Source organism: Melioribacteraceae bacterium (assembly GCA_035362835.1).
In the GTDB taxonomy this organism is placed as follows: domain Bacteria; phylum Bacteroidota; class Ignavibacteria; order Ignavibacteriales; family Melioribacteraceae; genus DSXH01.
Genome location: DAOSDY010000001.1, coordinates 403,700 through 634,385, shown reverse-complemented (window position 1 = coordinate 634,385; position 230,686 = coordinate 403,700). Strand labels below are relative to the sequence as shown.

Below are 230,686 nucleotides of genomic sequence, written 5' to 3'. Positions count from 1 at the left end.
GCCACATTCATCTACGATAAGAATGGTAAAAAAATCTCCTTTCTCGAAGGTAAAAAATCGTATGATGAATTTAAGAAAGAGATTGAGAAAAGCAGAAAGAAATAAGCTGTTATTGCTAATCCCCTCTTTCCATTAGAGGGGATTAGAATTTATTGAAAAACTCGCCGGTTAAATTTCCAGCAAAGCTGCAGATCAAATCAGGGATTGAATTTAGTAATTTTATTTGCGGTCTTCAGATAATCGCTCAATGCTGCTGAACCGTACCATGGTATTAATTCCACATCGAAGATACCGGCCGCAACAGCAGGATCGGTATTAACCAGTTCCCTCGCTTCCTCAATTGTTTTAACATTCAGTATGAACAGTCCCCGGTATTGCAGGTTGTTTTTTCCGAAAGGTCCGGCAACAAAAAGTTTTTCCTCTTCAACCAGACGATTAATATTATTCATATGGCCGGCAAAAAGACTATCCCTTGTTTCCTTTTTCTCTATAACAGCTGGACCCGTTTTAAGTATTACGAAAACATAATTCTTCATTCCGTAATCGTCAGCACCAAATTTCTTTGCCAGTCCGGCATCGTAATCCGGATTCTGCTTTTGAGCAGAGAGCGGTATCGAAATGAACAAAACGAAAATTGAAATAAGTTTTCTCATTTATTCCTCGATTCTAAATGATTTGTAATATACTTTTTTACGTCAAACTTCTTTGCGCAGCCGTTATAATTCATGTAACGCACCTTTCCGTAAACCGGCCGTTCGAACCAGGGACGGTCGTGCACTCCGCCTATTGACCATGCAATTCCTGTATAACCGTTCGGATCCCGTCCGTCCACTTCGTATTTGTCGTTAAGATAAATCGCGGTCCGCATCGCATCTTCGGGGGATTTAGACCACTCAAGGATTTTCTTTGCCCAGTACATCCTCATATATCCGTGCATCTTGCCTCTGTTAACCATTTCCATTTGTGCGGCATTCCATAAATCATCATGTGTATTGGCTAGTTCGAATTCCTCCGTTGAATAGATGTAATCCCGCTTATCTTTCCTGTGAAGGTTTAACGACTCCTGTGCCCAGGGATGAAATCCATCGAATGAATCGTAGTTCTTATTGTAGTAGCAGAAATTATCAGAAAGTTCGCGGCGAACTAGCATCTCCTCTAAAAATGCTTTGTAGGATTCTGCAGGTTCTGTCAACGGCTGAATTACAAGTGCTACCCGCTGCGGTGAAATTTGTCCGAAGTGAAAATAGGGAGAGAGATTCGACTGGGCGTCATGCGTCGGAAAATTTCTGTCTGTTCCGTAATTCGCAAATTTTTTGTCAATGAATTTTTGAAGTGTTTTATTGGCTGCACTCTCTCCCGGTAAAAGCCAGTCAACCTCTTTAACAGCTGTATTGATTTTTAATGATTTGTAAACTGAATCCCAGTCCGCTTTTACGTTTTCAGTTTTCGTCTTCATCTTTCTAAGAGGGGGAAACTCTTCTAAAAACTCCGGAAGTAATTTCTGGATCTTGGGACGAATTGTATAGGCGGCGAATTCCTGTTTGTCTGACACATGAAGACACGGGACAATGTTATGCGCATCAACTTCGTGAAAGGGGATTTCAATTTTATCAGCGACGGATTTTTTCCATCGCCTCACAATTTTTAACGGATTGAAATCTGTTACTATTAATGAAGCTATGGTTTTTTCGAGAAACGCGGGAATTTTTTCTCCGGCATCGCCTGTAGTAATAACAAAAGGAATGTTGTATTTACTTAATCCCGATTCAACTTCCTGCAATCCTTTAATCATAAATCCGTATTGCCGGATTGTCGCTTCAAGGAAATCCGGGACAAGGTTAAATAGAACAAACAGCGGTACGTTACGCTCTATTGCTTTTTCCTGCGCGTATAACAATGCCCAGTTATCGTGAACGCGCTGATCCCGCTGCATCCAGTAAACAACCGGACCGGGATTGCTAATACCATCTTGTAAAATTCTTAAGCGTATTGAATCCATGGTAATATTTTATGGATAATCGAATATAAAAATATCAAAAAATATGTTGCTCTCTAATTTTGATAAAACAATCTCAAAAATTCGTTTTGCTCAACATACTTGGTTAGGTAATTTAATAAAAATACCATTGCACAGGGTTAATAACATCATGATCTAAAAGGATTGTCATGGTTAAGTGCAGCTAATTCCTATTCGCGCTTAATCTTTCCCATTCACATTTAAGAGCTTTCGATTGCATTGGAATATGATTTCTGCCAACAATTGCAAACACTCTTTTATTTTTATGAAAAAAACTGGTGATTAAATCGAACATATGGGTGTTTCTGTAATTACTTGAATATCTGTTGATGTCATTTGTAAAAATTCCGCCTGTTTTCTCCGATGCCTGTAATGGATCAAACCAATTTGAAGGGGCTTCCCACCATTTTATTCCTGTTCCCCAATATTTTATAAATGAATTTTCAATGTCCCGGATATTAAGTACTGTATTATTTAGTACTGGTAATGAATTGGCCTTTGTTAAAACGTTTTCTATATGACTTTTAATCTGAACTTCTTCCCAATTAAAACTTTCTCTTACTCTCTGAGCCTCTCTCAATAAAAAGAAAAGTTTTATTTTTTCAATCGGGAAATAATCCAATAGATAATTAATTTCTTTAATAGGGTCTGGTTCGAGCGATAAGACTTCAACACTATCCCGGGAAGCTAAAAATCTTAAAAAGCCGGACTCGCCCAATTTTTCTATTGTTTCCTCTTTTGTGGAAAAGATACCTCTATTAGGTCCTTCATATAAAGCTATATCAAACTTTTCTCTACTCCATGCTTTTTCAATTTCATTAAACTGTATGTTGGATGGGTCTTTCGAGTGAATTGCTCCAAAGTAGAACAATGCTATTCTATCGTCTTTTGATAAAGTTAAACACCATTTGGTACTATCCGTTTCAATAAAATCCCTGTAATCCAGGATTTGATCCTTGCAATTATTGTTTTGTCCAAATAGAGGAATAAAATTCAGTGTAACCAATATTATTGCGCAATATTTTTTCTTCATTATTGATCCTAAATTAATCTCATGAATGAATTACATTCTTATTATTAATGATCACTATTTAAATTTGAGGATATTTCTATGAACAGAGCAATGTCTATATCTTTGGGTACTACTTGGACAACGTTTTCTTAATTCAGTAAATCCAGAACAGTCAGATTTATTTTATTCAGTTTCAACAACTGGTTTTATTAATATTCTTACTTCGTCTTCAGTTTATGTTGATTTATTTTTTGTGACCATATTGTAATATCATATTTAATATTTGTGTCGAAATTCTATTTTAGAATTCCTGACAACTAATCTTCGTCAAATTAATTGTAGTATGAATCATCATTTACAGTAAACCATTTAACTAAATTTATTCTATCCTCCTATTCGCATTATCTCTTCAAACTCATCTTTTGTAACCGGCATAACAGAAAGTCTGTTTCCGCGTTGGAGAAGCTGCATCTTCTGAAGCTTTTTATTGCTGCGCATACTGTCAATTGATACAAAATTCTTAAACTTCTTAACCAGCTTAACATCCACCATCATCCATGCAGGATTGTCCTTCTTACTCTTCGGATCGTAATGAGGATTTTCCGGATCGAATGCGGTAAAATCCGGATAAGCTTCCTTAACAACTTCACAAATACCGGCAGCGCAGGGCGGTTCACCATTACTATGGTAGAAAATTACTTTGTCACCAATCTTCATTTCATCCCTTATAAAGTTACGCGCCTGATAGTTACGCACTCCGTCCCAGTAGGTGGTTTGATTTTTTTCTTTTTCCAGAAATTCAATCGGGTAGCAATTTGCTTCGGATTTCATTAACCAGTATTTCATATCATTCTCCTAAAATGAAAACGGGAAATCAATTATTAGTCATAAATAATTTATTCTAACACTTGCAATAATACCGGATTAAAGATACTAAAATGGATATTACTTTTGAAAAAGATGGGTCAACTGGAAATGAATAAACAAGCGTGAGTCGGAAAACTTCCGGCCCGTTTAGAATTCACGGCTGCATGCAGCGCTGTTTTTAGAAAGATCGCAGCCCGTGCAGCCGCCGCACGCGTTCCCGGATCTTTTTTTAACACGTAGATTCTTTATAAAAGAAATTACTATGTAACCGGCCGTTAATGAAATTATTGTGAATACAATTATATCCTGAATCATATAAATCCCTTATTAAAAAATATTTCCTATGTGATACGCACCGAAAGCAACAATCCATGCCATTGCAGTAGTGTAAACCATAGTAAATGTGGCCCACTTCCAGTTAGCTTCCTTTCTGATTGCCGCTATAACCGCCACACACGGGAAATAAATTAATATAAATAACATCAGGGAATAGGCGACAACCGGCGAAAAAACTTTTTCCCCTATTCTTGGTCCGCTTGTAAATACCTGCTGCTGAAGTTTTGTCTTTAAGTTTACAGAAGTTTCATCGGCTTCCAGATCGGATTGATATAGAACTCCCATCGATCCAATTACAATTTCTTTAGCGGCTAAACCTGTAATAATGCTCACGCCTATTTTCCAATCCCAGCCGAGCGGTTCAATAACCGGAACTATCATGTGCCCCAATTGACCGATATAGGACTTCTCCATCCGCTCGGATTCTTTATCAATTTCAATCTGTGCAAGTTGTTCCTCTTTTTCGCTCCCGGTCAAATTAATGTTAGCTGAAATTTCCTCCGTCATTTTATCGTAATCAACCGAGAATTTCACATCGCGGGGGAAATGTCCTAGTGCCCAGATAATAATTGAAGCGCTTAATATTACAGTCCCCATTTTAGTTAAATACTGAACGCTTTTGCCCCACATGTGAACCAGAGTATTTCTGAGTGTGGGAATTCTATACGGCGGCAATTCCATCACAAAAGGAACATCCTGCTTTGCGAAGAAGATCCTTTTAAATACAAGAGCAACCAGTGTAGCCAGCAAAATGCCGATCAGATAAATTGACAATAAAACCAGTCCCTGGTTTGCAGGGAAGAATGCTGAAATCAATAGTACATAAACAGGCAGACGCGCGCTGCATGACATCAGCGGCAATATCAGCATCGTTAAAATCCTGTCCTTACGGTTCTCTAATGTTCGTGTAGCCATTACAGCAGGAACGTTGCATCCGAATCCCATTATCAGCGGAATAAATGATTTTCCGTGCAGACCGATTTTGTGCATCAGCTTATCCATTATGAAAGCGGCGCGGGCCATATAACCCGTGTCTTCCATTAATGAGATACAGAAAAACAGGATTAAAATATTCGGAAGAAATATAATTACTCCGCCTACACCGCCGATTATACCGTCCACAATCAAATCTCTCAGCGAGCCATCGGGAAGTGTGTTGGCAATAAAATTACCGAGTTCTGATACACCGGCATCGATCCAATCCATCGGGTAGCCGCCTAATGAAAACGTCAGCTGAAACATTACCCACAAGAAAAAGATAAATATCGGAAATCCCAGGTATTTGTGAGTTAAAAAGAAATCGATAGAATGGCTGGCCTGCCTTTTATTTAATTTATCCTGCTTATATGTTTCCTTTAATACACCGTTTATAAATCCGTATTTAGCGTCCGCGATTACCGTATCGGACTTCTCCTTGTATTCGCGTTCGAGTGAAGTAATTTCCTTTTGAGCAAGTGCAAGAAGATTCTGAGAATCCGGAATTCCGGAAATCCGGCTGGTAAAATCAGTATCGTTTTCTAATAATTTAATTGCAGCGTACCTGCTGTAATAGGAATCGTATATAATTCTATTCTTTTTAATTTCGTCGCGTAAACGTTTTATCGAGTCCTCGATATTTGTGCCGTAATTAATATGCGCATGCCGTGCAACTTCATCCCGGTCTTCGTATACGTCAATTACCTTGGAGAATAATTCTTTAATTCCTTTTCCTTTGGATGCAACAGTGGTAACAATCGGTATGCCTATAATTTTTGCCAGAGCAGCATGATCGAATTTATCCCCCTTCTCTTCGAGTTCGTCGTACATATTCAGCGCAATAACTACCTTGATGTTCATATCCATCAGTTGGGAAGTAAGGTAAAGATTTCTTTCTAGGTTCGACGAATCGATTACGTTCACAACAACATCAGGTAATGTTTCGGTTATATGTTTCCGGACGAATAATTCTTCGGGCGAATATTCCGAAATTGAATAGGTCCCGGGCAAATCCGTAATGTTAATCCTGTAACCGTTATGATCCAGCTTTGCTTCTTTGGTATCAACAGTTACTCCGCCGTAATTACCGACGCGCTCATGTTTACCGGTCGCGTAATTGAATAATGTTGTTTTTCCGGAATTCGGATTGCCAACGAGTGCAACATTGATTGTCCGGCATTTTTCTCTGATTTTTTTCTGAAGTTCGTCGTCGGGTATAGTTCCGTCGAAATGCGCGATTGATTTATCACCATACTTTTCAACCGGTACAACTTCAATTAATCTGGCTTCGCTTCTGCGGAGCGAAACATGGAAGCTCATCAACTCGTATTCAATCGGGTCCTGAAGAGGAGCGTTTTTGATAACCTTTACAGGCTTCCCCTTTACAAAGCCCATCTCGGTAATTCGTTTCCTGAAAGCACCGTGTCCTAATATCTTGGTAATAATTCCGACTTCATCGTTCTGAAGGTCCGAAAGATGAATTGCTTCGACAGCCTGAATATTTAATTCTGTTTTATACATAATATTTAAAAGTTTATTCCGAATCTTAGAAATGCAGCGACCGAATTTCTTAAATTATTTTCCGTTCCTGCCGGATTAACTATGTACTGGATATCGGGCTGAAAAAAAAGATTTTCGGTAATGTGTGCTTTGTAAAACATTTCTACTGTTGTCTCGTTTCTTAAGTCTTTATTTGAAAATCCTGCGTGAGCGATAGCAATGCCTAATAAGTCTTTGGTTCCATTATCGGAAACAATCTGATAATTTATACCTCCTCCAAAATAATAATTATGCGCATTAATGTTTGTTGGACTGATTGCAAACTGCGCAAATATTCCAAGGATATTGTATCCCCCTGATTTTAATAAATTCTGATCGGCTATCGCATAAAAACCGTAGTTCTTATCGAACACCGTTTCAACAATTTTAGTTTCTGGACAGGTTTCTCTTAAATGTGAATGATAGTAGTATCCGGCTTTCAATTTTCCGGGCAGATCCCCTAGCTCTATTGAAAACTGTAATTCAGAAAAAACCAATACTCCGTCGCTCGATTTTAAATCCCAATTTAAATTGTACTGATTGCTTTCTGAATCTTCCGGCAATCCGTCGAATACTGCAGCCTGAATTGCCATACTTTCGTTAACTTCATATCTGGCTGTAATTCCGAGAGCTGTCAGCGGGAAAATAGGTACGGGAATATTGTCGGCTATTAAGGAAGGTATGCCGAACGAACTATTAATGAAATTGCCGGCATACTCGCTTGTAACAAATTCCGAGTTTAAATCCTGCAGTCCTACTATAGCCTGAAAATTTTTGTAACTATGTTTATACCATAATTCATGAAGATAAGTACGGTTGCCCGCTTCGATATTCGATGCAACCTGAAAATCCCCAATTAATTTTTCCGATGGTGTCCCCCCGTGTGTAGAAGCACCATTCAGAAAAAACTCCCCCCCTTCCCATAATTCTAAAGTCTTTGTCTCAAAACCGATTTTAATATTTGCCATCCCAAGATAAGCGCCACCGGTTTTTTTGCCGCCGGTTAAATTTCCTGCAAATTCACCCGTGTATGTTGCTTCGTGTGTTAAAAATATTTTATCTAGGACTGTTGTTGTGTCCGGCATATTTAACGGATTTTTTTGTGCTAAATAGTTTCCTGCAAAAACGAGTATAAAAATGAATTGTAAAAGTACATACTGCATTGCTCCTTACTCCATAATAATCGAATATTCCGGGGTAAAATTATGGACGTAGTACTCCGGTTACAATCACTAAAACATGGGAATTGGACCTGATCTTATCCCAATTTTAGGGGAGTAAAATGACGTTTTTGAGGCGGATTGAGATTCCTGTTGACAGGATTAGCCCGACACGTAATCGCTCAGATTAATGACTGAAGTCTTCCGGATTGATGATCTTACAGTATATCGCATAACAAAATGCTTATGAAAGTAAAAATGATCCTTTCATTTCTTTAACAATGCATTTGCAAATATCTTGTTGTAAGTTGTCTTAATTTTTATAAGTCGGCTTTCAATCCAACGTTAAAACTCAATGGCATATTGGGTCTGTAACCCTGCGGCAAATTTGCCACAATAGCTCTGCTGTTTGTAAGATTATTAATTGTTGTGAAAGCAGTGAAGGTTCTATCTAATCTATAATTAGCAGAAATGTCAATGATTAAAAATCCTTTTAACGCATTCACATCATTATAGATTACGTTTTCAGCCGGTACAATAATGTTGTTTTGACCCGGCTTTACTCTTGTTTCCCCGGTATATCGACCGATTACCGTAGCATCGAATTTATTATTTTCAAAACCAATACTAACCGTCAATAAATGAGGTGTGATAAACGGAATGAAATCGCCTCTGTTAATTATTCCGCTTCCCCAGTCGCCTCCGCCATTTTTAAAAGTCTCATTAAACTTTGCTGAGGTATAAGTATATGCTATATATACTGGTAGTTTAAAATCTTGTGTTGCCTTTTTTGTATAAAGCAAATCGTATGCTAAACCAACTTCTAAACCTTGGATTTTTGCATTACCTGCATTAAACATATTGCCTGTGCCCGCACCACCTCCGGATACATTATCAGAGCCTAAGATATTATCATAATTATTTAAAAAAGCGGTTACCTGGGCATTTAATCCTTCGCTATCATAATTATAACCTAATTCATAATTCACAGAAGTTTCTACTTCGGCTTGACCTGTTGTTGAAGTTAAAGAAGGCATTCCCGGAGGCGAAAATCCTTTATGAACACCTCCAAATAGATTCATATCGGCATTAATTTCATAGTTTACACCTATCCCGAGCAGGAAAACAGATAAGTCGTTCGAAGCTTTTTTTAGTGAAGTGCCTAATCTCTCAACGTCTGCATTTCCATAATTTTGAAAATCCAATCTGATTTTTTCAAATCGAATACCCGGACTAACCTTTAAACCTTTGTAGTTCATTTCGTAATTTAAATAAGATGCAAAACTACTTGCATCTCTTATCTGGTTTTCCTGATTGCCTTTTACTCCCGCCGTAGACAATACCATAGTTCCATTAGTCATTGCATAAACCGAACGTGTTGCATACCGGTCAGCTTGGTCTGTGTGATAGCGAAGCCCTAACTGAATCTTATGCCACACCTCGCTTGTATTAAATATGTATTGCGCATTTGATTGTATCCCTTTTGAAAAGTACGTTCTGGCTGCACTCTGGTAATCTATATTCCCATTGGCTTTACCGGTCATTATTTGGTAGGGGGTTTGGTGCTCTGCAGGATTACTCAATATATTATTAATACTTTGTCCGCCAATGGTATTTGCTCTTGCCCAGTCTCTGAACGTTGTTGCATAATATGCGGTAGTGTTAACTATAAGACCACTTGCCGGTTGTATTAAATGATTAATAGAGATGTGCTGGTGATTCATATCCAGCAGATCTTTTTGAGTTGCGGAATATCTTCTTAAAGGATTTACTACATAATCTTCGTAGGTTAATCCCAAATAGGTTTCATTTGCATCTTCAGAACTGTGCATGAATTTTAAGGTTACAGATTGAGAAATTGTGGCCTCCTCGTCTGTGTGCCAGCGGAGTCTTCCCAAAATATCCTGTCTGTCAAAACCTGTATTGCTGCCATTATCTAATTCTTTAAAACCGGTGCTGGCTATTCTGTTTAATTCAAATACATATTCCAGGTTGTTTCTACTATCACCCACCCAAACTCTTTGTTGATTTGTATTAAAAATTCCATAAGCTATCTGAGCAAAGCCCTTAAATGATTCAGGAATTTCTGTTGATAGTAAGTTTACCGCACCTCCAATAGTATAAGGCCCATGTTTTATCTGACTGCTTCCTTTCAATACCTCAACACCTTGCATACGGGCAAAAGTCGGAAAATAATAAGCCGAAGGATCGGCATATGGTGCAGGGGCAATCAGAATTCCGTCTTCCATTAACGTCACTTTTGCACTTCTATTTACAGGCGTACCTCTTAAACCAATATTAGGTCTTAGTCCAAAACCTTCTTCGTCTCTGATGTTTACACCGGGAATAGTGCGAAGAACATTATTTATGTTAGGCTGGTTAAGTTTTTCCAATTCACGATTGTTAATAAATTGTCCGGAACCCGGAATTGATTTTGCTTTATCATCAATAATTGTTACCGGCTTAAGCTCATAACTTTTTATTGTATCCTGTTTGGTTGGCTGGGCAATTATTGAGATACCTGAGAACATTAATAGAAATATTAAAAGCTTACTCATTTTTATTCCTTTTTTGAATGATTACTTGACCTTTGAATTTGTTCGGATAACAATTTCACTTTCATTATCGAAATGCCCGTTAGTAGCTTCCGAGTTACAAGACGTATAGTTTATGGTTTTTCTTCATCCATACGAAATTATTTACCGGTAGAAAAACTTTTGAAAATTAAATGTGAATTACGAGGCTATCAATCGCCGATTTACGGGATATTTTTAATTTTGAATCCCATTTAATAGGGAGAAATGATATTATTGATTTGTATAATCTTCCAATTGAATAATTTTTTTGGTAATGGCATAAATTGTTAAGCCGGCCTGGCTTTTTATACCGGTTTTTTGTGAGATGTTTTTTCTGTGGCTTACAACCGTATGAACGCTGATGAATAGTTTATCAGCAATTTCTTTGTTAGAGAATCCCGCGACTAAAAGTTTCAATACGTCTATTTCTCTTTCGGATAAGGATTCGTGTTCTGCTTGCAATATATTGCCGGAATTATCGCCGCTTAATTTATTGATAATTTCTAAGATTGTATCCGGTGAATCGGTAATGTGTATAATCTTATCAAAAAGCGCCAGCATCTTCTGATTGAAAAATGTATAAACAAGCGCAACCCAGCATGTATTCAGATTTATTTTTTTAAGCGCAATGAATTCTTTGTCCTTGTTTTGTATCTGCGACGGATTGATAATAATAACATCAAGGCTTTCTTTCTTCAGGAAATTTTCAATGTCATTCAGGTCGTCGGCGCGGAACAATTTAAAATACTGACCGGATTTTGAAAATATATTTGAAAGCCCCTCGTGAATAACTTGCGAGGGTTCGAGTATAACTATATTAATTATTTGTTTACTCACGCTAAACTTCTTTCCAATCTGCTTATTAATGGCATTAATATGGTCTCTTCAATTGTCGAATGAATTTTCAGATCGTATTCAAGTTCGAATAAGCTTTCAATTATTTTCCTCCGGAGTACCCTGTCGTTTTGAACGGGCACGTGTTTAAGCAGCAGCTCTTTTAAATCATTCAGCTTCGACTCGATGTCGGTGTGATGTTCACTGTATTCGCTAACAGAAAAATCATTAATTCTATTTGACTTCCTTTCACCTTTACGTAGAAGTTCGTTAAAGTATGGGAAAGCGGTGCTGTTCTCGTATGATAGATGCTCTTTTACTTCCCCGAAATATTCGTTAAAAAATTTATCTATCAATTTTATTTCGGGCGAATCGTTCTTTGAGTACAATTCCTGTATCAGCGCGATAAGTTCGGGGTATTTTTCATTTTCGTAAAAATTATGAGAGTTTTTCAGATAGACTATTATGTCAGCTATGTCTCCGTTGGAAAAATCCTCTTCGCCGGATATATGAAATCCATTATAAAGATTGGCGAATGATATAAACACTCTTACACTAATCCCGTTTTCCTCGCATAGCTGTGTAACTGTTTTTTCATTTACAATAAAATTCAATCCGAAATGCTCCATTAACAGAAGGATTGACGGATTCTCCAAAATAATGTCCGCCATTTTCATTTCGGGTGTGATGTATTTTCTGTTTGACTGGTACATATAATTTCCCTGCATATTTATAATCTTTGCTCTAACTGACAACAAATTAATACTAAAAATAATTCATTGAAAGTGATTTAATTAAATAAGAGTGGTTTACCAATGCCCCAAATATGTCTTAAGCTAAAATTCCTTTTAAGAATTTACCGGTGTATGAGTTTTCAATGGCGGATATATCCTCCGGAGTTCCAACACCAACAATAAAGCCCCCCTTATCGCCAGCTTCGGGACCCAGGTCTATCACATGATCCGCGCATTTGATTATATCGAGATTGTGCTCGATTATAACAACAGAATTCTGGTTTTCAATCAGCATCTGAAAACATCTCAGAAGTTTGCTTATGTCGTCGAAATGAAGTCCGGTAGTTGGTTCGTCGAAGATGAAGAGAGTATGCTGGTTTTTTCTGTGAGTAAAAAGGTGGGACGCAAGTTTAACTCGCTGGGCTTCACCGCCGGAAAGAGTGGTGGAAGGCTGACCGAGCTTAATATATCCCAGTCCTACGTCGGAGAGCACTCTTAATGTCTTCTGAATCTTCTCAACATTTTCGAAGAACAACAATGCTTCGTCAACGGTCATATTCAGCACATCAACAATATTTTTCCCTTTGTATGTAATCTCTCTTACCTCTTTTTTGAATCGTGTACTTTTACAATCGTCGCATTCAAGGTAGAGATCTGCAAGGAACTGCATTTCAATCTTAACATATCCTTCACCTTCGCAGGTATCGCATCTGCCGCCCGGTACATTGAAAGAAAAGAATCCGGGTTTATATCCCCTTGCTTTAGCTGCAGGTGTGGATGCGTATAATTCTCTTATCAGTTCATAACCCTTAACATAGCTGATCGGATTTGAACGCGGAGACTTTCCGATTGGCGACTGGTCTACAATTTCGATCTGATCGACGAATCTGGCACCTTCTATCGAATCGAACTTACCCAGCTTCTGTGGATTACCGCCATTCAGCTTTACAATTCCACTGTAAAGAATATCGTGTACAAGCGTACTTTTACCGGAACCGCTCACTCCGGTAACAACCACAAATTTTTTAAGAGGGAATTCCACCGTTACATTCTTAAGATTATTCTCCCTGGCCCCGGTAATTTTTATCGATTCGGTTTTCTTTGTGTTCCTCTCTACTGGAACCGGAATTGTAAGCCGGCCGGACAGATATTTCCCGGTAAGAGAGGCATCGTTTTTTATTATTTCATTATAACTTCCCTGAGCAATAATCTCGCCTCCGTGAATTCCTGCGCGAGGACCCATATCAAATATCATATCCGCCTCGCGCATCATTTCCGGATCGTGCTCAACAACTATTACAGTGTTTCCGATATCGCGGAGAGACTTGAGTATTTTAATTAATCGTGAATTATCGCGCGGATGAAGTCCGATACTCGGCTCGTCGAGAACATAAAGAGTACTCATAAGAGCCGAACCGAGTGATGTTGCCAGATTGATTCTCTGTGTTTCGCCGCCGGAAAGAGTACTGCTTAAACGGTCTAATGTAAGATAGCCGAGTCCTACGTCGTTCAAAAATGTAAGACGCTTAACAATCTCTTCAAAGATTCTCTGTCCAATTGCTTTTTCTGTGCTTGTCAATTTAAGAGATCTAAAAAATACGTATGCCCGTTCAATAGACATTTGAACTATATCATGAACTGAATTATCGGCAATCTTAACCTGAAGAGCTTCGCGTCTCAATCGTGAACCACGACATGCATGACATGTGGTATAACCTCTGTATTTGCTCAGCAGAATTCTGATATGCATCTTGTAAGTCTTCTGTTCAAGGTGCTCAAAGAATCCGTTTATACCAGCAAATCCCTTAAAGCCATCTTTAATTAAATTCAGTTTCTCTGCCGATAAATCTTTAAATGGTACGTCAAGAGGAATCCTGTTGTTGTTGTTTCGAATAAGATCCCGCATGTACTTGCTGTACTTTACCGTACGCCACGGAGCAATTGCGCCTTCACTCAGAGTAAGATTCGGATTCGGTACAATAAGATCCATTTCGTATCCCATTGTTTTACCGAAGCCCTGACAGACCGGGCAGGCACCGAAAGGATTATTGAAAGAGAAAAATCTTGGTTCGGGCTCTTCATAACGGATTCCGCAGCATTCGTAGAATTTTGTGAAATGGAAGATCCTGTTTGTATCGGCGTTAATTATTGCTAAACGCCCTTCACCTTCCTTGAAAGCGGCTTCGATCGATTCTGCCAGCGATTCGCGGACATTTCCTTTCCTTATCTTAAACCGGTCGATTACTACTATAATATTCTCTTTGGACTTCGGCGTGGTTATTTTCGAATTAAGATCGATAAGCTCATTCTTAATAAATATCCTGAAGAATCCTTTCTTTCTCAAGAGATCGAGTTCTTCAATAACAGTCCTTCCCTCGTGAGAATGAATCGGGAACCCAATGTAGAACTTCTCTTCCGCGTTTTGAGTCTCGAGCCATTCGGAAATTGAACCTACAGTATCCTTACGAACAATTTTTCCGCAGCTGAAACAATATGTCTTTCCGATTCTGGCGAATAGCAGGCGGAGATAATCATATATTTCTGTACTGGTGCCAACGGTGGAACGGGGATTCCGGGCACCTGTCTTCTGTTCAATTGCAACTGCAGGCGAGATACCATTTATAAAATCTACATCCGGTTTGTTCATCCTTTCCAAAAATTGGCGTGCGTATGCCGATAGGCTCTCTACATATCGTCTCTGTCCCTCCGCATAAATTGTGTCGAATACTAGCGAGGATTTCCCGCTTCCGCTTACTCCTGTAAAGACAACCAGCTTGTTGCGCGGTATCTCGAGGGATATGTTCTTCAGGTTATGCTGACGGGCTCCCCTGACGATTATTTTATATTCTGACTGTGACTTATTATTCTTTGCCATAACCGGTAAAATGATTAATCGCGTCAGGCAAATTACAAAATTGGACTGACACTTAATACTATACATTACAGTGATTGAATAACCCGGAAATCATGATTATATTATTGCGGAATAAAATCATTCAATGGAGAAATTATGGAATGGACGATTATCGGGATTAATTTCCTTTATGCAGTTCTTGGTGTTTTATTAATGTTTATTTCTTACAAAATTTTTGATAAACTTTCCCCCAAGATCGATTTTGAAGAGGAACTTAAAAAGGGTAATGTGGCTGTGTCGATTTTTATTGCCGCATTGTTTATTTCGATCGCTTTAATAATTGCAGGGGCATTGAATTGAAATACCTTCTCTTTGTTGTCTTAATTTTTACTGCTTCGGGATTAATCGCTCAGAAAAAGTTTACCGAATATGACGATACTTTTAAAAAGTACAGCAAGCGCTTTTTCGGGCCGGGGTACGACTGGAAGTTATTTAAAGCCCAGAGTATGGCAGAGAGCAGTTTATTGCCGGAGGCTGTCAGCCCGGTTGGCGCAAGAGGACTGATGCAGCTAATGCCATCGACTTTTGCAGATGTTCAGAGTGCCAATCCTGAATTTGATAACATTGACGATCCCGTCTGGAATATTGCCGCGGGAATCTACTACGACCGCCAGCTCTATAAAGCCTGGAAAGAAATAGCGGAGAGCGATGAAAAATTCAGGTTTACATTCGGAAGTTATAATGCAGGCAGAGGTACTATTCTTAAAGCACAGGAAAAAGCGAAAGATAAAAATCTTGATCATACCGACTGGGAGAACATATCTATAGTAGCCCCGGAAGTTCCCAGATGGCGCCATGAAGAAACATTAAGTTATGTAGAGAAGATCAATAAATTCCACACGCAGCTTTTAAAGTAAAGTTTATTTTTTATTCTTCTCCAGGTTCTTTTCCAGTTCCAGAAGTTCTTTTATTTTTTTATCCAGAATGTCGTTCTGTTCCTGCAAATCTCTTAATCTTTTTTCGATTTCAATTTCATATTCAGCTTTATTCCAGTAACCGCGCTGCTCGAAATAACTTTTGAACAACCAGTTGTGCTTTAACGCCTCCATATTTTCTGCCAGACTGGAAGTTGCCATACGCGCATCCTCCGATGTCTTGGAGAAATTGTAAATCAAAGTACGGATCGAATCGGCAATTTTCTGATCGGTTAGGAGAGTACCGAGTGCTCCTTCACCTTTTTCAACCCTGTCAACAAGCTTTCTTACATCAATTACCGCGGTATCAACGTTAGCGATTATTGAACCGATACTCTTGCTCGTGTTTACAATAATATCAGTAATGTCGCTTAGCCGGTCCGTAAGTGCGTTCATATTTTTATCGGCATTCTGAGTAATGTTTACGGCCGCTTTATAGAGCCGGTCGTCGTTAACAAGTTTACCGAATGTTCCTTCACCTTCGTTGGTCTTGGCGATTATCTCGGACAGGTCCTTCGTCAGGTTTTTGAGATATGATATGACTGCTTCTGTCTCTTCGATTATCGCGGCAACATTCATCGGGTTTTTGGATTTGATTATTCCGCCTTCTTCAATTACTTCAAGGTCGGGAGAACCCGGAGTGATTGTTACAATTTTTTTGCCGACAAGGCCTTCCGTTTCGATCGCCGCCTGACTGTCGAGACGGATGAAATGTTTCAGTCCAACATCGATACGCATTCTCACTTCTACGTTACCCGATTCCTGGTCGACAAGGGAAATTCCGCTTACGCTTCCGATATCATAGCCGCTCAAACGAACAGGCGCACCCGACTTCAATCCTTCGATCTGATTGAAATAAGCTTTCACTTCAATTGTACTTGTAAAGAGTTTCTCTTTACTTCCGAGGAGAAAAATCGAAATGACAAGTAAAACTGTCCCGATAAAAATGAAAATACCTAAACGGGCGCCTTCGAGTTGTTTTAACATATTGAGCCTCTCAAACTTTTATTATTTCGTTACTGAAAAAATTCTTCAAAAAGCTATCGCCGGAACTTGTAAGTTCTTTAATACTTCCCTGGTATGCGATTTTTGCATCCTTCAGGAAAATTGCCCGGTCTGCTATTATTTCAGCGCATATTAAATCGTGAGTAACCACAATTGAAGTCATATTCAGTTTCTTCTGAAGATTAATGATCAGTTCGCTTATTTCTTTTGTTGTAATCGGGTCCAGGCCGGTTGTCGGTTCGTCGTAAAGCATCAATTCCGGGTCTGTTATAATCGAACGGGCCAGGGCAATTCTTTTTTTCATACCGCCGGATAATTCAGACGGCATTTTATCCACCGCATCTTCAAGACCAACTAGCTCAAGCGTATTAATCACTTTACTTGTTATATCGGCCGGAGTCATCTCCGGAAAATTTCTCTTGAGAGGGAACGAGAGGTTCTCTCTTACTGTCATAGAATCGTAAAGAGCCGAGCCCTGAAACAGGAAACCGATATTTTTACGTAACCGGTTCATATCATCCACTGAAAGCCCGGATATATCCTCACCCTTAATCAAAATTGTCCCTTCATCCGGCGGCATCAGCCCGATAATGCATTTCAGCAGAACGCTCTTACCCTGACCGCTTCTTCCGAAGACAACAAGATTCTCGGCACGATGTACTTCGAGCGAAATATTGTCGAGAACGATCAGGTCCTCGAATCTCTTGGAAAGATTTCTTATTTCAACTATCCTAATGTCGGCCATATCCATAACGATATTTTTACAAGTATCATATCAAAAATTAAAATAAGCAGCGATGAGAGAACCACTGAAGTTGTGGATGCTCTTCCAACGCCTTCAGTTCCACCTTCCGCGGTGAATCCTTTATAACATCCAACAAGCCCTACTATATAACCAAAGACAAAAGTTTTTGCAACGCCGGGTATAAAATCACCGAACTCCACAGAGCGGAGAACAGAATCGATATAGTAATAAATGTTCATATTTTCTGTTATTATAACTGCGATGTATCCGCCGAAAATTGCTATCACAATAACATAAACCGATAGAACCGGAAGAATCATTGTAGTTGCTATTACGCGAGTGACCACCAGGAATTTAAACGGATTAACTGCCGAGACTTCCATAGCATCGATCTGTTCTGTAACACGCATCGAACCGAGTTCTGCCCCTATTCCCGAACTAACCCGTCCGGCAAATATTAGTGCGGTTATAACCGGTCCGAGTTCTCGGACAACCGATAATGCAACCATCCCGGGTAGAAAATCCGTTGCACCGAAACGCTGAAGAACCGGCTGACTCTGCATGGCCAGAACCAGGCCAATTATCAGCCCGGTAATACTCACTATTCCGAAAGTTTTAACTCCGAGTTCGTCCATATGCTTTTTTATCTCGGAAATCTCATATGGAGGAATGAATGCCTGTTTTATGAACTCCCAGTTGAAAATTGTAAGGCCGGTGATAGTTGCGAAAAAATTATATAGATAATCGGAATACTTGAGTCGGCGGCTCTGTTTTAGTTTGGGTAATTTCATTTGAGAAGTAAAACTACTCTGTTTTGATGACCAAAATAGTAAAAGAAATACTTATTTGATAGACTGTAAAAATGGTTTGCTAAAAAGCATTTACGTAATGTGTTATCTCTGGTTTCTGCCCGTGATACTGCAGAATTGCAACCACATCTATTCTGCAGGGCCTTTCTTTAATTTCTTTTTCCCATAAGTATGCCGATGCGATTTTCCTGATCTGCTTCTGCTTCGAAAGAGTAACGGCACTTTCCGGTGGACCGTAATCCAGATTCTTTCTGTACTTCACCTCAACAAAAACAATAGCATCTCCATCTTCTGCAATTATATCGATTTCACCATGCCCGAATTGATAATTCCTCTCAAGTATCTTATAACCGAGATTGGTAAGAAACCCGCATGCAATTTCTTCCCCCCCGGTTCCCGTTTTACGTTTATTCTTTCTTTCTTCGTTATTCATTTCACCCCCCGGATTCTCTATGAATTAGAGACTGACTAGCCAAGTACCAAAGTAATCCTGTCGCGGATTAAACTAGAATAAAACTTCCTGTTTTTCCTGTTCAAGAATTCTGCTGAGAAAAGTCTGACGGTGGAGCCGTGTAGCTCCTAATTTTTTAACAGCGTTAATATGCGCTTTTGTTGCATAACCTTTATTGCGGTCCCATCTGTATCCGGGATATTTTTTCGCATAGTTATTCATAATTCTGTCGCGCGTTACTTTCGCAATTATTGAAGCGGCTGCAATCGAAATAGATTTTGAATCCCCCTTTACAATTGTTCTTGTAGGTATTTCCGAAATAAAAGATTTGTTTCCGTCTATAAGGCAGAGATGAGGTTCGGGTTCAAGTCCGGATACGGCGATTTTCATGGCTTTCAAAGATGCCTGAAGGATATTGATTCTGTCGATCTCTTCGTGGTCTACTATTCCAACGCCGTACGAAATACAATTAGCAACTATCCAGGTGTACAATTCCTCGCGGGTCTCTTCTGCAAGTTTTTTTGAATCGTTTATTCTATCGTTAAAAGTTTTTTTATCAAATATAACGGCAGCGGCAACTACCGGACCGGCAATAGGTCCCCGTCCGGCTTCATCAACACCGGCTATTAATTTAATTTTCCGCGAGAGGAATTCAGTATCGAATTTTTTTAATGAGTTCATGCACAAAAATAGAAAATGGAATTTAAATTATCGAACAGCGGGTGAAGTATAAAATGAATTAAAACTCGTTGATTATACCGAAATGGATTTTCCCTTCGCCGAATGAATCGCCTTCTCCCAACGCGAAACTTACGCCGAGTATCCCCAGGGCGGTTTCAATGTTAAATCCAATACCATATCCGTACTTGAATTCAGATACACTCGGGATATTATTTAAAGAATCCTCATTTCTCAGGAAGTAGCCGGTATCAAAGAATAGAAACACAAAAGATCTGCGGCTTAAAAGGTAGCGGTATTCGAGGTTGGACCAGAGTATCCGGTTGCCAGCGAATTGTTTTTCCCTGTATCCCCGCAGAGTATTTGTTCCACCCAGTAGGTAAAGATCGCTGATTTCAACGTCGTTACCTTTAAGTTCTCTAGCGTGAACCGCTGCTGAAATAACCTGATCCCGGAAAATCTGAAGAAAATAATGGAGATCAATTTCCAGTCTTTGAAATCCGATGCTGGTTTTTAAGTCAGGCGTTATAAAATCTTTTGGCCCATCAATACTCTTCGATGTATACTTATAAGAATTGCTTAGCAGAATACCGCTTAAAGGAGCGTAAAAGTCGTCCCGTGTATCAATCTTAACATTCAATCCCGTAGTGAATGACGTAGAATTGTAAACCGTAAAACTTTTGCTCGCGCGCTCCGAGGGAATTGTCGATTGTGTGTTGAGAATTAATGACGCGGAGATTTCATCCGTAGCTGCATATTCGATTTTACCTTCTGCGCTCCGCTGCACATAAGTACTGTCCTGCTTCCGCTGAAAAAGTCCTGCTTCAATGTTCAAGGGAAAATTGAACAGCCAGGGTTCAAGGTAACGTATTTCAAGTTCCTGTGAGTAACGGTTCTCCTGCTGCCACTTAAACGCGGCAGACCGTCCGGTTCCGAAGAGATTCCTTAGATTTACATTTATGAATCCAGTTACAAATCCTTTTTCGTTCTGATGTATTCCGGGTATATATCCGATTATTCCGTCGAAATTATTAGTCTCCTTCTCCCGTACACTTATTTTTAATATTCCTTCATCCGAGGAATTAAAATAGAATTCAGGCGGATCAACCGGTTCGAAGAAGCGGAGACGGTTCAGTCTTACTGCAACATTATCAATATTGTTCTGAATGTAGAGATCCCCGGGTTTCAATCCTATTGCTCTTACTATCAAGTCAGCTTTCGTTTTAGAATTTCCGGAAAGTTCTATTCTGTTAATACGGCTCTCTCTACCCGCGTCGATTGTCAGATAGATATCTGCAAGCGGATTGTCTGAACCGGATTCGTTATAAAAGTAGACCGATTCAATCCTAATGTTTGCAAACGGGTATCCTCTATTTTCGAAGCCGGTTAATATCTCATTGATACTGTTCTCAATACTTACTCTGCTGAAAGTACTTCCTCTTAGCTTTAGAAATCCGTATTCCAATAAAGTTGAATCGGTTATGGATTTGTTATAGTTGATATTTCTGATTAAAGTAGGCATTCCTTCATTTATTGAAACAATAATTCTAATTTGTGATGAATCAATTAAAACGGATTCGATTTTTTCAAAACTGTAATTGTAGTAACCGTTCGATTTTAATTCGGTGCCGATTCTTTTTCTTATTGAATCCTCAATACCTTTGTAATATTTGGAGCGCTCAGAAATTTTAATCCAGTTCCTGTATTCAGCAGTGGTGAAATTTTCCGCACCTGCAATTTCAATTTTTTGAATTGACTGGGGGAAGGCAAATCCATTTAAGAATAGACTTATTAATAAGAACAGCAAAATGTTAGAAGGGAATGTAATGCGGCAGGAGATTGGATTTAAAAAGAACTTAATCATAAAAATCCATCTTATGCTCAATGAGTTGTCGGCGAGTCGTCAATCAGTTTCATCCGCTTGCCGATAGGTTCAATTTTAATTTCGGATCTAAATGTGTCCAGCATTTCTTTAGAGACACTGCAGGTATCGAGCATTGAAGCGTTTGCCGCTCCAAGTGCCGCCGCAATTTTTACGAACTCGTCGAATACAATTGAATTCTCCAGACCGTAAACCAGTCCGGCAGTAAAAGCGTCGCCGCTTCCAGTAGAATCGACCTCGTTTACGTATGGAGGTATAATCCGGTAATGAAAATCATATTTTGACGCATAGAATGGATTGGGCCCGTCGGTCAGAAACGCAAGCTTGATTCCCTTTTTATAAAGGTTATCTAGATAATCTATTTTTTCGGTTTCGCTTTTAAGATTGATACCAAGTGATTCTTCAACCTCGCTTACATTATTATGAACAACAGTGGGAAGCGCATCAATACAATGTGAAAGATGAGGGCCGTAAGTGTCGAGAATTGAAATCTTATCGTGCTTATTGGCAAGGTCAATTGCATAGGGGAAAATGTCATCTGTTTCTTTACACGGAGAACTTCCGGAGAAGACCGCGATAGAACAGTTCTGAATCATCTTTTCGATCTTCTCCTTGAACTGGTCCGATTCCTCTTTTGTGATCGGGCTGTTGACTCCGAAGAAAGTAGTAATCCTGTGATTACTCTCTTCAATTATAAGGTCGGCAGTACTTGTTTCCGATCTGGTTGAGACAGATGAATATTCAATCTGCTCGTGTGTAAGCAGGCTTCTAAGAAGCTTACCGTTATTTCCACCGAGGAAAGTGTAAGCGGAGTTTTTCATCCCCAGAAGATTTAATTGCCTGCTTATATTGATTCCTTTCCCGCCGGCACTCAATTCTTCTTTGAAGCAACGGTGGGATTTGCCGAGCTCGACATCTTTGAAAAAGTATCTTTTTTCCAGAAGCGGATTTAATGTTACTGTAAGAATCATCTTTTCTACTGTCTGTATCCCGGCCAACGGCTGAAGTCGGGATTCATTAATCTATAATCCCCGAAACCTGTTTGATCTGCAAAGATAAAAGATCTGTTAAGGTCGTAGTAATCCCATACTTCATACGGAACCGAATTGGCAGCAAGGGGATGACGCTCAACATTATTGGGAGGACCGAAAGTTATGTAGATAAGTCCCATATCCGATCTCCAGCCTTCGCCGAATCCTTTAAAGTTTTTATTCGCATACTCAACACGGCGGTAGTATTCATAAAGAATCGGATTTTCCTCAAGCGTACTGTTCGGTTTTTTCTTATCCCAGAATCTTAAGAACCTCTCCAGCTTCTCGTTGTAATTCTCGGAATCTTTTATATAACCTATTTCATCAGGCGATGCGATATACATCAGCTGGGCTACTGCTTTGTCGAGATCAACAATAGTACTGGGGAAACCGTAGATTTTGGAATAGAACTGCTTTTGTGATGATGCAACTTCCTTCCATGATTCATTTTTCAGAATTATGTTTAAAACATAATCACCGAGTTTAAAGTCGACATTTTCAATTGTATGGTAAATTGAATTAACGCCGGCTTTGACCATCTGCGGACTCATGTACTTGGTAGTTACATTGCTCTTCAGGTTATCAATCTGGTATTCCAGTACTACCTGCTGGTCTTTATTAGAATAGAGTTCAAAGTAAAAAGGAAGTTTAACTGTTTTATTAGAAACCGCTCTGGCAATATTCGGAACAATTTTATCTCCTTCAGGATCTTTTACAATTTCGGAAATAAGAAGAGGATCCGAAACACTCAGTGAATCTTTGAAATTCTTTAATGTTATTTTGAATTCCCGCGTAGCTGCTCTTCTGGAATCTGAATCCTCCAGAATACACCTTATTGTGTAATTACCCGGATTAAGGTTGAACATACGGTATGAAATATTATTATTGTTCCTTGAAACAGTCTGAGTGAAATCCGCGGTTGAAACTTTTTCTTTCCAGTTCCTTTCGAACAATATATTGTTCTTATTGATATCGTAGAATGTCAGTGTTACGGTATAACCGCCTGAAAATAAGTTATCTTTTTTTACGAACTGAATGGAGGAATATGGAATTTGAATAAATACATCGAGCCGGGATTTTGATTCTTCTTCGCTCCGGTAATTAGCGAAATCAACAAAAAATACCGGTGCGTTGATAGTCAGATTTGCTTCGGTTGAGTATTCCACCTGAGCATTTATTGTAATTGAAATAATTAACAGCAGCAGAAATAATCGTTTCATAACTCTAACTCCTTTATTCATCTTAACCGGGTGGATTAATAATGAAAAATGTTTTTATGCCCTGATTAAATTATTGGTTCCCGGCAGAATGATTTAATTTTCCATATAAATCATACTCATTGCAATCATAAATTTCAACGTTATAAAAGCGGCCTGCATTTAGATTCTCTTTTCTGGAATCAATAAGGACTTCGCCGTCTACTTCCGGAGCGTCCCTTTCGGACCGGGCGATATAACAATTCCCCTCCTTTCCGTCAACTATAACTTTCATTGATCTGCCGACCAGTTCCTCGTTCTTCTTCTGAGAAATCTCTTTCTGAATTTCCATCAGTATCGATTTTCTTTCCTCCTTAACTTCAGGTGGAACTGGATCCCCCAGAATATAACTCGGAGTATTCTCTTCAATTGAATAATTGAATACTCCTAAACGGTCGAACTTTATTTCTTTCACAAATTCACAAAGTTCCTCAAACTCTTTTTCAGTTTCATTCGGGTAACCTACTATAAAAGTGGTCCTTAATGTAATTCCGGGAATTCTCTCTTTTAAAGTATACAGAAGTTCGGTTGTCCTTCTACGGGTAATACCACGGCGCATCGATTTCAATACGTTATCGGAAATGTGCTGAAGCGGAATATCGATATACTTGCAGATCCGGGGATTATCTGCTATCTCTTTAATCAGATCCTCCGGGAAATGGGATGGATAGGCGTAGAGAAGCCGTATCCATTCAATTCCATCTATAACCGAAATTTTATTCAGCAGCTCCGCTATGTTTCTTCTGTTATTCTCTTTGCCGTAATCTGTAGTGTCCTGCCCGATTATATTAATTTCTTTAATTCCTTTTTGAGCAAGCAATGTAGCTTCTTTAATAAGTTCATCCATCGGTTTGGATTTATGTAATCCGCGCATCAGCGGTATTGCGCAGAACGAGCAGGGATTATCGCAGCCCTCAGAAATTTTAAGATAAGCGTAATGAGATGGTGTGGTAATCAGCCTTTCGCCCAGTAGTTCGTATTTAAGGTCCCCGCCGAAATCCTTAACAATTCCTTCGTATGCTTCTGTACCGAAAAAAGAATCGACTTCGGGAATCTCCTTTTTAAGGTCCTCCATATATCTTTCCGATAGGCATCCCGCCACAACCACTTTTTTAATCTTACCCTGCTTTTTCAATTCAATTGCAGAAAGAATAGTATTAACCGATTCCTCCTTGGCAGCGTCGATAAATCCGCAGGTGTTGATTATTATCGAATCGGCTTCGTCGGTATTGTCGGTAAGATAGAATTTATTGAGCTTGAGCTGACTCATAAGTCTTTCGGAATCAACCGTATTCTTCGAACAACCAAGCGTAATGACAGAGATTTTATTTTTCCCGGGCATTAAGTCCTTTCAAAAATGAGTTCCAATTATAACAGCAAAAATACAGAAATAGTTTTGAATAGAAGGGTGTATAAGTACCGGGATATTTAAATACCCCGGTACAATAATCATTAACGGTATGCTGCTTTTTCAATTTCTTTAAGGGATGTGATTTTCCTCGGGGGATTCAGGTATTTTTCGAGAAACTTATAGATTTTAATTCTTATCTCCCTTCCGGTTTTATGATCCATTCTGTCGAATGAGTGACCGCCCGGAATTTCCTTGAAAATTTCGTATTCGAATTTTTTACCTTCTGCTTTAAGTGATTTGATCAGGTGTTCAACCTCCAGAACGTTTACATCCTCGTCATTTGTATTTGTATGAATTAAAAGGGGAGTTCGAAGTTTATGAGCATTCCAGGCTGGCGACCTTTTCCTGTATTCCTGAACATTCTCGTCGGCTGTTTTACCGATATGATAATCGGCTGAAAAGAGCGCGCGGTAGCTGTCGTCTTTGTATCCCATTCGCGCAATCAGGTCGCTGACAGGTACTCCGGCGAATGCGACTTTGTATTTATTCGGATGATCAAAAATATTGAAGAGGGTTATTTGTCCGCCGTGACTCCAGCCCATTATGCCGACACGGTCAGCATCCACGAAGTCGTAATTATCAAGAATATACTGACGGCTTGCATTCACGTCTTCGTTCTCAAGTCCTCCGTAATCAATTCTTTTATAGAATCCTTCACCGTATCCGGTAGAGCCCCGGTATTCTGCTGCTACTACTATATATTGCTGGTACATCAGCTCACGGATTATATGAGTGTAATAAGTCGTAAAGTCGGCATGTACCCCGCCGTGCGGTAGTACGATTAACGGATACTTCTTATTGTAGTCGATACCTTTTGGAATGAAAACATAAGACCAGAATTTTACCGGATTACCTGCACCCTGACCGGTAGGATTTTTTTCTTTCTCCGCCGGAGGACCTGTCATAAATATCTTGTCGATGAAAGCAACGTCGCCAACCCTTTGAAACCAGAGTACATCATCAACAAGTTTTTCGAGCCGGTCCAGTCGGTGCTGGAGACTTTCATCATTTCTTGAGATCTGTTTCTTAATATCATCAAGGGATTGAGCGTAGAAGGCGCCGGAAGTAATGAATAAAATAATGAGGATAAGTTTTAAAGCTAATTTCATTTTAACCTCTATTAAAGTTTATGAAATAATTCCCAATGCAATTAGAATGAAAATCGGTCCGTTGTAAAGTGCGTGAATGATAATACCTGTCCAGGTGTTATTTGATTTCTGAACATAATAGGGAAGAATAAACAAGATAGGTAACAGAGTAATGATCAATTCGAAATTGAAAGCGATATGAAATACCAGCCAGAATATGGCGTTTACAATCCATGCATTGCGGCCGAACACAACAATTTGTCCGGGAAGGATAAATCCTCGCCATAAAAATTCCTCTCCGAAAATGTTGAAAAAAAAGAACGGCAACCAAGTTAATAGAATTAAAGGAGCCCCGGTACTTCTCTCATTCAAATTAAACAGATCTTTAGATGAATTGAGACTTCCGCTCAAGTCTGAATTACTTGAAAGAAAATTATACACTAACACTAATAACGCAGATAAAAGATAACACCACACTGTAGCAATCAGGGAATCAAATATCTCCTTTCTACCAGGTTTTGCTAATCTCAATCGCTCTATAATAATTTTACGATTCAATATTCCCTGTTCCTTACGAACAAGATAAAGAGCCAGAAAAAAGAGAGGGATAAAAACTCCAAATCCGCCGATTAGAAACCAGGCGATTACAAAGTCGATTCCGAATTTATTTGACGCAATTGGAATAATATGGTTGAGAACCGTATAAAAAAGAATTGCGGGTATACCGAAAAGAAAAATTGATCTGTAAAAATTAATTGGATTAATTCTTACATCATTCATCGTTCAACAAAAAATTTTAAATAAAGATAAATAACAGGTGCTGAGAATAAGAGGGAATCGAACCGGTCCAGTATTCCGCCATGTCCGGGTATCAGCGAGGATGAATCCTTAACATTCGCATCCCGTTTGATCTGGCTTTCAACAAAATCTCCTGCCTGACCTAATGATCCCACAATCAATCCGATAACTATTGCATCGGTTATAGTTAAAAAGCTGAGCATGACCGATTGCGCAACAACCATTGTAATGATGGAAAAAATAAATCCCGCGGCAGCGCCCTCCCAGCTTTTATTCGGACTCACCCTTGGAAGCACCTTGTGTTTTCCAGTTGCGCTTCCGATAAAATAGGCGGCGGAATCGCAGACCCAGATTGTAAAAAAAACAGCAATGATAAGATAACCGCCCTGGTCGTAAAGAAAATTCGAGTCGCTGTAATACTCCCTTATTAATACTAGCGCGGAAGAGAAGAGGCCTATATAGAATATTCCGAGCAGTGTTGTACTAATGTTTGCTATTGACGATCCCTTATGCCTGAATAATTCCGATAGAAGAACAACAGGAATTATTATCAGCACCAGTAATTCGAAATCGACAAACTTGTAGAAAGAGTTTATGATTATCAGTGCGATTGAAATAAAACCGGTAAATTGATCCGGGAGGAATCTTCTCTTTGAAACCATTTTCGAAAATTCAAAAAAAGAAACCAGTCCGATTACAAGAGCGAAAATTAGAAAAGGTATTTTCCCAACGACACTTATAAAAACAAGTAAAGGAATTCCGAACAGCGCAACAACAATTCTGGTAATAAGGTTATTGAACTTCATCCGTTTTATCTCCGTGCGGCTCGTCATGCCCTCCGCTTCTGATATCGTTGATTATTACAAGCGCATCTTCGGAATCACTTTTCTTGACAAGTAATTTAATAACCGTCCAGCTTCCCGACGCGGGGAAATTCCGGTCCTGCTTGGAATAGATTAAAGTTTCTATTCCGGCGCTCTCTAGATTCGCTTTTAACATTTCAGCTTCGTATTGTTCGGCAGCGGTTGTAATAACGAGCCAATCGGAAGGATGAAGCAGATTCCCTTCGAATTCCTCAACGGGTATTAGCTTTGTTCCGCAGTCGGCACATACTTTAATACCGTCTACGTATTCGTACTCGCATTTTGGACAGATCATAATTCCTCCTCTTTTTTCCGGAATTTGTGGTAATTCCTTTTTGTGTAATAAATGAAAAGTGAAAAGATGAGTGAGAGAATTAGAAAACTGATAACGTGGAAGAGAATATCGTGATCGGGAGTTACTTTGGAACTGATAAGGTCCTCGTCGCCAAGTAAAAGGAAAGCTGATACAGCGAAAAAATTATTTAGGAAATGAAGAATCATAGGGATGAAAATTGAGTTGCTTATGTAAGCGGCAAATCCGAAGTAGACTCCGAGTGCTATCAGCGCGATTAGTCCGTAAGGATTAAAATGATAGATTCCGAAGAAAACGGACGTAAGAAGAATACTCCAGACCGGTTTGAATTTATGCTCAAAACTTTTCTGAACGAATCCCCGGAAGAATGTCTCTTCACATAACGCCGGAATAACTGCTACAACAAAAACTATAAATGATGCTTCGAATATTGAACCGGCATGGAGAAGATTTCCGTAAGTTGACTGAACCATTTCATCAATCTGATCAATAAAATTTTTAATGGTATTTATAAACGAGCTGTTCGCGGCAAGCTTATCAATTATAAAATTCTGAATGTATAAAAAGCTCTGAAGCAGAGGTGTAAGAAGTATCAATCCTCCTACAAAAAGCAGTGTCCCTTTAATTGAAGGGAGGTTCACCCGTAATGCGGAAGTTACATCCGAATAGACGAACCGGGCGAATAGAAGAGCCGGCAGGAGAATGAATAAAATCTGGCCGCCCATTGTAAGAAGCCGGACAGAATTAACATCCGCTTTCTCGAATTCGAGTCCGAATATTGCAAATGTTAAAAGCGCGCCGCCGAACTGGTATAAAATAAATACCGCCGCAAGTGCGAGGAACGCAGCCGTTACAGGCGACATTGAGAGATAAGGCTTTATTTCCCCCGGTTCTTTATGATCTTCCTGGTTGTTCAAATTGTTTTCCATCACATATTCAAATTATTAAAAACGAAAGATAGATGCTCCGGCTATCCAAAAAAACTTTTTATATGAATAATACCAACTCCGGTTTCCAATGGAATGGGTGTACCGAGATTCCGGATTATTAATACAAACTTTAAAAAATTTAATTTGACTTTGTAAGATTTATTTGGCAATTTCTCGCAGCATTTAGAAAGCCGATCCGTAAAAATCCCCCTCGAAGCCCCCGGCTAATCTTGCTTATAAAGATCTAGCGGGATTAAAATGGACAAAGAAATTTTCCCCCGTTTGCTGGTCAAATTCCTGCAATCGTTTATTCACTATTTCATTTTGATTGTTGCAGCTGTCGCAATTGTTTCCAATTCGAAAGCTGTAATTCCGGTTATAGGCGCCGCATTTATACTTGGAATTCTTGCTGTTATTGCCGAGAAAAGAAAACTCTGTTCCAAAGATCAGGGATTCTTGAAATTAATTACCTTTATTTCAGATTTATTTGCACTGGATAGAAATACGAAAATTGAAAAGAATAGGGTGGCGGTATTTATTAAGATTTTCATCGGATTCTCGGCGTCACTATTTGTAGTTTCCTATTATATGTTTGGTGAAGTAAACTGGATCTGGATAGTGCTAGTAAGTATTCTCTTTTCTCTATCAATGAAAAAGAAACTTGCAAAAACAAACAATGTTCAATAAGGAAGTATTGAAATATGATTGAGTAATTATTTAGCTAAGTAAAAATAATTACTCGGATTAATTAACAAATGAAATTAAGGGGGCAAAAATGAAAAAGCATGCTAGTTTTTATTTTTTTCTACTGCTGTTTATCGCCGTTATAACATTTTATTCTGGCTGCAATAATGGCAATTTATCTGAGCCGGATAGTAGTAACGAGAATAGTATTATAGGTAAAAAGGTACCTTCCGAATATTCTGATTTAATAACGAATAGGAAGATGCTGCTAGATAAATTCTTCAAGGAAATTAAAGATGCGAAGAAGAGAGTAAGAGAAAAATGGGCTGAGAAAGGAAAAAATATGTTGCAAAAAACACAAGAAATGGCGCCAGCGGATCAAGAAGCACTTGAATTAGCAACTGCTATTACACCTTCTGCGTCCTCTTATGTAATTTCTGCTTATGGGGTAGATCTCAATCAGTATTTCGAACAAGGAGATCCCAATATTGCTTTGACAGGACTTCTGATTGCTTATGTTGAATCTGATTTGAATAATGGAATAAGATATGAAATAGATGGTGAACTAATTTCTAGTATTGTAGAAAATTCTGAATTTTATAAATTATTAACTAGTGATTTAAATAAAGTCTCATATGTTTTATTAAGACCAAAATGGGTTGAATGTATGGCGGAAGCCTCCGGGGTTGCAGCATTTGTTGATATTCTCTATGCTGGTGGAGCGGCTACACTTAGTGTTGTGGGTGTTATAAAATTAGCAGGTAAAGTTTTAGCAAAGCATTTAACATTTATTGGTGCCGCAGTAGCAATTGCTGATTTTATTTATTGTATGTATGACTAATATTTGGGAGGTTGTATGAAAATAGTTATAAGTATATATGTGTTTATTATTGTAGCTACTTTCCTTGTGCTAGTTGTAAGAACAGTGCAAATGATTTTAATCTCGAAAGGCGAAATGTCGAAAATTGTAAGTAATTGGGATTTCTATCCTATAGTCGGGACATTGTTATATTTCGCCTGTTCAAGTTTGCTAATAATTGTTAAGTACTATGCTGATGGCTTTTTTAAGATTGAATGGATTCAATATTTCGTTCGAGCCTTTGGAATGGGTGTAATAGTAATTGTCTTGGGTGGTGGCGTATATGAAAGTAAATTATTAATGAAATTGAATAAGATTACAAAACTAAATTTTTATAAATATCTTATTGTTATTGCATTATTATTTTCCACGTACTCCTTTTTTGAATATTTATTCCTTGCATGAGTATTGTAGCATTGGAAGAAAAAACTCTGAGTGTTAGTGTAGTAATAAAATTAGTTGGCTGATTAGCTAGAAGTGCGGTCGGAGGATTAGCGGCAGCATGGATGTTGTTTGAATTTGTTGATTGTATGGATTGGGTTTAAAAAGATAATGTTATGAATATGGAAATAATTCTCAACCTAATTAGTCTATTGTTTTTTTCTGTTTTAATAATTAGAATTATTTTGAACATATTACAAATAGTGAAAGCTCAGAAAAAAGGTGAGTCAAAACAGCGAGAGTTATTGACTAATATAGTAGGATTTTTATTTACAATATACTTAATGGCTAGAGAGTTAATTGAATTCTCTGAATCAATAAAATAACTTTTCAAGGAATTCTGCACTAAAACTTGGTTGGATAACCTGTTGTATACTGAATTGAAGAATGTGAACTTATACAACAGGTTTTTATTTCAATTTTTTTGCTTTCAAATCACCTGCGAGACCTTTATAAGCAGTAAGCTCCGCGTCTATAGACCCGATTATCACTTTCGTCTTAACTTTCACAGGCATTTTAATATTGTCGTCAGTTACCCATAAAAGCATCGTTCCCTCGCTTTTGAACAGTCCGCCTTCCTTGGCGAGCGGCTCGAGAATTATACAGTCGAATGTTCCTGCCTCTACCGTGATTCTTTCCTTGCCGTGATAAACAACTTCAAGCGGATAGACTTTATCCTTGTAGAAATTCTGCAGGTGGATTTTTTCACCTGACTTCATTTCGGAATAGTCGAATGTACGTGCAAGATAAAATGCCGATACGATATCATTCACGTAGCGGGGAATGTCATACTGTCCTTCGGAAGTTTTTGCTTTCCCTTTGCGCTGATCGAAGAATGCAGAAAAATCTCTTGAATATCCGCCTTCCCTTATATGCTGTTCAAACCGCCAGGGGAAAATTCCCTCTACATCTAAATATGTTTCGTAGCGGTCCCGCACTTTATAAAACGGATCGAACGCCGGTACCGAATTTACTTTGAATACAACGTTGTAAGTCTCCCGGCCTGCAAGCTTTGTTATTTTGGGAATCGAGAACTCCGCTACTCCTGCCGTAACAAATCCGTATTTAACGTCGAATGTAAGGACTTCGCCTACTTTGAAAGCTTTATTTTCTATTACCCTGAATTCGGACTTCTGCGCAATTGAATCTTTAACTGAAGCTGTTACGATCAGCAGAACCGTCAGACTATAAAATATATTTCTCATCTTCATTTTTTAATCCCTGTTCAATTCTTAGTCAGAAATAATTTAACCGAATCGAATACTTCTTCAATATTGATAGAACTCATGCAGTTTAATTTCTCACAATGTTCACGCGTACAATTCCGGCAGTCAATTGCCGGCGTAAATATTTTTTTCTTGAGTGTATAAGGACCCCACCGGGTATCTGAGCAGGAATCAATTTTAGGATAAAATCCTATTACCTTTTTTCCCAGCGCCGCAGCTATGTGAATAGGTCCTGTAGAATTTGCAATCATAATATCCGCTCTTTCAATAAGTACAATCATTTCCGGGAGTTGAAACAGCCCGGCAAAGTTTTTCGTTTTCCGATTTACAACAAGCGATTCGCAAAGTTCCTTCTCTCCGCTGCTTCCTGTGATCAGTATCTCAACATCCAATTCGCGTGCCATTAAGGAAATAAGCTTTTTCATCCTCTCAAACGGGAGGTCTACAGAGCTTCCTCCGCTTCCCGGATGAATAATAACGATTTTTTTTGAGGGATCGATCTTGCGTGAATGGAGTAGACTGTCAACAATCTGTCTACTTTTTAATTCCGTTTGTAAATTAAATTGTACACTTCCGGGATCAACTCCCTCATCTATACCGATTGTTCTTAGCATTCTAATATTATATTCAAGCTCGTGACGATCCGACTTCTTTCTGTGCTCGTAAACTTTCCTATTGAAGAGGAAGGAATACCATCTGTAGCCCGACCCGATCCGGGTTTTTATTCCTGCAAGAAAAAGTATCAGCGCAATTCTAAAAGTCGGGTATGCTATTACTGCCAGGTCGAAGCGGCTCCTCAGCTTTTTTACGTTACTGAGAATTTCAGCTTTTCCATCATTCTGATTCAGTGTAATTACTTCATCAATACAGGGATTGTTTTCAACAAGCGGTTTTGTATAACTTCTTACGAGGAAGGATATTTTTGAACCGGGAAAATACTTTTTCAATATCCCGGCCAGAGGAAGCGTAAGCACTACATCGCCGATACGGTCGGTGCGGACAATCAGAATCTTCTCGGGTGATTTCATATCCTCCTTTTTCCGGCTGAAGTTTTTGAAACAAACTGATTATCGCTAATGTAATATCGCCACGGCAAATCTACAGATTTTTTAATACCGATTCTTTCGGATGTTTTGATCAATTCCTCTTTTAATCTGCCCGAACCGGTAATAAATATTTCTTCTCCCGTCAGGTCCATTCCGTTATGCTCGCGGTTAATGCCGAAAGCCCTGCAGACTTTTCCAGGACCGTTGCAGAGGTTCTGAATTTCCTCGCTCGTAATTTCTTTTTTCCCGTACCGGTTAAACTTCATGATCTCAATCCCTTCAACCGGTTCAACAGCGCGGATAAGAATTGCTTTGCCTTCATTTAATCCGCCCGTAACAACATTAGCGCAGAAGTGCATTCCGTATGTGAAGTAAACATAAAGTTTGCCCCCACCCTCGAACATTACCTGATTTCTTTTCGTAATACCGTTATATGAATGTGATGCCCGGTCTGTTGATCCATCGTAAGCCTCTAATTCAACAATTCTACCGGCTAAAATATTTTTACCTGTCTTTCTCACTAAGAATTTTCCAAGAAGTTCTTTCGCAACTTTGTGAAGTTCCCGTTGATAAAATTTGAGAGGCAGTTTTTTGTTGGCTTGCCAATTCATCGATGTCAGAGAAGAATAATTCCGGAATCTTCATCAATCTTGTTCTGAATCTCTGCGATCTTCAGAATGTAGTCGTCCGTTCTTTCGGGATTCTTCCTAACAAGTTCTTTATAGACAGAGAGGGCTTCATGATATTTTTTCTGGGAAAGATAAATCTCTGCAAGCGTATCCGACGCAATTTTCTCTCCCTGGTACTCTTCCAGATTAATTTTGGGAGATGAATCGTCTTCCGGATTATAATTTATTTTTGCGCCGGTCAGCTTCTTTGCAAGTATTTCAAGCTGGTCTTCAAATTTCGGTTCGTCTGATTCAGTATTTGTAACAGGCTCATCAAAATCGGCCGGTTTCGTGCGGGTAATCGAATTCCTCTCCTGAATTATTTTCTCAATTTTTGTAAGATAGTGATCGAGCACTTCATTCGAGCCGATAATACCGGCACCCTTACGGGCCGCGGCAATTGCTTCCTTCTGATTCCCGGAATACGCCTTTGAAAGGGCCAGGATAAAATATGCTGAGGCATAGTCGGGGTAACTGCTTATTCCTTTTTCAAGAATTGAAATTGCTTCGAGAATGTTTCCCTGCTCAGAAATCTCTGCCGCAACTCTTGCAAATAGAGGAGAGCTGTTATTGAACTCGTAAATTAATTTAATTTTTCCGGCAGAAAGATCTTTTTCAGAAGTATCCACTTAACCTGCTTGTTTTTTTAAGAAAGCCTGTCTTAATGATAAAACTGAAACGCTTGCAAATCCGAAGAAGAACATCAACTGAAACGGAAGAGATGCAAACTCAAGAAAATAAATTGATGCAGATACTCCAATCAGGCAGTATAATGCCATCAGAAGTTCAACATATGTAGATACCTGCACCTTGGTCCCTTTCAGATATTTATTTTTTGCCGCGTCATCCTTCTTATCCACCACTTTATATTTCGGAGTCCTTACAAATTCACTCTTTCGGCTCAGAAGCCCTTCAATCACAGCTCTGGTATTATTTATCGCAAGGCCCATTGTCCCTGCCATGAAGAGGGGAAAGAGAGCTATCTTTTTACGCCAGTCCGGATATACATCTTTCTGCGAGTATGTATAAAACAGAAATGAACCGATAAAAGCAATAATGAAAATTGCCATGAAGTTGAAGAAACTCCAGTATGGTCCGGCGTTCTTTATGAAAATAAGGGGAACATTAAGTATTGCAACGAGAAGTATGAAAGGGAATACAATGTTATTTGTAAGATGAAAAGTAGAATGAAGTTTCAGTTTGAGAGGGATATCCGATCTCCATACAAGCGGAATAATTTTCTTTGCCGTTTCTATATAACCCTTTGTCCACCTGAACTGTTGAGCTTTTAGAGCATTCATCTCGAGCGGAAGCTCCGCCGGTGTAGTAAAATCTCTCAGGTAAACAAACTTCCAGCCTTTTAATTGTGCGCGGTAGCTGAGGTCGAGGTCCTCTGTTAAAGTATCGGCCTTCCAGTTCCCAGCATCTTCAATACATTCTTTTCTCCATACGCCGCCCGTTCCGTTAAACGTAATGAAGAAACCGGCTTTGTTACGAACTGTCTGCTCAATTACAAAATGACCGTCAAGAGCAAGTGCCTGGATTCTTGTCAGAATGGAATAATCTTCGTTTAAATGTTCCCAGCGTGTTTGAACCAGACCGACTTTTTCGTTCGTAAAATATTTAAGTGTGTTTATCAGGAAGTCGCTCTTCGGTATAAAGTCTGCGTCAAAAATTGCAATGAATTCACCCTTTGCAGTTTTCAATCCTTCTTTCAATGCGCCTGCTTTAAATCCTTCCCGGCTCGATCTGCGGATATGCTTGATGTCGAACCCTTCATCCTGTTTCTTCTTCACTATCTGCGCAACAACATCCACAGTCTCATCCGTTGAATCATCCAGAACCTGTATTTCAAGTTTCTCTTTGGGATACTCAATCTCGCAAACTGAATTTATTAGTCTCTCAACAACATAGAGTTCGTTATACATCGGAAGCTGAATTGTTACATGCGCCTCCTCATGTTCGCTTTTTGAACGGGGGTGATTCATCCGGTATTTATAATGAAGGTACATCATTACAAATCCGTGACTGCTGAAGAAAAGGAGAACCAGCATAGAGAAGATATAAGCGAATAGAATTATTTCATTTACTTCCATTTTAAATTCCGTTGATGCTCTTTAATTGAATATAGAATCATTTTATTAATTTTATTACCAGTTCGAAACAACCCCCAGCAGAATATCCTCTGTTATCTTTTCAACCGCGTTGTCTATTGCCTGTCTGCGGATTGTAGTAATATCTCCGCCGCCTCCCACAGGGTAATCGCCGTAATTTGAAAAGTTTCTTTCGAATATTGTAAGCCGTTTTACAAGGTCTCTGTAAATTACCCTGATTGTAATTGTAATTCTCCGCGAAGTAATATTTTCCGTTCCGCCTCCGGATACAACTGCCGGCGCGTCGGAGATTGAAACAACAGTTCCTTCAAGTATTGAGTCGGATTTCAGCCTGTCGGAAACACTTAATGTATTGTCTTCAATAAATTTTCTTATCAGCCCGTTCGTAAGCTTTTCACTCAGGTCGAACTCGCCCGATCCGCTCCGGTCGACGAATAAGGGGACGGCAATTGTTTTTAAATGCGGAGGTACAGATGCACCCGTGAAGGAGTAACTGCAGGCATTTAAAAAAATAATCCCTGCCGCAAATATTATTGACAGAGTAACTCTGTTTTTATTCCATCCCATATTCTTTGATTTTTCTGTATAGTGTCCGTTCGCTGATGTTAAGCAGCTTTGCCGCTTTCCTGCGGTTATAGTGAGTGTTTTTTAAAGCGTTTATAATCGCATTCTTTTCAAGTTCATCGAGGGGAACTATCTCATCATTTTTGGCAGGCATTTCGTAGCCCGGCAAATCCGTTTCGTTCCTTAATGCAAGCTGCTTAAGGTCTATCAGGTCTTTCTTAATTTCTATTAGTGCACGGTAAATCATTTCTCTGTCAAGTACATCGGCAGGACGGTTAATATGAACGGGAAGATTTCTGAGTTCTTCATCAGGCAGATATCGGGATAGTAGCGGAATGAACGATTCGGCTTCTAGAAGTCCGGTCTTGTTAAGTGCAATAGCAGACTCAATTACATTTTTTAATTCTCTTATGTTTCCGGGCCAGTCGTAATTGATTAATAGTTCGGTTGCCTCATTTGTAAGTTTGGGCAGGGGAATGTTGTTTATCGAAGAATAGTTTTTAACAAAATGATTTGTAAGCTCAATTATGTCACCCCGGCGCTTTCGTAACGGGGGAATGTTGATTGATACTGCTTTCAATCTGAAAAATAAATCATTACGGAATTTTTTTGAGTCGACTTCTCTTTGAAGATCTTTATTCGTTGCTGCAATTATTCTTACATCAACTTTGGTAACTGATTCGCTTCCGATTCTCATAAACTCCTTCGTTTCTAAAACACGAAGAAGTTTAACCTGCGTTGTTAAAGCCATCTCGGCAATCTCATCGAGGAAGAGAGTTCCGCCGTCGGCAATTTCAAAATATCCCTTCCGGTCATCTACTGCGCCCGTGAAAGATCCTTTTTTATGTCCGAAAAGCTCGCTCTCTAAAAGACTTTCCGGTATGGCACCGCAATTTACACTTACAAGTTCCTTATTAGCGCGCTTACTGTAGCTATGAATCGCCTGCGCAAATACTTCCTTTCCAACACCGCTTTCGCCGGTTATAAGGACGGAGATATCGGACTGTGCAACCTGCATTGTAATATCGATAAGATCGCGGATCTCTTTCGATTTGCCGATTATACCAAATTTTTTTTGAAAGTCTTCTATCTGCATTTATAATTGTATAATTGAGTGTTTAAAAATAAGAAATGTTTTGATACTTAATAGGGATTAGAACACTCTTCAACTCGAAATAAACCAACCATTCCGAATATTTAAATCCGTGCAAATTCGCCCGATCCGCGTTTATTCGTGCCCTGCTTGTTATTCTGTTGAACTGATTACCCTGCCGGTTAGATTATATTTCTTCGACAGGTACTCAAGAAGGGGAAGAGCTTCTTCTTCTTTAGCTAATTTTCCGACAGTAACAACATTCAGAATACTTCCGCCGATTTCCTTGGTAGTAATTTCTGCCGGATATCCGTCCGATTTAATCTGCTCTTCCAATCTCTTCGCATTATCAACGTTAAGAAAGGCGCCGGCTTGAATCGTGTAATTGTATTTTACAGGAAGGGATTCTTCAGTTTTTGTGATTTCAATTACTTCCTCGGAATCGGGTATGTTTCTATCGGCCGATTTTAAATACGGGGAATCAGGGTAATCGGATTTTAATTTGCTTAGGTAGGATTCGGCTTTTTTATAATAGCCGAGAGAATAGTAATATGAAAAGATTCTGTAAAGGGAAGCATCGGCATATTTGCTTTTTGGAAATTTTTCGTAAACCGATGAATACTTCTTGAGCGCTTCTTCTCCGTTTACGGTCAGTACTGCATCAAGAAAAATTACCGAAGGATCACCGGGACTGGATCTTTTTATTTCCTTTAATGAAGCTTCAGCACCTTTAATATTGCCCGATTCAATCTGACGGAGAGCAGAAGTAATATCCGCTTCCTGTGCCAAAACGGAAACACTGAATAAAAGAAATACTAAATAATAGGGTAACCTCACATTATTTCCCCTTCAGTAATTTAATGAACCTGTCTTCATTAAAATCTTGATCATGATCTTGCTCTTCTCTTGCTCATGATCGTGCTCTTGTTCATGATCAGGATCATGAGCATGATCAAGAGTATAATCAAAACAAGCAAGTACTATAAATTAGTTCTACTTATAAAATCGCCGAACAAAGTTGCCGAAGTTGCCCTGTTGATTTTTATCAGAGCGTAATCACCCTCTTTTACATTTTCGTTTTTCCGGAATACAACTACTTTATTCGTGTCGGTTCTTCCTGCATAAAATAGTTCGGATTTTTTACTCTCGCCTTCAATAAGTATAATCTCCTCTGTACCGATGAGCGACTGATTTATCTCGTTCGATATTCTCTGCTGGATCTCAATAATTTCATTCAGCCGTTTCGACTTTGTCTCCTCGGGCACGTCATCATTCATCTGATATGCTTTGGTCCCTTCTCGCGGAGAATATTTGAACATGTATGCGCCGTCGTAACGGACTTTCTGCATTACATCGAGAGTTAAGAGATGGTCTTCAATTGTCTCCGTCGGAAATCCTGAAATAATATCGGTTGAGAAACTTACACCTGGGATGATTTTTCTTGCTTTGTCAATCAATTCCAGGTAATGCTCTACTGTGTATGTCCTGTTCATTAGCGATAGAATTCTGTTCGAACCCGACTGAACTGGAAGGTGAATATAATTGCAGATGTTTGAATGACCGGCAATAGTATGCAAAAGTTTATCTGAGAGATCCTGCGGATGCGAAGTAGTAAACCTTATTCTTATTGAGCGGTCGACCTCCGCTGCCGATGCAAGAAGATCCGCGAAATCTTTTCCGTTATCATTATAGGAATTTACATTCTGACCTAGAAGAGTAACCTCCCTGAATCCTCTACTAGAAAGCTTTTCAATCTCTTCTATTATAGATAGCAACGACCGGCTCCTTTCTCTTCCGCGTGTAAAAGGGACTACGCAGAATGTACAGAACTTGTCGCATCCCCTCATTGCCGAAATCCAGGCGCTTAAACCGTCTTCACGGTATGGAGTTATATCATCGTATGTCTCCGTACGCGATAGTTTAACCCCGATTCCTTTTTCTCCGCCGAATGCTACGTCAAGTAATTCCGGCAGGCGTCTGTATTCATCGGGACCAACAACCAGATCTACAATTTTTTTCTCTTCTATCAGATTCCTTCTTAAACGTTCTGCCATGCATCCTAAAATACCAATAACCGCTCCCGACCTTTCCTTCTTGAATTTTTTAAGATGATCCAGACGGTGATATATTTTCTGTTCGGCGTTATCTCTTACGCTGCAAGTATTAAGTAGGATTACATCAGCGTTATCGGCATCCTTGCTGATAGTATATCCGTTGTTATTTAAGATACCTTGTACAAGCTCCGTATCCGCCAGATTCATCTGACAGCCGTAAGTCTCAATATATATTCTGTTTTTCATTTTCAGTCTTTCTATATAATCTTGCTCTTGATCCTGATCTTGCTCATGCTCTTGATCATGAACACGATCATGAGTAAGAGCATGATTATTTATTACAGTTTACTCACAAAATGGAGGATGACGTTAATAATTATCAGAAATAATATGAAATAGATTATTGCAATCCTTCGTCTTTTGTTCGTAGAATACTTCTTAGTATCAAACTCGATCATAACAGATCTAAATTGGGGTGAAAAGTTATTAAGATTAAAACTGATTAACAAGGCAGCCCGTCTCTACCCGAAAACCAATCTTATATTTCATGCTCTTGCTCTTGTTCCTGCTCTTGATCATGATCATGCTTGTGATCAAGAGTAAGAGCATTAATAGGAATTTACCCGGTTGTTATATTAGTTTAAATTCACCTGATCAGTGTTCATTCGTGTCCTATCATCCCCCACCCCCTGCGAAATATTTTCAACAGTACGAAAAAAATTCACCTTCGACACTAATAATTATCTAAAAAAGCTGAAAAATAAGCTGATAACCACACTTTTATACGTGGCACGATAATTTCATATGTTGCGGCATGTCGACAAACGAACTAAAAAAGCTCGCCGCACAGAAATCCGTTGAAGAGGTTAAATCGGGTATGATATTGGGCTTAGGAACGGGTTCTACTTTTAAGTATGCTTTAGAAGTAATTGCAGGTAAAATTAAAAGCAATGAACTTAAAGATGTAAAATGTGTCGCTACTTCCATTAAGACTGAAAAATCAGCTAAAGAATATGGACTCCCGTTGATTGGTTTGAATCAGTTGGCAACCGGCAATTCGCTTGATCAGTTCCCGGTCGATTTAACAATTGACGGCGCCGATGAAGTGACCGTAGGGAATTCTGATCCAGGTTTTTCGGGAGAAGGATCTGCCGTAATCAATCTTATTAAAGGTGGAGGAGGTGCGCTTCTTAGAGAAAAGATTGTCGCGCAGAATAGTAAACGTAATGTTATTATTATTGATGAAACCAAGCTGTCCGATCGATTGTGTAAGAAATCATCTCTTCCGGTTGAAGTAATACCATTCGCTGTTGAGTCGGAAAGAAGATTTCTTGAATCATTAGGCGCAAAAGTATCTTTAAGAAATGATGAAGACGGAAACGAGTTTATTACCGATGAAGGCAATCTTATACTTGATGCTGATTTTAGTGAAATAGATAATCCGGTTAAACTTGATTCATTACTTAATGCCCGAGCCGGTATCGTTGAACACGGATTATTTCTGAACACCGCGTCAGTTGTTTATTGCGGTACCAAAGACGGTCTTAAAATATTTAATTCGTGATCTTGATTCTGCTCTTGATCATGATCCTGCTCTTGATCATGATCAGGAACATGAGCAAGAGCAAGATTATTATAAATTGTTCTTTGTTTATTGATGTTTTTGCGAAGCTCACAAACCGCGATTTTTCTTTAAATTCTTTTAAAATATGTTGACAAGGAATCTCGGTTTAATTATTTTTCGCAACAGTTGGTAGAACAATACGAAAGAAATATTGCGAATTTTGGTTTTTTTGCAAACATTGATATTAAAGAAATGATTGACAAAATCATATTCTTTTGTTTATTTTAAAGTAAACTTATATATCAATTGGGCTAAAGCTATATAAAATATGTATTTAACTTTTTATTTAATTCAATTAAAAAACAATTCCCAACTTAACCTTTTAAAAAAGGAGGTACATGAGCATGACAGAACTCTTACCAACTTAAGGACTAAAGAGTTTGAAAGTGTGTGTGTAACAAAGTTGTTTTTATTCAATAACTAATTAGGAGTAAAAAAATGAATTTGAAAAACCTGTTGAAACTTGGCACGTTGACGTTATTAGTAACGTTAGTGTTAAGTTCTCTTTCCTATGGTCAGACTGTTCGTTATTTGAATTCGACGGACGGTGATGACAGCTACACAGGTCTTAACGCAACAAACAACCCTCCGGGTACAGGTCCTAAGAGAACCTTCGAAGGCGCATATGCAGCTTTCCCGGATGGTGCTACTGTTTATGTAAAAGCTGGCGAATATTATTTCGACCAGTCAGCTGTATTTGATGGAAACGGTGTTGCCGGCGGTAACGATGCCAATGGTATCAGCTTTACCGGTGCAAAATCGATGACCTTCATCATTCAGACCTATAACGCTTCTAATATTGTTTACTTTAACGGTCCTGTAGCCGGTGCTTTTATTGTTAATCCTGGCGCAGGAAAAACCATTGCATTCCAGGCAGCTGATGCCGGTGTCCAGAGTGTTAGCATTAACAATGGTGCTTTCTCTAATACAGCTACCAATGCTATTACCTTAACTTCCGGTACACTTGATGTAAGCGGTCTGGCTAGCTTTAACGTTGGTGGAACAGTATTAACCATGACAAGAACCGCAGGTGCAGTTGTTGGTACTTTTACTTATAGTGCTGCCAACCGTACAATGGTTTATAATGGTACCGCAGCTCAAACAACAGGCGGTGAATTACAGACAACTTTAGCTGGTAGCACTTTAACAATTAATAAAGCTACCGGTACTTTAACAGTTGCACAGAATTTAACAGCAACAACTGGCGGTATTATCCAGAATACGAATGCAGCTTCTGCTGTATTTAACGGAACAGTTTCTATAGCCGGCGCTGCTGCTGCACCAAGCTTAATTCAGAATACCAATACAGGCGGAATGACATTTAATGGTGCTGTTACTTTTAGTTCACGTAACGAAGTTTGGGGCACATATATTCAGAATACAAATACCGGTACATTAGCATTCCCGGGTGGTTTGGCAATCAATCACGGCGGAACAACCGCTTCGGATCTTGATGAAGCTGGTCTGTTCAGCGATGGTGTTGCTAACAACGAAACCAACCTTATTCAGAATACAAATACCGGTACATTGTCGATTACCAACATGACATTTGGTGTTTATACAACTGGCGGCGTTAATTATTATGCTTTTGTAGTTTTAAGAAATACTTCAACCGGAACAGTTAACATTGGCGGATCTGACGTATATGGTATGTTGAAAAACAATACCGGCGGTTCTGTTAACTTAACCGGCAATTTAACTTTCAAAACATCTGCAAACGTTACTCCTGATAATACTTTGGAAAATGGCGCTGCAGGTTCAAAAGTTAAATTAAATACATTTAATCTTGATATTACCTATGGCGGTCAGGCAACAAGTGCAGTTAACAACGTTGGCGGTATTACAAGCAACGGAATAAACATCGGTTTGTTCAAATTCTCACATGCAGCTGGCGTAGCAGTTGTTGCAGGCGCAGGCGCATTCCCGAGCGTTGAAGTTGCAGGCGCTGGCAATGTTACCGGTGGTTTCCCGGCAACAAGCATCGTTGGTAATGTTACTCTTTCAGCTGGTGGCGATCTTACAATGACAGGTACTCCCGCTACTATTTCCGGTTCTGTTTATATTACCGGAGCCGGTGCGGTGTTTACAACACCTGGTTCATTACAGATCAACCAGAACGTAAATATTTCTAACGGTACATTTACTACCGGTGGAAACGTTGTATTACAAGGAAATTATACTCAGGCAGTTGGCGCGTTTGTATTTGGCGGTGCTCATACTTTTGATGTAAAAGGAAACTTCAACCGTACATCAGGTAACTTCACAAATACAACCGGTAATCTCCAGTTCAGCTCAGGCGGACAGGGTCAGATTTGCGCCGGCGGTCCTAACTTTAAAGTATTCGATTTCACAGTATCCGGCGTTGGTACAGGTCTTACTCTTCAGAACGGTTCTGTTGAAATAGTTAACAGCTGTACAGTTAACGCAAATACATCTATTCAGTTAGGTGACCTCAATATCCGTATGGTTGGTAACGGAACGCCAACAACAATTACTAATGGCGGACAGATCTTTTCGTCAGGCCTTGGTAGTGTTATATTCGAAGGTACAAATAACCCGACAGGCGCTGCAATTGATAATAATGTTCACACAATCGGCGGTACCGGAAAATATTCCAATATCGAAGTCAGATTAGCTGAACCGATCGATAGAATTACAGTTGCTGCCGGTACAGTTGTTTCATGGACAGGCAGATTAACTCTCTTCAGAGGCGGCGTATTTATTCCTAATGCTTGCCAGTTCAACCCGATCGACGCTGCTCCACCTTCCATCTGGAGAAACTTGAATGACTCCGATGTTGATGGAAATCCTGACGGTCAGGTATTCGCATGGGCAGGAACAGGCGATTTCAATGCTAATAATGTTATTTACGATTTAACATTCTTTGGAACACTAGCTGTTGCTGAAAACGTTGCAAACAATGTTTGGGACGACAACCTTGTTAGAAACTTAACAGTTCTTTCAACTGGCGGTTTCCCTGTACGTGTTAACAATGCAAGAACAATTCTTGGTAATGTTGAAGTTGCAAGAAATGCTGACTTAAGACCATTTGGTGCAAATCTTATTGCAACAACAACAACAACCTCAACTCATACAATTTACGGTACAGTTTCCGAGAACAATGCTGGTAACTGGTTCGGTTTAGCCGGTACAGGCGACCATACTATTGTTGGCGGAACAAACGCTCTTGACCAGGCATTAATTGAAAACCTTGATGTTTCTTCAACCGGTAACGTTGTAATCAACGGATTGAAGCAGATTGGTAAAAATACTCCTACAAACCTTGGTTTAGTAGTTAACAGTGGTACAGTTACCTTAGGTCTTCAGGCAGATGCAGTTCCGTCACCTGGCGACATGTACAACTATGCTCAGAATGGCGGTTCAGTTGATTTAACAACGGATGTTGAAGTTCCGGCATTTGGAAATACTTCATTCAATATTGCCGGTGCAAGCTTAACATTCGATTTCAACGATTTCAACATCTGGTGGAATTCCGCAAATAATTTCACAGCTGCCGGAACAACTTCATTCCTGGCAACAGATGCTACAACAAAAGGTTACTTACAGTACAGAGCAACCGGCGGCCTTAATACTAACGGTGCAAGATTAGCAAGAATAATCATCGATCCTGCTAATACCGGCGGTATCACAGCTACATTAATTTCCAATTCCGGTGTTAACCAGATCTTCACAAACTCAAATACAGGTACTTTAGCATTGGCAGGTTTCGACTTTACAAATGCTGGTACTGAATGGAATACAACTGGTTTATACACTGGCCCGGTTGCATCAGAAATGATCTTAACAGGTCCGGTTACTGTTAGTTTAAGCGGAAGCATCACTGTTCCAAGCTTAACCTTCAACAGTACTACCAATACTGTTACATTATTTGATAACGACGGCGTTGTTGGTACACCAACAATTACTGTTCAGGGTATCGTAAGATTAACAAGCGGTACAATTGAGCAGAACCTTGTTGACGTTATTATGGACGACGCTCTCGGCAACACAACTGTATTTATTTTCACTGCTGGTACAGTTAATGCTACAACAACAAATTCAATTACAGCTACCAATGCTCAGAACGGCGAATTTGTATTTGACGGCGCAACAGCTAAAACATTCCAGACCACCGCTGCCGGTATGATTCTTCCTAACGTTCGAGTTAACGGTACTGGAAATATTACAATAGCTGCAGCTCCAAATAACAACGCATTCACAGTTTCCAAGAGATTGGTTCTTGCAAATACCGGTGACTTAGCTACCGGCGCAAATGCAAAACTGATCATGGGTGACGGTGCCTGGATTGTTAGACAAAATAATGGCGGTATCTTAAGCCATGTTCCTACATTCGGTACATTAGGAACTGACATTAACTTACATTATCAGGCTGCTGCTCTTATAGTTCCTGCTAACGAAATGCCTGCTACAGTTACTGGTCTTTACGTGGATAACGGTGCCGGTATTGATGTTGACGCTTCCAAGAACGTTACAGTCAACACAATTCTCTATCTGAATGCCGGTAACTACGATTTCGAAAATGTTCTCGGTACTATCCGCACAATCACAATGGCTGCTAACTCAATGGTTAGAGTTAATAATGGTAACCTTATCAACAGTGCAGCTGGTGGTGCTACTACCAGGTTGTTAGGCGGTCCGGTAACATTGGAGTATATCAACACAGCTTTCAGAGCAACTACTACACGCGAATTCTCCGATGCAGCTGGTTTCGTATCATTGCTGAACGTATTCACAACCGCTGCTAACGGTACAACAGGCGGATTGCAGTTACATGCTAACCGTACAGTTGGCGACTTTGTATTAAATACCGGCGCGGCTGGCGTTAATACAATCATCTTCAACCTTAACGGATTGACATTAACTGTTTCCAATACTGCTAGTGCAACACTTACAAAAGGTGTTCTCTCCAGCTTAAACGAAGTAACAGATATTTATACCTATGCTACATTAGCTTCCAATGGTCCTGTTACAAGTACAGCAAATGCAACTGTTTACAACACAAACATCACTGCTCCAACCATGACCTTAGCCGGAACTTTCGGAAGAATGGATCATGATCTTGACGGTGCTGCTAACAACGTATTACCTGCCGGATTCCCGACAAGTACTATCAGTGGCGATGCTACAGTTGCAAACTATGCCGGTAATCTTGTAATTACAGGTAACACAGTAATCAATGGCGCTTATACCAACGGTACAATTACAACTCAGGGTAACGTAACCGTTTCCGCAACCGGATCATTAAATGCTACAAGCAACATCGTATGGACTGGTGCTACTAACGCTACATTAACTGTTCCTGCAGCTGGTACAACAGTTGGATCATTAACATTCAACAAAACAAACAACACCAACACAGTAACCTTAGCCGGTGGCAACATCGCTCAGGTTAGAAACGGTGGTGCTTTAACTACATTTGTAAATGGTCTTTTCATTGTTCCGGATCCTCTCGTATTCACAATGAACCAGCCTAACTGGGGTGGCGGACAAGGATTCACAAGAGTAGGCGTTACAGGCACAAACATCTCCCACGTAGTTGGACACGTTGCTAAAGTCTCCTTCAACGCTGGCGGACCTGGCTTAGGCGCATCCTCTGAATCAAGATTCGAATTCCCGGTTGGTACAACTACACTTTACAGACCGGTTGCATTGACATTCAATCCTTCGTTCGGTTTACCGACAATGCCAAACTCCACTTTCACAGTTAACCACGTTAACTCAAATCCTGGCGGCGCTGTTGCATTACCGATCGTAGATGGTGTTGCTACAGGTATCGATGTTGCAAGATATCCTGCATTCTACTGGACAATCGCTTCTGCTCCGTCCAGCATTGGACCTTCAACATTGTTCGACTTAGAATTAACTGCTAGAGGATTTACAGATTTCGATGATATTAATAATGTTAGAATTATCAGAAGACACGGATTAGTAACTGACTTAACCAACCAGTGGTTATTCCAGGGAACTATCGGTGTTCCGTATGATAACGAAGTAAATGACGGCGTACCAAGCATCATTCAGAAAAATGCTAACGCAGGTCTGAGACTTGGCGGTGCTGTATTTACATTAGGTCTGAAATCTAACATGAGCATTAAGACTGCTATTCCGAAACAGTGGTTGGTATTGTCACAGGGTGAAAAGAGCTACAACCTTGCTAACGTATTCGAAGGAAACGTAGGATCGTTAACATTTACAGCTCAGTCATCCAACGGTACAATTCTTACAACAGCTATTACCGGTTCAACACTTAAAATTACTCCGGTTGCAATTGGCGATGCAGTTGTAACAATCATTGCTTCTGATGCAGCTAACAATGATTTCTTTGCTTACAGCTTTGACGTAAATGTTGGTTTAACCGATGTTGAAGAAGTTGCTGAAATTCCAACAGAGTTCTCACTCTCACAGAATTATCCGAACCCATTCAACCCGACAACTAACATTAAATTCGGATTACCGAAAGAATCCAATGTTACATTGAGAATATTCAATATCCTCGGTGAAGAAGTTGCTACATTGGTTAACAAGGTAATGCCTGCAGGATTCCATACCATTAACTTCGACGCTTCAAGAATGACCAGTGGTATGTATATCTACAGAATCGAAGCTGATAACTTCGTACAAGTAAAGAAGATGTTACTCATGAAGTAATCAGGCTTAAAGCTGAAAAGCTTTCAGCAAACAGAAAACCCCGGTTATGCCGGGGTTTTTTGTTTTAAACCAAATCCCGCACCCTGACCTTGAAGGTCAGCAATTCAAATAACGCGCTTGACCTTCAAGGTCAGATTTCCTTAATTTGTGCGAAGTATGCGGGGGAATACTTGGATCGGTTCTATCACGCCAATACTTATCATCATGTTTATAACCGCGGAACTCTGAAATCAAAAATATTCTTCGATAAAGATGATTATAATTATTTCCTCAACCGTCTTGGAAAATTCAGCGTTAAATATAAAATTGAAATTATGGCTTTTTGCCTGATGCCAAATCACTTTCATCTTTTAATTAAACAGACTGATGAGAACCTTAAAGTTGGGAAGTTTGTCGGTGATTTGATAAATGGTCATACTAAATTCATTAATAAAAAGTATCAAAGAACCGGTGTAGTTTTTGAAGGACCGGCAAAGGCGAAATACGTAAATTATATATCCGAAATTAAGCGGATCGTAGAGTACATACTTGCAAATCCGGTCATGGCCGGTTTGTCAAAACATACTAATGAATATGTTTATTCATCGGCGTATGAGATAATTAACAATGTCGAAAATTCAATTACGTGCAAAAGCGGTCTGACCCAAATTTATGGAACGCTTGAGAATGTTATCGCGATGATTCACAATATAAGAAAGGCAGTATCACAACCATGAAGATTTTCTTCGCTATTAACCGCCAATTTTCAAGGTTTTTCAGCGGTTGCAAACTTTTTCAACCGTTAAGTATGCTAACTTCGTTATAGCCTCGAACAATTCCGGATTGAGTGTCTCAGGTTCATCGCTCAGCATATGAAGATGACCGTAGCTGTTGGTTGTAACAAAGTATAGCGTAGGAATTCCTTTCCTGTAAAACGGCTCGGCATCGGCTCCGCCACCTTGCCAGGTTCTCTCTACCATTAGTCCCGAATTATTCTTGTCGATTTCCTTAGCAGCATTCCAGAACTCCTGTGCGCTATGTCCTCCGCCAACCTGAATGCTGTCGCCGTATCCGATGCAGTCAAGATTAAACATTCCTATAACCTTACTCATTTTATCAGGTACATTATCTGCAAAATACTGCGCGCCGTTGAGTCCTTGCTCTTCGCTTGCAAAAAGGACGAATGCAACAGATCGCTTTGGCTTTATATCATTCATTGCGAATGCTCTGGCAATTTGAAGCACAGCTGCTGAACCTGATCCGTTATCGTTAGCTCCGGGAAAATAGATTTTACCCGCCTGCTGACCTACGTGATCAAGATGGGCACCTACTATAAGCCACTCGTTTTTTAGAACAGGATCTGATCCTTCAAGCAATCCAACTATGTTTACTGTCTCTTTCTCTTTTTCATATTCAGTTTCAACTTTAATTCTTACCCGGTGCATAAGAGGAGTTGAGAGGGGAGTTTTTGTCTGATCGATTTTTGTCTGCAGTTCTTTCAGTGTGTATCCGGATCCTTCGAACAATTGATCGGCAACAGGCAGATCGATATGGAGTTCCGGGAAATCAGTCATCTGTTCTCCTTCGCCATGGATAACACTTCCGATCGGTTTCTGAGGATTAGTATCGTTCGGAAAGGAGACAAAAAGAATTCCAACTGCACCATGTCTGGCGGCTGCAATAGCTTTTTCCCTCGGATTCCCATTCGTAAATCCTTTACCGTTAATATTCCATGCGGGATTGTATTTGAATGTTACCACTACTTTCCCTTTTACGTCGATACCTTTATAATCATCATAACCCAGTTCCGGCTGGGATAACCCGTACCCGCAGAACACAGTTTGACCGGTTAAATTACCGGACCCTGTAAATCCCCTGTATACGTAATCCTTTCCTAATTGATATTCGGTTTCAATTTTGTTCTTAATAATGGTGAACGGCTCTTCGGATATAATATTGTTGTATTCAACTTTCAGCTTTTGAAGATACCTGTCATCTCCGCCCGGCTTCAGATTGATTTTTGAGAACTGTTCAGTAATATATTTTACGGCTTTGTCATATCCTTCATGACCCGGCAGCCGTCCGGCTAATTCTGATGAGGATAAATACTCAACTGTTTTTAGCAATTCTATTCTGTTTAGATTGTTTATCTCTTGAGAAAATATGTTTATATAGCCAATGAAAAAAACGATTAAAAGAGTTCGCATATTCCACCTATAGGTTTGCAAATTACTCCGCAAAATATTCTATAGCAGTCAGAAAAGAAAATTTTACGCAACCTTAAATCAGTTATTAAAAAAGGTGCTTTTCCGGTAATAAAAGAAGTGATATTCTATCTATTTGATATGTTTTAGTAAGTAAAATTCTCTGGATTGATCGTTATGTCTATGTTATAATGTATTGAGACGAATATTTAGATACCGATCGATTTAGAAATAGTAAATAAAGAAGTAATTATTATTAAAATTCCGACCGATAACATTAGTAACTTAGGTTTTATTCTAGTAGCAAAAAAGGCTCCCAGGGGTGCTGCTATTACACCGCCAATAATTAATCCCAATACAATCTTCCAGCTTTCAACACCAACAAAGATCAGAAATATTCCGGTGCTGAAAAAAGCCACGAAAAATTCAGCCGTATTAACCGTTCCGATGGTCTCTTTAGGTGCTTTTCCCTGATTAACCAGATTAGAGGTAACAATCGGACCCCAACCGCCGCCGCCAATAGCATCCATTAGTCCGCCGAATGATCCAAGAAATGGGACATATTTTATACTGTCGTTGAATCTAATCGGTTTAAAACTCTTGATTACAATCAGCAAGCCCATAATTAGAAGGTATCCGGCAATGTAAGGTTTCACAAAATTACCGTCTAATATCTCGGAAATCAGGTATGCACCTGTCATTGCTGCTATAACTCCGGGCAATACGAGTCTTGCAAATAATTTTTTATCTACATTTTTCATATATAAATGGGACAATCCTGATACACCGGTTGTGAATACTTCGGCTGTGTGAACTCCTGCAGAAGCAACAGCTGGTGGAACTCCCATATAGAGAAGAAGAGTAGTACAGCTGACTCCGTAAGCCATTCCGAGTGTACCGTCTATAATTTGGGCAGCAAATCCAACAATTATAAAAAACAAAAAATTCAGATCGATATTAAAGTCCCAGCTTTTCCCGGCGTGAATCGGTATGTTAATTACAAAATATAAAATCAATAATACTTTTAAGGTAATTATCAACATTGCTATTCGCTTGAATGTGATGTGCTTTTCCAAAATATATCCCTTTATCAGAATTTATTATTATGAACGATATTTTATCCTGCAGCTGCAATAAAACTAAATAATCATTTACTTCACTATGTACAAATCTATAGAAAACATTGCTGTTATTTCATTAATCACCAATTATAAGTCCAAATCCTATGCTTATTGTATTTAAATCGCTTTGATCTATAAAACGGAGGTTCGACTTTATATTAATCATATATCCGAGCGTTGTATTTATCGAAATCATTTCTCCTATTTTAAATGCGGCACTGAATTGAGGATTCAGTATCAAGAGAGTTTCAAGATTCTCTTTCCATTTATACCCATCATCATTAAAAAAAATTAGAGCGGGGCCCATAAAGAACGACGAAGAAATGGAGATGTTCCCTGTTTTATAGAACTTATATCCGGCTCTTATACCGGAGCTGATTAAGTGAAATTTTCTCCTTACCAGATCTGAATCCTGAGTTTTTATCAGATTTGTTTCAATAGGAGTTAACAGATAATTAAACGCAACACCGACAGATAGCGTTTTGGATATATTCAGACCGGTTTCATTCACCAACAGAAGTCCGCTCATCTCATTGATTCGAATCAGATTCAGCGACGGGGCATAAAACAGATTATTCTTACTGAGGTTGTTTGTAAGATCCTGCGGATAAATGGAAGTAGTAGAAAAAAGAAGAATAACCGCAGCAATGCAACACAGTTGCGAATTAATTATTCGAAAAAATTTTTTCATCCGTGCCGATAATAATATTAGCAAATCAGTATGCGTTTTTGTCACCTTTCAGCATGAGCCATATTGAAAGAATAATTATTTGTATATCAAGAGAAAAAGACCAGTTGTTGATGTACCATATATCGTGCTCAACTCTCTTCTGCATTAAATCGATAGTTGGGGTAGGGCCGCGGTAACCTTTTATTTGCGCCCAACCAGTTAATCCCGGTTTGATTGTGTGCCTGAGATTGAAATTCTGAATTTTATCGATGTACAGTTCGTTATGTGAAACAGCATGGGGGCGTGGTCCTACCAGGCTCATTTCGCCTTTTAGAATATTAATAAACTGTGGAAGTTCATCGATACTTGTTTTTCTAAGCCACGTGCCGATTTTCGTTATTCTGGAATCATTCTTTCTTGCCTGCTTAAAATTTCCCTGATCATCGAAATCGGTGCTGTCCGAATACATGGTTCTAAATTTGTAAATGCGGAAAGGCTTGTTGTTCTTTCCGGTACGGATTTGTTTAAAGAATAAATCTCCCTTCGACTCATATTTTATCAGAATAGCGACAAGCGGGAACAGCCATGAAAAAATAAAAATAAAAAGGAGTATCGTAAATACTAAATCCAGAATTCTTTTGAAAAACCTCCAGTGAAGATGATTTATATCGTCTCTTCTAATTGAAAGAATAGGATAATCGATAATTCGTGATTCGTAGTTAGCGAGCAGTATATCAAAGTTTTCATGTAGTATTAAAACTTTTGAAATATGTTTCTCACATAATGCCGTTACTGATTTAACTTCTTCGGGAGTAATGGTGGGAAGTGAAAGAACAACATCGTCAATTTTATTTCTATTAAGAACTGACTCAAGATTATCTATGTTACCGATTACGGGAATATCAATATTGTTTCTTTTTTTATTCCCGATAAATCCGATCGGATTGTAACCGAAATTGCTGTAACGTACCATTTGTGAATATAGATTTACGGAAAAATCATTAACACCGACGAATAAAATATTTCTTAGGTTGATTCCTTTTTTACGCAGAAAGTAAAAAATAATTCTTAGCAGTTGCTTCTCAACAATTAAAGCGGGGAATAAAATAACAGGGAAGATAAAAACGATTTCTTTTGGATATTGATTCGGGATGAAATACAGGAGAACTATTAAACTTATCCCCTGTATAACCACATTTTTGAAGATGCTGTAAGTTTCGTAAAGGTAATTCCGGTAACGGAATTCATCATAAAGAAAAGTAGCTATAGAAGAAAACATCCAGGTTATTATGAGAATTGAAATTATTAGTATTGAATTCCGGAGTCCCCAATTGAAAAAAAATCCGGTAAAAAGAAAATTTGTTAAATAAAATGCCAGAACTATTATTAACGAATCGGCTAGTATTCGAAATGTTAAAAGGGACTTTCTTAATAGATTCATTTAGAATATTTGATAAACGACGGAAGTAAAGATATGAAAAACTAATATGAATAAATATGCTTGATCTATCATCCCGAAGAGGGGACTTTTCTCTTTTCTAAAGTGTTTTGCTCTAATCAGGCCATATATATCATCTGCCGAATATGCGCAAAAATCATTGATTTCGTAACTTTTCGACCTCAGATTTTATCCATGGATAGGTTTTCTTTAATCCGTCGAATAACCTTTCAGATGGAGCCCATCCAAGTTTCTCCTTAATAAGTTTATTATCTGAATTCCGTCCGCGGACTCCGGTTGGACCGGGAATATGTTTAATCCGCAATTTTTTACCGGCAATTTCCATTGTCATTTCCGCAAGTTGGTTTATAGTTACCATCTCCTCAGAACCGATATTTACAGGTCCGCTGAAATCATTATTAGCCATAAACCTTTCAACGGATTGAAGACACTCATCAATGTAGAGAAATGAACGGGTCTGGTTTCCGTCTCCCCATATTTCGATCTCTCCATTTTCATCTGCTTCAGCGACTTTTCTGCAGATAGCCGCCGGGGCTTTCTCCTTCCCGTTATTCCAGCTCCCGTAGGGGCCAAAAATGTTATGAAACCGGGCTACCTTTACGTTGATGCCGTAGTTTCTCTGAAATGAGAAATATAATCTCTCGCTGAACAACTTCTCCCATCCGTATTCGCTGTCGGGCGCAGCCGGGTAAGCGGATTCTTCTGAAAGTTTCGGATTCTCAGGATCTAATTGATTGTAAAGAGGATAAATACAAGCTGATGAAGAGTAAAATACTTTTTTTGAACCCGAAAAAACCGCCTCGTTTATTACATTCAAATTGATAATAGCGGAATTGTGCATAACGTTTGCATCGTTATCACCTGTAAAAATATATCCGGCTCCGCCCATATCAGCTGCAAGCTGATATACTTCGTCAAAGCTCCTGTCCAGTATACTTTTAACCAGATCAGGATTTCTTAAATCACCAATAATAAACTCATCAGCCTCCATTCTCTGAAATTCATTATGCTTTAAGTCGACACCTCTTACCCAATAACCGTTTCTTTTCAATTTATTTGCTAGGTGACCCCCGATGAAGCCGCCGGCTCCAAGTACCAAAGCGGATTTCTTATTCATTAAAATTTCTCCGGATTCTTATTTGAAATTGCCCTTTAAAAATTCTAAAATGTTATAGATAATAAACATTGGAACAATACGCGCGTATCTTTTCCATAATCTTTTCGGTTCTAAAATTAACCGGAACATCCATTCCATGCCGATATTCTGAATCCATCTGGGTGCTTGCTTTACATGACCTACGTGGAAATCAAATGCTGCGCCGACAGTACAAATGAAATGGACATCAGTATATCTGGATAAGCGGTAAGCGAATTTTTCCTGTTTTGGTGTGCTTATTCCGATCCATAGAATATCTGTTCTCTTTAAATTTATATCCCCGGCCAGCTCTAATATCTCTTCCTCGCTCATTTCATAAAAGGGAGGGGAATAAGTGCCGACAATATTCACATTTCCGTATTTTGCAATCCAGACTTCTTTTAGCTTTTCCGGTATTCCAGTTTTCCCACCACAAAAATAGTGATTTATACCACTATTTACGGTTGATTTGATCATTTCGTCAAAGAAATCCGTACCGCAACATCTTTCCATTCTTTTATGGCCTTTTAACTTACCCACCCATACAACCGGCATACCGTCTGGCAGATTCAGAAAAAATTGATTGAGTATCGATTTGAATTCAGAATCTTTGTTTGAATGTACAATTCCATGAGCTCCTGTTGCAGAAATCAAACGGTTCAGTCGATCCTTTTTCAATTCCTCATTTATAATTTCTATTGCATGATTCAGGTTTTTATCAAACATTTTAATATCGAGTACGTTTACCACTTTTTTTCTCCCGCGATACTCCTGAACAGTCTCTCCATCAGATTCAGGTGCTTTTCTATTGTATATTCATTGAGGTACTTTTTTCTTGCGTTTAATCCCAGCCGCCGGCGTTCTTCTTTATTTCCTATCAGATAAAATAATTTTTCTGCCAATATATCTGGGGAATTAATCGGGGCTAAAAGCCCATCTTCACCATCCGAAATGATGTCCGGTAATGCCCGCCAAGAAGTTGTTATAATAGGTAGACTGAACATCATTGCCTCCAGTAATACAAGAGGCTGATTCTCCACTTCATAGAAACTCGGGAAACAGAAAATATCCGCATCAGCATATTCCTGATATTTTGAATCATCTGTTCTTGATGGATTAATTTCAACCAGAGCTTCAATGTTATATTTATTAATCAAGCTATAGAAAGATTTCTTTACAGATTCTGATTCCCAGCTTCCAACGAACCGGACAACAAAATCCCCGGAAAAATTTTTAAGAATATTAACCGATTCCAATAGATCAAAGATTCCCTTATCTTTGAGAAGATTTCCTAAATAAAGGATCCTAACCCTCTTTTCTGTTAGATTACTTTTTTTATATTTATTGAAATTATCAGGAATGCCATTAGGTATTGTTACATAATTGGCGGCATTTAAAAATTTTAATTCATCAACCAATTGAGGAAGTAGTGCAATAGTAAAAGAGACATTGCCTAATATCCTTCTGGCAAGTAATTTTTCGAGTCCGGAAATCCTGTTATAAAAACTTAATGCCCCTCCGGCATGAAAATGATAAACAATCTGCTCGCAAGTCATCTTAATTAATAAAATACTTATTAGATCGCGGTAGAATGGCAACCTGCCGGTAAGTGCCGGGGGATAGTAGCAGATATCGATTCGTGATTTGAACCTGCTTTTTATAATTCTGAAAAGTGTCACGAAAAGCAAATAACCTTTCTTCAGATTAAAACTGCCGATTTGATGGATCTGGTCGGAGTACCTGAGCACAATCGATTCTTTATAACACCAATCCCATTCACAATCTACAAGGTACTTCTGCATAATTGAAGCACCATGATACGGCGGGGGAATGTGGGCAAAAATAATTATCCGTTTTTTCTTTGTGTTCATTTATTGAATAAACGCTCAGTGACTTTGATAATTTCTATTTGTTTCTCTGTTAAATCAATTTTGTATCCGGTCCTTTTTAAAGAAATCCCCTCATAGAAATCTGAACCGTAATTAAATACCGGGTCTTCATCCATTTTACAGAATTTCAATATAGAAAATAACTTATCATGCGGGTTTTCCAAAAGTTCTTCATATTTAACATATAAAGTTCTCTCAGATTCAGGGTCAATTAATTCCAGATCCTCTTTTATACTTCTATATACAGTGGAAATTTGTATCAAGCCCTGCTCAATATGCGAATGATTAAGATAATTTCTCCAACCGGGAATTTTCGTCCCCCAGAATTTCTCTTTGGATGCTTTTTTTGCGTTGACCATCGAAATTAAATTATCATTGAAATTCCTGTATATTACCACAAATAGCGGCTTGCTAAACAGACTGTTAAAATATTTTGTCTTCAGTGAAAAACCGGGTTGTTTCAAAAGAAGTCTCGATTTTTTTAAAATCCTCATCCGGAGGGCAATGTCATTATTAATCGCTTCAACCTGTGAAGAACTTGCAAAATTATGATCAAAACAATCGTCTTCTATTCTATAATTAGCTTCTGTACCGAATCCGAATATATTACGCCAGTATGGGATACACTCCGTTGGAGTGTTAAATCCTTTCGATTTTGAGATGGTCCCTTTTTTACTGATGAATTTTCCCTTTCCGAATAAATGAACAAATCTTCTAAGGTAGGATGTAAAATAAGGCGAATTCGGGAAAATAGAGTCCAGTTGCGAAAACCAGTAAAAATCTTTGTGATTTGAAAGAAGACTATAAAGAAGGGTAGTCCCTGATCTTTCAGCACCAATTATAATAACCGGATTCTTTATTATCATTCTTTTATGGAATCTATTATTGAATTATATATGTGAAAGCATTTTGTACTTATCCGGTTATACCTTTTTGAATTGAACTCTCTCCGGAGCTTTGCGCTGATATTCTTTCTGTATTCAGTTGGTCTTGCTACAGTACTGTTTTTTATCTCGCTGTCATTCCGGTTTTTCATGTCGAGCTCATCAACCCGTTTATTAATCCTCTCCTTAAGTTTATCGGTTAATTCGACTTCACTAAGTCCTGAACAGTTCTTAGATCTCAATTTCCTGATAATTGAATTTGGATCCGAAATCACCTCTTCAAATTTAATTACCAAGGTATCATTAATTATTTCCCAGATTTTCTTGTGAAACAAGTAATAATAGAGAAAAATAAGGTATGGGAAATATGTCGGTCTTCTAATCGACATTGATATAGCGGCATCCACCGGATTTCTTAATAAAAGAACAGCCGGGGTCCTAAATCTTATGCCTCTGTAAAATTGAACCGGTAAATGTACATGATGAGCGATCTTTTTGACGGGCTGAGTTAACTCGATAAAAGTATATGCGAAAGTATTTGCCGATCTGGGGAATCCGTCGATAAGTAATTCTGTATCTTTTTTTACGAGTGAGTATTTATTTTTATTCGAATAATAAAGAAGATAAAAAAAAGCAGGGAATAGAACCTGGCTAATCCTTAGCACAAACTTAATATTATCGATTACAACTCTAAAAATTTTCACAATTTCTTAGGAGATATTATTGTTTACCAATTTGCATCACTTTCATATCCATAATCAATAAGTATCTGATTTGCGTGATTCTTAAATAACTTTTTAAGATGTTCGTCGTACTTTAACATCCATGTTTTTTGTTTCCCGTTCCTGAAAGTTGGACTTAAATCAGAAAAGATTTTGTCGGCAAAAGAATTGTCGGTCTTTACATTAAGCTTTGATGTTAAGGAATTGATAGTATGAATCTGTTTCTCCAAGCTTCCGCCGCCGTTTGAACCGATTATGTCCTCAAATCGAACTACATAGTCGGACTGTGCTAGCCAGCCGTAAAAATTATTAAATATTTCGGCAATTGATAACAATCCGTCTTTTTTGCTTCCTACTATAGCCAGTTCAATTCTGTTGTATTCATCCTTACCCCTGAAGAGACTATTGAACCGGTGCTTTTTATCTATTAGCGGATAATGAGCTTTAGATATTACAACGTCTCTTGGATCTCTAATAACAAACAGGTTAAATACTTTGCTTTCTGTTATTAAGCGGGCGACTTCATCATTGTATTCAATATGTGAAACTAAAATCTCGTTATTCTTTATTTTCTCCAGGACATTCTTGTAGCCGCCATATTTGTGAATGTTACTGTTGTTTAAGGTTGGAAGGAGGATCCGATAGTAATGAGGTATCAGGCAGATTGCTCTCTCAACAAGATGAGTTCCGGCTTTAGGAATACTATTAATTAATAATTTTGGATTACCAGCGTTCTGCAGCCTTGATAATAATTTCTCCGGGGTATAACCAAAACGTGTCAGGTCCCAGTAAAAGGATTTGATTTTTTTTATCATCTGATATTCAGTTTGTAGTTTAAACTCTCGTATGTTGCAAGTAATAAAAAAATAAACTGTGTAGGGAAATAGATCCAAACATTATCAGTTAAGAAAAGAATATTCATGTACACTGCTAATGAAATTGAGATTACGGAAATTGTCAGATTTTTATATAACACATAGATAAATAGAATATATACAATAATTCCAAATTCCATATAGATTTTTAACAGATCGGAATGCATAAGGTTAACATCGAACAAAATTGATTCTTTTAAAATTGCCGAGGTTTTACCCAGCCCGATGCCAAATATCACGTTATTTTCAGGATTATTAATTATACTGCCGAAAATGGCCAGTCTCCCTTTCGTAAATAAATTCGGTGGTATACCAGTAAGATCAAAAATAATTTGATTAAAATATCCGTTCGCAAAAAGGATTAAAAGAATAAGAACAAGAAGGTTTATTCCAAGCGCAAAATTTACAATGATTTTTTTTGCTTTCAGCAGGTCGGCTTTGGTTAATAAATAATAGACCGCAGCAGATACAATGACCCCAGCAAGTACAATCCTTTTATAACTGAAAATTGTAAAGAATGCTGCAATCAAGAGAAATTTATAATTTCTCTTATGCATAAAATAAAGAAAGAACAAGCCGAAAGAAAAAGCCAGAGGACTTTCGGTATCGGCCTTTTTGGCGAAAATCAATTGCCCGAGGATATTCTTAAATGAAAAACTGGTAAAATACTGCGCATATTCTATTAAATACGCGCAGGAGAGCACTATGAATATTATATCAACAACTTTATCATTTCTGATCTCCTCTTCAAAGTGAAACAATGCAAAAACAAAGATTGAAGGCGAAAGTATGAAAAATGCTTCTTCGAATAATCTCGGATATAGTGAACCATTGAGAATTATTTGTGTAACAAAGGAGAAAGCAATCATAAAAATAATAAGTTGTAGGTAGATGGTTGCGAATAATTGCTTAATGAAGAGTTTTTCTACCCTAATGGAATATATCAGAAGGATACCGATATAAGGTATAAGGTAACGTATGTACCTCGCTTCATTTATGAAAACAGTCAGCAAAACTGACAACAAATAGAGCCCGAGTAAAAAATAAAATCTTATTTGTTCTGTTTTCAATTTTAATGAGATCCCTATAATCGATTTTTCAGGCAACCTGTTTTTACCAGCTTTCCAAGTACTTTATCTGCTTTTCTGTTAGTAGAATATTTTCTCTGATGATATTGATTAATCTTTGATTCGGCTCTGAATATAATAGTCTCAAATTATTAAGAACATCTTCATGCAGCAATTTATTTATTCTCTTTGCGGGTTCTTTTTTTACCGTAAAGAAAAACTCGTTCAGCCCTCTGTATACAAATTTAAGCAGCTTATTTTTATTAATATATACCCTTTCAATATTTTGTAGGAAAGTGGAATAGTTGTTGGCTTTAACGTGCCTGTTTAGATTCTTCGGTTTAAAAGAAGGATTAACACTTAAAAATTTATAAATGCCGGAAATTGCTTCTTTAGGATTTTCTTTAATCTCGTCATAAATCACAATTTTAAAATTCTCCGGACCGGATAGTTTAATAAAATCCCCGATGTTATCTGAATAAAATCCTCTCTTTAGAATATCATCCGTAAATAACCCCGTACCTTTTCTCTTAAACTCATCAAGCAATAATCCGAAGTAATTGTTGATGTCTGTTTGATCTAAAAGATTCTTCTTGATTTTCCAGAAAAAAGCGCTTATAGCCCTCTCAACAGGATTCCTTATTGCAAAGATAAATTTGGGCTTTAAACTGTATTGTTTTATGAACTGCAATGAACCCGCATCATTTATATATTCAACTGAAGCCGAACCGATTATTTTATAATTTTTATCTGTACTGAAAAACTGGGTATTCCATAAGAAAGGATCCTTATTGTATATGGTGCCGCCGAGGTAGAATTCTTCTTTTTTATTGCCGCCTATGTAAATATCAGGATGCTCGTTTAGGCAATGATGAATCCAGGTTGTTGCGCATTTTTGAGCACCTATTAAGAAGAAATCGATTTGTTTTGTCATTTGACTCTCAAAATAAATATCATACAATCATTTATCCCGGTAAACATTTAGATGTTACTTGATTTATCTTTTCTAAAGATGGTGATTATTAATAAATAGAGAGGAAATAGTGTAATATATACTATGAATTTATAAAACCGGTTTAAATCCTTTCTATTCTGTCTTAATTTTATAAAACCCGAATTAAGCTTAACAGGATTTCCGGCAATTGAATGCTGTTGAGAGAGACTTATATTTTCTTGATCGATAAATATTTCATTCAACTTTGTATCCATACCAATTTTTTTAAACACTTTCACAGGATTATTTATAAGATCTTTAAAGTCTATCACAATCGTAGGATAAATTGACTTTAAAAGGATTGCCCTTATGTTTCTTGATAACCAGGTAAGATATGCTGTTGTGAAACTCTTTTTCTTTAAGTAGTCGTTCGATTCACCCCAGCTTGCAATTACATCGATAGGATTTCTTATGAGATGCAGAATTGTAACCGGGTAGTCACTCTGTTTTTTTAAAATTAATGCTATTGATGGGGATTTTGAGGCGTCTACAATAATACTTTCACCGTTATTTAATATTGAAAAAAATATTTTATAGTCCTCGGTAATTTCCATCAATTTATTATTGCTTATTCCAAGAAGTAGTTTGATGAAACTTCCTGCTTGCAGAGTCCTGTTTTTCTCAGAAATATTCTCCAAATTTAATTTTTTTAAGACATTCTGCCAGTATTCACATTCAGCGATTGTTTTGCCGCACCCGCAAGGGATGTTCCGGTTTTGGAAATCTTGATTATGTAAATACTTAAGGGCTTCTCCGACATTTATTAAACCGTTTACAGAACCTAACATTCTTGACAGAAGTGTTGTCCCGCTTCGCCCGGCCCCCATTATAAAAATAATATTCTTCATTTTGTCAGTCTGTCGGGAAAAGAATTTCCTTTTTACTAATTATTTCCTTCAAAATGTAGTATTTGATGTTAGGTTTATTCATGTTTTTTAGGGCCATATGATGACCGGGTTTTTTGTAATCCCGATTGTTGCTGTTTAGTGAATGCCATAAAACCAATGAAAGCCCGTTTTTATAACAATTATAAATCCGGTTATAGACTTCGGAATAATAATCTTTATCCTTCATTTTGTTAACATCCCTTGATCTTATATCGGGTCCCCCTATTTCTGTTGATATTATCGGTTTACTGCTAAATTTGCGAACCAATGAAATTTTTTCAGGAATTGTTGCCGGGTTGTGATATAAATGCAAGTCAACAATATCGTAGTACCCGGCGTTTTTCTTAAAATAATCTTCAAGAGAAAAATCATACTCGATTTTTTTATTTAATCCAATAGATGATTCCAGGAAATTTGAGGAGATACCGGCGAAGATAACAAATTTGTCGTTTCCTGAGGATTTAACAATATGGTAGAACTCCTTTAAGAGACCGGCATAATCATCCAGACTACCTTCCCAGAATTTATTACTCATTATTTCATTTTCTAATTGCCAGTACTTAACCGGGGGATACCTCCTTATAAACTTCTGCAAATCAATTCCCTCTGTCTTTCCGTTTTTGAGTAAATAATGATTTCCCCGATTAAAACCTCTCACCTGAACAATAACGGAAATATTTTCCTTAACAAGTGCATGAATATAACTGTCCAGAGCTTTGTAATTTTTATTCTTTTCATAGTTTAATATACTTTCCAGAGTTACATCAATTCGGACCCAATCAGATCCAAGTTCTTTCATATCACGGATTCTGCTCTCAATCGCAGTAGAATTGGAAGGTATTTCCCCGGGTAAGTGCAATCCAATATTGAATCCTTTAATTTGAGCAATCGAAGCAATCGGCAGCAAAAACAGAACTAATATTTTTATTCTCCGGTTCACCTGTTAAATCCTGTTTTTTTGCTGATCATTTCAATTAATATCCGGTCTTCCTTATCAAACTTTAACAAATAAAGGAATAAAATGAATAAAGCGTAACAAAGTATAACTAAAAAAGGCACTTTAAAATAGTCTTGGATATTTATATTATTTTTTATCAGCCATAGAATTAGAAATGTAATTATTCCGGAAGTTATCCCTTTCAGAAAATTTCTATTGTATGGAAGAATTTTGTATTTCCTGTAAAGAACTGATAAACCGGATCCATAGAGCATACTCATAGTAATAACCATACTTATACCATTTCCCCAATAACTGTATTTTGGTATAAGTAAATAATTAATACTTACATTCAATAAAAGACTGAATAATGCAATTTTCAACCACGGTTTTTGATTATTAGTCATAATTAATGTGGGCCCAATCGGTCCTGTTCCTGCATTAATCAGTTGTGCAAATGCGAGCAGGCTAAGGGTGGCGGAACCGGCGAGATACTCCTTACCGAATACCACTTCAATAATTTGATCCGGAATTGAGATGAATAAAATGAAGATGGGGATCGCCAGATAAAAACTCCATTTTGTTGAAACATGCAAAAGCGATTTTATCTGCACGAAGTTATTTTCATTGTAATATTTAGAGACCATGGGTATTACTATTGAACCAAAAGCGCCCAGAATAAGCGCCATTAAAACAGAAATCTGGGAAATTGACTGGTAAATACCGACGTCATATTCATTTCTTAGGATTCCAAGCAGGATCCTGTCGAATCTGGTTGTTAATAGTGTGACTGAACTTGCAAATATTGTTACAAATGAAAATTGCAGAAGACCTTTAACATGGTTTTTCTTGAATAATGCAGCAGCGCTTAAAGAATATTGTCTGGAAACAGACCTGAAATTAAATATCAGAACTACAACCAGAGAAATTATTAATCCCAGAAGCGCATTCCAGAGTGAAAGTTTTGTAATGCTGAGTATAAGAATGATCAGAAAAAAAAGAAAGGGCTGTCCAAAGTACTGATAGTAAAAAGTGTACTTCATACTCAATGAAATACGGGTAATGGCTGTTCCAATAAAAAGAAGACTGTTCAATACAATTACAAAAGAGAAGTAAAATAAGTATTGATTAAAATCCTGGTAAGTAAGGATTGAAAAAAAGTTGAACTGGTAATTCAGAAAGAAAAACAGAATCACCCCGAAAGATCCGGCCATACTTGCTTTCAATGCTTTGAGAATTATTTTGGAAGATTCTTGAGCATTTGAAGATTTGTTTAAGAAGTGAATTACGCCCCTGTCGAGTCCGATTGTGCAGATATTTGCAAGTATGCTTACAATGTTTTCATTTAGTGAAAAAACTCCGAATTCTCCCGGCCCCATTGTCCGTGCAAGAATCACAAATCCTAGGAAATGAAAAATTCTTCCAGAAATAATTCCTATAAGAGAAACAACAGCTCCTTTGCCGAATATCTTAACAAGATCTTTATCCAATTCTATTTCTACCGATGATTTTCTGAACAGGTTTTGTCTATTAAAATGGATTTAGAATTATTCCCTTGTCGAGTAACAGTTTATAAATTTTAGTAACAGACTCCTGTACATTAATAATCCCCGGTATTTTAATTTCGTAATCAATATCAGTATAGACTTCATCGCCAACCCATATTATTTCTGTTTTGTCCGGATTATCGAGGGATGTTTTTATCAGATCCAGATCGTTCATATTCAGATTTATTGCAGTTATAATCAGAATCAAACCTGTATCGAGTAAAATATTAGCAACTTCAGAAATTCTTCTTATATGTTCTTCTCTGTTACCATTTTTTGATTTAATATCTGCATCAACGCCATAAAGGATGTTGCCGGTGGAAATAAAGTAGACGAACTTTCCATTTCTAAATAAAACTTCTTCCAATTCTTTTGCAACCTCTTTTTTGCCTGAATTCTTAGGCCCGGTAATAATTATGAGGGCAGATTTCTGATTATACTTTTCAGCTCTTTGATCTACTGAAATGTGGCTCTTTTCCCATTTTATGTTCCTTTGAATTACCTTTTCCCGCATCCATGTTAAATTATCCTCGAGAGCCTCCCGGATAATTCCGCCACCGGCAATTTCGTATTCATCCACTATAACAAATCTGCTGGTTGAGGCTATTTCCTCTGTTCTATCGAAGGAGATTGCCTTATTCAATTGAATGATACACTCGGCAACATCGTGCCTGTTAATCTGGCTGTTAGGCATTCCGATGCTTAGATCGGAAGCATTTATAACATGGATAATTTCTTCCAGAAACACACCAACCTTGGATGTTCCGAGCTTCAGTAAATATTCCTTCTCTTTAATCAGTGGTTTTTTACCCAGCCAAAAAAGATTTACTCTTAACCTTTTAGAAACCAGTGGTTTATTTTCCTCGGCCTTAGTTGCTATTTCACCTCTGGTTATATATATCTGTTCACCCAAAGTAAAACCGACCGATTCCCCGACACTCACTTTATTTGGAGGAGTTGAATTGAAGGTTTCAAATGACTTTACAATGCTCTTTTTACCCGACGGATAAAATACGATGGTGTCGCCAATTTTTAATGTGCCGCTTTCGACTGTACCTGCAATAATTCTACGCTGATCACCCATTTTTGTGAATTTATAGACATCCTGCACAGGCATTCTGAATGGTTTGTTATAATCAGGCTTCTCTTTGTCAAATTCGTCGAGCGCTGTTAACAAGGTCGGACCATTATACCATTCTAAATTCTTACTCAACTTAACCATATTGTCGCCGTATGTACCGCTTATAGGAATAAAGTACTTCGGTTCTAGGTTAATGTCTTTTAAGAAACTAGAGTAATCCTTTACAATCTGATTGAAAGTAATCTGGTCATAATTTATTAGATCCATCTTATTGATTGCAATCAAAAGCTGATTAATTCCAAGCATTGAGAGCATATAACCGTGCCTTCGGGAATTCTCCTGAATTCCTTCCAGAGCATCAATTACAAGAATAGCCGCTTCGGCTCTTGAAGCACCGGAAACCATATTCTTAAGAAACTCAATGTGACCCGGTGCATCTATTATTATATAATTTCTTTTCTTTGTTTTGAAGAATACCCGCGCGGAATCTATTGTAATCCCCTGCGAGCGTTCATCCTTTAAAGCATCAAGCAGAAATGCATATTCAAATGGCTTTGAATTCAATTCGCAAAATTGTTTTATCTGATCTAGTTTACCTTTCGGCAAAGAATCCGTATCGGCTAAAAGCCGGCCGATAAGCGTACTCTTCCCGTGATCAACATGCCCTACAATTACAATACTCATTTGCTGTTTTGTCATTAGCTCTCCGAATCAATAGAATGGTCAATTACATATAACCGTTTCTTCTTAATGTTTCAAGTCCTCCGCCGTCGTCTTTATCCTGTGCGCGGCCTGATCGTTCGGCAATGTTTTTTAATTTACCGCTTTGAAGCTCCTCAATAATCTCATCAACATTTTTTGCTTCGGATTCAATTGGAAAAGTACATGGGTAACATCCGAGAGAGCGGTATCTCTTTCCGTCCCCCTGATTATAATAAAGTGATACAGTTGGTATCTTTTCCCTTTTTATATACTCCCAAATATTAAGTTCAGTCCAATCCAGCAGAGGATGAATCCGTACATGAGTACCCGGGGCAAAATCGGTTTTGTACTGGTTCCAGAATTCGGGAGGCTGATCGCCAACATCCCATAGACTTATTTCGTCGCGGGGAGAAAAGTATCTTTCCTTGGAGCGGCTCCCTTCCTCGTCGGCTCTCGCCCCAACGATAACCCCTGTATAAGGTTCTATATTAGTATCTATTTCATACTTTCCGGTTTCCAGATTTAATTTGTACCTGGACCAGTTTCCGCTTAAGGTATTAACTAGAGCATCTGTTTTCAATAATTTACAGCAGGAAATCCGGTCAATCCGTCCATCCGGAAAAGTTTCTTTATCCTCCAGTGCTCTTTTGTTCTGACCATAAATCATATTCAGTCTCCATTCCAGTGCAAGCCTGTCGCGATACTCAATCATCTCAGGGATTTTATAATTGGTATCGATATGCACGAGAGGAAAAGGTACATGCCCTAAAAATGCTTTGCGGGCTAGCCAGAGCAATACTGTACTGTCTTTACCAATGGACCAGAGCATACAGAGGTTTTTAAAATTTGCATATGCTTCTCTAAAAATATGAACGCTTTTATTTTCTAGCTGTTGTAAATGATCCATTTTTATGTCCTGTTATTAACCAATAATTCCATTTTTCTTAAGCAGGTCGATTACCAGTGAAACGTTTTTAATAATATCTTCAGGCTTTTCGTTTATAAGCTGAAGAGAAGGATTTTCCGGTTCCTCATACTTCGAAGAGATTCCTGTGAAATCCTGAATTTCATTTTCCCTCGCTTTTTTATATAAACCTTTGGGATCCCTTTCTTCACAAATATCTAATGAGCATTTTACATAGATCTCGAAGAATCTGTCGCCCGCAAATAATCTTCGCGCCATCTCCCTATCGGTTTTAAAAGGGGAAATGAAAGCAGTAATTACAATTAATCCCGCGTCAACAAATAACCTTGCTACTTCTCCCACGCGACGGATATTTTCCTCCCGGTCATCATCTGAGAATCCCAAATCCTTATTTAGTCCGGAACGGAGATTATCGCCATCCATTAGATACGTATGTAGAGATTTTTGGTTTAAAGAATTCTCAAGCTCGTTTGCAAGTGTTGATTTCCCGCTGCCCGATAGACCGGTAAACCAGATGCAAGCACCTTTGTGATTATTTAATCTTTCACGGTCCAGGAACGTGATTTTAGTATTATGCCAGAATATATTTCCCATACGCTGCCTTATTTACCACGTAAATTTAATAATGTAACAATTCATATTTTAATATAAATCACTAGTGCTTCTGATTAATATAATCCTTTCAGTTTGAGAGGTTTTAGACTGGAAAATTGAAGAGACCCGGTTAGTTTACTATAGATCTCCTTATAGTCCGAATATAGTTCGAAAAAATTGGATAATAATAAAAAGCCGGCAAAGAGAGAATAAAGAAGATGAAAATGAATAATACAAATAAGATCGGTTTTTTCGGACCGGCATATTCAACCGGCGGGCGGGCATTTTCCCGAATGTTTAATACCGGCGTATCTTTTACTTCTTCCGTCTTCGCTAATTCAAATTGCTTTATCAACTCGACATAAATGGATTGCAGAATTTCTGTGTTCCTGACCATTCTCGATTGTTCGAGCAGCAGTTGCGGGGATTGATTAACGGTACGATTTTTTTCCCTGAAATTCTTCAATGTTTCTTCTGCGGTAACCAGACTATCTTTAACCTGTCTAATTCTCTCTTCAAGATAGATCCGTTGTTCTTTTGCGTAGGATTTCCTTTGAATTCTTATGTATTGATCAAGGGCCATATATACCTGGTTAGCAACTTCTGCCGAAAGTCCGGGTTCGGGTAATGACACTGTATATGTTAAAATTCCGGTATCGCTTGAATATGATATCGACATTAAACCGTTAACTAATTTCTGGTATGCAGAATAAAATTGTATCCTGTCTTTTTCTGATTCTGAAACTCCGTCAGGTGCTTCGATCTCAAAATATTCGATAAGGTTAACAGAGTCTGCAAATTCAGAAGAACTATATTTTCGATATACCACATTATTTATAACATCCTCACTTAACAGAATATTGGAGTAAATCTGTATCGGGCTGCTCTCGCCAACCTTAATACCGGCCAGGGAGGCTAAACTGCTAAGTTGACTCAAACTTGTTGTTTTGCTCCCGTATTCAGGTAAAATTGTAATTGTACTCTCGTAATTATTAGTCCTGATTAAAAAGAGATAGACAGCAATAATTACAATACCGATTAAATTCGCAAACATAATTTTTCTTTTCATCGATAATAAAGACTTCAAACCCGAAAAGACACTTATAAGAAGATAATCAAATTGGTCCTTTATTGACTTTTTGGATTTGTCTTGATCGTGCGAATGGCTTTTCATATCGTTCATTTTTACTAGTCTGCTAATTTAGTTTTGTAACAAGTACAATTATTGTTAATACACTGGCCGATATAGCAAATATATCTTTAAGAAACCCCCCGAGATCAAAATTATCAGACGGACTTGGAGGAAGTAGTTTCCTAACGAAGATGATTGACCCGTCAAATACTTCCGGATTACTGGAGAACCATCCGAAATTGACACGTTGTGAAATTCCTGTAGGCTGCGTATATACCGCATAATCTGATGAATCCGTTAATCCGCCCGCTCTATCCACATAATCCTTTACATCAAGACCCGGAATATATTTGAAAATGCCCGGACTGTTTACTTCACCCCCGACTAAAACTGAATTTGGTCTTCTTGGTATATAGATGCTGTCGTTATCCTGCAGATAGATATTTTCATCCTCATCACCGTTTCTGTAAAGTTTATCAAGGTCGAGTATAACCCTTTTTTCATTACGATGGAATTGTGTTCCGAAGAGGAATGATTCCGTTGTGGGTCCGCCGGCTGTTTTTATAAGGTCGAGTATGGTTTCATTTTTTTGATTAAGAACGTACATACCAGGATAAGTAATCTCGCCGCTGATTTTTACGATACGTTGTTTCTCAAAATCCGGATTACGTCTTACTATTACAATATCAAGATTCTGGAGGAGGAACAGACTGCTGCTTCTGTCAAAATTAAATTGTTCGGGTAAGTTAACTACCAAATTTTCACTTAACTTATCACCGGAGTATCCCTGCGGATCGAGCCGGTTTACATATACAAAATCTCTCAGCGCCCGCTCTGTAAATCCGCCTGCCAGAAGAATCAGGTCCATAGGAGTCATATTAGTATACAATTCATATTGGCCGGGATTCCGAACCTCACCGCCAATCCTGACGCTTTTAATCAATTCTTTATCTACATCGGCTTTGTAGATGAATATCCGGTCACCGGATTTTATGTCGATACTACTCATCTCCTTTTTTGTTAATACTTCAGAGAGGTTAAACGGGACAATCATTGAAGTATAACCATCCGGATTCAGTCTAATAATATCGCCTCTCAAGGAGAATACCTTGCCCAGAAATGTAGTGTCCTGTAATCCGCCTGCTTGAATTAATAAATCATAAACCGTAAGGCTGTCGGTGTATGGAATTGTAATCTCGCTTTTTACGAATCCCGAAATAGATACGTTCAGATTCGATTGAATTTCATACACAGAATAGATTCTTATTTTATCCAGCGGTTTAAGTTCAAAATCGAATTTCGATTTGTCTTTTAATACTTGCCTCAGGTCGAGTGAGATATATTCAAATGTTTTGTCTGGTCTGGTTCTGAAGAGATCAGCTTTCTCAAGTGAAGCTTCAGGTAATAAACCATATGCCTCTTCAATTAACTTTGATAGCACCGGTGTTTTTTTAACATCGTAAACTCCCGGTCTATAAACGGCGCCCTCTATTTCAACCTGAGTTTCCATTCTTGGCACAATCGGAAAGACGGTCACCTCGTCAGAATCAAACAACTCAATGTCGTTCTGTTCACCTGAAATTATTTTATCTAAAGAAAGGTCGATTAAAGTCATTTCAGGTTCAAATTGAACACGCTGGTTAAAAGGAATAATTCTCTTAATTTGGACTCTACCTATATAAGCTGTTGATTTCAATCCCCCGGCGAAGTTAATCAGGTTACGAAGTTTCTCACCTTCTTTTAGTTCATATACTCCTTCGCGTAAAACTTCTCCGGCAATAGAAACGGATTTGATTTTTGGAGGAATAAATATCATGTCGTTATTCTGTAACCTTGTATCACTGCTCATAACGCCGTTTAATAAGAATTCATATAAATCGACTGTGGAAGCAACCTTGTTCTCTCTTATAATTCTTATTTCTCTTAAACTTCCTTTTAATGTTGGTCCGCCGAAACTGTAAAGTGCATTAATAACGGATGAGTAACTGCTTATATTATAATTCCCGGGATTTGAGACTTCACCTACGGCGAAAATTTTTACCGGACGCAGTTTTGTTAATGAGATATCCAGAAAAACGGATGGCGGACTTGTATTAAGTCCGGCATAATACTTTGATAAATAGTTGATTAGTTTTTCTCTCAGATTTTCATAACTGACTCCAAGAACAAAGAACTGGCCTGCCGTTGGAATAAATATATTTCCGGTCCTGTCAACTGTCAGTTCATATTGCAACTCAACATCCCCCCATAAATAAAGCCTTAGAACATCTCCCGGACCCAGGACATATGAGGGATCCACAGGACCGATTTCAGCCGGTTCAAATGCTGATGGGATTTTCTGGAAAATATCGTAGCCGAAATAATTTAATCCTCGAGAATCTGTTATAACAGGTTTAGAAACAGGAAATGTTGTTTCCTTTGTTACAGTATCAATTCTTGTCTCTGTTTTATTGAGTGTATCCGGTGCCAAAGGTTGAGAAGTCTGATTGCTGTATTTTGATATAGATTCGAAAAAGGAGGACTGAGAGGATTGGTTCAGGTATTTATTTACGAAATCATCATAATTTACTCCGTATAGAGAAGCATATTGTCTTGCTTGATCTTCACTGATATTCTGTTTTTCAAATTCTTTTAATAAATCTTCACGGGTTTTAATATTTTTGCTTTTAAGTTCTTGTATTATTTTATCGGATGTTTGGGATAGTATAATGTTAGATGATACTACAAGAAGGAGAATAATAATACATACCCTTTTCATTTACGCCTCGGTTTTTTTAGACTGCATTTATAGCCCAATTTCACGTTAAAATATACATTTTGACTATGTGATTTGCAAAAAGCATCCTTTTCCAATCCTATATGTAGTATTAAGATTAGAAACCAATAACACCTCACATCAAAGCTAAAAACTGTTTCGATTAGAATAAGTGAGGATTTCCGACATCTAATATGGATCTCAGCTTTTCCTTGTCTCTCACCGGCAATTCGCATTTATAATTTTTACAGACGTAAACCAGCGGATTTCCCTTATCCGACAAGTAATTGAGAAGATATTCGAATGGGGGAGCGGTGTCCTCTTTTCTCGGTATTATCACTTTATTCGGTCTATAATGCCTGTTCAGTTCTTTGAGCAGATCAAGAGTCTTTTCGTCTTTCTCCTTGAACGCAATGATTATTTCGTATGAATTTCCGTACAGATAATCGAGGGAACCGAGCAGAAAAGTAGAACCGGTTGGAGCGCGCGAGATATTATCCGAAAAAGATTCAAGAAGCCTCTGCGCAACTTCCTCGTAACGGGGATCGGCCGATATCCTGGCCAGACGGATAAGATTGTAAAACATGACGGAATTACCCGAGGGTATCGCGCCGTCGTAAATTTCCTTAGTCCGCATAAGCAGAGAGGAGTCTTCCCCCGAAGTGAAGTAGAATCCCCCGTGCTCAGTATCATGGAATTTCTGCACGACTGTTTCGCAGTATTTGACAGCATCCAGTATGTATGAATCTTTTAAAGTTGATTCGTAAAGCTCTATCAATCCCCAGATTAAAAAGGAATAGTCATCTAATATCCCTTCCGCCGATTTCTTACCGTCTCTGTACGAATGTTTTAACAGGAATCCTTCAGACATCTCCGAACGGATAAAATTATAAACCGTTTCTGCTGAACGGATATACTCCGGATTATCGAATACTCTCCCCGCAATTGAAAGAGCCGCAATTACTAATGAATTCCAGTCGGTTAATATCTTATCGTCTTTAAATGGTCGGACACGCTTTTCTCTATAATTTAATAGTCTGCTTCGCAAAGAGGTGATCTTTTCTTCGAGACTTTCCAGCGGCATATTAAATTCAACAGCTAATTCCTCATAACTTTTATTGAGATGCAGAATATTATTCCCGTTCAGCTGCTTTGTCGATTCCTCAAGGAAATTTCCTTTTTCATCCGTATTAAAAATCCTGAAGACAAATGAAGCGTCCTTTAAGCCGATGGCTTCAATTATTTCTTTATTACTCCATACATAAAATTTTCCTTCCTCTCCTTCGCTGTCGGCGTCTTCGCCGGAATAGAAAGCTCCCGCTGAGAATCTCATATCGCGCATCAGGTAATCAATTGTCTCTTCAACGGTTCTTCTGAACAAAGGATTGCCGGTTGCCTGGTAAGCTTCTGAATATGCTGTAATTAGAAGCGCCTGGTCGTAAAGCATCTTCTCGAAGTGCGGAACGAGCCATTCTTTATCGGTTGAGTATCTGTGAAATCCGTATCCTACCTGATCGTAAATTCCTCCCATACGCATAGCTGTGAGAGTTTTAATCACAATTTCGAGAGCACCGGCATTTCCGGATCTTTTCCAGTATCTTAATAGAAATAAAAGATTGTGCGGCGAAGGGAATTTAGGCGCAGAACCGAATCCGCCGTATCTGGAATCGAATCTTGTGCTGAAACTTTCGAATGCTTTTGTAAGAATCTGACCGTCAATTTTTACTGTAGCACCTTTTTCGTAAATCCCGCTAAGGTAGCCGGTAATCTCTTCGGAGCTCTTCAAAATCTCTTCGCGCCTGTTCTGCCATGCCGATTCAATTCCGTGTATCAGTTCTTTGAAACCGATCCTTCCGTAACGGTTCTCTTTGGGAAAATACGTTCCGGAAAAGAACGGCTTCCGGTCCGGTGTCATTATTATCGAAAGAGGCCAGCCACCGTTTCCGTTCATCATCTGGCAGACCATCATATAAATGTTATCGATATCGGGACGCTCCTCTCTGTCGACTTTTATAGAAATAAAAACCCTCTTCATCAAAGCGGCAACTTCTTCATCCTCAAACGATTCTCTCTCCATCACATGGCACCAGTGACATGTAGAGTAACCGATCGAAAGAAAAACAGGTTTGTCTTCCAGCCGGGCTTTTTCAAATGCTTCTTCGGACCATGGGAACCAGTCAACAGGATTATAAGCGTGCTGCAGGAGATAAGGACTTGTTTCGTTTATCAAACGGTTCGGTTTTGTCATAAATTTATTCTTTCGGTTGAAGATAACGGGCAATGGAGATTAATTCTAATTCAACAACATTAATAAACTAATTCTCGTTCCCTCTTATCCCCTTGGTTATCCATCCGAGTACGAGTGAGACAATGGCAGAGCCGATTATAGACCAGACAACGGGAAACTCCTTGCTTCCGATCGTCATAGTGTAGAACCGTGGCAAATCGAGTTCGTCGGCAATCATCGGGCCGATCCATGCGCCGATGAATCCCACTATAATTGATACAAAGCAGCCGCCCAGGGAATATCCCGAAATACTCTGACCTATTCCGCCGCATATCGCCGCTACCACAAGCAAAAAAATGAATTCGCCGAAAGACATTTTTCCCCTCTAAGTCGATTTTGTTTGATTGAAACTAATAAAAATAATATCAAGTTGGAAGATTAACGGGGTGTTGCGGCAAGAAGTTCTTTAAAGAAATTCAGATTGTCACTGTCGTTTATAAATGAATATGCGCCGATAAGATTCTTTAATACTCTCCGGACTATGTCGTTTGCTGATGCGTTTTCACGGATAATTTTTTCCAGATTCTCTTTTGAATCGGGGATCGATAATTCCAGATCCTTTTCATAAAAGAATTTTCCGCCGTTAAAACAATCGACAAGAATTATTTCTTTCTCACTCCGGAATTTTGCAAGGAAGTGGCCCGGGAAATTGCATCCTTTTATTTCGTATCCCAGACGGTTTCCTGTTAATATGTAAATTACAGCAAGCGTAATCGGCAATCCTTTTTTCTCTTTAATTGTGTAGAGAGGATTGCTGTGGAACGGATTGTAATAATTCTCCTTAGCCCCTCTCAATCCCTTTTCCTGAAAAAGGAAGTTTGCAAGATCGAGCTCGTCGCCGTAAGGCCGCTTTATCAGAAATTCCTCGGAGAGGTCCTCCAGTAGATTCGGCAGCTCGTAAAGATCCCGGAATCCGTAATGAAAACAGGAAATAAGTGTTAGAGCCCTTTCTATCTTCTCTATCTCGTCCGGAGTATTAATCCATGTTCCCCAGTATTGTTTTAGCTGGATTCTCCTGTTCTGATCAATCAGAGGCTGAATAAGATTTAACCGCTGGTCTGTCAGGATATTGGAGTACTCCTGAATGTCCTCTTCCAGAGACATTCCGTAGCTTCCCAGCTCTTTCAAAACCTCGTCCCGTACCTCAGATGTATCGTCATCAACGAGAGAGATCAGATATTTTAATTGATTACGCTTCTCCATTTTTCGATAATTCAGGCCTGATTTTCTTCCCTAACAATATATATATTTGCCGTTAAATAAATTCACCGTAATGATTTTTTGCTCTAATTAAAAATTACATGAGGTATCCGGACATGAAAAAATCCGCTCTTTTTCCGCTTTTAATAATCTTTCTCTACGCAACATCGTTGATTGCTCAATCCAATACGGAATCGAAAAGGGAAAAATTCGATCCCTCGAAAGATCCATTCAGTGATCTGAAAACCGCAGTTGAAAAAGCCGCTAAGGAAAATAAAAGAATTATTCTGGATGTAGGCGGGGAGTGGTGTATCTGGTGCCACAGACTTGATGCTTTTATTGACAGTGATGAAGAAATAAAAAATTTTTTGACCGGGAATTATATTGTAATTAAAGTGAACTTCAGTCCTGAAAATAAAAACGAAAAATTCCTCTCACAGTTCCCGAAGATTAATGGATATCCCCACATGTTCGTACTTGAAAAGGACGGTAAGTTTCTCCATTCACAGGATACAGGGCTTCTGGAAAAGGATAAATCCTACAGCAGGGAAAAGATTCTCGAATTTCTGAAAGAGTGGGCGCCTGAGAAATCCTGATTTAACTTAAATTCGTTTTATTATTCTTGCTGGGAGTGTAAAGAGCGCTTTTATTAATCCGAATACTCCCTCTACTGCAATTCCGGCAAGTTTAAATGGCAGCAGTATAAGCCAGATTAACGGATAAAGGAATAAAGCTGCTATAGCCAGAGGCCAGCAGATTAAAAGAAGGATCAGCCAGAGTAAAAACTTAGTCATGATTTTTTTTATGATTTTAGACGGCGCAGGTCTGTTCCGGTTCAAAATGGGAAAGAGGCTGCCTCTAAAAACAGCCCCTAACCCTTTTGCCTAACGGAAGGCAGTTAACGAAGATCATATTTCGAGAATGCCATGTAAGCACCGGCATAAGCGATTAATGTGAACAGGATGATTATTCCTACATCGATTATAGCGGGTGAAAATGCCTGCGTAAAAGTGTATTGCGGCTCAATAAATTTTGGTAATTCACTCAGATCGAGAGAACTTTCCTCCCTGCCGGCACCTATCTTAACACCGGATCGCGAATCGAGAGAGATCCGGAACATACCGGATTGTCCTCCGCTCTCCTTCTGTTTCTTCTCTGTATATTCTCTGAAATTGTGCCTGTAATCTTCGATCTGCTTTTCAAATCTGGTTTTCAGATCGATATTCGTCCCCGCAAGATTCATAGATGCCAGCTGGTAACATGACGCGGGAGAAATCCTTGAAAAATTCAAACCGAGATTCTCCAGCATATTACGCTTGTTTCTTACCTCTTCATTCAGTTTGAAAGAGTAATCGGTTATCTCCTTCTGAACATTGTTTCTCATCCTGTCATCCTCTTCAAACCATTTATATTCGTTCTCCTCTCTGAAGGCCTCCTGTTCGGCCTGGCTCATCCCGGCCATAGCCTGATTCCTTTCCCGCCAGACCGGCTCCATCTCTCTAAAATGTTTTTCCCATGCGGCTTTGGAGAATGCATCCTTCTGACTCTCAAGTTCTGCTATTGTCGGGACATTAATAAATTGTGAAGCTGTCATTACACCCGCGCGCGGTACTATGAACACAAATGCAATCCACGCTACAAGCAGAATCAAAAAGGAAACGGAGGAATATTTTGTTACAGATGAAATAAAAATTCCGAATGCGATGAAAAATGTCAGGTAAAGAACAGATATCAGTATCAATAAAGTAATCTTTAACCAGTGACCAGATGTTAATGGAACATTAAGAAGAACAACTATTAAAAGACCTATTAGAATCGGCAGCAGAAGCGGAACAACAAGTCCGAGCCACGAACCGATGAATTTTGCGGTAATATATGTAGAGCGGGGGACAGAGTTCGAAAAGACCAGCCGCATAGTACCCCCTTCGCGTTCCCCGTTTATTGTATTAAAAGTGAAAAGGATTGCAAAGAGGGAAAAGACAATCGTAACTACAAATGTGAAATCAAAATAGCGGAAAATTGCAAAGATCGGATCGTCGGAGTATACACTGTTCTGAAGCTTAACATCAAACCTGCTGTTTACAAGCGAATAGCGTCCTATATCGTAATTTACACCCGAAGAGAAGATCTGCATAGGATCAGGCGGCCGGAATGCTTTGGAGGAGAGACCCATCCAGGATCGCGCCTGCGACATTTCCGATTTCAGAAGGTTCTGCGCCGTGTTGTGTTGCTCAACCATACCGGAATATTCGTTTATACCGATTCCGAAACTGAGCAGAATAAGTACCGAACAGGTTATAAATGTTGCTACGAACTTCGGGCTTTGAATAATATTTTTTAATTCCTTCTCTATTAATAGTCTCAGCATTTTATTAGTCTCCTATCTCAGATCGAATTTAAGAAAGCGTATATATGAGCCGGCAAAGAATATAAGATTGAAGATAAGCAGCAGTCCGAAATCGGTTACGGATCCGTAAATAGATTCGTTCAGCGATGCCGGTACGAAATTGAATTTCGGGAGTTCAGACGGATTGATCTCAGGCGGTTTTTCATCGTTATCGTTTCTTATAACGAACATCATTCCGCCTCCTGTTGTCATTCCTGTCTTTTCTTTTTGAAATTCGGCAAACTTTTTCTGGTATGAGTTTGCCTGGTCCCTGTAGTTTTTAATAAGATCCAGAGAAGTCCCCGCAAGGCTTGCCGAGGCCAGTGAAAAGCAGGCGCCCGGCGAAATACGGGAAATGTTAAGTGCAAGATTCTTCTGGATCTCCTGACGGTTTATCCTTTCCCGGTTCAGTTTCTCGTTGAAGAGTTGCATCTTTTCATCCCTGCTTGTGTTACTCTTCTCCATGAACTTCTGGAACTCCTCGAACACTTTGTCTGTGCTTGATGGTTTGAAATTATTAAGTGAATTGAAATGTTCCCTGTTTAACTGCGCGGCAAACTGACTCTTCTTTGTATTGAGCTGATCGACTGATGGAACATCAACAGCGCGTCCGGCAATTAACACGGATGATTTAGGGATTACCAGAACAAAGAGAATCCATATAACCAACAGCAGTAGAAATGAAGTAGACGGGCTTTGTGTTAAGGTTGAGACGAATACCGAAAGATTCATAAAAGCGCTGAAGAGTAAAAAACCGGCCAGAATAATCAGACTTAGTTTAATCCAGTCGGATCCTTCCATCGGAATTCCCATAATTATAAGCAGCAGGGAACCGAGAAGCATTGGGATCAGCAGTGGAACTGCAAGCGCAATTATGGATCCAATAACCTTGCCGAGAATAAATTTATCCCGCGGCAGTGAATTTGAAAAAATAAGCCTGAGTGTGCCTCTCTTCTTTTCGCCGTTCACAGCATTGTAACAGAATAAAATGGCGAAGAGTGAGAGTATGATCTGGAACAGAAAGTTTAGATCCAGGAACCGGAATACGGCGAATATCGGCTCCTCGTTGTATTTGCTGTCGCGTGCTGTAAGCTCACCCCGCCCCTGAAGCTGTATGTTCCTGCCGATATCATTTGAAATACCGGAGACTAAAGAGGCAAGCGGCTGGGGCGGTAAAAAGATTTTGTGACTTATCATTCTCCAGTCGGTTACTCCGGACATCGACCTGATGTTCTCTGAAACAGCTGCGTCGTACTGACTCCTGTTTATCTGGTAGTTTTTAGCGCCGACGTAAAAAGTGACTAATATAAGAAGCGCACAGACTCCGAAACTGTAAACGAACTTTGAAGAATTCAGAATTTCCTTCAGTTCTTTTTTTATGATCAGTTTTAACATTTCTTCCTCATAAATTTTTTGAATTGCGGGATGGTTTGCCTCTATCAGGCAACTTTTTCTATATACCCGGCCATATATTCAACATAGAGTTTTTCAAGATTTTCGTGCTCAAGCTCTTCTTTCGATTTCTGCATAACGATCTTTCCGTTATTCATAATCCCGATTTTATCGGCAATCTCTTTAGCGCGGAATATGTCGTGTGTGGACATAAGTATCGATTTATTCTCTGCGCGCAGTTCATCAAGAAGTGTTAGGAACTCGAGCCCTGCTTTAGGATCGAGGCCGGAGGTCGGCTCGTCAAGAAGAATAGCAGGGGAGTCCTTAAGAATCGCAATCGCGATCCCGCATTTCTGACGCATCCCCTTCGAAAATCCTTTCAGCTTTTTACTGTGAGCCTCATCCTGCAATCCTACTCTTCTTAGCACCTGTCTGTAATCATCTTTGGAGTATTCCGTTTTACCCCCGAGCCGTGCAAAGAAATCGAGATTCTGTATCGCGGTAAATTCTGGATAGAGCATTACGTTCTCCGAAACAAATGAGACATGCTTTTTCGCTTCCAGTGGATTTATATGCGTAACTACTCCGTTTATTTTTGCTTCGCCGCTTGTAGGACCGATCAGATTTAGAAAAATATTTATAGTTGTTGTTTTGCCCGCGCCGTTTCCGCCCAGCATCGCGTAAATCTCTCCGCGGTGAACAGTAAAACCGATATTATCCAGTGCAACAAGTCCGTCCTCGTAGACTTTCGTCAGCTTTACTGCTTCAAGCATCGGCAGGCTGCCGTTGTTTTCATTTACTATCATATTCACTCCTTATTTCCTTGTAAGTTTTATTCCGAATATTACAATGCCGGCTAATAATCCTACTATCAACAGAACAAGCAGAATTGTCCCGATAACATTTTCGGATTGTTTTATTTCTATTGTTATTGTTTTGTCCTCCGCCTTTACGAGTTTCTCATCAGCAATGCATGTTGTTCTCAGTCTAATATCATATTTTCCTACGGCAACATCAGCAGGAGGATTAAAGGTGAGTATAACACGTTTGTCCTTCCTTATATCGAGCGATTCAATAATCTGCGGATTTATTTCCCTGGTCCAGTTTAAAGGAAGATCGAGTTCGAACTCAATGTTGTCGAGCCGGCGTGTTCCTTCATTTAAAATATCAACCGGAACTTCAATCCTGTCTCCCGGATAGGATGTAAAATAGAGCTGGTTGGCGTTAACCTTAAGCATTCCTGTTCCGCGCGGAATAATTTCGAGCTTCAGATATCCTACATCCATTTTTTCAATCTCTTCTTTCGTATAAATCTTTTCCTCACTTAACTTCAGATCGGGAATCCGGTCGTAAGGAACGGCGATAACATAGAATGAAATCGGCTTGTCGATATTCACCTCACCGGTCGGCCTGTCGGGTAAATAGACCTGAAGGCTTGCACGCCTGGTCTGACTGCTTTCAGTAAATTTGAACTGGCTTAATCTGGCCTGCGAAGCAGGATCCATAAAAAACTTATTGATCTGCTTCGGAAGATTTATTACCTCCAGCTTATATGTGTTGGTTAATCCGCTGAACAGTTCAAGAGACATTGAGAATGAAGCCGAGCCTCCGAGATTTACCTCCTGCGAGAACTGCTCGGACTGAAAGAGAACACGGTTTGCCGACTGATCCTTCTGAAGAAAGATCTTCGGCGCTCTCTGAGTTCCGCTTCCGTAAATTATGTTTACAGTTACGGCGTCGAGATCCTGAAGCAGCGTAAAATCGATTGTCTGCGGTTTGCCGTAAATCAGCTCTTCAATTTTTGCCTCGTAAGGCTGACTTATAATAGCGTTTGTCTCGTTGAGGAGAGAAACATAAACATCGTTTATTGTTTCGGGCTGAAGAGATTTGAACAGATCGTCGTCTATATTAACAAGCTTCTTGAATTCCTCGCCCCCGCCGGAGGTGTTTGCAAGTTTCAGACGGACTCTCTTTTTCCCGTCCCTGGCTTGGTATTTAACGGCTTCTACAACTGAAACATATTGCTGCTCGAATAGAACCGCGAGAAGGGCCTGATGATAATTCACTTCAGCATCGGAATAGGCGCTTTTGATCCGCTCAAGTTCTCTCATCGAGAGCATCTCCTTCTGAAAAAGGATTAGACTCCTCTCATGTTCGGCTTTTGCGGCTTCATACTGTTCTTTGGCACGCTTCAATCCGAGAAGCCGGTATTTATCGTCCTTCGGATTGTAGTAACTGCCGGGATTCTGAGCCGCGAGCTCCGATAGCAGAAGTAATAGAAAAACAATTATTGGTTTGTACATTTTTTCCTCTGGATTTGGATTTATTTCTTTTGCTGAATTATTGTCTTGCCCGATTTCTTAAGTGAATCGATATCAACCATTTTGCCGTTGATAAGAACCTTGCCTCCTTCAACTTTAAGATTTTCAGCTCCTTTGCCGTCGGTGGAAAACTTCATTATTCTCTCTCCTCCTTGGGTTTCTTTCCCTTTTTTGAACTGAACGATAAAGCGGTCCTTCCCGCGCTGAATGCCGAGTTTAATTTCTTCACCGGTCTTTAATTCACCGTAGAATTTTTTGAAGTCGGAAATCGTTTTTATTTTTTTACCGTTAACAAATACTATTTCGTCATTGGCCTGAAGGTCAAGTTTCCTGTATTCGTTTTCCCGCTGATCGGCCGGCGGGATAGGGCCGATTATAACTTTGTCTTTTTCGACAAGAACTATTCCCTTTATTTCAAAAAACATCTGGGATTCTTCTGCATTGAAAACCTGGATTTTTCTCTCCTGTGCAGTAATTACTGATGCGGTTAGCAATAAAATGAAAAAGATTTTTTTCATATTTCATTCTCCTGAAGTGTTAAAAAAAGAATAATCATTTGAATCAAATGATATTAAAAAAGTTTCTTATTATAGTACTGATTGGAAGGGATTTAACATTTATTAAGAAATTTTAAGATAAATTAACTCTTCTGATTGAAGTCGGGATTTTTTGAAAATGAGGGATGGTCAATCCTTTTCGGCTGTGACCGCATAGAAATTCAATCTTACATTGAATTGAATCTTTTTATTCTGCTGATCGGCTGATTCAATATCATTAATGATTTTTTCGATGCCAAGTTTGTATTCCTGATCAGTGAGAAGTGCAAGCTGCGACGCGCCGCGCTTGTTCAGAAAATGGTCGTTTAAAACTTCTCTCCCCGCTTTCGAATCGTTTACCTGATGGACTAACTTTTTATCAATAACTTTCAGATTGTGGCGGCTCAACATTTCTGATATAGAATCGAAAGATGGAAACCTCTCCAGGTCGATCTGATAAGTCCTGTTAAAGTACCTGTATAAGTACCAGTCGTTATCATTATCCCGCGGATCGAGTCCGATAATTGTAATGATCCCTTCCATCTTCAATAAACCGGAGGCAGTTTCAATAAATTTATTTTTATCGGGGAAGTGGTGGATGGCGTTGATACAGAATATGAGATCGAATGAATTCGCTTTCAACGGAAGAAGGCAGGCATCTGCATTCAGGAGATTTATTCTATTCTTTGAATCAGGCGCCGACTTTTTAAGCATTCCGATCGAATAATCGGCTCCGAATAAGGAAGAACGAAAAGAAGAGAGTTTCTTAAGCCAGTGAGCGGTGCCGCATCCGGCTTCAAGAATTTTTAACGGTTCTTTCTTCATTACCAGAATCTCAAGGTAATTCAGAATTCCGGAAAGGGGGCTTACATCATATCGCGCATTATAGACTTCCGAAATACTGTTGTAATCAACTCTCTGCTGCATTCTTCCCGCTGTTAAAGTGACTATTACTATTAGTAATTTCGTTAATCAAGTTAGTCTCTCCAGAAATCGAAGTAGGTAATCTCCTGGCCGCCGCTCTCCTCGCAGTACTTTTTGGCGACCCTTTTTGCCTCCTCCATATCACCGTACCCGAGTGCAACTCCAAGGGCTCTGGATCCGGATTCAGTAGTACCTACGGCAATTACACCCCAGCCTGTTTTACTGGTGCTGGCGATCTTTTTAATATTTACACCGCCGAATTCCTTGCAATTGTTATATGCCATATTTTCAGCTTCTTCTAAAGATGCTGCGCTGTAAGTATAACCGAAAGCACCAGTATCTTTGCAGAAATAGAGTGCGCTTTGCGCTGTCATTTCTTCTACGGCCGCGAAAAGAATTATGATAAAAATTATTTTAATAAAAGAATTCATTTGTCCCTCATGGAATGTTTTAAAATAAATAACAATCTATACTGCGCAATAACAGCGTAACGGCAATAGATTAATTAAGGATACTTGTCAAAATAGATTTCGCCCCAGTTGTGTCCGTCCTTATACTCGCGGAATACAATATAGGAATCATCCTTTTCCAGTCTCTGAATTATATAATCGTAATATGAATGAGGGAAGTAGAGCCGGAGGGTTTTTGACCGTTTATCGAATTTGGGCGGAGTGTATTGATCGCGGAAATTGAGATAAGCTGTAAATACACCGTTGCGGTCGGATAGGCGGATTATCTTCTCGTTCGAAAAAGGCTTTTCGCTTAATCCGAATATCGGGTAGTATCTGTCGACCTGGAAATTAACTTCGTTCTGTATTGTGTTGCCGGTGTAGGGATCGTTATATTGAAAATCCTGTGCAAGCAGGGGAATTGAAACAAGGAGAAGAAAGATTAATTTTTTCATAGTCAGCCCGCTTATTGAATGTTAAGATAATATAGAAAATGTAAAAAGTGAAAGGGGATCTTCCCGAAAGTCTATTTAAGCTCCTCCCAGTCTGTTAATTTCCCGTCACGGAAAAAGAATGTTATTTTTCCGTAATACCATTGTGTAAAGGTCCCCCATTTTTCAACATTCTTATCAATTTTGTCCGGCTTTCCCCAGCTGGCCTGAAGCATCTTATCGGTCATCCCTTTCCAGATCTGCTTGTTGTAGATTCTTATTCCGAACTCTTTACCGAATTTATTGGTGTAAAGCTTCTCGATTTCCAATGTAGCAATACGGATCTCCTCGTCGAGACCGGCCGATTTTTTCTTTAAGTCATTTATCTCTTTCAGCAGGTTCTCTTTTGTGTTAAGAAATTCTCTCTTAGAGGCTGAAAGGGAATCGTTCTGATGACGGAAATCGTCGCTAGTGTAGTTCTTATCCTGCGCGGTTGCGGAATTAATGGATGTTAAAACAAAAAATGTAATAAGTAAAATTCTCATTTTCATATTAAAACCCCCGCTGAAAGCGGGGGTGCAAGTAGTGTGGAAAAAATCCTTGTTTTTTTAAACATGTCGTAATGACGCTTCTAATATAGTAATAGGTAAATAAAATTGAAACAGCGATTTGAATTGAGAGATTTCTGTAACATGTGGAAGCCCGGCTGACGTAAATCAAGTCGTTTCAATACTATTTAAAAAATCAGTTTAATTACGTTCAGGATTTTAATATTTTCGCATAGTAGAGGGGCATCAATTACTGATATTCCGGATAACGGTTTGGAAAACTTCAGGTTCTGGTATTTCGAAAAATTCGGATGGCTTTTTACAAACATTTATGAAAATCCCATCCTCTATTTTGACCTCTGGTCCCCGGTTCAGCTCTGGTCCGGTTTTATGTTCTATCTGCTTCTGATACTCTATAAAACAAGAAAACCGTTACTAATTCTATTATCTGCCTTCTTATTGTTCGACCTTCTGGAAACGTTCCTCGGTTATTTCCTTTTTCAGCAGAGCGGGTCAATACGTTTCAACGAGATTTTTTCGGACCTTCTTCTTGCTTCGGCGGGGGGAATGATTGCGCGATACTCGGTTCTGAAAATGATAGAGAAGGATCCGTATGAAACAGGGAAGTATATAAAGACCTTTACTGTTCTCTTCACAAGTATCACTGTTGCCTTTACGTGGGTCGGGTTCTACGGATATAAATATAACGTTGGCTTCTGGAACAGTCCAGGCTTGAACTTCACTGCTTTCTTACTCTGGTTTAGCGGCCAGATTGCAATAATTTCTATCTCTCTTTATATATACAGCAGGATAAAAAAAGTAATAGCGAGTTTATTTCTTATCTATATAATATACCTGCCCGCACTTTCTCTATTTGAGTATTTCAATTATCACATCATAAAAGTGAGGGAGGTGGGAACGCCATTTAGAAGAGCGTTGTTCTTCGATATTATTCACGGAACAACGATTCTCCACTTTTTTTACGTATTAGCCCCGGTAACCGGAATCCTGGTTTTCCTTCTTTTCCTGAATTATTTTAATAAAATAATTCAGGAATGTAAAAAGGATAAAGTCGCAATATCCGGTTAGCAATTTTCGATTTAGAAGAAATTCCGGATGGAATCAGAGATTTACCAGCCTCTTCCGCCGCCGCTGTAACCGCCGCCGCCCCTGTTTCCTCTACCGCGGTTCTGACCACCGGGTCTTCCGCCTCCGCCGCGCCTGTTGTCTGTTTTAGGACGGGCTTCGTTAACAACAAGTTTTTTCCCTTTCAGGTCGTAAGTATTCAGCTCGTTGATGGCCGTCTGTGCAGCGGTTTTATCTTTCATTTCAACGAATGCAAATCCTTTCGATTCACCGCTGAACATGTCCCTTATTATTTTAACTGTTCTTACTTCGCCGTATTTTTTAAAGAGACCTTCCAGATCCATCTCTTCAGCTTCTTTTGCCAGGTTTCCGACAAAAATATTCATTACCACTCCTTTTTTTGAAGTTATGTTAATTATAAATAATGATTTCAGTTGCTGCGAAAAACGGTTGAATATTAAGCAGGCATAGAATCTAAATCATAAACGGAATGAATAAGAGTAAGTTCAATCTATGCATGTAGAAGCTGAATTAAATGCCCTGTCCAATATACTAAGCTATTAAGTTAAAATCATTTTTTATTCTCTTAATAGTTGTTAAATGGGCAGAAACCGGTGGGATAAAGTAAGAGGGGATTAAGAAGTTGTGACTTAATAAAGGGATCCGAATTTCATCTATTTAACCAGATGGAATCGTCTTTTGCCGGTTACTATGATATCACAGGTAATCTTCGAGATCAATACTCTTTTTGTCAGCGCGAACTTCTTTGCTCTGTAAATTATTTAATGAAACTTTTATTTACCGGCAGATTTTAATTGAATTATTAAATCAATCCTTATAAAACAATGATTGCGTCTTTTTTATAATTCCTCTATTTTAATTTGTAACTAGTCGATAAATAAATGTCGTGCGTGGTTTATTTATTCGGAAATTTGTTATACTGTTTACTCAATCATTTAATTGCTATAAAGAATAATATAGACTGGTCAAAAGTTAGAATTGCCAAAAGCCTGTTATATGTGAGCGGAGAGGGATTAAAAATAAATAGCAGTACAAAATCTCCCGGTTGGTACATTACATACTAAAAAGAGGTGTTTATGGTAGAGTATCTTAACTTTTTCGGGATCAGTCTAACGTGGACAATTATTATTGCTTTGCTCATCCTGGCCGGATTTACCTATCTATTCCACAGGCACACTTTTCTGCAGACCTTTTTTGGTCTGCTGAGAATAATCGCATCAATTTTTTACAGCCCCATAATCTACTTTAAAAAACTGTTCGACTCTGTAAATACTTTCGGATTGAAAGGGGAAAAGGAGTACGAAGAGAGTAATCAGTATCTGCTTAACAAATTCCTTATCATAATCAAAGGATTCTGGATAATTGTTGGTGTTCTGATTCTTGCATCAGGAATAATTTCTTCCTGGAACAGTTTTCTGCCTCCTGAGTATTTGCGTACCCAGATCTCTCAGTATGAGGATTATATCTACGGTGTCGACAGCTCGTTTGAAGCATCAAAACAGAAATATGACGGGCTGGAATCAGTATGGTCTCAGCAGTCGGCTCAATTGATCAATAATTATAAATCAGAGATAAGGAAAAAAATAAGTGATGCTCAAAAAGAAATGAATTCAGTAAAGAATTCTTATTCGAATAACGAAGTGTTTAATTCGGTTTCCGTCTATATTGCGGAAAATGAAAATACGGATAGCAATGACTACCTGAATTATTATAAGAACCAGGCCGTCAGTTATATCGATTATAATATGCCTGATGAGAATGCTAAAACAGATTTGAAAAAATATGTTGAAAACTGGTATCTGCAGAAAACAGAATCAATCAACCTTGCCAATTACTCGGATGAATCTATCAGAAATCAGATTCAGCCTGAATATGCAAACCTTAAAAGCGAAGTGGATAATTACAATAATCAGAAAACCAGTCTTGAATCTGAACTGGAATCCTTGAAGAATGAAGCCAAATATAATGTGGAATCTTTATTCTGGGGACTCCTGCAGACTGTTGTTACATTTATTCTGTTCCTCTGGTTTATGGGACTGTTTACAGAGATGGTTTTCCTTGTTGTTGATATGGCCGGAAACATAAAACATATAAGGGGAATCGCAGATCAAAATTTTCCGGTTAAAGATGAAGACAAAAAAGAGGATGCATAATCAACGGGGAGAATTATTCTCCCCGCACTTCCGGACTTAATTAATTTATTTCCTGGTGTAGAACTATTTTAATCAAATGCTGTAATTCGGGAGTATGTATGAGAAATTATGCACTTATCATTTCACTTCTATTCATAACGGGCATATCTGAATTAACCGCTCAGGATGAAACCTCGGCTAATTTCTATATCAACGGTGGAGTAGGTGTGAGTTCAATGAACCTTGGAATGAATGCCGGTGTAAATTTGAGAGTTGATAATGTTGTTGCAACCATCCGGGCTGCCGGAGCTGCTACCGGAGTATTTGGAAGCGCTATTGAGGAGTTCGGATTTTTGCTGGGATATATTGAGAAAGCAGGTGATATTCATTTTACCGTTTCAGGGGGTTTGGGCGAATCTAAGTATGATGAATCAAAAGGCCTTTTTACAAAATCTGTTATATCCAAATCAATCGGATTAGCATTCGAAGGGAGGCTATGCTATTCGTTTTGGAGTTTTATTGGAATCGGTGTTGCGCTTTATGGAAATCTAAATGAAGCGAAATCTTTTATAGGGATCAACCTGAATCTGTTTATCGGCAGTCTGGACCTTTAATATATTCTATCCTGACAGATCCGTACAGGGGAAACTTCCCGATTCCAAAACTAATTGGAATCGGGACGACCTCCTGTGCAACCGATTAGCTCCTCACTATATCTACAACTCTTTTTTGTAAACCTGCCCCAATCCAGGTTGTGGCGTTCTAACCTCCAAGCTAAATTATCAGTTCTTACATAAATGAAAAAACCCGCCATATGGCGGGTTTTTGCGGGGCCGACGAGACTCGAACTCGCGACCTCCTGCGTGACAGGCAGGCGTTCTAACCAACTGAACTACGACCCCTTATTTCAATTAACAACAGATGACAATTGTTAAATTGGCGCACAAAAATAGTAATATTCCCTAATCGAAACAAGCGCGCTTATAATTTTTCAGTTCCAAAACTAACACCTACAGCATGTGCCGCTAAAACCCCCTGATCGTTCGGTTTCACCAGTTTCTGGTGCGAAATCGCATCAATTATCCTTACGCTCTTTATCTCCGATCCTTTTAAAGCTACCATCCTGCCGAATTTTTTCTTAATGACCAGCTGAATCGCGTTGGTTCCGAATTTCGTCGATAATATCCGGTCGTAAGGCGTTGGACTGCCGCCCCTTTGTAAATGTCCGAGTACTGTGTACCGTGTTTCCAGTCCGGTGTTATCGCTTATCCTTTTTGCAACGAGCTCGCCGATACCGCCGAGTTGTATCGGGTCAGTCCTTTTAATATCCTTTCCTTTCATAACCAATTTACCGTCTTTCGGTTTGGCTCCTTCAGCTACACAGACAATACTGAAACGCTTACCTTTCATATTGCGCCTCATGACATGGTCGTAAACAACATTCCAGTTAAACGGCAGCTCCGGAATTAAAATTATATCCGCTCCGCCTGCTAGGCCACCGTTAAGTGCAATCCATCCGGCGTATCTTCCCATTACTTCGCATACCATTATACGGTGATGTGCCGAAGCTGTTGTATGAAGTCGGTCCAACGCTTCCGTTACAACAAAGACTGCCGAGTCGTGTCCGAAAGTCTGATCGGTCGCCTCAAGGTCGTTATCGATGGTTTTCGGAACGCCGACAATGTTCATTCCCATTTCGCTCAGATAATTTGCGATGTGCATTGTTCCGTCGCCCCCTATTGCCACGATCGCATCAAGGTCCCATGCCAGATAGTTTTTAAGAGCGTCTTTGGAACGGTCTACAATTTTGATCTTGCCGTTCACTTCTTCCGGCCAGTGGAACGGGTCCCCTTTATTCGAGGATCCGAGTATCGTTCCTCCTTTAGCCAGGATTCCGGAAACATCCCGGTTGTATAATTCAATGGCTTTTCCTTCCACAAGTCCTTCGAATCCGTCCAGGATTCCGATTACGCTTAGCCCGTTATCGTGAGCCGGTTTGGCTACTCCTCTTATCACAGCATTCAGTCCTGGACAGTCCCCGCCTCCGGTAAGTATTCCGATTCTTTTAACTTTTGATCGAGTCAATTTTCATCCCCGAAATATTTTTTAAGTGTTATTAAAATAGTTACAAGATTTTATTGTACGTCTTAAAATGTTTTTTTACAAGCTGATCGAATTTTTCAGGACCGATTTTCTTCAGCAGCTTTTTTGCGTAATCTTCAACCTCTAACGAGGCGCCTTTGGGAATCCGGTATCCTTTCTTTGCCTGCTGATCAAACCACTCAAGAAATGCGCCCCGGGCAATAATTGATGCTGCCGCTACTCCTGTAAATCTCTCGGCTTTTGTCTCCTGAACAAATTCAACATCCGCATGTGCGGACAAAGTTGAAACATCCAGATCCTTTCTGCTGAACTTATCCGTTATTACATATTTGCACTCTGTATTATCGAGCAGATTGTCGATTGCTTTAGAATGCGCCCAGTTTAAAAGCTGATTTAAATTTTTCAGTTTTCCGTAAAGGTCGTTGTATTTTGATGGACTTATTAACACAACCTCAAATCTGTCTTGTGTTATCTCTTTAATTTCCCTTGCAAGCTGAAGAATCTGTAGATCACCGATCTCCTTGCTGTCCCTAACACCGATCCTCTTTAATTTTTCCCTTGTACCGGGATCTGTATAAACAGCCGCGACTACAAGCGGACCGAAGAAATCGCCTTTTCCCACTTCATCTGTACCGATATATTCTTCCGGTTCCTTCTTTTCCTGTTCTGCCAGATTTAAACTCACCTGATCAATAAGCAGTTCTTTGAGTCTGAAGTAAAGTCCGGATTTTAAATCCCCCTGAAGAACCGTTTTCAAACCTTTCTTTCCGAAGTAGACCTGAACTTTAATCCTTTCTTTCCCGGCAATCGCAGTAAACTCGTGATTAAATTCTTTCGTATCAATTCCGGAGAGGCTTAATCCTGATTTCTCCGCGGTCTTTCTAAGGTCTTTAAGACGTCTAAGGGCTTTTTCTTTCAGATCCATTCTGATTCTGTAAATTAATCAGTTCGAAAATTAGCTGACGGAATTTTATAATCCAAGAATTGAAATAAGAATAGGAAGAAATAAAATCCGGACGAATATTTCTATCCTCTGTTATAATTGATGCATGTGCCGCGCAAGATCAATTCCGTATCGATAACTATATTCTGATGTTCAAAGGATTCCGGTTTGTCGATGTTCTCAAGAAGCAGGTCCATCGATCTCTTAGCCAGCAGATCGGTCGGCTGATTTATACAGCTTAATGGCGGGGAGAGGAATTCCTGAACGGGCGAATTGCCGAAGCAGATCAGGTCGATATCGTCAGGAATTTTTAATCCTACTTCCTTCGCGGCGGAATAAATTCCGATTGCCACCGGAAATGTAACCGCAAGAATAAGATCGGGTAGATTTTTCTCGTGATACAATTTCATGAACGAATCATATCCGTGCTTCTCTTCGTAGTCTCCTTCTATTATCCAGTCGTTGTTTATCTCAAGTCCGTGGAATTGCATAGCGTTCTTGAATCCTTCGAGTCTGTCGCGCCCTATATTAATATTCGAATAACCGGCGAAGTGAGCGATCCGGCGGTAGCCCAGATTAACGACGTGATCAATTGCGTGGAATGCGCCCTTTTTATCGTCAACTGTTACTTTATTGCAGCTCGGCAAGTCAGGTATCCGGTCCATAAAAACCATTGGAATCTGACGGTCGAGGGCGTTCTTAAATATTCCAAAGTTGGAAGTGTCCTGTGATATCGAAATGATCAATCCGTCCACTCTCATAGAAAGGAGGGTCTCAATCTGTTTTTTTTGCATCTCGGCGTTTTCCTGGGAAACAGTTAGAAAGACCTGGTAATTCTTCTCAATAGCATAATCGTAAATGTCATTCATAAGTGTGCTGAAAAAATGATGAGCAATCTGGGGTAATACTACGCCGATTGAATTCGATTTCTTCGATGCAAGATTCCGGGCCATGAAATTTGGCGAGTAGCCGAGCTCGTCGGCCGTTTTCTTTACTAATCTGGCTGTACTTTCGGAAATGTCGGGGTGGTCCCGCAGCGCCTTCGATACTGTTATTATCGATACGCCTATTTTCTTTGCTATATCATTTAATGTAACCAGTTTGGGACGCATACTTTGAGAATCTTTTTCATTCTTTCAATTATAATTATAAGTAATTATCGCTTAATTTTCACATAAACGGTTTATTTCCTTGTCGCTGGATTTTTCTTTCCGCCGGTTGAATTTTCTATTAGTGCTATAATTTATGATACCGGATTTCATACCTGTTTCATTTATAATTGCCCGTTCTTAACACTTCAATTAAGTTGATTTTTAATAGAAGGTTTTTGTAATTTTAAGCCGGGATTAGAGAACTATAATAGAATAAGTATATCCTTTGGGTAAATCTTTCACCGCGGTTTAATCAGTCCTCTTTTTTGAAAGATTGTATATGACAAAACAGTTTTACACTGTCTTAGTATTGTTTTTAATTTCATTTCTATTTGACTCCCAACCAGTAAAATCTCAAAAGTTAGCGCTACCTGAAAAGATTATTGCGAAGATCGGTTCGATTTCAATTCCGGTCTACGAGTTTCAGCAGCGCCTTCAGGATTATCTTTTTTCTTCCGGTATTAAGGATAATATCGTTGTAAGGCGTTCCATCATCAATAATATGATTAATGAAATTCTCCTGAATAATTATGATGATAATTCGGCCATCGAATCAAATCCCGAATTTATTAAAGAGAGCAAGTGGATCGAAAAACAGACCATACTGGCTTTTCTTAAAGACAGAGATGTTTACGCGAGAATCAATGTAACAGATAATGAAATAAGAGACGCCTTTTACAAATCCCAGGAGAAAATTGCTGCTAGACACTTGTTTGCTGAAACTGAAGATGAGGCAAATAGTCTTTATCAGTTGCTTCAGACTGGTGCGGATTTTAATCAGCTGGCAAAACAGGTTTTTACAGATTCCGTCCTGGCTTTTAACGGCGGTTATCTCGGTTATTTTTCCTGGGGTGATATGGATCCCGACTTTGAAGATGCGGCTTATTCACTTAAACCCGGTGAAATTTCAGCACCGGTTAAAACCCGGTACGGTTTCAGTATCATCAAACTTGAAGACAGGATTCCGCAGCCCTTAATCACAGAAGACGAATTTCTAAGAAAAAAAGCCCACATGGAACGTGTTGTAAAAATAAGAAAGAAAAAACCGGCCGAATGGGAATTTATTAATTCAATTTATGATCAGAAAAAAGTAGATATTAACGAAAAAATGCTTGGACTTATTTACGATAATTTTAGATATTCTGATGCCGATAAAGCGGAAAAGAATGAAGTAATTGATTATTCCTCTATTCTACTTAAGTACGGTGAAAGGACTTATTCAGCCGGGGAGACGGTTCAGCGGCTGAATGATATTCCTTATTTTCATCGGGATAAAATAACCTCTATTGAAAATCTTAAAACTGTTCTCAAAGGTTTAGTTCTTCAGGATCTGCTTTTCGATATTGCCGTTAAGAAGAGATACGATAGGGATCCAGAGGTTTTATCTACTTTGAAGAAATATAAGGGGAATCTTTTTCTCAAATATAAAAGATTGGAAATAAGTAATAACGCGAATTTCCCTGATTCTGTAATAAATAAATTCTATAATGATAATCTGGTCTATTTCATGACTTCCCCTAAAATCAGCATTCAGGAAATAATCGTGAATGATTCAACAGTTGCAGCCGACTTGATTGCCCGGATCGGTAAAGGGGAGGATTTTGGTTCTTTAGCCCGGCAATACTCTTTGAGAGAATGGTCTGCTTCTAATAACGGGATTATTGAGTTATCTGAAATTGAGAAATTCGGTCAGTTAAAGGATGTTTTGTGGAATTCCCCGCTCGGTTCTATTGTTGGACCGGTTATGATCCAGAATTATCATGGTATTTTCAGGGTAATAGAAAAAGTTGATGGCAGTCCGAAAGAATATTCCGCCGTTCGTAATGATGCTCTTAGACTTTTGAAAAAAGAGAAATCGAAGGAAATAGTAGAAGCGCATATAAATAAAATAAAAAGCAAAATCAGTATCTCAATCAACGAGAAATTATTAGCGGCAGCCGGCATTGAATCCGGGCTGTAGGCTTTTGTTATTTTAAATATTCTTAATGGGAGTACACTATGAAGAGGTTTCTTTCTATCTTCTTTGTGTCGGTTATTTTCAGTTTCAGTCTTGTCTATGCGGGTACTACGGGAAAACTGACTGGTAAAGTAACCGATAAAAAAACCGGTGAACCCCTTCCGTTTGTTAATATAACTCTGGAGGGAACTACTATCGGTGCGGCCACAGATCTGGATGGGAAATATGTTATCCTTAACATTCCTCCGGGAAAGTATAATGTAAAATTCCAGTACATCGGTTTTCAGTCAGTTGTTGTGCAAAACGTTCAGATATCGATCGACCTTACAACAAATCAGGATGCGGTTCTCGAAGAAACTACAGTTGAACTCGGAACTATTGTTGTTCAGGGCGGAATCGATAGAATTCAAAAAGACGTAACTTCGAGCCAGGCACGCGTTACATCCGACGAAATTAAAAACCTCCCGGTAGCAGAGATTAACGACGTTCTTCAGCTTCAGGCCGGCGTTACAAGGGGAGCCGGTGGCGAATTTCATATACGCGGCGGACGCTCTTCGGAAATTGCTTACTGGGTGAACGGTATCTCTATTACCGATGCTTACGATAACAGCCGCGGTATCGATATCGATAATTCAAGTGTTCAGGAGCTGCAGGTTATTAGCGGAACCTTTAATGCCGAATTCGGACAGGCTCTTTCCGGTATCGTTAACACCGTTACAAAAGAAGGCGGACGTTCTTATAATACCGATATTAAAATTTATTCGAGCGACTATCTAAGTAACTTCAAAGATTATTTTGTTGGAATCGATAAGATCAATCCTCTCGCAAATTATAATCTTCAGGCAAGTTTAAGCGGGCCTATTCCTTTTACTGATAATGCCCTTACTCTTTTTGTTAACGGCCGTTATGTTTACGACGACGGATATCTTTACGGTTATAATAATTTTAATCCCGATTCTACTGCGGGCAGCGGTGAACTGACTGCCATGAACTGGTCCAAGCGTTTTATCGGTCAGGCGAATTTGAGTTGGTACGCGTCATCAAATTTTAAGTTCAATGCGGAAGTCCTTTATTCAAAAGAGAACTACAAAGATTATAATCATTTCTTTAAATGGAATCCGGCAGGTGATGTAAACAAGTTTGCAGAAAGCTACAATGCTACGTTTACTATGACCCATACAATTTCAGGCAAAGCTTTCTACACACTTAAGCTCTCGAAATTCCAAAAGGATTTTGAAGAGTATCTGTACGAGGATCCTTTTGATTCACGTTACATGCATCCTAATTCTCTTAGAACAGTTTCTTATGCTTTCGTAACTCAGGGTACTAATAATCACCGGTTCTACAGAAAGACCGAAACACTTATCGGTAAACTCGACTATACAAGCCAGATCAGCGAAAACCACCTTATTAAATTCGGTATCGAAGGAAGACTTCACGATCTCCGTTTTGATGATTTCAACCTAGAGCCCCTCCGCGTCAATAATATTGAAGTTGAACCGTTTATTCCTTCCATACCCGAAGAGAATACACCTAACAGAACCAAGTACAGCGCAACTCCTGTTGAGCTCTCTGCTTATATTCAGGATAAGATCGAATTTGAAAGCGTCATTATAAATATCGGCCTCCGTCTCGATTACTTCGATTCCAGAGGTAAAGTTCTCGTCGATCCGACAGATCCGAATATCAATCTTCCTTTACGGTCCGAGCTTGCAAATCTTACTCTTGCGGAACGGGAACCCTATTTCTATAAAAATGCAACAGCAAAGTGGTCTCTCGGACCCCGATTCGGAATTGCATATCCTATAAGCGATAAAGGTGTGCTTCACTTTTCATACGGTCAGTTTTTACAGGTTCCTACATTTCAATACCTGTTTAACAGAGGACCGTATTATGTCCCGAATACCGGTAATGGTTACGGTGTCTATGGTAATCCTGATCTTGAACCTCAGAGCACAACAATGTATGAACTAGGATTTAAACAGGAATTTTTCGAAAACTTTTCGATGGAGTTTACAGGATTCTACAGGGATATCAGAAACTGGATTACCGCAGGTCCTTTAACAGCAACGAGAAACCTCGTAACATATTCCTCTTATATAAACAAAGATTACTCGAATGTTAAGGGAATTACTCTTAACATCTCCAAACGTTATTCTAATTATTTTTCGGTCGATTTGAATTACACTTACCAGGTTGCTGAAGGAAGCAATTCGTCTCCCGAAGATGAATTCAACTCACAGCTTGGTAACAACGAACCGACTTTATACCTTATACCTCTCGATTGGGATCAGAGCCATATGTTGAATTTCTCTCTTTATGTTGGTCAGGAGGATTGGGGAATTTCAACAATTGCCAGATACGGTTCAGGACTTCCTTATACTCCGTCAATTACCCAATATACTGCCGATAGAGGAATAACATCCGGTCTTCAGCGTAACAGCAGAAGAAGGCCAACTCAGTTCCAGATGGACCTGAGACTCCATAAGACTTTTCAAATAGGCGGATTAAATATCACATCATTTTTAAGAGTATTTAATCTTCTTGATAGCAGGGTTGTTGTGAATGTGTTCGGTGATACAGGAAAAGCCGACTATACTACCGAAGGAAGAAATATCAGTGCGGATCCGAACCGGCTCAATACTGTTGAAGAATATTTAAGATATCCCTGGAATTACGGTGAACCGAGAAGAATTGAATTCGGTTTCGAGTTTTCTTTCTAAAGATTTTAATGAAATAGGAGATTAAATAAATGACCAGATCGTTTAAGATTTTTCTGATTGCAGCGATCAGTTTGTTCATGACAATTGAATCATACGCACAGTATGTACCGACAAAAGAACGAGGCAATGCTGCTAAAAGAACCAAAGCCCAAATGGAAGGGAATAGAGTCCGGGCTACTTTCTTTAATCACGGCCAGGCCGGCAGAACCAGCGGTTCTTTCCCAATCAATGAGCAGACACCGTTTGAATGGCCAAAAAATACCGGCCAGGTTTATCTCGCGCTTCTTGGTTTAATGGCCGGTGCTGAAGTAACTGATAATACCGGAACACGTCAGAGAATTGTTGAAGTACCGAATTATAGATCTTCTCCCGCCGGTAAATCCTGGAACTTTGAACCTGTCCCCGGTTATTTCAACGAAACAACGAATCAGATTGCTACAAGCGTCGATCCCGATACATGGCCTGCTTACTGGCCGGATAGAATGAATGACGATGTTGATCCCGGATGGCGCGGCTCCTGGAACGGATATTTCGGCAAAAATATTTTTAATGCAGACCAGGAGATTTTTTACAGAGCAACAGACGACAATTACGACAGATACGCGAACTATTATCCCGATGATACAGATCTATCGAGAAAAGGCCTTGGGCTTCTTATTGATGTAAGAGTACTTGCCTGGTCTCAGGTTCTTGTTGAAGATGCAGTTTATACTCTTCATTCAATCAGAAACGACGGAACTAAAGATCTGCAGAAAGTTGGTGTTACTATCTGGTATGCTGACTTTGTCGGCGGTGACGGTGATTCCCAGGATGATATTTCCGAGTTCGACCTTCTGGAGGATATTGCGTGGACGAGGGATAACGATCACAGAGCTCCTACTTTCGGATCGGATCCTGTTGGTATTGTAGCAGTAGCTTTCCTCGAAACTCCCGGCAACGCTCTCGATCGTATTGATAACGACGGCGATAGCCCTGAACTTAATAACCTGATCTCTACTGAAATGCTCGAAGGTGAAACTCCTGACAACTTGATTGATGATAACGGAAACGGATTGATCGACGAAAACCAGACACACGTTCCCTTCGGTGTTCAGAGAGGTGTAACATATGCTGATAGAATTGCTCAGCCTGCCGATCCCAATTATCTCGCTCTCCATCCGAGATTTAAAGTTGAACAGAACAGCCCGGTTGTTACCCAGCAGATGATCGATCTTGCAAATTCCAACCCGGGTACAAATAAATGGAAACTCTGGCCTCCGCTCGATCAACTCCAGAACGGTGCTATTCACTTGATTATGGTTACAGCCGATAAACTGAATCTACCGTTCAAAGACGGAATTGATAATGACAACGACGGTGAAGAAAACAGTCCTGTGGTTTCTCAGGCGATGATTACTCAGGCTGCTGGCGATGCCCCATTCTTCAGATACCGTGTTAACGATAAAATAATTCTCTATAACGTTGTTGCATCTGCATTAGGAAAAAAATATGCTGATGGTATTGACAACGACGGCAACGGCGCAGTTGATGAAGGCATTGACGATGGTATTGATGTACTGGTAGATGAAGCAAGAGATGACGGTATTGATAATGATTACGACTGGAATCCTCTCAGAGATGATGTTGGTATGGATGGTGTTGCCGATACAGGCGATGAAGGCGAAAACGACGGCAAGCCTACTTCAGGCGCACGACTTGGCCTCCCGGGTGAACCGAACGTTGATGTGACCGACGTATCGGAAACCGACCAGATCGGTATCACAAATGCAGATTATGTACCGGCTGGCGGTTTGAATATTAACAGCGACGCGCAGATGTGGTTCGACTTCATGATACCGGGTAAATTCTTCGATCCTCAGGAAGTTGTAGCCGGTGAATATGACCTCTTCGTTAGCTCCAGTTTGTTCCCGTTAAGATCCGGTCAGCAGGAACCGATCTCTCTAGTTGTTCTTCTTGCTAACGGTACGGTACCTGATCCGGGCGGACAATTCAGAAAAGGCGAAATACTTCGCAAAAGAGTCCGCGCTCAGGAAACATATAATAACGATTACCGCTTCGCTAACGCACCTCTTACTCCTACTCTTTCTGCAATACCCGGTGATAACAGAGTAACTCTCTACTGGGATGATGTGGCCGAAAGATCTTTCGACGCGTATATCGATGCTATCGGCGGAAACGGAAGAGACTTTGAAGGATATAAAATTTACAGAGCATCCGATCCTGCGTTCCAGGATGCTGAGCAGATCACTAACGGCTTCGGCGGAAGACAGTTCAGACTGCCGATTGCCCAGTTCGATCTTGTAAATGGTATTAAGGGATTCGATCCGATCGGAATCGATGGTATTAAATACTATCTTGGCGATGATACCGGTCTTAAACATGAATTTGTGGATACTACCGTTCAGAATGGTTTCACTTATTATTATGCTGTTGTCGCCTACGATTTCGGTTTCCCGGCAGGAGACATAATTCCATCCGAATCGACAATTCGTGTTTCGCTTCAGGCCGACGGCAGTGTTAAACTCGGTTCTAATGTAGCCAGAGTTACTCCCTCCGCCCCGGTTGCGGGTTATGTCCCTCCAACACTTGGAAATATTTCTCTGTTGCAGGGCACTACCTCCGGAAGGGTAAACTATAAAATTGTGGATATTAATAAAATCAAAAATAATCACGTCTATTATATTACATTCGAAGATACTGTAAAACTTGCATCACGAACCGGTGTGCCTGATACTCTTACAACAAAATCATTTTCTCTGAGAGACAGTACTGCCGGTGTAACTTTGATAAACAAAAGCAGAAATCTCGCATCGGATTTTGAACAGCCGCTTACGGACGGATTCAGACTTGGTTTTCTTAATGAATCGAGAGTTGAGTTGGATCGTACTAATTCAATCTGGTCGGATCCGAAAATTGTAAATTATCAGTTCGAAAAATTTGTATGGCAGGGCGGTATTAACGGAGAAGAAAGACCGAATGACTACAAAATTGAATTCGGCGATCTCGGTTTCGGAACATCCAAGCAAATTCAGCTAGGTGTTAATACGTTCCCCGCACGGCCTGTTAATTTTAAGGTATTCAATATCAGTCAGAATAAATATATCGAATTCGGTTTTGTTGAGGTGGATGGTACTGATGGAAACTTCTCGGTTAACGGTGCAAGGAGAGACCGAATAGTCTTTCTTGAACCGGATCAGAACGGTGTGCTTAAATATACCTGGTGGTTCTACTTAATTGAAACTCCGAGTACCGCTAACGGTTTAAGATTGCCGCGGAATGGAGATAAAATAGAAATCCGTCTGAAAAAACCATTCCTCTCGGGCGATGTTTTCAGATTTGTTGCTACCTCCGGGAAAATTGATCTTGAAGAAGCAAAGAAAGCAATGGACAAAATTAAAGTTGTACCCAATCCTTATGTTGCCTCCGCTCAATGGGAAGCAAAAAATCCTTACGCAAGCGGAAGAGGCCCGCGTTTACTGCAGTTCAATCATCTTCCTAGTAAATGCACAATAAGAATATTTACGATTAACGGTGAATTGGTCGATGTCATTGAACATGAAAGTCCTTTGAATGACGGCACTGCAGAGTGGAATATGCTTACAAAAGATAATCTAAATATCGCTTATGGAATTTATGTATTTCATGTAGATGCACCCGGTATCGGTACTAGGATCGGGAAATTTGCAGTGATTAAATAATTCTGAGGGAATATAATTTTAAGGAGTTTAGTCATGTCAGGTAAAAAAATATTATTGATTTTAATTGCGGCTGCAGTCCTTTCCCCTGTGGCAGCCCAGAAGGTTACCAAGACCGGAACAACTGCTGCAAAATTCCTGAGTATCGGTATTGGGCCAAGGGCGAATGCTATGGGCACCGCATATAGTGCTGTTGCTAACGATGCTTCTGCTATGTACTGGAACCCTTCCGGAATTGCGGGAATCAGTCAGTATCAGGCCGTATTCACTTATACAAAAATGTTCGCCGATATTAACGTTAATTATTTTGGTCTGGTTATTCCAGCAGGTGATATTGGTGTGTTCGGTATTAATGTTACCGCGCTTAATGTTGGTGAGATGGATGTAACAACAGAATACTATCCCGAAGGAACTGGCGAAAAATTCTCTGCCGGTAGTTATGCTTTCGGCTTTACTTTCGCAAAATTTATTACCCAGGATTTTGCGGTTGGCGCTACAATCAAATACATTAGGGAAGGTATCTACAATTCGAGTGCGGATGGATTCGGAATTGATATCGGTACTATTTATACAACTCCGTTCTACGGTATCAAATTTGCTTCGAGCATATCCAACTACGGTTCGAAGCTTCGTATGAGCGGCGACGATCTTTTAATCCGTCACGATCCTGATCCGCAGCGTGCGGGAAATAACCAGACCCTGGATGCTTACTACAAAACAGATGAATTTGAATTACCATTAAGACTTCAGGTAGGCCTCTCTCGCGATTTTATTATTATGGATCAGCACAGGCTTACGCTGGCTGTTGACGCGGTTCATCCGAACGATAATAATCAGTGGGTGAATATTGGCGGCGAAATCTCTCTCTTCGATAATCTCATTTCTCTAAGAGGAGGTTACAAGAGTTTGTTCCTTAAAGATACTCAGGAAGGATTAACTCTCGGCGCCGGTATTAACTACGGCGGTCTTGGAGTCTTCAGAATCTCGGTCGATTATTCTTACGAGAAGATGGAGTATCTCGATCATCTACACAGTTTTGGAATTGTTATTGGTTTTTAATTAACTGATTTATAAATATATTGATTGTTATTCACTAACCTAAATGGAGGTATCATGAAGAAAATATTCTTACTGCTCGCTTTACTGCTAATGGTTAGCTCTTCCTTTATTGTTGCACAGACTTTTCAGGTTAAGTTTGTAGTCAACATGAATATTGAATTTACGAAAGGAAGATTGACCGCTGCCGACGGCGTTTATGCCAGAGGTAATTTCAACGATTGGGGCGAGAGTCAGCTGACTGATGCTGACGGCGACAGGATTTATGAAGGAACATTTGCTGTTGATCCGGCAAAGCTTGAAGCCGGTACTAACAAAATGTTCTATAAATTCTATCACAACGGAGCCGGCGGAGTTAATACCGGCTGGGAATCTGACGTAAATGGCGGTAACCGTAATGCCGTCATTACTGCTAATACCGATTTGCCTGCTGCATTTTATAACAGCGGTGATTTTGCAACCGGCGGTACTTATACTGCTGTTGATGCTGATGTCAACTTCAGCATCGACATGTCCCTCCCGATCATGCAGGGATTCGACCCTGCAGTTGGTAAAGTCTATGTAGCCGGTAGCTTTACTGATTGGGGAACCGGTGCGGTTGAATTGACCGATGCCGATGGTGATAAAAAGTACACTAAAACAGTTCAAATTACATCTGGTACTGTTCTTATGTACAAATTTATCTTCAACAGCCAGGGCGGAGCAGCAAGCGCAGGTACATGGGAAAGCCCTGAAAACCAACCTTATATGAGCGATGTTATTACAGGCGATAATAACAGAATCTACGGTGTTATTGACGGTACTAATGATGTTACAAGATTCTGGAACAACACCGACCCAAATATTCAGCTTGCTTCCGGTGCTATTACCTTTAACCTCGATATGGGTGTTCTTGAAGAACTCGGCGTTTACGATCCTGCGGTTGATGTTCTCCAGATCAGAGGAGGTTTTAACGGATGGAGCGATGCTGACCGCGCAAGAACTTATATGAATCAGGATCCTTTATTCCCTGAAAAATGGTTCCTCTCGGTTCCGTTTGTTAATCAGGAAGTAAACGGTACCCAAACTTATAAGTATTATGTCGTTCTCCAGAATCCGGGCATCTGGCTCGATACCTGGGAAAGACCGAACTCAACAGGTGGCGGCGACCGTTCTGTTACATTTAAAGGTGAAACTAATCAGCAGGAACTTCCTCTCTATTACGATGACGTTCACCCAGCCTTCTTCATCGGACACGGACAAACTGTATCAATCAAATTCCGCGTTAATATGACCGATGCATTTGATGCCAACAAAGTTGCTGTTCCTATGGAAGCCGGCGATAAATTGTACTGGCTGCCGCGTCAACCTCTGTTCCAGAGAATGATGGGTTGGGAAGGCGCTGAAGATGCTGTTGAAAAATTTGAGCTGACGGATGCCGACGGCGATAAGATCTACGAAGGTACAATGACTATTACCGGTCCTCTTTTCAATGCTTTTCAGTACCGTTACGGTTACAAAAAAGCTGACGGAAGCTGGCAGAGAGAGCCCACCGCTCTTGGTACAGCTGTTTCCGGTAGAGTCCGTTATATCCCTCAGCCCGCTTCGAGACAGTTTACTCAGCCTTACACCGCTCCTATCGATACATGGGCAACAGATGCAGACAAATCCTCGCAGTTCGAAACATGGCCGGCTGGATTATCAAGTGTCCGCGATCTTGAATTCGGAATACCGACTCAGTATACACTTGATCAGAATTATCCTAATCCGTTCAACCCGACAACAGTTATCAGATTCAGCGTACCGAATGATCAATTGGTAAGCCTTAAAATCTATAACGTTCTCGGTCAGGAAGTAGCTGTTCTCGTTAATAAAGAATTGAAGGCAGGTTCTTATGAATTTGATTTCAATGCTTCCAAAATGAGCAGCGGAATTTACTTCTATCAGCTTAATGCAGGCAGCTTCTCATCAACAAAGAAGATGATGCTCATTAAGTAATCCGGATTTATATCCTATAAAAAAACCCGCTGAATAAGCGGGTTTTTTTATCATTTCAATTTTGTTGAACCATCGGTTTTAATTGATTTGCCAGATTCTGAGCGCCTAAATGATTTGGATTTCTTGACAGAATACTTGTGAGAAGTTCATAGGATTGTTGATAATTTTTAGCCAGGGCATATGCGCCAGCCAGGTTATACAATGCCTGTTCATCATTGCCTGAATATGATATCGATTCTTCCAGAAGTTTAATGGCCTCTTCCAATTTGCCCGAATTCAGCGCAATCTGTCCGAGCCATTTTGTACTGAATGCGTTTGGTTTTAATTCATACTCCAGATTTAATATCTTTTCTGCTTTAGCATAATCCCTGCTCTTTAAATATCCGAGCGTTATATTCTCCAGTTTATCGTAGAACTCTATTACAATCGGATATTGGTAAATCAATACTCTCATATGTTCTGTGAATCCATCTATATCGTCCCTTCCCAGGCTTATATCTGCAATTTGCTCTACAGCCTGATCCCAGGTTTTATTGCCGAGGATGAAGTTAACGGCCATTGTATCAATAAAATTCTTCGGCCTGCAAATAGTCCAGTAATCCTTCTTCATTTTCGGATCGTTGAACGGCCAGTCGTTTTTTAATACCCGTATTCTATAATCTGCAACTGTAGAATCAAATGTGGAAAAAACAAATTTCCCCGAAGCCATCTCATGCTGAATTTCATAAGGATATTTTTCTTTGATATCTTTCGGAAGAAAGTCCGATCTCCTCATCTCTTCGTAAAATAGTTTCCCGATTTGTTTATATCCCTCCAGGTTCGGATGGAGATGATCTGTCATCAGATTATCACCGGCAATACTGTTAATGCTCAATGAATTAAACAACGAATCCGCGTCAACAACCGGTACGGAAAATTCCTTCCCCAGATTCTTAATAATATGGTTTATTCCTTCCGGGGCTCTGAATCTTAATCCGTCCAGATCCTTGGCTAACCTGAAAAGTGAGTCGGCTAAAGTATAATTACCCGATTCGTATTCCTGCCTTGCCTCTGAAAAAATTTTGTCTGCGGGGGGATTATTCCCGCTGTTTATAGAAATAAAAGGAGGTTGGTCTTTTAAGTTGCTTGCCAGCGTCGATATTATGAGGGGTACATTTTCTTCTTTTAGCATCCTGATAATATCCGACATATTCAATTCAAACTGATTCAGACCTGCCCGGAATTTTTCCGAATTGAATTCAATCTCTTTCTCTGCCGCCATTCGGGACATCAGCGTTCCGGTTGCCGGATCCGAATTCTCAACCGTTATTGATTCCAGAAACCATTTTAGAAAATCCCTGATAAGCTGTGTAGTTTTAAACTCGTTCAGATATAATAGAAGGTTTATAAGAAACGGGGAATTGGAAACCGATTCCTGAGAACCGACTCCAAGCGCTCCGTAATATTCGTTGTGGCCCGTATAAATAAGTACCAGATCCGGTTTTTGATCGAGCACGTCCGGTACAAAATCTTTAAGTGTATATGAGTTTATTGCTGTAAGGCCGATATTGACAACTTCAATGTTCCTACCCGGATAATTCTGTTCCAGCCTTTTGCGTATATATCTCGAGAAAGAACCCATCGGCATGTAGGGATATCCGGCGGCAGAACTTTCCCCAAGTACAAAAACCCTGAACGAAGTCTCCTTCTTCTCAATATCGAATATATCGTTTATTGATGTGGGATTTGTGTTAACGGTGTAAAAGTACCTTCGGGCAACATCCCAGTTCAGCATATATTTCCCCGGTGCCGCCTCCACCCACATCGAAAGATCATATCCGTAATTAAATAATCTCAATCCTGATTCGAGCAGAACAAAAAATATTACCGGAATGAAGATCATAATCAGATAGAAATAAAAAGGAGTCTTCTGAGCGGGATTATCTTCAATGTATTTCTTTACTTCATTCAAATCCGCATTCAGAGTTTCAGCCAGTTTTTCCGCGCTGAGTTTGGTACGCCGCTTTTCAATAAATTTTTTCTGCTTGTTTGATAAGGCCACCGGGCTTTTAATCCTCAAATTATTCCCCTTAAAATAATAAAAATGAACCAAGAAAACGGACCCCTTTTTCACCGGGAATGTTAGGGATAATAGACTTATTTTAGTTTAACTGATTATTAAAGAAAAATATTTTACCGGTTTTATATATGATTCTGAAAAATAAATTTATCGGTTTAATTCTGATATTTTTTTTCTTTTCTTCACTCATTTCTGCTCAGGAGAAGGGAATATTACGGGGTGTTGTTAAGGATTCCACAAATCTGGAATCCCTTCCGTTCGGAAATGTATTGCTTAAGGAAATTAATGCGGGAACATCAACTAATAACAGAGGTTACTTCGTAATCCCTTCTGTACCTGCTGATGTGCGATATACACTTGTCGTATCGTATATAGGGTATAAATCGAAAATCCTTAATGTTGCTGTCTCTCCTGGAAAAATTACCGAACTGGAAATTCTGCTCGCTCCTTCTTCTGTTGAATTGCAGACCGTTGAAAAAATCGAGTACCTTAAACCGGAAGAGAATGTTCCGGACCTCGGCAAAATTGTAATAACCTCCGGTCGGATTGAATCTGTTCCGAAAGGAGTTGAAAGCGATCTTCTTCGGTCTCTTGTCTCAATGCCGGGTGTTCAGTCTACTGGCGACGTATCTGCAAAGTTTAATGTCATGGGCGGCGAGTCGAACCAGAACCAGGTTTTATTCGACGGCATTCCTCTCTATTATCCTTACCATGCAATCGGACTATTCAGTGTTGTTGATCCTGACCTCGTTAATAATGCCGAGTTTTTCAGAGGAGGGTTTCCTTCTCCTAACGGCCGTGCAATCTCGTCGGTTCTGAAAATCGGTACAAGGGACGGCAACAAAAATCATTTCGGCGGAAAAGTAAGTGCCAGTCTTCTTTCCCTTAAAGGGATGATTGAAGGACCGATACCGGGCGGATCGTTCTATTTAACCGTTAGACGAAGTACATCAAATAAAATTCTGAATAAGTTTCTCAATTCTGATGTACCGGTCGATTTCTACGATGCGGCATTCAAACTGAATATTTCCGATCCCGGATTTTTCTCGGGCGCTAAATTTACTCTGCAGGGATTATTCAGTCAGGATAATCTTAAATACGATGAACCGGACCGGCCGGATTATAGATGGACTAACAGCCTGATCGGATTGAAAGTGTTCACTGTCGGATCGGTTCCTTTCTTCCTTGATCTCAATATTTCTTTCAGTGCTTTTAAAAACGAAATTATATCGAAGGAAGGTGAAATAAAACCGAAACTGAATGAGCTGTACGACTTTACTATCTCGACGGATTTTCTGTATGTCCTGGATAATAAAGATGAATTCGGAATAGGTGCAGATATAAAATCGATCAGCTCAAAAATGTTTCTGCTAAACCGATTCGATTTTCGTGCCGATGTCGGTTCGGAGGGATTAAGTTCCAACGCGTATATCAATTATAAATTTTTACGATTTCCGGATTTTGGTGCTGATATCGGAATCAGAGCTAATCTGAAAAATCTGGCTGCTAAAGGGGATTTCCTGGAACCGAGAGTTAATTTATCCTATAAAGTAACAAATGCGGTTACTCTAAAAGGATCCTACGGAATTTTTCAGCAGGAACTGATAACGATCTACGACGAAAGGGAGGTTATTTCCCTCTTCGACCCGGTAGTAATTATTCCCGATTACCTGGAGAAATCCAGGGCAGCTCATTACATCCTTGGTATTTCAGCAGCCCTTTCTGATAATATAAATTTTGATCTGGAGGGATATTACCGAAAAATTTATACTTCGTCCTCTTTGAATGAAAACAGAACAATTGCTTCCGATCCGGAGTTAATCCCTTCACACGGGGAATCCTACGGCTCTCAATTATCATTCAATTTTAAAAACAGCCGATTCGAATTTAATTCCGGCTACACTCTTAGCTGGGCATTTAAGGAAGTGAACGGTATTAAATATAGACCAAGATTCGATTCACGTCATAATTTTAATCTCTCACTCTCCTACACTTTACCGGCTGAAATTATTTTTTCCTGTGTCTTCAGCTATCATTCGGGAAATCCTTTTACTCTGCAGTACGGGTATTATGATCAGTTCAGTATGAACGACTTTCTGAGAAATGGGAATTTGTTTGACAACGTTACTCATGTTCAATACTATAAGGAAAAGAACGGCGGAAGATTGCCTGACTATCACCGGCTCGACCTGATGCTCTCTAAAAAATTCAACCTTGGATTCATGAAATTAAGTTTCGATTTAAGCGCAGTTAATCTCTACAACAGAAAAAATATTTATTACTTTGAACAGAACACCGGTAAGCGAATAAATATGCTTCCGTTTATGCTTACCGGCACAATTAAAGCTGAAATATGAAAAATCTATTTTTGACGATATTGCTCGTTCCGCTTCTCTTCTGGTCGTGCGAAGAAAATGTCTCTCCAAAAGCTCCGCTGCCGGATGATTACGTTGTTAATATAATTATAAGAGGTGACTCAGGTATTCAAACTGCCACGGTTACTAAAGTGTATGATGTGGAAGGATTTAATCCCGGTGACCTCAAAACCGATCCGTCCGTTGCCGGCGCAAAAATATATTTGAAATATTCAGGCGCTAATACCGAGTATCTTTTCAGGGATACTACCGATAACAATCTGATTAATAAGAGATTCGGTACACCGGCGAAATATTATTATTTAAAAAATTTCCCCATGCTGAGCGGCAATGAAGTTGAAGTGAAAGCTGTTATGCCCGACGGGAAAGTAGTTACATCTAAGACCAGGATTCCGGAAGCGGTCTCCTTTACATTCGACGGCACCACGCCATTCATACCCGGTCCGCTTATCGGAAGAGATACTGTAAATATTTCTGTCGCGTGGAATAATTCACCCACAGAACTTGTAAAAATGGGTAAAGTGAAACTTGTCTATTTCTATAAAGAAACCGACGGATCCAAAACACGTTATGAAAAAGAAGTCCCTCTCGAAATTAATGTCTCCGGAAACGATACTTTAAAAAATTACTTTCTCAGCAATTTCAATAACGATATTAAATTCAGCAGGGCATTATTGAAAAAAACTCTCGAGGAGATCTCGATTGGCAACACTGCTAAAGGAAGGTATTCTATCGCTCCTCTGGAAGTTGAAGTCTTTGTTATGGATGAATACCTGACAAGATATTATTCTGCTGGACTTTTGTATGACTATGGATTTACAATTAGAAATCTCCCAACTCAGATTTCCAATATGTCCGGGGGATTAGGATTTTTAGGTTCATATTCATATTCTAAAATTACAATCAGGTTCGAGGATCAGTACCTGCTTAACAATTTCGGTTACCTTCGCGAAAAATAGTAAAGGTTCATATCTGTGCTAAAGAAAATAAGTCTGATATTAATCCTATTCTCTTTTCCGGTTACTGCGCAGGAATATATACGCGGAGCTGATCTATCCTCCGTTCCGCAAATAGAGGATCTGGGCGGTAAGTATAAATTGAAAGGGGAAGTAAAAGACGTACTCGATATCTTCAAAGAGAGCGGCGCTAATTATGTCCGGCTCCGTCTCTGGCATACTCCTGATAATCAGTATAACGGATTGTCCCGTACTATTACCTACGCAAAACGGATAAAGGAGAAAGGACTAAAATTCCTTCTCAATTTTCATTATTCCGATACGTGGGCTGATCCAGGAAATCAAACGAAACCGGAAGCATGGGAGAATCTTACTTTTGATCAGCTGAAAGATAGCGTTTATGAATATACTAAGCGGGTCATGAATCTTTTAGCCGCTCAGAATGCACTGCCCGATATGGTCCAGATCGGAAACGAAATTTCGGGCGGTATGCTCTGGCCCGACGGAAAGTTATATAATGTACCGGACTTCAACGGACAGAAAATAAAATTCGGTCAGCTGCTTAAAGAGGGGATCCGTGCTGTCCGCGAAACCGCGGGATCAAATACTGTTAGAACAATGATTCACATACCGTTACTTAACGGAAATTCCGGTAACGTTACATATTTTTATGACCTTATCGCGGCACAGAACGTTGAATATGATATTATCGGACTCTCATATTATCCATGGTGGCATGGGAATTTAACAGATCTCAAATCAACTTTGAATACAGTGGCTTCCCGTTACAATAAGGAGATCATAATTGTTGAAACTGCCTATCCCTGGTCAACCGGATATCAAAATGACGGCAAAACTAATCTAGTCGGCCCGGGGACAACATTAATCCCGAATTATTCTGCAACTCCGGCAGGACAGAAAAATTTCCTGCTGAAACTTTCGGAGATTATTAAGGAAACTAACAATAACAAAGGAATGGGATTTTTTTATTGGGAACCGGCAGATATATCAGTTCCGGGCCGGGGTTCTGTATGGGAAAATGTTGCGACTTTTGGCTTTACCAACTCAAACCGTGAAGCTGAAGCGCTTCAATCTTTGGATGCGTTTATGGATCTGAGTAATTCAATCACTGAGGACTATTACACGGTACCCGGACACTTCTTTTTACATCAGAATTATCCAAATCCTTTTAATCCTGAAACTACAATTAACTATAGTATTCCGGATGAGTCGAATGTCTCAATTATTGTTTATGATCTTATCGGAAGGGAAATTGTTAGACTCGTTGACGAAGTTAAAAGTCCGGGTTCCTATACAATCCGATTTTCAGCAATCGATTCCGGGTTATCAAGCGGTCTCTATTTTTACAGGTTGAACACAGGTAATTTTTCATCAGCCCGTAAAATGATCTATTTAAAATAACTTCAGCGGAATGATATGATTAGAATAAAAATTCTAATACTCTTCTTTTTTACCTCACTTATACTTCTCAGTCAAAATGACAATCAAACTGATGTATATGTGGATAAGTCAGGTATAATGCGGTGGAATGGATCGAACAAAGAGGTCTCGCTCTTCGGTGTCAATTACACAACACCATTTGCGTATTCCTTCAGGGCGCACAAAAAACTTGGCGTCTCTCTTAAATCCGCAATTGATCTGGATATTCAGCAGATGGTCCGGCTCGGATTTAATGCATTCAGGGTTCATGTGTGGGACAGGGAAATATCCGACCATGACGGAAACCTGTTATTAAATGAGCATCTCGACCTGTTCGATTACCTTATTTCGGAACTTGCGAAGCGGGATATTAAAACTATCATTACACCTATCGCGTGGTGGGGAACCGGATGGCCGGAACCGGATGGGGACGCGCCGGGATTTTCTCAGCTATACCCAAAACTTCAGCTAGTAACAAATCAGAATGCGCGTGCCGCCCAGAAAAATTATATTAAACAATTTATGGATCATGTTAATCCCTATACAAAAAATTCCTATAAGAATGAACCCTCAATAATCGCGATGGAAATTATTAACGAACCGTTTCATCCGGAAAATGCAAATGAGGTTACAGAATACATCAACGGGATGATAAATGTAATTCGGGATAACGGCTATACGAAACCTGTATTTTATAATATCAGTGAGAACTGGAGCGACGAACAGGCGCAGGCTGTTCTTGATGCTGATGTTCAGGGGATTACTTTTCAGTGGTATCCGACCGGATTGGTTCATAACAAATCACTTCAGGGTCATTATCTGTTAAACGTAAATAAGTACCTTATTCCCGCGGGGAATTTGAAGGGATTTAATAATAAATCGAAGATGGTTTATGAATTTGATGCTGCCGATATTCCCGGTTCTTTTATGTATCCCGCGATGGCAAGGAGTTTCCGCGAAGCAGGTATGCAGTTCGCCACGATGTTCAGCTACGATCCGGTTCAGATTGCATGGAGTAATACCGAGTATCCCACCCATTTCGTAAATCTCCTCTACACTCCTTCAAAAGCAATTGGGCTCTTGCTGGCTTCAAAAGTATTTCAGCTTTTGCCGCGTGAAAAATCTTACGGGGATTTCCCGGAGAATAACCGTTTCGGAGATTTCCGGATTAGTTACAAAGACGACCTCTGCGAATTGAATAGTGATTCACTCTTTATTTATACGAATAATACTTTAACTGCTCCGAAGAATACTAAAACTCTTACGCAGGTTGCCGGAGTCGGTTCTTCGCCGGTTGTTAATTATGATGGAACCGGTGCCTATTTTCTTGATAAGATTGATAACGGTACATGGCGGCTCGAAATTAATCCGGACGTTCTCTGGCTCCATGATCCTTTTCAATCTGTAAGTATCGATAAACAGTCAGCCAGATTATTCTGGAATGAAAGAAGAATTGAAATTAAACTTCCGGATCTTGGTTCTAAATTCGGAGTCGTTTCACTTTCGGATAATGAGTTTGAAACGGAGGCGCGGAATAATTCATTTACGATTAAACCCGGTATATATTTACTTTCAAAAGAGAATAGGGAAGACAGCAGAATCAAAGCTGACTTATCATTACCCGGATTCTATTCTGGTCTTTTTCAGCCCCGGAATCATTCATATCAGGTTTATATTGTAAATAAAAGTAGTGAAAATATGCCCGTCAGCGAACCGGTTAAGTTCAGTTTTGAAATTGCTTCGGATAAAAGAATTATCAACGCATCTCTTTTTGTTAAAAAGTCGGGCTGGAGCGGTTTCGCAAATTTTCCGCTTTCAAAAAAGAAAGGATTTACTTATCTGCTCGCCGACTCACTCAAAACTCTTGAAGAAGGTTTCTGGGAGTATTGTGTTGCAATTGAGACCGATAAAGGAATAATTACATTTCCAGGAGGAATAGAGAAGTCCCCTAATACCTGGGATTTTTATTCAGGTGATTTGTGGAAAGTAAGCGTACTGCCTGCCGGTATTCCTTTTGCCGTTCTCGATGTTAACCGCGATAAGAAGGATTTTGTCCTGCCCCCATTCACAAAAGGAATGACGTATAGATCGGATTTTAGCTCAAGAGCTTACAGCCTGTCTGAATCGTTTGCTGTGAATATAAAATATTATCGGAATAATGAAGTCCCGTTTGCGCTTCAGCATTCGGTTTCCGGATTGATCGGACAGCTTGGTAGTTCGGTTAATCTGTATTCCAGACTTGTTGTGAAAGGGAGGGGACTTGATGCAGGCGAAACTGATTTAATTATCGGATTATTGACCGTGGACGGAAAAAGTTTCAGGTCTCAAATAAAATTGAAAAATGAATGGACTGATATTGAAATTTCAATTGCACAATTCGATAAAGGTGACCTGCTGATAATGCCGTTTGCATATCCCAGATTTTTACCCAAATTCTGGCCCGGAACTAATAAACCCGGTGAAAAGATAGTACTGAAGGATTTGAACTTCATTCAATTGATCGCTCCCGGATCCGCAGGCAGTAATGAAACAAGTTTTGAAATTGAATCGATAATTCTGAAATAGTTTGTTAAATTTGTTATGAAAAAAAAAGTGGTAATTAATAGATGAGCAAATTATCTACTGTAGCGCAACTCTGGTCCTTTCTGATGAAAAACAAGAAATGGTGGCTTATGCCGATCATTTTCTTCCTGATCCTGCTGGGAGGATTAATTGTTCTTACTAAGGGCTCGGCACTGGCTCCGTTTATATATGCGATATTTTAAGACGGGAGCGAACTCCCGTCTTATTCTCTTCTCTACTTCAGAATTAAAATTCCGTAGGCGTCTAATTTTATAACATTATTTCCCGATTGAATTTCCGATCCTGAAATCAAATCTTTCCAGTTACTCTTGCCCTCCAGAAACTTAACCGATAATGTGTTTATCTCAACCGGTTCAGAATTCCTGTTTACAACCACTACAATTTCTGCATCATTATTTTTCAGTCTGTAGCTAAGAATGTTCGAATCATTATCAATTACAAAAAATTCGGGAGAGCCGAGCGAAATCAGACTGTTCTCCATACGTATCTTTGTTAGGCTTTTTATCCAGTTGAATAAATCATTGTTGAATGTTACAGGATCCGGCTGACGGTTTTTCCCGATCGGGTGAGCAGTTTCTGTTTCGAATTCCATATTGTCCCAGACCATCGGTTTACGGCAGTCGGGATCATCTCCACCCCACATTCCGGCCTCGTCGCCGTTATATACCTGAGGCGCTCCCGGCATTGTGAACTGTAATCCGTATGCCAGTTTAATCCGTTTGAGTTCTTCGTCATTTGGTTTCCGCACATCGAAATCTTTATTGTCTCTCGCATTTCCCCGGTGGTCGTACATGCCGTCTGGATTTACAGCTAGCGAACCTAAACGTTCTGTGTCATGACTTCCAAGCAGATTCATCATTCCATAGTAATTATCACCGTAATTGCTCATTATATTTTTAATTGAATCGGCAAACGTAGTTGCATCTATTTTAACTTTATCCGCAAGCACAAAATCTTTAACAGCGCGTGTGAACCTGTAATTCATTACAGCGTCGAACTGGTTGCCGAGCCATGGTTTTGCGTTGAACATTTTATAATTGTTCCAGTCCTCCCACCAGACTTCCCCTACGAGGTATGCCTCTGGATTTATTTCACGTACCCATTTCCTGAATTCCTTCCAGAAATTATGATTCACCATTTCAGCTACGTCAAGGCGCCATCCGTCAATTCCGTCCGATGGATCCCCGTCCCCGTTCGGGTCCATCCAGCGATTTACAACCGCATGAACATGTTCCCTCGGACCGGTTACTAACCCGTTTTCATCTTCTTTGATCTCCGGTAAATCACGCACACCCATCCATCCCGCATATTCAAACTCTGATTCCGTTGTATTTGGATCATCCCATTTTTTAATAATAAACCAATCTTTAAATTGAGAACTCTGCTGATTCTTAACAATATCTTTGAATGCCCAGAATTGTGTACCTGTATGGTTGAATACTCCGTCAATAATAATTTTCATATCTCTTTTATGAACTTCATCTATAAGTTTCAGAAATAGTTTATCTGCCGAAGTCCATTGCCAGGTTGATGGGTCGGAGTGGTTTTCATTTTCCCAGATCTTTCTGTCGCCTTCAGGGTCAGGTCCGAAATTATTATCTACATGATGGTAGAAAGTCGCATCGTATTTATGGAGCGAGGGGGATTCAAAAATCGGATTGAGATAAATTGCCGTAATGCCGAGATCTTTAATATAATCGAGCTTATCTATCACGCCCTGAAGATCTCCGCCGTACCTCCTGATGTTTACAATATCATAAAAGTTTTTATTCAGACTGGCTTCCCACGGCTGAAGTTTATACCAGTCGGAATTCCAGGGATGAATCTGCCAGCCCTCGGGAGTGAAATATGGCCAAGCGCCTTCCATATCTATTGGAGCCGGATCATTGTTAGTATCACCGTTAGAAAACCGTTCTGGGAATATCTGGTACCAGACAGCTTCTTTTGCCCAGGCAGGAACTTCGTTAAATTCTGTTGTTTTTTTGGATTGACAGGAATTGAAGATTATTAGAGGTAATAATAAAAGCAAGTATTTTTTCATTTTAGCCTCAGAAGGGTTAAATAATGTCTCAAATATATTTATTTGGCCTGAAAGAACTGAGGAAAAGTAGAACGGGCATGGAGAATATTTAGGAATTTTTGTATTCTTGTAACCGCTTTTTGTAGGTTTCTTTTATGGAGAGTTGGCAGAGTGGTTGTCATCGCAAAGCGAGATCCCGCTAAGCGGGAAATGCGGCGGTCTTGAGATGTATTACGTATATGTTTTAAAAAGTTTAGTAAAAGAAAGGTTTTATATTGGTCACACTTCAGATTTGCAAAATAGGTTAAACGAACATAACTCGGGAAGAACAAAATCAACAAAAACTTATATTCCCTGGTCGATCATTTACACAGAAACTTATTTAACGAGATCTGAAGCATATAAAAGAGAACTGGAAATAAAATCATATAAGAGCGGAATAAAATTTAAGCAATTATTAAAACTGGAGAGTTGGCAGAGTGGTTGAATGCGGCGGTCTTGAAAACCGTTATAGGTGCAAGCCTATCCGGGGTTCGAATCCCTGACTCTCCGCTGAGAAGTCTCGAGAAATCGGGACTTTTTTGTTTGTAAAAATGCCGAAAAAAATATGGGACACTTATAGCTATTATTATTAAATTGTTTAATAATAGTGAACATTACTTTAATAGAATCAGACAAATATTTAGATAGCGGAATACAACAAATGAAAACTTCAAAATTGTATTCAGTTTTATTTTTTATTTCCTGGATTTCAATAATATCAGTGTTTTCTTTCTGTTCCGAAAAGGATGATCTCTTAACAACCCCTGAAGATACTAATTTTGAGCTAAAAGTAACCTACCAACCCCAGGAAGTTAAATCTACTAATGGTAAAGTAAATCTTCTGTATAGTGTGGAGATTTCCAATTTTAAAAAGGATGGATATGATCTCAAAGATTTCCAGGTCTTTGATGCCGCCAACAAATCTATGCTTTGCAGTATTAAGGATACAAACAAATATTTACTCATACACAAACCCACACAGGAGAGTATACCCGATGATTTTTATTATTATCCTGGAGAGAGTCAACATGTTACTTATCGGTTTAGCGTAGGACTGGCGATGGATCCAACTGCCGTTCCCAAAAAAATAATAAACAGGCTGGTTCTGATTAAAGGAAATATCGAGAAAATTATTGAAGGAAAAGAAACAGAGGTTCTTAAAAAATCCATTCCAATAATTTCTCCTCCTCTAAGAGGAGAAAGATATGTTTCGGGAAGAACAACAATATTATTTGATAATCATCATCCCAAATCTCAAATTACATATAAAGGTAGAACAACAGCTCCAACACGTTTCTCTGTCGATTGGAATAAAATTGATGCTGCCGGAAATGCATATAGCGGAGATAGTAAAATCTGTTCAAACTGGTATGTGTATGGACAAAATGTTTATGCTGTTGCGGATGGACAGGTAGTCTCGGTAAAAGATGGGATGCCAGATCAAGCACCAGTAGGAACCGTTTCAAGCGATTTGAATTTATTTAATGGTGAAGGTAATAGTGTAGTAATGTTTATTGCCGGAGGATATGCCGTATATGCCCATTTAATTCCGAACAGCATAACAGTAAAAGCCGGCCAAATAATTGATCGGGGAACGCTTATTGGTAAAGTAGGAAATTCCGGGGCTTCTTATGCACCTCATCTTCATTTTGGTTTACATTCAGATTATCCATACTATATTTCTGAAGGACTTCCATATTATATAGATTCATTAGAAAAGACTGGTTCTGTTGGAAAAGCTGGCGGTACTTATACTACTCTGCCATTACCTATAGAGTGTAAGAATGAAATAGTGGAAAATTGGGGCGTATATAATCTTAAATGAATAATGAAACTTTATCCCAGAATCAGATTCCAAAAAACAAATTCTGGGATTTCTGATATAATAAAGCTTCAAAAATGTGGGACACTTTTAGGACATAACTCTCCAAAAACTGCTAATACGAACTAAAAACAAATAAAAATTAAAGAATGCAACGAATCCTTGACTCTCCCCGCCTATGGAAGATAGATACGCAAAACTATTGATATTCCAGAGAAATTCATGGTCTGTTATTTTAAGAGATCGAAGTCTGTCTACAATCACGCTAATTTAAAGGAGTAACTAGTGGCGGTACGGGCATTATTTGTTTTAGCTTCTCGCTCACTTTTTCAACTAAGAATAGAAACAAAACAATCAATCTATTATTAATAGTAAAAACTATTTTGAAGATGTAATTTCTTTTTTAATATCAATGGACGATTTAATAAGATTGAAATATTTTACTACTGAATGGAATACAGTTTGGTCCACACCTTCAAGTTCAGTCACTAGCTCAAAGTTGAAAATGGAATCCTTGGAAGTTAATTTTTCATACTTACCAATTTTAGATATCAGTTGAGGGTCTATCGACAGTTTAACGGCATCCATTACTCCTGCTTCTCCAAATCCGGCAAGTATTAGTATCTTGTTTTTATTTGGGCCTTCAAGCTTTATTAGTGTTCCGTAATCCTTCTGGTAATTTCCGCCCCGCAAATATCTTAATTGGTAATTCGAAATAGTATCTCCTTTCTCATTTACTATAAACAGATCAGGAGGGTAGATGTTAAATTTAATAGTTGTCTGTTTTAACGTGGAATTTAAGATGTGCAGAGTTTTTAATGGTCCGATAAAAATTATGTTATGAGTCTCGAAATCCTGCCACTTCAATTGGGATGCTGATTTCAACTCAATTTTCTTCTTAAACGAAAGTAATGTCGGAATAATTTCGGCCATACCCAGGTATGCGCTTTGTCGCAGGTAGGTAAAATTAAGTAATGAATATTTATTTAAATAATCAGGGTTATCTTTTATAAATCTTCTAAAATCGTTTTCTGAATTTATGGCGGGATCTCTAATGAATATCTCTCTGTTGGAATCGGACTCCTTTTCTGATAAGAAAACATAATCCCCAAAGACAAGCATTATTGGATGTTCGTTCCCGCGAAGAATATCTTCCCATATTGGATTTGGGATTTTGTATGTGCTGGGAACTGTTGCATTTTCTTTCGGCAGATAAATCCACTGAATAAAAATAATAACCAACATTATCAGAATTGCCGAAATAAATACAGATGCCGGTATTTTGAAGCGTTTCTTATCTTTAAAACCTACTTTTGTAAACTGTACGTGGTACTGACCCTTAGGAATTTCCAATTTATATAAATAAACATCCTGGGTTGTTAAGTAATAGTGCTCAAGCTTTCTTCTTAAAGCACTGATATATGCTCTTACAGATGTATCTTTTGTAGGGTCGAAACTGGAATCTTTTGCAAAAAATTCATGGGCTATTGTAGTTTCTTTTAGTGGTTCAGATTTAAATGATTCCTGAACAAGAAACTTTAAGAGGTCTCGGTGTCTTTTCGATTCGTGAAACTCGGGACTATTGAGTATCTGATTAAGAACAACTTCTTTTTCGGATTCATGGATCATAAGAGCGCACTTACATATTATTAAATTCGCCGGTAAAGTTAATATTTTTTTTAATAAATCATAGCTTTCAAAGTAGGGTAAAAAGTAGTTTTTTCGAATATTTTCTTAAGCAATTAGCATGTTCGTAGCTTGAATTAAGCCGTCATTATCTTGTTTGAATAGTATTCCTTATCTATATTGGTTTCAGTTCAGAGATAATTATGAAAAATTTTTTACCAGTAAAGATTTTTATAATTTTTCAAAAGACCACAAGGTATTATTACAGTATAAAAGATCAAAAAATGGTGGAGGATTAAATGGTAAAAAAAGGCATTATGCCTAAACTAATAACCTTCGCAGTATTCTTATTTCTTTTCTCAAACCTATTTGCCGGTGAAACTGGCAAGATTTCCGGTAGAATCACAGATGCGAAAACCGGTGAACCGCTTCCTTCAGCAAACATACTTATTACTGCTTCATGGGAAAATGGTGTCGAAATCCCTTTACAACAGACGATAGGTACTGCAAGTGACTTTGACGGATATTATTATATCCTAAATGTCCGGCCCGGTTCTTACAGTTTGACTGTAAGTTTTATTGGTTACGGCAAATCTATTAAAACTCAGGTGCTTGTATATGTTGATAAGACTACTGTTGTTGATTTTGCACTTGAACCGAAGGAATTCCAGAGTCAGGAAGTTGTAATTACCGCTTTCAGGGCTCCTAAAATTGAAGTAGATAGAACCTCTACTAAACAGGTCTTCAATATTAACGAAATTGAGAGCATCGCCGGTGTAAATAATGTGGAAGACATTATTGCGTTACAGGCCGATGTTGTTGACGATCATTTTCGAGGCGGCCGAGAAGGTGAATCTCTCTACCTGCTTGGAGGAGCCTCTATCAATAATCCTATTAGTGCCAGCAAGGCATTTTCACCAATCGTAACAGGTATTCAGCAGGTCGAAGTTTTTACCAGCGGATTTAGCGCAGAATACGGTAACGCTCAATCCGGTGTTGTTAATATGGTTCCTAAGGAAGGCGGTGATATCTGGCAGACGCGACTCGCTTATTCATTAGAGCTTCCTCACTACAAAACATGGGGCGGCAATCCATTTTCTACCGATTATATGCCTATGTGGGATAAACTCAGTAATGCATACGAATGGCTCAAAAACCAGGACCCACAGCTTTCAACAAGCGATGCCATGTTTAAAGATTTTTTCAACTTTTGGCCCGATGGATATATTGCAAGCCATGCCGATAGCCTTCGGCTTGCTACATTCGCAATGAAAGACTGGATTATGATGGCCAGGGATATTGGTCTTGAATATCTTATACCGATTACAAACAGAATAGATATTTCTACTGGCGGACCAGTCTCAGATAATATTAAGATATTTGTTGCTGCCAGACAGGAGGATGAAACTCCTATTGTTCCCACTCCTGTTCAGGACAGAACCCGTCAATGGCTAAGCAATTTGACGACAAATATCGATAAGAATAATAAAATTACATTATCTTTTTCTTTCAACGACAGATATAGAAATAATGTAGACGATGATCCTGACACCTGGTTTGACAGAATATTTGCAGTACCCAAAGAAACTCAAAATTCCAAATTATACGGAATCGATTATAATGGGGTTCTCAGCAATTCCAGCTTTTTCAATGTAAGTATTAAAGTACTTAGTACTTACGAAGATGAAAACCCAGAATATCTTGATCCCGATAAATATAGAAATGATGCTGCCAATGGAGAAAGAATCGGAGGCATGCAGACAAGTTATGTGGGTAGATTTAGAAATACTCCATTCGGAACTGCAAATAACATGGAGCTTAACCGGGGATACGAAAAAAGTACGACCTATAGTTTCATTGGCAGCTTTACCAGCCAGCTTGATAAGGGTAATATGATAAAAGCCGGTGTTCAGTTATCCAGCTATTATTTGAATGCATACAGAGAATCCAACCTTAAATCATTTACTGAAAAATCAGTTCTTAGTTTTACAGCTTACCCGTTTGAAGGAGGAATTTTCTTGCAGGATAAAATGGAATTTGAAGGAATGGTTGCCAATTTCGGTTTGCGGTACGACTTCTATAATTTCAATACTGACTACTTTGTTGATCAATTCAGACCAAGAATCGGAGGAGAAACAGAAAACACAAAACTCATTGGCCATCTTTCACCTCGTCTTGGTGTTTCCTTCCCGATTTCCGAGAATTCTGTCTTTCATCTAAACTACGGTGCTTTCGTTCAGCGCCCGAGTTTCAACAGGATTTATTATACAACGTGGATTTCTGAAACTGAATTCAACAGAATAGGTAATCCAACTTTGAAACCCGAAAGAACTAATGCATATGATGTTGGTATAGTTCAAGGATTGCCATTTGGAATTACTCTCGATGTAAGTGCTTATTACAAGGATGTTAAAGATCTAGTGCATGAAGCTGCGTTCTTTAGCAACACCGGAGATTTCTATGTGGGATATGGTAATCTCGACTATGCAAATATCAGAGGTTTTCACGTCAATCTTGAAAAAATGGACAGTAAATTCAAAACTTACCTTAATTATAATTATCAGATTTCCACAGGCAAAGCATCAGATCCAGGTGACCAAAATATAGTTGAAGTTTACGAAGATGCTAAAAGACAGACGGAGAGAAGTCCAAAAGATATTTTAATGGATTACGACAGAACTCACAGATTTGTTGCCAATATTAGCTACAGTACAGATAAAGATGAAGGTCCCGAAATATTCGGCACTCATTTGTTCGGGCATATGAATTTTTCTGCAACCCTCAGATTCCAGTCCGGTCAGCCTTATACCGATGACGATCATTTTCTCGGACTTATTTACAACAAGAGAATGCCGGATGAATTTGATCTTAGAATCAGAGTTCAGAAGGCTTTCAAAATTGCAGACGTAACATATATGATCTATCTTGAAGGATTTAACATTCTGAATCAGAAAGTTTTCAATTCAGCTGTATTCGACGACAATAGTGAACTGAATCTGCTTAAGAGATATAAAAACGGCGAAAGGGAAAGTCTGGTCTGGTACGATTGGAAAGAAAGCGGCGGAAGAGAAGACTATTATGCTAACAGATACAAAGTGAGTATGGAACAAACAATTTATAGAAATATGCCGCGTTATTTCAGAATTGGTCTTGAGATGAGACTGTAATGGCACCTTCTTTCTATAAAAATGAAATGAAAATTAATGAGGGACAAATGAATATAATTAAACCTAAGAATTTAATTTTGCTGCTAGTATTTTTGTTTGGGTTTTTTTCCTCAGGCAGTTTTGGTCAATCTGGCAACTACGACCAGCAAGCGTATGAAATTATGAACAGGGGAATGCTCTGGCAAACTATATTCAATTCGGGAATGCTTAGCCAGGCATGGAACCTTGACATAAGAAAAACAGACTTACCGTTCATGCAGTGGCCTCCCCGTTCTGCCTTTACCTACAATTCGATTGAATATTCAGGAATGCAAAACAGTTTTGGAGGCGCGATTTATCTTTCTGCAAATGTTCCCGGGCAGTGGGGCCTTGGTCCAAACAGTAACCGACTTGCTTCATTTGCCGGAGGCGTTGGTAAGGGTTCAAATGTTGAAGCTCCCTGGGGAAGATGGACCTATCCTTTGAGTGGGCAGTCCATTGAGAGAATTGAGAATTTCCCAGTTCGTGAAGATGGCTCCCTTAATCCAAGTTATGATCCCAACGAAGCTGAACTGAAGGTTATTACAAAATGGGCCATGAGCGACCAGGATAAGTCGAGAGGGTTAGGCGTTACAGTTACTAGAGTTTCACGCCAGTGGTCATTCCCTGATTACGATGATATGATAATCCATGAATATACTTTTGAAAATACAGGCGATCTGGATGGCGACGGTGTTTCTGATGTTCAGAGAACTCTGGTTGATGTACTCGTTCAATTTGTTTATGGAATGTCTCCTAATATGTACGGCTCACAACGCTATTACAATTATGAATGGGTAATAAGGGAAGATCAGACCGCATTTTGGGATCCGTCCTACTGGATGCAGTATAATCAGGTGCTTGCTGTTAAAGGTGACACACTTTTAGCAGGAAGACCCGAACCGGATCCGGCAAACTTTCAATTGTACGCTACAACCGGACTATATGGAGGCGGTTTGATGTCCCCGGCTGCTGCAGGGTTTGCGATGCTTTATTATGATACCAATAAACTCGAAATTATTGATTACAATAATCCCGATAGAAATGAATCTATTCAGGTTGTCCAGAATAAACTTATAGAAAATGTTGATTCGACAGGTAATTCAGTTAATCTTAATCCGGATGGACGACCTAAACAACCGTGGGGATGCTATCAGGGTAAAGATCCGGCTTTCCTTGATAAAATATGGGAGAAGATTCATCGTCTCGATGATCGCTGGGGCACTATGTATCCGACCCCCGATAAAAATACTAAAAATATATGGGTTCCAGATCTTATATGGATCGGAAGGATGCAGCCGATTATTGAAGGCGGGGGAGATAAAGATAACGACCATCCATACCGCTCTCTGCAGTTTGGTCCTTATAAACTTGAACACGGTCAGAAAATTAAATTTGCGGTTGCCGAAGTTGTCGGTTACGGTGCAAGACGTAGTCATAATGTTGTTGGCGGTAGAATTCCGGGACCCCAGCTTCAACCAGTTAAAGGAACAGACTGGCACAAGCGTATCAAAGTTACGAGAGGTGGAATTACAGCCGAAACAATGGATTATCTTAATGATTACGGCTATCCAGATTACGTAAATTCAAATGTAAGAACAGTTCAGGATGTTGCTCATAAAGCATTCGAAGCCTATTCCGGAAAGCAGATTCCACTGCCGGAGACATGGGCTTCAGGTAATCCCCAGTGCTGGCCAGAAAATAATCCCGATGCCGGTGTGTATAATATCCCGATACCTATTCCAGCCCCTAAACTTGATATTGTTAGTACTTCAACAGGAACGGTTAGAGTTAACTGGGGTAAACAGGTTGAAGAGTTTGAAAATCTTTATGCCAATAGAGTCTCTGGTAAATTGTCCGGCTTTAAAATTTACAGATCCGATTATGAAATGGGACCCTGGAAATTGCTGGGTACAGTTAATCGCAACTCATTGAATGAGGATGATCTTTACGAATTCGAAGATGTAGACAGAACTTTTAAAATTGAGGAATCCAAATTTTACTCAGTTACTTCTCTTGATGAGCATGGGAACGAGAGCGGTAAGACTAATATTACGAAAATTAAAAAGACTATTGGAGCGGTAGATAAACTCGGACAGGTTTATGTCGTTCCTAATCCTTTTGTCCTTAATTCAGGATTTACCGGTAACAATGCCGAAAGGATGCTCGGATTCTACGGTCTGCCTGAAAAATGCACCATATATATTTTCTCTACTGCTGGTCAGAGAGTTATGACTATTGAACATGATGAACCAGTATATTCAAATAATTGGGGACAGGTTACGATCAATCATCAGGACCTTGCATCGGGTCTCTATTATTTTGTCGTAACAACGCCGGAAGGGGATAAATCAACCGGAAAATTTATTGTAATAAAATAACCAGTAACTGGTATTTTATTCAAAAATTATAAGGGTACTTCTTATGAATGGAAAAATAAAAATTTTATCGATTACAACCGTTTTACTAATCTTCTTTGCGGTTATTGTAAATGCCCAGAATAAGGTAGGTACAACTTCATTTCAGTTCCTGAAAGTTATGCCGGGTACAAGAACCACAGCACTGGGTCAATCAGTTGTTTCGTTTGTCAACGGAGCTGAGTCGATGTTCTCCAATCCGGCAGGGATTGCTGAAATAAACAATTATGAAATCCAACTATCTCATCTGGACTGGTTTATTGACACAAAAATTTACTCGGCTGCAGTTGCATTTAATCTGGGATACTTCACAATTGGTGTATTCGGATCTTACTGGGATTACGGACAGATTGCTGTAACTGATGTCGCCCACCTAAAATTCAGCGACGATTATACTTATTTCAATCCGGGACTTACCGGGCAGATAATAAATCCTTCAGCTCAGTATATAGGTGTTTCATTAGCGCGAAAACTTACTGATAAATTCAACTTTGGTCTTTCGCTGAAGTATGTACGCGAAGATTTGATTGCTGCAAAGTCATCGGTCTTTGCTTTTGACGGAGGTCTTACTTACGAAACCGGATATAAATCAATCAAGCTCGGCGGCTCAATAAACAACTTTGGTCTTAGCGAAGTAAAATTCCTAGATAAGAAAGACGTTATCCAGGTAAATCAGAATTATAAACCTGGAGTAGATTCACCTAATGACTCGCTTATCACTAAAACAATTAACGGAGAATCTTTCCCGATACCGCAGACATTTGCTTTTGGCGTATCGGCCTATCTAATCGCTCCGGGCGAATCGCTTTTCCTTCAAGATGATAGTATGAAACTGCTCGTTGCTTATCAGATTCAGCATCCAAGGGATTATGATATGCAGCATAATATCGGACTGGAATTTACATTTATGGATATTATATCATTGAGAGGCGGTTACAAATTCAATTATGATGAAGAAAGTTATACCTTCGGAGTCGGTCTCCGGTACAGTGGTTTTGATATTGGTTACGCTTATGATCCATTCGGTGAAATTCTGGAATCTGTACACCGTTTTTCGATTTCATTCAGGGCCGATTAAAAAAGAGCCAAGTTAAAAAGTTTAAGGAGAATCATAAATATGGCAGCCTATTCAAATTTTAGAAACATCCGCAAGAATATGATAGTTACTTTTATCTCTCTGTTCTTCTTATCTGTAAACCTCCTTGCACAAAGAAACGGGGATGTGCTATCATTTCAGGGATTGGACGAACCAAATGATATTAGTCCAAAAGCACTGGCGTTGGGGGGCGCTTTCACAGCGGCTTCGGGTGAACTGGGAAATATTTTCTACAATCCTGCTGGGCTTGCAAAGATAAGTAGACTTCAGATATCTGTTTCGGCAGCTTATAGCAGCCGTTTATGGCGCGACAATCAAATCTGGTTATCAGGCGGCAGTTATAAAATGCTTCCACAATATATGGAGAACCTTTACACTCCTCCCGTAGAGTTCAATGGGATCTGGAGCGATTCACTCGGCAATCCGTTCGGATTAACATGGGATCCATCGCAGGTGCAAAATCCGGTTATAGGCGTTGATCCTTACAGTAAAGAAGCTGCCGATGCCGAGAATTCAATTAATAAATTCGCTTTCAGCCAGATTGCTGTCGCTTTTCCTTTTCAGATTTCGGAATTGAAATTTACTGCTGCGGCTGCTCTAAATCTAAATTATAATCCAGTTGATTACGATTGGAATGGGGACCATCTTGATCCGCACTGGGGTACATCTTTCGATTTCTCTCAGCTGGCTCCGGCTGACAGTATTGTAAGAGCAAACTGGGATATCTATACAAGAGAAAGATCTAACGGAATTAAGAATCTTAAAGGTGCTCTGGCTTTTGAGCTTAATAAAAATATTCAGATTGGTGTGGGATTTACTTCGATGTTTGGAAGTACGGATGATAATATCACGCTGAACAGAATTGGTTACTTTCAATTTATTCAGACCGGAGACGTTTGGTCTTTCTCATATGAAAACAGGAAAGCAGTAAGATCCGGAACTTCAACTTTTTCTTCTTTAATGTTTAATGTCGGCGGACTGATAGCTTTCAGAAATCTGGATATTGGATTCAATTTGGATATGCCCTATACAGTAACAAGAGATTGGGATTATACAGATGTTGTTGCAAACAATGCCGGAACTTTATCAACAAATGCAAGCGGAACAGATAAGATGAAAGTTCCTCTCTGTTTTAATATTGGTCTTAAATTCATGCCTCTGAAAAATTTCTCAATATATGCCGACCTTGCTTCAAAACCCTTCAGCAAGAATGAATTTGAAAGCACCTCTGCTATTGATTCAACAAATACCCCGGTATGGACTAACCAGTACACTTTTGCAGGGGGATTCGAATACAGATTTAACGAAGAACTTACACTTATGGCAGGTTACCGCAACAGAACATCAACATTCGTTGGCTATGGAAATGCAGTAAGAAATCAGGGCGCCCCTGTTGACAGTTACACGTTCGGAGCCTCTTATGTTCTACCTGTTGGACAGGTAACCATCGCATATGAATACAGAAAACTGAAATATTACGATGTTTATTTCACTAGCAGGAATTACACTCTTGTTTCAACCGACAATATAATATTGGGATATACTTTTTCGTTCTAAGTAACTAATTAAAATTCAACAGGAGGTTTTATATGAAAAAAACATTACTAGCTGTAGCAGCGCTGCTTTTCATCACAGGATTGACACATGGTCAGACTAACGTAGCCCCGGGTGATGGAACCCTAAGCGCAGCAATAAGAGCAGCGTCAAGCGGAGCTGTTCTTGTACTCCAAAGCGGAGGAGTTTATACAGAATCAGTTGATACTTTTTTTGTCCTTGGCGGTAAGGAAATTAAAATCAAAGCCGCTGACGGTTTTACGGTAAGACCGGTTATTAAAAACCTGACTGTTAAAACAGGAACACTCGGAAGGTCTAACGGATTTTTATTAGGTGCTGACGACGGCCTTGAATTAGAAGGAATTGAAATTGACGGGCTTGAACCTGATACAACCACGTACCGTTCCATGGGCAATGCGATCACTTTTATTGCCGGAACAAATTACACTGTTAAGTATGTGAAGTTAAAAAATTGTTTGTTTAAGAACTTTGAGTCGAGGGCTATTGACGGAGCAGGTGATGAGTATACAAACAAAAACGTGAAGCTGGAAAGCCTGTTGATGGAAAACTGTTTGTTCACAAATGCTGATAACGTATTTAACTTTAAAGATTTTCTGCTTGGAAATGTTGAAGCAAAAAATTGTACTTTCTGGAATGTTAGAAGCGGAAGGGTATTTAGAATAATGATGCCAGTAAATCCGACTGTTTTAATTGATCATTGTACATTTGATGATGTCGGAGTGGCAGACAGATGCATTGACACTAAAGACAACACCGCTGCCTGGACAATTAAGAATAGCAGTTTCTCAAATTCCAAAGGTACTCCCTCAGGTGAAATAGTAAGAATTTACGGATCGAACACTGTTATTAAAAATTGTAATTTCTTTAATACCGGTACTACAAATATCAAATTAAATTCCGGGGCAACTTCAGCTTCGATAACAACCGACGATCCGAAGTATACGAATGCAGCAAACGGCGATTTCACTCTAGCAACAGATTCTCCGCTTCTTGGTAAAGGCGACGACGGCAAGGCAATCGGTGATCTGAGATGGGATCCTACTGCTACTTCAATTAGTCCTGAATCAAATCAGATCCCAACTGGCTTCACTCTCTATCAGAATTATCCGAATCCGTTTAACCCGGCAACCAGAATCAGATTTGATCTTCCTGAATCAGGATTCGCATCCCTGAAAGTATTCAATCTTCTCGGACAGGAAGTTGCTGAATTAGTTAGCGAAGAACTGGTAGCGGGAAGCTATAATGTCGATTTCGACGCATCGAATCTTACTTCCGGAATTTATCTCTATCAACTGAAATCGAATGGATTTACAAAAACATATAAAATGATGTTGATGAAATAATTATCCAGTTGCCCCCGCGGAGCTATTCCTGCGGGGGCACATTTATTATTAGATATGATTATTCAAACAATATCCAGAATTAGAAGACAAAAAAATGAGCGATTCTCAAATCGACAGAAGATCTTTCGTTAAAAATCTTGGGCTACTTGCTACAGCTATGCTGATATCACCCAAAAGCGGTAAATCCTTTGTGAATAAAAATTCTAGCCCTAACATTATTTTTATTTTGGCAGACGATCTTGGTTACGGCGACCTCGGATCTTATGGTCAAACAAAAATTAAAACTCCTAACCTCGATAAAATGGCACAGGAAGGTTTACGGTTTACATCAGCCTACTCGGGCAGTCCTGTATGCGCACCTTCCCGTAATTGTTTGATGACAGGTCAGCATACCGGTCATACTACGGTTCGACAAAATAAAAGTGATCTAACAGATGATCGGGTTCCGTTACTCCCGGAGGATACTACTGTCGCAGAAATCCTAAAAAAGGCCGGATATGTCACCGGAATGATCGGCAAGTGGGGTCTTGGTGAACCGGGAACCTCGGGTGAACCGAATAAAAAAGGATTCGACTATTTTTTCGGTTATCTGAATCAGAACCACGCTCACTATTATTATCCGGAATTTCTTTACAGAAATACTGAAAAGGTTTTTTATGATGATAACAAAAATGGTAAAAGAGGTACCTACTCATATGATCTTTTTGAAAAAGAGGCTCTCGATTTTATCGACATGAATAAGACCAAACCGTTTTTCCTTTATCTTCCGTTTACAACTCCTCACGCAGAATTGCTTGTTCCCGAAGATTCCTTAAATGAATACAAAGGAAAATTTATTGAGGATAAACCGTTCAAAAATAATGAGAAAAGCGGCTATGCTACTCAGATGACCCCGCATGCTGCTTACGCTGCTATGATAACAAGGATGGATAGAGGTATCGGACAGATTTTTGAAAAATTAAAAACTCTGGGTCTGGATGAGAATACTATCGTATTTTTTTCCAGTGATAATGGTCCTAGCGATGCAGGTGGAATTGACGCAGAATTTTTCAATAGTGCCGGTCCGCTTAGGGGAGCTAAACATGATCTCTATGAAGGCGGCATAAGAGTTCCTTCAATTGTTAGATGGCCGGGAGTTGTTGAACCAGGTACAACAAGCGAACTGCCCTGGGCTTTCTGCGACTTTCTTCCGACAGTAGCAGACCTCGTAAAAATTAATTCTCCGGAGGAAATTGATGGAATTTCAATTCTCCCGGAAATTCTAAGCAAAAATAAGGTTAAGAGGGAATATCTTTATTGGGAAATCAAAGTTGGAAATAAAAATTTTTTGCAGGCGGTTAGAATCGGTAACTGGAAGGCAATTCGTTCTAATCCCGAATCACCGGTTGAACTCTACAACCTTTCGATCGATCTCGCTGAAAAAAATAATGTAGCGGATAAGCACCCCGATATCATTGATAAGGCAATAAAGCTTTTTGAAGAATCACATTTTGAATCTAAACATTGGCCTATGCCTCGTGTTAAAAACCGGCCATCATCAAAATAATATCGCATCATAATATGTTTAATAAATGCTTTGTCGAATATTAAAGATTTGGAGAAACAATGGATAAAATTACTCGAAGAGATTTTAATAAGAAATTAATGATGGGGATCGCAGGATTTTCTGCCGTAAGCTCAAATATAATTTTCTCAGCTCAGTCCGGTTTTTTTGCTCCTTCAAAAGATAAAAGACCAAATTTTGTTTTTATATCATCAGATCAGCATAATGCAAAGTATCTCGGTTTTATGGGGCATCCTTTTGTTAAAACGCCTAACCTTGATAAAATCGCCGAACGTGGAATTGTGTTCAGCAATACATATTGCGGTAATCCGGTTTGTGCACCTGCACGAAGCAGTATGATGACCGGCATGTATGCTTCCGACGTCAATTCTTTTTGTAACTCAACCGTATATGATGGTTCCTATCCCACCTGGGCAAAACGGCTAAAAGATAGCGGATATTATTGCTGGGCAACGGGTAAGCAGGATTTAAATCCCGAAGTTGATATGGGATTTGTTGAAGTGGATGTTGACCACGGACACTCCAAAAAACCCGATATTACTTCATTGCTCAGACGCCCGTGCATTTACAGGGTTGGTGAAAGAGAAACTGTTGATGGTAAATCGCGGACTTCTCCGAGCAACGATAAAGTCGACGCAGATCTTGCTCTTAATTTCTTAAAGAATGAGTCGGGAAAACTAAACAAACCATGGGTTTGTTATGTCGGATTTCATATGCCCCATCCAAAGTTTGTCGGATGGAAAAAATATTATGATTATTATCTGGATAAAGTTGAGGTTCCCGAAGTCTCTATAGAAGAACTTGAAAATCTGCCGCTTCCTTATCAGGAGCTTAGAAATTTCAAAAGAATATCCACTCCAATTCCAACAGACAGAATTAAAAGAGCAATTGCATCCTACTTTGCTATGATCACGGAATTGGATGACTATATAGGACAAATTTATAATGCACTTGAAGAAACCGGTCAGCTTGATAATACTTATTTTATTTACACTTCTGATCACGGAGAAGCTCTTGGCGAACACGGCCTCTGGCTTAAGGATAATTTGTATGATGTCGCCGCAAGAGTCCCCCTTGTAATTTCAGGACCCGGTTTAAAGAATTCAAAGAGAATTCAGAATCCTGTTGGACATATTGATCTCGCAGCTACTATACTTGAACTTTCCGGGATTAAAAAGATTAACGAGCTGAGAGGGACTTCTCTATTACCCTTAGTTAATGGTGAAGAATCAAAAGGACCCGAATTCGCATATTCAGAATCCCATCCCGGAGGAAATCCTACCGGTTCTTGTATGATACGCAAAGGTGATTGGAAGCTGATCCACTTTTCTTATTATGAAGATATGTTGTTCGATATGAAGAACGACCCCGATGAAAAGAATAACTTGATTAATGATCCGAAGTTCAAAGAGAAAGCTGTTGAAATGAGAAATCTTCTTTACAGCAAGGTGAATCCCGAGGAGATTACTGACCGTGCTTTTAAACGTCAGGATAATATGCTGAATGAATTTACTGAAAAGATGAACGAGGAGGAGCTAACAGAATTGTTTAAAAGCAGATTGGGTGAAGGTCAGGCCCGGGTTATTGCCCGTAAACTTAAAAAAGAATATTTAGTTAAAAACTAGAAAAAATTAATCGAACGATTTTTTTTCGGAAAAGATTTATTGTGAATGTGTGCCAGAATTAACGCTAGTATTTGAAAAGGATTTGAATCGGAACAGTTGGTTTTCCAGATCTCTAATTATGCAGGAGAAAATATGGCTGGATCAAAAAACTTTAGACCGAATTTTGTCTTCATTACTTCAGATCAGCACGGCTCAAAATATCTTGGTCTTATGGGGCATCCGATTGTTAAAACTCCAAATCTCGATAAAATTGCTGATGGCGGAGTTGTATTCCTAAATTCTTATTGCGGGAATCCTGTCTGTGTACCCTCAAGAAGCAGTATGATGACCGGAATGTACGCTTCTGACGTCAATTCATTTTGTAACTCAACCGTATATGATGGTTCATATCCCACATGGGCTAAACAACTAAGAGATGAAGGTTATTATTGCTGGGCTACCGGTAAACAGGATTTAAATCCCGAAATTGATATGGGCTTTGTTGAAGAGGATGTTGACCACGAACACTTTACTAAGCCGGACATAACTTCTCTTTTCAGACGGCCCTGTACTTATCGGGTCGATGAAAGAGGAATAGTAAATGGCAAATCAATAAAAACCAGAAATCCGGATAAGTCTAACGCAGAACTCGCAATTGATTTCATTAAGAATAAAACCAAAACTCTTAATCAGCCGTGGATTTGTTATGTAGGGTTTCATATGCCTCATCCAAGGTTTGTTGGATTGGAAAGCTATTATGACTATTACCTGCCGAAGGTTGAAGTAGCAGAAACAGAAATTGATGAACTTGAAAATCTTCCGCTTCCTTATCAGAAACTAAGGGACTTCAAAAGGATTTCCACACCAATACCGGAAGATAGAATTCGTAGGGCAAAAGCTGCTTACTTTGCAATGATTTCGGAAATGGATGAATATATTGGCGAAATCTATCAGGCTCTTCAGGATTCCGGTCAAATTGAGAACACATATTTTATTTATACGTCCGATCACGGCGAGTCATTGGGAGAGCATGGTTTGTGGTTTAAAAACAATCTCTACGATGTGGCGGCAAAAATACCTCTTATTATTTCAGGACCTAATCTGGTGTCATCAAGAAAAATTAATCATCCGGTCGGTCATATTGATCTTGCTGCCACAATCCTTGAAATCGGTGGAATTAACAATGACTCACGGCTTAGAGGAAAATCTCTCCTTCCTTTAATTAAAGGTGAAACGGAGAAGGAGCCTGAGTTTGTTTATTCAGAATCTTTTTCTGAAGGAAATATTACTGGATCCTGTATGATAAGGAAAGGAAACTGGAAACTGATCTACTTCTCATATTACGATTCTCTGCTTTTTAATTTGGAGAATGATCCTGATGAAAAAAATAACTTAATCAACGACCCGCAATATAAAGTGAAGGCTGATGAATTGAAGAAATTGCTTCTCAGTATTGCAAATCCGGATTCAATCACTGACCGCGCTTTCGATCTTCAGGATAAAATGCTGGCACAGTTTGTTGGAAAAAATAACCAGCATGAATTGATGCAGATATTAAAAGGACGCTTGGGAGACGGACAGGCAATAATATTATCAAAGCAGCTTAAAAACGAATCTTACTCTTAATCTTGAAGGATTAGAATGAAATTTAAAAACAGGCTTGTTAATTCTTGTAACAATATTACACGAAAGGATTTTATTAAAAGCTCAACTCTTGGTATGGGCGCCCTTCTGGCTGGCTCATTTGGAATTCCAGTAACTTCATTTTCAAATACGGAAAAATCAACTCTATTAAAGAACAAACCAAATGTTTTAATAATTGTAGCCGATGATGCCGGTTGGCGGGATGTCGGTTACCATGGTTCGGAAATCAAAACTCCTACTCTGGATAAACTCGCTGATGAAAATGTACAGCTGAATGAATTTTATGTATGTCCAACTTGTTCGCCAACACGGGCATCGCTTCTTACTGGTAAGTATCCAAGCCGGTACGGTATTCTCGGTCCGATCGGAGGCAAAAGCACTCAGGCGCTGCCGATGGATTCGATGAATCTTCCCAAAGCGCTTAAACAGGCGGGTTATACAACTGCCCTCACCGGGAAATGGCACCTCGGGCTTTCTCTTGAAACAGGACCGAATCATTACGGATTTGATTACACCTACGGTTATCTGCACGGACAGATTGATCAGTATACTCATGTTTATAAAAACGGCGACAGATCATGGCATCGTAATGGAAAATTTATCGATGAAAAAGGTCATGCAACAGATTTGATAACAAATGAAGCAATAAAATATATTTCTGAAATCCGGGATAAGAGCAAACCATTTTTCCTTGAAGTAACATTCAGCGTTCCCCATTATCCCCTTCAGGAAGAGGATAGATGGATTGAACCTTATAAAGAAACTATTAAAAATGAGTCGCGCCGGATCTTCGCTGCATCCGTTTCACATCTAGATTCTTCGATAAACAGAATTCTGGAAACATTGCAGAAAGAAAATCTTGATAAGGATACTATTGTGATTTTCCTTAGCGACAACGGCGGACAGGAAAACTGGCTGAATACGGGTAAGGATTATAACGGCAAACATGGTCCTCACGATGTCCTAGGTGATAACAGACCTCTACGCGATTACAAAACATCCCTTTATGAAGGCGGAATAAGAGTACCTTCAATTGTAAGTTGGCCAGGTAAACTTAAACACCACGTTGTAGACGAAGCAATCAGCGTTGCAGATATTCTTCCAACTGTCGCATATCTGGCCGGGGTAAAACTAGATCAGAATTTAAATCTCGATGGAAAGAATGTCTGGTCGGCAATTGCTGAAGGAGGAAGTACAGGGAAAAGGGAAATTTACGGTCGCACTAAAAATCAGATTGCTCTTCGTTATGGCGAGTGGAAACTTGTGCATAACGGAAGTACTCCTGAAAAAGGGAAGGACGAACTCTATAATCTGAAATTTGATCCGAACGAAAAGAATGATGTTGCCAGGGTTTATCCGGATATTGTAAAATCGCTTCTGGAAAGAATGCGTAAAATCTCGGAGTCCGATGTAATTGTGGATTTCCCGGATGCCGGTTAACTGTGATTAATAGGGAAAAGAGAATTCAGACATCAGTTACATATTTATAGAATTCGGCTCCGGAATAAAAAATCAACTTTAAAACCGTTCTTTATACATTTTCAATGAAGTATAAATTAAAAAACATTTTTTAATCTAGAATATTAGACGATTTAAGATAGGACTATTATGAAAGGTGATTTATTCACTAATGCGAAGATAATTTTTTTTGCCTCTGCTTTTATCTTTTTCTCCTCATCAGTAATGTTTTCTCAGAATTCGAGACTTCCGGCATTTCCCGGTGCTGAAGGTGCCGGGGCATTTGCTATCGGCGGACGGGGTGGCGAAGTTTATATTGTAACTAATCTCAATGCGAAAGGGCCAGGCAGCCTTCAGGATGCAGTAAGCGCTCCGAACAGATTTGTTGTTTTTGCGGTTTCAGGAGTAATCGATCTTCTGCAAAAAAACAATTTCTCAAAAAAATCAGGAAGAGAAGTTCAAGTTTCCGTAGAGGACAGAATAAAACAGATTTACAACGATGCTAAGAAAAATGACCGCGATGAAAAATGGATTGAAAAAAAAATTGAAAGAGCAAAGGATAGAAACACCCTCGACGAAGAGAAAAAAGAAAAATCAGAATATTCGGGCGGACAGATACTTGTCAAATATCCGAACATAACAATTGCCGGACAGACCGCACCGGGTGAGGGAATAACATTAATCCACGGAAGCCTTTCCATTCAAGCCAGTAATGTTATAGTTAGATATATCAGAGTAAGAAGAGGCTTCATCGGCGAAGGTCAAAGCGGTGACGGGATAACGGTTAAAGGAGATAAGGAAAAACTTCATGATATAATAATTGATCATTGTTCCTCGGCTTGGTCAACGGATGAAAATATTACTATGACGGGAAATGTTACAAACGGTACAGTACAGTATTCCATTGCTGCTGAAGGATGCGATTATTATAATTTCGGTCAAACACCTCCAAGGCATTCAGAAGGTTCTCTCTTCGGAAGTACTGTTCCGGGAGGAGCTGTTTCTTTCCACCATCTGATTTATGCGAATAACCGACTTCGCAATCCAAGAGTCACAGGCGGCAATGTTGAACCGACATCAACTCATGATCTTAGAAACTGTGTAATATCAAACTGGGTTGAAAATTCAAGTCACACCGGCAGCGGCGGAGCCGCTCTTAATCTTATCAATAATTATTATAAGCCCGGTGTTAATACATGGGAAAGAAAAAGAAACGAAATATTTGAATTCAAAAATGTGCGCGGTCCGATGCACACTTATATCTCCGGTAATATTCTATTCTGTAACGATTCTGTTACTGCTGATAACTGGAAAGGAACTCATGACAGTAACGGCGATCCGATTGTTTTCGGTAAGGATAATAAGTACGATAACGGAAAGAATGTAGTTATTAAAATGGATAAGCCTTTCGACACTCCCTTTGTTACAACTCAGTCTGCAAAGGATGCGTATGAAACCTGTCTTGATGACGCCGGCGCCACAGTGCCGAGCAGAGATTTTGTTGATTACAGAATAATTAGGGATGTTCGCTACGGTGCCGGAAGAGTTATCAATACTGAAAACGATCTGCCGGAAGATCAAAGATGGCCAACGGTCTGGGCGCTTCCTTCACCCGAAGATTCAGATAAAGACGGAATGCCGGATTACTGGGAGAAACAGTTCGGAATTAACTCTGAGAAAAATGATGCAATGGATGATTCTGACGGCGACGGATACTCAAACATCGAAGAGTACATAAACAATACTGACCCCATAGGAGGTAACTCGAGTATAGTTTTTGTTTCTGCTCCGGTCTCGCGCTCAATTAAGTATGAAGAATTTCCCGGAGAAATAAAAGTAACCAGAACAACTGATTTCGGAGGAGAATTAAAAGTAAAATACACAGTCTCCGGTACTGCCGAAGCAGGCAAAAATTTCAAAAAACTTTCAGGCACAATTACAATTCCTGCTGATAAGAAAAGTGCGGTTATAAAAATTCTGCCTCTCCTGGAAGGCAAAGTTAATATGGGAACAAAACCATCAACCGACGACTGTTCGGTAGTAGTTACCCTTTTGGAAAGTAAAGACTATTCAATAGGATGTCCCCAGAATGCTATGGTTGTTATAAAAGAGCACTAAAAATTGAGAGTGAATTGAAGAAATTATTCAGTCATTATTTTACAAGAACAATTCTATTAACTTTCTGCGCATGCAGTTTGAGAGCACAGACAATCCCGGCTTTCCCCGGAGCAGAAGGTTCAGCTGCTGCAGCCATCGGAGGCAGATACGGCTCAGTTTATAAAGTAACTAATCTGAATACTGATGGTCCGGGAAGTTTCCTGGATGCAGTAAGTCAACCAAACAGGATAATTGTTTTTACTGTTTCCGGTATAATCGATTATCAAGGGCAGACTTTAATGATAGACAAAGATAACCTGACAATTGCTGGTCAAACTGCACCGGGTGACGGAATCTGTTTTAAAGGAACAACTGTGCGGCTCGGCGGAAAAGATGTGATAGCAAGATTTTTAAGAAGCAGAGTCGGGTACCTTGAAAGAAACGGCATCCCGGACCATAGGGATGGATTCAGTCTTGATCTGGATGGTGCTGATAAAGTAATCGCTGATCATATCTCGGTCTCCTGGGCCTCAGATGAGAACCTGACGAATGCCAATGATACAAAAAATATAACTGTTCAGAATTGTTTTATTGCCGAAGGGCTCAATTATTTTGATCCTAATAATAGTCCCAACCGGCATGGCTTCGGCTCAATAATCGGAAGTGATATTCAGGGGGCTGAGGTAAACTTCCATCATAATTTATATGCTCATCACGAAAAAAGAGCCCCACGCTTTGCTAGCCGGGATGGGAAGAGAAATTTTATTGATTTCAGAAATAACGTGATTTATAACTGTTATGACGAAACGGGGCTGAATAATCCGAACGATTCGATCAATGCCAATTATATCGGTAATTATCTTAAATATGGACCTAATACACCTGATAAAATTAAATACCAGCTTTTCGCTATTGGCGGAAAATTTATAAAGTTATACGCTGACGCTAATTATGTTTATGAGCATCCGGAGAGGACTGCGGATAACTGGAAGGCTATGATTTTTGAAAAAGGAGCATCGCTTGCAATTTCAAAAGCTGACTCGGCTTTCCCTAGTTCTTTTATTACCACACAGACTGCTGAAGCTGCATATGAATATGTATTAGATAGCGGCGGTGCACTTCTGCCTTCAAGAGATTTTAATGATTCAAGAATTGCTGACAATGTGAGAAACGGCACCGGACTTAAAATTGAATACGAAACTGATCTTGGTGAAAATCCCTGGGGAGAATATTATTCACTACCGTATCCTGAAGATACAGACGACGACGGAATGCCGGATTACTGGGAGGACCAATTCGGACTGAATAAAAACGTTGGTTCAGATAACATGACAATAAGCAGCGGCGGCTATGCTAACATAGAACATTACATTAATAACACAGATCCTACTGGACAATTTTCAGAAATAATATTTGTAGGCGGCTATAATACAAGAACTTTTGAAAACGGAAATAAGGATGGCTCATTCAGAATTTACCGAAATACAGCTAGGGATATAGCAACAACAGTGAAATACAGCGTATCCGGCGATGCTGCTTCAGGCGTAGATTTTCAGACTTTATCAGGTGAGGCAGTAATACCAGCAGGAGCGGATTTCGTGGAAGTTCCTGTAAAATCAATTTCAGATTCTATTAAAGAGAATGACGAGAAGGTAATCATCACTTTGACTTCCATGCAGAATGGATACAAAATCGGCTGTCCTTCTCAAACACTAATCGTGATAAAAGATTCGGATCAGTCAACAGATGTAAATGAAGACGAAAATCAAATCCCTTCGAAATTCAACCTTGAGCAGAATTATCCTAATCCGTTTAACTCCGAAACCAGAATAAATTATTTTATTCCATCCGAACAGAACGTTAGACTGGAAGTATTCGATATGCTTGGACGCTCTGTTAAAAAAATTATCGATGGCCGTTTTCAGCCCAGTAAATACACTGCTGTATGGAATGGAACTGACAACAGCGGAAAAATAGTTTCGAGCGGGATTTATTTCTACAGAATGATTACGGATACAGAAATCCTTTCTCGAAAAATGATTTTGCTTGAATAATATAAATAAGGGATTCAGTATGAAGAACAAAATGGTAATTATTCTTTTATTAATAACTGCATTAATTCCATTATCTGCGCAGGAGAATTCTGGAAATAAGACTCTGTTCTTCGACGATTTCAGCAATCTAAAACCGCAGATGATTTCAGGTGATGTTGTAGGTGCTTTGTCTGAATACCATAACATTTCAGCCACTCAGCCGAAGGGCAATTGGATTGTCTCCTGTTTCAGAAGTGATCCTTCTCAGCGTGCATGGAGATTAATTGTTGAAGAAGGCAAGCACATTATGCACCAGACGTATACTTCAGATAAAAAAGAAGTCGATTATACTCACCCCATCCTTGTTGCCGGAGACTCATTCTGGAAAAACTACACTATAGAAGTTGAATTCAAACCTGAATCCAAGAAAGAGCAGAGCGGAGTGATCTTCAGATATAAAAATGATAGATGCTACTATTTTTTTGGTGTAATAAAGGACAGAGCGATTCTAAAAAAAGTAAATCATGCCGATTCATACCGTTCATCTACGCAGACAATTCTTGCTGAAGCCAAATTTAATTATGATGAGGGCCAAATCCTCAGAGCTAAAGTTGAAGTTTACGGAACCCACATAAAAGCTTGTTTTGTTAACGGTACTTTACTTGAAGCAGATGATAACACTTTCAGTGAAGGCAAAATTGCGCTGATGTCGGACGTCCCGACAAAATATTTTTCTGTGAAAGTTACTACGGATGAAGAATCATATAATGATTATCAGAAGAGAAAGACAATATATGAAAATGAAGTATCAGCGCTTAGAAATAAAAATCCAAAACCGGTACTTTGGAAAAAATTTGAAACCCTAGAGTACGGAGCTCCGCGCAGTCTAAGATTCGGTGATCTTGACGGTGACGGACAGACTGATATACTCATCGGACAGGTACTTAATCATGGTCCTAAAGACCGCAACAGTGAAGTAGGTTGTCTTACAGCTGTCAACATGGATGGAAAAGTACTCTGGCAGGTAGGCAGATCCGATCTCTGGAATGATATTTTAACGAGCGATGTAGCCTTCCAGATTTACGACATAAATCACGACGGTAAAAACGAAGTACTTTACTGCAAGGATATGGAATTACGGATTGCCGAAGGTTCAACGGGTAAAACATTATTAAAGATTTCTACGCCGGTAAACGAATCAAAACCCCCGCGCAATCTCACTCCAAGGATGCTCGGGGACGCAATTTATATCCTCAATGTTCGCGGGCTCGATTATCCGCAGGACATTCTTCTCAAAGACAGATACGATAATTTCTATATATATAATGATAAGCTTGAACTTCTGTGGAGAGGATCGTGCAATACAGGTCACTATCCTTACGCGTGGGATTATGACGGTGACGGAAAAGATGAAATTGCAATCGGGTATTCTCTTTATGATGACGACGGCAAGCAGATTTTTACACTCGACAAAAAATTGAAAGACCATGCAGACGGTGTTTCAATTATAAAATTCAGGGATGATCAGACTTACAGGATTATGAACGCTGCCAGTGATGAAGGTCTCGTGTTTTATGATATGAATGGAAATATTCTGAAACACTCTTATATCGGTCACGTTCAAAATCCGGCAGTAGCAAATTTAAGAAATGATTATCCCGGACTTGAAGCCGTTACTGTGAATTTCTGGGCTAATCAGGGAATTGTCCATATGATTAATTCTGATATGGAAATCTACCATGACTTCGAACCGTTCCAGCAGGGAAGCCCAATGATGCCGGTAAACTGGACAGGTAAAGATGAGGAGTTCCTCGTACTCTCGGCTGATCCAAACTTCGGTGGCATGATTGACGGTTGGGGCCGGACTGTGGTTACTTTCCCGGCCGACGGTCATCCCGATATGTGTTACGCGGTACTGGATATAACCGGTGATTGCCGCGATGAGGTTGTTGTATGGGATCCTCAGGAAATCTGGATTTATACTCAGGATGATAATCCGAAATCAGGAACTCTTTACAAACCGAAGAGACACGCACTCTATAATTTTTCAAATTATTCAACGGCAGTCTCGCTGCCCGGCTGGAACAATGAAAAATAATATTAAAAAAATATTTTTTGCTCTATTATTTATTTGTTGCTTAAAGGTAAATTATGCCGGATTAGGGAATGATGCGAAACAGAATTCACCGCAAATTAATTTGGTGGTGGCTGCCGACGGCTCCGGAGACGATACTTCCATAAGTGAAGCCCTGGAACGAGTACCCGGTCCCAATGAATCAATTTTCGTAATCTTTATTAAGAAGGGAATTTACAGGGAAAAAATTAATATCGACGAAGATAAAGTTATGCTCCTTGGTGAAGACCGGGATGCGACATGTATAATTTATGCAGAGCAGAAATGGATATGGCAATGCAGGAATAATCCTGATGATCCTCTCCCTGCAGTTGTAAACATAAATGCCAGCGATGTAATTCTAAAAAATTTGACAATCAGAAATAACTGGGGTGCACTTCATCAGAATGATCCTTTACCGAAGCTTGATTGTGATATCGAAAATTATGAGGCAAGAGTAAAGCCGAACGGTCATCAGTATGCATTAATGCTCAAAGGTGATTCCAATAGACTAATTGTGCTCGACTGCAATATTATTGCTGATGGAGCCGATACTTTTTGTCCTTGGAATAAAGAATCGGGTATGTACTTTATTAAGAATACTTATTTCGAGGGCTGGACCGATTTCGTTTGTCCACGCGGCGATTGTTTTATTACGGATTCGGAATTTTTCTGCAGAGGAGGCTCAGCTGCTTTATGGCATGACGGCAGCGCTTCAAAAGAGAAGAAATTTGTGATTGTGAATTCCAGATTTGACGGAGTGGATAACTTCAAATTAGGCCGGTATTCTCACGATTCTCAATTCATTATTGTAAACTCGGCTATATCAGCAAAAGTGTCTGATAAAAATATATACCAATCTAAACCGGATGTTTATTGGGGGCACAGGGTTTATTATTCCGGAGTTAAAAGCGAAGGGCAAAAATATTCGTGGATGCAGGATAATTTTAAAGAATCAAAATATCTCCCATCACCAGAAATTATTAATGCAGTCTGGACCTTCGGGGGAAAATGGGATCCGGAAAAATATATTTCAGAAAACAACATTATGAGAATCAATACATCGGATCTTCGTAAATAATCTATTTCAAACAAAGGTGACTAATGCAAAGAAGAGATTTCATTAAAACATCGGCGGGCTTCGCAGCAATAGCAGTAATGCCTTCCATATGGAAGATCGCGATTCCCGAGCCTAAGGAGAAAAAATTTTCTTTCAAACAGGTTAAAATTAATAATGCTCTCGCTCCCATACTTAAAGTAACACCTGATGACGGTCTCTACCTCCACACATACTATGATGTCTGTCCATGGAGTCCGTCTCAGAAATTCATGGTTGCTACAAAGATTCCATTTCAGGATCGCCTTCCTGTATTCGGTGACCTGTGTGAAATATGCGTGATTGACATGCAAAAGGAAACAATAAAAACAGTTTATAAGACAAAGAGCTGGGGATTTCAGACTGCATCGAATGTTAACTGGGGCGGCACCGACAGGTATCTATACTGCAATGATGTTATCGGAGGAGAGACTGTTGGTGTAAGAATCGATCTGGAAACAAACGAAGTGAAAGCGTTTGTAGGTCCCATGTATCACGTTGCGCCGGACGACAGCTGTATCGTGAGTTTTCCGCAGGATTTATGGAGTGCTACTCAGCTTGGTTTAGGAACCCCTCCCGAGGATTATTCAAAAATAAAAAAACTTCCGCAGGGTGCTGCAACAGATGAAGGCATCTGGCGGACAGATCTTAAAACGAATACAAAAAAGCTGATCGTAACGCTTGCTGATGCCGCCGCTGTTGTACCGGAGATGCCTCCGCGTTCGGACTACACTTATTATTTCTGGCATTCAAAATTCAATAAGCAAGGCACAAGAATTTGTCAGGTTTTAAGATGTATTTATAATGATTTTAATGGCAATTCCAATGATAGAAATCCGCTTACAATCAGTTTCAATTCGGATGGAAGTAATATAAAATTCTGTCTGCCAGATTTCCGTCCGGTTTTCGGTAATGGAGGCGGTCACCCTAATTGGCTTCCAAACGGTGATTACATTGTACGGGTTCTGAAGTTTGATGATGATAAAAATTACTTTGTTACATTCAAGTATGACGGAACAGATTTTAAAAAACTCTGCACTAAAGTTAAAGGTGGAGGTCATCCAACAATTGAGGGCAGAGAGAAATTTTTAGCAACAGATTCTCACCCGAGAGAGAACAATGGCAAATTTGTAAAACTTCATCTTGTCGATATAAACGCAGATCAGGAAATGATAGTCTGTACAATTCCTACTATTCATTGGGAAGAAAAATTTACAGATAATGTATTTCGTCTCGATGGTCATCCGACCTGGAGCAGGGATTATAAGCAAGTCTGTCTGCAGGCTGCACCCGATGGAGCCCGTCAATTATTTGTAATTGATTTGTCAAAATTGATCTAATGTATCATAAATTAAGCTGAGGAGTAAATGAAAAGAAAAGATTTTTTGAAAACCTCTGCCGGATTTGCGGCTATGATGATTGCACCCGGAATTTGGAATATAAATTTTCCACAGAGCAAAAAGAGAAACGTCCCTTTCGAAAAGATTATTGATAGTAAATTTCTCGCACCGGTAACAAGAGTCACGCCCGACGATGGAATTTTTGTTCACACTTATTTCGACGTCACTCCGTTCAGCCCTTCACAAAAATACATGGCGGTTTCGAAGCTTCCTTTCCAGGATAGAATGCCTGTTATGGGAGATCTCGCTGAGGTATGTATTATAGATCTTGAAAACCATACGATCAAATCAGTTTACAAGACAAAAAGCTGGGGTTTTCAGACGGGTACAAATGTTCAGTGGGGAGCTTCCGACGAACATGTCTACTGCAATGATAAAATCGGCGACACTGTTGTAGGCGTTCAGATTAATATAGCAACTGGAGAGACTAAAGCGTTTGCCGGACCAATGTATTCAGTAGCCTGCAATGAATCCTGCTACGTCGGATTCCCTCTTGAATTATTCGATATCTCACAGCTCGGGTACGGCGCTCCTCCGGAAAAATTAGGTGTCTATAAAACATTACCCCTTGGCGCTTCAAAGACCGAGGGTATTTGGCGGACAGATCTGAAAACAAATGAGAAGAAACTTATCGTTAGTCTGCATGACGCCGCATCAGTTCTTCCGCAAAAACCTCCGGTTGAGGATTATACCTTTTACTTCTGGCACAGTAAATTCAATAGACAGGGTACAAGAGTTTATCAGGTTCTCCGCTGCTTATTCGGCAAAGATCCTTATAAAGCAAAAGAGAGAAATCCGGTTAACATTACTTTCAAACCGGACGGAACAGAAATATTCTATACTACTCCGAATTATCCTGTCTGGGGAGCTGGAGGAGGACATCCGAACTGGCATCCAAACGGCGAATATCTAATAAGACATCTCAAACTTGAAGAAGGTAGAGACAGGTTTGTTCAGTTCAAATATGACGGATCGGAATTCTTCGTACTTACTGAAAAGATACAGGGCGGCGGCCATCCAAGTATCGAAGAGAATAGCCGATACCTTATAACTGACGCTCAGAAAATTACAGGCGATAAAAAACATGTTTCATTAAGGTTGATTGATCTCAAAGCCGAAGAGGAAAAAATTGTTTGTACTCTCCCCACTATTAAATGGGAGGGAAATTTTTCGGATAACGTATTCAGACTAGACGGACATCCGGTTTGGAGCCGGGATTACAAGAAGGTGAGTCTGCAGGCTGCGCATAACGGCAAACGCCAGCTTTTTGTTGTTGATCTCTCCAGACTAATTTAAAACGGATAATAGATGAAAAACGGAAATATTTTTATGCGAGTATATCTTCTTGTTCAACCAATTTCGATCAACGGCAATAAACTTGAATATAAATCGTATATGGTTACCGGAAAGTTGTTTGATTCATTCGAAGTAAATAAATGATAGGAGACAATATGATTAAAAAAAGCATGCTTGTGATTATTGCATTCATCTTTGCAGTAAGTAATGTATATCCGAAAGATAAAATAGTTGTTACACTCCGGAATACTCTTTCTTATGATAGATATTTAATGCCTGTCGAAATTAATAGAGATAGATTGGGTTTTAATGACGGTCAGACAGTTAAGTCAATTAAAGTTTTGAAAAACGGAGTTGAGTGGTCTGTGCCGTTTCAGCTAGACGATATAAATGAGGATGGTAAGTGGGATCAATTATTTACTCAGGTCGATATCGGAGCGAAGAAAACTCTGGATTTAAATATTGAACTCGGCCCTGATTCGGATAAAGCTCCTTCATTCGTTAAAACGGTTAATGCAATAATTGACAGACAGCCTCGGGAACCATGGGTGGTTACTAAACCAACCTGGGAATCAGAACTTATGTCTTACTGTACCTACGGAGCTGCTCAGCTGGATGTGATCGGTAAAACGGTCAGCCGTTTAACGCTTGAATATTTCTACGGAAAGGAACCTCATTCGCAGCATATTTACTCGGATGAATACGGACACGATTTTTTATTGACTGCAAATTCGATGGCTCTCCATTCTATATTTATTCAGGATCAAAATGGAAAAATAGAAAGACCTTGGACAACCAATGGCTATGCAATAACAAAAAAAATATCTCGCGATGCAAAATATGAAACAAAGATTCTTAGTAATGGTCCGTTGCGAGCGATTGTAAAAACTGTTGTTACCGACTGGCAGACAGATTCGGGCAATTACGAATTTGAAATTATTTATTCGATAGCTTCCAAGAAAAGGTATACTTCAATTGAGTTCAGACTTACTAAATATCCAGGCAAAGCAGGTGATATCAGAATCGGTGCAGGTATGCGCCAGATATACGAAGACTACTTTTACAGCTTTAAACCGGAATACCTAACAGCAATTGCACGTGATGTAACAGAATCCGGAATACTAAACAGGCAGATCGGACGCGCAATCATAACGGCAAAAAAATACAAGACGGATGAGATCCGTATTCCGAACGATGCTTCACTCAAAGACACTCCTAATAACGGACCGAATTACGGTCTATTATTTCCGAAAGGTCAGCTTGAGCTTAAATATGCAAGCGTTGGTGCATGGGATAAGGACGGCGGAGTTGTAGACTCCCGGCAGTGGACAGCCTACCTTAATGAAGTATCGGATGAGGTTGGAATTCCTCTCGAAATTAAAAGTATTAAATAAATTGTGACGTTTATGAAAACAGGAGAAAAACAAATGAAGTTTTATTCAGATTATTTAAAATATCTATTATTCATTCTGTTGATTGCTAATATGATTCCGCAACAGCAGATCAGCGCACAGACAAAATCTTCTCATGATTTCGGCAATGTATTCAACATTATGGATTACGGTGCTGTATGCGACGGCAAAACTAAAATAACTGATAATATTAAAAATGCCGTTGATGCGGCTTCAGATAAAGGAGGCGGTACAATTTATTTCCCGGCCGGAGAATATTTAACAGGCCCGATCCACTTTAAGGATAACATAACTATCTATTTGGAAGCCGGTGCAATTTTAAATTTCACGGATGATTACGACGATTATCTCCCGTTTGTTAAAACCCGCTGGGAGGAAACTGTTTGTATGAATTTTTCGCCGCAATTTTATGGATACAGAGTGAATAATGTTGCAATCCGGGGTCGTGGAACTATTAATGGTCATGGAAAAAAGTGGTGGGATGAAGTTGCAATATACCGCAATGCAGCAAAAAAAGGAGAAAATGTTGAACTCGGTAAATATCAAAAACTGACTCAGCAATTGAATGTTGAAACGAAAAAACCCGATACGGATAACTGGACCAAAATCTTCTTCCTTAGACCTCCTATGTTTCAGGTTTTCGAGGGTAATAATATTCTTATTGAAGGCGTAACAATAATGAATCCTCCTTTCTGGACCCTTAACCCTGCATTTTGCGAAAATGTAACAATAACTGGTATTACAATTAATAATCCGCCGGAATCACCTAATACCGACGGAATCAATCCTTCCTCATGCAGCTATGTCCATATCTCAAATAGTCATCTTAGTGTAGGGGATGATTGCATCACTATTAAATCAGGTCGTGACGAAGACGGACGCGATTGGGGTAAAGCCTGCCAGAATATTACTATTACAAATTGTACAATGCTTGAAGGTCACGGCGGGGTTGTCATCGGAAGCGAAATGTCGGGTGATGTAAGAAAGGTTACAATATCCAATTGTGTTTTTGACGGAACTGAAAGAGGTATAAGACTAAAGACTATGAGGGGAAGAGGCGGCATTGTAGAAGAAATTCGTGTTGATGGAATTGTTATGAAAAATATTCAGCGCGAAGCAATTCATATTAATATGGAATATAAAAAGTCGGATGCCGAACCTGTTTCGGAAAAAACCCCGAAGTTTAGAAATATTCATTTCAGCAATATTACCGCTACGGATGTAAAAGAAGCTGGTAACCTTTTAGGTATCGATGAAATGTGGATTGAAGATGTTACTTTTAACGATGTCAATATCCATGCAGAAACCGGTTTTAATGTTAACAAGGCAAGAAATATAGAATTCCATAATGTAACAGTTAATGTAAAGAAGGGTCCCGTCATCAGGGCTGATAAAGTTGAGAATCTTGAACTCGAAGGAATAAAAACTCTGAAACCTGCTAATGGTCAATCGCTGATTGATCTTAAAAACGTCAACAATGCATATATCTACAACTGCAATCCGCTTCCCGGCACAGACAAATTTCTTTCGGTTGATGGTAAAGATTCAAAATATATCGTTGTTGGAAGCAACAATTTAATTCACGTTAAAACACCGATTACAGAAGGCAAGGAATTGCAGAAAGGTTCGGTAATCAAATAAACCTGGGGAAATAAATGAAAAAATATTTATTGAAATCGTTTTTGCTTGCTCTGTTCCTATTCTTCAATGTATCAGCACAGAATGAATCAGATAAGCAGAGAATACTATTGAATGAAGATTTTCAGGAATTTCCGGTTCGAATGTTTTCGACATTCGTTAAAGCATTCGCCGAATATCATTACGTTGCCGAAGCTGCCCCGAAGTTCGGCTGGGTCGTTTCTGCTCAAGGCGAATCCGTTGGCGAACAGCGAGCATGGTGGATTTATCAGGAAGACGGGAAAAAAATGATGGTTCAGACTCATCTGAACGAAGACAACTGGACTCATCCAGTTGTAATTACCGGCGATTCACTTTGGACTGATTACACTGTAAAGGTTTCATTCAAGCCCGAGTCGGATCAAAAACAGAGCGGCATTTTATTCCGCTACCAGAATGACAGATGTTATTATTTCTTCGGTACCGAAAAGAATAAGGCAATCCTTAAAATGGTAAATCATGCTACGGCATTTCACAAACCTTTGGAAAAAATACTGGCTCAAACGGAATATATTCTACCCGGAGATAGATTTGTTTCACTTGAAGTAAGTGTTCTGGGAAATCAGATTTCAGCTTCAATTGACGGAGTAAAACTTCTTCAGGCTTCCGACGCGACTTATGCCGCGGGAAAAATAGGATTGATGTCCGACCTCCCCGCAAAATACAGCACTGTACTTGTAACAACATCTCAAAAAACTTTTAATGATATTACTGCGAAGCAGCAGCTGCGTAAAAATGAAGAATTGGCTTTGCAGAAAAATAATCCGCAAATGAAACTATGGAAAAAAATTAAAACACCGGGATTCGGAGCCGGAAGAAATCTCCGTTTCGGCGACCTCGACAATGACGGAGAGACTGATGTTGTTATCGGACAAATAATAAGCTACGGACCGAAAGGCGATAACAATGAACTTTCCTGTCTCACCGCAATGACATTCGATGGGAAAAAATTATGGCAGATAGGTAAACCTGATTTGTTCAAATATTTTCAAACCACAGATGTTCCTTTTCAGATTAATGATATCGACAATGATGGTAAAAATGAAATAGTCTATTGCAAAGACAGGAAACTAATTGTTGTGGAAGGGGCTACCGGCAAAACAAAATATTCTATCGATACTCCAATCGCAGAAAACAAAGACGGGCAAATCGAAAATATACTCGGGGATTGTATCTTCTTCTGTGATGTAAGCGGAAAGGGATACGCAAGTGATCTTTTGCTAAAAGACAGATATAATCATTTCTGGGTTTATAACAACAAACTTGAACTCCTCTGGAAAGCTGAAGCGAATACCGGCCATTTCCCGTATGCAGTTGATCTTGATAATGACGGTAAAGATGAACTGGCGATCGGTTATTCGCTTTTCGACGATGATGGAACGGAATTGTGGACGATTAAAGGTCTTCAACAGCACGCGGACGGTATTGCAGTTTTGAATTTCAATCCTGACAAACAGATGGAGCCCCAGATAATGTATGCCTCCAGCGACGAGGGCTATTTCAGGACGAATCTTAAAGGCGATATTATTCTGCGTCATTTTATTGGACATGTTCAGAATCCATCAGTTGCAAATTTCAGAGATGACCTTCCCGGTCTGGAAACCGTTTCAATAAATTTTCACGGTAATCAGGGAATCATTACTTATTTCGACAGCGAAGGCAGTATTTACAAACAATTCGAACCGGTACAGCACGGAAGTATGATGCTTCCTCTCAACTGGACTGGCAAGGGGGAAGAATATTTCGTTCTATCGCCGGATGTAGAGGATGGCGGAGCTTACGACGGATGGGGAAGAAAAGTTCTTGCATTCCCGGGCGATGGTCACCCTTATCTGTGTAACGCCGTATTAGATATCTGCGGAGATGTAAGGGATGAAATTGTAGTCTGGGATCCGTACGAGATTTGGGTCTACACTCAAAGCGATAATCCGAAACCGGGTAAACTCTATAAACCGGTGAAAAATCCTTACTACAATAATTCAAATTATCAGGCAACTGTTTCTCTGCCCGGATGGACTAAATGATAGAGAGAATTCTTATGAAATCTGTCAATAGAAAATTATTCTATGCAGTGATTATTCTGATTCTGCTCTTTGCTCAATTGAATTCAGATATGGCACAATCGCGGATTACGGCATTTCCCGGCGCTGAAGGTTTCGGAAGGTTTTCTACAGGCGGACGCGGCGGAGATGTTTATCATGTTACAAATCTTAACGATGATGGGGAAGGCTCTCTTCGATACGGCATTGAAAAAATGAAAGGACCGAGGACTATTGTCTTTAATCTTTCCGGTAATATCATATTGAAGAAATCACTTACTGTTTCTAAACCGAATCTGACTATCGCGGGACAGACTGCTCCCGGCGAGGGTATAACTCTTTGCAATTATTCTTTTCTGGTGAGCGCCGATAATATAATTGTCCGTTACATTCGATCAAGACTTGGTGATAAAAGCGATGGCGACTCGGATGCAATTTCGATTAACAGAGGATCGAACATTATTTTCGATCACGTATCTGCAAGCTGGTCGATTGACGAAACTTTCTCTTGTCAGAGCGGTAAAGCCGATTCGATAACTGTTCAGTGGTGTATGATTACCGAAAGTCTGAGAAATTCTCATCATCATAAAGGCGCACATGGATACGGTGGAATTATTGGCAGCATTCAGCAATCCTTTCACCACAATCTGTATGCTCATCACAGTTCCCGAAGCCCGAAAGTGACAGGACGAAGACACTGCGAAGTAGATTTCAGAAACAACGTAATCTATAACTGGGGTTACAATAACTGCTACGACGGAACCTCCTCCTACATGAACTGGACAAAAAATTATTACAAACCGGGACCCGGCACCAAAGAGTCTGTAAGGCACAGAATATTTCAGTTAAGCGACGCCCAGATTGCCGGCGGTCCCGGAAATGAGGGTAACAGTCCGGGAGATTCTTATAAGTACGAAACTTCGTTGTACGCAGAAGAAAATTATATTGACGGCTATCCGGATGTAACCGCAGATAATTGGAACGGTGGAATTGATTTTACGAATGGCGCAAACGAAGAGAGAAATAGGGCACATAAACCATTTGATTTCCCTCCAATTACAGAACTGTCTGCAATTGAAGTTTATCCGCTTGTAGTTGCTAATGCAGGCGCATCTCTTGTAAGAGACATCCTCGATGCAAGAATTGCTGACGAAGTCCTAACCGGAACTGTTCATTTCGGAAACGGCGGTATAATAGATTCTCAGAATGACGTAGGCGGCTGGCCAGCGCTTAAAACTCTGCCGGCTCCAAAAGATTCTGACCGCGACGGAATGCCCGATGAATGGGAAATCAAAAATGGACTCAATCCGGATAATCCGGATGACAGAAATGGTGATATGAATAAAGACGGCTATACTAATCTTGAAGATTACCTCAATAATATTGTGATAACTGAAAAAAAATGAAATTGGCTTTATATTCTGCACTGCGGACTTATTATAAATCATCAAGGAATTTGAACAGGAGCTCGGGCAAAATATCGTCCGGATTGAAATCCATTCTTTTACTGGCTCTGTTTACTACTTCTTCAGCTGCAATTGCTCAGACTTTAGTCGGACAAAATAAGGATGCTTATAAACCATCCGGTTACATACCTCTTGATAAAGAAAAAACCTGGCAGAAGGATTTAAACGGAGAATGGAAATTCATGCTGAATGGTCCGGAAAATGAATTTTTCAATACGCAATTTGATGTATCAGATTGGTCTGATATTAAAGTTCCGGCCAACTGGGAGCTGCAGGGATTTGAAGAACCTATTTATAAAGAACCACGCGAAGGTGTCGGATTGTACCGTCGCGAATTCACTATTCCGGACGAATGGAATAACAGAAAAATATTTATACGTTTTGAAGGAGTTCTTTACGGATTTGAGTTCTGGATAAACGGTAGTATTGCAGGAAGGTTTGAAAGTCCGTTTAACAGAAGTGAATTTGATATTACAGATTTGATTAAACGGACAGACCGCAACGTTCTCGCTGTGAAGGTTTACAGACGGTATAAAGGCTGGCAGTTCGATACTCATGATGCATGGGCTCTCTCAGGAATCTACCGCGATGTTCTTCTTTTCTCGGTTGGAGAAAAATATCTTAAGGATCTTACAATTATCACGAATGTGAATTCTGATCTTTCTGCTGCCGAAATTAATTGTAAAGTAAAAATTGATTGTCCGGAATCAGTTTCGGCAAATCTGAAAATAGCCGGAAGTCTTTCTGATCCCTTAGGCAGATTAATAAAAAAATTCGAATCCCCAATTGAAAGCGGGAAAAACTCTCAATCAGGTGCTTCTATTTCGCTGAATGTCCAAAATCCTCTTTTATGGAATGCCGAGACTCCGAATCTCTATTCACTGAAACTGAGTCTGGTCGAAGGCGGCGATACATTACACACAGTCATTCGTAAAACGGGCATCAGGCAGCTGAGTATTGACGGCGATGTGCTGAAACTGAATAATGCTTCAATAAAATTAAGAGGCGTGAATCATCACGATATTCATCCTGATGCTGGCCGCGCTTTGCGCTATGAACAATACCGTGAAGATATTGAATTGATGAAACAGGCAAATATCAATGCTGTCCGCACATCCCACTATCCGCCCCATCCTGTCTTTCTTGATCTTTGCGATGAATACGGAATATATGTTATATGCGAAGTTCCGTTCGGTTTCGGCGATAAGAATCTATATGATCCATCCTATGCCGATATTTTATTGTGTAGAGCGGAGGCAACAGTTGCCAGAGATAAAAATCATCCATCGGTTCTCATTTGGAGCGTTGGAAATGAAAATCCGATTACTCCTATAGTAGTTCAGACCGCGGACCGCGTTAAACAACTCGATCCGTCAAGATACAGACTTCTGCCGGGAGCTCAGATAAACGAAAAAAAATCTCCGATGAAAGGAGAAAACCTGACTGAGTTTGCCGAGAAAACAAAATTTATTCTTCACCTTCCTGAAAGCGTTGAAATTCTTGCACCTCATTATCCATACGTAAGAGAAGTTCCCGGTAGAGATCGCGTCGTAAATCTGATTGATCTTGCAACCGACAAGAGTATTACCAGGCCGGTAATCTGCACTGAATATAATCATTCGCTCGGCTCTGCATTTGAAGGTCTTGCGGAAAGATGGAACGTGATTGAGAAATACGAAAGGCTTGCCGGAGCCTTCATCTGGCTGTGGGCAGATCAGGGACTTAAAAGAAAAATCGGCGGGAGAAAAATTCTGACAGATCCGTTGGACAGACTGAACGCAAATGAAAACGGTTCCGATATATGTGCTGACGTATGGCTCGACAGTGTTACGGTACTTGACAGTCACGGCGGTTTTGGAACAGATGGTATCGTTTTTGCCGACCGTTTCCCGCAGGTTGATTACTGGATTACGAGGAAAGTTTATTCACCCGTCGTTATGCCGGAGAATAAATTTACAGTTCATTCGGGAAAACAGAGTGTCGATCTTGAAGTTATTAACCGCTACGATTTCACCAATCTTAATAGACTCGACTGCGCTTGGGACTTACTCAGTAACGGAAATATAATTCAATCCGGCAATCTTATAATCTCTGCACCACCGCACGGAAAAGGTAAAATCATCTTTGATATCAATCTCAATGACGAATTAATTAATTCCGAAAATATAATCAGAATCACTTTCACGGATTTCAACGGACGCAATATTTACGAACGATCAGTAAGACTTATTCCGGAATCAGGTGAAACAGACTTCAGAAAAATTGTAACAGCAGGAATGACACCGGTAAAGCTGAAATCTCTTTATGATGGAAATATAATATCAGAATATCAGTTAGGGAATTTCGTACTGAAGGTTCATGGTGCAAAAGGAAGGATTGAGTTGCTTAAAAAAGGTTCAGAAAAAACTCTGCTCGAAGGTCCGTTTGTTCGAGTAAGCCGCACTCCCGAAATGTCCGAGCTAAGGAATTATCCCCGCTACAATATTAAATTCTGGGAAACGGCATTGCTTTCTGACGCTATAGTAAAGGAATGTAAACTGTCAGAGGAATCTGAAGGTAGTGTTGTTATCAGTATGAAATTGGATTTTAAAAGCCTGGATAAAGACAGGAATAATCAATCTATTCTTGTCGATATGATTCTCGTGGTTTCCCCAAGTGGATTTATAGATCTGGATTATACACTATCTCCACTAAATGCCAATAGCAATTTCCTAAATCTCGGTCTCGCATTTAGGTTAATGAAAAAAATGAATGAAATGACATGGATTGGAGACGGCCCTTATAATTCCTATCCCGGTCAGACAGACGCTGCCGAATACGGAATCTGGAATATTAAACCAAAATCTATTACGGATCCGCGAAGTAGATATTACGATGGTAACAGAACAAATGTCGGACTTGCATACATAACAGGTGATGCTGGTAGTGAAATCTGTTTTCTGAATAACGGTCACACTGCATCTCTCGAAGCAGGCAGCGGCGGACAAATTTTTTCGCAAATACTTCTTTCGGCGGGTAAGGGAAATAAAACCGGGGGCATGCTAACTCTTCTTCTCGTTGAAGCTGATAAAATTCAAAAAGTAAAAGGCAGACTTACAATTATTCCTGTTGAAGCGGACAAGCGTCCGGAGTTTATAGAAAAACTAAATGTGTTCGATTGGAAATAATTTAATTGCATAAAATTTTTAAAGGCATTCAATAATGAAAATTTTTCAATCATGTTTCTTCCTTCTTTTTTCGGCATCATTCCTGTTTTATTCCGGAAATATTTCGGGGCAACAGATTGCATTCCCCGGTGCGGAAGGTTTCGGCGCTTACACTAAAGGAGGCAGAGGCGGAGACGTTTATCACGTTACAAATCTTAATGACGACGGAGCCGGATCTCTTAGATACGGTATAAACTCCGCGAATGGACCCAGAACAATAGTGTTTGATATCTCAGGCACAATTAAATTGAAATCGCAGCTATCTGTGAACAAACCGTATCTAACAATCGCGGGTCAGACTGCACCGGGCGATGGAATTTGTTTGAGGGATTACAACTTCTCAATCGATGCAGATAATATTATAGTCCGCTATATCCGTTCCAGACTCGGTGACCAGGCCGGTCAGGTAGCCGATGCTATATCAATTAACAAAGGGAAAAATATAATCATCGATCATTGTTCCGCAAGCTGGTCTGTCGATGAAGTCCTTTCCTGTTCCACCGGAGAAAAAGATAAAATTGACAGTGTTACAGTTCAGTGGTGTTTAATTGCAGAAGCACTGAATAAAAGCATTCATCATAAAGGATCTCACGGCTACGGATCACTCATACGCGGATGCTATGGTGCGAGTTATTCCTATCTTCATAATCTTTATGCGCATAACAAAAACCGGAATCCCCGACCCGGAAATTATGATGAAAATACATATGAGAAAGATTCTCTCGGACTTCTATTTGATTTCAGAAATAATGTGATGTACAACTGGGGCGGCGACCGTCCGAGTTATGATTCAGACTCTAAAAGCGTTTGCAGATATAATTACGTCAATAATTACGGAAAATCCGGAATGGATTCAGATCCCGGAGGCTTTGCATACAGTCCCGGCAGCAAACATTTTCGTGCGTACTACAGCGGAAATTATTTTTATAGCCGCATTCCCAAAGATCAGTGGAGCCTTATTGATTGGAAAAACTGGTCGCAAAAAGACCGTGATGCTTATAAAGTAGGCAAACCTTTCTCCACAGGACCTGTAGAAACCTTGACGGCGCTGCAGGCATATGACTCGGTGATCAAATATGTCGGAGCCTCTCTCCACCGTGATGCAGCGGATGAAAGAATCATCAGTGATGTAAAAAACGGAACGGGTCGAATTATAAATTCACAAAGTCAGGTTGGCGGCTGGCCGGTACTAAAATCATTACCGGCGCTAAAAGATACCGATGCGGATGGAATGCCGGATGGATGGGAAATCAAAAACGGACTCGACCCGAAAAATCCGGATGACAGGAACGGGGATTTTAATAAAGACGGTTATACAAACCTGGAAAAGTATTTGAACAGTCTTCTAAGTATGAAATAAAATGAAGCTATACAATTTGTATAAAACATTTATGGAATATTATGATAGTTAGATTCGATGTTTTCAAAATTTTTGTTTTGCTATTCCTCGGAATATTTTATTTGTCCTTAAGTGTATCTGCTCAAGATGTAGTAAAGGAATATCCGGTTAAGTATAATGCAGATAAAAGTTCCGTATTCAAAGTTTCTGTCAATGGCAGAGAAATATTCACTGAAGATTACAAAGATGTTCACTACGTTAATTTTGGATTTGCCGGAAAAGCTGAAATAACTGTCACCGTTTCGGAAAAAGTAAATAAAGCCGAGATAAGTCCAAGACGATTTGAAATAAGACCGGAAGTTAAAGGGGATCAAATTTCTTTCACAATTGAAAAACCTTCGAAACTTGTGGCCTATATAAATAATCTCGAAAGACTTTTTATTTTCGCCGATGGTATTGAAAATGAATCGCCCGAACCAGGTGATGAAAATATTGTTAGCATCGAAAAGTATTCGGTTGACAATACCGGCAAAACGTTAAGCACCTCTTCAATCCAGAAAGCGATAGATGAATGCGCCACCTTTAATAAAATTTTATTCTTCCCTGCAGGCGTTTATCTAATTGGAACTTTGAATCTCAGGACCAATTCGAATATTTATCTCGAGTATGGCGCGGTTTTACTCGGTTCCCCTGATAGAAAAGACTACCCGCAGGATGCGGGATTTAATGAGGCCGACCAGGTAAATGATCCCGATAATTATACTAATAAGGGATGGAAAATGACTTACAGCAGGTTGATCCTGATTGGAGAAGCTGAAAATGTAAAATTGTGGGGAAGAGGAATTATAGATGGTCAGGGGGCTAAACTCCGTCCGCAGGGAAAACCGGCAAATCTTATCAGGGTAAGAAATTCTAAAAACATACTGGTCAAAGGACTGCTTCTCAGAGATCCCGCGGCCTGGAATACACACATTCTCGCATCAGACGGTGTAACCTTCCAGGATATCAAAATGATCAACGACCGAAATGTATTTAATACCGACGGAATCGATCCCGACGGATCGCGTAATGTTACAGTAGACAATTGCTTCATGTACTGCAGCGATGACAATATTGCGATTAAGACCTCAGGTAATACAGAACTGCTTCAACCGGCAGAAAATATCCTGGTTAAGAACTGCGTATTTATTACGAAGAAATCCGCTATGAAACTTGGCACGGAGACAAGAGCGGATATCAGGAACGTGACATTTGATAACAATTCTATTCTGGAATGTGACCGCGGCATGTCCCTCTATTCAAGAGACGGTTCCGTTTTTGAAAATATCCATTTTACGAATAATCATTTTGAAAGACTATTTGAGGATAACCAGCAGAGAATCCTGCAGTTCGAACTGGGCGATAGAGCGGTTGATGATGCGCCGGGATACGTAAGGCGCGCCGGACAAATTAAAAATGTACTTATCGAAAACTGCGTATACGATTATAAGGGAAACAAAGAATCCAACATTGACGGGTTTGATGAGAATCATAAAATATCCGGAGTGCAATTCAAAAACCTGATTATACAAGGAACTCTGTGCAAAGATTTGAAGGATGCCTGGATAAAGATAAATAAATTCACTGAAGATGTTACATTCGAAGTGACAGAACAGAAAAATAATTGAAAAACTTTATATGAAAAATTATTTACGGACAAGTTTTTACTTCTTCTCGATAATAGTAAATTTTCTTTTCGCAGTTGGTCAAAATTCTTTTGCCCAGGAGAATGATCGGTTACTGAAAAAAGCCGAAGAGAGTTTAAAGAAAGGAATTGAATATTTTCACTCAATTAATATCCAGGGTGGATATGTCTATTTCTACACCACAGATTTAAAAGAAAAATGGGGTGAGGGATCAACCGACGATTCGACGATTGAAGTGCAGCCTCCCGGCACACCGGCTGTCGGCCTTTCCTTTCTAAAAGCTTACAAAGTAACAGGTGATAAGTCATTTCTGCGCTTTGCTCATGAAGCCGGTAGGGCTTTGTTCAGGGGACAGAATGAATACGGGGGTTGGGATCATAAAATTTATTTCGACGGAAAAAATAAAAAACCGGTCGTAAGTCTTGATGATGACCAGACCCAAAGTGCAATCCGTTTTCTTATGGCGCTCGATCAGGAAATAAAAAATGATACTCTGCGTAACTCAGTAAATAAGGCCCTGAACATGATGCTCGCCGCTCAGATGCCGCAAGGCGGCTGGCCGCACAAATATCCGAAACAGGGTAATTATCACGATTACGCAACTTTCAACGATGCGGGAATTAACAGATGTATTGATGTAATGCTGGATGCTTACAGAATTTATAAGGACGATAGATTTTATAATAGCTTAGTTAAAGTTGGGAATTATATCCTCATTTCACAGTTGCCTCCTCCTCAGCCCGGGTGGGCTCAGCAGTACAATGAATTTCTTCAGCCGGTATGGGCACGACCTTTTGAACCGCCCAGTGTTTGTCCGCCTGTAACTTTGAATAATATCAATTCGCTTATGGATCTATTCATTGTCACGGGAAATGATACACTGCTGTTCCCGGTTACGGATGCACTCCAATGGGTGAAAGATGTAAAAATGCCGAACGGTAAATGGCCCCGTTTTGCCGAACTAAACACAAACAAACCACTGTTCTACGACCGTGGAAGAATAAGAAGAGAAAGTTTTGAAGAATTGAGTCCCGAAAGGAATACCGGTTATGGTTACCAGAGAGATCTTTCGGAATTAATCAATACCACCGAAATGCGATACGAACAAATGAAGACCGGCAGACTGGGAAAATTCCAAAAACCATCTAAAGAAGAATTCTCTATTGAAAAATTGTTGCAGAAGAAATTAGAGATTGAAAAAAAAGTTAAGAAAATTATTCAAGCGCAGGACGAAATGGGGAGATGGGTATCGAAGAATGATAAATTCAAAGCGGAAATACCCAATAAAGCCTGGAACGGTCAGTATATTGTTAAGGACAGGATAAGCAGTGAGGTGTTTAATAACAATGTTCTTGTTTTATGTGAGTATATAAATATTATGAATGAGTTGAAATCAGAGAGGAAATCAAAAAATTAATGATTGGATCAATGGAAATTGATTACGAATAATTTAATTGAGAAGAATGAAAATCAACTTTAAAATATTTTTTGCAATTATACTAGTGTGTGGAGTGCAGTTAGCACAGAATAGTCCGGGTTCCGCTGCCGAGCCGATAAGGTATTCCGGAACTCTGCCGGATCAGACTTATTCGGACGGAAGACTACCTCAGGCAATTGGTGTTGAAAATATTCAGGTAATGAGAGCAAACAGAAGCCATCCTGAATTGTCGGATGGTTTCGGTTGGACTTACAATCACGGACCGATGCTTGCATACTGGAACGGATCATTCTTCCTGGAATATTTATCAACGCCCGTAGGAGAGGCAGTGCCTCCCGGTCAGACTTTTGTGGTTTCCTCTAAAGACGGACGCAATTGGGGGAAACCCGTTGTTGCTTTCCCGATTTATAATAATCCCGATGTTATTATGCATCAGCGAATGGGATTTTACGTCTCACCTAATAACAGACTTCTGATACTTGGATGTTATGCTGTAATCCCGAAACCAAATGATGGAAGGGGAATCGGAAGAGTTGTAAGAGAGATTTATAAAGATGGAACGATGAGCCCGATTTATTTTATAAGAATTCACACGCAGAATGGCTGGAATGAATCGAATGTGGATTTCCCATTCTATAAAAAATCTGATGATCCCGGATTCATAGATGCATGCGATTCACTGCTTGCCGACAAACTTATGACCCTTCAATGGTTTGAAGAAGACCAGGGTAAAGACGGCTTTTTCAGAGTTGATACGGATAAGTATAAAAACAAATTGAAGGCCCTTAGCTACTATCATAGAAAAGACGGAAAGACCGTAGGACTATGGAAATCTTCACTTGCTATGATTTCAGATGACGGTGGGAATTCATGGAGCGATGCGGTTAAACTTCCTTCAATCCCGCCGACAAATGCTAAAGTCTGGGGGCAGAGAACAGATGACGGAATGTACGCGATAACTCTATGCCCTACTTTGCAGAATCGTTATCCGCTCTGCATTTCCGTAAGCGGGGACGGTATAAATTACGGTCAGTTTCATGTTGTGCATGATGAAGTGCCTCCTAAAAGATTCGGAGGCTCAAGTAAAAATGAGGGACCGCAATACGTAAGAGGGATCGCTGAAGGAAATGGAAATCCTTCCGGAAATGATTTGTGGATTACTTACAGCGTTTCGAAAGAAGATATCTGGGTGGCTCGCATTCCAGTTCCTGTCAGGTTTGTTGAAAATGAACATATCAACGACAGTTTTGAAAATCCTGAAGATCTGATGAAATGGAATCTTTATAAACCTTTGTGGGCGCCGGTATCTCTTGCTGACTCGCCGGGCAGGGTAGGAAAATCAATTCTTCTTCAGGATTCCGATCCGTACGACTTTGCAAAAGTATCGAGAACTTTCCCGGCTGCGGAAAAAATTAAAATCGATTTCAGTCTTCTTGCCGCACAGAATAATTCCGGCAGACTGGAAATTGAAATCCTTGATGAAAACGGCAGACGTGCAGCCTCAGTCGTACTAACGGATGATGCGCAGATAAAATATTATGACGGAGAAATTCTAAAAGAAGCCGGAAGATATGATGCGGCAGAATGGATGAATTTTCATTTTTATGCGGAGTGTGCTAAAGGTGCTTATGATCTATCGGTTAACGGAACAAATTTGATCACCGGCGCCGGCTTTATTGAACCCGCAGAAACATTGCAGAGACTTTTAATAAGAACGGGAGAATACCGGGGCAAAAATCCGGTTATCGAAAAAGGCAGAAAAACTGATTTGGTAAATCCCGATGATAAAATCAGGAATATCAAATATTATATCGATGATGTAAGATCAATTGGAAATTAGATTTTTTCTTTATTGCAGGCAGATTTTCAGGGAGAGCTTGATGAAAATAAAATCAGGTACGCTAACTATAAAAGTATTATTAAATATGCTATTTGCGGTTGTATGTTTACTACCTGTCAGTATATCTGGTCAGTCTAAAGGTAATTCTGCGTATTCAAAAGCAGAAAAACTTCAGAAACTTCTGGATCTGTCAGATTCACAGAAATCGAGGGTTGTATCTATTCTAATGTCTCCCTCATTCCGAAATCCAATGCAAAATGTCGGTGCATCAAAATCAAAAGTTAATTACGGAAATCATCTCAACGAAATTAATATAGCTATTGATCAGATACTTACAGTTGAACAGCAGGTTAGATTCAATCAGATCCGATCAAACTGGATTACGCTGAAAGTTCGCAAGAATGATTCCCGTGAAGACAATACAGAGAAAGAGAAAAAAACCCGAAAGAAGAAAGATAAATAAGAGAAGGAAAATAATAAGGACAACGAAAACGACGGTGGCGAGGAGTAAGTATGAATGAATTAACAAATCATTCACGAAGAGATTTTATCAAAACAGCAGGAATATTTTCTGCCGCCTTTCTGCTTCCGAAATTTATTACTAGCGGAATGCACAGAACAGAAAAACCTAATATAGTTTTTATTCTGGCAGATGATCAGGGAGTACATGAACTCGGTTGTTACGGCAATCCGTATTATCATTCACCGAATATTGACAGGCTTTCCCGCGAAGGTATGATCTTCACTAATTCGTACGCAGCGTGCCCGGTTTGCTCACCTACCAGAGCAAGCATAATGACAGGTAAATATCCTGCCAGACTTCATCTTACAGATTTCATACCCGGGAAAGAAACTCAGCCGGAGAATTATCTCGCCACTCCGGAGTGGACAAAACAACTTACGCTTGAGGAAGTAACTATTGCTGAAGCATTGAAGACTGCCGGTTATAAAACGGGACATTTCGGTAAGTGGCATCTTAATTACGACAAGAATTATTCGCCGGGCAGACCGGGCGATCCCGGTTCACAGGGCTTCGATGTGGTTTTTACATCTGTCAAACCGAACAAGAATGATGACCCTGATGCTGATGCGCATCATGTAAAAGAAATTACCGACAACGCTCTGAAATTTATTGAGGGCAATAAAGATCAGCAATTCTTCTGCTATATGGCGCATCATTCGATTCACAGCCCGAAAATGGAAAATGAAGCACTGATTCAAAAATATAAAGAAAAACCCGGCGCAGATCTCCCTGAAAATTCACCTGTTATCGGTGCAATGGTCGAAACTCTTGATAAGAATATCGGAAGAATTCTGGACAAACTCGATGAACTGAAACTATCACAAAATACAATCGTAATTTATTTTGCGGATAATGGCTGCTCTACGGCAAAAGAAACACTGAAACCATTGCGTGGAGGAAAGGCTCAGCTTTACGAAGGAGGAATCCGAGAACCTTTAATAATACGCTGGCCCGGTGTGATAAGACCCGGTTCAAAATGTGATGTGCCAGTTACCAGCGTAGATTTCTTCCCGACAATTCTTAATATCTGCGGTGTAAAAAATAACATCAGCAATATAGACGGTGTTGATATTCTTACTCTCCTGAATGGGGCTGAGAAATATTCCGATCGACCGATTTTCTGGCATTATCCTCATTACCATTCGCAGGGCATTGCTCCTTCAGGTGCAGTAAGGAAAGGACGTTACAAATTGATCGAGTGGTATGAAAAGAGTATAAACGGAATTGTAACAGAAGGTGCATTGGAATTATTTGATTTAGAGACCGATATCAGCGAGCAGAAAAATCTTATTAAAGAAAAACCTCAGCTTGGAAGAGAATTATATGATGAATTGAAAAACTGGCGTAAAAAAGTAAACGCGCAGGAAATGTTTCTTAATCCGGATTACAAACCCGGTGCGAAGAAGAAAAAAGAGTCAATTGATGAATAAAATCGATTAAATAATAGATAAACGGATTTAACAAAAATATTTTTTATGGAAAGCAATTATGGAAAACAAAATTTCAAGAAGTAAATTTATTAAAACGCTGGCATTAGGTACCGCAGCGGTTAGTTTACCCGGATTCAACTTTCAGAAAAGTACACCCGCTGAAAAACCTAATATTCTTTTTATAATATCAGATGATCTAAACGACTGGGTAGGAGTTTTCGGAGGTAACAAGGATACAATCACTCCTAATATTGACAGGCTTGCGAAAAGGTCGGTGATTTTTAATAAAGCTTACTGCAGCGCTCCCATATGCAATCCGTCGAGAGCCAGTATGATGACGGGATTCCGTCCATCTACGACTGGAGTCTATAACAACCGTCAACCATTCCGACTCTCTGAAGTGGGTAAGGATGCAGTCACTTTGCCTCAGTATTTACGAGAAAACGGTTACTATGCGACAGGTGCGGGAAAAATCTATCACGGGAAATTTCCTGATCCCGCTTCATGGAACGATTTTTATCCCTCGCTCGATAAACAGACAACCAGGGATCCAAACCCGCCTAAAGTTCCGGCAAATTCTGCCAAAGGCGCTGAAGACGTTGACTGGTATCCGCTTAAGGTTGACGACAGCCAAATGGGCGATTATAAAACTGTTGAATATTGTATCGAACAACTCAATAAGAAACATAATAAGCCGTTCTTTCTTGCTTGCGGAATAAGGAAGCCGCATTTACCATGGTATGTCCCCGAAAAGTATTTCGATAAGATCGATAAACAGAAAATTACAATGCCTCTGATGCGCGAAGACGATCTTGATGATGTACCAGATGCAGGCAGAAAACTTGCTCAGGAGAAAGTTTACCGGGCGATAAAGAAAGAAGGAAAAGAAAAGGATCTTGTCGCTGCTTATCTTGCCGCGGTAAATTTCACTGACACGATGATTGGAAGACTCATCGATGAATTGGATAAAAGTTCCTACTCCCAAAATACTATAGTGATATTATTGGGCGATCATGGCTGGCATCTGACGGAAAAACTTCACTGGAAGAAAAGTACATTGTGGGAGGAAGCAACCCGCGCACCTCTTATGATATCTGTACCCGGCAACTCACCCAAAAATGTTAGATGCGAACGAACAGTCAGCTTCCTCGATTTGTATCCAACTATTGTTGAACTATGCGGACTTAAACCTAATCCGGCAAATGAAGGTCAAAGTATTGCATCTCTGCTTAAAAATCCTGAAGCAGAGTGGAAATATCCTGCGGTAACAACTCATATGAAGGGAAATCACTCCGTCAGAAATGAAAGATACCGTTACATAAGATATAACGACGGAACCGAAGAACTCTACGATCACGGCAGCGATGAAATGGAATGGAAAAACCTGGCATGGGATCCAGAGTATTCCGGTTTGAAAGAGGAAATGAAAAATTGGCTGCCAAAGACTAATGCAAAAGATTCTAAAAGAGTAAAATGGCCCGGAGATAAAGATGAACCCGGAAGCGAGGATGAAATAAATGGGGAATAAATTATTCTACGGAAAAAGCATTACGATTTTTCTAATGTTTTTGCTGTTTACTGCGTTCAATTCTACTTCTTCGCAGGTGATTTATGATTCTCTGAATGTAATTCATCTGACGGATATTCACGTAGCCGATTGGTACGGTTACCATCCCGATCATAGGAAGAAAAGAAGAGAGCAGTACGAAGATAATCAGCAGAAGTTCGTTGAGTTCCTAAATACCATACCGGAAAAAGTAAACGCAGATGCAATAATGACATCGGGTGACAATATTGATTTTTATGCAGGTGAATCCATTGATGGAAGCGCAATGGCGGGGCAGGTAGAAAATTTTGTGAATATATGCAGAAAATCACCGGTACCGGTTTTTCTGACTTTGGGCAACCATGAAATTTCAACGTTTTACACAAAAGCAGCTAAGGAAAAAAAGAACAATCTAAGCGGTCACTTTAATGCTGAAGCTTCAAAAGCCGCATGGATAAAAAATGCAGAATGCTTTCAGAATGGCTCATACTATTCCAAGCAATTTAATGCGGGAGGCACAGAGTATCTTTTCCTTTTCCTGGAAGCAATCTACCGCATCGAGGGAAATCCCACTGATGCATACTGGAATCCTGAGATGGTTGAATGGCTCAATCATGAGCTTGAGGTTAATAAAGATGCTAAAGCTGTAATGTTTTTCCATGTACCCTTGCCTGCACCAGATAATAATCGGGACGGAAAATTCATTAACAAACCTTTAGATGGCTGGCCTGATGACGAAGCATACAAATCGGGAATTATGAAAACTCTTATTGATCACAAAAATATTGTAGCAATGTTTGTTGGACATATGCACGAGAACATTTACGAGGAAATTTATCTACCTGACGGAAGAAAAATTCCTGAAATTGAAACTGCGTCGTTCGGTGAAAATGAAAATAACTGGAGGCTTCTAACATTTAAAAAAGATTTAATCCGGGTTTCAAAATCCGGCGGAAATGAAATGGATTTTTCAATTATAATAAATAAAGGGAGATAATATGAGAGGTAAGTTCTTATTAATTATTTGCATAGTATTAATCTATGGAGCAGGTATTGCGCAAAACAAAAAAGCTTCTGTAATTCCCAATGAATCAGAAGCTGAGTATCCTATTCCTTATTTAATTCCCAAGCCGGCAGAAATTAAGGAAGTAATCGACAGAGTTAAAAATTATTTTGTGGAATCAACTCCATACAGAATAATAGATTCAAAAACTGGAGAGACAATTACTGATTTTTCTGAACCTAATCAGAACGCGCAGATAGATCTTAGTAAGGGTGAATTAACTCAATGGTCCTATACAATGGGTGTTGTATATTCAGGTATGAACCTTGCTACTGAGGTAACCGGAGATAAATCCTACCTCGATTACGCAATTAAAAATTACAATTTTGTTTTCGATCATCTCCCTTATTTCAGAAAAATCGACAAAAAATTTAGGGCAAGAAAGGAACAGTTCGGACAAATGATGCACATGGCGGCTCTGGATCATTGCGGCTCAATCGGGGCGGCGCTTATAAAGACTTATGGAAAAAATCCGGACCAGCGCTACCGCGATATGATAGATACCGTCGCAAATTATATTACCAATAAACAATTCAGACTTGAAGATGGAACTCTCGCAAGAGAAAGACCCCAGGCTGTTTCGTTATGGACAGACGACTTCTATATGTCGATTCCTTTTTTAGCTCAGATGGGAAAGCTGACTGGAGATAAAAAATATTGGGATGATGCTGTTAAACAGGTCCTCCAGATGTCGAAATACCTGTTCGATACAAATAAAAACCTTTATGATCATGGCTGGAACGCACGTGAATCAAAATATGATCCCAAGTTCTATTGGAGCCGTGCCAACGGTTGGGCAATGATGGCTATGGCAGAATTGCTTTCTGTTTTACCGGAGAACTATAAGGGAAGAGACAAAGTGGTTGATTACCTGAATCTTGTTACACAGCAGCTTGCAAATCTTCAGGACGGAACCGGTTTCTGGTATCAGATGCTGGATAAAGAAAAAACATATTTGGAAACCTCAGGTACTGCGATGTTTGTGTTTGCAATAACACGTGGAATTAATGAAGGATGGATTGATTATACTTATGCGCCGGTCGCGATTGCCGGATGGAATGCGGTTGCTACAACAGTTCTTCCGAACGGACAGGTTGAAGGCACATGCATTGGAACAACTTTCGCAAACGATAATGTCTATTATTTCAACCGTCCTACCAGCGTTTATGCCATGCATGGTTACGGACCTGTTATCCTTGCGGGAGCTGAAATGATACGGCTTATGAATAATCCGAAATACGATGTGAATTTCAATAAGACAATTATGTACAGATTGAAAGGCGAAATAAAGAGAGGTGAATAATGAATTTCTATCTTACTCGAAGAAATCTTTTTAAACTCGCGGGAGCTGCCGCCGGTACAATAGGACTGAGTAAACTCGGATTTGCAGCAGACTCTTCGGCAATTTATTTGCCGGATGATGAAAAGGACCCGCTTACAGAGAAGGTATACTTTAAAAAATATAAAGAACTGAAAGCTCTATATGATAATCCTTTGAAAAGCCAGTCAGACGTCGCGGATTTTGTGCTCGAAGGCCAGGCTGAAATCACGTTTAACGAAGGTAGAATGAGAATGCAGAATCTTCTCGATCCCTCTCTTAAACAGAAAGCTAATTATGTCTACTGGTGCCCAAAGGATTTTCCCGACAATATCGCAGTCTCCTGGGATTTCTGGCCGATCAAGGAACCCGGTTTGTGCATTATGTTTTTTGCTGCTAAGGGACGAAACGGTGAAGATATTTTTGATAAATCTCTAAAGAGCCGTTCCGGCGATTACAAACAGTATCATCATGGCGACATTAATGCACATCATGTTTCTTATTTCAGACGAAATCCGAAGGAAAGAGATTTTCAGCTCAGCAATCTCAGGAAAAGTTACGGACATGTTATAGTTACTCAGGGAGCCGATCCGATTCCATGTGTTGAATTTGCTAATGGTCCTTATCAGATTAGAGTTGTTAAAGCTGGTCCGGTTGTTGAGTTTTTTATTAATGAGCTTTCAATTTTTGAGTGGACTGATGACGGAAAGACTCTTGGACCGGTACTAGGCGGAGGTAAGATAGGATTCCGCCAGATGGCGCCTCTTGTTGCCGAATACGCCAATCTTAAAGTAACGAGTATTGAAAAAATTAAATAATGCTGCGAAGAATGCTGTTTTGTAATTACATAATAATATAGAAAGATTATAAAATGAAATTTTCTGATTCCTTTCATCTTCTTGCAAAACCAATTGGACCTATTTGCAATCTTGATTGTACATACTGTTTCTATCTGGAAAAGGAGAAATTATTCCCGGATTCGAAAGATTGGAAAATGAGTGATGAAGTTCTTGATAATTTCATAAGGCAGTATATCGAAGTCCAGACAGTTCCGGAAATCAATTTCGGATGGCAGGGGGGCGAGCCAACCATGCTGGGTGTCGATTATTTTAGAAGGGTGATTGAAATTCAGAATAAATATGCTGACGGAAAAAAAATCAACAATTCGCTTCAGACTAACGGTGTTTTGCTTAATGATGAATGGGCGGACTTTTTTGCCAAGAATAATTTTCTCATCGGGCTTTCGGTAGACGGACCGGCTGAACTCCATGACTACTATAGAGTTCATAAGAATAAGAAACCTACATTTGATGAGGTGATGAATGGTCTGGAATTTTTGAAGAAGCACGGTGTTGAATTCAATACTCTTACCTGCATAAACAGGATCAATGCATATAAACCGCTGGAGGTTTATAATTTTCTGAAAGAGATTGGAAGCGTTTATATGCAGTTTATTCCTATCGTAGAGAGAAAAGCCTCTGCAGTTACCAATGATAGTCTTGAACTTATTTCTCCGGATTATTCCGGAGATTCTGAGCTTGCCGACTGGTCTGTGGAATCCCTTCAGTACGGAAAATTCCTTAATGCGGTCTTCGATGAATGGATAAGGAATGATGTCGGAAAACAATTCGTACAGATATTCGAGGTTGCTCTCGAAAGCTGGTTCGGAAAAACACAATCGCTCTGCGTTTTCAATAAAACCTGCGGAAGAGCAATGGCTATAGAACATAACGGAGATATTTACTCATGCGACCATTTTGTCTATCCCGAAAATAGACTTGGCAATATAATGGAAGCTTCACTTGCGTCACTCGTCGATTCACCTCAGGAAATTAAATTCGGTATGGATAAAGCGGATAAGCTTCCGAAATATTGTCTTCAATGCGATGTGAGATTTGCATGCAATGGTGAATGCCCGAAGCACCGATTCATAAAAACACCCGAAGGAGAAGAAGGCCTCAACTATCTCTGTGAAGGATATAAAAACTTTTTCCATTATATAAATCCTTATATGAAAATAATGGCAAATGAGCTGCATAACCGCAGATCGCCGGCTATTGTAATGGAATGGGCGCGCGAAAAAGATGCCGGATTCCCCAGCTTTAATACCGGAAGAAATGAAGATTGTCCGTGCGGAAGCGGTTCGAAATTTAAAAGTTGCTGCATGAAAAAAAGGAAATAAATTTAACTATTTACAAGGTTGCCTGTGATTTTAGGAAACGGAACTTACATGAAAAAATGTACTAAGTATGCGTGCGGGTTACTCGTCACTCTAATGCTGCATTTTGTCTTTAATGCGACAGTATTTTCTCAGAGTGATGATTCTCTATATGTGGGAAAAACTTGGCAAATATCAAAAGGACTGGAATTTGCCAATCATCAGTATACCGACATTCCGGTTTATAATAGTAATGGATCTCTGGCGCTTATTATGGATGATAAAGGAAACTATTATTATTCAAAAAGTCTGGATTCGTCTCCTGTAAAAATTGAATTCAAAAATAAACCCAAAGGCAGAGTTCAGTGGGATAGCAAAAACCCGGATCTTCTCTATTACCTGAGTAGCAAAAATTCTAACTCAGTAATAAACTTACTAAATCTGACAACAGGCGAAGAGAGAGAGATTTATTCCACCGTTAATTTCATATCGGAAATAGCGCCGGCTCATCCCGATGGAGAACATTTATTGCTGGCTCCTAAGGATCAGAGCGAGTCTGTAATGGAAATCTATTCTCTTAAAACTGATGTGAGTATTAAAATTCCCATGGACGTTCCGCTTCATCGTGTGAGGTTTACTAAATCCCAGAATAAACTTTCTGTGTTTGTTAATCGTTCTTCTAAACTTAACAAGATAAAAACTTCCTGGCTTGTTGATCCCCTTACTAAAACAAAAAAGGAGATTTACAGCGGATCTTCGGGCAGTCCGAATTGGAGAATTGGCGGCGAACTTTTTTGCTGCCGTGGGGAATTTAACGGAGGACGCGCGCTGCTGGTAATTGATACGACCGGATCTGTGGTAAAATCATTTCCTGAAATTATTGGCCACCTCCTCAGCTGGTCGCCCGATGGGAAATATATTGTTACTGATGTAGAAGATGATCCAGCAAACAAACGGAAAAGCAAATATTCCGGATGGATATGTATTCTTAACTATGATACTGGTGAAATTAATAAAATAGTACGCCACGGAACTAAGTACGAAAATACCGACGGTGAAAAATATGATGCGGGTTACCCTAAAGCCCAACTCTCACCGGATGGGACCAAAGTAATTTACAATTCTACAAAACTCGGAATCGATCATCCGCAGGTATTTGTTTCATTTGTAAAACATCCCGAGAGTGTTAAGAGTGCTGTAGCAAAAAGGGAAGCGCAAAAAGTAATTATTGAATGGCAGATACCGGAGAGCGCTGAACTGAAGGAATCTATTGTTTATAGTATTCATAAAAATGGGAAAATAGAATTAACCGGGTCGGTTAATTTACCCGGCACAAAATTGGTAACAGAATATAATCCTGATGTCACCGGATACAACATTGTAACGAAAGAGTATTCTGGTCTGGCCAGTAAACCATGTTTAATAAAACTTTGATCATATATAAAGGAAATCAAATGAACATCAGTAACCCTTATCGTAAAAAAAGTATCTCGGGAATATTCAGCTCATTGCTTTCGACATTCCTTTCAGTACTGCTTATTAATAGTGCAGCGATTGCCCAGCAGGAGGATTCGCTATATGTAGGCAAAACATGGCAGATCTCCAAAGGACTGGACTTTGCGAACCATCAGTATACAGATATTCCTGTTTATAACTGCAACGGCTCAAAAGCTCTATTCATGGGGAGGAAAGGGAAATTTTATATAAGCACTAACCTAAACTCAACACCGACTCTCATAAAATTCCCTGAGCAGCCGAAAGGTAAACTTGAATGGGATAAGAAGAAACCCGCCATACTTTATTTTCTAACATATAAAAAGGATATTACACGGGTACATCAATTCAATGTGGAATCGGGAGAAGATAAAATAATCTATACTACTGAAAATTATATTACCGAAATTTCTCCGACTCATCCTGATGGTGATCATCTTCTTCTTGCGCCGAAAGACCAGGCAAATTCGGTAATGGAAATTTATTCCCTCAGTAAAGGAGAAAGCATAAAAATTCCGATGGACGTACCGCTTCACCGCGTACGTTTTACTACATCGCCAGATCTTACTGTGTTTGTGAACCGGTCCGGTAAACTACTCTTACCTAAAACATCGTGGCTTGTAGATCCCCAAACCAAGCAAAAACGTCAGGTTTACCAGGGCGCTTCAACAAGTCCTAACTGGCGGCTTGGCGGAAATAACTTTTGCTTTTACGGAACTTACAACGGGTCAAGGGGCCTGCTTGTTCTCGATACTAATGGAACGGTAGTAAAGTCATTTCCGCAGCTAACTAATCATCATCTCAGTTGGTCGCCGGATGGAAAATATATTGTAACTGATGTAGAAAAAGATCCCGAGAACAAAAAGAAAAGTTTATATCCAGGCTGGATATGTGTTGTTAATTATGAGACAGGAGAAATTAGGAACATAGTTGAGCATGAAAGTGAATTCGATGACAGGGAGGGGGATAAATATTCCGCGGGGCATCCGCATCCTCAACTTTCACCGGATGCAACTAAAGTAATATATAATTCGAGCAAATTTGGAATGGATCATCCCCATGTATTCGTATCGCTCGTTAAACTTCCAGAAAGTGTGAAGAACGCTTCTGCAAAAAGGGAATCGGATAAAATGATTATTGAATGGCAGAATCCGGATAAGGTTGAGCTGAAAGAATGTATAGTTTACAGCATTCATAAAAATGGGAAAGCAGAATTAATCGGGTCGGTTGATCTAACCGGAACAAAATTGGTAACTGAATATAATCCTGATGTCACCGGATACAACATTGTGACAAAAGAATATTCTGGTCTTACCAGTAAACCATATTCGGTAAAGCTTTGATAAGAATCTCTTTGATTTGGTTATTAATCAATTAAACAAAATAGAGTGGTTTTATTCTTAAAAAATTCAGGAGAAGAAATGTTAAATAATAAACTGATATCCGCCTTTTCGATGATACTGATTTTGGTTTTTATTACTTCAGTTAACATAAAACCGGTAACTCGTGATCAGGAGAATATTGATCAAAAGATTCAGAAAAAAGAAAAAAAGTCGAAAACAGAAAAAGTAGAAAACCTGGAGCAGAAAAAGGCAAAGAAATCCGCCGGCAAAAAAACCATTGAAGAGCTTATTGCTATGAATCCGCCCGTAAAATATGAGAAAGGATTTGTTGGGAAAAAATATCCGCCGGAATGGAAAGAATTCCCAGCTCTGAATCCTAATTTCAAAGTATTGCAGCTAACTACTAGTCCTGCGGAGGATTCAAAATTTTATTTGACAACAGATTCATATTACCCTGATCTCAATGCCGTAGCATTTGTTTCTAACAGAACGGGCACCTGGAATATCTTTTATTGCAATCTGGACAATGGAGAAATAACACAGGTAACAGATTTCCCGAATACCATTAAGGATGACGGGCATGGAGACATCTGTGCCGTAAAGAGGAATGAAATCATTTATTACGATAAGAAGAACGCAATTCTTCATAAAGTAAATTTGAAAACTTTTGAAGACAAAGAATTCTACAGAATGCCTGAAGGTTTCAAAGTCGGTAATTCACTTACGGCAAATGCAGACGGAAGTATTATTGCAATAACAGCAATTAAAGGCGAAAAGGGGAATGTTGAAGTAAGCAAAATGATATTTGTTGATATTGACGGAAATGTCGTTAAAGAAATCACCAGACCAGGACAGCAGTTGAGTCATGTCAATTTGAGTACTTCAGGTAAAGTCCCCGGTGTAATTTATGTAAGGAAGGAAATAGAGGATAACAAGAGATTCTACTACATGTCGCTCGATGAAAAAGTGGATAAAAAAATTATCGAAGCTAAGGGAGAAGGGGAAGGGGTTTCGCACCCGTTCTGGTCGCCCGATGGTTCCAAAGCCTGTTATTTGAAAAAACTTAAAGGTAAGAATCCCAAATACTGGTTCGGTTATTATGATATCAATGAGGATAAGAATTATGAATTTGAAAAAGTTCAAGATAATGATATGAGCGCCAATTATAATTCAACAATTTTTGTAGGTACCGGTTCTCCTATAGATCCTTGTCTCAAGTTCTGGAGAATTGAAGACGGAAAATTTGTTGCTGAAAGAATGTTTGTGCATGGAGCAACTTTTCCGGGGACAGAAAACAGAGATGTCCATAATACCTTCATTGCTGGAACGAATAACGTTATATTCAACGCGGACGGTGACGGTAACGGCAATGTTTATGTCTTAATAGAAAAGAAATGATATACAGCAAATATTCTATCAATGATAAGGGTAATTAATATGAAAAAAATGGGAAAGGCTTATGATAGATTTTGTCAGGTTAAAATATTTTTTATTATTCTGATTACTATCATTCCGATTATAACACAAGTCTCTGCACAACAATTAAGTGCAAACGTGGAACAGATTACTTTTGGTCCACAAAACCATTTCTTCGGATATATCGGACATGTTCAGACAATCCCGTGGAATAAATCCGGAAGATACATCGTTTCACTTGAAGTCCCGTTCCGGGATCATATGCCGGCACCGACTGATGCGGCAGTAATTAATCTTATCGATACCAAAGACAACTATAAACTTATTCCAGTTGACAGGACATATGCATGGAATTTTCAGCAGGGGACAATGCTCTATTGGAATCCCGAAGCGCCGGAAACTCAGTTCTTTTTCAATGACAGGGACACCAGTAATAATCACGTCTTTGCGGTTCTATATGATATTGAGAAAAGGAAAAGGATAAGAGAATTTAAGTTTGATGATACTCCGGTTGGTAATTCCGGCGTCGCCCAGAACGGAGGCTATTTTCTCGGCATAAATTACGGCAGACTCGCACGTCTTCGTACTGTAACAGGATATCCCGGCGCTTTCGATTGGACAACTGGAATTCAAGCTCCGGATAATGACGGAGTATTTTTAATTAATGTGAATACCGGTGGAAAAAAACTGCTGGTTTCATTTAAGCAGCTTTCAGAAGCATTAAAAAATCAAGTGCCCGCTGCGGCTAAAGATGAGCTATTTATCAATCATACTTTATGGAATAGGGAAGATGACTTAATCTACTTCTATTTAAGAGCAGGCTACATAACACGCGAAAAAACTGTTAACAATCCATTTACAATAAAACCGGACGGTTCTGAATTAACAGCTCATCCATATTACGGAGGACATCCCGAATGGATAGAAAACGACTGCATAATCGGAAGCCATGGTAAGGATCAGATAATTTATAGTATTCCGGAAAAGAAGATCGTCGGTAAAATAGGAACTCCCGAAATACTTCCTAAAACAGGAGGTGATACTTCGTTATCACCCGACGGAAAATGGTTAGCCGTCAGTCTCAAAAACGATAAAGATGGAGAAAATATTTATGTGGTTTTCAGGCGCTCGGATATGCTTCATGTCCGGACTCCTAAGATGCCAACGATGGAAGATAATAATGGTGATTTGAGGGTGGATCCTGCACCAAGATGGAATAGAACAAGCGATGCCCTCTTAGTACCGGGAGTTGTAGAAGATGGTACCAGACAATTATTCATAGTCAGTATTAAAGAAAACCTCGATTGATTTTGAAATCTAGCTGTTCGATTGTTCTTTGTACGATAATAATTGCTTAAATAAATAGAAATAATTCAGTTCTCACTTCTCTAACGGAGGATAATATGGAATCAAAAAAATCCGGAATGGAATTAAACCGGCGAAACTTCATTAAATCATCTGCTATTCTTGGTGCCGGCTTATTTATCCCTAACTCAATTATTGGAAAGACTTCTTCCTTTAACAGCACTAAAAAAAGATATGCAATTGTAGGTGTTGGACACCGTACACTTATGTACCAGGATGCTGTCTATAAAACATATAAAGAAACCTCTGAAATAGTGGGAATGTGCGATGTAAATGAAGGCAGGTTAAAGTTTTATCAGGATTATGCAAAGAAAATGACCGGCAAAACTATTCCAATCTATCTGGCCGATGAATTCGATAAAATGATTAAAGAAAATAAACCGGAAGTAGTGATTGTAACAACTGTTGATGCAACTCATCATCTCTACATAATCCGCGCTATGGAACTTGGATGCGATGTTATAACAGAAAAGCCGATGACCACCGATGAAATTAAATGCCAGCAGATAATAGATGCGCAGAATAGAACTGGTAAAAAAGTTATTGTCACTTTTAATTATCGATACTCACCTCCAAGAACTCAGGTTAAAGATTTGCTGATGTCTGGTGCTGTTGGTGATTTACTTTCAGTCGATTTTCACTGGATGCTTAATACTCATCACGGAGCCGATTATTATCGCCGCTGGCATGGTCAGAAAAAATATTCAGGCGGACTAATGGTTCATAAAGCTACTCACCACTTTGATCTTGTGAACTGGTGGCTTTCTGCAACTCCTGTAAAAGTTTATGCCAATGGTAAAAAAGAGTTTTATACTCCTGAAACCGCCAAAAGAATGGGTTTAAAAAATTATTATGAAAGATGCTATACATGCCCCGAAAAATCGACTTGCGCCTTTGAGTTGAGTTTCGATAAAAATGAAAGATTAAAAAAGTTGTATCTGGATAATGAAAAGTACGATGGATATTTCAGAGATCGTTGTGTCTTTAGACCGGAAATCGATATAGAGGATACTATGAATGTCGTTGTTAGTTATGATAACAATGTTACAATGAGCTATTCCTTAAATTCCTTCAATTCGTGGGAAGGTTACTACATTGTTTTTAATGGAACTAAAGGAAGATTAGAACACAAAATAGAAGAGAAGGTCTATTTCTTCGGTGATGCAAATCTGCCCGGTGAAACAAAACCCGGAGGTACAACTATTAGGGTTTATCCCCTTCGCGGAAATTATAGAGATCTTAAAGTATGGGAAGGTGAAGGAAGCCATGGCGGAGGAGACAAAGTCCTTCTTGAAGATCTTTTCGGTTCGGGTGATATTAAAGATAAATATCTGAGAGCAGCAGATTATAGAGCCGGGGCTTATTCATGCCTCACCGGAATTGCTGCAAACAAGTCCATAAAGGATGGCCGGCAAATATTAATTGATGATTTGGTTAAGAATTTAAAACGGCCGGATTATACTCCGATGCCATCGAAAAATGAAATACTGGGAATGCCAAATAAAAATTTATAAGTGCGGAATCGTGAATACCCCCAAATGAGGCAAATAGGGGAAGAAAACTTGAATTTTTTTTCCAGCGGGAATGAGATTGGAAAAATTAACATAAAATGCCAGTTTCTTGCGAGGTTATAATGGATGACAAAATAGATTTTACCGCAAAACAATATTTAGCTAACAATCTGAATTATAGTATTACGACAGTTCGAAAAGCGTTTACAGATAATTCAGATCTTAGCCCAGTTACAAAAGAAAAGATTTATAAACTTTACAATGATTATCAGAATAATAATATCAAAAAAGATAATTCTAAACGTAAAAAAGAAAAGGCTGGAAGTAGTTTGAATACGCCAGAAGCATTTCAATTATATGAGAAATCCTTAAAAAATAAAAAGAATCCAACTGCTAAGGGAATGAGTAATCGTGCGTTTTTACTGGCGTGCAGAAATAACCTTGGGACGGTTGAAAAAGGTATTAACAGAAAAAAACTTATTAAAGCAATTGAATCAGGAGATGTCTGGAAATTCAAGCAAGTTGGTGAATCAATTGTAAAAGAATGGTGTGAGTGGGTGGTGCAAAAAAATAGATGATTATTACAACTTTAGTACATTATTTAAGTGCCCTGTTGTGCGATTTGTAGTGCAGTAGTGTTAACCACCAAGTATTGTATTCTTTGAATTATATAATGTTTTATTTTTATCTCTGTTACTTTTTTTCACAACTGCAGATAGGTCTTATGAAAAAGATAGTTTTAGTTCTATTGTTCCCAATAATCATTCATGCTCAACAGAATGTAATACCGCGAGATACTTCATTCAACATCAGGTCGACAACAACTAAAATAAAAAAAGCATATCCATATGCGGAAACGGTAAAATCCGAGATTCCGGAAGGCGTTCAGTTTTTTACTAATGTTGTCTACGCTTCTTACGGCACCAGGGAAATGCAAATGGATATTTTCAGCCCGGTCAGTAATGAAATGCATCCCGCAGTTCTAATAATTCATGGGGGAGGTTGGCGAAGCGGAGATAAAAGCATGGAATGGCCAACTGCCCAATATCTTGCTTCCCATGGGTATGTTTCAGCAACTGTGGAATACAGACTTTCAGCTGAAGCATTGTATCCGGCTGCTGTTCACGATATTAAAGCCGCAATCAGATTTCTGAAAGCAAATGCTGAGAAATATAATATCGACATCGATAAAATTGCCGTTTCCGGCTGCTCGGCTGGAGGTCAACTAGCTGCCTTTTTGGGTACTACCGGCAATTTGGAAAAATTCGAAGGCTTATCCGGCAATATGGGATTTTCTACAGCAGTTCAGGCAGTGATTGTCGTAGACGGAACAATGGATTTTACCAATCCGGCTGAAAGCAACAAGGATAAGGACCCGGCAAAACCTTCCGGGAGTAAACTATGGTTCGGCTGTTCATACGAAGAAAATCCATTTCCGTGGATTGAAGCTTCTCCAATAAATTATATCAATTCAAAGACGCCGCCTTTCTGCTTTATCAACAGTTCGCTGCCGAAATATCATGCCGGCAGAGATTATGCAATCGAAAAATTTAAATTTTATAACAATTATTCAGAAGTGCACACTATTGAAGGCACTCCTCACCCTTTCTGGCTTTTTCATCCATGGTTCGACAAAACAATGGAATACATGATTCGATTTCTTGATAAAACATTAAAAGGTAAATAAAGCTGTATTATATTGAATAGAATATTCGATTTTCTTACAGTCTGTAACTCGTCCTGTTTGACCAACAATGTCGAAACGCATATAGACAATGCCGTATCTTTATCAGGTACTAAGTTCACGTCAGAAGATTTAACTGATTTTCATAACTTACAGTTGGTAACTGTGAGTCTGCTTAATAATTGATAGGGCTATGATGCAGACAAGTTCTGAAAATAATAATAAAGAAATTTCTAAAGCTGTCCTTTTTCATAATTCATTTTGAGAATTCTATTGTGGCGTAAGAATTTTTAATTGCCGCCGACCCCCTCTTTGGAGCAACAGACATATAACTTTCGCGGGCAAAACAGAATCGATGAAGCAATGTTTTAATTCTGTAATTATTCTATCCCAATTTACTTTTTTCAATCCACTAACTTTATTTTGTTCATCTTCTAATAAAAATATAATACGACAAAAGGATGCTCTACTTCACGAATAAAAAAAATATTAAAGAGGATATATTGTCAAAAATAACTAACTTCATCGCCATATTTAATGAACCTGTCAACTTTAAATTATAATCATAATGAGCGAACAATATGGATAACAATATCAAACTGGAAATCAAACTTCCACGGGTTAATGATATAGAACTTGTTGCGTTGGAAGGTCTTGAAAGAATGGGAAGACATCTTGGCATCTCTGATGAAAAAATTGGAGAAGCAAGAATAATTGTCACTGAAGCAATTATTAACGGTCTCGAACACTCCGGTTCAAACAATCCCTATGTGGATGTTGAATTTACAATGACAAAAGAAAAACTGATTATACTTGTCACAGATTTTGGAAAGGGATTTAAACCCTCTGAAGTTGCTAATCCGGACATCGATTCCAAACTCCATAGTAGTAATAAAAGAGGATGGGGTTTAAAACTGATGAAATCCATGTCCGATGATTTCCTTATTGAATCAAATGACCACGGAACAAAAATAACAATTATTAAAAATTTAGTGTGAGGATAAATAAATGGTTTCTGAATTTAAATTGACTTCGGAAGTGAAAAATCAATGTACGGTTATTACTACTTCCGGTTATATTAATAATCTTGGGGGACAAAAAATTATTGAAGAATTTAATAATCATTACAGCAAAGGAATAAATAATTATGTTATGAATTTAGCCGACTCCAAAGTTATTAATTCCATCGGCATCTCTTTCCTTATTGAGGTTATTGAGAAATTAAATGATTCAAAAGGGAAGCTTGTTTTTACCAATCTCGATTCATCAATTGATAAAACATTTACAATCATGGGGCTCTTTCAGTATGCTTTGAAAGCTGATACTGTTGAAGATGGTGTTAAACTCATTGATACTAAACAGTAATATTCGGTAAGGTCTCAGGAGTCTCTTTAATGAATGAAGGAGCGTTCAGCAGCCAGTTTATAGATAAACTGATTTATCAGGTAGGTTCTTTTCAGGAAGGATTCGGAATTCTTGCGGAAGCAAAAAACCTTGAAGAGATCGGTGCGCATTTCGTTCATCTTCTAAGAGGTAATCTTCTTGTTACTGATATAAATCTCTTTCACAAAAAAGATAAAAGCGCTGCATGGGAAACTGTTTTTATTACAAATGCTAAAAGTATTCCCTTCAATGAATACCTGGTTTCCATCGATTCATTTCACATTAATATTGAAAATGATAAAGAATATAAAGTCTATTCAACAATTAGATGCAGTAACAACTCCAGCTTCGGTTTAATAATAGGAAATAAAATCGACAGGACCGGTTTCAGCACACTTGATTCAATTACACTTCAGATTTTTGCAAGGCTGCTCTGTACCGCTTACGAATCTTATCTTTCACACTTAAAAGAGAAGAGCCTTATTTTTTCACTTAATCATAAAGTTCTTCAGTTAAACAGTCTTGTTGATACAGGTATTGAAATATCCAAACTTGAAAACAATACTATGCTGCTGGAGCTGGCTCTTGAAAGAGCTGTTGCACTTACTAATGCCTCCAAGGGTTTAATAAAAATTGATCTGGACAATAGAAATGTTTCTACTTTGAAAATTCCGAATAGCATAGATGTTGCCGAAGCATTGAAATCCGAAGATAAGATAGAAACAGTAGTTGAATACAGGGGTCTTACTTATACTGTTATTCTAATTGATAAGGAAAGCAGAAACGGATTTACGAAGTTTGATGAAACAGATAAAATATTATTATCTGCATTTGCCCGTCAGGTTTACGGCGCTGTTGAGAACAGAGAGCTTCATAAAGAAGCCCTTGAAAACGAAATGCTTAAAAAGGAATTGTCGGTTGCATCAGATATTCAGAAGAAAATTATTCCGGAAACCCTTCCCGCCATAGAAGGATACGATATTGCCGGAATTAATATCCCTTCCAAAGAAGTGGGCGGAGACTATTATGACTGCAGGATGCTTAGCAACGGAAAGATTGCGTTAATAATTGCAGACGTAACGGGAAAAGGAGTGCCGGCATCACTTCTTGTAAGTACTTTAAGTGCTTCTCTTCACGCCTATCTTGAAATGAATATTCCTCTTGATGAACTCGCCGTTAAAATTAATAAACTGATCTACCGGTCAACTCCTTCTGATAAGTTTATTACCTGTTTTATCTCCTTACTTGATCCCGAAACGGGAGAAATCAATGTCATTAATGCGGGACACAACCCTTCGCTGATTTTAAAGAAGGATAAAGTATTAAAAAAAATAGACGCCGGGGGCGTTGCATTCGGGATGTTTGATTTAGGTCTTCCATTCAAGAGTGAAAAAGTTATACTGGAAAAAGGGGAGAGGATTTTGCTGTTCACCGATGGAATTCCGGAAGCAATGAATGAAAATGAAGAGGAATTCTCGGATGCCCGGCTCGAAAAGTTCTGTGTTGAAAATTGTTTCTTAGACGCATCCCTTTTTATTAATAATCTTGTTTCTGATCTTCGTGGATTTACTAAAGATACTCCGCAAAGTGATGACATTACGGCTCTATACCTAATCCGAAAGTAAAAATTTTTAACAATAAATCAGACTTAATATAGAATAATAATGAATGCTGTAAGTTTCTTGACAGTTTTGTCCGAACATGGATTCTATCTTATAAGATTGTTGAACTGGGATTTTGATTAGATAAAAAATCCCATATCAAATCATTTATTGGAGGGCTTGATGTCATCTTCTCTTTTTAGAATAATTCTGGTCAGTTTGTTTCTGTTTTCAGCTACAACAATATTACCTCAACAGAGACAAAAGACAGAAGCAAATTCCGATATTGTTGAGTATACAAACAAAGAAGGATTGCCCACCACAAATATTGCCAATATAGTTCAAACTAAAGATGGTTACATCTGGCTTTCAGGAGTTGAAGGCACATACCGTTTTAACGGTTATGAGTTTGATGAGGTAGGTAAAGAATTTGACCTGCCCTCCATGCAGAACATGTATTACGATTCAACTAAAAACATTCTCTATTTTGCATCAACGCAGAAGTTTATAACATTTGACGGAAATGTGTTTAAGACATACTCGGAAAAGGATGGTTTTAAAATTAACGGTTCACCGGGAAAGGTTATAAGTTTTATTAAGTCCGATAGTAAAGGAACAATCTGGATCGGTTCAAGCACTCCGTTTATCGACAAAAAATTTAACGGAGGATTAACAAAATTTGAAAACGGTAATTTTTTCGTTTATGATTCAACAAATTATCCACTTGACAATTCAATCAATTTTATTGAAACACCTTATAACACATTAATATTTGTATCGAGCGGAAGAAATACTCAAACCGCTGAAGGCTCTTATGTAGCGCTTTATAACAACGGGGTGTTTAAGAAAATTGATGAATCAGTTGGAATTAGGCTGCAAAATCCTATAATCCTGCCCGATAATTTTTCTTCTGCAATTGATAAAGACGGAAATACCTGGCTCGCGTTTTCTGGAATATTAGCATCAAGAACCATAGCCAAAAATACCGCCGGAGTATTGATGTATGATGGAACGAAATTCCATCAGTATACCGATTTTATTGATAACCTTGGCAAGGATCTCTTTCCTTTGCAGGTTTATTATAGTAAACCGCTTGACAAATTATTCATGACAACCGCGTCAACCACATACGAAATTTTTAATTCAAGAAACAAATCAATATATGAATATGCAAATGGGCAATGGGTTCCATCGAACATTATTGAAAACATAAATAATATTACAGATATTAAAACCGGTAAGAGCATCAGTGATTTGCGTTATACTTCAGTACTCTTCACAAAAAAGAATCAGTTCTTCCCGGAGTTACTGGTCTTTCAGACTACGCAGGAAGGTCAGGTTCAGAGTTCCAAATATTATAATCAATTGTATAAATACGAAAACGGCAAATGGCAGAAGTATGATTCATTTACTGCTTTCCCGTTTAATGAAACAATTGATGGTTTATTAATGGGGACCACAAAAGGTTTTGGAGTTTACTATCCAAATTATTCCAGAATGCTTACAACAAAGGATGGATTACTTCAATTAAGCGGAGGGATTCCCTCTTTTTATACAGATAGAAACGGAATTGTTTGGATCTCATATTCTTACTCGGTGCTGCCTGCGTATGCTCAATCTTTTAATACAGGAATTAATATTTGGGATGGCAAAAAACTTATAACCTATACAGAAAAAGAGGGTCTGCCAAGTAATATAACATTCGACACGTACCAGGATAGTAAGATGAGAGTATGGATCGCTACGTCCAGGGGGATTGCAATGGCACGTGAAATCAAAAATAGCGATAACGATTGGATATTTAAATTCAATAATGTCTTATCTGATAAACGTAAACTTTACAATTCAACTTCCTTATTGGAAACCAATCAAGGTGAAATCTATGCCTGGCAGAATTATGTAAGACCCGAATCAAAGGATTTAAATAGTGCCGATTTCTATTTAGGTAAATTTGACGGGGAAAAATTTATTGAGATTGATTCTCCGTTTACGGACGATGATAATCTTAAAAAACATCAACTCTTTGAACTTAGGGAAGATGATCAGAAGAGACTCTGGTTTATCGGTTTGTTTTCGGATAATGTTAAAGACCTTACTTCCGTGCCTTCTAAAATTATGATCTATGATGGCAAATCCTGGAAGAATCCCCCACAGAGCTGGAATGTTCCGAAAGAACAGCTCCATTATGTAGGTAAACTGAAGAATGACATCTACTTCCTAACGAGCGGCGGTTTCTTTGTTTTTAATGGGAAGAAATTCATCGATCTAAGCGATAGCATTAGCACTACTGCTGATTTTAGAATTTTAAAAGGCGCAAGTGTAGCCGGCACTAAAACTGATATTCAATCCAGCGACCGGTTGTATATCCGGCTCAGAAACAGGGGTCTGGTTATTTTTGACGGTACAAACCTGAACTTCTATACTAAGAAAGAAGGCCTCCCTTCAACTAACATTTCTAATCCGGTTGTCGACCATCAGGGGAATGTATTCTTTCAATTCCCATCCGGAACTCTTCAGATTAGAGGAGATAAATTTCAAACTTATTATGATGATGAAAATGTAGTTACCGGAGGTCCTTATGGAAGCATAATGGATGGAAACGGAAACCTTGTTCAATATTATAACGGTGTAGGTCTTTATATTAATAAGGGTGAAAACAAATCCTATCCATTGAGAATATCTTCTGTTGTAGTTAATAAGCAGTATTATTTTTATAACTATCCTTCAGAGCATAGTCACTTTCAGAATTCATTTGTATTTAATTATGCCGCATTAAATTATAGAGATCCCAGACAAACCACCTATGAGCATCTTTTAGAAGGATATGATAAAGAATGGTCGCGTCCCTCTAATCTCCCTTTTGTTGAATATCAGAATCTCCCGCCGGGTGATTACAGGTTCAGAGTGAGGTCAACAACATCAAACGGTATGAAAACGAATGAAGATTATTATTCTTTTGCTATTAATCCGCCATGGTGGTTAACATGGTGGGCTTATGGCGTCTATTTAATCGGGTTTGTAGGGATTTTAGGCGGAGTTAGAAAGTATGAGCTGGATAGAAGAAGGGAAAGAGAAAACAAGAAATTACTTGAAGCTGAGAATGCCAGAAAGACAAAAGAATTAGAAGAAGCTCGTAACCTGCAGTACTCAATGCTTCCCAAAGAACTGCCTCAATTGCCGCATCTCGACATTGCTGTTTATATGAAAACCGCTACGGAAGTGGGAGGCGACTATTATGACTTTAATGTTCATGCAGACGGAACTCTAACGGTAATACTTGGGGATGCTACAGGACACGGTATGATGTCGGGTATGATGGTTTCAATTATGAAATCACTTTTTATGTCGGACCGGACAAACATGGAATTAAAACCGTTCTTTGAAAATACTAGCAATGCACTTAAAGATATGCAGCTCGGAAGATTGATGATGGCATTAACATGCATTCAGATAAAATCTGACCGGATTTTAACTACCAATGCCGGAATGCCGCCTTTAATTATTTTCAGAAAATATTCTCAGACTATCGAAGAAGTTGTTATAAACAATATGCCTTTAGGAGCTATGAAAGGGATAGAATATGATATTAAGGAATTAAAGATTGAAAGAGGCGATACATTGTTATTGATGAGTGACGGTTTTGCTGAGCTGAAAAATGATAATCATGAAATCCTCGGGTATAAAAGGGCAAGGAATAGCTTCGAGGAAATTGCTCAGCAGGAACCTGAAGAAATTGTTAATTATTTGAAAAACGAAGGTAAGAAATGGACTAACGACAAAGAACCTGAAGATGATGTAACATTTGTGGTAATTAAAGTAAAATAAAATATTTTATCGAAAAATTATGAAAGCAAAATCAATTAATGGAAAGTCGGTTCAGGAAATTAAATCTGCTCTTATTGAAAGCATGTCCGATGGTTTTAAGCCAACACTGGCATTTGTATTTATCTCAATAAAACATGAGCGCAATGAGATTATCAGCATAATGAATAGTTATAATATCCAGATATTCGGAGTTACTTCCAGCGGTGAAATATGCGATAGCGAAGTTCTTCGTGAAAGTATTTCGATTCTGCTTATGGATATGAATAGAGCAAACTTTAAAATATTACTAGAGGAATATGGAAAAACTGATCCGGTTGAATTAGCGAAAACCATGACCGGCAATGCAATGAAGCTTTATGAGAAGCCGGCATTCATTCTCTCTAATAGTGTTGCTGACATTACAGAAATGGCTGTCAGCGAAAAAATTCTCTATAGTATTTCAGAAGTAGCCGGTAAAGATGCTGTTATTTGGGGAGGCGGTGCCGGCGATGACCTTAGATTCAAGGAAACTTTTACATTCACAAATAATAAAAAAACGAATAATGGTATTCTGCTTCTAGTAATTGATAATAATAATGTTATTGTAAAAGGACGGGCAGCAACAGGACAAAAACCGGTTGGTACTCAAAAGACAATTACTAAAGTTGAGGATAACTGGATTCTGGAGATTGATAATCAGCCGGCAGCTGAATTAATGCCGAAATTTCTGGGATTAAACTTAACTGAAGAAAAGTATAAAGAGTTTAATATCGGTACTGTAATACTCAGTCTTTCAAAAGAAAAAGGGGAACCGTTGATCCGTTCCTCAATGGGATTGAACTGGGATAATAAAGGATTGGCGGTTTCCGGCAGAGTAAAAGTGGGTGATAGAATACGTTTAACACTTCCGCCTGATTTTGAAGTGATTGAAGAAGTAAGTGCGGATGCAAAGAAAATACAATCAGCAGAAATGCCCGAAGCCGATGCCCTTCTTATGTTTTCATGTATTGGAAGACTGGATGTTTTTGGTCCTCTTACATCAGATGAAGTAAATGGAATTAGAAACGCATTTAAGGTTCCGATGGCCGGATTTTTTACTTATGGCGAGTATGGCAGAGCAACCGGCGGTGATAATGAATTCCATAACATGACTTGCTGCTGGGTTGCATTAAAAGAAAAATAAATGAATCAGAAAATTGAAAATATTATAAGGCTTATTCTGAGTAATCAAAAGATTACCGATGAAGAGAAAAACAACGCGGTTAAAGCTCTGCAGGATGTTAATAAGGAATTAGAGATAACTGCTTTCAAGCTTGATAGAACCGAAAAGGTTAAGAAAACAACTTCCATACTTCTTGAAGAAACAATTGAGGAACTGGAGTTAAAGAGAAAAGCAGTTGAAGCGCAAAACCGCGAACTGGAAATTGAAAAATCTCTTGAGAAAGTCCGAACAGTAGCTATGGCGATGAGGAAACCGGATGATATGCTTGAGGTTTGTAAAACAATTTCGCTTCAACTGGAGTTATTAGGCGTTGCCGAAATCCGGAATGTGCAAACCGCTATCTTTTACCAGCAGAACGGCACTTACACAAATTACGAATACTATTCTAAGCACAATAAAACCTTTATTACAGAAACCACGTATACAAATAATGAGCTGCATCAGGAATTTGCCGAGAAAATGATAAAAGGAAAGGGAGAATTTTTCATAACTCATATTAAAGGCAAGGAAGTTATAGATTGGATTGCTTATCAGAAAACGACAAATGTTTTTATTGATAACTACCTTGAAACCGCTTCATCGCTAAACTATTATTGGTTTTCACTCGGACCGGTTGCTTTAGGGATTTCAACTTATCAGCCTCTGACGGAAGAAGAAATAAATTTATTCAAAAGATTCCTTAAGGTATTTGAACTGTCATATCAAAGGTATCTTGATATTCAAAAAGCCGAGGCACAGGCAAGAGAGGCGGAAATTCAGCTTGCACTGGAGAGAGTGAGAGCGAGAAGTCTTGCTATGCATAATACTTCCGAATTACAGGAAGTTGTAAATATACTTGCGCAGCAATTGCACAGTATGAATCTTGATATTAACGGTGGAGTATTCATCGTTATTAATGATGAAGTTGATAAAGATGTTACTCTTTGGGCATCCGGCGGCGCAGCTGATTATGTACAAAAAGTGACTGTCCCATTTTTAAACAGCCCAATAATTATTGAGCTAATGAATGCGATCAAAAGAAAAAATAATTTCTTTACCGAAGATCGCACCGACGAAGAAAAGATCAGTCTGTTCAAACATCTTTTCAAATTTCCGCCGTGGAATAGTTTATCTCAGGAAAGAAAAGAGGAACTGTTATCACGAAAAGGGGGATATACCAGATCCGTTGTTATATCGAATTATACAAGCATTTCCATTACCAACCACAACGGAAAAAAATTCTCTGATGATGAAAATGAAATTCTAAAACGTTTTGGAAATGTTTTTGAACAATCCTATATCCGCTTCCTCGATCTGCAGAAAGCAGAGGCTCAGGCAAGAGAAGCGCAGATTGAAGCTGCGTTGGAAAAAGTTAGAAGCCGTTCCATGGCAATGAGGAGTTCATCTGAAATCGGTACCCTTATTTATCATTTGTATGGAGAACTTTCCAAACTGGATGCACACCTGGATAGGTGTTTTATCATGATTGTAAACCCGGAAAATCGTGGTATTACATGGTGGCTGGCCGGTAAAGAAGGGCTGCTGAATGAAAACGGTTTTTTTGTTCAAAACAATCAACACCCCTCACATCAGTTGTATCTTAATTATTGGGAGGAGAGAAGAAAAAAATGGACCTATCTTTTTGAAGGAAAAGAAAAAGAAGAGTGGGATCGATTTGGTTTTAGCCAAACAGAACTGACTAACCTGCCGGAGCCGGTAAAGAAGGACATGGCAGGAGTTAACAAAATATATCTCTCCGGCTCATCTGATATTTTCGGATGCTTAGTTACGGGAAGTTTTGAGCCGTTGTCCGACGAGCACCAGGGTATTCTAAGCCGTTTTGCGTCTGTTTTCAATCAAACTTATACCCGTTTCCTCGATCTTCAAAAAGCCGAAGCACAGGCACGAGAAGCTCAGATTGAGCTTTCACTGGAGCGAATCCGTTCACAGGTAACAGCTATGCGCGAGTCTTCCGAACTGCTCGATATTGTTGTTACAATGCGATCCGAGTTTGTTGCACTAGGTCATGAAGCACATTATTTCTGGCATATGCGCTGGCTACCCGATAAATATGAAAAAGCTATGACTTCAGGAGATGGTACGCGGATTGGTATGGTGATGACATTGCCCCGTCATATCCACAGTGATATAAAGTTATTAGCCGATTGGGAAAAGAGTGATGAATCTACTATTATTTTTCCAATGGATGTAGAAACCGCTGTAGAATATGTTCATAAAATGATCACACTTGGAGATTTCGAGCAGGTAGATCCCAATGCACCAACTTTGGACGACATTCGTCATATCGGAGGATTAACATTCATAATGGCTCGCACTACACATGGGGAAATTGGATATAGTCTACCCGGAATAGTAGTTGATCCTCCAATGGAAGATTTATCTTCATTGGTTCGCTTCGCCGGTGTATTTGATTTAGCCTATAAACGTTTTGAAGATCTGAAAGGTGCTGAACGTCAGCAACGTGAAGCGCAGATTGAACTGGCGCTGGAACGAACCAGAACTCAGAGTATGCTGATGAAGCACTCCAGTGAACTCAATGATATTTCAAAGACTTTTCACGAGCAGCTTCTAGGCTTAGGAATTGATTCCGAATTTTCCTTTGTCTGGCTGCCAGATGAAGACAAACAGGAACACATGTTTTGGGCAACATGGGTAAATGACATAAATGGTACTTCGCAGTATCAGAGTAAAGCCGTAAAATATCCACTAGATAAAACAGAGCCTGGTACAGCAAAGTGTTACGCGGATTGGGAGAGTAATCAACCAGTGCATGAAACATTCGTACCGCCCGGTAAAATCGATTCATTCTTTGCTTCCTGGGAAGAATTGCTGAAGGGAGCGGTGAAATTCAAGCCGGAATTTTTTCCGGAAGGAATTTATTATACTGAAGCCTACATGAAATATGGTTGTTTTGGCATAGATATAAGACGGCCACTCACTCAGGAAGAAAAGGAAATCCTTCGTAGATTTTCTGTGGAATTTGAAAGAACCTATACCCGCTTCCTCGATTTACAAAAAGCAGAAGCTCAGAATAAAATTATTCAGGCCGAGAACGAACGAAAGTCAAAAGAGCTTGAAGATGCTCGTCAGCTCCAGCTTGCTATGCTTCCAAAAGAGTTGCCGAAACTTTCCAAGCTTGATATCGCTGTGCATATGCAGACTGCAACAGAAGTAGGTGGAGATTATTACGATTTTTCATTCAAGGATAATGGTTCGTTGAATATCTGCTTAGGGGATGCCACCGGCCATGGTCTCAAAGCCGGAACAATCGTCTCAATGATGAAATCACTCTTTATAGCCGATTCAGCTAGATTAGAAATAAAAAACTTTTTTTCATCCTCTAATGAAATATTAAAGAAAATGTCTTTAGACAAAATGATGATCTCCTTTGCAATGGTTAATATCTACGGACGGGAAATAAAAATAGCCAATGCCGGAATTCCACCGGTCTTTATATACAGGAAAGAAATCAATTTTGTAGAAGAGGTTACTCTTCACGGATTACCTTTTGGGGCTTTGAGAAGAACCGAATATGATGTTTTTTCGACTGAAGTTAATTCCGGAGATACAATTTTATTACTTAGCGACGGATTACCCGAGCTTCAGAATGCAGATAGAGAAATGTACGGCTACGATAGACTAAAGAGAGTATTTGCTGAAAACGGAGGCAAAAGCTCAAATGAAATAATCTCTGCTCTACAAATGGATGGCGCAAACTGGAAAGGGGAATTAGAACAGAATGATGATATTACTTTTATCGCAGTTAAAGTAAAGTGATAATAAAACTTATCTCTAATTATTGAAAGGATATTGCTATGAAAATTATGGTTGTGGATGACGAACAAGATGTGAAATTACTTTTTGAGCAGACATTCCGTAAGGAAATAAAATCCGGTAAGCTCGCTTTTCTGTTTGCTTTTTCGGGGGAGGAAGCTCAGGATTACCTTAAATCGAACGGACCGGGTGAGGTTAAACAGATACTTTCTGATATCAACATGCCGGGCATTAATGGCCTTGAACTTTTGAAATGGATAAAAGACAATTATCCCGAGTTGAAAGTAGCCATGATTACCGCCTATGGTGATCAGAATAATTATAATAAAGCGCTTGAATACGGCTGCGACGATTATATGACCAAACCGATAAATTTCGATCAGCTCAAAGAAAAGGTGCTCCCTTAATTAAGAATTTTTTCCATCTATTCTTATTATAAATAAGGATTATAAATGAAGGCTAATAAAACAAAAGTAGAACCGGTTGAATCTGAAACCGAATTATTGAAAAAACAACTGGCTCAAAGGGAAGCAGAGCTTGCGATAATAAGCAGTGTAAGTGAAGCAATTTCAAAACAGCTTAGTATTGATACAATAATCAAAATTATCGGTGATAAAGTAAGAGATATCTTTAAAGCAGAAGTAACCGAAATCCTTTTGTTGGAAGAATCAACAAAGATTATTCATGTTCCATATTCTTTCTATCGTGATTATCAGGAAGCAGAGCCATTCCTGCTTGGAGAAGGGCTAACATCAAAGATTATTAAATCCGCCAGACCATTATATCATGGCACCTTTGATGAAGCAATCAAATTAGGAGTTCTTGTTCAATCGGAAGAAGAAAAAACAGAAACCTATATCGGCGTTCCGATCATTGCGGGCGATAAAGTAATTGGTGTAGTGAGCATTCAGAGCTATAAGAAAAATGATTATAATGATGAAAAAATCCGCCTGCTTTCAATTATTGCTACAAACATGGGTGTTGCTTTACAAAACGCTAAACTGTTTGATGAAACCAAAAGATTACTTAATGAAACCGAACAGAGAACCGCTGAACTTTCAATTATCAATAGTGTTCAGGAAGGATTAGCTAAAGAACTCGATATCAATAGTATCTACGAATTAGTTGGGGAAAAAATAAGAGAAATATTTAATGCCCAGGTAATTGATATTGTTAAGTATGATAAAAAAAGCAATATGATTGAAGATTGCTATTCATTTGAAAAAGGTGATCGAACACTTATAGGACCCCGCCCGCTGAAAGGATTTCGCAAGCATGTAATTGATACTGTTAAACCATTGTTAATTAATAGGGATGAGGAGAAAGAAGCTGTAAAGTATGATAATGTTGTAATGTTTGGTGAAAGAGCAAAATCTCTTGTATTTGTACCAATGATAGCCGGTGATGAAGTAACCGGTGTAATCAGTTTGCAGAATCTTGATAAGGAGGATGCTTTTAGTGATTCCGATTTGCGTTTGCTGACTACTCTTGCAAACAGTATGAGCGTCGCACTTGAGAACGCAAGGTTATTTGACGAGACAAACCGCCTCTTAAAAGAAACCGAGCAGCGTACTGCAGAACTTTCCGTTATCAATAGTGTTCAGGAGGGTCTGGCAAAAGAACTTGATATGCATGGCATTTATAATCTGGTGGGCGATCGTCTTTGTGCTTTGTTCCCGGATACCCAGACTCTTGTAATCAGAACATTTGATCACGATACAGGTTTGGAATACTGGCAATATGCTATTGAAAAGGGGGAAAGGCAGCATGTCGATCCACGGCCTTTTAATTGGAACAGTAAATTACTCGTCGAGACTAAAAAACCGCTCGATATTAAAGAGAATTATGTTGAAACAGCTAAAAAATATGGAAGCTCTGGCGTAACAGCAGGACAGCCTCCTAAATCTGCTGTGTTTGTCCCGATGATTGCCGGAGATCTGGTTAGGGGATCCGTGAGCCTTCAAAATGTTGATAGAGAAAATGCATTTACTGAATCTGATTTAAGACTTCTTACTACGCTAACCAATAGTATGATTGTCGCTTTAGAAAACGCAAGGCTTTTTGATGAGACAAATAAACTTCTGGATAAAACCAAACAGCAAGCTGCTGAGTTGGAAATAATTAATAGCGTTGGTGAAGGATTGGCAAAGCAGCTCGATTTCCAATCCATTATTGATCTTGTCGGAGATAAAATTAAAGAAGTATTCAACGCGCAGGTTGTCTCTATTTCGACTTATGACTCGGCTGATAATAAAATTCATCATCGATACGTCATTGAAAAGAACAAAAGGTACTACTTCGATAAACCGATCGATATCGATCCTGATAGAAAGGAAATTATTGAAACACAGCTGCCGTTGATATTCGGATCGAGCCGGGAAATTATTGAACACAGCGGTGACCAGGTGCTTGATGGTGAAATGCCCGAATCATTCTTAGGCGTTCCAATAATTCATAATGGAAAAACTACAGGTGTTATTACTATTCAGGATTTGGACAGGCAGAATCTCTACTCCGAAAAAGATGGAGTTCTGCTTTTGACTCTCGCATCGAATATGGGAGTTGCATTAGAAAACGCCAGACTGTTCGAAGAAACGAAACGGTTGCTTTTAGAAAGCGAACAGCGGAATGTAGAATTGTCCATTCTCAATACAATTCAGCAAGGACTTGTACAGGAGATGGATATTGAATCCATTATAAATCTTGTCGGGGATAAATTCAGAGAAGCTCTTGGATTCCAGGATCTTGGAATTAGACTTTATGATAAAGAGAATGATATTCTTCATTTTTATTATGAATATGAACATGGAGAGAAACTTACTATCAATTCATCGAAGCCGACTCCGCTTTCAAAATATGTTCTTGATTCCGGCAAAACTCTTCTTCTCAAAAAGAATACTCCGGAGGAAAAAGAAAAACTGGGAATTTTTGGAAAGACAACTATACCCGGCACAGACATGAGTAAATCCCTGATCATGGTTCCGATTTTATTAGGTACAGAAGCAAAAGGATTAATACTGATTGAGAACTATGACAGAGAGGATGCTTTTTCGGAATCGGATATCCGCCTTCTAACTACTGTCTCAAACAGTATGAGCGTAGCTTTAGAGAATGCGCGGCTGTTCAAAGAAACTCTAAGACTGCTCGATGACAGCAAGAAACATACAGCTGAACTTGGAACTGTTAACAGTATCAGTCAGGCGATTGTTGGGCACCTTGAGATTGATAAGCTGATAAATCTTGTTGGTGAAAAAGTGCGCGATCTTTTCAAAGCTAATATTGTATATCTCGCGTTGTTGGATAAAGAAAATGAAATGATTGAATTTCCATATTGTTTTGGCGAGGAGTTGACTCCAATTCAACTTGGGATCGGATTATCTTCAAGAATTATACTGGATAAAAAACCACTTCTTATAAATAAAGAAATAAATAAAAAGAGTGAAGAATTAGGGATAAAGAGAATTGGAATTCCTTCGGCTTCCTATCTCGGTGTTCCAATTCCTGTAGGGGATGAAATAATTGGTGTTCTTAGCGTACAGAGCACCGAGGCAGAAAATGTTTTTAACGAGGGGGATATGCGCCTTCTCGGTACAATAGCCGCTCACGTCGGAATTGCAATAAATAATGCTAATGCCTACAAAGAGCTGAATAAAACTCTTGAAGATCTTCAGGCTACACAGAAACAGCTTATTGCCCAGGAAAAACTTGCCTCGCTCGGTCAGCTTACCGCAGGTATTGCACATGAAATAAAAAATCCCCTCAACTTTGTAAATAACTTTTCTGAGCTTTCAGTTGGAGTGGTTGAAGAATTAAGAGATGAGTTCCATAAACACATATCGAAATTCAATTCTGAAGAATTAGAGGAATTGAATGAACTTCTCAACTCCCTTAAACAGAATGCTGAAAAGACAAAAGAACATGGAAAACGTGCCGACAGTATTGTTCATAGTATGCTTCAGCATTCAAGGGGCAAAACAGGTGAAATACAACCGATAGATATTAATGCAATGCTCGATGAGGATCTTAATTTAGTTTATCACGGAATGCGGGCTCAGGACGGAACATTCAATATTAAAATTGAAAAGGAATACGATTCAGGAATTAGTAAAGTTGAGGTTATTCCTCAGGATATCAGCCGTGTATTTCTCAATATTCTTACCAACGGCTGTTACGAAGCCCATAGAAAAAAAATGGAATTGAACACTGATGAACCTGCCAGAATCAGGGTCAAAACTCTTGAGTCGGATTCGTTTATTGAAATTCGTGTTATGGATAATGGACACGGAATTCCGGAAAAAATCAGAGGGGACCTCTTCACTCCTTTCTTTACTACCAAACCGACAGGTAAAGGAACAGGACTCGGTCTTTCAATAAGCTATGATATTGTAGTTGCAGAGCATAAAGGCGAATTACTCTTCGAGACTGAAGAGGGTAAATTCACTGAATTTATAATCAGACTTCCTAAAAATCATAAAAAATAATTATATGAATACAACTCCCAAAATACTTGTTGTTGATGACGAACCGGATCTGGAACTGCTCATCAATCAAAAATTCAGGAAAGAGATTAAACAGGGGAAATACAGCTTTAAATTTGCAGGTAACGGAATTGAAGCTCTTAAAAAATTAATTGCCGATAATGAAATTGAGCTTGTTCTCACCGATATCAACATGCCTGAAATGGACGGCCTTACTCTTCTTTCGAAAATTAAAGAATTGAACAATCCGCTTCTTCACTCGGTAATTGTTTCTGCTTATGGTGATATTTTAAATATCCGGACTGCAATGAACGGGGGTGCTTTCGATTTTGTGGTTAAACCGATCGATTTTAATGACCTCGAGATTACAATGAATAAAGCATTGAGCAATCTTGTTTCATTCAAAAAAGCTCTGAAGACCAGAGATGAATTAATTACTATCCGCAAAGAACTGGACGAAGCACGGTCTCTGCAATTATCGATGCTTCCTAATACAATTCCGCAGATAGAAGGGATTAATATTTCTGCTTTTATGAAAACTGCAAGCGAGGTAGGTGGAGATTATTACGACTTCTCTAATAATAATGACGGCTCACTGAATATTGCAGTCGGGGATGCAACCGGACACGGAATGAAAGCTGGTATTATGGTCTCAATTATGAAAACACTTTTTATTACTAATTCCTCCCATCATGATCTTGTGGAATTTTTCAAACTTGCCAATGATGCGATCAAATCATTAAATCTCGGCCGCATGATGGTTGCATTTGCAATGGTCAGTTTGAATGGAAATAAATTAAAAGTACTGAATGCCGGAATGCCGCCGATTTTTTGCTATAAAAGTGCAGATAAAAAGGTTGTTGAAATTGGAAGTCATAATCTCCCTTTAGGCGCAGTGAATAATAGTAATTACAATACTGAAGAAATTGAAATAAATCATAATGATGTGATACTGATTCTAAGCGACGGATTTCCGGAGATTCAAAACAGCAGCAATGAACAATATGGATATCAAAGATTGACAGATACTTTTTTACAAATTGGAAATAAAAACAGCGATGATATTATTACTATTCTGAAAAATGAAGTTTCGAACTGGCTTGGCAATAAAGAACTTGAAGATGATGTTACGTTTGTTGTAATTAAAAAATATTAACATAGATCCATAAAAAAATCGTGAACAAACAATAAATGAATCGGGAGTCAAAATGAAATTCAATACAAGTGAACTATATAATGCAGTAGTAATTTCTTTTTCAGGAAAATTAATGGGCGGACCTGAAGCGGTTGATTTTCATAATAAAATTGAAGACTACATTAAGTCCGGCAAGAAAAATGTTATTCTGGAATTGACCAATGTTAAATATGTAAATAGCTCCGGAATTGGCAATATAGTTAGAGCATTCAGTACTGTTAAAGATGCCGGCGGTAATTTAAAGTTGGCTGGCGTGACTGATAAGGTTGAAGGGGTCCTTTCGATTACAAAACTGCTAAGTATTTTTGAACTGTTTAATTCAGTGGATGAAGCTGCGAAGAGCTTTAATTAATTTGCTGAATTATTTCCAAGGATAAAAGAAGAACACTTCTTATCTTTAACAAGAAAGAAATCATTCTTATCATCATGATATGAAAAACAAAATCCTTCTTGTAATATTTCTAATTGTATTAAATAGGTTGAATGCTCAATGGGCTAATATGGATGGCCCATATGGCGGAACAGTATTTGCGCTAACATCGGATGGTAATTATGTCTATGCTGGAACTCAAAGGGGATTATTTCGTTCTTCTGTGAATAATATTAATTGGGAACAGTTAGGTAATGAAATATTGGACATACGTTCAATAGCAGTTTCTGAAGAAAATATATTTATAGGTACGCTGGGAAAAGGTGTATATAGATCTACTGACTATGGGGCTACCTGGACTCAGGCAATAAATGGATTGTCATTACCATATTCAAACACAATGATAAGAGATATTAAAATTAGCGGAGACAATATTTATGTCGGTTATAGGGAAGGGCTTTATGTATCTAAAAATAATGGTGACAGCTGGACAAAAATTAAAAGTGAACCTGTCTTTAAAATGGAAATCCCAAGGCCGAATAATTTGATAATTTATGGAGGTCGTGACAAGATAATATTGTCAGATGATAACGGCAGTTCTTGGAAAGATATCTGGAATTACAGCAAATACTTTGGAGTTGATATTGACCTGGCAAATGAGATGATTTATGCTCAAGTTTATTCGGTTACATCAATTCGATCAAAGATTTATGCCGGCACAGACAGAGGAATATTTTTATCAAATGATTTTGGCTCGAATTGGGTTCAGACTAACAACGGACTTAAGAATAGTTTGATAACATCCCTTTTTATCAACGACGAAGGAATTTATGCCGGTTCACTTGAAGGAGGAATTCATTTCTCAAATAATGACGGGAATAATTGGACACAAATTAATAATGGTTTATCGGAATTGGAAATACTCTCTTTTACTGGTTCTCAAACCAGAATATTTGCCGGAACGAATAGCGGTGTTTTTATGTCTGCCAGCAATGGAAATTTGTGGGCACCAATAAATCAAGGAATAACTGGTGTATCAGTTAATTCCATACACTTCAGCGGCGCAACTTATTTTTTAAGTTCAAATTACGGTGTCTTCAAATTGTCAGACGCAAATTGGACTCAGACTAATAACGGAATTTCAAATAAAACGGTAAGCAGCCTGGCTGCTATAGGAGAAAAAATATTTGTCGGGACAAACGATGGATTATATTCATCTTCGAACAATGGCGCTGAGTGGATAAAGATAAAGAATGGCATTGCTGAAGCTTTTATTACTCGCTTGAAGGTCTATGAAAACAATTTATTTGTTGTTGCATCTCCAAAAGAAATTTATAAAACCACTGATTTAGGAATAAGTTGGGTGAAGCTTAATCTTGATTCAATTAATGCTGATGAAAATGTATTAGATCTGATTGTTAACATGGGCAATATCATAGTTAGCACATATTCCGGGAAATTGTTTTTATCAATTGATGACGGGGCTAGTTGGACAATTGTCAATAATAATATTCCTAAAGATCTTATCTTCACATTTGTTTCTAATGCAGAAAAAATAATTGGAATATCAAGAGGGGGTTTTATTTTTACTTCAACAAGTAACGGTGCTGATTGGACATTTGATCTGGGTGCTCCAGGTTCTAACCTGGTAAATAGAATTATTCCAAGATCTCTAACAATTAGTAATAATAATCTGTTTTTAGGTAGTGATAACGGGCTCTTCTTATCAGAGGATTTTGGTCACAGTTGGATACAAATTGGATTGAATAATAAAATAGTTCTGTCTCTTTTTGTAAAAGGAGATTATCTTTTTGCAGGTACCGAAGGATATGGAATATGGAAAAGATCTATTTCGGAAATGATAACAGATGTAGGTTATGAAGAAGATGATAGTATAACATCGTTTCAATTGTTCCAAAATTACCCTAATCCTTTTAATCCAATTACAAAGATAAAATTTGATTTGCCGGAGAGAGCTAAAACTCGATTAATTGTTTATGATATTCTGGGGCGGGAGGTTTCTTTGCTTTTAGATTCTGAGCTTGAAACTGGTAATCATGAAATTGATTTTGACGGTTCGAAATATTCAAGCGGAGTTTATTTTTATAAAATTCTTTCAGGAAAATATTCTAAAATGATGAAAATGATACTGATGAAGTAGAAGTTATCTGCAGAATTATCTCTTTAATCCGGAGTACTATTTGATAGTATGTTTAAAAAGTGAAGAAATTAACTTCAATAAACTATAAAGTTGGTGTGTGCCAAAAATCCTCTCTTTGTTTCTAACTAGTCATTGGTAATTCAACAAATCTACTCTGATTCTAATATGAACCCTCCGGAAATTTGAGTGAAGTGAATTATGGGTCTGCAGATTAATTGCGACCTCAAAATGAATAATTCTTAAAAATATTCTTGCTCTAAATGAAGATTATTAAAATAAATTCTTACTTTTGACATGCATTTTTTATAAATGATACATTAATTTCTGCAAGATAAATCATGACTAACGAATTCATCATTATAGCTTCCTTCGTAATCAGCATAGCATTGATAATACTGTTGACCGCAAGATTTAAAGTAAATGCTTTTTATGTTCTCATCTTAATTGGAATTGGCATGGGATTGGTCTCTGGTTTATCTCCCGAAAAAGTAATTCAGGTTTTGAAAGAGGGTTTCGGTAATACGCTTGCTTCAATTGGATTGATCATAGTTTTTGGAACAACATTAGGACTCGTTCTTGAAAAGACCGGTGCCGCCTATACAATGGCAGAGTACATTCTAAAGAAAGTCGGCACAAAAAATGCCCCTTTAGCGATGACGATAACCGGTTTTATCTTCGGAATACCGATATTTTGCGATTCAGGTTATGTCGTTTTAAGTTCACTTAATAAATCTGTTGCCGCGCGGACAAGAAAATCGATGACAATTATGGGTTCTTTACTCGGCATCAGTTTATACTCTGTTCATTGTTTAATACCGCCGCATCCCGGAGCTACAGCCGCAGCCGGAATAATCGGCGCCTCAATCGGAAAACTTATGCTGATTGGTCTGGGAATTGCAATGATAGCTTTAGCTGCCGGGTTTCTCTGGATAAGATTTTTGGAAAAGCGCAATGATCAACCTGATTTCGAAATAAAATCCGATATGAATCAACCGGAATCAGCTTTATTAAGATATCCTCTTTTGTCTTTTTTACCCGTATTTCTTCCGATTGTTTTAATAGCTATTAAGTCTGTTCTCTTAATGTACTCAATAAGTACCGGGGGATTACTTGTAACTATTATATATTTTATTGGTGATCCTGCTATTGCTCTTTTAATTGGAATAGTAATTAGTTTGTTCGTTAATACGGACTTTAAGTTTAACTTAATTCATTCAGTGCTGGAAGATTCAATAAAAAATGCCGGAATAATCTTATTAATAACGGCTGCCGGCGGTGCATTCGGCGCAATACTTAAAGCTTCAGGTGTTGGAACAATAATCGGTGAGCAGCTTTCACAATCGGGTTTAGGAATATTCATCCCCTTTTTAATTGCCGCAGGTTTAAAAACCGCTCAGGGCTCTTCAACTGTTTCGATAATAACGACATCATCTATAATATTACCAATGCTGAGTGAGCTGCAATTAGCAACCGAGATGGGTCTTATCCTGGCTGTCCTTTCAATGGGAGCCGGATCCATGGTCTTCTCCCATACTAACGACAGTTATTTCTGGGTAGTTACTAAATTCTCCTCAATCGAATTGAACAAAAGCTTAAAAGTGTTCTCTTCTTCAACTATTGTTTTAGGACTCTCTGCACAAATAATAATTTTTCTCCTTGCTCAATTTTTAATATAACCTTTTTCTTTATTGACATTTGATGATGTTGCAGCAGATTTTAAAGCGGTAATTAGTTTATAATGATATGCAGGAGTTAATAAGCTATCTATCTTGTTAGGATTATCTGCAATTAGATTTTTATCTCGCCTTCCTTATTCAGGGCACATATAAGCAGCTATACATCGGTAAATTAATAGTAATCTTACTGATTGGGCTCCAAATTTCTTTATTACATCCCGTTAAAAATCTTTCCGCGCACTCGAGAAGAAAATTTTTTCCTTTCCGATTTTGCTTGACATCAGTATTATCGTGTTTTATATTTGGTCGTGCAGTCTATATATTAAACATATTTGACATCAGAGTAGGTTATCAGCATGGTTAAGAAATCTGATAATTCGAAATACCACGTCCCTAATCTGTCAAGAGCCTTGACGATTATGGAACATCTCTCAAAACATCCGGCCGGTTTAACTGCATCAGAAATTTCAGAACAATTAAAAATTCCTCGTAACTCGATTTTCAGGATTACATCAACTCTGGTTGATAATAATTATCTCGTTCGTGATGAAGAGACAAAGAAATATCAACTCTCTCAGAAACTTTTAACTATGGGTTATTCGGCACTGGGAGAGCAGACGCTTATTGAAAAATCTCTCCCGGTTATGAGAGCATTAAGAAATGAAGTGGGAGAGACCGTTCCGTTAGGAGTTCTTCACGGTTACGAAGGTTTGATTATTGAAGAAGTACCCGGAATTCATTCATTTAGGTTTGTTCTAGAACCCGGACGCAAATTCCATCTTCATACTTCCGCTCCCGCTAAATCTATTATCGCATTTTTACAAAATGACGACCAGGAAAGAATAATTTCAACAATTAATTTCACTAAGTACAATGATAGGACTATTGTTAATGCAAATGATTACAAAGAACATTTAAAAAAGGTTAAAAGCCGTGGTTTTGGAATTGATCATGCCGAAGAAATTGAAGGTATGATCTGTATTGGAGCCCCAATATTCAATTATAAAGGTTATCCCTTTGCTGCGATCTGGATCTCTGGTCCCTCGTTCAGAATAAAAGAATCTGATTTCGATAGAATAGGAAATACTGTGAAGAATTATGCGGATCGTATCTCCAAGAGTCTTGGTTTCGACCCGCAGTATATAAATACTGAATCGAAAGATTAATTTTTTTCATTGATATAATTACACAGTTTCTCTCTTTAGTGTGAGATATTTCTTAGCACTAAAGTCTTCGTATGATAGTTAAATGTTTTATATCTGGAGGGATTATGATTCGCAATTCAAAAAAAGTATTTCTTGCAGTTCTGTTTTACTTCATTTCGTCACTGATTCCGGCTCAAACAATAGATGTGGTTCCCAAAGAACCATATATGGGAAAAATCCCGGTTGGAAGTAAAGCCGTGAGGCAAATTCAGATCTACAATATTTCTCCTACAGCACTTAATATTTCCTCAATTTCTTTATCAAATACTCAACAGTTCCGGCTGTTAAACAATCCCGGTACAACCACCGTAGGACTGGCGGAGTTCTTCGCTCTTCAAATAGAATTTTCACCTACAGGTGGCGGTCCATTTACTTCGGAGTTGACAATTAACAGCAATGCTTCTACCAGTCCTAATAAATATACCATAACCGGATATGGCACTTCCGGAGCCAAGCCCAGTTTTGAAAGAATATTCGGAGGCGTGGATGATGATGGCGTTGGATCCATACAGCAGTTATCCGACGGCAGCTATCTTCTGGGCGGTTCTACCAGGCTGGCAGACCGGGAATATTCAGATTTTTATATTGTTAAGACTAACAATTCCGGTGAAGTTTTATGGAGCCACAGCTATGGCGTTGAGGATCTCGGCGAGGGAGTCGGGCATATTGAAGAAAGAACCGACGGAAGCTTTATTCTCTTTGGAAGCAAACAAACATTCAAGAACGGTCCCAGCGATCTTTATTTTGCAAAACTGAATGCCGACAGAACCGTTGCATGGGAAAAAATCTTCGGCGGAGCTGACGAGGAGAATTCAGGTACTTTTGTCAATACTCCGGACGGCGGATTTCTTTTAGCCGGAACCACAAGAAGTTTCAGTACTTCAACACAAGTTTACCTAATAAAGACCGATCAAAACGGCAATAAAGTTTGGGAGAAAAATTTCGGTGGAAATGGAGGCGATGCAGGTAAAAAGATTATCCCGACCAGAGACGGAAATTACATGATCCTTGCTACTACGTCATCTAAGGGAAGCGGAGATTTTGATGTCTATCTCTTAAAAGTGACCGGCAATGGTGACCTGGTGTGGGATAAAACATTCGGTGGTACTAAATGGGATGAAGGTACAGATATTGCCCAGCTTTCGGATGGCTCCTATATAATCTCTGGTTACAGTCAAAGTTATACATCTGATAGAGGTCATGAATGGCTGCTTCTTAAAGCCGATGAATCAGGTAACTTTTTATGGAATAAAACTTTTGGCAGTTCAAATCCATACCAGGATTATGCGTCAAGAATAGCGGTTGCAAGCGATGGATTTGTTCTTGCCGGTACAATAGATCTCCAAATCCAGCCCCGCACAATTAACGACATGCTTGTTATTAAAACTGATTTCAACGGTAACGAAATCTGGCGGTCTCAATTAGGCGGTTCCGAAAGTGAAGGAGCCGGCGGTCTCTTAGTAAATTCCGATGGACATTATGTTATTGCCGGGTCCACAGGAAGCTATAGCTCGAGAGGGGATGTATATTTTCTTAATCTTAACACATCAGGACAAATCATTACCAGCCTTAATGACAGGGAACAGGAATTGCTCCCTTATGAAGTTTCTCTTTACAACAATTATCCGAATCCTTTTAATAATCAGACGAGAATAACATATCAGGTTTATAAACCAGCTGAAATTGAATTAACTATTAATGATCTGCTTGGCAGGCGGATATCTATTCTGGATGAAGGATTTAAATCCCCCGGTTTATACACAGTCGCTTTTAATTCTGACCGTCTTGCCAGCGGAGTCTATTTCTGTGTGTTAAAAACAAGATCCAACATACTTGTAAATAAAATAATGCTTCTAAAATAAAATTAATCGGAGGGCTCTTATGAAATGAAAACCAACATTTTTTCTTTAATTAAAAAAACAATGACGTAAAACAAACAGTCGAGGAGTACAAAATGAAAGAAAAACTAATAGTATCTTTATCAAAATTATTCCTCATTATTTTTATTATCAGCTCGATGGGGCTGTATGCCCAGAACGGTAATATCACAGGACGTGTTACTGATTCTCAATCCGGTGAATTCTTACCTTCGGCTAACGTTTTATTACAGGGGACAAGAATTGGATCGGCTACTGATTTACAGGGTGGATACAGGATATCTAATGTTCCAGCGGGCAGTTATAAGTTGCAGGTCAAGTATATCGGCTATGCCGATTTCGTAACCGATGTAAATGTAGTTGCCGGTAGAACTGTAGAAGTAATGGTTAAACTGACACCGAGCTATGTCGATCTGGAAGATATTGTAGTTGAAGGATTAAGACAGGGCCAGGTAAAAGCTCTTGCGGTTCAGCGCGAAGCGGAAAATATTAAAAACGTAGTATCACGCGAGCAGATGGAAAGTTTTCCCGATGCTAACGTTGCAGAAGTTGTTGCCCGTATTCCCGGTGTTTATATCGGCCGTTCACTCGGTGATGGCAGGTACGCTCTTATCCGCGGAACTGAACCGAGATTGAACTCGGTAACAGTTAACGGCGAAGTGCTTGCTTCAACCAGAAATCAGGAAAGATTTTCCCAGCTCGACATTGTTGGCTCCAACCAGATGTCTTTCATCGAAGTAAATAAAGCAATTACTCCGGAAATGGATGCTAATGCAGTCGGCGGGTCCGTCAATATTATTACCAAGAGTGCTTTCGATTATCCGGGTATGAATCTGAAAGTATTAGCCGGTTCCGGATACACAGACCTTGGTGGAAAACCTTCCTATCATGGTAACTTCACTTTCAGTACCCGCTTCGGCGAAGATAAAAATTTGGGTATTTCGCTTACAGCTAATTACGATTCGAGAGAACGCGGTACGGATAATATGGAATACACCTGGGATCAGAAGCAGGATGCAAATAAGAATAATATTCCTTTCGCACTCGCCGAACTTAATTATATGGACTATATAAACAAAAAAGACCGTTATGGATTAGGCGGAGGTCTTGAATACCGCTTTAGTGATTTCCACAGAATCTATGCAAACATTCTTTGGAATCAGTTCGACGACTGGCAGGAAAGGGGAAGAGTTCGTCTGCGTGTTGACAGCGGAAACTATTTGAATCCTGAAGGTACTCTCACACAGAATTCCAGAATTGCTGCCGAAACAAGAGCTCGCCTTGAACAATTATTCCAGCATCAGTACAGCTTTGGCGGCGAACATAAGCTTGGCGACCTCGATATTAATTATCATGTTGCTCACACTTACGGTGAAGAAAACCATTTCGGCGATATAATCACATCCTATGATTTCTATCAGAGAGTCAATCTTTCACTCGATCTTAAAGAAAAAGATTATCCCAAGTATACTATTACAAATACTAATATCCCGGCAGACGCGCGTCTCGATGCTTCAAAGTATAACTTAAATGCATTCGATTATCGCGATATGCTCAGCACAACAAAATATACTGTCGGCAGAATTAATTTCGAATTACCTTACAATTTCTTTGAGTATCCGGCAAAAGTTAAAGCTGGATTCAAGTACACTACTACTTTCAAAGATAGAAATGACGATAGATATTCCTACAGCTATCTCTTAACACCTGCATTGACTATGGCCAATTTCCTGTCTGACAGGCAGCGGACAGATTTTATGGAGGGTAATTATATATTCGGTCCGCAATCCGATTATAAGAAAATTGAGGATTTCCTTTTACCGGGCAGAAAAGATGCTACCAAGTTTAGAGAAACTCTTAACTGGTATGATTCTGAAGGTGCTACTTACGAATCCAATGAAGACATTCTTGCTTACTTCTTAATGACGGATATTAATTTCGGAAAGCTTTCTGTACTGGGAGGTTTGCGCCATGAATTTACATCACTCGATTACAAAGGCGCTATGCTTGTTTTTGATGCTTCCGGAAATTTCTCGAGTCTTACGCCGACAACTTCACAGCGGGATTATAATAATTTCTTCCCGATGATTCATTTGCGTTACGATCTCTTTGAAATGACCAAACTTCGCGCTTCATTTACAAAATCTATTGCAAGACCGAACTTCTTCGATCTGGCTCCTACTTTCTTCCTTGAGCCAAGAAACAAAAGATATCGTAGCGGTAATCCGGATCTGAGCCCGACTCTTGCAACGAATCTTGATTTTATGGTTGAACATTATTTCAGCGGCATCGGTCTGGCTTCTGCAAGCTTGTTCTACAAGTCTCTTAAAGGAATCATTTATGAGAGCAGAAAAGTTACAACTACCGGTGCTTATATTGGCTATGAAGAGAGAATGCCTGTAAATGGAGGAGATGCCGAGCTTTATGGATTTGAATTCAGCTGGCAGCAGGAATTAACCTTCCTGCCCGGTTTCCTTTCCGGCTTTGGTATCTACTTTAATTATACACATACTTGGGCTGAAGCGGATCTTCAGGGACGTCTTGGATTCCTGCCCGGTCAGGCCGGTGATGTCGGTAATATAGCCCTTAACTATGAAAAAGATAATTTCAAAGCTCGTATAGCCTATGCATTCCAGGCGAAATTCCTCGAAGCTGTTGGAAAGAACACGCTTTTCGACGTGTTTGTTGACGGACACGGTCAGCTTGATTTTTCAGCATCATACAACTTCTGGCAGAATCTCGAAGTCTTCGCTGAAATCAATAATATAACAAATGAACCGGCGAGAAAATATCTTGGAATCGAATCCCGTCCTTACCTTCTTGAATTCTATTCATGGTGGTCAAGAGCAGGAATTAAGTGGAGTTTGTAAGTTGCAGAATTGTGGGGCGGTTAAATGCCGCCTCATTTTTAATCATTCATATTAATAATACGTAGAGAAATTATGACAAATAAAAAATATCATGGTGTAATAGCTCCATTAATAACTCCGATCGAAAAATCAGGAAAGATTGATGATAGTTCAGCAGAAAATTTGTTCAGATTAGTTATGAAGTATAATAATTTCCCTTTTATTCTTGGAACTACAGGAGAGATTGCTTTAAATCCTGTATCCAACAGAGAACATCTTGCTAAATTAGCTGTAAAAATTGTTAATGATAAAACATTGCTTTATGCTGGCATAACAGATAATTGTGTTGAAACAACAGTCAACACTGCAAAAAAATATTCGGATTTCGGAGTTCATATATTTGTTGTACATCTCCCCTATTTTTTCCCTCTAACACCCGACTTGATGCTCAAGTATTTCGAATACGTTGCGGATAATTCACCAAGACCTATCATTATTTATAACATTAAATCGATAACTAATATGTCGATACCTGTTGATGTTGTCGAAAAGCTAAGTTATCATCCAAACATTGTTGCATTAAAGGATTCCGAGAGGGATTATGAAAGAGTTGAAAAATTAGCTCGGTTATTTAAGGAAAGAGAAGACTTCTCTTTATTCATCGGCTGGACAAATAAATCAAGTCAGGCGCTACTTTTAGGATTTGACGGTATTATTCCTAATACTTCCAATGTAACTCCCGGATTATTTCAATCACTTTACGAAGCAGCGATTAATGGAGATGAAAAATCCGCAATGGAATTCCAGGAAAGAGCAGAAACCTTGTCGGTGCTTGTTCAGAACAATAAACCGATGACAAGAACTATTCCTGAAATTAAAGCAATATTAAATCATATGAATATATGTAAACCTTATGTTCAAATGCCTCTGGTTCCATTAACTGAAGAAGAAAATAAAATTTTAATAAATGAATATGCAAAACTGAGTTTATAAAAACGGAGTTTAGATGAAGAATATATCTGTTCTCATACTTGTTCTCTTATTGTCTGTTCAGATCTCCGGCCAGTATAACAACGAACCAATTAAGCTTAATACCGGTCCCCAGCTTTTCATTGATGACTATTTAATAGGGGACCAGGCTTATCTTACAAGAACAGTGAACAATCCTGTTAAGTTGGATAAGCCGATACTCTACGGCGGACAGAGTAAAGATCAGGTCTGGCAGCCATACTTTTCCGTTATAAGAGACCCTGATACAAAAAAATTCAAACTTTGGTATAACACTTTTGTTGAATCAATGAATATCAGTCGTTGTAAGCTGAGTTATATCGAGTCTGATGACGGAATAAACTGGGAACGGCCTTTTCATGTATGCGATTATCCCGAAGAGATTCAATTCGGATGTACTGTTCTCGACCGCGGGAAGGATTACGTTAATCAACAGGAAAGATATCTGTTTGCAACATACCTTAAACCCGGTTTTAAAATCGCTGCCTCTCCGGATGGAAAAAAATGGAATATGATTTCCAAGGATCCTGTCTTCCTTCATAACCATGATATTACTACCCTTCATTGGGATCCGATTAGAAAACATTATCTGGCAGTCGTCTCTCACCGGCTCGGCGGTTTCGGTGATCCGGATAATCCGATGATGGATGAACTGAGAAGAATTCCGCATCAGACTGTAAGCAAAGATTTGATAAACTGGGAACCGATAAGACCTATCTTCTGGCCTAAAGTCGGTGCACCGATCGAAAAAGGAGAAACTCAGTTCTATGCAATGTCCGGTGTTATTCCGCGAGGTGACCTCCTGATCGGATTCGTCAAAATTCTGAGGGACGATATAAATGCTACAGCGGGTGCATCGGCTTATGCGATGGGCGATATGGACAGAAAAGCTGCCGGACTTGGATACACTGTTTTAGCATGGACGCGTGACGGAGTAAACTGGCAGAGAGATTATGAACCGTTTATACCTAATAATCCTGTCCCCGGATCCTGGGACCATGCAATGGCATGGGGAGATGAACAGATTATTGTGAACAACGAAACATTTATCTATTACGGCGGGTACCAGCGCGGGCATAAAGTTAACCGGTTTGAAGAAAGACATTTATGTCTTGCCAGAATGCCTGTTGACAGGTATGTAAGCAGAGATGCCGATCTTAGTCCGGCTTACCTTATTACTAAACCAGTCACATTTTCAGCTAATGAAATTACTGTTAATGCAAATGTTGCCGGCGAAATGCGTGTTAGAATCCTCGATTCAGATAAAAAACCAATGAAAAATTTTGACTGGGTTGAACTTAAAGGCGATTCTGTTGAACATAAATTAGACTGGAAAAAACTAAACTCGCTTAATGGTAAAACTGTCCATCTCGAGTTCCGCTTTACAAAATCACAGTTGTTCGGTTTTACTTTAAAATAATTTTTTTATCTGAAAGTTTATTGGAGTCTCATGTGATTAGAAAAATATTTATGGTTTATATACTTATTCACAGCTTACTGTTAGCTCAATCCAAATCCGGCATTTATACTATTACTGAGAATTTTGATACCGATCCCAAATGGGAAGGTGTGAATAATAGAGTTGAATGTACAGATTGCCCAACCATTACACAGAATTTCGGATGGGCTCCAACAAATAAAACCGGATTCGGCCCGGGTGAAATCGGGGGCATTATTTGGAAATCAACAACTCCCGCTTTTTATGCAATGCCGATTGGTCAACCGCTCAATTTCAAAAATCGTTTCTCTGCCTCCGGTAAACTTGCGGTAATTAATCCTCCTAAAGATGGCGCCGGCTTTTATATCGGATTTTTTAATGCCGAAAGACAGGGCTGGCGGGTCTGGTCTTCGTGCGGATTCAGAATAGGTGAAATGAAAGACGGCAAAGCACGCTTCTTTATAGATTATAAAACCGGAGAAGCAAACGGTGCTAATCTTTTTCCCGATACCGAGATTAAAGGTGACGGCTCTGTAAATTTCTGGAAGCTTGAATATGATCCGGATGCCTGTGTTGCCGATAACCCATGGCCGGATCCAAGGCTGCCGAAGTATTTCCAGAATAAAAAAGATAATGTTCCTACTAAGGATATCCTCGAACAGTTTGTTAAAGATGAACCGACTATGACCTTTGAAAAACTTGAGGAACTCCTGCTTAAAGCCCGCGACCTCGGTCTTGTTGACGACTGGTATAGAAAAGGATTATGGCATCTATGGACTCTGGAAAGAAATCCTGAGGAGATAAAAGGGAAAATTACTTTTACTTTCAACAACGAATCTGTCAGCTATTATATGCTGCCGGGTCATCAGGATATTCCGACTTTTATGGACCGCTTCGGCGTTTATAACTGGCAGATGTACACAGGTCACTTGGAATTTTATTTATCTGATCTGACCGTAAACGGAAAGAGAATAGATCTTTCCAATGATCCATACTGGCAGGGATTGAACAACAAAATTACTTTCGTTGAAAGAGATTTTCATTCCAGACATAATTTCGGTTATACACAAACAAACTGGGCCGGTTCAACACCCGGTGAGATCGGCGGCAGATTCTGGGGTACCGAAGTAATCGACCCTCTCCACGGTTATTATGCCGCAGATATTGGTGATCTTACTCTCGAAGACCCGGTCAAATTCTCAGGAAATATCTGCTTCCCTGAAGGCGCAGTTGACGGCAGAATGCTGATCGGATATTTCAATAAAGAATTAAAAATGGCTCCTATCGAAGGAGAATATAAAGGTAACCCTCCGCATAACTTCCTTGGTCTGGAAGTTATGGACCAGACAAAAAATGGTTACAATCTAACCCTGGTAGTTTCACCTAGTCAAGATATTTCTGAAGAAAAACGCGGTCCGGTAATTATTCCGGATAGAATACCAAGACCGTTTACATTTGAATACGATCCCGCTGCCGGGAAATTTGGAAAAGTTACAGTTCAATTCGATAATGAAACTTTCTCTTACGACCTTAAAGAGGAACAAAGAAAAACCGGTTCTAAATTCAACCGGTTTGGTTTAGTTAATCCGCGCAAAGGCGGTAAATATGTGGACGTTTATTTTGATGACCTTACATTCTCTTCAAGGAAACCGAAAGAAAAGATGGAAAAGTTCGATCAGAAAATAATTATTGAACCATATCCGGAAGGCGGAAGAAAGTATTATTAAAAATTTATCAATATTTATTGATGATCTCATTTATGCTAAATCATTATGAATAAAGGAGAAGATAAGATGAAAAAGTTTTTATTTGTTGTAATGCCTATAATTTGTTCGATAATATTTATTGGTTGCGAAAAAAAATCAATGTATCAGGGTCAGGAGATGGGAGAGTTCGCTCCTCCAGATGCGTACCTTGAAGGCAGCAAACATGCTTTCTACGGAAGTGAAAATGCCTGGGATAGAAGATTTTTTACAACTCAGCTAAAAGATGAGTATAAACGCCGCGGACAGAGACAGATGATCGACCTTATGGAAGGGAGACCATCCGATACCGAAAAATATTGCCGCGAACTTATCAGTGAGGATCCGAACGATCTCGAGTCCTACTTTAATCTTTCGGCAGCCTTAGCAATACTCAATAAAATCGACGAGGCAATGGATACCTTAAAGATAGCACTCAAAAAAGGTTTACCTTTCGATCGTTTTCTTGCTGGCCCGCGTGATGTATTGGAACCATTAATCTCATCAGAACAATTTAAAACTCTTGCCTCCAGGTATAAAACCAATATTCTGCACGGACCTATGCTCGGTAAAGTGACAGATAAAAGTTCGAGCTTCTGGGTCCGCACTATTAATGAAATTAATGTAAGTGTTAGGATAAGTAAGAATAAAAATTTGAAACCTTTTGTTGAATCTTCATCTGTAATGAGTAAAAAAGCAGATGATTACACCGCAATAGTAACTGCTAAAGATTTGTCTCCTGATACTGAATATTACTACCAGATGCTTGTTGATGGTAAAGTTGAGCCGGGTTCGCAGATTTACTCTTTTAAAACTTATCCTGAACAAGGCAAAGGAGCTAAATTCCAGATAGTATTCGGCGGATGTGCAGGTTATGCCTACTTCAACGAACGGATCTGGGATTCAATTAAAGTGCATAATCCCTTAGCTTTCTTATGGATGGGCGATAATGTCTACATCAACATGCCCACTTATCCAAATGCAGTTCACTACTATACGTACTATAGAAGGCAGTCAAGACCTGAATTTAAAAGACTTGTCTCTTCCACATCTAATTATGCTATCTGGGACGATCATGATGCAGCAACAGATGATGTCTGGCTGGGACCTTACAGGGATAAACCGGGCTGGAAAATACCCCTTCTCGAAAATTTCAAACAGAACTGGATCAATCCTTTCTACGGAACTGATGAATGGCCCGGTACATATTTCAATTTTACTATTGCCGATGTTGAATTCTTTATGCTCGATGTCCGTTTCTACCGTACTAATCCGTTCGAAGAAAATCCTTCGATGCTTGGACCAAATCAGAAAGCCTGGCTTCTTGATGTGTTAAAAAAGTCGACCGCAAAATTTAAAGTGCTTGCTTCCGGTGTACCATGGGCTTTCGATGCAAAAGCCGACTCGCGAGATACATGGAATGGATTCAAACAAGAACGAAAGGAGATTTTTGATTTCATCGCTCAGAATAATATTAATGGCGTTCTTCTCCTTTCCGGCGACAGGCACCGCACCGATATAAGAAAGATCGATCGCGATAACGGTTATACAATGTATGATTGGGAAAGCTGCAGGCTGACAAATACTCATGTAGCTCCTCTTGAGCACGGAGCGATATTCGAATACAACGAAAAACAGACTTTCGGAATTATCAAGTTCGATACTACTCTGCCCGATCCCACAGTAACTTTTGAACCTATGAGTATCGATAATGAAAAACTTTATGAGCATAAATTAAAACTGAGTCAGCTTTCCGGAAAAGGTTTATGATAAAACTTTTTCTAAATATTAAAATTCTGATTCTCTTTTCTGCTCTTTCTGTTTCTGCACAGTCGGTTTGGAAAGAATCCTCATTCAATGATTTTAAGGACGGACGCTTCCTCGATGCAGGCAGTAATGCTTATGTTTCTGCTAAAGGCCGGATTCAGATGATTACACGTTGGGACTTTAATAATGACGGTCATCTTGACCTATACATTCCGGGTGGTCATGGTTCCAATGAAAAAGAAAATATTTACGTCTATTTAAATAATGGTCTTGATATTGATGGCAGATCGAGGATCGAACTTCCGGGCGGAGGTTCACGGGACGGATTAATACTCGATTTTAATAAAGACGGCTTAAATGACCTTGCTGTTGTAAACTATGCGGACAGCCATTATCCAAAAGTACCCGCATGGATTTATTATGGTACTAAAAAAGGTTTTACCCCCTCCCAAAGAGTCGAATTACCGGCAGCATTCGGTACCTCCCTCGCTGCCGGTGATTTTAATAACGACTCCTGGATAGATCTCGCCGTCGGTTGTCAATTCTTCGAAGGCGATGATGAGAACTCACCTAAGAAATCTTTTATCTATTGGAATTCTCCGGAAGGATTCTCGCCAGACAGGAATCTCGAAATTTCTTTTAATAACCTTGGCGCAAAATCTCTGGCAGGCTGTGATCTGGATAATGACGGAATTACTGATCTGATATTTATGACGGGAGAAAAAACATATCTTCTTTTGTCTTCAAAAAAAGCTTTTGATAATCCTCTTAATTCCGTTTTATTAGATATCAGGGGACTCTCTGCATCATCAGGTGATATTAATAATGATAATTTGATTGACCTGGCCTTCTGCACAGCAAAAGGAATTATCATCTTTTACGGCAATAAAAATTTTAATTATAATCCGGCCGATTCATTTCTCCTTAGCGCAGATAATCCATCGGATGTTGTTATAAAAGATGTTAATAATGATGGTCTTGATGATATTATAGTTTCAAGAAGTACAAATTCGGGCGGCGCTTCGTGGACCGATTCTTATGTTATTTATTCGGATGGAAATAATTTCTCGTCAAATAAAAGAACTGCATTACCAACAATGGGCGCTGCAGGTGTAAGTTGCGGCGATCTTAACAACGACGGATTTCCTGAAATTGTTTTCAGCAACCAGAGAATCCTGAACCAAATGAATCTTGCTTCCTATGTCTATTGGAATGATAAGGGTTCTTTCCGTTTTGAGAACCATACACAGCTGGCAACACAGGGTCCGCACGGTAATACAATCGGTGATGTGAATAACGACGGTTTGCCCGATGTCGTCTTCTTCAATTATGAAGGCTATTTTCTGGATGGCCCAATTCTATCTCATATCTACTGGGGGGATGGATCAAGAAATTATTCCGAACAGAACAGAACCGAGTTTCATACTCATCAGATATTCGGATTTGGACACGCGGACCTCGACGACGATGGCTTTGTAGATCTTGTTATTGCGCGTCAGAAATTTTATAACTCGATCGATCATGAACAGAGCGGTATTTTGATTGAATGGAACAATAAAGGTTCCTTCAATACTCCAACGCAATTAACCATGGAACGCGGATACGGCGGCGTAAGATTAGCCGATATCAACCGGGACGGCTATCTCGATATTCTCGGAAGCGGTATTTGTGTCGATCTTGGAAATCCGGATAAGAATGGTTTCCCGATTTTCTGGGGTTCAAGTCTCGGGTATAGTATTAAAAACAGAACTGTCTTACATGCGCTCGGACAGAGAATGCGCGGACCTTTGTTGATGGATCTGAACAAGGATAACTGGCTCGATATAGTTGGACAGGTTGAAGACGGCAAAATCAGATTCTGGTGGGGTGATCAAAACGGATTTTCAAATGAAAGATATCAGGACCTGGCCCTCGGACGTAAAGATCATTTAATGTATATCAAAGGAGCCGATATTAATAACGACGGCTGGCTCGATCTGTTTCTTCCAAACCGCGGCGCTCCCGACGGAAGATTAAGTTCATCATTAATACTTTATGGTTCAGAAAACGGTTTTGATATAAATAACAAAGATGAAATCGCAACTTATGTACCGTATCAAAATACTTTTGCCGATATAAACAAAGACGGCTGGCTCGATCTTTTTGTCACAAGTTATGGAGGCGAAGTAAGAGGCAACCGTCCTTCGCTTCTCTATTACGGAAGTAAAAATGGATACAAAACTAAACCGGTTGAAATAGAATCTTATGGTTCTTCCGGATCGGAAATTCTCGATTTTGACGGCGATGGCTGGCTCGATATTCTTATTACAAATCACCGCAAATCCGGATCTTATTCTGAAGCTCAACCTCACCGGCATATCTGTCCAACTCTTCTCTATTGGGGCGGTCCGAACGGATTTTCCGGAGAGAACAGGAAAGAGTTTATTGCTGTCGGTCCCAGCGGTTTGAACCTTCGCGATGCCGGTAATAGTTATGATAGAAAACTTTACGAAGATTACTGTTCTTCGGTTTACAGAATCCCGGATTACCAGATTCCTTCGGTATTAAAATGGGAAGCCGATACTCCTTATGGCTCAAGTGTCCAATTTCAAATAAGAACATCTGAGGACGAATCTTTAATCGAAAATTCTGAATGGATTGGACCGGAAGGAAATAATTCCTGGTTTACAGAAAATGGAAGCGCAATTAAATATTTATCCGGAAAATATATTCAATACAGAGCAAGATTAATTTCTCCAAATGGTGCGGCCACACCATATCTGAATGCAGTCGAAATCTATTTCTCTAAAAAATAGTTATAAGCTCTTACAATTATTAGATGAAGAAACTTATCGTAATATTGATCTCTTTTATAACTGGAACGGTTCTAGGGCAATCGCTTTGGAAGGAGAACAGTTTTAAAGATTTTGCTGATGGTAAATTTACTGATGCCGGCAGTAATGCTTACGTTTCTGCTAAAGGCCGAATTCAGATTATTTCCCGTTGGGATTTTAATAACGATGGTTACCTAGATATCTTCCTTCCCACAGGTCACGCTCATACAGAAAAAGAAAACACTTATATCTATCTAAATAACGGAAGCGGAATCGACTCCCGTTCAAGAATTCAATTACCTGCCGCCGGTTCACGCGATGGATTAATTGCTGATTTTAATAAAGACGGATTCAATGACCTCGCTGTTGTGAATTTTAATGATAGCCATGCCCGAAGAATTCCGGCGTGGATTTATTTCGGTTCGCAAAACGGTTTTTCCGCTAATAACCGGATTGAATTACCTGCTGCAGACGGTACTTCAATTGCAGCAGGAGACTTTAACGGTGATTCCTGGCTGGATCTGGCGATAGGTTGCCAATTCTGGGATGAAAAAGACAGTGAATCTGCACCCCGTAAAAGCTTTATCTACTTCAATTCTTCTGATGGTTTTAAAAAGGAAAATTCTCTCGCGCTTTCTTTTAATGGTACCGGTGCTGTTGCGCTTGAGTCTGACGATATTGATAAAGACGGAATTGATGATCTCGTATTTATGACAAAAGAAAATCTCATTATTCTCCTTTCATCAAAAGACTCATTTGCGGATATATCAAAATCTCTTAAACTGAATATAACCGGAACGGCTCTCTCAACGGGCGATTTTAATGGCGATGATCAGATTGATATTGCCGTTTGCAGTCAGGAGGGAGTAACAATACTAAAGAATTCCGGTGATGCGGTTTTTAATCTATCAGAATCAATTCTTCTAAAAGTTAACAATCCGAGCGATGTTTCATTTGCTGATTTTGATAATGATGGATTCGATGATCTGTTTGTTGCCAATTTAACTTCAGTCGGCGGCGGAAGCTGGACAGATTCCTATCTCTTCTATTCGGATGGAAAAGGCTTTTCATCACGTAAGCCGGCGCTTCTTCCAACGCTTGGAGCCAGCGGTGTAAGCTGCGGCGACCTTAACAACGATGAATTTCCGGAAATTGTTGTAAGCAACAGATTTGTTACCAACCAGAAAAATCTTCTCTCATATGTATTCTGGAATGATAAAGGGAAATTCTTTTTTGAAAATCACACGCAGCTTCCTACTCAGGGTACTTACGCTAACACAATTGGCGATGCAAATAATGATGGTTTGCAGGATGTGATTTTCTTTAATGATTACGGATGGTTCTCTGACGGACCATCAATTTCAAATTTGTACTGGGGAGACGGTACGAGAAATTTTTCGGAATCGAGAACAACAAAATTCAATACTCACGAAATTTTCGGATTTGGGAATGCCGACCTTGACGATGACGGTAATGTTGAAATAATTATGGCTTCGCAGGCATTCAAATATGCTTTCATCGAAAATGTTGCTCACGATCAGGCATCTTTTATTATTAAGTGGAACATTAACGGAAAGTTCGAAGAAGAAACTTTTCTTACCACAACATTCGGGTACGGCGGTGTCAGGATAGCGGATATCAACCGCGACGGTTACCTCGATATACTTGGAAGCGGTAGCGCTCAGGATCTTACTAACCCGGGAAAGTACGGGCTCCCGATTTACTGGGGTTCACAAAGAGGATTTAGTTTCAATAATAGAACAGTCATTCTATTATCGACTCCCAAAATACGCGGTCCGCTGCTGAAAGACTTCAACAAAGACGGATGGCTCGATATTGCAGGTCAAATTGAATTCGGCAAAGTCAGATTCTGGTGGGGAGATGAAAGTGGCTTCTCAAATTTAAGGATCTCAGACTTGGATCTTGGAAGAAAAGATGAGTTAATGTATTTAAAAGCTGCCGATTTCAATAAGGATGGCTGGCTCGATCTCTTCTGTCCGAAACGCGGAGCTCCTGAGGGAGACCTCGGAAGTTCTTTTCTTTATTACGGTTCTGCTGAAGGATTTTCCAACAGAAGCCGGATTGAAATTCCAACTTATGTCGCTTACCAGAATTGTTTTGCGGATCTAAACAAAGACGGCTGGCTCGATATGTTTATCACAAGTTATGGCGGCGAAGTTAGCGGAAACCGTCCCTCTCTGGTTTATTACGGCAGTAAGGATGGCTTTGTCAGTGAAGCTGATAAAATTGAAACGCTGGGTCCTTCCGGTGTTGAACTACTTGATTATGACGGGGATGGCTGGCTCGATGCGCTTGTTGCTAATCACCGCAAATCCGGCTCCTACTTTGAACCGGAACCCCATAATCATTCCTGCGATTCGTTTTTATACTGGGGAAGTCCAGACGGATTTTCAAAAAAAAACCGGATTGAACTTCCGGCTCAAGGGCCATTCGGTTTAAACTTGCGCGATCCGGGTAACAGCTACGACCGGGGATTTTATGAGGACTATTTTTCTTCTATATATCAGGTGAATAGCAATGAAATTCCAGCGGCAATTAATTGGAAAGCCGAGACTCCCTTTGGAACTGAAATTCATCTTCAAATCCGCACATCAGATATGAAGGAGGATATTGAAAAGGCTGAATGGATTGGTCCAAACGGAAAAAATTCATGGTTCAAAAAATCCGGAAGTAAAATAAAAAATGTTTATGGAAATTTTATTCAGTACCGCGCTCGTTTGATAACGCCTGACTGTGCGGCATCGCCTTATTTAACTGAAGTAGAAATTTCTTTCTCAAAAAAATAGATCAAGTGTATTGCTGAGGGATATAACTCTATGGTAAAAAAGATAATATTAATAATTGCTTTCTTCCCAATTTTAGTTCCCGCGCAGAAAGTCTGGAAGCAGAATAGCTATAATGATTTTATAAAAGGTGAATTCAGTGATGCAGGCGCTAATATGTATGTATCCCACAAAGGAAGAATTCAACCTGTTAATAGATGGGATGTAAATAACGACGGTAATGTTGATATTCTTTCCGTTAATTCCCATCCTTTAATCGAAATGCTGGATATGTCTATCTATTGGGGAAATGGAAAAGACTTCAGTATTCAAAACCATTCTTATATCCCTGCTAACGGACCGATGTGGGTTACTCCTTCGGATCTGAATAACGACGGTAATGTTGACCTTGTTGTAGCGAATTATTCGAATGGCACCTGGACGGGAATGGAATCGTTTGTTTACTACGGCGGTTTGAATAAAGATTATGTTAAGAAGGAAGGCGAATGGGCCTTTTATCCTTTCAAAAAAAGAATTATGCTTGAAAGTTCAGATGCTCAGAAAGCAGCTGTAGGCGATTTTAACAATGACGGGTTCAAAGATATTGTTATTGCTTTTTCCGCCGGTTTCTGGGAGTACCGCGATAAAAGTAAGATTGGTACATCACCTTCAAGAATTTATTGGGGAAACAGGGAAGATTATAGTTGTAATAATTTTTCCGAGATTGCTACGTCAGGTGCAACTGATGTTGTAACCGCAGATTTTAATAATGACGGATGGTCCGACCTCGCATTTTCAAATAGTGAAGGAGATTTTTCATACGTCTACTTCGGCAGTAAGGAAGGGTTCAATGAAGAAAAATTAATTCAGCTTCCTACTGTAAACGCTCAGGCAGTTGAAGCGGTAGATATAAATAATGACGGCCTTATCGATCTGATCTTCGCAAACAGCGATGGCGAATCGTCCTGCGCTTACTTAAATACAAACAACACTTTTAACCCTGATCAGAAAATTCTATTTGAAACATTTACCGCTAAAGATATTGTTGCAGCGGATTTCAATAAAGATGGATTTGTGGATCTCTTTTTTACAAATCATCAACACTCTGTTACCGGAGATCCAAACCTGGCTAACCGGTTAATTCATTCATACCTCTATTTCGGCTCAGCAAACGGATTTAGTAAGGAAAACAGGCAGTCTATTCCTACAATCGGCGCATGGGGAGCTAATGCTGCAGATCTTAATAATGACGGCTGGATTGATCTACTCGTCTGCAATTTCCAGGAGCATTATTCATTTGAAGTACCTTCATTTATTTACTGGAACAGTCCATCCGGTTTTAAGGAGACAAATAGAACACCGCTCTTTGAACACGGAGCGCAGGGAAATGCAATTGCGGATTTTAATAATGATGGGCACCTCGATATTATAATTACCTCGATGATGGGAAACTCGCGCGGGGATTATGATCCTTCATTTCTATTCCTTGGTAGAGACGATGGCAGTATGGATGTTGAAAATAAAATTATACTTCCTTCACGCGAAGGGTATGAACAGGCATTTTCTGATCTTAACGACGACGGATTTGTTGATATAATATTACTCAACAGGGGAGAAACATACCGGACAGCTAATGAAGCGTGGATCTATTGGAATAAGAATAATGAATTCAGAACATGGAATGTAACTGGATTACCAAGTCTTAGCGGTCTAGGTGTTCAGGTCGCTGATCTGAATAAGGACGGTTTTCTTGATATAATAATTTCTAACGGAACTCCACATCTTAAAAAAGATAAAGTATGGCCCGGCTCATTTATTTATTGGGGAAGTGCACATGGCTGGGTAATTACTGACAGATCCGAACTTCCTACAAAAATGACAAGATCCTGTTCAATTGCAGATATTAATTATGATGGAAATCTGGATCTAATTTTTGGAGATCAAGCCGGCGGTTTGGCAATTGTTTTCTACGGTGACGGTTCAAGAAATTATGGAATTAAAAACTCCTGGCAATTTCCGAACAGTCAGGGTTCCGGTAATCCGGAAGCAGCGGATTTGAATAAAGACGGATTGCTCGATATTGTTTTTGCTCACGATAAAAATATTCTGGTCTATTACCAGCAGAAGGATTTTAAATACGGCAATCCTGTATCGCTTCCGGTTCAGGCGAAGACAATGGCAATCGGTGATGTAAATAACGACGGCTGGCTCGATCTTGTTTGTCCGCTATATAAAGACCGTAGTAACCGTTCCGGTTTTTCAACTGTTCTTCTTGGTAGTGTTAACGGATATCATCTCAATAACTCGCTCAAGTTTCATACTGACGGAGGCACCGGCTCGATGGTCTGCGATTTTAACCGGGATGGATTCATGGATCTCTTCTTCTTCTGCCACCGTGCCGATGGAAGTTTCGATGAGATCGGTAAGTACGGCGATCACCATACAAACTCGCTTCTCTATTGGGGCGGACCTGACGGATTCTCTTCCGATAACGTGCAGAAAATTCCCGGTATCGGTGCCCATTACGATATGGGTACAGATGTCGGAGATGTTTGGAATCGTAATAATATCTTCTATTATACTTCATCTCCCTACAACAGCAGAAATTCTAAACCTGTATCAATAAGCTGGGATGCAGAAGTTGGGAAATATTCTTCAGTTAAATTCCAGCTCCGTTCGGCTGATTCTGAAAAAGACCTTGAAAAAACAAGATGGACAGGGCCGGAAGGGGAGAATTCATTTTATTTGAACAGCGGTCAATCGATATTAAACCTTAAAGGTAAGTGGATACAATACAGGGCATACTTCGATACCGGCAACGGTGCCGGGGCGCCGGTTCTTAAAGAAGTAAAAATAACTTTTAATAAATAATCCGGTTTGTACCCGGAAGGAATTTCTGTTTATGAAAAGAATAATATTATTTACACTATTAATCTTATCAAATCTTTTTGCTCAAAATATAAAAGAGATCTCGAAGATTGGCCCCGCAACGGAACAGATTGATTTTTCAAAGTATAAAGAGATTTATTATGTGGATTGCGTGAAGGGTTCTGATAAAGATGGAACCGGATCAATAGATAAACCATTGGCATCTGTTATCTACGCGCTCGAAAAAGTCGTTGGTGCATCAGCAGAAAACCGGTTCGCAATTCTTGTCGCATCCGGAAGTTATTCAGGGTTCACTATTGTTATGAAACCTTTTGTTGACCTTTACGGAGGATTTCAATCAGGATCATGGAACAGAGAAATTAAAGCAAATAAAACTCTTCTTGACGGACAGAAAATGCGGCGCGTTGTAATGGGCGCCGACAATTCCTGTATTGATGGATTTACAATAAGAAATGGACTCTCCAAATCGCACGGGGGCGGCATACTCTGTGACGACACATCACCTGTTATAAGCAACTGCATAATAGAAAATAATTATGTAATGGAACCCGATAATTTTAATTATAGCCGGATCCATCAGAACGGAAATCACGGCGGAGGAATTGCCTGCTTGTACAATTCGGTCCCTGTTATTCGTAATAATATTTTCTATAGTAACGAAACATCTATCGGCAATGGAGGCGGAATAGCATTTTATGGATGGTTGAGAAATGATGCTGCGCCTCCTACTAAAATTTTAAGTAATAGAATGGAAGGCGGATGGCAGCCGCTCGTTGCGAATAATATTTTCATAAATAACACTTCCGGCGTTAATGATTGGGGCCGGACACGAAGCAGCAATGGCGGTGCCATTTCATGCGCTTATGAATCGAGGCCTGTAATCGAAAACAATTTGATCATCTGTAATCAGGCAAGAGGGAGAAGCGATGCGGGAGGAATCTACACCGAAAACTTCTCGTATCCGTTAATTAAGGGTAATTGGATTGTAGGTAATATCTCCGATGACGACGGAGGAGGGATTTATACTAACCATACCGGTCATGCTTTGATTACGCACAATTTTATCGCCGGCAACTGGACTGTTGGAAAAGGTGCGGGCGGAGTTCGTTTGTCTAAAGAGAGTAGAGCAACTGTCAAAGATAATATTATTGTCCACAATCAAACCGGCGGCGGTGTTCAATCGGTCGATTCTTATATGGAATTAGTCAATAATATTATCATGCACAATAAGGGCAATGTAAGTCTGCGCTACAGCAATGTCTTCAGCTATTTTGTCCCTTCTCTTATTGAAAATAATATAATCCTCGATAATGAAAACAAAATTTCGATTGAACTGAAGGAAGGGGAAAAGATCAATTTTAGAAGAAATAATCTTAATGAAAAAGTTGACGGAAGTAATAATAGCTACAATCCGGTTGAATTTGAAAATAATGAGATCAAAATAGAAATAGATAATTATCAATACAACCCTGAATCTTATCAGACTGTTGTAACTATCCGGACAGATACGGGTAGAAAAGATTTAACTGGAAGAGTGTTCAACAGCGGTGATTTCTGGAGTGTGATATCAAAGATTGAGGGGAATAAAATTTTCATGAACGGTAATGTTGAACTGAGAAATCCGCTGAAAACCGGAATAATTCTATCAGACTATAAAATAAGATCGGCTAAGAAATAGTTTAATCATAAAAACTCAGGAGGCGTTAATGCAAAATGTTGGTTTTACAACTACGGATATGATTATTGCGCTTGTATATGTCTTTGGCATAATAGGAGTGGGAATTTATTTCTCCCGCCAGCAAAAATCTGCCAAAGATTTTTTAATGGCTAACAGAAGCATGAGCTGGCTTCCGGTTGGTCTCTCCCTTATGGCAACTCTTACAAGTGCTGTTGGATATATGTCCTATCCTGCCGGAGCGTTTAAGGGAGGATTAATTCTGGCGTGGATGGCAATGTCGATTCCGCTTTCTTTCCCGCTTGTCGTATATGTATTCATGCCTTTCTATCATAAACTGAAAGTATATACAGCCTACGAGTATCTTGAAAAAAGATTCAATGACAAAGTCCGAGCGCTTGCAAGTATTATCTTTATTATCTGGAGAATTACTTGGATGGCAGCGGTAATTTATGTCCCATCATTAGTGCTAAATGTTGTATCCGATGGTAGAATTCCGATGGCTCCTTCTATAATTGTAATGGGATTTATCGCTACAGTTAAGACAGCGCTTGGTGGTGTAAAAGCTGTTATGTGGGGCGATGTTATTCACTCGTTTGTAATGTTTATCGGATTGTTCTTGGCAATATTTTTAGTTTTTCAAGCAGTACCGGGCGGATTTACCGAAGTTTGGAATACACTTGTTGAAGGTGGAAAAACTAAAATGACCGGCACAATGCCTGGATTTGAAGATGCGGGTTTCTTTGGTAAAATTCATTTGTACCTAATCACCGACTTCACGGTAATATCATTAATTGTTACTTATACTGTTCAGAAAATGGGTAACTATTGTGTCGATCAGGCGATGGTTCAAAGATATATAACTGCAAAGTCGCTTAAGGAAAGTCAAAAAGGATTTTATGCTAACGCAGGCGCCTATTTATTATATATCGCTCTGGTTACTTCTATTGGAGCCGGATTATATGCTGTTGCAAAACATCTTCAGTTCCCGGAAGGTATGCCGATCGATAATTATTTCCCGTATTTCATTGCTAACGTAATGCCGGTTGGAGTTACCGGAATTATGGTTGCCGCAATTTATGCTGCTTCACTTTCAAGTCTTGATGGCGGAATTAATTCTATCACTACAGCAATACTTAATGATTTCTATGCACGCTATAAACTAAAACAGCATAACCTCGAAATCGGAGAGGACTCGGATGCAGAGAAAGCACGCCGCTTGAGGATTTCCAGAATATCAACAATCTTTATCGGCATTGCAATTACATTCTTCGCATTCTTTGTAGGATTGCTAGGTGATATCTTTACATATTCGCAGAAACTAATAAACATGTTTACCGGCCCGCTATTCGGTGTGTTTATTCTTGGAATGTTTACAAAGCGCGCAACAGCACCCGGCGTATTAATTGGAGGATTGGTTGGATTCATTATGGGTTCCTTAATGGTGTTTGCAAAAAATCTTCACATTGATGCATTATCTGTTGGAGTTCTTTGGCCGGCAGCGCTGTCATTCTTTATTACGGTCATACTTGGTTACGGTTTAAGCATATTTATGGGCAAAAATAGTACCGAGGCGCTTAATTATACCCGTAAAAATGTTATGCTGAATAAAGATTTATAACTGAAAATTTTTGGTGGTAAATACTGAAAAATTTTAATTCGAGAAAATTTATGGATATTGGTGAAATAAGAATTCTTCAGAAGGTAGCACATACAGTACGAGCTCTTTCTGCCGACGCAATTGAAAAGCAGCAGTCCGGTCATCCCGGACTGCCGCTTGGCATTGCTGAACTCGGATCGTATCTCTTTGCAAAAGTGATGAAACATAATCCGGTTAATCCGTCCTGGGTGGGAAGAGACCGGTTTATTCTCTCTGCCGGTCACGGTTCCATGCTTCAATATGCGCTCCTTCATTTATCCGGTTATCAACTTAGTCTCAATGACATAAAGAATTTTCGCCTGCTTAATTCCAAAACACCCGGTCACCCTGAATATGGTGTAACTGCTGGAGTAGAAACAACTACCGGTCCGCTTGGACAGGGTATTGGAGCTGCAACCGGAATGGCGATTGCTCAAAAATTATTGGCTGCCCGGTTCGGGAATGAATTGTTTTCTTCAAAAATATATGTCCTTGCAGGTGACGGATGTATGATGGAAGGAATAAGTGCTGAATGCGGAAGTCTTGCTGGAAATCTTGGTCTTAATAATTTGGTGATCATTTATGATTCAAATGACATTTGTCTTGATGGACCTACAAGCGAATGCTTCAATGAAAATATCGCAGATCGTTATGAAGCCTACGGATTCAATGTCTTCACAATCGATGGCTACGACTTCAAAGAAATGGAACGGGTTTTTAATCTGGCTAAAGATGAAAAGATTAGACCTACACTAATAATTGCAAAAACTATTATAGGTAAGCATTCTCCATCCCGACAGGGTACATCAGCTGCTCATGGCAGATTTCTCGGACCGGAAGAAATGACTGCGTTTAAGAAATCGATCGGCTGGTCCGATACTCCCTTCTATATCCCTGATGAAGTGAAAAAGTATTTTAATAGCCTGAAACAAACCTTTGCTCAATATGAAGAGGAATGGAATAGTCTTTATAATAGAATAATACTCGGCGACCCTGAAAAATCGAAACTGTGGCGTGTGTTCTCTGAAAGAAAACTGCCGGAGAATTTTGAAGAATTAATCTGGAACCATGAGATCGGATCAGATCTTCCTACAAGAAAATATAATGAATCGATCATTGCCAAAGTGGCTGAGCTGCTTCCTTATTTTATTTCAAGTTCGGCTGATGTTGCAAGTGTTGATCTTACATGGCTTCCCGGAAATGAAATCGTCAATCGTGATAACTGGAACCGTCAGCAGATGAAGTTCGGCGTTAGAGAGTTTTGTATGGCCGCATGTGCTTATGGTATGCAGCTCCACGGAATGATCCAACCTGCGATAGGTACTTTCCTTGTCTTTTCCGATTACATGAGGAATGCTATCAGGATGAGTGCCCTGATGCGGCAGAGGGTTATCTACATTTTCTCTCACGATTCAATCTTAATTGGTCAGGATGGACCGACTCATCAGCCGGTTGAGCATCTTATGTCGCTCCGCTTGATCCCCAATCTTATAATGATCAGACCCGGCGACGAAAACGAATCTAAAGCAGCCTGGGCTATGGCTTTTCAGATTAATGACGGTCCGGTTGCTTTGTGTTTTACCAGGCAGCCTGTCGATTCATCAGTAAAAAAATATACAAATGAACTGGCGGGAGAGGGCCTTAAGCGCGGGGCTTATCTTCTATATGGAAATCATAACAGTCATGTGAATATTGAAATATTCGCTTCAGGCTCGGAAATTAATCCTTCCTTCATTGCAGCTCAGAAACTGGAAACTGAAGGATACAGTGTTAGACTTATTTCGGTTCCCAGCTGGGAATTATTTGACCGGCAGGATGATGAGTACAAAAAATTTATTCTCGATTGTAAAGCCAATCTTAAAGTAAGTGTCGAGGCGGGTGTCGGTCTCGGCTGGCAGAAGTTTGTTGGACAGAACGGACTGATTATTTCCCAGGAAACTTACGGTGCCTCGGCACCCGAACCTGTTATGGCTGAACATTTCGGATTTACCGCCGATAAAATTTTTAAAAAAATTATTGATTCCTTTAACACAGTAGTTAAACAAATTGCGGTCTGAAAAATAAAAAGGAATACTGAAATGAATGATCTTTTTAATATCTCCGGTAAAATTGCTCTCGTTACAGGCTCGGCTCGCGGAATCGGATTAACACTTGCAAAAGGATTAGCGCGCGCCGGCTGTCAAGTGATTATTAATGACCGGGCGAAAACACGTCAGAATCAGACGGTAAGTCATCTCCATAAAGAGGGATTTACTGCGTTCGGTTCTGAGTTTGATGTAACTCATGAAGATGAAGTTATTTCTCATATTAATACTATTGAAAAAGAGATCGGGCCCATCTCAATCCTTGTTAACAATGCAGGCATTCAGATCCGCTCGCCGCTTGAGGACTTTAAACTTCACGACTGGCAGAAGATAATGGACGTTAATCTGACAGGCGCCTTTATCGTATCGAAAGCTGTTGCAAAATATATGATCAAAAGAAGGGCTGGTAAAATCATTAATATCTGTTCTATTCAAAGCGAGCTTGCGAGGCCTACCATCGCACCTTATACTGCCTCGAAAGGCGGATTGAAAAATTTAACTAAGGGAATGGCAACAGATTGGGGCAAATACAATATTCAGTCGAACGGAATTGCACCGGGGTATTTCAAAACTGATATGACCAAGTCCCTGTATGAAGATGAAAAATTTGATTCCTGGCTCAGGTCTAGAACTCCTGCAAACAGATGGGGCGATCCGGAAGAACTTGTCGGCACTCTCGTTTTTCTTGCTTCAGGCGCTTCCGATTACGTTAACGGTCAGATTATTTATGTAGACGGCGGCATGCTCGCTTGTGTTTGAAATTGATTGTCTTAATTAAAACTGTTCAATGTAAAACCTGAATTGAATATGAATAGCAGACAGAATGACATTTATAAAGAAAAACATCTGATGTTCTGGTCTTTAGAAAAAGTTAAAAGACCGTTGATTGGATTCACGGTTGGGTTAGGACAGGATTCATGGAGTTATTGGCAGGATAATAAAGCTGCGCAGGCTCTTCTTAGTTTAAATGAAATATTACCGGAGAATATCTCGCCAGTTGATTTTATTGAAGATCAAGTAAAGTATTTAAAATTAACCGAAGAAATCGGTGATGATATAATAAGATCTGCCATGCCGCTTGCTTCCATTCCTTGGATGGAGGCAATCATTGGCTGTAAAATTATTTCAACAAAGGATTCTATCTCAGCTGTTAAAATTGATAATGACATTAATAAGATCGAAATCACTCCGTTTGATGTGAATAATAATTGGATTCAGAAATATTTTGATTTTTTTAATCTGTTTGATAAAACACTTAAAGGGAGCGCCCCGGTTGGACAATCGATTATCCGGGGGCCGTCGGATCTTTTGTGTGCGGTTTTGGGAACGGAAAATGCCGCAATCTCTCTAATTGATGAACCTGAAAAGGTCCGCAAATTGCTAAATCAGATTACAGATTACCTCGAATTGTTTTTCGGCCTCCATTTGCAAAAGCTTCCAAAGTTTCTGGATGGATATGTTATCGGACAGTATGAATTATGGTCGCCTGAGCCCCCGATTAGAATCCAGGAGGACTCTTCCAATCTGTTTTCCATGGAGATGTATAAAGAGTTTCTTCAGAACCTGGATAAAAGACTAGCAGGAATTTCAAATTATACTTTAATTCACCTTCATTCATCTTCACTTCATTTAATAGAACAATTTCTCGAAGTTGATCAGATACGGGTTTTTCAGATTACAAAAGATCCCAATGTAATTTCATTGGAAATTATGATGGATGCTTTAAAAAAAATACAGGATTCCCGTATACCATTAGTTGTTAAAGGCCGGTTTTCCGGCGAGGATATTCGACTGATAAAATCGAATTTATCTGCGTCAGGTTTGTGTGTTCAGCCGGTAGTTAAAAATTTTCAGGAGATCGATGAATTAATGTCTCTATTAACCATCTGAAAATAATTTTATGATAAGTAAAAAATAAATCAAAATTCTTTGAAGAGGAGATATGGAAAGAAGAGAATTTATTTCTAAACTCGGACAAATCGGAATAGGTGCCGTTGGTTTATCAATGCTGCCTGATATGGTTAGAACTTCTATTGCCAAGAACGGAACACTGCCTAATATAGTTTTCATAATAGCTGATGATATGGGCTGGAACCAGACTGGGTATATCGGGTCAAAGTTTTATGAAACTCCGAATATAGACTCCATTGCACACGAAGGAATCTATTTTACACAGGCATATGCACCGGCTCCTACATGCTCACCTTCAAGAGCCGGCATTATGACTGGAAAATATCCCGCAAGATTGAATTTGACCGAATATATTCCCGGCGATCAGTACCCGTGGGCAAAACTGAAATGCCCTAAAATGGTCGAACGTCTTCCCCTTGAAGAAACAACGATTGCGGAAATGATGAAACCTCTGGGGTATAAAACAGCAATGGTTGGAAAGTGGCATCTTAACATTGATAAGAATTATAAACCGGGCCGACTCGGAGATGCCGGCTCTCAGGGTTTCGATGTCGACTATCCCAATGATAAACCGGAACCAACAGATGATCCCACAAACGATGCCCATCATGCAATTGAGAATACTAATGAAGCTCTTAAATTTTTAGATGCCAATAGTGACCAGCCTTTCTTCCTTTATCTTGCTTATTCCATTCCTCACAGGCCTATCATGGAACATCCTGATCTTATCTATAAATACCAGTCTAAAGAGGGGTCGGACAAATTAATAAACAATCCGATAATTGCGGCAATGATTGAAAGAATGGACAGCCAGATCGGAAGGGTTCTGAAAAAAATTGACGATTATAAATTAAGAGACAATACAATTGTAATATTCTATTCGGACAATGGAGGATACGACAAGCTTCAGGCGCAGGATCCTTTAAGAGGCGGTAAATCCATGCTGTACGAAGGCGGTATCAGAGTGCCTCTTGCAGTTAGATGGCCCGGTGTAATTAAATCCGGATCCAAATGCGATCTGCCTGTAACAGGTATCGACTTTCTTCCCACTTTCGCTGACATTCTTGGAATTAAATCGATTCCTGAAAATGTGGACGGTGTAAGTTTTCTGCCGCTACTCAATCAGTCCGGTGAATTCAAGAGGGATGCAATTTACTGGCACTATCCGCATTACCATCGATTCGGTTATATGCCGTCTGGTGCTATCAGAGAAGGCCGGTACAAATTAATTGAATGGTATGAAAAATCATTCTTTAATCAAACTAAATCGGTTTCGTTATTCGATATTGTCAGTGATATCGGCGAAACAAATGATCTCTCGGAACAAATGCCGGAAAAAACGAAAGAACTTTGGGATAAACTGAAATCATGGCGAAAGAAAGTTGATGCTAAAGAAATGAAAATTAATCCAGACTATGATCCCAAGCGTGCACTTTTTTGGAGAGAGGGTCTTGATCCGAAAAGTGCTGAATCTATTGGTCAGTATTATTAACAGTTATCCTGAATGGAGTATATACAGTTAAAGAAAATTTGAATGTGGAATATTCTAAGGAAAAAATTGTGGAAGCTGAAACTCAAATTAAAAATCTGGAAGAAGCCGCAAGACAATTGAGAGCCGATGTTATTAAAATCTACGGCAGATACGGCTCGGGACATATCGGCGGATCACTTTCTGTAATAGAGATTATCTCCGCACTCTACTTTAATGAAATGAAATATGATCCGCGTAACACATTCTGGGAGGATAGAGACCGTTTCATTTTATCGAAAGGCCACGGTTGTTTTGCTCAATATGCCGCTCTTGCAAAGTTGGGTGTTTTGTCGCAGGATGATTTGAAACATCCTTATAAAATTGACGGACCGATGCAGGGGCATCCTGAATTCGGAATTACACCGGGTGTCGAAGTAAGCACTGGTGCTTTAGGGCAGGGTTTATCGGTCGGCATCGGTATGGCTGTCGGGGCCAGGATCCAGAACAAATCTTTTCGTGTCTATGTGGTGTTGGGTGACGGCGAACTTAATGAAGGTCAGGTTTGGGAAGCCTTTATGCTGGCTCCGCGTTATAAACTTGATAACTTAGTTGCATTCGTAGATCAAAACCGGTTCTCATTGACAGATAGTACCGAAGTAGTTCTTCCATCCGGGCCGCTCGATAAAAAACTCGATGCATTCGGATGGCATGTAATTTCTGTTGATGGCCATTCTATTAGAGAGATCTTTTATGCGCTCCAGACTGCTAAAAAAATAAAAGAAAAGCCGACAGTTATTATTGCCCATACAATTAAAGGGAAGGGTGTTGAATCAATTCAAAATACTGCCGTGAGCCATTCCACTAATCTACCCAGGGAGGATGCTGTTAAAGCTCTTAAAGAACTCGGCCTATCTGACGAGGAGATTGAAGAGGGATTAAAGAAGTGATTTTTTTCTAAAGAATTTGAAAATATTATGGAGAATATATGTCTGAACTTATTGCCCCGCGTGATGTACTCGGACAAACATTAATCGAACTCGGAGAACAGTATCCGTCTCTCGTATTGCTTGACGCTGATTTTAATACTGCATCAAAGACTGCTCCTTTTGTTAATAGGTTCCCGGAACGATTCGTTCAGATAGGAATTGCAGAACAAAATATGATGGGAGTTGCAGCGGGATTAAGTACGACTGGTCTGCTCCCGTACGTCTGTACCATAGCTGCCTTTTGCTCAAGACGTGCCTGCGACCAGGTTATGGTCTCTATTGCTCTGGCAAATTTTAATGTAAAAATATTGGGAGTTTATGCCGGGCTATTCGTCGGATTGAACGGAGCCAGTCATCAATCCCTAGAAGATATCGGGATTATGCGTTCTATGGCTAATATGACGGTGCTTCAACCCGCTGATGCATTCGAGACTAAGGAAATATTAAAATATGCTGCTGTTCATAAAGGTCCGATGTATATACGAATCGGTCGTGACCCTGTTGCCCGGGTAGTACCTGAAGGATATCAATTCCGACTCGGGAAATCTGTTACTCTTAAAGAGGGAAGCGATGTAACTCTGATTTCTTACGGAGACCTGATGGGTGATACACTTGAAGCTGCCGTTATGCTCGAAAAAAAAGGAATTAATGCGCGTGTAATAAATATGAGTTCAATTAAACCGGTTGATGTTGATGCTATTGTTAAAGCCGCCAAAGAAACCGGTCGGATTGTTACTGTAGATAATCACAATATATATGGTGGAGTCGGTTCTGCAGTGTGCGAAGTTGTTGCCGAACATTATCCTGTTAAGGTAAAAAGGATGGGTGTTAAGGATCTTTTCGGCAAATCAGGAACAAACGACGAGATGAAAGAGAAGTTTGGTTTAAGAAGTATTGATATTGTTAATCAGACTATAGAATTCCTCAAATAGTAAGAGATCTTTAATGAAGAAAGAAAAAAAATACTCCGGTGTTGTTGTACCAATGCTTACGCCTTTCAATAGTAATGGCAGTGTTGACCTTGTAGCAGTTGAAAAAATAGTCGATAACTTTTTAGCAAAAGGAGTGTTTCCGTTTGTACTCGGAACTACTGGCGAAGGTCCTTCAATTTCTATTAGAGAAAAAAGAAGACTTGTTGAATTCACCTGTAAAAAATATTCAGGTAGGACAATTATTTACGTTGGACTTTCGGGTAATTGTGTTGAAGAATCAATTGAATCGGCTAAAGAATTTATTGATTTAGGTGCGGATGTAATTGTCTCTGTTGTCCCGAGTTATTTTGCGCTTAAACCTGACCAGATGCAGAAATACTTTGAGACGGTTGCCGACTCAATTTCTAAACCGATGATCATTTACAATATTACTGCAACAACTCATATGTCTATCCCGCTTGAAGTTGTTGAAAAGCTGAGCCGTCATTCAAACATAGTCGCGTTAAAAGATTCGGAACGGGATTTAGAGCGTTTAGATAAGTCAATTGAAATGTTTAGAGACAGAGAGGATTTTTCTCATCTTATTGGTTGGGCTGCTAAAAGCTGTTATGGACTTTCAAGAGGATCGGACGGTTTGGTACCCAGTACAGGTAACATGACGCCGGGTATGTTTAAGATGATGTATGATGCTGCACGAGAAGGAAATCTTCCTCTAGCAGAAAAAATGCAGTCCGAAACTGATCTTCTTGCATCGGTTTATCAATCAAACAAAACACTTGGTGAATCCCTGGCTGCCGCAAAAATATTAATGAAAGAATTCTTGCTCTGTGAAGAATATGTTCTTCCCCCTTTAACTCAACTTGATAGAAAGATTACTGATGAAATAAAATCTCAGTTGATAAAACTACAAGAGAAAATTGAATTCTATTAAATAAGGAGAACCGTATGTATGCCGAAACCCTCCATTGGATTGATTACATAGTAATTATCCTTTCATTAGTTGTTTCACTCTATGTTGGTTTTTACTTTGTTAAAAAGCAGACTAGTACAAATGCCTATTTTGCCGGTAGCAGATCTATTCCTTCATGGGCTGTCGGTAT

170 protein-coding genes and 2 tRNA genes (2 of these 172 cut by a window edge) are annotated in these 230,686 nt (G+C 39.2%); 97 read left to right on the top strand and 75 right to left on the bottom strand.

Going from position 1 to position 230,686, the window contains the following annotated elements; all coding sequences use genetic code 11:
- Nucleotides 1-105: the 3' portion of a TlpA disulfide reductase family protein gene (locus PLZ15_02715; protein HOI28646.1), read on the top strand. It extends 408 nt beyond the left edge of the window; only the last 105 of its 513 coding nucleotides appear in the window; its start codon lies off the left edge, out of view; the stop codon is at nucleotides 103-105.
- Nucleotides 106-197: 92 nt separating this feature from the next.
- Here the strand turns inward: PLZ15_02715 and PLZ15_02710 are convergent, their stop codons facing one another.
- The 11 genes from PLZ15_02710 to uvrA all read right to left on the bottom strand — a co-directional run bounded on the left by PLZ15_02710 (nucleotide 198) and on the right by uvrA (nucleotide 14,925).
- Entirely contained in the window at nucleotides 198-653 is a 456-nt protein-coding gene (locus PLZ15_02710) for a YciI family protein (GenBank protein HOI28645.1), read from the bottom strand.
- Entirely contained in the window at nucleotides 650-1,999 is a 1,350-nt protein-coding gene (locus PLZ15_02705) for a deoxyribodipyrimidine photo-lyase (protein HOI28644.1), read from the bottom strand. Before PLZ15_02705 ends, PLZ15_02710 begins: the two co-directional genes overlap by 4 nt.
- Nucleotides 2,000-2,180: 181 nt before the next feature.
- The gene (locus PLZ15_02700; protein HOI28643.1) at nucleotides 2,181-3,050 is read right to left on the bottom strand and encodes a hypothetical protein; all 870 of its coding nucleotides are present in this window, start codon (nucleotides 3,048-3,050) and stop codon (nucleotides 2,181-2,183) included.
- 363 nt (nucleotides 3,051-3,413) lie between these two features.
- A complete protein-coding gene (locus PLZ15_02695; GenBank protein HOI28642.1) occupies nucleotides 3,414-3,875 on the bottom strand; it encodes an EVE domain-containing protein in 462 nt (153 codons plus the stop codon).
- Between the two features lie 168 nt (nucleotides 3,876-4,043).
- Nucleotides 4,044-4,211 (bottom strand): FeoB-associated Cys-rich membrane protein, encoded by a 168-nt coding sequence (locus PLZ15_02690; GenBank protein HOI28641.1) that lies wholly within the window; start codon nucleotides 4,209-4,211, stop codon nucleotides 4,044-4,046.
- Between the two features lie 12 nt (nucleotides 4,212-4,223).
- Nucleotides 4,224-6,728: a ferrous iron transport protein B gene (gene feoB / locus PLZ15_02685; protein ID HOI28640.1), complete on the bottom strand. Its 2,505-nt coding sequence runs from the start codon at nucleotides 6,726-6,728 to the stop codon at nucleotides 4,224-4,226.
- A 5-nt stretch (nucleotides 6,729-6,733) separates the two neighbouring features.
- Complete coding sequence (locus PLZ15_02680) at nucleotides 6,734-7,909, bottom strand: carbohydrate porin (protein ID HOI28639.1); 1,176 nt, start codon at nucleotides 7,907-7,909, stop codon at nucleotides 6,734-6,736.
- A gap of 317 nt (nucleotides 7,910-8,226) precedes the next feature.
- On the bottom strand, nucleotides 8,227-10,464 hold the full coding sequence (locus PLZ15_02675; GenBank protein HOI28638.1) for a TonB-dependent receptor: 2,238 nt from the start codon (nucleotides 10,462-10,464) through the stop codon (nucleotides 8,227-8,229).
- A gap of 249 nt (nucleotides 10,465-10,713) precedes the next feature.
- Nucleotides 10,714-11,319, bottom strand: a complete 606-nt coding sequence (locus tag PLZ15_02670) for a response regulator transcription factor (protein HOI28637.1) — start codon at nucleotides 11,317-11,319, stop codon at nucleotides 10,714-10,716.
- The gene (locus PLZ15_02665; protein HOI28636.1) at nucleotides 11,316-12,029 is read right to left on the bottom strand and encodes a hemerythrin domain-containing protein; all 714 of its coding nucleotides are present in this window, start codon (nucleotides 12,027-12,029) and stop codon (nucleotides 11,316-11,318) included. The genes PLZ15_02670 and PLZ15_02665 overlap by 4 nt, the downstream gene beginning before the upstream one ends.
- 118 nt (nucleotides 12,030-12,147) lie before the next feature.
- Nucleotides 12,148-14,925, bottom strand: a complete 2,778-nt coding sequence (gene uvrA, locus PLZ15_02660) for an excinuclease ABC subunit UvrA (protein HOI28635.1) — start codon at nucleotides 14,923-14,925, stop codon at nucleotides 12,148-12,150.
- Between the two features lie 135 nt (nucleotides 14,926-15,060).
- On the opposite strand from uvrA, the gene PLZ15_02655 reads away from it, so the two are divergent.
- Both PLZ15_02655 and PLZ15_02650 read left to right on the top strand, forming a co-directional pair.
- Nucleotides 15,061-15,264: a DUF350 domain-containing protein gene (locus PLZ15_02655; protein HOI28634.1), complete on the top strand. Its 204-nt coding sequence runs from the start codon at nucleotides 15,061-15,063 to the stop codon at nucleotides 15,262-15,264.
- Entirely contained in the window at nucleotides 15,261-15,821 is a 561-nt protein-coding gene (locus PLZ15_02650; GenBank protein ID HOI28633.1) for a transglycosylase SLT domain-containing protein, read from the top strand. The genes PLZ15_02655 and PLZ15_02650 overlap by 4 nt, the downstream gene beginning before the upstream one ends.
- A 3-nt stretch (nucleotides 15,822-15,824) precedes the next feature.
- On the opposite strand, the gene PLZ15_02645 is transcribed toward PLZ15_02650, so the two are convergent.
- The 14 genes from PLZ15_02645 to PLZ15_02580 form a co-directional block, all read right to left on the bottom strand.
- A complete protein-coding gene (locus PLZ15_02645; protein HOI28632.1) occupies nucleotides 15,825-16,865 on the bottom strand; it encodes an MlaD family protein in 1,041 nt (346 codons plus the stop codon).
- Nucleotides 16,866-16,875: 10 nt separating this feature from the next.
- Nucleotides 16,876-17,628, bottom strand: a complete 753-nt coding sequence (locus PLZ15_02640) for an ABC transporter ATP-binding protein (GenBank protein HOI28631.1) — start codon at nucleotides 17,626-17,628, stop codon at nucleotides 16,876-16,878.
- Nucleotides 17,610-18,419, bottom strand: a complete 810-nt coding sequence (locus PLZ15_02635) for an ABC transporter permease (protein HOI28630.1) — start codon at nucleotides 18,417-18,419, stop codon at nucleotides 17,610-17,612. Before PLZ15_02635 ends, PLZ15_02640 begins: the two co-directional genes overlap by 19 nt.
- A 79-nt stretch (nucleotides 18,420-18,498) precedes the next feature.
- Nucleotides 18,499-18,870, bottom strand: coding sequence for a YraN family protein (locus tag PLZ15_02630; GenBank protein ID HOI28629.1), 372 nt, complete (start codon nucleotides 18,868-18,870; stop codon nucleotides 18,499-18,501).
- 72 nt (nucleotides 18,871-18,942) lie between these two features.
- Nucleotides 18,943-19,569, bottom strand: a complete 627-nt coding sequence (locus PLZ15_02625) for a ribonuclease HII (GenBank protein HOI28628.1) — start codon at nucleotides 19,567-19,569, stop codon at nucleotides 18,943-18,945.
- A gap of 58 nt (nucleotides 19,570-19,627) precedes the next feature.
- Nucleotides 19,628-21,430, bottom strand: coding sequence for a BamA/TamA family outer membrane protein (locus tag PLZ15_02620; protein HOI28627.1), 1,803 nt, complete (start codon nucleotides 21,428-21,430; stop codon nucleotides 19,628-19,630).
- Between the two features lie 17 nt (nucleotides 21,431-21,447).
- Nucleotides 21,448-22,419: a PfkB family carbohydrate kinase gene (locus PLZ15_02615; GenBank protein HOI28626.1), complete on the bottom strand. Its 972-nt coding sequence runs from the start codon at nucleotides 22,417-22,419 to the stop codon at nucleotides 21,448-21,450.
- 5 nt (nucleotides 22,420-22,424) lie between these two features.
- Nucleotides 22,425-23,699, bottom strand: a complete 1,275-nt coding sequence (locus PLZ15_02610) for a GWxTD domain-containing protein (GenBank protein HOI28625.1) — start codon at nucleotides 23,697-23,699, stop codon at nucleotides 22,425-22,427.
- 70 nt (nucleotides 23,700-23,769) lie between these two features.
- Entirely contained in the window at nucleotides 23,770-25,077 is a 1,308-nt protein-coding gene (gene rimO, locus PLZ15_02605) for a 30S ribosomal protein S12 methylthiotransferase RimO (GenBank protein HOI28624.1), read from the bottom strand.
- Between the two features lie 110 nt (nucleotides 25,078-25,187).
- Complete coding sequence (locus tag PLZ15_02600; GenBank protein ID HOI28623.1) at nucleotides 25,188-26,255, bottom strand: prolyl oligopeptidase family serine peptidase; 1,068 nt, start codon at nucleotides 26,253-26,255, stop codon at nucleotides 25,188-25,190.
- An 18-nt stretch (nucleotides 26,256-26,273) separates the two neighbouring features.
- Complete coding sequence (locus PLZ15_02595) at nucleotides 26,274-27,014, bottom strand: CPBP family intramembrane metalloprotease (GenBank protein HOI28622.1); 741 nt, start codon at nucleotides 27,012-27,014, stop codon at nucleotides 26,274-26,276.
- Nucleotides 27,011-27,838: a phosphatidate cytidylyltransferase gene (locus PLZ15_02590; protein ID HOI28621.1), complete on the bottom strand. Its 828-nt coding sequence runs from the start codon at nucleotides 27,836-27,838 to the stop codon at nucleotides 27,011-27,013. Before PLZ15_02590 ends, PLZ15_02595 begins: the two co-directional genes overlap by 4 nt.
- Nucleotides 27,825-28,190, bottom strand: coding sequence for a DUF2007 domain-containing protein (locus PLZ15_02585; GenBank protein ID HOI28620.1), 366 nt, complete (start codon nucleotides 28,188-28,190; stop codon nucleotides 27,825-27,827). The genes PLZ15_02590 and PLZ15_02585 overlap by 14 nt, the downstream gene beginning before the upstream one ends.
- Nucleotides 28,187-29,137 (bottom strand): type II CAAX endopeptidase family protein, encoded by a 951-nt coding sequence (locus tag PLZ15_02580; protein HOI28619.1) that lies wholly within the window; start codon nucleotides 29,135-29,137, stop codon nucleotides 28,187-28,189. Before PLZ15_02580 ends, PLZ15_02585 begins: the two co-directional genes overlap by 4 nt.
- Nucleotides 29,138-29,395: 258 nt before the next feature.
- Between PLZ15_02580 and PLZ15_02575 the strand changes: the two genes are divergently transcribed.
- The 3 genes from PLZ15_02575 to PLZ15_02565 all read left to right on the top strand — a co-directional run bounded on the left by PLZ15_02575 (nucleotide 29,396) and on the right by PLZ15_02565 (nucleotide 31,085).
- Nucleotides 29,396-29,824 (top strand): hypothetical protein, encoded by a 429-nt coding sequence (locus PLZ15_02575; protein HOI28618.1) that lies wholly within the window; start codon nucleotides 29,396-29,398, stop codon nucleotides 29,822-29,824.
- An 88-nt stretch (nucleotides 29,825-29,912) separates the two neighbouring features.
- Nucleotides 29,913-30,662, top strand: a complete 750-nt coding sequence (locus tag PLZ15_02570; GenBank protein ID HOI28617.1) for a hypothetical protein — start codon at nucleotides 29,913-29,915, stop codon at nucleotides 30,660-30,662.
- Nucleotides 30,663-30,677: 15 nt separating this feature from the next.
- Entirely contained in the window at nucleotides 30,678-31,085 is a 408-nt protein-coding gene (locus PLZ15_02565; GenBank protein ID HOI28616.1) for a hypothetical protein, read from the top strand.
- 446 nt (nucleotides 31,086-31,531) lie between these two features.
- On the opposite strand, the gene PLZ15_02560 is transcribed toward PLZ15_02565, so the two are convergent.
- From PLZ15_02560 to miaB, 9 genes are all read right to left on the bottom strand, one after another.
- Complete coding sequence (locus tag PLZ15_02560) at nucleotides 31,532-32,332, bottom strand: DUF3108 domain-containing protein (protein ID HOI28615.1); 801 nt, start codon at nucleotides 32,330-32,332, stop codon at nucleotides 31,532-31,534.
- 14 nt (nucleotides 32,333-32,346) lie between these two features.
- Nucleotides 32,347-33,375: a glycosyltransferase family 9 protein gene (locus tag PLZ15_02555; GenBank protein ID HOI28614.1), complete on the bottom strand. Its 1,029-nt coding sequence runs from the start codon at nucleotides 33,373-33,375 to the stop codon at nucleotides 32,347-32,349.
- A complete protein-coding gene (locus tag PLZ15_02550) occupies nucleotides 33,372-34,004 on the bottom strand; it encodes a DNA-3-methyladenine glycosylase (GenBank protein ID HOI28613.1) in 633 nt (210 codons plus the stop codon). Before PLZ15_02550 ends, PLZ15_02555 begins: the two co-directional genes overlap by 4 nt.
- A 5-nt stretch (nucleotides 34,005-34,009) precedes the next feature.
- Nucleotides 34,010-34,690, bottom strand: coding sequence for a tetratricopeptide repeat protein (locus PLZ15_02545; protein HOI28612.1), 681 nt, complete (start codon nucleotides 34,688-34,690; stop codon nucleotides 34,010-34,012).
- Nucleotides 34,691-36,157: a glycosyltransferase gene (locus PLZ15_02540; protein HOI28611.1), complete on the bottom strand. Its 1,467-nt coding sequence runs from the start codon at nucleotides 36,155-36,157 to the stop codon at nucleotides 34,691-34,693.
- A gap of 54 nt (nucleotides 36,158-36,211) precedes the next feature.
- A complete protein-coding gene (locus PLZ15_02535) occupies nucleotides 36,212-36,742 on the bottom strand; it encodes an LptE family protein (protein HOI28610.1) in 531 nt (176 codons plus the stop codon).
- A complete protein-coding gene (locus tag PLZ15_02530) occupies nucleotides 36,729-37,835 on the bottom strand; it encodes a sigma-54 dependent transcriptional regulator (GenBank protein HOI28609.1) in 1,107 nt (368 codons plus the stop codon). Before PLZ15_02530 ends, PLZ15_02535 begins: the two co-directional genes overlap by 14 nt.
- Before the next feature lie 150 nt (nucleotides 37,836-37,985).
- Complete coding sequence (locus tag PLZ15_02525) at nucleotides 37,986-38,669, bottom strand: SPOR domain-containing protein (protein HOI28608.1); 684 nt, start codon at nucleotides 38,667-38,669, stop codon at nucleotides 37,986-37,988.
- A gap of 143 nt (nucleotides 38,670-38,812) precedes the next feature.
- Nucleotides 38,813-40,132 carry a tRNA (N6-isopentenyl adenosine(37)-C2)-methylthiotransferase MiaB gene (miaB, locus tag PLZ15_02520; protein ID HOI28607.1) on the bottom strand — a complete coding sequence of 440 codons (1,320 nt, stop codon included), beginning with the start codon at nucleotides 40,130-40,132 and terminating at the stop codon, nucleotides 38,813-38,815.
- Nucleotides 40,133-40,700: 568 nt separating this feature from the next.
- On the opposite strand from miaB, the gene rpiA reads away from it, so the two are divergent.
- The 3 genes from rpiA (at nucleotide 40,701) to PLZ15_02505 (ending at nucleotide 48,895) form a co-directional block, all read left to right on the top strand.
- Complete coding sequence (gene rpiA, locus PLZ15_02515) at nucleotides 40,701-41,450, top strand: ribose-5-phosphate isomerase RpiA (GenBank protein ID HOI28606.1); 750 nt, start codon at nucleotides 40,701-40,703, stop codon at nucleotides 41,448-41,450.
- Nucleotides 41,451-41,948: 498 nt separating this feature from the next.
- Entirely contained in the window at nucleotides 41,949-48,179 is a 6,231-nt protein-coding gene (locus tag PLZ15_02510) for a T9SS type A sorting domain-containing protein (GenBank protein HOI28605.1), read from the top strand.
- A gap of 170 nt (nucleotides 48,180-48,349) precedes the next feature.
- Nucleotides 48,350-48,895 (top strand): transposase, encoded by a 546-nt coding sequence (locus tag PLZ15_02505; GenBank protein HOI28604.1) that lies wholly within the window; start codon nucleotides 48,350-48,352, stop codon nucleotides 48,893-48,895.
- Nucleotides 48,896-48,934: 39 nt separating this feature from the next.
- Here PLZ15_02505 and PLZ15_02500 read toward each other — a convergent pair whose 3' ends face one another.
- From PLZ15_02500 to PLZ15_02390, 23 genes are all read right to left on the bottom strand, one after another.
- Nucleotides 48,935-50,284: a M20/M25/M40 family metallo-hydrolase gene (locus PLZ15_02500; protein HOI28603.1), complete on the bottom strand. Its 1,350-nt coding sequence runs from the start codon at nucleotides 50,282-50,284 to the stop codon at nucleotides 48,935-48,937.
- 287 nt (nucleotides 50,285-50,571) lie between these two features.
- Entirely contained in the window at nucleotides 50,572-51,438 is an 867-nt protein-coding gene (locus PLZ15_02495; GenBank protein ID HOI28602.1) for a sulfite exporter TauE/SafE family protein, read from the bottom strand.
- Between the two features lie 121 nt (nucleotides 51,439-51,559).
- Complete coding sequence (locus tag PLZ15_02490; GenBank protein ID HOI28601.1) at nucleotides 51,560-52,174, bottom strand: hypothetical protein; 615 nt, start codon at nucleotides 52,172-52,174, stop codon at nucleotides 51,560-51,562.
- Between the two features lie 25 nt (nucleotides 52,175-52,199).
- Nucleotides 52,200-53,594 (bottom strand): exopolysaccharide biosynthesis polyprenyl glycosylphosphotransferase, encoded by a 1,395-nt coding sequence (locus tag PLZ15_02485; protein HOI28600.1) that lies wholly within the window; start codon nucleotides 53,592-53,594, stop codon nucleotides 52,200-52,202.
- 154 nt (nucleotides 53,595-53,748) lie between these two features.
- Nucleotides 53,749-54,729: an NAD-dependent epimerase/dehydratase family protein gene (locus PLZ15_02480; protein ID HOI28599.1), complete on the bottom strand. Its 981-nt coding sequence runs from the start codon at nucleotides 54,727-54,729 to the stop codon at nucleotides 53,749-53,751.
- Between the two features lie 18 nt (nucleotides 54,730-54,747).
- Entirely contained in the window at nucleotides 54,748-55,497 is a 750-nt protein-coding gene (locus PLZ15_02475) for a WecB/TagA/CpsF family glycosyltransferase (protein ID HOI28598.1), read from the bottom strand.
- Nucleotides 55,491-56,618: a glycosyltransferase family 4 protein gene (locus tag PLZ15_02470; GenBank protein HOI28597.1), complete on the bottom strand. Its 1,128-nt coding sequence runs from the start codon at nucleotides 56,616-56,618 to the stop codon at nucleotides 55,491-55,493. The genes PLZ15_02475 and PLZ15_02470 overlap by 7 nt, the downstream gene beginning before the upstream one ends.
- A complete protein-coding gene (locus PLZ15_02465; GenBank protein HOI28596.1) occupies nucleotides 56,615-57,502 on the bottom strand; it encodes a sulfotransferase in 888 nt (295 codons plus the stop codon). The genes PLZ15_02470 and PLZ15_02465 overlap by 4 nt, the downstream gene beginning before the upstream one ends.
- Nucleotides 57,499-58,224, bottom strand: a complete 726-nt coding sequence (locus PLZ15_02460; GenBank protein ID HOI28595.1) for a hypothetical protein — start codon at nucleotides 58,222-58,224, stop codon at nucleotides 57,499-57,501. Before PLZ15_02460 ends, PLZ15_02465 begins: the two co-directional genes overlap by 4 nt.
- 23 nt (nucleotides 58,225-58,247) lie before the next feature.
- Nucleotides 58,248-59,057 (bottom strand): hypothetical protein, encoded by an 810-nt coding sequence (locus PLZ15_02455; protein ID HOI28594.1) that lies wholly within the window; start codon nucleotides 59,055-59,057, stop codon nucleotides 58,248-58,250.
- Nucleotides 59,054-60,187 carry a hypothetical protein gene (locus PLZ15_02450; protein ID HOI28593.1) on the bottom strand — a complete coding sequence of 378 codons (1,134 nt, stop codon included), beginning with the start codon at nucleotides 60,185-60,187 and terminating at the stop codon, nucleotides 59,054-59,056. The genes PLZ15_02455 and PLZ15_02450 overlap by 4 nt, the downstream gene beginning before the upstream one ends.
- 43 nt (nucleotides 60,188-60,230) lie before the next feature.
- Nucleotides 60,231-61,118: a sulfotransferase domain-containing protein gene (locus PLZ15_02445; protein HOI28592.1), complete on the bottom strand. Its 888-nt coding sequence runs from the start codon at nucleotides 61,116-61,118 to the stop codon at nucleotides 60,231-60,233.
- 47 nt (nucleotides 61,119-61,165) lie between these two features.
- Nucleotides 61,166-62,026 carry a sulfotransferase gene (locus tag PLZ15_02440; protein ID HOI28591.1) on the bottom strand — a complete coding sequence of 287 codons (861 nt, stop codon included), beginning with the start codon at nucleotides 62,024-62,026 and terminating at the stop codon, nucleotides 61,166-61,168.
- 4 nt (nucleotides 62,027-62,030) lie between these two features.
- A complete protein-coding gene (locus PLZ15_02435; protein ID HOI28590.1) occupies nucleotides 62,031-63,005 on the bottom strand; it encodes a hypothetical protein in 975 nt (324 codons plus the stop codon).
- On the bottom strand, nucleotides 63,002-64,492 hold the full coding sequence (locus tag PLZ15_02430; GenBank protein ID HOI28589.1) for an oligosaccharide flippase family protein: 1,491 nt from the start codon (nucleotides 64,490-64,492) through the stop codon (nucleotides 63,002-63,004). Before PLZ15_02430 ends, PLZ15_02435 begins: the two co-directional genes overlap by 4 nt.
- A gap of 40 nt (nucleotides 64,493-64,532) precedes the next feature.
- Nucleotides 64,533-66,329, bottom strand: coding sequence for a GTP-binding protein (locus PLZ15_02425; GenBank protein HOI28588.1), 1,797 nt, complete (start codon nucleotides 66,327-66,329; stop codon nucleotides 64,533-64,535).
- 28 nt (nucleotides 66,330-66,357) lie between these two features.
- Nucleotides 66,358-67,239 carry a sulfate adenylyltransferase subunit CysD gene (gene cysD, locus PLZ15_02420; GenBank protein HOI28587.1) on the bottom strand — a complete coding sequence of 294 codons (882 nt, stop codon included), beginning with the start codon at nucleotides 67,237-67,239 and terminating at the stop codon, nucleotides 66,358-66,360.
- 15 nt (nucleotides 67,240-67,254) lie between these two features.
- On the bottom strand, nucleotides 67,255-67,851 hold the full coding sequence (gene cysC, locus PLZ15_02415; protein ID HOI28586.1) for an adenylyl-sulfate kinase: 597 nt from the start codon (nucleotides 67,849-67,851) through the stop codon (nucleotides 67,255-67,257).
- A 130-nt stretch (nucleotides 67,852-67,981) separates the two neighbouring features.
- Nucleotides 67,982-69,034: a Wzz/FepE/Etk N-terminal domain-containing protein gene (locus PLZ15_02410; GenBank protein ID HOI28585.1), complete on the bottom strand. Its 1,053-nt coding sequence runs from the start codon at nucleotides 69,032-69,034 to the stop codon at nucleotides 67,982-67,984.
- A gap of 13 nt (nucleotides 69,035-69,047) precedes the next feature.
- Nucleotides 69,048-71,741, bottom strand: a complete 2,694-nt coding sequence (locus PLZ15_02405) for an SLBB domain-containing protein (protein ID HOI28584.1) — start codon at nucleotides 71,739-71,741, stop codon at nucleotides 69,048-69,050.
- A 160-nt stretch (nucleotides 71,742-71,901) separates the two neighbouring features.
- Nucleotides 71,902-73,986 (bottom strand): thioredoxin domain-containing protein, encoded by a 2,085-nt coding sequence (locus PLZ15_02400; protein ID HOI28583.1) that lies wholly within the window; start codon nucleotides 73,984-73,986, stop codon nucleotides 71,902-71,904.
- Nucleotides 73,987-74,053: 67 nt separating this feature from the next.
- On the bottom strand, nucleotides 74,054-74,341 hold the full coding sequence (locus PLZ15_02395) for a hypothetical protein (GenBank protein HOI28582.1): 288 nt from the start codon (nucleotides 74,339-74,341) through the stop codon (nucleotides 74,054-74,056).
- Nucleotides 74,342-74,403: 62 nt separating this feature from the next.
- On the bottom strand, nucleotides 74,404-75,228 hold the full coding sequence (locus PLZ15_02390; protein ID HOI28581.1) for a transglutaminase family protein: 825 nt from the start codon (nucleotides 75,226-75,228) through the stop codon (nucleotides 74,404-74,406).
- A gap of 113 nt (nucleotides 75,229-75,341) precedes the next feature.
- On the opposite strand from PLZ15_02390, the gene PLZ15_02385 reads away from it, so the two are divergent.
- Complete coding sequence (locus PLZ15_02385) at nucleotides 75,342-75,821, top strand: thioredoxin family protein (protein ID HOI28580.1); 480 nt, start codon at nucleotides 75,342-75,344, stop codon at nucleotides 75,819-75,821.
- A 6-nt stretch (nucleotides 75,822-75,827) separates the two neighbouring features.
- Here the strand turns inward: PLZ15_02385 and PLZ15_02380 are convergent, their stop codons facing one another.
- From PLZ15_02380 to PLZ15_02335, 10 genes are all read right to left on the bottom strand, one after another.
- Nucleotides 75,828-76,019: a hypothetical protein gene (locus PLZ15_02380; GenBank protein ID HOI28579.1), complete on the bottom strand. Its 192-nt coding sequence runs from the start codon at nucleotides 76,017-76,019 to the stop codon at nucleotides 75,828-75,830.
- Nucleotides 76,020-76,123: 104 nt separating this feature from the next.
- Nucleotides 76,124-77,593, bottom strand: coding sequence for an ABC transporter permease subunit (locus PLZ15_02375; protein HOI28578.1), 1,470 nt, complete (start codon nucleotides 77,591-77,593; stop codon nucleotides 76,124-76,126).
- Between the two features lie 12 nt (nucleotides 77,594-77,605).
- Nucleotides 77,606-79,006, bottom strand: a complete 1,401-nt coding sequence (locus PLZ15_02370) for an ABC transporter permease subunit (GenBank protein ID HOI28577.1) — start codon at nucleotides 79,004-79,006, stop codon at nucleotides 77,606-77,608.
- A 44-nt stretch (nucleotides 79,007-79,050) separates the two neighbouring features.
- Nucleotides 79,051-79,809: an ABC transporter ATP-binding protein gene (locus PLZ15_02365; protein ID HOI28576.1), complete on the bottom strand. Its 759-nt coding sequence runs from the start codon at nucleotides 79,807-79,809 to the stop codon at nucleotides 79,051-79,053.
- Between the two features lie 9 nt (nucleotides 79,810-79,818).
- A complete protein-coding gene (locus tag PLZ15_02360) occupies nucleotides 79,819-81,306 on the bottom strand; it encodes an NEW3 domain-containing protein (GenBank protein HOI28575.1) in 1,488 nt (495 codons plus the stop codon).
- 20 nt (nucleotides 81,307-81,326) lie between these two features.
- Nucleotides 81,327-81,842 (bottom strand): hypothetical protein, encoded by a 516-nt coding sequence (locus tag PLZ15_02355; protein HOI28574.1) that lies wholly within the window; start codon nucleotides 81,840-81,842, stop codon nucleotides 81,327-81,329.
- A gap of 168 nt (nucleotides 81,843-82,010) precedes the next feature.
- The gene (locus PLZ15_02350; protein ID HOI28573.1) at nucleotides 82,011-82,787 is read right to left on the bottom strand and encodes a methyltransferase domain-containing protein; all 777 of its coding nucleotides are present in this window, start codon (nucleotides 82,785-82,787) and stop codon (nucleotides 82,011-82,013) included.
- A 50-nt stretch (nucleotides 82,788-82,837) separates the two neighbouring features.
- Nucleotides 82,838-83,215 (bottom strand): hypothetical protein, encoded by a 378-nt coding sequence (locus PLZ15_02345; GenBank protein ID HOI28572.1) that lies wholly within the window; start codon nucleotides 83,213-83,215, stop codon nucleotides 82,838-82,840.
- 74 nt (nucleotides 83,216-83,289) lie between these two features.
- Nucleotides 83,290-83,688, bottom strand: a complete 399-nt coding sequence (locus PLZ15_02340; protein HOI28571.1) for a hypothetical protein — start codon at nucleotides 83,686-83,688, stop codon at nucleotides 83,290-83,292.
- Nucleotides 83,689-83,759: 71 nt separating this feature from the next.
- The gene (locus tag PLZ15_02335; GenBank protein HOI28570.1) at nucleotides 83,760-84,215 is read right to left on the bottom strand and encodes a hypothetical protein; all 456 of its coding nucleotides are present in this window, start codon (nucleotides 84,213-84,215) and stop codon (nucleotides 83,760-83,762) included.
- Nucleotides 84,216-84,485: 270 nt separating this feature from the next.
- On the opposite strand from PLZ15_02335, the gene PLZ15_02330 reads away from it, so the two are divergent.
- The gene (locus PLZ15_02330; protein HOI28569.1) at nucleotides 84,486-85,301 is read left to right on the top strand and encodes a hypothetical protein; all 816 of its coding nucleotides are present in this window, start codon (nucleotides 84,486-84,488) and stop codon (nucleotides 85,299-85,301) included.
- Nucleotides 85,302-85,342: 41 nt separating this feature from the next.
- Here the strand turns inward: PLZ15_02330 and PLZ15_02325 are convergent, their stop codons facing one another.
- Nucleotides 85,343-85,684 carry an RNA-binding protein gene (locus PLZ15_02325; GenBank protein ID HOI28568.1) on the bottom strand — a complete coding sequence of 114 codons (342 nt, stop codon included), beginning with the start codon at nucleotides 85,682-85,684 and terminating at the stop codon, nucleotides 85,343-85,345.
- A gap of 711 nt (nucleotides 85,685-86,395) precedes the next feature.
- Between PLZ15_02325 and PLZ15_02320 the strand changes: the two genes are divergently transcribed.
- Entirely contained in the window at nucleotides 86,396-87,472 is a 1,077-nt protein-coding gene (locus PLZ15_02320) for a hypothetical protein (GenBank protein HOI28567.1), read from the top strand.
- A 98-nt stretch (nucleotides 87,473-87,570) separates the two neighbouring features.
- Complete coding sequence (locus PLZ15_02315; GenBank protein HOI28566.1) at nucleotides 87,571-88,065, top strand: hypothetical protein; 495 nt, start codon at nucleotides 87,571-87,573, stop codon at nucleotides 88,063-88,065.
- A gap of 214 nt (nucleotides 88,066-88,279) precedes the next feature.
- Here the strand turns inward: PLZ15_02315 and PLZ15_02310 are convergent.
- From PLZ15_02310 to PLZ15_02295, 4 genes are all read right to left on the bottom strand, one after another.
- Nucleotides 88,280-88,353: transfer RNA gene (locus tag PLZ15_02310), tRNA-Asp, on the bottom strand.
- Nucleotides 88,354-88,432: 79 nt separating this feature from the next.
- The gene (locus tag PLZ15_02305; GenBank protein HOI28565.1) at nucleotides 88,433-89,536 is read right to left on the bottom strand and encodes an ATP-dependent 6-phosphofructokinase; all 1,104 of its coding nucleotides are present in this window, start codon (nucleotides 89,534-89,536) and stop codon (nucleotides 88,433-88,435) included.
- Between the two features lie 40 nt (nucleotides 89,537-89,576).
- Complete coding sequence (gene rnhC / locus PLZ15_02300) at nucleotides 89,577-90,479, bottom strand: ribonuclease HIII (GenBank protein ID HOI28564.1); 903 nt, start codon at nucleotides 90,477-90,479, stop codon at nucleotides 89,577-89,579.
- A 101-nt stretch (nucleotides 90,480-90,580) separates the two neighbouring features.
- The gene (locus PLZ15_02295; GenBank protein HOI28563.1) at nucleotides 90,581-91,609 is read right to left on the bottom strand and encodes a LacI family DNA-binding transcriptional regulator; all 1,029 of its coding nucleotides are present in this window, start codon (nucleotides 91,607-91,609) and stop codon (nucleotides 90,581-90,583) included.
- A 319-nt stretch (nucleotides 91,610-91,928) separates the two neighbouring features.
- Here PLZ15_02295 and PLZ15_02290 point away from each other — a divergent pair, with 319 nt between their 5' ends.
- Genes PLZ15_02290 through PLZ15_02270 form a run of 5 tightly spaced genes read left to right on the top strand, consistent with a single transcriptional unit; the run spans nucleotide 91,929 to nucleotide 103,056 of the window.
- A complete protein-coding gene (locus PLZ15_02290; GenBank protein HOI28562.1) occupies nucleotides 91,929-93,608 on the top strand; it encodes a peptidylprolyl isomerase in 1,680 nt (559 codons plus the stop codon).
- Nucleotides 93,609-93,646: 38 nt separating this feature from the next.
- Nucleotides 93,647-96,328 (top strand): TonB-dependent receptor, encoded by a 2,682-nt coding sequence (locus PLZ15_02285; GenBank protein HOI28561.1) that lies wholly within the window; start codon nucleotides 93,647-93,649, stop codon nucleotides 96,326-96,328.
- A 29-nt stretch (nucleotides 96,329-96,357) separates the two neighbouring features.
- Nucleotides 96,358-100,026: a hypothetical protein gene (locus PLZ15_02280; GenBank protein HOI28560.1), complete on the top strand. Its 3,669-nt coding sequence runs from the start codon at nucleotides 96,358-96,360 to the stop codon at nucleotides 100,024-100,026.
- Nucleotides 100,027-100,059: 33 nt separating this feature from the next.
- On the top strand, nucleotides 100,060-101,082 hold the full coding sequence (locus PLZ15_02275; protein ID HOI28559.1) for a PorV/PorQ family protein: 1,023 nt from the start codon (nucleotides 100,060-100,062) through the stop codon (nucleotides 101,080-101,082).
- A 54-nt stretch (nucleotides 101,083-101,136) separates the two neighbouring features.
- Nucleotides 101,137-103,056, top strand: a complete 1,920-nt coding sequence (locus tag PLZ15_02270) for a T9SS type A sorting domain-containing protein (GenBank protein HOI28558.1) — start codon at nucleotides 101,137-101,139, stop codon at nucleotides 103,054-103,056.
- A gap of 55 nt (nucleotides 103,057-103,111) precedes the next feature.
- On the opposite strand, the gene PLZ15_02265 is transcribed toward PLZ15_02270, so the two are convergent.
- A complete protein-coding gene (locus tag PLZ15_02265) occupies nucleotides 103,112-105,115 on the bottom strand; it encodes a GDSL-type esterase/lipase family protein (protein HOI28557.1) in 2,004 nt (667 codons plus the stop codon).
- 128 nt (nucleotides 105,116-105,243) lie between these two features.
- Here PLZ15_02265 and PLZ15_02260 point away from each other — a divergent pair, with 128 nt between their 5' ends.
- From PLZ15_02260 to PLZ15_02240, 5 genes are read left to right on the top strand one after another with little or no spacing between them, the layout of a single operon-like run.
- A complete protein-coding gene (locus tag PLZ15_02260; GenBank protein HOI28556.1) occupies nucleotides 105,244-107,472 on the top strand; it encodes a TonB-dependent receptor in 2,229 nt (742 codons plus the stop codon).
- Entirely contained in the window at nucleotides 107,469-108,449 is a 981-nt protein-coding gene (locus PLZ15_02255) for a DUF4249 family protein (GenBank protein ID HOI28555.1), read from the top strand. Before PLZ15_02260 ends, PLZ15_02255 begins: the two co-directional genes overlap by 4 nt.
- Nucleotides 108,450-108,464: 15 nt before the next feature.
- Nucleotides 108,465-109,868: a glycosyl hydrolase 53 family protein gene (locus tag PLZ15_02250; protein HOI28554.1), complete on the top strand. Its 1,404-nt coding sequence runs from the start codon at nucleotides 108,465-108,467 to the stop codon at nucleotides 109,866-109,868.
- Between the two features lie 15 nt (nucleotides 109,869-109,883).
- Nucleotides 109,884-112,451, top strand: coding sequence for a cellulase family glycosylhydrolase (locus PLZ15_02245; GenBank protein HOI28553.1), 2,568 nt, complete (start codon nucleotides 109,884-109,886; stop codon nucleotides 112,449-112,451).
- Between the two features lie 41 nt (nucleotides 112,452-112,492).
- The gene (locus PLZ15_02240) at nucleotides 112,493-112,651 is read left to right on the top strand and encodes a DUF5989 family protein (GenBank protein HOI28552.1); all 159 of its coding nucleotides are present in this window, start codon (nucleotides 112,493-112,495) and stop codon (nucleotides 112,649-112,651) included.
- 32 nt (nucleotides 112,652-112,683) lie between these two features.
- Here PLZ15_02240 and PLZ15_02235 read toward each other — a convergent pair whose 3' ends face one another.
- Nucleotides 112,684-114,510, bottom strand: coding sequence for a glycoside hydrolase family 13 protein (locus tag PLZ15_02235; protein HOI28551.1), 1,827 nt, complete (start codon nucleotides 114,508-114,510; stop codon nucleotides 112,684-112,686).
- A 205-nt stretch (nucleotides 114,511-114,715) separates the two neighbouring features.
- On the opposite strand from PLZ15_02235, the gene PLZ15_02230 reads away from it, so the two are divergent.
- From PLZ15_02230 to PLZ15_02220, 3 genes are all read left to right on the top strand, one after another.
- Nucleotides 114,716-114,976 carry a GIY-YIG nuclease family protein gene (locus PLZ15_02230; GenBank protein HOI28550.1) on the top strand — a complete coding sequence of 87 codons (261 nt, stop codon included), beginning with the start codon at nucleotides 114,716-114,718 and terminating at the stop codon, nucleotides 114,974-114,976.
- Nucleotides 114,955-115,041: transfer RNA gene (locus tag PLZ15_02225), tRNA-Ser, on the top strand. The genes PLZ15_02230 and PLZ15_02225 overlap by 22 nt, the downstream gene beginning before the upstream one ends.
- Before the next feature lie 151 nt (nucleotides 115,042-115,192).
- On the top strand, nucleotides 115,193-116,356 hold the full coding sequence (locus tag PLZ15_02220) for a M23 family metallopeptidase (GenBank protein HOI28549.1): 1,164 nt from the start codon (nucleotides 115,193-115,195) through the stop codon (nucleotides 116,354-116,356).
- A gap of 375 nt (nucleotides 116,357-116,731) precedes the next feature.
- Here the strand turns inward: PLZ15_02220 and PLZ15_02215 are convergent, their stop codons facing one another.
- Nucleotides 116,732-117,982 carry a hypothetical protein gene (locus PLZ15_02215; GenBank protein HOI28548.1) on the bottom strand — a complete coding sequence of 417 codons (1,251 nt, stop codon included), beginning with the start codon at nucleotides 117,980-117,982 and terminating at the stop codon, nucleotides 116,732-116,734.
- 296 nt (nucleotides 117,983-118,278) lie between these two features.
- On the opposite strand from PLZ15_02215, the gene PLZ15_02210 reads away from it, so the two are divergent.
- The 71 genes from PLZ15_02210 to PLZ15_01860 all read left to right on the top strand — a co-directional run.
- Nucleotides 118,279-121,146, top strand: a complete 2,868-nt coding sequence (locus PLZ15_02210; protein ID HOI28547.1) for a TonB-dependent receptor — start codon at nucleotides 118,279-118,281, stop codon at nucleotides 121,144-121,146.
- Between the two features lie 173 nt (nucleotides 121,147-121,319).
- Entirely contained in the window at nucleotides 121,320-123,545 is a 2,226-nt protein-coding gene (locus PLZ15_02205) for a T9SS type A sorting domain-containing protein (GenBank protein ID HOI28546.1), read from the top strand.
- A 43-nt stretch (nucleotides 123,546-123,588) separates the two neighbouring features.
- Nucleotides 123,589-124,659 carry a PorV/PorQ family protein gene (locus PLZ15_02200; protein ID HOI28545.1) on the top strand — a complete coding sequence of 357 codons (1,071 nt, stop codon included), beginning with the start codon at nucleotides 123,589-123,591 and terminating at the stop codon, nucleotides 124,657-124,659.
- A gap of 39 nt (nucleotides 124,660-124,698) precedes the next feature.
- Nucleotides 124,699-126,234, top strand: coding sequence for an outer membrane protein transport protein (locus PLZ15_02195; GenBank protein ID HOI28544.1), 1,536 nt, complete (start codon nucleotides 124,699-124,701; stop codon nucleotides 126,232-126,234).
- 32 nt (nucleotides 126,235-126,266) lie between these two features.
- The gene (locus tag PLZ15_02190; GenBank protein HOI28543.1) at nucleotides 126,267-127,595 is read left to right on the top strand and encodes a DUF5123 domain-containing protein; all 1,329 of its coding nucleotides are present in this window, start codon (nucleotides 126,267-126,269) and stop codon (nucleotides 127,593-127,595) included.
- 94 nt (nucleotides 127,596-127,689) lie between these two features.
- Nucleotides 127,690-129,141, top strand: coding sequence for an arylsulfatase (locus PLZ15_02185; GenBank protein ID HOI28542.1), 1,452 nt, complete (start codon nucleotides 127,690-127,692; stop codon nucleotides 129,139-129,141).
- Between the two features lie 59 nt (nucleotides 129,142-129,200).
- The gene (locus PLZ15_02180) at nucleotides 129,201-130,784 is read left to right on the top strand and encodes a sulfatase-like hydrolase/transferase (protein ID HOI28541.1); all 1,584 of its coding nucleotides are present in this window, start codon (nucleotides 129,201-129,203) and stop codon (nucleotides 130,782-130,784) included.
- Between the two features lie 132 nt (nucleotides 130,785-130,916).
- Nucleotides 130,917-132,389 carry a sulfatase-like hydrolase/transferase gene (locus tag PLZ15_02175; GenBank protein ID HOI28540.1) on the top strand — a complete coding sequence of 491 codons (1,473 nt, stop codon included), beginning with the start codon at nucleotides 130,917-130,919 and terminating at the stop codon, nucleotides 132,387-132,389.
- Nucleotides 132,390-132,404: 15 nt separating this feature from the next.
- Complete coding sequence (locus PLZ15_02170; GenBank protein ID HOI28539.1) at nucleotides 132,405-133,847, top strand: arylsulfatase; 1,443 nt, start codon at nucleotides 132,405-132,407, stop codon at nucleotides 133,845-133,847.
- A gap of 168 nt (nucleotides 133,848-134,015) precedes the next feature.
- Nucleotides 134,016-135,983 carry a hypothetical protein gene (locus PLZ15_02165; protein HOI28538.1) on the top strand — a complete coding sequence of 656 codons (1,968 nt, stop codon included), beginning with the start codon at nucleotides 134,016-134,018 and terminating at the stop codon, nucleotides 135,981-135,983.
- 14 nt (nucleotides 135,984-135,997) lie between these two features.
- A complete protein-coding gene (locus tag PLZ15_02160) occupies nucleotides 135,998-138,016 on the top strand; it encodes a T9SS type A sorting domain-containing protein (protein ID HOI28537.1) in 2,019 nt (672 codons plus the stop codon).
- Between the two features lie 19 nt (nucleotides 138,017-138,035).
- Complete coding sequence (locus tag PLZ15_02155; protein HOI28536.1) at nucleotides 138,036-140,093, top strand: hypothetical protein; 2,058 nt, start codon at nucleotides 138,036-138,038, stop codon at nucleotides 140,091-140,093.
- Nucleotides 140,083-141,189: a pectinesterase family protein gene (locus PLZ15_02150; protein ID HOI28535.1), complete on the top strand. Its 1,107-nt coding sequence runs from the start codon at nucleotides 140,083-140,085 to the stop codon at nucleotides 141,187-141,189. The genes PLZ15_02155 and PLZ15_02150 overlap by 11 nt, the downstream gene beginning before the upstream one ends.
- Nucleotides 141,190-141,212: 23 nt before the next feature.
- A complete protein-coding gene (locus PLZ15_02145; GenBank protein HOI28534.1) occupies nucleotides 141,213-142,544 on the top strand; it encodes a hypothetical protein in 1,332 nt (443 codons plus the stop codon).
- Between the two features lie 27 nt (nucleotides 142,545-142,571).
- The gene (locus PLZ15_02140; GenBank protein HOI28533.1) at nucleotides 142,572-143,900 is read left to right on the top strand and encodes a hypothetical protein; all 1,329 of its coding nucleotides are present in this window, start codon (nucleotides 142,572-142,574) and stop codon (nucleotides 143,898-143,900) included.
- Between the two features lie 12 nt (nucleotides 143,901-143,912).
- Nucleotides 143,913-144,044: a hypothetical protein gene (locus PLZ15_02135; GenBank protein ID HOI28532.1), complete on the top strand. Its 132-nt coding sequence runs from the start codon at nucleotides 143,913-143,915 to the stop codon at nucleotides 144,042-144,044.
- An 11-nt stretch (nucleotides 144,045-144,055) separates the two neighbouring features.
- Complete coding sequence (locus tag PLZ15_02130) at nucleotides 144,056-145,294, top strand: DUF4861 family protein (protein ID HOI28531.1); 1,239 nt, start codon at nucleotides 144,056-144,058, stop codon at nucleotides 145,292-145,294.
- Between the two features lie 33 nt (nucleotides 145,295-145,327).
- Nucleotides 145,328-146,953, top strand: coding sequence for a glycoside hydrolase family 28 protein (locus tag PLZ15_02125; protein ID HOI28530.1), 1,626 nt, complete (start codon nucleotides 145,328-145,330; stop codon nucleotides 146,951-146,953).
- Nucleotides 146,954-146,967: 14 nt separating this feature from the next.
- On the top strand, nucleotides 146,968-149,013 hold the full coding sequence (locus PLZ15_02120) for a hypothetical protein (protein ID HOI28529.1): 2,046 nt from the start codon (nucleotides 146,968-146,970) through the stop codon (nucleotides 149,011-149,013).
- Entirely contained in the window at nucleotides 149,010-150,434 is a 1,425-nt protein-coding gene (locus PLZ15_02115) for a hypothetical protein (GenBank protein HOI28528.1), read from the top strand. The genes PLZ15_02120 and PLZ15_02115 overlap by 4 nt, the downstream gene beginning before the upstream one ends.
- On the top strand, nucleotides 150,431-153,661 hold the full coding sequence (locus PLZ15_02110) for a glycoside hydrolase family 2 TIM barrel-domain containing protein (protein ID HOI28527.1): 3,231 nt from the start codon (nucleotides 150,431-150,433) through the stop codon (nucleotides 153,659-153,661). Before PLZ15_02115 ends, PLZ15_02110 begins: the two co-directional genes overlap by 4 nt.
- Nucleotides 153,662-153,695: 34 nt before the next feature.
- Nucleotides 153,696-155,060 (top strand): hypothetical protein, encoded by a 1,365-nt coding sequence (locus tag PLZ15_02105; GenBank protein HOI28526.1) that lies wholly within the window; start codon nucleotides 153,696-153,698, stop codon nucleotides 155,058-155,060.
- A 41-nt stretch (nucleotides 155,061-155,101) separates the two neighbouring features.
- Nucleotides 155,102-156,706: a glycosyl hydrolase family 28 protein gene (locus PLZ15_02100; GenBank protein HOI28525.1), complete on the top strand. Its 1,605-nt coding sequence runs from the start codon at nucleotides 155,102-155,104 to the stop codon at nucleotides 156,704-156,706.
- Nucleotides 156,707-156,716: 10 nt separating this feature from the next.
- A complete protein-coding gene (locus PLZ15_02095; GenBank protein HOI28524.1) occupies nucleotides 156,717-158,141 on the top strand; it encodes a pectate lyase in 1,425 nt (474 codons plus the stop codon).
- A gap of 46 nt (nucleotides 158,142-158,187) precedes the next feature.
- Nucleotides 158,188-160,002: a hypothetical protein gene (locus PLZ15_02090; protein ID HOI28523.1), complete on the top strand. Its 1,815-nt coding sequence runs from the start codon at nucleotides 158,188-158,190 to the stop codon at nucleotides 160,000-160,002.
- Between the two features lie 40 nt (nucleotides 160,003-160,042).
- Nucleotides 160,043-160,465 (top strand): hypothetical protein, encoded by a 423-nt coding sequence (locus PLZ15_02085; GenBank protein ID HOI28522.1) that lies wholly within the window; start codon nucleotides 160,043-160,045, stop codon nucleotides 160,463-160,465.
- 50 nt (nucleotides 160,466-160,515) lie between these two features.
- On the top strand, nucleotides 160,516-161,955 hold the full coding sequence (locus PLZ15_02080; protein HOI28521.1) for a sulfatase: 1,440 nt from the start codon (nucleotides 160,516-160,518) through the stop codon (nucleotides 161,953-161,955).
- A 58-nt stretch (nucleotides 161,956-162,013) separates the two neighbouring features.
- A complete protein-coding gene (locus PLZ15_02075; protein HOI28520.1) occupies nucleotides 162,014-163,483 on the top strand; it encodes a sulfatase in 1,470 nt (489 codons plus the stop codon).
- Nucleotides 163,473-164,498: a metallophosphoesterase gene (locus PLZ15_02070; GenBank protein ID HOI28519.1), complete on the top strand. Its 1,026-nt coding sequence runs from the start codon at nucleotides 163,473-163,475 to the stop codon at nucleotides 164,496-164,498. Before PLZ15_02075 ends, PLZ15_02070 begins: the two co-directional genes overlap by 11 nt.
- A gap of 1 nt (nucleotide 164,499) precedes the next feature.
- Entirely contained in the window at nucleotides 164,500-165,867 is a 1,368-nt protein-coding gene (locus PLZ15_02065) for a glycoside hydrolase family 88 protein (GenBank protein ID HOI28518.1), read from the top strand.
- Nucleotides 165,867-166,700: a DUF1961 family protein gene (locus PLZ15_02060; protein ID HOI28517.1), complete on the top strand. Its 834-nt coding sequence runs from the start codon at nucleotides 165,867-165,869 to the stop codon at nucleotides 166,698-166,700. Before PLZ15_02065 ends, PLZ15_02060 begins: the two co-directional genes overlap by 1 nt.
- A 53-nt stretch (nucleotides 166,701-166,753) precedes the next feature.
- Nucleotides 166,754-168,064, top strand: coding sequence for an anaerobic sulfatase-maturation protein (locus PLZ15_02055; GenBank protein HOI28516.1), 1,311 nt, complete (start codon nucleotides 166,754-166,756; stop codon nucleotides 168,062-168,064).
- Nucleotides 168,065-168,112: 48 nt separating this feature from the next.
- Nucleotides 168,113-169,474: a hypothetical protein gene (locus tag PLZ15_02050; GenBank protein ID HOI28515.1), complete on the top strand. Its 1,362-nt coding sequence runs from the start codon at nucleotides 168,113-168,115 to the stop codon at nucleotides 169,472-169,474.
- A gap of 20 nt (nucleotides 169,475-169,494) precedes the next feature.
- On the top strand, nucleotides 169,495-170,877 hold the full coding sequence (locus PLZ15_02045; GenBank protein HOI28514.1) for a hypothetical protein: 1,383 nt from the start codon (nucleotides 169,495-169,497) through the stop codon (nucleotides 170,875-170,877).
- Nucleotides 170,878-170,955: 78 nt separating this feature from the next.
- Complete coding sequence (locus PLZ15_02040; GenBank protein ID HOI28513.1) at nucleotides 170,956-172,275, top strand: oligogalacturonate lyase family protein; 1,320 nt, start codon at nucleotides 170,956-170,958, stop codon at nucleotides 172,273-172,275.
- 39 nt (nucleotides 172,276-172,314) lie between these two features.
- Nucleotides 172,315-173,601 carry a hypothetical protein gene (locus tag PLZ15_02035; protein HOI28512.1) on the top strand — a complete coding sequence of 429 codons (1,287 nt, stop codon included), beginning with the start codon at nucleotides 172,315-172,317 and terminating at the stop codon, nucleotides 173,599-173,601.
- A 95-nt stretch (nucleotides 173,602-173,696) separates the two neighbouring features.
- A complete protein-coding gene (locus PLZ15_02030; GenBank protein HOI28511.1) occupies nucleotides 173,697-175,172 on the top strand; it encodes a Gfo/Idh/MocA family oxidoreductase in 1,476 nt (491 codons plus the stop codon).
- Nucleotides 175,173-175,291: 119 nt separating this feature from the next.
- Nucleotides 175,292-175,747, top strand: a complete 456-nt coding sequence (locus PLZ15_02025) for a hypothetical protein (protein ID HOI28510.1) — start codon at nucleotides 175,292-175,294, stop codon at nucleotides 175,745-175,747.
- Between the two features lie 146 nt (nucleotides 175,748-175,893).
- Entirely contained in the window at nucleotides 175,894-176,856 is a 963-nt protein-coding gene (locus tag PLZ15_02020) for an alpha/beta hydrolase (protein HOI28509.1), read from the top strand.
- Between the two features lie 578 nt (nucleotides 176,857-177,434).
- The gene (locus PLZ15_02015; protein HOI28508.1) at nucleotides 177,435-177,851 is read left to right on the top strand and encodes an ATP-binding protein; all 417 of its coding nucleotides are present in this window, start codon (nucleotides 177,435-177,437) and stop codon (nucleotides 177,849-177,851) included.
- Between the two features lie 10 nt (nucleotides 177,852-177,861).
- On the top strand, nucleotides 177,862-178,218 hold the full coding sequence (locus PLZ15_02010) for an STAS domain-containing protein (GenBank protein HOI28507.1): 357 nt from the start codon (nucleotides 177,862-177,864) through the stop codon (nucleotides 178,216-178,218).
- 29 nt (nucleotides 178,219-178,247) lie between these two features.
- Nucleotides 178,248-179,861 carry a PP2C family protein-serine/threonine phosphatase gene (locus PLZ15_02005; GenBank protein HOI28506.1) on the top strand — a complete coding sequence of 538 codons (1,614 nt, stop codon included), beginning with the start codon at nucleotides 178,248-178,250 and terminating at the stop codon, nucleotides 179,859-179,861.
- A 159-nt stretch (nucleotides 179,862-180,020) separates the two neighbouring features.
- Nucleotides 180,021-183,662, top strand: coding sequence for a SpoIIE family protein phosphatase (locus PLZ15_02000; protein ID HOI28505.1), 3,642 nt, complete (start codon nucleotides 180,021-180,023; stop codon nucleotides 183,660-183,662).
- Nucleotides 183,663-183,681: 19 nt separating this feature from the next.
- Nucleotides 183,682-184,824 (top strand): FIST N-terminal domain-containing protein, encoded by a 1,143-nt coding sequence (locus PLZ15_01995; protein ID HOI28504.1) that lies wholly within the window; start codon nucleotides 183,682-183,684, stop codon nucleotides 184,822-184,824.
- Nucleotides 184,825-188,640 carry a PP2C family protein-serine/threonine phosphatase gene (locus tag PLZ15_01990; GenBank protein HOI28503.1) on the top strand — a complete coding sequence of 1,272 codons (3,816 nt, stop codon included), beginning with the start codon at nucleotides 184,825-184,827 and terminating at the stop codon, nucleotides 188,638-188,640.
- Nucleotides 188,641-188,678: 38 nt separating this feature from the next.
- A complete protein-coding gene (locus PLZ15_01985) occupies nucleotides 188,679-189,044 on the top strand; it encodes a response regulator (protein HOI28502.1) in 366 nt (121 codons plus the stop codon).
- A gap of 45 nt (nucleotides 189,045-189,089) precedes the next feature.
- Complete coding sequence (locus tag PLZ15_01980; protein ID HOI28501.1) at nucleotides 189,090-193,118, top strand: GAF domain-containing protein; 4,029 nt, start codon at nucleotides 189,090-189,092, stop codon at nucleotides 193,116-193,118.
- Between the two features lie 4 nt (nucleotides 193,119-193,122).
- Nucleotides 193,123-194,271: a SpoIIE family protein phosphatase gene (locus PLZ15_01975; protein ID HOI28500.1), complete on the top strand. Its 1,149-nt coding sequence runs from the start codon at nucleotides 193,123-193,125 to the stop codon at nucleotides 194,269-194,271.
- 52 nt (nucleotides 194,272-194,323) lie between these two features.
- On the top strand, nucleotides 194,324-194,662 hold the full coding sequence (locus tag PLZ15_01970) for an STAS domain-containing protein (protein ID HOI28499.1): 339 nt from the start codon (nucleotides 194,324-194,326) through the stop codon (nucleotides 194,660-194,662).
- 79 nt (nucleotides 194,663-194,741) lie between these two features.
- Nucleotides 194,742-196,841: a T9SS type A sorting domain-containing protein gene (locus PLZ15_01965; protein HOI28498.1), complete on the top strand. Its 2,100-nt coding sequence runs from the start codon at nucleotides 194,742-194,744 to the stop codon at nucleotides 196,839-196,841.
- Between the two features lie 338 nt (nucleotides 196,842-197,179).
- Nucleotides 197,180-198,517 carry a GntP family permease gene (locus PLZ15_01960; GenBank protein ID HOI28497.1) on the top strand — a complete coding sequence of 446 codons (1,338 nt, stop codon included), beginning with the start codon at nucleotides 197,180-197,182 and terminating at the stop codon, nucleotides 198,515-198,517.
- A gap of 356 nt (nucleotides 198,518-198,873) precedes the next feature.
- Nucleotides 198,874-199,683: an IclR family transcriptional regulator gene (locus PLZ15_01955; protein ID HOI28496.1), complete on the top strand. Its 810-nt coding sequence runs from the start codon at nucleotides 198,874-198,876 to the stop codon at nucleotides 199,681-199,683.
- 104 nt (nucleotides 199,684-199,787) lie between these two features.
- Nucleotides 199,788-201,584 (top strand): T9SS type A sorting domain-containing protein, encoded by a 1,797-nt coding sequence (locus PLZ15_01950; protein ID HOI28495.1) that lies wholly within the window; start codon nucleotides 199,788-199,790, stop codon nucleotides 201,582-201,584.
- Between the two features lie 92 nt (nucleotides 201,585-201,676).
- Nucleotides 201,677-204,469, top strand: a complete 2,793-nt coding sequence (locus PLZ15_01945) for a TonB-dependent receptor (GenBank protein ID HOI28494.1) — start codon at nucleotides 201,677-201,679, stop codon at nucleotides 204,467-204,469.
- Nucleotides 204,470-204,541: 72 nt separating this feature from the next.
- Nucleotides 204,542-205,441 (top strand): dihydrodipicolinate synthase family protein, encoded by a 900-nt coding sequence (locus tag PLZ15_01940; protein HOI28493.1) that lies wholly within the window; start codon nucleotides 204,542-204,544, stop codon nucleotides 205,439-205,441.
- 13 nt (nucleotides 205,442-205,454) lie between these two features.
- A complete protein-coding gene (locus PLZ15_01935; protein ID HOI28492.1) occupies nucleotides 205,455-206,876 on the top strand; it encodes a hypothetical protein in 1,422 nt (473 codons plus the stop codon).
- A gap of 32 nt (nucleotides 206,877-206,908) precedes the next feature.
- Nucleotides 206,909-208,621 carry a hypothetical protein gene (locus tag PLZ15_01930; GenBank protein ID HOI28491.1) on the top strand — a complete coding sequence of 571 codons (1,713 nt, stop codon included), beginning with the start codon at nucleotides 206,909-206,911 and terminating at the stop codon, nucleotides 208,619-208,621.
- Nucleotides 208,622-208,687: 66 nt separating this feature from the next.
- Nucleotides 208,688-210,406, top strand: a complete 1,719-nt coding sequence (locus PLZ15_01925; GenBank protein HOI28490.1) for an alkaline phosphatase D family protein — start codon at nucleotides 208,688-208,690, stop codon at nucleotides 210,404-210,406.
- Nucleotides 210,403-213,198, top strand: coding sequence for a VCBS repeat-containing protein (locus PLZ15_01920; GenBank protein ID HOI28489.1), 2,796 nt, complete (start codon nucleotides 210,403-210,405; stop codon nucleotides 213,196-213,198). The genes PLZ15_01925 and PLZ15_01920 overlap by 4 nt, the downstream gene beginning before the upstream one ends.
- Nucleotides 213,199-213,221: 23 nt before the next feature.
- Nucleotides 213,222-216,023 (top strand): VCBS repeat-containing protein, encoded by a 2,802-nt coding sequence (locus PLZ15_01915; GenBank protein HOI28488.1) that lies wholly within the window; start codon nucleotides 213,222-213,224, stop codon nucleotides 216,021-216,023.
- Between the two features lie 30 nt (nucleotides 216,024-216,053).
- Nucleotides 216,054-218,870 carry a VCBS repeat-containing protein gene (locus tag PLZ15_01910; protein ID HOI28487.1) on the top strand — a complete coding sequence of 939 codons (2,817 nt, stop codon included), beginning with the start codon at nucleotides 216,054-216,056 and terminating at the stop codon, nucleotides 218,868-218,870.
- A gap of 31 nt (nucleotides 218,871-218,901) precedes the next feature.
- The gene (locus PLZ15_01905; protein ID HOI28486.1) at nucleotides 218,902-220,566 is read left to right on the top strand and encodes a right-handed parallel beta-helix repeat-containing protein; all 1,665 of its coding nucleotides are present in this window, start codon (nucleotides 218,902-218,904) and stop codon (nucleotides 220,564-220,566) included.
- 28 nt (nucleotides 220,567-220,594) lie between these two features.
- The gene (locus PLZ15_01900) at nucleotides 220,595-222,184 is read left to right on the top strand and encodes a sodium/solute symporter (protein HOI28485.1); all 1,590 of its coding nucleotides are present in this window, start codon (nucleotides 220,595-220,597) and stop codon (nucleotides 222,182-222,184) included.
- Between the two features lie 50 nt (nucleotides 222,185-222,234).
- A complete protein-coding gene (tkt, locus tag PLZ15_01895) occupies nucleotides 222,235-224,259 on the top strand; it encodes a transketolase (protein HOI28484.1) in 2,025 nt (674 codons plus the stop codon).
- 21 nt (nucleotides 224,260-224,280) lie between these two features.
- Nucleotides 224,281-225,045 carry an SDR family oxidoreductase gene (locus tag PLZ15_01890; protein ID HOI28483.1) on the top strand — a complete coding sequence of 255 codons (765 nt, stop codon included), beginning with the start codon at nucleotides 224,281-224,283 and terminating at the stop codon, nucleotides 225,043-225,045.
- A 48-nt stretch (nucleotides 225,046-225,093) separates the two neighbouring features.
- Nucleotides 225,094-226,176, top strand: a complete 1,083-nt coding sequence (locus tag PLZ15_01885) for a hypothetical protein (GenBank protein ID HOI28482.1) — start codon at nucleotides 225,094-225,096, stop codon at nucleotides 226,174-226,176.
- Between the two features lie 52 nt (nucleotides 226,177-226,228).
- A complete protein-coding gene (locus PLZ15_01880) occupies nucleotides 226,229-227,689 on the top strand; it encodes a sulfatase (protein ID HOI28481.1) in 1,461 nt (486 codons plus the stop codon).
- A gap of 68 nt (nucleotides 227,690-227,757) precedes the next feature.
- Nucleotides 227,758-228,615, top strand: coding sequence for a transketolase (locus PLZ15_01875; protein HOI28480.1), 858 nt, complete (start codon nucleotides 227,758-227,760; stop codon nucleotides 228,613-228,615).
- A 38-nt stretch (nucleotides 228,616-228,653) separates the two neighbouring features.
- On the top strand, nucleotides 228,654-229,586 hold the full coding sequence (locus PLZ15_01870) for a transketolase family protein (GenBank protein ID HOI28479.1): 933 nt from the start codon (nucleotides 228,654-228,656) through the stop codon (nucleotides 229,584-229,586).
- A gap of 13 nt (nucleotides 229,587-229,599) precedes the next feature.
- Nucleotides 229,600-230,517 (top strand): dihydrodipicolinate synthase family protein, encoded by a 918-nt coding sequence (locus PLZ15_01865; GenBank protein ID HOI28478.1) that lies wholly within the window; start codon nucleotides 229,600-229,602, stop codon nucleotides 230,515-230,517.
- Nucleotides 230,518-230,531: 14 nt separating this feature from the next.
- Nucleotides 230,532-230,686, top strand: partial view of a sodium:solute symporter gene (locus tag PLZ15_01860; GenBank protein HOI28477.1) — the start only. It continues 1,408 nt past the right edge of the window; 155 of the gene's 1,563 nt are visible here — the first part of the coding sequence; the start codon lies at nucleotides 230,532-230,534; the stop codon falls past the right edge of the window.

What these genes read in the sequence shown, in the direction of transcription:
- PLZ15_02010 (HOI28507.1), top strand. Translation starts at nt 177,862, where the DNA reads ATGGTTTCTGAATTTAAATTGACTTCGGAAGTGAAAAATCAATGTACG.
- PLZ15_02145 (HOI28534.1), top strand. Translation starts at nt 141,213, where the DNA reads ATGCAAAGAAGAGATTTCATTAAAACATCGGCGGGCTTCGCAGCAATA.
- PLZ15_02345 (HOI28572.1), bottom strand. Translation starts at nt 83,215, where the DNA reads ATGAATTCTTTTATTAAAATAATTTTTATCATAATTCTTTTCGCGGCC.
- PLZ15_02590 (HOI28621.1), bottom strand. Translation starts at nt 27,838, where the DNA reads ATGAAGTTCAATAACCTTATTACCAGAATTGTTGTTGCGCTGTTCGGA.
- PLZ15_02440 (HOI28591.1), bottom strand. Translation starts at nt 62,026, where the DNA reads ATGAAGAATATTATTTTTATAATGGGGGCCGGGCGAAGCGGGACAACA.
- PLZ15_01960 (HOI28497.1), top strand. Translation starts at nt 197,180, where the DNA reads ATGACTAACGAATTCATCATTATAGCTTCCTTCGTAATCAGCATAGCA.
- PLZ15_02645 (HOI28632.1), bottom strand. Translation starts at nt 16,865, where the DNA reads ATGTTAAAACAACTCGAAGGCGCCCGTTTAGGTATTTTCATTTTTATC.
- PLZ15_02675 (HOI28638.1), bottom strand. Translation starts at nt 10,464, where the DNA reads ATGAGTAAGCTTTTAATATTTCTATTAATGTTCTCAGGTATCTCAATA.
- PLZ15_02370 (HOI28577.1), bottom strand. Translation starts at nt 79,006, where the DNA reads ATGTTAAAACTGATCATAAAAAAAGAACTGAAGGAAATTCTGAATTCT.
- PLZ15_02015 (HOI28508.1), top strand. Translation starts at nt 177,435, where the DNA reads ATGGATAACAATATCAAACTGGAAATCAAACTTCCACGGGTTAATGAT.
- PLZ15_02035 (HOI28512.1), top strand. Translation starts at nt 172,315, where the DNA reads ATGAAAAAAATGGGAAAGGCTTATGATAGATTTTGTCAGGTTAAAATA.
- PLZ15_01890 (HOI28483.1), top strand. Translation starts at nt 224,281, where the DNA reads ATGAATGATCTTTTTAATATCTCCGGTAAAATTGCTCTCGTTACAGGC.
- PLZ15_02235 (HOI28551.1), bottom strand. Translation starts at nt 114,510, where the DNA reads ATGAAAAAATACTTGCTTTTATTATTACCTCTAATAATCTTCAATTCC.
- PLZ15_02445 (HOI28592.1), bottom strand. Translation starts at nt 61,118, where the DNA reads ATGACAAAACAAATCGATTTCTTCTTAATAGGTGCTCAAAAATGCGCA.
- PLZ15_02695 (HOI28642.1), bottom strand. Translation starts at nt 3,875, where the DNA reads ATGAAATACTGGTTAATGAAATCCGAAGCAAATTGCTACCCGATTGAA.
- PLZ15_01970 (HOI28499.1), top strand. Translation starts at nt 194,324, where the DNA reads ATGAAATTCAATACAAGTGAACTATATAATGCAGTAGTAATTTCTTTT.
- PLZ15_02240 (HOI28552.1), top strand. Translation starts at nt 112,493, where the DNA reads ATGAGCAAATTATCTACTGTAGCGCAACTCTGGTCCTTTCTGATGAAA.
- PLZ15_02365 (HOI28576.1), bottom strand. Translation starts at nt 79,809, where the DNA reads ATGATAGTAAATGAAAACAACGGCAGCCTGCCGATGCTTGAAGCAGTA.
- feoB (HOI28640.1), bottom strand. Translation starts at nt 6,728, where the DNA reads ATGTATAAAACAGAATTAAATATTCAGGCTGTCGAAGCAATTCATCTT.
- PLZ15_02075 (HOI28520.1), top strand. Translation starts at nt 162,014, where the DNA reads ATGGAAAACAAAATTTCAAGAAGTAAATTTATTAAAACGCTGGCATTA.
- PLZ15_02340 (HOI28571.1), bottom strand. Translation starts at nt 83,688, where the DNA reads ATGAAAAAATTAATCTTTCTTCTCCTTGTTTCAATTCCCCTGCTTGCA.
- PLZ15_02705 (HOI28644.1), bottom strand. Translation starts at nt 1,999, where the DNA reads ATGGATTCAATACGCTTAAGAATTTTACAAGATGGTATTAGCAATCCC.
- PLZ15_01910 (HOI28487.1), top strand. Translation starts at nt 216,054, where the DNA reads ATGGTAAAAAAGATAATATTAATAATTGCTTTCTTCCCAATTTTAGTT.
- PLZ15_02050 (HOI28515.1), top strand. Translation starts at nt 168,113, where the DNA reads ATGAAAAAATGTACTAAGTATGCGTGCGGGTTACTCGTCACTCTAATG.
- PLZ15_02710 (HOI28645.1), bottom strand. Translation starts at nt 653, where the DNA reads ATGAGAAAACTTATTTCAATTTTCGTTTTGTTCATTTCGATACCGCTC.
- PLZ15_02570 (HOI28617.1), top strand. Translation starts at nt 29,913, where the DNA reads ATGAAAAAGCATGCTAGTTTTTATTTTTTTCTACTGCTGTTTATCGCC.
- rimO (HOI28624.1), bottom strand. Translation starts at nt 25,077, where the DNA reads ATGCCCGGGAAAAATAAAATCTCTGTCATTACGCTTGGTTGTTCGAAG.
- PLZ15_02690 (HOI28641.1), bottom strand. Translation starts at nt 4,211, where the DNA reads ATGATTCAGGATATAATTGTATTCACAATAATTTCATTAACGGCCGGT.
- miaB (HOI28607.1), bottom strand. Translation starts at nt 40,132, where the DNA reads ATGAAAAACAGAATATATATTGAGACTTACGGCTGTCAGATGAATCTG.
- PLZ15_02205 (HOI28546.1), top strand. Translation starts at nt 121,320, where the DNA reads ATGCTCTGGCAAACTATATTCAATTCGGGAATGCTTAGCCAGGCATGG.
- PLZ15_02470 (HOI28597.1), bottom strand. Translation starts at nt 56,618, where the DNA reads ATGAACACAAAGAAAAAACGGATAATTATTTTTGCCCACATTCCCCCG.
- cysC (HOI28586.1), bottom strand. Translation starts at nt 67,851, where the DNA reads ATGGGAAATATATTCTGGCATAATACTAAAATCACGTTCCTGGACCGT.
- PLZ15_02575 (HOI28618.1), top strand. Translation starts at nt 29,396, where the DNA reads ATGGACAAAGAAATTTTCCCCCGTTTGCTGGTCAAATTCCTGCAATCG.
- PLZ15_01945 (HOI28494.1), top strand. Translation starts at nt 201,677, where the DNA reads ATGAAAGAAAAACTAATAGTATCTTTATCAAAATTATTCCTCATTATT.
- PLZ15_02150 (HOI28535.1), top strand. Translation starts at nt 140,083, where the DNA reads ATGAAAAATAATATTAAAAAAATATTTTTTGCTCTATTATTTATTTGT.
- PLZ15_02170 (HOI28539.1), top strand. Translation starts at nt 132,405, where the DNA reads ATGAAATTTAAAAACAGGCTTGTTAATTCTTGTAACAATATTACACGA.
- PLZ15_02140 (HOI28533.1), top strand. Translation starts at nt 142,572, where the DNA reads ATGAAAAGAAAAGATTTTTTGAAAACCTCTGCCGGATTTGCGGCTATG.
- PLZ15_02115 (HOI28528.1), top strand. Translation starts at nt 149,010, where the DNA reads ATGATAGAGAGAATTCTTATGAAATCTGTCAATAGAAAATTATTCTAT.
- PLZ15_02190 (HOI28543.1), top strand. Translation starts at nt 126,267, where the DNA reads ATGAAAAAAACATTACTAGCTGTAGCAGCGCTGCTTTTCATCACAGGA.
- PLZ15_01870 (HOI28479.1), top strand. Translation starts at nt 228,654, where the DNA reads ATGTCTGAACTTATTGCCCCGCGTGATGTACTCGGACAAACATTAATC.
- PLZ15_02055 (HOI28516.1), top strand. Translation starts at nt 166,754, where the DNA reads ATGAAATTTTCTGATTCCTTTCATCTTCTTGCAAAACCAATTGGACCT.
- PLZ15_02095 (HOI28524.1), top strand. Translation starts at nt 156,717, where the DNA reads ATGAAAAATTATTTACGGACAAGTTTTTACTTCTTCTCGATAATAGTA.
- PLZ15_02550 (HOI28613.1), bottom strand. Translation starts at nt 34,004, where the DNA reads ATGAATTGGCAAGCCAACAAAAAACTGCCTCTCAAATTTTATCAACGG.
- PLZ15_01905 (HOI28486.1), top strand. Translation starts at nt 218,902, where the DNA reads ATGAAAAGAATAATATTATTTACACTATTAATCTTATCAAATCTTTTT.
- PLZ15_02245 (HOI28553.1), top strand. Translation starts at nt 109,884, where the DNA reads ATGATTAGAATAAAAATTCTAATACTCTTCTTTTTTACCTCACTTATA.
- PLZ15_02065 (HOI28518.1), top strand. Translation starts at nt 164,500, where the DNA reads ATGAGAGGTAAGTTCTTATTAATTATTTGCATAGTATTAATCTATGGA.
- PLZ15_02215 (HOI28548.1), bottom strand. Translation starts at nt 117,982, where the DNA reads ATGATCCATGAATCCGAAAAAGAAGTTGTTCTTAATCAGATACTCAAT.
- uvrA (HOI28635.1), bottom strand. Translation starts at nt 14,925, where the DNA reads ATGGCAAAGAATAATAAGTCACAGTCAGAATATAAAATAATCGTCAGG.
- PLZ15_02085 (HOI28522.1), top strand. Translation starts at nt 160,043, where the DNA reads ATGAAAATAAAATCAGGTACGCTAACTATAAAAGTATTATTAAATATG.
- PLZ15_01935 (HOI28492.1), top strand. Translation starts at nt 205,455, where the DNA reads ATGAAGAATATATCTGTTCTCATACTTGTTCTCTTATTGTCTGTTCAG.
- PLZ15_02405 (HOI28584.1), bottom strand. Translation starts at nt 71,741, where the DNA reads ATGAAAAGGGTATGTATTATTATTCTCCTTCTTGTAGTATCATCTAAC.
- PLZ15_01955 (HOI28496.1), top strand. Translation starts at nt 198,874, where the DNA reads ATGGTTAAGAAATCTGATAATTCGAAATACCACGTCCCTAATCTGTCA.
- PLZ15_02655 (HOI28634.1), top strand. Translation starts at nt 15,061, where the DNA reads ATGGAATGGACGATTATCGGGATTAATTTCCTTTATGCAGTTCTTGGT.
- PLZ15_02090 (HOI28523.1), top strand. Translation starts at nt 158,188, where the DNA reads ATGAAAATCAACTTTAAAATATTTTTTGCAATTATACTAGTGTGTGGA.
- PLZ15_02615 (HOI28626.1), bottom strand. Translation starts at nt 22,419, where the DNA reads ATGATTCTTACAGTAACATTAAATCCGCTTCTGGAAAAAAGATACTTT.
- rpiA (HOI28606.1), top strand. Translation starts at nt 40,701, where the DNA reads ATGTCGACAAACGAACTAAAAAAGCTCGCCGCACAGAAATCCGTTGAA.
- PLZ15_02355 (HOI28574.1), bottom strand. Translation starts at nt 81,842, where the DNA reads ATGAAAAAAATCTTTTTCATTTTATTGCTAACCGCATCAGTAATTACT.
- PLZ15_02285 (HOI28561.1), top strand. Translation starts at nt 93,647, where the DNA reads ATGAAGAGGTTTCTTTCTATCTTCTTTGTGTCGGTTATTTTCAGTTTC.
- PLZ15_02600 (HOI28623.1), bottom strand. Translation starts at nt 26,255, where the DNA reads ATGAAATTAGCTTTAAAACTTATCCTCATTATTTTATTCATTACTTCC.
- PLZ15_02465 (HOI28596.1), bottom strand. Translation starts at nt 57,502, where the DNA reads ATGATAATAAAGAATCCGGTTATTATAATTGGTGCTGAAAGATCAGGG.
- PLZ15_02105 (HOI28526.1), top strand. Translation starts at nt 153,696, where the DNA reads ATGAAAATTTTTCAATCATGTTTCTTCCTTCTTTTTTCGGCATCATTC.
- PLZ15_02610 (HOI28625.1), bottom strand. Translation starts at nt 23,699, where the DNA reads ATGAAACGATTATTTCTGCTGCTGTTAATTATTTCAATTACAATAAAT.
- PLZ15_02580 (HOI28619.1), bottom strand. Translation starts at nt 29,137, where the DNA reads ATGGAAAACAATTTGAACAACCAGGAAGATCATAAAGAACCGGGGGAA.
- PLZ15_02100 (HOI28525.1), top strand. Translation starts at nt 155,102, where the DNA reads ATGATAGTTAGATTCGATGTTTTCAAAATTTTTGTTTTGCTATTCCTC.
- PLZ15_02155 (HOI28536.1), top strand. Translation starts at nt 138,036, where the DNA reads ATGAAGAACAAAATGGTAATTATTCTTTTATTAATAACTGCATTAATT.
- PLZ15_02560 (HOI28615.1), bottom strand. Translation starts at nt 32,332, where the DNA reads ATGAAGATGAGAAATATATTTTATAGTCTGACGGTTCTGCTGATCGTA.
- PLZ15_02490 (HOI28601.1), bottom strand. Translation starts at nt 52,174, where the DNA reads ATGAAAAAATTTTTTCGAATAATTAATTCGCAACTGTGTTGCATTGCT.
- PLZ15_02080 (HOI28521.1), top strand. Translation starts at nt 160,516, where the DNA reads ATGAATGAATTAACAAATCATTCACGAAGAGATTTTATCAAAACAGCA.
- PLZ15_01985 (HOI28502.1), top strand. Translation starts at nt 188,679, where the DNA reads ATGAAAATTATGGTTGTGGATGACGAACAAGATGTGAAATTACTTTTT.
- PLZ15_02565 (HOI28616.1), top strand. Translation starts at nt 30,678, where the DNA reads ATGAAAATAGTTATAAGTATATATGTGTTTATTATTGTAGCTACTTTC.
- PLZ15_02280 (HOI28560.1), top strand. Translation starts at nt 96,358, where the DNA reads ATGACCAGATCGTTTAAGATTTTTCTGATTGCAGCGATCAGTTTGTTC.
- cysD (HOI28587.1), bottom strand. Translation starts at nt 67,239, where the DNA reads ATGGATCATTTACAACAGCTAGAAAATAAAAGCGTTCATATTTTTAGA.
- PLZ15_02125 (HOI28530.1), top strand. Translation starts at nt 145,328, where the DNA reads ATGAAGTTTTATTCAGATTATTTAAAATATCTATTATTCATTCTGTTG.
- PLZ15_02165 (HOI28538.1), top strand. Translation starts at nt 134,016, where the DNA reads ATGAAAGGTGATTTATTCACTAATGCGAAGATAATTTTTTTTGCCTCT.
- PLZ15_02595 (HOI28622.1), bottom strand. Translation starts at nt 27,014, where the DNA reads ATGAATGATGTAAGAATTAATCCAATTAATTTTTACAGATCAATTTTT.
- PLZ15_02270 (HOI28558.1), top strand. Translation starts at nt 101,137, where the DNA reads ATGAAGAAAATATTCTTACTGCTCGCTTTACTGCTAATGGTTAGCTCT.
- PLZ15_02390 (HOI28581.1), bottom strand. Translation starts at nt 75,228, where the DNA reads ATGGAGAAGCGTAATCAATTAAAATATCTGATCTCTCTCGTTGATGAC.
- rnhC (HOI28564.1), bottom strand. Translation starts at nt 90,479, where the DNA reads ATGGATCTGAAAGAAAAAGCCCTTAGACGTCTTAAAGACCTTAGAAAG.
- PLZ15_01940 (HOI28493.1), top strand. Translation starts at nt 204,542, where the DNA reads ATGACAAATAAAAAATATCATGGTGTAATAGCTCCATTAATAACTCCG.
- PLZ15_02620 (HOI28627.1), bottom strand. Translation starts at nt 21,430, where the DNA reads ATGATTAAGTTCTTTTTAAATCCAATCTCCTGCCGCATTACATTCCCT.
- PLZ15_02275 (HOI28559.1), top strand. Translation starts at nt 100,060, where the DNA reads ATGTCAGGTAAAAAAATATTATTGATTTTAATTGCGGCTGCAGTCCTT.
- PLZ15_02480 (HOI28599.1), bottom strand. Translation starts at nt 54,729, where the DNA reads ATGAATAAGAAATCCGCTTTGGTACTTGGAGCCGGCGGCTTCATCGGG.
- PLZ15_02045 (HOI28514.1), top strand. Translation starts at nt 169,495, where the DNA reads ATGAACATCAGTAACCCTTATCGTAAAAAAAGTATCTCGGGAATATTC.
- PLZ15_02510 (HOI28605.1), top strand. Translation starts at nt 41,949, where the DNA reads ATGAATTTGAAAAACCTGTTGAAACTTGGCACGTTGACGTTATTAGTA.
- PLZ15_02555 (HOI28614.1), bottom strand. Translation starts at nt 33,375, where the DNA reads ATGAAATCACCCGAGAAGATTCTGATTGTCCGCACCGACCGTATCGGC.
- PLZ15_01990 (HOI28503.1), top strand. Translation starts at nt 184,825, where the DNA reads ATGAATCAGAAAATTGAAAATATTATAAGGCTTATTCTGAGTAATCAA.
- PLZ15_02635 (HOI28630.1), bottom strand. Translation starts at nt 18,419, where the DNA reads ATGAAATTACCCAAACTAAAACAGAGCCGCCGACTCAAGTATTCCGAT.
- PLZ15_02540 (HOI28611.1), bottom strand. Translation starts at nt 36,157, where the DNA reads ATGGAAGTAAATGAAATAATTCTATTCGCTTATATCTTCTCTATGCTG.
- PLZ15_02665 (HOI28636.1), bottom strand. Translation starts at nt 12,029, where the DNA reads ATGTACCAGTCAAACAGAAAATACATCACACCCGAAATGAAAATGGCG.
- PLZ15_02030 (HOI28511.1), top strand. Translation starts at nt 173,697, where the DNA reads ATGGAATCAAAAAAATCCGGAATGGAATTAAACCGGCGAAACTTCATT.
- PLZ15_02630 (HOI28629.1), bottom strand. Translation starts at nt 18,870, where the DNA reads ATGAATAACGAAGAAAGAAAGAATAAACGTAAAACGGGAACCGGGGGG.
- PLZ15_02060 (HOI28517.1), top strand. Translation starts at nt 165,867, where the DNA reads ATGAATTTCTATCTTACTCGAAGAAATCTTTTTAAACTCGCGGGAGCT.
- PLZ15_01920 (HOI28489.1), top strand. Translation starts at nt 210,403, where the DNA reads ATGATAAAACTTTTTCTAAATATTAAAATTCTGATTCTCTTTTCTGCT.
- PLZ15_02315 (HOI28566.1), top strand. Translation starts at nt 87,571, where the DNA reads ATGAGAAATTATGCACTTATCATTTCACTTCTATTCATAACGGGCATA.
- PLZ15_02385 (HOI28580.1), top strand. Translation starts at nt 75,342, where the DNA reads ATGAAAAAATCCGCTCTTTTTCCGCTTTTAATAATCTTTCTCTACGCA.
- PLZ15_02220 (HOI28549.1), top strand. Translation starts at nt 115,193, where the DNA reads ATGAAAACTTCAAAATTGTATTCAGTTTTATTTTTTATTTCCTGGATT.
- PLZ15_01980 (HOI28501.1), top strand. Translation starts at nt 189,090, where the DNA reads ATGAAGGCTAATAAAACAAAAGTAGAACCGGTTGAATCTGAAACCGAA.
- PLZ15_02455 (HOI28594.1), bottom strand. Translation starts at nt 59,057, where the DNA reads ATGATAAAAAAAATCAAATCCTTTTACTGGGACCTGACACGTTTTGGT.
- PLZ15_02255 (HOI28555.1), top strand. Translation starts at nt 107,469, where the DNA reads ATGAAAAATCTATTTTTGACGATATTGCTCGTTCCGCTTCTCTTCTGG.
- PLZ15_02000 (HOI28505.1), top strand. Translation starts at nt 180,021, where the DNA reads ATGTCATCTTCTCTTTTTAGAATAATTCTGGTCAGTTTGTTTCTGTTT.
- PLZ15_02210 (HOI28547.1), top strand. Translation starts at nt 118,279, where the DNA reads ATGGTAAAAAAAGGCATTATGCCTAAACTAATAACCTTCGCAGTATTC.
- PLZ15_02120 (HOI28529.1), top strand. Translation starts at nt 146,968, where the DNA reads ATGAAAAAATATTTATTGAAATCGTTTTTGCTTGCTCTGTTCCTATTC.
- PLZ15_01915 (HOI28488.1), top strand. Translation starts at nt 213,222, where the DNA reads ATGAAGAAACTTATCGTAATATTGATCTCTTTTATAACTGGAACGGTT.
- PLZ15_01950 (HOI28495.1), top strand. Translation starts at nt 199,788, where the DNA reads ATGATTCGCAATTCAAAAAAAGTATTTCTTGCAGTTCTGTTTTACTTC.
- PLZ15_01965 (HOI28498.1), top strand. Translation starts at nt 194,742, where the DNA reads ATGAAAAACAAAATCCTTCTTGTAATATTTCTAATTGTATTAAATAGG.
- PLZ15_02180 (HOI28541.1), top strand. Translation starts at nt 129,201, where the DNA reads ATGGATAAAATTACTCGAAGAGATTTTAATAAGAAATTAATGATGGGG.
- PLZ15_02380 (HOI28579.1), bottom strand. Translation starts at nt 76,019, where the DNA reads ATGACTAAGTTTTTACTCTGGCTGATCCTTCTTTTAATCTGCTGGCCT.
- PLZ15_02395 (HOI28582.1), bottom strand. Translation starts at nt 74,341, where the DNA reads ATGTCTTTCGGCGAATTCATTTTTTTGCTTGTGGTAGCGGCGATATGC.
- PLZ15_02585 (HOI28620.1), bottom strand. Translation starts at nt 28,190, where the DNA reads ATGATCTGTCCAAAATGCGAGTACGAATACGTAGACGGTATTAAAGTA.
- PLZ15_02425 (HOI28588.1), bottom strand. Translation starts at nt 66,329, where the DNA reads ATGACAAAACAGCAAATGAGTATTGTAATTGTAGGGCATGTTGATCAC.
- PLZ15_02185 (HOI28542.1), top strand. Translation starts at nt 127,690, where the DNA reads ATGAGCGATTCTCAAATCGACAGAAGATCTTTCGTTAAAAATCTTGGG.
- PLZ15_02200 (HOI28545.1), top strand. Translation starts at nt 123,589, where the DNA reads ATGAATGGAAAAATAAAAATTTTATCGATTACAACCGTTTTACTAATC.
- PLZ15_01880 (HOI28481.1), top strand. Translation starts at nt 226,229, where the DNA reads ATGGAAAGAAGAGAATTTATTTCTAAACTCGGACAAATCGGAATAGGT.
- PLZ15_02130 (HOI28531.1), top strand. Translation starts at nt 144,056, where the DNA reads ATGATTAAAAAAAGCATGCTTGTGATTATTGCATTCATCTTTGCAGTA.
- PLZ15_01975 (HOI28500.1), top strand. Translation starts at nt 193,123, where the DNA reads ATGAATACAACTCCCAAAATACTTGTTGTTGATGACGAACCGGATCTG.
- PLZ15_02530 (HOI28609.1), bottom strand. Translation starts at nt 37,835, where the DNA reads ATGCAGATAGAAGACTTTCAAAAAAAATTTGGTATAATCGGCAAATCG.
- PLZ15_02295 (HOI28563.1), bottom strand. Translation starts at nt 91,609, where the DNA reads ATGCGTCCCAAACTGGTTACATTAAATGATATAGCAAAGAAAATAGGC.
- PLZ15_02175 (HOI28540.1), top strand. Translation starts at nt 130,917, where the DNA reads ATGGCTGGATCAAAAAACTTTAGACCGAATTTTGTCTTCATTACTTCA.
- PLZ15_02070 (HOI28519.1), top strand. Translation starts at nt 163,473, where the DNA reads ATGGGGAATAAATTATTCTACGGAAAAAGCATTACGATTTTTCTAATG.
- PLZ15_02040 (HOI28513.1), top strand. Translation starts at nt 170,956, where the DNA reads ATGTTAAATAATAAACTGATATCCGCCTTTTCGATGATACTGATTTTG.
- PLZ15_01885 (HOI28482.1), top strand. Translation starts at nt 225,094, where the DNA reads ATGAATAGCAGACAGAATGACATTTATAAAGAAAAACATCTGATGTTC.
- PLZ15_02350 (HOI28573.1), bottom strand. Translation starts at nt 82,787, where the DNA reads ATGCAGCAGAGAGTTGATTACAACAGTATTTCGGAAGTCTATAATGCG.
- PLZ15_02325 (HOI28568.1), bottom strand. Translation starts at nt 85,684, where the DNA reads ATGAATATTTTTGTCGGAAACCTGGCAAAAGAAGCTGAAGAGATGGAT.
- PLZ15_02005 (HOI28506.1), top strand. Translation starts at nt 178,248, where the DNA reads ATGAATGAAGGAGCGTTCAGCAGCCAGTTTATAGATAAACTGATTTAT.
- PLZ15_02360 (HOI28575.1), bottom strand. Translation starts at nt 81,306, where the DNA reads ATGTACAAACCAATAATTGTTTTTCTATTACTTCTGCTATCGGAGCTC.
- PLZ15_02375 (HOI28578.1), bottom strand. Translation starts at nt 77,593, where the DNA reads ATGCTGAGACTATTAATAGAGAAGGAATTAAAAAATATTATTCAAAGC.
- PLZ15_02335 (HOI28570.1), bottom strand. Translation starts at nt 84,215, where the DNA reads ATGAAAATGAGAATTTTACTTATTACATTTTTTGTTTTAACATCCATT.
- PLZ15_02260 (HOI28556.1), top strand. Translation starts at nt 105,244, where the DNA reads ATGATTCTGAAAAATAAATTTATCGGTTTAATTCTGATATTTTTTTTC.
- tkt (HOI28484.1), top strand. Translation starts at nt 222,235, where the DNA reads ATGGATATTGGTGAAATAAGAATTCTTCAGAAGGTAGCACATACAGTA.
- PLZ15_02400 (HOI28583.1), bottom strand. Translation starts at nt 73,986, where the DNA reads ATGACAAAACCGAACCGTTTGATAAACGAAACAAGTCCTTATCTCCTG.
- PLZ15_02680 (HOI28639.1), bottom strand. Translation starts at nt 7,909, where the DNA reads ATGCAGTATGTACTTTTACAATTCATTTTTATACTCGTTTTTGCAGGA.
- PLZ15_02485 (HOI28600.1), bottom strand. Translation starts at nt 53,594, where the DNA reads ATGAATCTATTAAGAAAGTCCCTTTTAACATTTCGAATACTAGCCGAT.
- PLZ15_02020 (HOI28509.1), top strand. Translation starts at nt 175,894, where the DNA reads ATGAAAAAGATAGTTTTAGTTCTATTGTTCCCAATAATCATTCATGCT.
- PLZ15_01925 (HOI28490.1), top strand. Translation starts at nt 208,688, where the DNA reads ATGAAAAAGTTTTTATTTGTTGTAATGCCTATAATTTGTTCGATAATA.
- PLZ15_01865 (HOI28478.1), top strand. Translation starts at nt 229,600, where the DNA reads ATGAAGAAAGAAAAAAAATACTCCGGTGTTGTTGTACCAATGCTTACG.
- PLZ15_02135 (HOI28532.1), top strand. Translation starts at nt 143,913, where the DNA reads ATGAAAAACGGAAATATTTTTATGCGAGTATATCTTCTTGTTCAACCA.
- PLZ15_02640 (HOI28631.1), bottom strand. Translation starts at nt 17,628, where the DNA reads ATGGCCGACATTAGGATAGTTGAAATAAGAAATCTTTCCAAGAGATTC.
- PLZ15_02320 (HOI28567.1), top strand. Translation starts at nt 86,396, where the DNA reads ATGGTAGAGTATCTTAACTTTTTCGGGATCAGTCTAACGTGGACAATT.
- PLZ15_02025 (HOI28510.1), top strand. Translation starts at nt 175,292, where the DNA reads ATGGATGACAAAATAGATTTTACCGCAAAACAATATTTAGCTAACAAT.
- PLZ15_02230 (HOI28550.1), top strand. Translation starts at nt 114,716, where the DNA reads ATGTATTACGTATATGTTTTAAAAAGTTTAGTAAAAGAAAGGTTTTAT.
- PLZ15_02110 (HOI28527.1), top strand. Translation starts at nt 150,431, where the DNA reads ATGAAATTGGCTTTATATTCTGCACTGCGGACTTATTATAAATCATCA.
- PLZ15_01900 (HOI28485.1), top strand. Translation starts at nt 220,595, where the DNA reads ATGCAAAATGTTGGTTTTACAACTACGGATATGATTATTGCGCTTGTA.
- PLZ15_02290 (HOI28562.1), top strand. Translation starts at nt 91,929, where the DNA reads ATGACAAAACAGTTTTACACTGTCTTAGTATTGTTTTTAATTTCATTT.
- PLZ15_02410 (HOI28585.1), bottom strand. Translation starts at nt 69,034, where the DNA reads ATGAACGATATGAAAAGCCATTCGCACGATCAAGACAAATCCAAAAAG.
- PLZ15_02195 (HOI28544.1), top strand. Translation starts at nt 124,699, where the DNA reads ATGGCAGCCTATTCAAATTTTAGAAACATCCGCAAGAATATGATAGTT.
- PLZ15_02700 (HOI28643.1), bottom strand. Translation starts at nt 3,050, where the DNA reads ATGAAGAAAAAATATTGCGCAATAATATTGGTTACACTGAATTTTATT.
- PLZ15_02535 (HOI28610.1), bottom strand. Translation starts at nt 36,742, where the DNA reads ATGGGATGGAATAAAAACAGAGTTACTCTGTCAATAATATTTGCGGCA.
- PLZ15_02625 (HOI28628.1), bottom strand. Translation starts at nt 19,569, where the DNA reads ATGAACTCATTAAAAAAATTCGATACTGAATTCCTCTCGCGGAAAATT.
- PLZ15_01995 (HOI28504.1), top strand. Translation starts at nt 183,682, where the DNA reads ATGAAAGCAAAATCAATTAATGGAAAGTCGGTTCAGGAAATTAAATCT.